Origin of the sequence: Bradyrhizobium sp. S3.2.6 (genome assembly GCF_040546885.1) — a bacterium.
Taxonomy (GTDB): Bacteria; Pseudomonadota; Alphaproteobacteria; order Rhizobiales; family Xanthobacteraceae; genus Bradyrhizobium; species Bradyrhizobium cytisi.
Map to the genome: position 1 here is coordinate 56,989 of NZ_JBEPOS010000006.1, position 203,067 is coordinate 260,055.

The window sequence follows — 203,067 nt, forward strand, 5'->3', positions numbered from 1 at the left end:
ATCGTCCAAGGACACGGGATCATCGGGCCCGTACCAGCGCCATCCCTCGAGCATCATGCGTTCTCTCCGATCAATTGGCGGTCAGCACGACCTTGACGCTCTGCGAGCGGTCGAGCGCCAATCGCAACGCGTCGGGCGCGGTCGAGAGCGGCCGCTCGGCGGTGACCAGCGACAGCACGTCGACGCTGCCTGCACCAATCAATTCCACCGCCGTCATGAATTCAAGCCCGAAGCGGAACGAGCCGCGCAGGTCAATCTCTTTTGCCATCACGGCATTCGACGGTGTCGGAATCTGGCCGCCCGGCAGATTGCCGATCTGCACCACGACGCCACCACGCCTGACGGTGCCGATGGCGCTGGCAAGGCCGGCGGCCGTGCCCGAGACCTCGAATGCAACATCGTAGGGACGCGAGGCGGCCTGCGCCTTGAGGCCCTCGTCACCATTTGCGACGTTCTCGACATGCGATGCGCCGAGCCGGGTCGCGAAGGCGAGCGGGGCCGGCGCGATGTCGGCCACGATGATGTCAGCCATGCCGGCGCGGTGTGCGGCCAGCATGGTCAGAAGCCCGATCGGGCCGGCGCCAAAAATAATGCCACGCTTGCCCTGGATGTTGCCGGCGCGCGCGACCGCGTGCAGGCAGACCGCGAGCGGCTCCGCCAGCGCCGCGGCCTGATAGGACACATGATCCGGGATCTTGACGCACTGCGCCGGGATCGCATCGAAATAATTGGCAAAGCCGCCCTGCATGTGCGGTGTCTTCGACGCAGAGCCCATGAAGTAGATATTTTCGCAGAGGTTTTGGCGACCCTCACGGCAGGCGCTGCAATGGCCGCACCAGCGCGACGGGTTGACGGCGACGCGGTCGCCGACCCTCAGGTTGGCTGCGGAGCCCGCGATCTCGACAACCTGGCCCGATATCTCGTGACCGAGCACCAGCGGCGATTTCACCACGAAATCGCCGGTCCGGGCGTGGCGGAAGTAATGCATGTCCGAGCCGCAGATGCCGCCGGCCCCGAAACGGATGCGCACCATCCCGTCGGCCAGCTTGTCGAGCGGATGCTCGATCATGCGCAGGTCTTCGGGGCCGAACAGGGTTGCGGCGAGAGATGTCGATGTCATTTGGAGAGTCCCATGTATTTCGGCAGCCAGAGGGTTAGTTCGGGAATGTAGGTGATCGCGATCAGCGCAAGCATCAGCGGCACCAGCCAGGGCAGGATCGCGACCGTGGTGCGCTCGACCGAGAGCTTCGCCACGCGGGCAAGCACGAACAGCACCATGCCGAGCGGCGGATGCAACAGGCCGATCATCAGGTTCAGCGTCATGATCAGGCCGAAATGGATCGGATCGATGCCGAGCTTGAGCACGATCGGCAGCAGGATCGGCACCAGAATGGTGATCGCCGCCGTGGTGTCGATGAAGCAGCCGACGAACAGGATCAACACGTTGGCGAGCGCCAGGAACACCCATTTGTTGTGGGTGACGCTGAGCATCCAGTCCGAGAGCAATTGGGCAGCCTGCGACACCGTCAGCAGCCAGGCGAAGATCGAGGCGGCAGTGACGATGAACAGCACCGAGGCCGTGGTCTCGATGGTGTCGAAGGTCGCCTTCGCCACAGTCTTCAAGGTCATGGTGCGGTAGCGCACGAGGCCAAGGAACAGCGACCAGATTACCGCCGCAACAGCGGCTTCAGTCGGCGTGAACCAGCCGAGGGTCATGCCGCCGATCAGGATGACGGGCGCCATCAGCGCCATCACCGCGGAGAAGTCGAAATACCAGTCGATCGCGAGCAGCACACCGAGCCCGATCACGACGGCCAGGTTGATCGACATGCCGGCGAGCGTCATCAGCCAGATCGCGAGCGGGAACGCGAGCACGATGGCGATCTCGAGGCCGGCCGAGCCGAGCTGCGGCCAGGAGAACGGCGTGTCGCTGCCCCATTTGTTCCTGTGCGCGAAGTAGGTGACGGTGGCCATCATCAGCAGCGTCAGGACGACGCCCGGAATGACGCCGCCCAGAAACAGCGCGCCGATCGAGACGTTGGCCATCATGCCGTAGATCACGAAAGGCAGCGACGGCGGAATGATCGGGCCGAGCGTGGCCGAGGCCGCAGTGACGCCGACCGAGAACTCGGTGGTGTAGCCATGGTCCTTCATCGCCTTGATCTCGATGGTGCCGAGGCCAGCGGCATCCGCGATCGCGGTGCCGGACATGCCGGAGAAGATCACCGAGCCGATGATGTTGACGTGGCCGAGGCCGCCGCGCATCCAGCCGACCAGCGCGACCGCGAATTTGTAGATGCGCCCGGTGACGCCGGCGATGTTCATGAGATTGCCGGCCAGGATGAAGAAGGGCACGGCGAGCAGCGGAAAGCTCTCGACGCCGGCGATCATGCGCTGCGCCAGCGTGACGTCGGGCGTCACGCCGCTGACCAGGATGTAGAGCAGCGACGACGCGGCCATGGCAATCGCCACGGGAACGCCGAGCAGCATCAGGACGAGAAAGCCTCCAAGCAACAGCAGCATGGCGTTATCCTTCAAAACCGTCGTAGGCGCCGGGACGTTCGAGGATCGAATAGCCCTGTCGCAGATGTTGCAGCGCGACCTGCAGCGAGCGCACGAACATCAGCACGAAGCCAAGCAGCACGGCGTAATAGACGTAATTCTTGGGAAAGTTGATCGTGGTCATGGACTCGTCGCCGATGATCTGGATGTAGACCCAGACCAGCTTGACGGCGTAGCCGAAGAAGGCGATCCGGATCAGGTCGATCGCTGTTGACAGCGTGCGCGCCGCGAGATGCGGCAGGTAGCGGTAGATCAGGTCGACCTGGATATGCCGCGACAGCCGCACGCACATCGAGGCGCCGATGAAGACCACGCCGATCAGGCAATAGGTCGCGATCTCCTCGGTCCAGGCGTAGCTGTCGTTGAGGACATAGCGGGTGAAGAACTGCAGGAAGACGGCAAGCGCCATCACCCAAAAGATCGCCAGCGCGATCCAGTCCTCGAACGCGTAGATGCCAAGATCCACCTTCGGCGTCGCCTCCTCCTCGAAGGTATGGGCGATCTCGTCCCCGGTGATCTGCCGGTGCACTTCGGCGGTCGACATGTGGTTACTCCCAAACGACTTGGTTCGACTGCGTCAAACTCGCTCCGCTCCTCATCCTGAGGAGCGCGGAACGCGCATCTCGAAGGATGGCCCCGGGCGACACCGGGGCCTCCATGGTTCGAGACGCGCGTTCCGCGCTCCTCACCATGAGGGTCTTAGAACGCAAGCGTCCGTTATTTCACCGCCTGGATCCGTTCCCAATCGGCCTTGCGATACCCAAACGTCTCGAACGCGACGTTCTTCAGCACGGTGTCGCGGAACTCGTTCTTGTCGACCTCGGTCACGGTCAGGCCCTTCTCCCTAAAGAAGGCGACGAGCTTGGCCTCGTTCTGCTTGATCTCCTCGGTGGCCTTGGCGGCGGCCTCCTGCGCGACGTCGGTGAAGATCTTCTTGTCCTCGTCGCTGAGCTTCTTCCAAAGCGCTCCGGCCACCACCGTGTTGAGGTGATCGACGATGTGGCCGGTCAGCACGATGTGCTTCTGCACCTCGTAGAACTTCTTGGCCTCGATCGTGGTCAGCGGGTTCTCCTGCGCCTCGACGGTGCCGTTCTGGAGCGCGAGATAGACTTCGGCAAACGCGATTGGCGCCGTGTTGGCGCCGCAGGCGCGCGGCATTGCGAGATAGGCCGGCACGTCGGGCACGCGCATCTTCAGGCCCTTCAGGTCCGCGCAGGTCTTGATCGGCTTGTTCGAGGAGGTCTGGCGCACGCCATAATAGGTCACCGCGATGATGTGGTGACCGCTCTTGTCCTCATAACCCTTGGCGAGCTCCCTGAAGATGTCGCTCTTGGTGTAGGCGAGCAGATGATCGGCGTCGCGGAATGTGTAGGGATAATAGGTCACGCCGATCGGCGGAAAGCTCTTGGCCGCGAAGCTCGATCCAGAAATGATGATGTCGACCGAGCCGAGCGAGAGGCCCTGGTTGATGTCGGCTTCCTTGCCGAGCTGGGAGGCCGGATAGACGTCGATCTGATAGCGCCCGTTGGTGCGCTTGCCGATCTCCTGTGCGGCCCAGACCGAAGCGGTGTGGAACGGCTCCGAGGTCTCGTAGACATGAGCCCATTTCAGCTTGGTCTGCGCCAGGCCGGCATGGGTCGTCGCGAACATTGCAGCGGCCGAGACCGCCAGCACCGTCGTTATCTTCTTCAACACTGAATATTCTCCCTGACTTAAGTCTGCTTCTTGTTCACCCGCCCCAAACCGAAGCGAGCCGCCCAATCTCATCGCCGCCGCGCGCTGCCGCTTTTGGCCTGCTTCTTCGACGGTCGTTTTGGCTTCGCCGGAGCTGCGCCGGATCGCGCGGTCCGTTTCCGCATCGCCGGCGATCCCGTGGTGCTCTCGGCGCCAAAATTCTGCGCAAAACGCTCCTGCGAATGCGCGAGATGATCGCGCATCGCGTCACGGGCCGCCGTTGGCTGACGCGTCGCAATGGCATCGCGCACGGCCCGATGCTCGCCGAGCGCGGTGCGCCATGTGCCGGGATTCTCAAAATAATGCGCAAGCTGCGCGAAATAGGGATTGAGCCGCTGGTCGAACAGCTCGCCGACCACGCGCACCAGCACGGCGTTGCCGAGGCATCCGGCGATCGCGATGTGGAAGGCGCGGTCATGGACCATCGAGGCTTCGCCGGGGTGCGCGACGTTCTCCATCGCGACCAGGGCGGCATCGATGCGTGCGATATCGTCCCTGGTCGCCACGCGCGCGGCCTGCTCGGCGATGGCGCTTTCGAGGAATTCGCGGGCGCGCAACAGCTCGAATGGCCCCTCTATCACGGCGGACGGCGTTGGCGTGGCGTCCGAAGGGTCGATCACATAGATGCCGGACCCGACGCGAATGCGGACGCGTCCTTCCACTTCCAGCGCGATCAGGGCTTCGCGCACCGTCGGCCGCGATACCCTGAGCTGATCGGCAAGCTCGCGCTCGGTCGGCAGGCGACTGCCGACGGCGTATTCACCGCTATCGATCAGGCTTCGCAATTGATCGGCGATTTGGCGATAGAGCCGTCTCGCCTCCACGGCTTCCAGCGGCACGCTGGCCTCCCCTATAGATCTCGCCGGTCGATCCGGCGGCCCGCCAATTTTGGATAATTGGCCTTACCAATTGACCGAAGCATTGACCGAGGACGGCCGCCATGTCAAGCAGCCGCCAAACACAGGGAGAGACACCATGCGGCTTAGTTCAACGCGCCTTGGCCGCGCCAATCTCGACCGGCTGCCGCCAGCCATCCGCCGCCCGGCCTACGACCGTTCACGCGTGACGCCCGGCATCGTGCATCTCGGTCTTGGCGCCTTTCATCGCGCCCATCAGGCGGTCGTCATCGACGATTGCCTCGCCGCCGGCGCCACGTCATCGGCCAGCTCTTGGGGCATCATCGGCGCGAGCCTGCGCAGTCCGGACACGCGCGACGCCCTCGCCCCGCAGGATCATCTCTACACGGTCGCCGTGCGCGCCGCCGAAGGCACCGAGCATCGCGTCATCGGCGCGTTGCTCGACAGCGTCGTCGCGCGCGAAAAGCCGGGCGCGCTGGTCGAGCGGATGGCCAATCCCGCCATTCGCATCGTCTCGCTCACCGTGACCGAAAAGGGCTATTGCCACACGCCGCAGACCGGCGATCTCGACGAGCGGCATCCTGATGTCGTGCACGATCTCAACAATTTTGACGCGCCACGCTCGGCGCCCGGCTTCATCGTGGCCGCACTGGCGCGCCGACGGGCGCAGGGACTTTCGCCGTTCACCGTGCTGTGCTGTGACAACCTCGCCGCCAACGGCCACACCGTGCAGCGGATCGTGACGCAGTTCGCGGCACTCCGGTCGAAGGACCTCGGCAAATGGATCGCGGATAACGTTGCCTTCCCCTGCACCATGGTCGATCGCATCGTGCCGGAAACGACGGATGCCGACCGCGATGCGGTCGCCGCGGCACTCGGGATGCGTGACGCCTGGCCTGTTATGACCGAGCCGTTCACGCAATGGGTGGTCGAGGATCGCTTTGCCGCGGGCAGGCCCGATCTCGCTGCCGCGGGCGTCGAGCTCGTCACCGACGTCAAGCCGTTCGAGTTGATGAAGCTGCGGCTGCTCAACGCCAGCCACTCCGCGCTCGCCTATCTCGGCTATCTCGCCGGCTACGAGACCATCGCCGATACCATGCGGGATCCGTATTTCGCGCGCCTCGCCGCGCAGGTGATGGAAGAGGCCGCGGTGACGCTGACGATGCCTGCGGGCACCGATCTCGCCGCCTATCGCGCCTCGCTGCTCAAGCGTTTCGCCAATCCGGCGCTGCATCACCGCACTTGGCAGATCGCCATGGACGGCTCGCAAAAGCTGCCACAGCGGCTGCTCGGCGCGATGCAGGATCGCCTCGCCAAAAACCTGCCGATCGCGACGCACGCGCTCGCGGTGGCGGGCTGGATGCGCTACGTCACCGCACTTGACGAGCAGGGCCGCGCCATCGACGTGCGCGATCCCCTCGCCGCCGAGCTCGCGGGCCTGGCGCGCGAGGCCGGTCCCGTCGCGGAACGGCTGGCGCCCGCATTGCTCGGCGTGGAAAAAGTGTTTGGACCGCTCGGTGCCGAGCCGCGCCTGCGCGAGGCCGTGACCGCGGCGCTCGGCCGTCTCTACAAGGAAGGTGCGCGGCGCGCGGTGGAGACGCACGTTTCGGCATGATCAGAAAGTGGGCAATAATGCTGCACTGCGTCCAAAGTCGGACTGAAGTCGCGCTTGATTTTTGCCTGCCGTTGCCGCACCCGAGAGGCATGGCAAAGGACAACAAGGTCATCGCCGCGAACGCGGCTTTTTACGCCGCCTTCGCGACCGGCGATTTCGACGAAATGAAGCGGATGTGGGCGGATGACGACGCCATTTCCTGCATTCATCCCGGCTGGCCCGCGATCGTCGGCCACGCCACCGTGATCGGAAGCTGGCGCGACATCCTGCAAAATCCAGAACGTCCGCAGATCGTCTGCGCCGAGCCGCAGGCGATCGTCGACGGTGACAGTGCGCGCGTGCTCTGCATCGAGATCGTCGACGGCACCGCGCTCGCCGCCGCCAACCATTTTCGACGCGTCGGCGACGGCTGGCTTCTGGTGCATCACCAATCGAGCCCGATTGCGCAGATTGTCGAGCAGGCTGAGGACGATAGAGCCAGCCACCGGGTGCACTGACCGCGGCAGCGTTCTACTGTGCATGGGGTTGTTTTGCGGTTTTTTATTTGACGGCGAGTTCCGACAGATCGTCCAGCACGAACCGAGCCGCGCTGAAATCATCATCCTGGAAAAACATGCTGCGCGTGATGAGCACGGGAATGTCGGCCCGCGAGGCCGCAATCAGCCCGTTGGCGGAATCCTCGATCGCAACGCAGTCGGATGGCGCCAGCTTCAGTCGCGCCAGGACATCGAGATAGACATCCGGCGCCGGCTTCTTGTGCCTCACATCATCGCCGGCAACGATCGCATCAAAATCCGCGGCCCAGCGCGCTCCCAGCGCCCGCGACAGCAGCGCATCGATGTTGCCGTGCGAGGTCGTGGTCGCAATCGCAAGCCGCTGGCCACGCGCCTTGGCCGAGGCAAGCAGGTCCGTCACACCGGGCCGCAAGGCGCAGCAACCGGTCTCGACCAGCTCGGCATAATGGGCGGTCTTGACGCGGTGGAGCTCGGCGATATCGGCATCCGACAAGGGCGGCGCGACCCACTGCCTGGTGTGGAAGGCGCGGATGCGTTCCTTGCCGCCGGTCACGCGCAGCAGATCCTTGTAGCTGGCCCGGTCCCAATGCCAGTCGAGACCGTGACGGGCAAAGGCGTGGTTGAAGGCCCGCCGGTGCAGCTCCTCCGTCTCGGCCAGCGTCCCGTCGACGTCGAGGATCAGCGCGGCCGCGCTCCGGACCAGATCCGCCGCGCCGGATCGCGCTATGATGGCCACGTCCGCCTGCATGGTCGACGCCTCCCTGTCACGAGCGAGCATCGCCCGAGGCAGCCGGCGAGTAAAATCGCAATATCTTTTGCCCGACCCAAAAATCTCTTATGAGCGAACGACGCGCGGCTGGCGCGAACGGGAACTCCGACCTGCACAGGAGACGCATGCGGCTCTTCATCCTCGGCCTCGGCTACAGCGCCCGGCATTTCGTTCGCAAATTCGGCGGCAGCTTCTCGCATGTCGCCGGCACGGTCCGCGATCCCGCCGCGCAGGTCGACCTTGCCGGGATCGAAGTGCATGGCTTTTCCGGCAGCCGCCCGGCTGACGCGACGGTCGACAGTATCGGCGATGCCGATGTCCTTGTGATATCGATCCCGCCGGGCGGCACCGGAGACCCCGCAATCGCGGCGCTCGGCGACGTGCTCGCGGCGGGCCGCCACAAGGTCGTCTATCTCTCCACCATCGGCGTCTACGGCGATCGCGCCGGCGGATGGGTGGACGAGAGCACGCCCCCGCAGTCGACCCTCGACCGCGCACGGATGCGGATCGCGGCGGAGCAGGCCTGGACGGAGACGGCACGCGGCGACGTCGCGATCCTGCGGCTAGCCGGCATCTACGGCCCCGGCCGCAACGCGCTGGTGACGCTGCGCAGCGGCACGGCACGGCGCATCATCAAGCCCGGCCAGATCTTCAACCGCATTCATGTCGACGATATCGCCAGCGCCATCATGGCCGCGATCAACCACAACAGCGGCGGCACCTGGAACGTCTGCGACGACGAGCCCGCACCGCCCCAGGACGTGATCGCCTACGCCGCGCAGCTGATGGGCATCGCTCCGCCGGACGAAGAAGCGTTCGCGACCGCCGAGATGTCGGCGATGGCGCGCAGCTTCTATGCCAGCAGCGCCCGCGTCTCCAACGCGCGGCTGAAGCAAGAGCTCGGCGTCGCGCTGGCCTATCCGACCTATCGGCACGGCCTCGATGCGCTGTGGCGTGCGGGCGACGGACGCGCTTAAAAGGGCGGCCGATCGGCCGCCCTTTTATATTCAGCGTCAGCTCAACACGCCGTATTTCTTGAACCAGGCCTGCGCCTGCTTCCAGGCATCCTCCGCAGCATCCTTGCGGTAGCTGCCGCGATAGTCGGCATGGAAGCCGTGCGGCGCTTCCGGATAGATCTTGAATTCGGCGGTCTTCTTGTTCTGCTCGAGCGCCGCCTTGAGCTGCTCGACCTGGGCCACGGGAATGCCGGTGTCGGCGCCGCCATAGAGGCCGAGCACCGGCGCCTTCATCTCAGGCGCGAGCTGCAGCGGGCTCTTCGGCCACAGCGGATTGGGCGCATCGACCGGCGGACCGTAGAAGGCAACGCCGGCCTTGAGCGTGCCGTTATGGGCGGCATATTCCCAGACCGTGCGGCCGCCGCGGCAGAAGCCGATGATGCCGAGCTTCGCGGTGTCGCCGCCTTGCGATCCCGCCCAGGCCACCGTCGCGTCGAGATCGGAGAGCAGCTCGGCGTCCGGCTTGGCGTTGACGACCGGCAAGAGGTCCTTGATGTCGGTGATCTTGGTGAGGTCCGTGCCCTTGCGGAAGTAATAGTCGGGCGCAACCGCGAAGGCGCCGAGCTTGGCGAGGCGCCGCGTCACGTCCTTGATGTATTCGTGCAGACCAAAGATCTCCATCGCGACGATGATCACCGGAGCCTTGGTGTTACCGGCGGGGCGGGCGAAATAGGCCGGCATTTCCTCGGAACCGACCTTGATCTTGGCATCTCCAGCCTGGAGGCCGCCGGTGTCGGTCGTGATCACCTCGGCGCGGACCGGCCCTGCCGCAAGCGTGTAGCCCGCAGCAACGGCCGCCGTGGCGCTCATGAAGCCGCGGCGCGACACCGGGGGCGGCTCAATCAGCCCTATAACGTCAGACGTGATGATGGTTTCGATACTCATCGGTTGGTCCTTCCTGATGCCTTGCCCCAGTGTCTGAACCTTCAGGCGAGGCATTCGCCAATAATTGCCGGCGAAACGCAAATCACCAGCCTGCGAGCGCCGGGCCTTTCAGATCCGGCGATCACGCCGCTTCACCGGCGCAGTCTCCGGCATCAGGCTCATCGCGACAAGTCCGACGGCCAAGCACGATGCCGCCGATCGGCCGCCTCACGAAGCCGGCGCCGATGGTCGCAAGCGGCAGCATCAGACTGCCAAACTCACTTCCGGCGGCCAGTGCCGTGCGTTTGACGTTGAACGGCTCTGCTTGGAGAGGCTGAACTTGAAAAGGCTTTGCTCGCTTCCCGACGACACTCTCGAATTCCCAAGTGAATGTGTGCCCGATTTAACCGCGTGACCGCATTGCGTCGCAACATCCATTAACCGAAAAAGGGGTTCTCCCGCTGCCAGCGGCGCCATCACGCGTTGCAGATTGTGTGCGGTTTCGCGCAATTCGAAACGTCTCGCCGCAACTATCGGGCTCGATCGTGGCCGCAACGACACATGATGTTGCCCGGGCACAGCACACCGCCCGACATTTGAGTGAGAGACCGCACCATTTGACTGAAGTTTTCAGATCAGTTGAGCCGTCATATTTACTCGAACTTTCTTCGTGACGCTCTAGTTCCACTCCCGAATGTTCCATCTCCAGAACGGAGAAGCGTCTTCCAAGCCGGCAATTGTTTCCGCTTCGAGCGAAGCTCGACAGCCTCATTCTGACCCGCAGCGATTGCGCTACCGACGGCTCAATTGAATAAAGCTTTATCTGATCTGGCATCGATATGAATTTGGCTCGCGAAGCAATTGAATTATTGGGACAGGTGGCGCGAATCCTGTGGTTCGAAGGCACCAAAAACGGCATGCGCGATCGCGAGTGGATGGCGCTGCGCTTTCTCTCCCGTGCCAACCGATTCTCAAGGACACCTTCGGCGCTGGCAAGCTATGTCGGCACCACGCGCGGCACCGCCTCATTCATCATCGGCGAGCTCGAGCGGCTCGGCTATGTGGAGCGGAAGCGCTCCGCCACAGACAAGCGCTCGGTGATGCTGAGCGTGACGCAGCAGGGCAAGAAATTTCTGGCTCGCGACCCCGTCAATGGCCTCGTCGAGGCCATCGCCGTCCTCGATGACGACAGCAAGATCCGCTTTCGCGACACCTTGCGACACGTGCTCGATCAGGCGGACGCCGTCGAACAGCGGCACCACACCGACGTCTGCAAGCGATGCATTTTCCTCCGGGAGGATCGCACTGCTTCCGAGAACAAGACGACGGTCGAATTCACCTGCCGGCTGTTTCGCGCGCCGATCGCCGAACCCGAGATCGACCTGCTATGCACCAGCTTCGAGCATCACCGACAATAGAATTGTCCGCCGCTCATTTGCGCGCCGAGTAGACAACGCCGCCACTGGTTTCCACCACCAGACGGCCGTTCTCGTTCCTGATCTCCTCGATGCGACCGAGATTGGGGACCTGCTGGCCGAGCACGGCCTCGACGACACCGCTCGGCCCCTGCAGGATCGCAATGCCTTCATAAGCTTGGCGAACCGACCAGCCCTTGACCGCCTTTCGCGGGAGCGAGCTGCGTTCGGCCGGAGACACCGAGCCCGTGGTCTCGGGTGCCGCGACCGAGGCCATCATCGGCATCGCCGGCGACGGCTGCGCAGCAACGGGAGGCGGCGGCTGGACCTGGACCTGGGCGAGCCTGTCGAGCTTCGCGGTCGAGGACGAGCTCACACGCTCGATGCGATCCAGATTCTCGGCGAACCGGCCGAAACGGTCGCTGGTTGCCTTGCTCGACTGATCGACGGCGGTTCGCAGGCCGTCGAGATTCTCGGACACGCCGGACAATTGCTTGCGCAGCTGCGCGACCGTATCGCGCAGGTTCCTGATCTCGGCACTGGCCGCGGCATTTGTCTGGCTCGGCTGCGTGGTGAGATAGGCAATGACGCCGGTACAGGCGCAGACCACCAGGATGGCGGCAACCGCCAATGTCGCGAGCGGCGCGACCCATGTCGGACGCGGCGGCGGCGGCTTGGCCACGATCACCGCCGGCTTGATCACGACCGGCGCAGGCTTTGGTATCGCCATCTTGTCGAGGCGCGCCTTGGCGCGAATACGCTTCAATCCCTCGAGCGCTGCTTTGGCTGCAACTTCGTCACTCGCTGCCGATACGGGCTTCACGCCTGCCGCGGGCTTGGCCGCGCGCGGCGCATTATTGCTCTTCGTGTCGCGCGCTTCCGGAGCCGGCTTCGCCGCTGCGGTCAAATCCGCAGTTTCGGCAGGACGCGTTTTTCCATCGGACAACATTTGAAAATGCTCCGTTCGTTTTCGATCTGTTGAACGAAGCTAGTCGGCGAAGCTTGCCTGAGACGTGCGCATCAAAAAATCTTTTCGTCACAAACAATGCGGCGTCGAATGAGTCCAACGCGTCATGCACGAGGCGAAAGTGCGACTCGAAAGACACACACTCGCCAAGATTTCGCCAAGCTGGAGTCCCACCGCCATACATGAGTCGAATTGTCGCAGGCGGGTGTGCGGCCAGGAGAGTCAATCCGGGATTGAAATCCCCTCCCTGCGGTGGCTCTGCGCCCCTACTCAAAACAGCTATGTTTCTACGGGTATATGGAACTTTATGACCGTCACGGTGCAAAAGTAGTTTGATATCAAAATCAACTGATACGTTTTGGCATACAAAGAAACAACCGGAAACAAACCAACAGCATCAAGCACACGTAGCAAACGCTTTGTTTCGCACGCTTGATCGGGAATCGGCAATTGTTACGGTCCTACACAAGTGATTCTCGCCAGTTGGCGAGGAGATCGACTGAGTTCAGTAGCGTTCGGACGCAATCGGCAACGTACGCAACTGCTCTAGGTCGCTGTCTCACCGCTCCGCGGGGTGATCCGTAAAACACCCGCCGGGCCTCACGCAGTAAGCGTTCAGTATCGAGTCGAAGTAACAGGCCTGCTCACGCAGGCACTGAATGCGTAGGGCTGCCCGCGAACATCGAAACCATAACAACGGTTCGCGGGAGGGAAATATCGTCAAACAGCATGGCGTCGCGCCGGGGCATCACACCACCTCCCGGCCGCTGCAAGTGCGAAACAGGGGCGACAGACTGATGTATATAATCGTTGATGATCGCGAGAGCGTCACGAACAGCTACGTAGGAGGGCTCGTTCGCGAGGGCGTCTCGTCGATCGGATTCTCCTCCGGAGAATTCTGGGACTGGCTGCAATCCGCGAACGAATCGGACCTGGCAGCGGTCGATGCCTTCCTTCTGGGGGATTGCGATGCCCGCGGAAGCCTGCCAAGGGCGATGCGCAAGCGGTCCACGGCTCCGATCATCGCCATGAGCGGCCAGAAGATGCTCAAGAATACGCTGGAGCTGTTTGAATCCGGCGTGGACGACGTGGTTCACGTGCCGATTCACCTGCGTGAGATCCTCGCCCGAACGGCCGCGATCGCGCGCCGCCGGGTGGGCGAGCTGCCGAGGCCCTGCGAGACCAGGATCCAGGTCTTCTTCAACGGACGTGACCCCGAGATTGCGGGCCACGCCCTCACCCTGCCCCGCCGCGAGCTGCGCATTCTCGAGTATATGGTCAGCAATCACGGCAAGTGGATCACCAAGACGCAGATCTTCAACGCGGTCTACGGCATCTTCGAATCCACGTTCGATGAGAGCGTGATCGAAAGCCACGTCAGCAAGTTGCGCAAGAAGCTGCGAGACCGACTCGGTTTCGACGCGATCGTGGCACGGCGCTACGTCGGATACCGGCTCAATATCCCCGCCAACGAGGCCATCGACGAGCCGATGCAGGAGCTCGACGAAGTCGGCATCCTCCTGAACCGGGCACATGCCGCCCCGGCGGCCTACCCGGCTGGCAACTGACGCGCCCGAGCCGCGGCTCACAAACGACCATCGGCCTCTGCGGGGACACCCGCAGAGGCCGATTTGTTTTCAACGGCAGAAACGTCGTTACGCCGGTGCAGTCTCGCGCCCGGCGCTTTACGGCTTCTGCTGGAATTCTTCCTTGGAGACGTAGTTGAAGTCCTCGACCAGCACGTCCTGGACGATGTCGGCCTGCATCCGCTCGTTGACGCGCTGCTTGATCCCTGCGGTGAGGACAGAGAGGTCGTAGCGGGCGAGCTTCCTGAAATCGAGCTTGTCGTCGGCATAGATCCTGCGGAAGGCCTCGTCCACGACGAACGGCTCGGGCGGAACGGTAAGCTGGTGCATGGTCCGGGCCTCCACCGTATAGACGAAGCGCGCGACGATGTAGCCCTGCACCGCGCCGCTCTCTACCATGGGTATGCTCAGCGCCCGAGTCTTCTGGTATTGCAGCCCGTCGAGATATTCGTCCTTCGGCAGCAGAGTGCCGTTTTCCTTCCAATAGGCCACGCCATAGCTCGTGCCCGCGGTGAGGATGCATACCCAGAGCCCGGCCAGCACCAGCTTGATCATTTTTCGTCCCGCGCTGCGCGACCGGTGTAGGTGCCGTCCGACTCTGCGTCCTTGATCGCCCTAACGATGATGGCCGCGACCTCACGCACGGCGTCGTAGTGCATCTCGAGGAGCGAACGGTTTCGCTCGAGCTTTTCGCGCAGCCGCTGGATCTCACCCGTGATCTCGGTTTCGCCGCCGAGATGCATCCGCGCCCGCATCAGGCGGACGAATTCCAGCATGCTCCGGCTCTTGCGCATGCTGAAATCATCGAAATCGACCTTCTGCCCGGTCGCGAGCGCGACGGTTTCTTCCTCGACGATGTTCTCGAGCCGGCGAATCGCGGATAGCAGGCCGCTGATCTCCTCGGACCGCGTCGCCTCCAATCTTGCCGCTTCGGCGTCGTCGGACGGCATGTCGCCGCCGACATTCGGCAGGAGCACCGGCAACAGAGCATCGCCCGATGCGGCCGCCGTCATCACCTCGGAGTCCAAGACCTGGGAGTCCAAGACCTGGGAGTTCAAGATCTGCCGTTCAACGATCGGTTGCTCCATCACCGGAAGCGTTGCGCCTTGTTCTACCTGCATAGCAAATTCACCCTTCAACTTTCCTCGCCCATCTCCCAGATCCATCAGCCCGACTTGCCCGTCACATCCGGACCAGCCGGATGCGCGGACGCGAGCTGCTTGGCAATTCCGATCCCCTTGCCCTTCGCAAGCTGGGCGCCAAGCTGCTCGGCCAGCATCGATTTCCAGACGCCGCCGGCGGTGCCCTTGCCGAACACCTCCTCCGACTCCTTCGGCAGCATCGTCTCGACGAAGGTCTGGAGGATGAACGCCTCGAATTTGCGATAGACATCGTCCGGACCGGGCTTCTTGATCACCTGCACCGGCGGCCCGTTCACCACCCCCGACTGCGCTTCCGTTACCTTTGCGGCGGATTGATCGGCCGCTGCCGCGGTCGCCTTGCCGGCCTCGGCGTCCATCGTCGCGGCAAAATCGGCGCCCGACGATTTCAGCGCGTCGAGCTTCGCAGTCGCGGCGCGCTGCGCCACCGGATCGGCGGCGTCGAGGACGTCGAGGACGAGGTCGGGTGTAGCTGTCACGATCATGTCTTGTTCCGGCTGGCTGGCCACGGCGTCAAATCGTGCATGACGGCATGTGTCTCCGTAATTTCCTCGAGCGAACGCTGCTCGGCATCGCGCAGCTTTTCGGCGAGCGCCACCTTGGCGACCTCCTCGAGCTGCTTTACCCGCCGGCTCTCCGAGCGGACCCTGTCGAGCTGCATCGCAGAGCGCTCCTGTACGGCGCGCGCGCCGACGGTCGTCCTGTTGAGGCGCCTCGCAATCGACTCGCTCGACGATCCGGCCGGCGGTTTTCCCTCGTTCAGAGCCCCGACCAGCCACGCCTGCTCATCCTGCATAGTCTGCTCCTGCTGCCGCAATTGCGCGAGCTGCCATTCGGACAGACGGAGCTGAAGCTTCACCAGCGAGACGATCCGACCGAGCTTGTCCGCGCGCGAGGTCATGGCCCGTCATCCCGCCAGCCATGACGACATGCCGAGCATGAATTGCGTCAGCAACTCGTCGCTGATGAGGTAGAGCAGCAGGAGACCGCCGACCAAGACGAACGGCACCGAGACGAAATAGACCGCAATCGACGGCGTCAGCTTGTTGATGAGGCCGACCGAAAAATTGACGATGACGGAATAGACGATGAAGGGGCTGGTGATCCGCAGCGTCAGCACGAACGCGTCCGTAAGGCGGGTCGCGAGCTGGTTCAGCGCCATCTCGCCGCTCAGTTTCTCACCGGGATGCCAGACGTCGTAGGAGTTCATCAACCCGCGCAGGACCTGCCAATGCTGGTCGGTCAGGAAGAACAGGGTGGTGACCGCGGCCATGATCAGCGGCACCGAGGCCGGCGTCGGATCGTTGTCGCCGATCGGCACGCCCGGGATGTTGCTGAGCCCGATCGCGCTCGCCATGACGGTGGACATGGTCTGGAGCGCGAGGAAGAACACGCGCCCACCGAGGCCGATGACGCTGCCGACCAGGAGCTCGGTTCCGATCAGCAGCGCGAGCGTCAACGGCGGCGCATCGTCCACGAGCGGCTTCAGGACCGAAACCAGAATCGGCGACAGCGCGAACGTCGTGACGAGCGCGACGAACAGGCGGATCTGCGGCGGAATGTTGGTGCTGGAATAGCCCGGCACCAGCATCAGGCAGGAGCCGATACGGCAGAACACGATGAACGTAGCGAGCACGTTGTCGGCGAGGCCGCTGATCACGAGATGGCTCCGAGCGCCCGGATCTCGGCGCTGCGAGCGACCTCGACATGCGACACGATCGGCAACGTCGGGAACACCCGTTCCAGAATCATGCGGACATAGGGGCGGGCTTCCGGGGTCACCGCCAGCACTACGCTGGTGCCGTCCTCGGTGAATTTCCGGATCGCAGCACTGGCTTCGGTCGCGAACTGTTCGATCAGGCGCGGGTCGGCGTCGAACTCGACGACGTCGCCCTTGCCATCGCGCTTCAGGTTCTGGTGAAAGGCGAGATCCCAGCGGTTGCCGAGGCGAAGGACGTTGAGCACGCCATTGTCGGAGAGATCGCCGCAGATCTGCTGAGCCAGGCGCATGCGCACGTGCTCGGCCACCTGCTCGGACCGCCGCACATGGGGCGCGATCTCGGCGATCGCCTCGAGGATCAGATGAAGATTCCGGATCGACACCCGCTCGCCCAGCAGGATCTTCAGGATCGCCAGCAGGCCCGAATAGGAGATCTGCGACGGACAGAGATCGTCGACCAGGCGCTTGTACTCCGGCTCGAGCCGGTCAAGCAGTCCGCGCATGTCCTTGTAGGACAGGAGCTGAGGAAGATTCGCCCTGAGCACCTCGCTCAGATGCGTGAGCAGCACCGACAGATTGTCGACCGGCTTGCAGCCCTGCCGCCTGACCTCATCGGTGAAGGCCTCGGTCACCCACAGCGCCTTCATGCCGAACGCAGGCTCGATCACCTCGTCGCCGGGTACGTCGGGTTTGCCGTCCTTGTCCACCAGCACCATCACCTCGCCGATCCTGAGCTCGCCATGAGCGACGCGGGTATCGTGGATCCGGATCTGGTAGCCCTTCGGGTCGATCGATAGACTGTCCGACAGCTTGATCTCGGGAACGACGAAACCATACTGCTTGGCAAACTTCTTGCGGATCTTGCTGACGCGGTGGGCAAGCTCGTTGCGCGAGCCGAGCAAATGGACCGACAGATGGCTGCCGAGCGACAGCTCGATCTCGGCGGTCTTGAGCGATTCCTTGACGGACTCCTTGGCATCGCTCTGCGCACGCTCTTCCGCCTTGCGCGCCGCCGCCTTCTGTTGCGCGGCAGCCTGCCGCCTCGGCAGCGAGTAGCCGACAAAGGCCATGACGCCGCCCAGCAGCACGAATGGCGCCATCGGCAGCCCCGGCATCAGGGCGAGCACGAACATCATCAGCGACGCCGCCGACACCGCGCGCGGGTAGCCGCCGAGCTGCCGCAGCACCGCCTGCTCCGCCGACCCCCTGGTGCCGCCCTTGGAGACCAGGAGGCCCGCCGAAAGCGACACGATCAGCGCCGGCATCTGCGTGACCAGACCGTCGCCGACGGAGAGTTTTGTGTAGACGTCGGCAGCGCGCGACAGCGTCAGACCGTGATGGGTGACGCCGATGATGATGCCGCCGAAGATGTTGATCGCGGTGATGATCAGGCCGGCGATGGCATCGCCGCGGACGAATTTGGAGGCACCGTCCATCGCGCCGAAGAAGGAGCTTTCCTCTTCGAGCTCGCGGCGCCGGCGCTGCGCTTCCTTGTCATCGATCAGGCCCGCCGACAGGTCGGCGTCGATCGCCATCTGCTTGCCCGGGATGGCGTCCAGGGTGAAGCGTGCGCCGACTTCGGCGATGCGCGTCGCGCCCTTGGTGATCACGACAAAATTCACCGTGACCAGGATCGCGAAGATGATCAGGCCGATGACGAAGTCGCCGCCCATGACGAACTTCGAGAAGCCGGCAACGACATGGCCCGCAGCCTGTTCGCCCTCCCCGCCGCGAGACAGGATCAGTCGGGTCGTCGCGACGTTGAGCGCCAGCCGCAGGATCGTCGCGATCAGCAGCACGGTCGGGAACGCGGAGAAATCGAGCGGACGCTGGATCCACAGCGCGACCATCAGGATCAGGGCCGACAGCGCGATCGAGAAGGCAAGGCCAAGGTCGATCAGGAACGGAGGTATCGGCAGGAACAGGATCGTGAGCATGGCCACGATACCGCCCGCGAAGAAGGCATCCGCGCCGAAACGTCGCGGGTTCGGCAGGCTAGCAACTAAAGTATCGGCCATGGGTCACCGGCAGCAGGGTCCGCCCTGCAATTTGCCCCGCAAAGCTTACGCGGGGGTGGTGGCCGGAGCGTTCCGCGGATCAGAAGCCGTGCTCGATCCGCGAATAGACCATCTCGGTGAAGGTGGAGATATGTGCGCCGATGAAGGAGCCGGAGACGGCGACGACCACGAGGATGACGACGATCTTCGGAACGAAGGTCAGCGTCGCCTCCTGGATCTGGGTCAGGGCCTGGATCAGCGCGATACCGACACCGACCAGCATCCCGGCGCCGACGGCGGGTCCGCAGGCAACGAGGATGGTCCAGATCGCCGCCTGGATGATGTCGAGGGCGTCCCGCTCGTTCATGGCTAGCTGATCGTGAGGCCGGGGCCGACCGCGACCTTGGTGCCGTCATCGAGGGTTGCAACGGAGCCATTGCTGTTGATCGAGATCGAGGCGACCTTGCCGGTGAAGGTCGCTCCGGTCGAGTCGGTGAAGCTGACGTTTTTCCCGATCAGCCCGTCCGCCTGCGACAGCGCCTGCGAGGACAGCAGCGAATCCAGCTTCGTATTGGTCTGCATCGCCTGCTCGACCGACGACAGCTGGGCGAACTGGCTCATATATTGCGACGTATCCATCGGATTGGTCGGATCCTGGTTCTTCATCTCGGCGATGAGGAGCTGCAGGAAGGTGTTGTAGTCGACGGTGTTGCTCGACGTGGCCGTAGGGGACGAGGTCGAGTTCGTCGAATTGGTGCTTGTGGTATCGGTCGCGCTGGGGACGTTCATGTGCCTCTCCGCTGTCAGGCAGCCTCGAATGGGGATTCGGTGGTGGCGCCGGCGAGGATCGCCTGCTCCAGGGGAAACAGCGCCCGGATCCGCTTCAGTGCCTCGAAATAGCGGGTCCCGCCGACCATCTCGTCGATCGCGGCGAGCCCGTGCAGCATCTCGTGGTTCTCGCACACAGCGAGCAGGGCCGCGTGGTGCTGCCCATAGAGCGAGGCGGCGGCACCGATATCCGTCGGGTTCATCAGCATGAGCTGGACGATGAAATAGAGCTGGCGCATCGCCGTGGTGGCGTCGGAGGCCTGCATGACCTGCCCTTCGAGCAGGAACATCACGTCGTTGACGAGCTCGAGCGAGACCTTGCGGTCCACGCGCAGCACCGCGCCGTTGATGTAGACTCGTTCGCCCGCCCGCAAGGAAATCTTCATTAAAGCGCGTCTCGGATCATGCGGTTGATTTCGACGAGATGCATCACGTCGTTCGATCGTTCTTCACGAAGGCGATCGGCTTCCTTGACGACCCACAGGCCGATCGAGATGATATCGGCGCGCAGCTGTTCGGGCAGTCCGTTCTCCGGATGCGCGAGATCCTCGATGAAGATGGTCCACAGCCGCCGGACGTAGAGCAGGCTCTGGACCTGATCCTCCCTGCTGTGGTGCTCCTTCTGGAGCCGCTCCAGCCGGTCGATGCCGAGGCTGAGCGCCTGCCGCTCGCGCCCGCGCGCCTCGTAGCCGCTGTCTTCAACGACCGTTTCGTAGGCTTCAAAAGTCATCCGGACAACTCTGCGCAGAAAAATTGCAAGAAACTAAAAGCGAACGCGACCGCCGCGCTGACTCAGAGATAGTTGATGAGGCTGATCTTCTGGAGCTGCGAGGTGAGCGCGAGCGCCGTCTGGATCTGGGTCTGCAGCGCATTGACGCGCACCGACGCTTCCGTCGGATCGACCTGCTCCATGCCGACGATCTGATTGTTCAGAATGTCCTTCTGGGTCTTGAGCTTGTCGGTCGCGGTGGTGAGCCGCTGCTGGACCGTGCCGACGCTGCCGCCGAGCGCAGCAAGGTCTGTGATGGCGCTGCCGACGAGGCCGATGGCCTTGTCCACGACGACCTGGAACGTCGGCTGGTTCAGGTTCGCATTCCCGAGATCAGCCATCATGGTGTAGGCCTCGGCGAGCTTGCGGAAGCCGATCTGGTTGGCGCTGACGGAGGTGTCGGCGATCTCTGTCGTGGAGATGCGGCTTTGCATGACCTGGTCGGTGGCTGATGACCACTTGGCGTTCCAGGCCGGGCTTGCGAACTCGGCGTCGAAGGTGGTGTTGAGGAACGTCTGCATCTGACCAGGCGTAATGCTGCTCACGCTGGGCGAGGATTGGGGGAAGCCGAAGCCCGTCGGTGGCGGTGCCGCGAAATCCGCATCGACCTGGTTCTTGCTGGCCGAGCCGGCGGTGTAAGGCGTGATCGGCTGGTTCTGCGTGTTGATGCCCGAGAACAGATACGAGCCGTTATAGGAGATGTTCAGCGCGCCGATCAGGTCCTGCAGGTTGGAGGACGCCGGCGGCAGGATGATCCGCCCGCCGCCGTCAGTGCTGCGGGCCGCGATCAGGTCCTTGAGGAAGTCCGTTGCGGTCGAGCTGAGCTGGGTGATGCGATCCTGGGTCACGTCCAGCCGCCCCGCGACGAGCCCGTTGGTATCGACGAGCTGGTCGGCGAAGCTCATGTCCGCCCGCAGGGTGACGTCGCCTCCCGTCGTGGCACCGAGCTCGAGGCCGACATCGGCGAAGCGGCCGGTGGTCGCCTCCGTCGAGGCCTTGCTCAGCGCAGCCTGGTTGTTCGTGATCGAGTACCTCAACGACGAGGACAACATCAGGGTGGAAATGTAGTTGGCGCTCATCATGACTAATTCCCCACGGCGGCTAGCAAGGCTTGCAACATCTGGTCGACGGTCGAAATGATCTTCGACGAAGCCGAATAGGTACGCTCGACCTGAAGCATCAACGACATCTCGTCGTCCATGTTGACGCCGTTGACATTCGACAGCGCCGTCGTGCTGCGGTCGAGCAGCGTGCTCTGGTACTGGGAGCTGTCGTTGGCGGTCTTGCGCTGGTTTTCGATCCAGCTCGTCGACGACGACGCGTAGTCGATCAGGCTGCCGTTCGGCTTGCCCTGCGTGGTCGCATCGAACGGCTGCGACGCATCCATGTTGCTGATGAGCTGCTGCAGCCGGGTCGAATAGCCGCCGCTGCCGGCGGTGTTATATTGATAGGCGACGTTGCCGCTGATCGCGCCGTCGCGCAGCAGATTGGGGTTGCCGCCCTGAGCCGGATCGACCGATGCGGCAACCGAGATCGTGCCGGCGAGGCCCACCGAGACGGTGGCGCTCGCGGGCATCGTCGGCGCGAGGGGATAGGTGAACAGGCCAGGCCTGTCGGCCAGCGTCGGGACGGTCGACTGATCGCTTTCCTTGAAATCATTGATCAGGCCGCGGGCGATTTCGTCGAGCTGGCTCTGATAGGTGACCGTGTCGTTGTCGCGCAATTGGGCGAGACCGGCGAGCTTGCCGGACTTGATCGGCATCACCGAATTGGCACCGGTCACGGGCACGCCGTCGATAAAGACCGCATTCCCCGTGATGCTCGCCGAATAGGAGGTGGTCGGGGCGAAGCTCACCGACCGCGCCGTCTTGTCGAACAGCACCACGCCGCTGTCGGTGTAGAGCGCGGCATCGCCGTTGGTGCGGATCGACATCGTGACGCCGACCTCCTGCGACAGCTTCGAGAGGATGCTGTCGCGCTGGTCGAGATAATCGGTCACGTCGTCGCCGGCGATCGTCCCCTTCACGATCGCCGTATTGACGGTCTGGAACTGGGAGAGCAGCTGGTTGATGTTCTGGACCGAAATGTTCATGTCGGCATCCGCGCCCTCGCGGACCGACTGCACGGTCTGGGTTGCCTGGTTGAGCGCGGTCGCCATGTCCTTGGCGGACGTGACGGCGGCCTGGGCCAGCGTGGTATTGTCCGGGGCGTTGGCATATTGCTGAAGCGCCTGCTTCAGCGCATTGAGTTGCGCCGTCGGCGACTGGTCGAGTTGCGGATCGTCCACCGTGGCAGATGCGATCTTCTGCAGACCGTCATAGATCGCGCTCTGCGTGGCGGCCGCGGAGGTCGCGGTCAGGACGTTGCTGTACAGACCTGAACTCGCGGCGCGCTGGATCGCCGCCACGTAGACGCCGGCGCCGGGAAGATTGTCCAGCACCGTGATCTTGCGCGAATAACCGGTCGAACTGGCGCCCGCGATGTTGCGCGAGACAGTCGACGACTGCACGCCCGACGCCATGAGCGAATTGCGGGCGGAGTCGAGGGCTGAGGTGAGGGACATGGCGTGCTCTTGAACGTTCTCTTGCCCGGGATCGGCGCCGAGGGAATCAGCGCTTCAGGTTGACGACGACGTCGAGCAGATCAGCGCCGGTCTGGAACGACTTCGAGTTCGCGGTGAAGCCACGCTGCGCCTCGATCATCGAAGTCAATTCGTCCGCGAGATCGACATTGGAGTCTTCCAGCGCGCCGGACTGAATGGTTCCGAGACCGCCCTGGCCAGCCAGGCCGACCTGTACGTTTCCGGAGTCCAGGTTCGGCGAATAAACGTTGCCGACCTCGGGCGTCAGATGGTCCGGGCTCGGCACGGTGGCGAGCGCGATCTGGAAGCTCGGCAGCTGGGTGCCGTTCTTGAGCACCGCGGTGACCACGCCCTTGGAGTCGATATCGACCTTGTCCACGGCGGACGGCGCATTGCCGTCGACGGTCGCCTTGAAGTCGAAGCTCGATGCGACCTGGGTCATGGCCGACATGTCGATCTTGAAGGTGCCCGAGCCGCCAGGGATCGGAACCGTGAGCGACGTCGCGCTCGGCGGCGGCCCAACCAGATCCAGCTTGCCTTTTCCGGTCGAGCTCACGTCGAACTTGAACGTTGTCGCGGCGGAGGGACCGCCCGTCAGCATGGCTCCGGACGGATCGTAGACCTCGACGTCCCACTTGTTCGCGCCGGTCTTGGCCGCATAGACGTTGAGTGTCACCGCGTTGCCGATGTTGTCATAGGTCACCATCGACGTCTTCGACGTGTAGTTGCCCGGGCCTGCTGCGGCGGCCGGCGTGGCGACAAGCGCCGCGCTCGGATCCAAATTGGCAGCCACGGTCGCCAGCGTCGACGGCGAGGCCTGCAGCGCCATCTGATTGACGTTGATGACCTGGAGGCCGCCGAAGCCGTTGGCGGAAACGTTGGGCGCAGCACCGTTCTGGATGTTGTAGCCCATCAACCGGAAGCCGGCCGTGTTGACGAGGTTGCCCGTGCTGTCGGGCACGAACGAGCCGGCACGGGTGAGGAAGTTGTTGCCGTTGGTATCCTGCACGACGAAGAAGCCGTTGCCCTGCACCGCGAGGTCGGTCGTCGAAGTCGTGAACTGGAGGTTGCCGGGATCGGTGATGGCGTAGCGGACCGTGGTCTCGACCGCGCCGGAATCGTAATTGCCGGAGCCGCTCTTGAGGATCAGCGAGGAAAATTCCGTCGAAGCCCGCTTGTAGCCGACCGTGTTGACGTTCGCGATGTTGTCCGAGACCGTCGACAGCTTGTTGGATTGCGCGTTCATCCCGGAAACGCCGGTGCGCATAACACCATACAGGCTCATGAATTGGTCTCCTTTGGCAGATTGTCGTTACAATGGGGGGTCTTGCTTGCGCGGGGCTGATGGTCCGTCACGATGCACAACTTCATGCGATGCATCGTCATTTCACGTTGTTTCTTCATGTTGTTTTGGGTTGGCATATCGAGCGCGCCTTGTCGGTCCATGCGCCGAATCCGCTGGAGACGAGATGCGCGACGATGTGGCAGACGTAGCGCTTCTGCGCCGGTTGATTGTTGGGGCCGGCATTGTAGCGGGCGACCGCCATGGTCCAGCTTCCCTCGCGTTGCTTCAGCTCCTTGAGGAAGCGTGCGGCGTAGTCGACGTTCCTGGCCGGATCGAACATCGCCCGCACCGACGTGAACTTGTCGCCGTGAAAATAGTGATTGATCTGCATGCAGCCGAGATCGATCAGCTTGATGCCCTTGGCTCGCATCGCTTCGAAATTCGCCATCGCATCATCCATGTCCTTGGCGAACACGGTCTGCCCTTCCGCACCGAGCGCGTAGGGATAGAGTGCACCGCGCCGGCCGGTCTCGGTGAGGCCGACGGCATAGAGAATGCCGAGCGGAATCCCGTGCTGCTGCGAGGCGCGCGCCATCTCGCGCTCGCAGGGGCGCGCAGTGTCGGTCGCCGCCGCCTTGCCGGCGCCTGCGCTACAGATAAACAGGGCCGCGACGAGTATGCGGCGCCACGTCCTGGTCATGGCGTGCCTCCTGGTTGGGCTGCTGATCCTGCCGGGCTTGCCTGGCTCCGCCGTCCGACTGACCGGACGACGTGCCCGCGCCGCTGAACGCGCCTTGCGACTGGGATGATTGCTGTTGCTGACCCGGGAGCTGTGGCTGCGACTGGCCGGATCCGGCCCTGAATCCGTCGAGTGAGCCGTGCTGTACGGGCGCGACGTCTGCCACGTAGCCCGCCGACTGCATCAGGTCGCGAATCTGGTCACGCTGCTGATCCAGCATCGCGCTGGTGTCCTTGCGTTGCGCGGCAAGCTGAACCGACACCTCGGTGCCGACAAGACGAAGGCGCACGGTGACGTTGCCGAGATCGGGCGGCTCGAGATTGACGGTGAGGATCTTGACCGGCTGATCCGGCGAATTGCTCCGGGCGCCCACGAGATCAGCCGCGGCGGAGGCGGCCGGCGCTGGCGATCCCTTCAGCTCCGACACCACTGCGTTTGCGACCTGCTGGGTCGCGCTGAACTGCGGCACGGGAGGCAGATGCGTCTCCTGCTGAACCACCGTGACCTTGGTCGTTTCCGGCAGGGCGTCGCGGCCTGCGGACTTTGCGGCGCGCTCGACATTCGCCGTGACGGCTTCGAACCCGGATGTGGCAGCGGGCATGGCTTTCGGTTGAACGTCGCTTTCCTCCGGCATCGCCTGTTGGCTCGCCGCGGCCGGATGCGGGTGCGGCCCGAAGGCATCGGCCGTGGAACGCGCGACAGTCGATGGCGCGACGGTCGGTGACGCTGCGGCGGAACGCGCGGCATCTGCCGTCCCCGCCCTTGCGTCTGTGATGCTCTGAATCTCGCGCTTCGCTGCGGAAGGCCGTTCGTCGCGGGTCGAATTGTCCTTCTTGTCGTTCGACGGCTGCGGCGTCTGCATCGTCACGGCCTGCGCGGCGGCGAGTTCCTGCCCCGCGATCGTCGGAACGCTCAATCTGCTCGCGACGTCCTCCTTCGCCGTTTGATCGACCGGGTCTTTCTTGGTCGACGATTTGGGCTCCTCGGGGCGCTCGTGCACCGGCTCGTCCTTTGGCGTGTCGGGCTCGGTCAGCTGAGCCAGGCGCGGGCGTACTGAAGCATCTTTTGCAGTCGCCTCGCTGCCCTGATCGTCCAGCGCCCGCTTGGCCATGTTCGAGACGGTGTGGAGCAGATCGTGAAACGATGAATCGTCCGCCGTTTTCGCGCCCGTCGTCGCCGTCCCCTTCGCCGAACGGGATACCCCACGCGTAAGACTTTCGGCGAGGCCTGCGAAAAGCTGTCCGGAAGTTCCGCTAAGCTTGGTCATGGACGGCGATCCTTGGTGAGAAGCTCCAGTTCGCCGAGCTGCGTCTGGGCGCGCGCGAGCATTGCGTTCGACGACGCGAGATCGATCCGCGCCGGCGTGAGCGGCGGCTTGTCGGCCGACATGGCAGCAGTCGGACCTGCAATCGGCTTGCGGACATCGAGCGCGAGCTGGAGGGTTGCATTGAGGACCAGGACGTCGCGCTCCGCCAGCTTCGTCCTGTCGAGCGCCTTCAGCTCGGCAAAGCCGCCGTCATATTCGTCAGTAAGCGCGCGGGATGCGCCGCGGTAGAAATGGGCGCGCTCGCGATCGGGCGTGGCATCGGCGCTGAGCGTCAGCGCCCGCTCGCCTGCGAGCCGGGCAACGGTGAGTTTGCCGCGAACCAGCGCGCCGCGCGCGATCACCAGATAGAGCTTGAGGCGGCTGGCGCGGTCGACCTGTTCCAGCAGCGCCGCGATCCGCGCAAAGCGGCGATCATCCAGCGCAAGGGTCGATTGCGTCAGGCCCGTGGAGAAGCGCTGCCAGAAATCGCTGGCATAGACCGAGTTGCGGTAGTGGCGGATATAGGCGAGCGTCAGGAACTCGAACTTGTCGAAATCCTCCGCCTGCCCGACCAGCAGGATCTCGCGCCGCAGCGCCGCCTCCTCGACCAGCGTGCCGGGCAGTAGCAGGCGCGCGTCGTCGAGACGCTCGATCGCAAGCGAAGCCTCGGAGCGAGCGAACAGCGCGCCCTGGACCAGCGCCACCTGCCCGCCCATGCCGGACGAGATCGTGCGCGGCTTGATGTCCTTGAGCAAGTCCCTCGCCTCGTCCTGCCGGCCTTCGACATAAGCGAGCGCGCCGTCGAACAGCCGCGCATCCACATTGATCTTGTCGCGCGGCAGCTTGCGGACAATCTGCGGAGCGCCGCCGCTGAGCAGATAGATCACGACCGCCTGGCCGTTCTGCGGATTGCTCCACACGCTCGCGTCGGCGGCGAGAAATTTTTCGCCGATCTGCCGGATCAGCGCGATGTGGCTGGCATGCGCCGCGGTGTCGCCATTGGCGATACCGTCCTGCACCGCCTGCAGCGCGCGGACGAGCTCAAACGGCTCCCCGGACGGCGCCGTCGGTTCGGCAGATGCGCGTGTCGCCACGAGCGACAGCACCATCAGCATCGCGGCGCGGAGCAGCGGCCTGGTCAAGAGCGCTTCTCCCGGATCAGGATCTCGATCCGTCGATTCTGGGCGGCAGCCGGATCGTTCTGAAGCTTTGGCCGCCGGTCGGCGTAGCCTTCGACATGCTCGATCCGCTGCGCATCGACGCCGGAGCGGACCAGCATGTAATAAGCCATCTGCGCGCGCGCCGTGGACAGCCGCCAATTATCGTAATTATCCGACTTGTAGGGCCGATTGTCGGTATGGCCGCGGACGATAATCATGCCGCGGCGCTTCGCGATCAGCGGGCCGATCTTGTCGATGACGCGAACGAGCTCGGGCCGCGGCTCGGCCGAGCCGACCGCGAACATGCCGAAGCTCGCATCGTCGGTCAGGCTGACCAGCAAGCCCTCCTCGACCTGACGGACCTCGGCCACCGGCCCGGCGCCGGCCTTGATATCCGAGAGGGCATCGGCGATCGCAGACTGAAGCTGCTTGACGGTCGGCTGCTGGGCCTGCACCGCGTCACGCTGCTCGGATTCCTTCGGAGCGTCGGTCGGACGTGCCTGCGGCACGACGCTGGCCTGCGTGTTCGGCTGAACGCTGCCGTCGCGCGCCGACGATGATGGCGCCGGTCCTGGCGGCAGCAACGGCGACTGGCTCGTGGACGACGCCTGCGCGTCGAGGGCCACGCTGCCGCCGGCATCATCGGTCCTGCCGCGGCGCGGCTCACCCTGATTTGTGCCGGCCGGAGTGTCGCGCACGGAAGCATTCGGCTTCGGCTCGCCCTCCATGATTCTGTCGGCCTCCTTCGAAGCCTCGGGCGCAAGCTTCCAATAGCCGGGATCGAACGGATCGCGATAGGCATCACCGCCCTTGAGGCCATCCTCTTCGGCCGAGGTCAGCGCACCGGCGCGGCGCTGGCCCGAGGCCTGGTTCGAGCTCGCCGCGATTTCGGCAAGCGTTGCGTAGGGATCGCGGAACAGAACCTTCTCTTCGTAGAAGGGCGGCTTCTCGGCCGTCGGCGAGTCGCCGCGGCGCTCCTCGTTCGGGCCGGACGGCTGGCGCTTGCCATCCTGCCCCTCGAACGTCGTCGGCTCCTTCTTGGTGAGATCCTTCAGTCCCTTCGGCGCGGGTGCGTTCTCCGCGAGCTTGATCGGGTTGAAGTAGCTCGCAACCACCTGCTTCTGGTCCTGGTTGAGCGCGTTGAGCAGCCACATCACCAGGAAGAACGCCATCATCGCGGTCATGAAGTCCGCATAGGCGATCTTCCAAACGCCACCGTGCGCCTTCTCGTCTTCGAAAGCGCTCCGCCGACGGATAATGACGAGCTCGTGCTTGACCTCCTCCATGGTGAAACTACCGGTGCGCCTCTTTCAGCCGATCCATCCAGGTCGAGATCTGCGTCTCGATCGTGGTCTGATCGGCGAGGACGCGGACCTCGACGGTGTCAGCGGACTGGTATTCGACGCCAGAGCGGCCGGCCAGATTGAGTTGCGTCCTGACGAGGTCGATGAGCTCGCTGGGTCCGGTTACGCGGAACGCCGGCACCGGGGAATTCGAGGTCAGCGTCGAGATCTGCTCGACCAGGGACCCGATCGCCTTGTCGCGGACCGCCTCGGCGAGGAACGGCAGCAATATCCGCGCGACCGAGCTTGCAATGTTGCTCTCGATCTCGCGGCAGGCCGTGTCAAAACCGTTGACGATCGCGACCGCCTGCTGGTCGGACCATTTGGCCCGCTCCTCGCCGAGCCGGATCGCGCTGCGGACGCGCTCTTCGGCGAGCTTGGATTCGCCTTCCGAAAGGCCTGCGATATGGCCGCGTCGATAGGCGTCTTCGAGCAAATTGACCGGCGCGGCTTCCGGCGCGGGTGCCGGAGGCGGCTGAAGTTGCGGATGCGCCTGCGCCTGACGCTGCGGTTGAGGCTGCGGCTGCGATTGAGGCTCGCGCCGGACGTCCTTTCTCGTCAGGACGTCCTGGATCTTCGGAAGCGGAGGCGGCGGCGACTTGGCCCGGCCGTTCGCGTCGAATTGCGTCAGGAGTTTTCCGATTGCCGCGTTCATGCCGCCTCCTCGCGTCGCATCCAGTCTTTAAGGATTGCTGCCGCCTGCATCTGATCGAGGCGGACGATCTGCTCCAGCCGCTTCTGCGGCGTACGCTGCATCTTGCCTTCGAGGTCCTCGACGAGGTTGAGCTCGGGGTCCTGGCTGTCGGCCAATGCGAGGGCCGAGGCAGCTTCGAGCTCGGCGGCCTCGGCGGCCTCGGTCTGCTCCTGCGCGGCGCGATGAGTCAGAATGCCGTTGACCGCGGGTCGAAGCCCGAACCAGACCAGCATCGAGGCGACAGCCAGGATCGTCACCGCGTTGATGACGCTACCGAGCTGCTTGTTCATCATCTCGACGAAGCTGATCGGCGGCACCGGCGCGAGCTCGCGCGAGCCCTCCACGAAGTCGACCGCAGTCACCTGGATCTGGTCGCCCCGCGCCTTGTCTAGTCCGCCTGCGGTCGCTGCGAGCTGGCTGATTTCGGCGAGCTTGCTGTCGACAATGGCCTGGTTGGTCTTGTCGCCGAGGTCGGCGACGAGCCGCGTGCGGTTGACCAGCACGGCGATGAAGAGTTTCTTGACCGAGTAACCGTCGCTGACGGTCGTCGTGGTCTTGGACGACACCTCGAAATTGGTAACGTCTTCGCGGCGCGTCTTGTCCTCGCTAGAGTTCTTGGTGCCGCCGGCGTTGACCTGCTGGTCCGGAAGGTTCTGCTGGACGGTCGTCGGCGTCGAGCGGTCGGCGTTCGACGACTTTTCGTTTTCGCGAACATTGCGGACCGAACGCTCGGCGCGGGTCTCCGGATCGTAGACCGTCTCGTTGATCTGGCGCTTGTCGGTGGAGAGCTGCGGCGCGACGCTGACCTCGAAATTGTCCAGGCCGAGATAGGGCGTCAGCGCCTTGCGGATGTTTTCCTGCACCATTCCGCCGACCGTCTTCTGGAGGCTCGCCATCTTGGTCGGCGCGGCGCTGACCTCGTCCTCTTCGGCCAGCAGCATCGAGCCGTCGGCATCGAGCACGGTGACCTTGTCGCGTGTCATGCCGGGAATGGCCGCCGCGACGAGATGGCGGATCGACTGCGCGGTGCGCGCCTCGAGCGCACCGTCTGTGCGCAGCACGACCGATGCGGAGGGTGGCTGCTGCGTCGCGCGGAACGAGCCGCGCACCGGCATCACGATGTGCACCCGCGCCGCCTTGACGCCCTTCATCAGCTGGACAGTGCGCGCGATCTCACCTTCAAGCGCGCGAAGCTTCGTGACCTCCTGCATGAAGGAGGTCAGCCCAAGCGATCCGATCTTGTCGAACAGCTCGTAGCCGGAATTGGCGCTGGTCGGCAGCCCCTTTTCGGCCAGCAGCATCCGCGCCTGCGCGGTCTGGCTCGGCCGTACCGAGACGGCATCGCCGGCTGCGCTGATATCGAAGGCAATGTTCTGCTCGCGCAGTGCGGCGCCGATACGCGTCACGTCTTCCCGGTTCAGGCCGGTATAGAGGGACTCGAATTCCGGTCGGCTCAGGTAATAAGCGCCCCCGACCACGGTGACGAGGACGGCGAAGCCGATCAATCCCAAGGCCATCAGACGTCGCGGCCCAAGTTCCAGCAGATTGTTGAGCAGCTGCTGTAGCTGCGCGCGACTGAACATATGACCTCGTACCAATGCGAATGGTGAGGACACTCCGCTGTCAACCTTGCCTGAAGGTTGCGCGAAAACGCGAGTGCGTCGCTTCGCAGGCGAGGCGATGCAATTTTACAAGAACATCGGACGACGCAGGTAGTCCGACGGCAATGGACTGGCGATCGAACGCGTCACCGCGCGATCGGCTGCAGCCTGCTGCATCAGGACTGGCGTCAGGAGGTCGATTACGGGCACATCATGTGCCGTCACTTCCGCCGGTCACGGCGGGGGACCGTGCTCCCTTGGGAGCACGGCCGTCTTCGAAGCGGGAGCTTACTTGAACAGCGAGAGGATGCTCTGGCTGTTCTGGTTGGCGATCGAGAGCGCTTGAACACCGAGCTGCTGTTGGGTCTGTAGCGCCTGAAGGCGGGTGGATTCCGCGTTCATGTCGGCGTCGACGAGCTGACCGACACCGCGCGTCACCGAGTCCATCAAGGTCTTGACGAAGTCCGTGTTGGTCGCAATCCGATTCTTGACGGCGCCGAGGTCGGCAGCAGCCGAAGCCACCGAGTTGATCGCAGCGGTGACCTTCGTGATGTAGCCGCTGAGCGTGGTCTGGTCAGCCGCCGAATCGGTCAGCGAGGTGATGTCGATCGTGTTGACCGACGCACCGCCGCTCACGGTGTCCAGGATGCCGGTGGTGGACGACGTATAGAGCGAGTAGTTGGAGATCGTCAGGGTGATGGAGCCGATGGTGGGCGTGCCACCAACGCGCGAGAACGACGACACCAGGTCGAAGGTCGCCGGCGTAGCCGTCGTCGTGCTCAGCCAGTTCACGCCGTTGAAGGTTGCCGCCGCGGCGGTGCCCTGCATCTGCTGCTGGATCTGGGTGATGTCGGCCTGGATCTTGGTGCGGTCGATACCGGCGGTCTTGGCTTCGACCAGCAGCGCCTGCAGCTTGGTGAGGCCGCCGGTGTTGTCGCCGACAACCGCGGTCAGAGCGGTATATTCGGTGTCGACGGTCGCAGCCGACAGACCGAGCGAGTCGGAGACGGCGGAGAGCGCGGCGTTGTCCGCACGCATCGAGGTCGCGATCGACCAGTAGGCAGCGTTGTCCGAAGCGGTCGCGACGCGCTGGCCGGTCGAGATCCGGTTTTCGGTGGTCTGGAGGCTGGAGCTGACATTGCGCAGCGTCTGCAGCGCGGTCATTGCGGCGGAGTTGGTGAGAAGGCTGGAGCTCATGTTTGACGTCCCCTTGAAAACGAATTGAAATTTTTGGGACATACCGGGCTTGCACCGGTACGACAGGGCGGCATCATGCCTTTGGGCTGCGGAAAAGCGCGCTCAACCTGTCGTAACGGCCGCGATAGCATGCGGAGTTTGTGCGAAGCTTGTGGCTCCGTGACCGGACCGCAATTCGAGGCGCGAAATCGCGCCTTTGACGTTCGAACAACGCAGGCCAAAATGATAAGGGCCGCGCTTCGCGAGAAGCGCGGCCCCCTCAGTTGGTTTTCAGGCTTAGCGGAACAGCGAGAGGATGCTCTGGCTGTTCTGGTTGGCGATCGAGAGCGCCTGAACGCCGAGCTGCTGCTGGGTCTGGAGCGCCTGGAGGCGGGTGGATTCCGCATTCATGTCGGCGTCGACGAGCTGACCGACACCGCGATTCACCGAGTCCATCAAGCTCTTGACGAAGTCCGTGTTGGTCGAGATGCGGTTCTTGACAGCACCGAGGTCGGCGGCAGCCGAAGCCACCGAGTTGATCGCAGCGGTGACCTGCGTGATGTAGCCGCTGAGCGTGGTCTGGTCAGCCGCCGAATCGGTCAGCGTGCTGATGTCGATCGTGTTGACCGACGCACCACCGCTCACGGTGTCCAGGATGCCGGTGGTGGACGAGGTATAGAGCGAGTAGTTGGAGATCGTCAGGGTGATGGAGCCGATGGTGGGCGTGCCACCAACGCGGGAGAACGACGACACCAGGTCGAAGGTCGCCGGCGTAGCCGTCGTCGTGCTCAGCCAGTTCACGCCGTTGAAGGTTGCCGCCGCGGCGGTGCCCTGCATCTGCTGTTGGATCTGAGTGACGTCGGCCTGGATCTTGGTGCGATCAATGCCGGCGGTCTTGGCTTCAACCAGCAGCGCCTGCAGCTTGGTCAGGCCACCGGTGCTGTCGCCGACAACCGCGGTGAGAGCGGTATATTCGGTGTCGACGGTCGCGGCCGACAGACCGAGCGAGTCGGAGACGGCGGAAAGCGCGGCATTGTCCGCACGCATCGAGGTCGCGATCGACCAGTAGGCGGCGTTGTCCGAAGCGGTGGCCACGCGCTGGCCGGTCGAGATACGGTTTTCAGTGGTCTGGAGGCTGGAGCTGACGTTGCGCAGCGTCTGCAGCGCGGTCATTGCGGCGGAGTTGGTGAGAAGGCTAGAACCCATTTTGATGTCCCTTTGAAGATAGAGTTGATTTGGGGACATACCGGACTTGCACCGGTACGACAGGGCGGCGTCATGCCTTTGGGCTGCGGAAAAGAAGGCCCAACCTGTCGTAGCAGCGACCGTAGCGCGCGAAGCTTGTGCGGGGCTTGTGGCCCTGTGTCCTGGCCGCAACAGCGCAGCCGAAATTGCGGCGTGCGCGGAACGTCACATCAAACGAGAAGGGCCGCGCTTCGCGAGAAGCGCGGCCCTCCCCCAGATGGTTTTCAGGCTTAGCGGAACAGCGAGAGGATGCTCTGGCTGCTGCTGTTGGCGATCGAAAGCGCCTGAACGCCGAGCTGCTGCTGGACCTGGAGAGCCGACAACCGGGTGGACTCCTGGTTCATGTCGGCGTCGACGAGCTGGCCGATACCGCGCGTCACCGAGTCCATCAGCGACTTCACGAAGTCCGTGTTGGTCGAGATACGGTTCTTCACGGCGCCGAGGTTCGCGGCAGCGGAAGCCACCGAGTTGATCGCAGAAGTCACCTTCGCGATGTAGCCATCGAGCGTGGTCTGGTCGGCCGCTGAATCGGTCAGCGTGGAGATGTCGATCGTGTTGACCGATGCACCACCGCTCACCGTGTCCAGGATACCGGTGGTGGACGAGCTATAGAGCGCATAGTTGGCAGTGGTCAGCGTGATCGAGCCGGTGGTCGGCGTGCTGCCGACGCGGGAGTACGACGACACCAGGTCGACCGTCGCCGGCGTGGCCGTCGTCGTGCTCAGCCAGTTCACGCCGTTGAAGGTTGCCGCCGCGGCGGTGCCCTGCATCTGCTGCTGGATCTGGGTGACGTCGGCCTGGATCTTGGTCCGGTCGATACCCGCGGTCTTGGCTTCGACCAGCAGCGACTGCAGCTTGGTCAGGCCGCCGGTGCTGTCGCCGACAACCGAAGTCAGAGCGGTATATTCTGTGTCGACAGTCGCGGCCGACAGACCGAGCGAGTCGGAGACCGCGGAGAGCGCGGCGTTATCGGCGCGCATCGAGGTCGCGATGGACCAGTAGGCGGCGTTGTCCGAAGCGGTCGAGACGCGCTGGCCGGTCGAGATGCGGGTCTGCGTGGTGGCGAGTTGGGAGCTCACAGACCGCAGGGTCTGGAGGGCGGTCATGGCAGTCGAGTTCGTAAGCAGGCTTGACATTGCGAATGTCCCTTTGATGTACGCGTTACATTTTCACGAGGGGGACATACCGGGCTTTCACCGGTACGGAGGGGCGGCATCATGCCTTTGGACTGATATGGGTGGGTCCAACCCGCCGTGCCGCATTGCTAGCACGCCGAATCTTGCTTCCGGATTAAGGCGGGCTTGAATTCCGCAGCAAAATCATATGGTTAATATTACTCTTCGCTAACCATAACCGGCCGCCTGGCGATCACCGTTGTTATGAGAACGACCGCACCAGTCCGGAGGCGAGCAGGTTCCAGCCGTCGATCAGCACGAAGAACAGCACCTTGAACGGCAGCGCGAGGATCGACGGCGGCATCATCATCATGCCCATCGACATGGTCAGCGTCGCCACGATCATGTCGATGACGAGGAACGGCAGGATGATGAGGAAGCCAATCTCGAACGAACGCCGGAGCTCGGAGATCATGAACGCCGGGATGATAACGCGCATGTCGATGCGCTTGTCGTCGAACTTCCTGCGAAAGCTTTCCGCGGCGAGCGATTCGAACGTCTGCAGGTCCTTGTCGCGCACATGCGCCAGCATGAACTCGCGGAACGGATCGCTGATCTTCAGATAAGCCTCTTCCTCCGAGATCTCGTTCTTCATCAGCGGCTGCACGCCGGTTTCCCAGGCGCGATCGAAGGTCGGCGCCATGACGTAGAAGGTCATGAACATGGCGAGGCTGATCAGCACGAGATTCGGAGGCGTCGTCTGAAGGCCGAGGCCGGCGCGTAGGAAGGAGAGCGCGACGGCGAAGCGCGTGAAGCTCGTCACCATGATGAGCAGCCCCGGTGCGACGGACAGCACCGTCAGCAGCGCCATGAGCTGGATGATGCGGCCGCTGGTCGAGCCGTTGCCCGGCGGCAGCAGCGAATTGAGGTCCGGAATCTGGGCGAACGCTACCTCGGGCAGCACGACCAGCAGCGATGCAAGCAGCAGGACTCTCAATTTCACTGGATCACCAACGTCTCAATGATCAATTCGCGGACTTTGCCGGACGAGCGGATGCTGGCGCGTTCGGACAGGTCGTCGCGCAGATGCTGGAGCCCGCGCGTGCCTTCGAACTGCGTGACCGAGGCGGACCGCAAGTAAGTGACGATGTCCTCGCTGATGTGAGCGGCCAGGATGCCGGCATCCTCGTCGCTCATGCTGTCGGTCACCATGGAGGCCTCGACCCGGGCCCAATTGTTGGCCGGCGACGCGAGATTGGTCACGATCGGAGACAACTTCCGGAGCCGCGCGCTGCCGGCGTAGCTCGACGCGACCGGCGGCGGGGTGGCCCCCTTCTTTGCGTCGGCAACGCGCTCGGCAGCGGCAAACAGGTGCAGGCCCGCAAGCGCGCCCGCGCCGATCGCGACCAGGGTCAGCACGACGATGGCGGCAATCAGGCGCATGACGCCCCCTGCTCCCACGACGCGCGAGTCTCAGAACGGTGCCACGGCATCATAGATCCGGTGACCCCATCCAGGTTGCTGCACGTCAGACAGATTTCCGCGACCGCCATAGGCCACGCGTGCCTCGGCGATCTTCTCGTAGGAGATCGTGTTGGTTCGCGAAATATCGCGTGGACGCACGATACCGCCGACGTTGAGCACGCGCATCTCCGTGTTGATACCAAATTCCTGCGACCCGCTGATCATCATATTTCCGTTCGGCAACACGTCGGTGACGACCGCCGCAATGGAAAGCTTGATGTCCTCGGAGCGGTCGATCTGGCCGTTGCCCTTGATCTGGGAATTGGTGTTGAGGTTGGCGTTGGCCTGGCCCTTGTCCTGCCATCCTGCGACGTCCATCAGCCAGTTCAGCCCGAACTGGATCTGCGAATCGCGCGCGCGGTTGGTCTTGTTGTCGAGCTTGGCCTTGTCTTGCATCGAGATGATCACCGTGACCACGTCGCCGACGCGCCGGGCGCGGGGATCGCGGTAGAGGTCGGTGCCGTCATCCCAGGTCGAGCGATAGCTGACGGGCGTGCGCATGCGGGGCGTCACCGGGATCGGTTCGGCCGGCGTCCTCAGGCCGCTGCCCACGGGCGACAGTTTCGGGCCGGTCAGGATTTCTGCCGGATCATGGGAGCATCCGCCAAGAAGCACGAGCGACAGGAGGAGGATCGGCTTCTTCATTACTTGGTCTTCCCGTCATCCACGCGACGCATTCCACCGAGCAGGTCGGCGAGATGTGCTGCGCGCCCGGTCTCCATCTCGTTGAAAATTGCGCTCGAACTCCTCGGGCTGAGCTTTGCGAGCACCGCGGCGGCCGTCTCGTCCGCCATGCCGGCGATCTGCGTGGCGGCAGCGTCCGGCTTCATGCGCGAATAGATCTCGACGACGCTCGCTTCCGCTTTCTTCAGGAAGTCGTCGCGCAGCGCCATCCACTTCTCGTATTCGGCGCGCTTGGCCTCGACTTCGACGATCCGCTCCCGCAGCAGGCTCTCAGCCTTCTCCAGCTCTTTCAGCTGCCATGCGAGCCTGGCGTCGACGGCGGGATCGGCCACGTTGCTGCAGAACAGCGCAACTTCGTTGTCCCCAGGCGCGGCAGCTTGAGCCGGCGCCGGCTTCGGCGGCGCCGCGACGCTGCCGGACTTCGCCGGACGCGTCGGCACAGGTGCGGGGGCCGGTGCCGGCGGAGGAGCCTCTGTCGGGACCGCTCCCGTGATGGCGGGACCCGAATCTTCGGCCGCCCAGGCTGTTGCCCTCCAATTATCGCTCTGGACCGGCGTCGCCGGAGCGTGCGACTTCTGCGGGCCGGGCGCGCGAGCACGGGCGAAGGAAAGTAAATTGAGCGGCTTCGACGACTTCGGCTCGTCCAGCGCCAGCGCGGGCGAAGCGCCCGCGAGCGCCAACATCGCGGCCAGGAGAAGAAGTTGCGCTATGTGGTCCAGCTTCAGCATCGGATCGCGTGCGATTCTCGGTCGAGACCAGAGCATTGAGCGACCAAGCTTGCACGACGCTTGTGCATCATTGCACGATGACTTCAGCCTGCAGCGCGCCCGCCGTCTTGATCGCCTGGAGGATTGCGATGATGCCGGACGGCTTCAGTCCGATCTGGTTCAGCCCGCGCACGAGGCGCTGGAGGTCGACACCGCTCAGGATCGCCACCTGCGACCCGGCCTCGTTGGCCTCGACGATGGTCTGGGGCACCACGACCGTCTGGCCTTGCGAGAACGGCGCCGGCTGCGACACCACGGGCAGCTCGGTGACACGGACCGTCAGATTGCCGTGGGTGACGGCGACAGTGGAGATTCGCACGTCGCGACCGATCACCACCGTTCCGGTGCGTTCGTTGATCACCACCCGCGCCGGCGTGTCTGGCTCGACGGTGAGTTCGCCGATCTCGGCGAGGAAGCGGACCGGTCCGACATAGCGTGGCTTGGACAGCACGATGGTCCGATAGTCGCGCTCGAAGGCGATCTGGGCGCGATAACGGCCGCCGGCATAGCGATTGACGGCGTCGAGGATTCGCGTCGCAGTGACGAAATCGGGGTTCTTCAGCTCGAGCACCAGGTATTCCATCTCGTGCAGGCTGCCCTGCACCTCGCGCTCGACCAGCGCGCCGTTCGGAATGCGGCCCGCCGTCGGCGTGCCCTGGCTGACGTTCTGGGCCTGGCCTCCGACGCTGTAACCGGCGACCGTGACCGCACCTTGTGCCACTGCGTAGACCGCACCGTCCGCCGCGCGCAGCGAGGTCATCACCAGCGTGCCGCCGAGCAGAGACGTCGCATCTCCCAGCGACGACACCGTCACGTCCATCCGCTCGCCCGGTCCGATCGACGGCTGCAGGTCGGCGGTCACCATCACGGCGGCGACGTTGCGCGTGCGCAGCGTCGTCGGCCGCGACGGATTGTTCGTGCTCGTCGTCTCGTTCCGGACATTGATGCCCATGTTTTCGAGCATCGACTGCAGCGACTGTTCCGTGAACGGCGCGTTGCGCAGGGTGTCGCCGGTGCCGTTAAGGCCGATGACGAGGCCGTAGCCGACGATCTGGTTTTCGCGCAATCCCTTAATGTCCGCGATGTCCTTGATGCGGACGGCAGCCTGGGCGCTGGCGGCGGAAACGATGAGGAGAAGCGCGATCAGGACTCTGGTCATGACCCGTCCGCGACCTTGACCGTGCCGTCCGGCTGGACGATGGCCCTGATCATCACGCCCGTGTCGGTGTTTCGCACGGTAATGAGCGAGCCAGGCGCACCGGATTGCATGGCCGCGCCGTAGGTCACGATCGACAGGCCAGAGTCTTCAACCACGACCTTGACCATGGCACCGCGGGCGATGGTGAAGGGATCCTCCACCGAATTGGTTGGAATCGGCTGGCCCGGCAGCAACGACCGCCGCGCCATGCGGCCGACCAGGACCTGACGCCCTTCGATGAACATGGCGACACCGAGCACGTTCGGCGCAAAGACGCGCTCAGTGATCATGTCGTCCCTGATCAGCTCACCGGCGCGGATCGCTATCGCCGGCACGGGAAGCCGCCGCTCGTCTGCGGCGGCGGGCCGCGCGGAGACGAGAACCAGCAGCGCGGCGGCCAACCCGCGCGCGATCAGGCCCACCCTGTTCAACATCGACACACCGGAACTAGCGACTGAGATTCTTCGATACCGTCTGCGCCATCTCATCCGACGCCTGGATGACCTTGGCATTCATCTCATAGGCGCGCTGCGCCGAGATCAACTCGGTGATTTCCTTAACGGGATCGACGTTCGAGGCCTCGAGATACTGCTGGTTGATCTTGCCGTAGCCGGCATCGCCGGGGAGACCGACGACCGGCGCACCTGATGCCGTGGTCTCGCGATAGAGATTGCTGCCCAGCGGCTCGAGGCCCGCCTCGTTGGCGAAATTGGCAAGGTTGAGCTGGCCGATCTGACGCGGATTGACTTCCGCGTCCAGCTTGGCGAACACCTGCCCGGTCTGGTTGACGGTGACCTGCACCGTTCCCTGCGGCACCGTGATGTTGGGATCCAGCAAATAGCCGTCCATCGTCACGAGCTGGCCGGTGGCGTTGGTGTTGAACGAGCCCGCGCGAGTGTACTGCACCTCGTTGTTCGGGCCGAGCACCTGAAACCAGCCGCGACCGTTGATCGCGAGGTCATATGGGTTGCCGGTCTGCGTAAGCGCGCCCTGGATGTGCAGCTTGCGGATTGCGGCCGACTTGACGCCGAGACCGAGATTGGCGCCTTCCGGGATCGGCGAGGCGCCGTTGACGTTCGCAACACCCTGCATGCGGTCCATCTGGTAGAACAGATCGGTGAATTCCGCACGTGCACGCTTGAACGACGTGGTGTTGATGTTGGCGATGTTGTTCGCGATGACTTCGATATTAGTCTGCTGGGCATTCATGCCCGTAGCCGCGATGGCGAGCGATTTCACAGCGTGATTCCTTCAGATCAAATCGACATACGAACGACTTCTTGGTAGGCCTGCACGACCTTGTCGCGGACCGCGACCGCGGTCTGCAAAGCCTGCTCGGCCGACATCAGCGCCTCGACGACTTTCCGCGTCGACTCCTTGCCCTGTATCGCCGAGATCGACGCGCTCTCGCCGGCCTTCAGCGTGCCGATCGCGTCCGTGGTCACCTGCTTCATCACGGAGTCGAACCCAACGTCGTCGCCGGCCTGAACCGGGGACGTCGCACTGGGCGCAATGGTCTGCGTCTCGGTGATGCGGGATGCCGCCTGCCCTGCGGTGATTGCAGTGGATGAAATCGCCTCTAGCATTGTCAGCTCCTCAGAAGATCGATGGTCATGCCGAGCATCGATCTCACCTGCTTCACGACCTGGAGATTGGCTTCATAGGACCGGTTGACTTCCCGCATGTCCGCCATCTCGATCATCATGTTGACGTTCGGCATCTTCACGTAGCCGGCCTTGTCGGCCGCGGGATGGCCCGGATCGTACTCGACACGGTAGGGCGTGGTGTCGACCCCGATCTCCTTGACCTTCGCCAGCTGCGTGCCCGAAGCACGATCCATTGCGGCATCGAAAGTGATCGTCTTGCGCTGATACGGATCTGCACCGGCGGTGCGCCCGGTCGAGCTCGCATTCGCGAGATTTTCCGAGACAACCCGCATGCGCGACGACTGCGCTTCGAGGCCGGAGCTTGCGACCGTCAATGAAGCCTGTAGAGCGTCCAGCATGTCAGTTCACCTCAGGTCTTCGCACTGGTCAGGATCATGCGATTGAACGAGCGCACGATCGCCGAGTTCATCGAATAGTCGCGATTGACGTCGCTGCCCTTGATCATTTCCTGCTCGAGGCTGACCGAGTTGCCGGAGTGGACGACATCCCAGCTATCCTTCTTCGCGGTTGCTCGCGTGTCGGTTTCGGCCGGGGAAAGCTGCATATGCGTGGGCGACGTCGTCGCGAGCCTGACCGGCATTCCGTCAAGCACCTTGTTGAACGGCTCGACGTCGCGCGCCTTGAAACCCGGCGTATTGGCGTTGGCGACGTTGGTGGCGATGGTCGACTGACGAAGCTCGAGCCAGCGTGCCTGCGACGATGCGAGCTCGAAGAGAAAAAGCGGTCCCACGACAGCCCCATTTATGATTCATTGGAGAGAACCCTAGGGCGTTAAGCTTTCGTCAAGCTGTTGCGCGAAGCACCATCCTCGTCAGTCTACTGAACCTTCTCGGGCCGCGGCGTTTGCTTCGACTGCAGGAAGTAGATGATCTCGGCAACCGGGCGGAAGAACTCGGCCGGGATGACCTGATCGACCTGCACCGCTTCGTAGAGCGCGCGCGCGAGAGCCTTGTTCTCGATCACCGGGATCCTGTTCTGCTCGGCGGCCTCGCGGATCTTCAGCGCGATCACGTCCATGCCCTTGGCCACCACGAGAGGGGCCGGGTTTTCGTCGCGGTTGTAGCGCAATGCGATTGCAAAGTGCGTCGGGTTCGCGATCACCAGCGTCGCGCGCGGCACGGAGGCGATCATGCGTTGGCGCGAGCGGTCGCGCGCGAGCGAGCGCAGGCGCGCCTTGATCAGCGGATCGCCCTCGGCCTGCTTGTGCTCGTCCTTGATCTCCTGCTTGGTCATGCGCAGCTCGCGCCGCCAGCGGAACCGCGCCCAGGCGAGATCGATCGCGACCAGCACGATCGTCGCGATGCAGATCGCCGATACGATCCGCATCGCGATGGTGAGGATCATCTCCGGCAGCGCGACGGGATCGGTATACATCGCCTCGAACGCCCTTGCCTCCGACGATCGCAGCACGAAGCAGACGACGGCGGTCACCGAGGCGAGCTTGAACACCGACTTGGCGAACTCCACGAGGCCCTGCGTTCCGAAAATGCGGCTCCAGCCGCTGGCGGGCGAGATTCGGGAGACGTCGGGCAGGATGCGCTGCAGCACCAGCCGCGGCGCGTTTTGCAGCAGCGACGCGGCGAGCCCGAACACCGCGATGATCACGACCAGCGGCACCAGGAATCGCAGCGCCTCGAGGCCTACCACGGTGAGAAGATTCAGTGCGTCCGCCGCGGTGCTGAGCGGGAAGCCGTCGGGTTCGTCGATAAAGCTCTTCAAGGTCGGCGTCAGTCGCTGCACGCCCTGGCCGATCAGGAACGCCTGAATCACCATCAGCGCCGCCATGGTCGCGAGAATAGACGCCTCCCGAGAGACCGGAATATTGCCCTGTTCGAGCGCATCGCGGACTTTCTTCTCGGTCGGCTCTTCTGTTTTGCTCTCCTGGTCGGATGTCTCTGCCATGCCAGTTCAGCGGTCAGCGGAAGACCAGCTCATCGTCCTGGTCGGGATTGAGCTCGATTTCACCCTTCTCGGCGAGGTCGAGGGCGAGGTCGGTGATGACGCGGCGCGCCTCCAGCACGTCGCGCTGGTTCGACGGCTCGCCGATCGCGAGCTCGTGCTCGACGACGCGACGGACGCGCGAGGCGACCGCGGACAGGATCAGTTCGCGGAAGTGCTTGTCGGTGCCCTTCAGCGCGACGACGATACGATCGGTCGGCACCTGGTCGAAGATCATGGTGCGCGCCTTCGGCGCCAGGTTGACGACGTCGTCGAAGGTGAATAGCAGCTCCTTCAGCACTTCGGCCGACTTCGGCCGCTTCTCCGACAGGCTCTTCAGCATGTCCTCGATATGACCACGCTCCATCTTGTTGATGATGTCGGCGACACGGGCGTAGGTGTCGGCGCCGAGGTTGCGGGCGAAATTGAGCGTCAGGTCTTCGTGCAGCGTCTTCTCGAGGACCTTCATCGCATCGTCGACGATCGGCTTGAGGCTGAGCACGCGCCGCATCAGCTCGTTGCGAAGGCTCGACGGCAACTGGCTCATCACCTTGGCGGCGCAGGACGGCTTGACCTTGGACAGGATCAGCGCCGCGGTCTGCGGATGCTCCTTGGAGAGGTAGGTCGCCAGCGAGTTTTCCGAAACCGACGAGACGCGGTCCCACACCGACCGGCTCGAATTGCCGAGCAGGTCCGACATGATCGCCGAGACCTGGTCGGCGGGAAGCACGTCGCCGAGCACGGCTTCGAGGCCACCGAGGGTGCCGAGAATGTTGGCGCCCATCGAGAACTGCTGGGCGAACTCCTCGACGATCGACTCGAGTTCCTGCGCCGTAATCGGCCGCAGCTCAGCCGCGGCCTTGGTGACGATCCGGATATCCTGCGGCTCGAATTGCGCGAGCACGCTCGCGGCCGCCTGCCGGCCCATGGCCAACAGGAGCGCCGCGACCTTTTCCGTTCCGCCCAGCGTGGCAACGCCTCGCTGCTTGATGGGAGCGATGCCGACCTGTGCCGCCATGGTCAGGAATCACCCTGCCCCAGAGGTCCGACGATCTCGGTCAGCGAGACACCGAAGCGCGAATTGTCCTCTTCGACGACGACCACCTCGCCGCGGGCCACGACGCGGCCGTTGACCACGACGTCGACGGGCTCGCCGACGCGGTGATCCAGCGGAACCACGGCGCCGCGGCCGAGCTTCATCAGATTCGCCACAGGGATGGTCGCCGATCCCAGCACCACCTGCATGGTGACGGGAATGCGCAGGATGGCATCGACATTGGCGAACTTGCCGGCCTCCTCCGCAGTGCGCGCGGCGATCTCCGCCAGCCGCTCCAGCGGAGACGTCTCGGCATCATCGGATGCGGGTGCTGACTCGTAGTCGAAGGATTGCGCCATTTGTTATCGCCTCTTGGTATTTCCGCTCCCGGAGCGCCGCGACGTTCCGATCTGTCCGTTCAGCCGGCCCCGGCCCTAGTGCTTGTTGACCTCGGCGCCGTTCGCGGTCGCAGCGGGCTGCAGCCCGGTCCGCGCGTCGAGCGCCGCAATCACCTCGTGAGCCTGGTCGATCTTCGTGCTCAGCACGCTGGCGAGCCGGCCGAGATTTGCCGTGGAATCATGCGCCGCGGTGATCACAGTATCGAAAGCGCCCGCGGTCTCGTGGACGATGGTCGAGAACTCGCCCTGATAGTTGCGCAGCCGCGCCAGCTCGCGGTGCATCCGGGTCACCCGCATGCTGGTGAACGCCAGCGCAATCAGCAGCACGGCATCAACGAGATAGGATATCATCGACGAACTCCCGCTTCTGATCGACGGGATCTGCCACCTGCATGGCGTAGTAGCCATCAAGCTGGCCGATCTGGCACCAGAACAGCACCTGGTTGTTGCTCTCGAGCCGCGCCAGCGTGCGCGGCGTGGCTTCGAGCTCGAGCACCTGTCCGACCTTGAACTTCACGACGTCCTCGAGGGAGATCATCTTCTCGTCGAGCACCGCGCTCAGCGTCACTTCGGTGCGGTGAACCTCGCTTTCCATCTGCTCGCGCCAGCGAGGGTCGGCCGCGCGACCGTCGCTGACGACGACGTGGGCGAGCTTCTGCCGCAGCGGGTTGAGCGCGGAGTGCGGGACGATCAGGAACATCTGACCGCCGCGGTAGAGCGCCTGCAGCATGATGTTCGCGCAGATCGACATGTTGCCGCTCCGCCCGATCGCCAGCGACGCCATGGCGGTCTCGACCCGCTCGACACGGAAGGTGACGTTGGAGGTGCCGGCGAAGGCGGTTTGCAGCGCCTTGGCGAACCGCTCGAACAGCGCCTGGACCAGGCGAATCTCGATGTTCGAGAACGAACGCTCGACGTCGAGCGGCGGCTCGGCGCCATCGGAGCCGAACATCGCCTCAACCATGGTGAACACGAAATCGCGGTCGAGCACGATGATGACGCGGGAGTCCCACTGCTCGGCGTAGAGCACGGCAGCGACCGCGTTGCCCTCGTAGTCCTTGATGATGTCGCCGACGCGATCATTGACGATGCCGTTGACCGAGAAATAGCACGGTGTTCCTGCCATCGGCTGCAGGCTGTCCGTGCACGATGCTGCCATGCGATCGAAGATCACATTGAGCATCGGCATGCGTTCGATCGAAATGCCGGCTGCATCCAGCAGGTAGTTCGGCAGCTGCTTCCGCTGATCGATCTCGACGTCCTCCATCGTCATGCGCGTGCAGCCTTGGGTTCAGCGTCGGTCACGACGGCCTTGGGACCTGCGATCGTCTCGTTCTCGACGACGTCGATCGACGGCCGCTCGCTGCTCGCGATCATCTTGCGGCCGTGCTCGACGGCGATCTGCGGCATGGCGCCGTTCATGAACGCCAGCAGCGTCTGCTTCACGATGATGTAGGGCCGGCACTTCTTCTCGCGCGTCATCTTGATCTTCAGCGCGAAGGGCGAAATGATGCCGTAAGACAGGAAGATGCCGGCGAAGGTGCCGACCAGCGCCGCGCCGATGAAGCCGCCAAGCAGCTTCGGCGACTGGTCGAGCGCTCCCATCGCCTTGATGACGCCGAGCACGGCGGCGACGATGCCGAGCGCCGGCAGCGCCTCGGACACCACCACCAGCGCGTGATAGGGCGTCAACTTGCTCTTCACGATGGTGTGGATCTCCTCGTCCATCAGCGCCTCGATCTCATGCGTGCGCGCGTTGCCCATGATGATGAGGCGAACATAGTCGCAGATGAACTGGAGCAGGGACGCGTCGCCGAGCACGCTCGGGAACGCCTTGAAGATCTCCGAGGCCGAAGGATCGTCGATATGCGCCTCGACCTCGTTACGGCCCTTGCCGCGCAGCTCGCGCATCAGCGCATGGAGCGCCCCGAGCAGATCGAGATAATAGCGTTCGCCCGGCACCGCTCCGGTGATGGCCTGCACGCAGGCCACCCCGGTGTCCACGACCGTCTTCCACGGATTGGCCACGATGAAGGTGCCGACCGCGGTGCCCAAGATGATCACGAACTCCCATGGCTGCATCAGCACGGCCAGATGGCCGCCCATGGCGGCAAATCCGCCGAGCAGTGCTGCCACCGTGATGAAAATCCCCACGAAACTGAGCAACGCGCCACTCCATCGCCGATCCCATCGGAAACATCTAGTCGGCGACGCTTGCGCGAAGCTGGCTTCGGCATGGCCAGCCCCACGCAAGCAATTCGCGGCAGCTTGAGGCGATGTCGCAATAGCGGCCAAAGGGGCGCGTGCCATGCTATCCACGATCGCGGATTACACCAGACTGACCAAGGACATGAGCAAGTCGCTCACGCAGGTCGCGGATGAACCGGACGTGAGCCGCGACACCGACTACTTTCTGAGCCATATCGGCAATGTGAAGACGATCGACGACTTCCTGGGCAACTATCGGCTCTACTCCTACGCGATGAAGGCCTATGGCCTCAGCGACATGACCTATGCCAAGGCCTTCATGCGCAAGGTGCTGACCGAGGGCGTCTCGGCCAAGGACGCCTTCGCCAACCAGCTCAGCGACAGCCGCTACAAGGAATTCGCCACGGCCTTCAATTTCGCCGCCAATGGCGCCAACGCGACCTCGACGACCGCGGCCACGACCGGCACGGCGACCCAATACGTCACGCAGACGATGGAGCAGAACGCCGGCGACCAGAACGAGGGCCTGCGGCTTGCGCTCTACTTCACGCGCAAGGCCTCCTCGATCACGAGCCCCTACCAGATCCTCGCCGACAAGGCGCTGACCCAGGTGGTGCAGACCGCAATGGGATGGTCGCCGACGATCTCTTCGTCCGATATCGACATGCAGGCCAAGATGATCACGGACAAGATCAATCTCACCGATTTCCAGGACTCGACCAAGGTCACCAAATTCGTGCAGCGCTTCGCCGCGATGTGGGACGCGACCCAGGCCCAGAGCGACACCTCGACCAACCCCGCACTCGTCCTGATCACCGGCGCGTCGACGTCGTCGGCCAGCATGGACGCCGGCTTGCTCACGACACTTCAGAACATCAAGTTCAACAGGTAAACCATGCAATCGGCTCTTTATGTGGGATTGTCGGCGCAGGTCGCGCTTGAGAAGCGCCTCCAGACGATCGCCAACAACGTCGCCAACGTCAACACGTCCGGCTTTCGCACCGACGTGGTGAAATTCGAGACGGTGTTGTCGAAGGCCGCCGCGAATCCGGTCGCGTTCTCCTCGCCCGGCGAGAATATCATCTCGCGCGAGCAAGGCAGCATTACCGAGACCGGCAACCCGCTCGACGTCGCCGTGGTCGGACAGGGCTGGATCGCCTTCGCCGGCCCCAACGGCACGGTCTATACCCGCGACGGCCGGCTCCAGATCGCCGCCAACGGCGACCTTCAGACGGTGTCGGGCTTCCCCGTCATCGATTCCGGCGGTGCGCAGATCTCGCTCGACCCGAACGGCGGGCCGGTCTCGATCTCGCGCAGCGGCGCGATCACCCAGGACAACAATGAGATCGGCACCATCGGCCTGTTCAGCATTCCAGCCGATGCCGATCTCGACCGGTACGGCAATTCCGGCGTCACGCCAGACCGTCCCGCGACCGCCATCGGCGATTTCAGCCGGGACGGCTTCAAGCAGGGCTATGTCGAGGGCTCCAGCGCCAACCCCATGATGGAATTGACAAAGCTGATGTCGGCCTCGCGCGCCTTCGACAGCACCAACTCGCTGATCGAGGGCACGGAGAGCACGCTCCGGAACGCAATTCAGACGCTGGGCGATCCCAGCAAGTAGGCTGCGCGTCGCGCGTAATTTGGGTGGACGGTTTCCTTGAACGCTCTTCGTCAACTTGAGTGGACGCTGCTCGAGCTCCAGCAGAGTACGCCGCTGGCAAGCGTCAGCGGCGCGGTCTCCGAGATCGCGCCGACGCATTTCCGCGTCTCCGGCCTGTCGCGCGCCGTCAAGCTCGGCGAGCTGATCGGTGTCAATTCCGGGGGCAAGCCCCAGATCGGCGAGGTGGTGCGGATCGACAGCGACGGCATCGTCGCAAAGCCGTTCGACCGGCAATTCGCCGGCGGGCTCGGCTCGGTCGCCTACCGCATGCCGGCATTGTCGTTCGCGCCGGATCCGAGCTGGAAGGGCCGCGTCATCAATGCGCTCGGCGCCCCGCTGGACGGAATGGGCCCGCTCACCCCGGGATCGCGGGCGGTCTCGGCGGAGAGGGAAGCGCCGCCGGCGATGAATCGGGCGCGCGTCCACAAGCCGCTGCGCACCGGCGTCCGTGTCATCGACCTGTTTGCGCCGATCTGCGCCGGCCAGCGCGTCGGCATCTTTGCCGGCTCCGGCGTCGGCAAATCGACACTGCTCGCGATGCTCGCCCGCAGCCAGGGTTTTGATACGGTCGTGCTGGCGCTGGTCGGCGAGCGCGGCCGCGAGGTGCGCGAATTCATCGAGGACGTGCTCGGCAACGACCGTAACCGCTCCGTCACCATTGTATCGACCGGCGATGAAAGCCCGATGATGCGGCGGCTGGCGCCGAAGACGGCGATGGCCGTGGCCGAATACTTCCGCGACCGCGGCGAATCGGTGCTGCTCGTGGTCGATTCCATCACCCGATTCGCCCATGCTTCCCGCGAGGTCGCGCTTGCAGCCGGCGAGCCCGCAGTGGCCCGCGGCTATGCCCCGACAGTCTTCACCGACCTGCCGCGCCTGCTGGAGCGTGCCGGGCCCGGCGAGGAGGGCTCCGGCACCATCACCGGCATCTTCTCCGTGCTGGTCGACGGCGACGACCATAACGAGCCGATCGCCGACACCATCCGCAGCACACTGGACGGGCACATCGTGCTCTCCAGGCACATTGCGGACCAGGCGCGCTATCCCGCCGTGGATGTGCTGGCCTCGGTCTCCCGTCTCGCCCACAACGTCTGGGACCCCGAGGAGCGCGAATTGGTGAGCAAATTGCGCACCCTGATCGCCAAATACGAGGACACCCGCGACCTTCGCCTGATGGGCGGATACCAATCGGGACGTGATTCGGGGCTAGACCAGGCCGTCGACATGGTTCCGAGGATCTACAACGCGATGCGGCAGGACGCCTCGGCGTCCCCAAGCGGCGATCCGTTCCGCGAGCTCAGGGACATGCTCAAGGGCGACTAATCAGGGGAGACGGCGCGCTTCGCGCCTGCGCTCTCGCCCTGCTCGTGGTTCTCGACAGTCGATCGCGCATGGCGCCCCGCTTCCGGCGCATGCGCATGCATCGCCGCCACTGGCCTGGGCATCAACCATCCGGATGAGCAGCGGGCAGCGGCGAAAGCGACCGAACGCATGATTCTGCGATCGCGGCCGAGACAACCGGCGCGTGCATTCCTTCCGAGTTCCCCTGGTGATTCTCCCGGCCCATCGCACAAGCCTGTGGATGACATGCCGATGCACATCGTCGTCATGCACAAGCTTCGATCAACTTGCATCAACGACGAACAACAACATGCCGTGCAATTAAACCGTCGTATAGTTGCGTGCATGCTGCCTGCGGAGCAACGTATTGTGTTCACTATCATGTGTCCCGAACAGCGAGATTGTCTTGAACGTTACATTCGCCTGCAGCGACATCCGGTCTTCACGAGTGTCTCTACTTGATTTTGTTGATAAGCTCATTCATCGTTTCGGTGGAACATAAGAAACGTCTGCGTGTGACTTGAACTCAGGGGCTTCGGTTGTACAACTCCGATCCATCGTCCGGCAGTGACGGCAGCTCGGGCGTGCGTTCGACGACTCTGCGGTTGGCATGCCGTCGGCAGCAGCGTTTCTCGCGCAGTATCCTGCCGTGCTCATCAGTCCAGGTCATGTGGGACTCTCGCGAGACATTCGTGCGCCATGGTGGAAAGCGGCTTCGGGGCGCCGCACACGCGATTCCCGGGGCGAGGTAGGAATTTATGCCGTTGGCACGCGAGGCCGTCGAGCTGCTGGTTCAGGCGGCCAGAGCCTGGTACTTCGAAGGCAATCAACACGGGTTGCGCGATCGGGAATGGATGGCGCTGCGCTTCCTCGGCCGCGCCAATCGCTTCTCGCGCACGCCATCCGCGCTCGCCGGCTTCATCGGCGCGACCAGGGCGACCGCATCGCAGATCGTGAAGACGCTGGAAAGCAAATCCCTCCTGGTGCGGAAACCGTCGCAGGAAGACAAGCGTTCTGTCGTGCTCCACGTCACCGCGCAGGGCGAGAAATGCCTGAGCCAGCACGATCCGATCAATCACGTCGTCAATGCGGTCAGGGCACTCGAGACCGACGATCGCCTTCACCTGCGCGACTCGCTGCGCGAGGTTCTCAATCATCTCGACGCAGCCCATCAGCGGCTCGATGCCAGCATCTGCCGCGATTGCATGTTCCTGGCCGAGCGCAGCCCCGGCACAGGCAAGGGACGCGCCACCGCCGAGTTCATGTGCCGGCTGTATCGCGCGCCCGTCTCACTCGAGGAGACGGAGCTGCTCTGCACCAGCTTCGAGCGCACCCGTGACCGCCCCAAGATCGAGGAGCATCTCGATCGCGCGCGGGTGGCAAGCCGGAGTTGAGGCAGCCGCGCGCGGCTACACACCGTCATTGCGAGCGCAGCGAAGCGATCCGGAATTCCTCCGCGGAAAGACTCTGGATTGCTTCGCTGCGCTCGCAATGACGGAGTATGAGGCAACGGCTTCGCTCTTCCGGTTCGCATTTTGAATCGCAGATACGCCTTCGCGTCCTCGCGGCTGATTTCGCCCGAGCTTTGCTTCGTCGCGCCCCCTCTTGTCCAAGAGGGCGCAGGGAAGGCCGGGTGCTGACCTCGCACCCGCGGTCTGCTGCGCGAAAATGTAGCGCAGGAAAACCGCACAGCAGCATACAGGTGGCGCCAATCACTCGGCCTTCCCTGCGCAGTGGTTTGACGGCTTATGCCGTGCTCTCCCGGGAGCCGAATTCCTTCTGGCCTCCCTCGCCTCGCAGATTAGCGATGCGGTTGACCCGGTTGGGCGCTCCACATCTCCGCGAAAGCTTGGCCGTAGCGACGACGGCCAGGACCACACGGTTTTGCCGTACGCACGGCTCGCCATTTCGCCGCAGTTTTCCCGGCCCTGTCGACGGAGCCGGAAACTTACAGACGAGACGAACCTGACAGCGCCGCTCGTCGGCACGCGGTTTCGGGCTCACAGGGACTACCCGCCCTGCCCGCACCTCTCACGCCCAACGCTGCCCGCGTCCACCGCAAGCCCGGCTCGCAACCAAGACGACACGAGATCGCCCCTCAAGGATGAGCCGGGATGCCCAACACATACGCCATTTCCGAATTTCGGTAAAGTGGAATATTTTCGCCAGCGCGGATTGACAGCTCCTGCAGGTGTTTTGCCCGTCGGGCGCCGTTACTGCGCGCCCGATCCGCCCTGCACGATCTTTTCGTTCAGCTTCTGATCGACGGTATCGACCGTGCGGTCGATCTCGGCATTGGGCGCGCCGATCTGATGCGAGATCAGCTTCACCAGAAGGTCGACGCGCTCGATAAATGGCGCACCGCCGGCCACGGCCCGCGCTGCCGACGACGGCTTGAGCAGGCTTTCGGCGGCCTTGGCGTATTTCGCGAACGGCACCTGGTCCTGCGGATCGGCGCCGAGGCGGCGCGCGATGGCGTCGACATGGTCGTAGATCGTCTGCGAGCGCGCGAGGTCGCCGTGCACGGCGTCGCGGATCGACTGCGGCTCGTGCGGGGTGATGCAGCGGTAATTGCCGGTGAGCAGCATCGACCATTTCGCCAGCGGCACGAACAGGGACTCGAACACTTTCAGCTTCACCGGCACGTCATGACCGTCGAGCCTCACCGCGTCGATATCGGCCTCGAGCTCGCGCAGCACCTTGTTGTGCGCCTCGTCGGCGAAGGCCGAGGCCTTGAAATTCGTGGGCAGCCCGACATGCAGCACGTTCGCCGCCTCTTCCGGCGGACGGAAGGCCTGCGGATCGGGCGAGCACAGCGTCACGAGCCCCGGCTCGAACCGCTCCCACACCAGCGCATTGGTGTAGGCCTCCTCGAGATCCATGTCGGCGAGCGCCGGAATGCGCTTGAGATAAGGCAGCGGCGGCATGTTCATGATCGAGAGGCACGGCAGCTTCGCCGCGGCGATCTTGATCATGAGCATGCGGACCGTGTGGTTGGTGTATTGCGGCTCCTGCATCGCCAGGCCGACGAGATCGTAGCGGGAGACGTCGACATTCTGCGGCGTTACCGCGTCGAGCTTGCCGGGCAGGTCGCGCGAGAAGATCGCGCGGTGCATCGCCTCGTCGCGCAGCTTGATACGCACCTCGGTACCGTCGCGGTTGATCAGCTCGGCGGTCTTGGCGCGGCAGACCAGGGTCACGTTGTGCCCGGCCATCAGCAGCTTGGTGCCCAGCAGGGAACCGTAAGAAGCTCCCAGAATCAGAACGTTACGCGCCATGTTCACCCCTCGAGAACTTGTGCGATTTTTGCGCCCCATTCGCGGGCGAGTTGGCGGCATGTAAGGCAAACCGGCCGGGGATGGCAACTGGGATATTGCATACAAGGACGCGCCGATTATTCCGTCTCCCGGACGAGGCGGCGGCGCGGTTCCTCTGAAGCGACTTTCCGTTTTACCGGAATCAGGAGTCCTCGACGATTCGGCTCCTGCCCCGGACCGCACTTCCACGGCTTTCGAATCCCGACTGAAATCCGACGTGGGCAACGCGGGATGATTCGTCCTGTTTCGCTCGACGCATCCCGATCCGATTGATAAGCCCCTGTCCGCGAATGGAAGGGCCTGAGTCGGGATATGACGGTTGCGATCGAGATGGGGCTGACCACGGCGGGCGCTGTGGCGGCCATGGACCTCGAGGAACTCCTGGCGACCCGTCTCCTGGTGCAGGGCAATTCGGGCTCCGGCAAGTCGCATCTGTTGCGGCGCCTGCTCGAGCAGAGCGCGCCCTGGGTGCAGCAGGCCATCATCGACCCCGAAGGCGATTTCGTCACGCTGGCCGAGCGCTTCGGCCATCTGGTGATCGAGGCCGAGGATCACACCGAGCGCGGCCTTCAGGTCGCGGGCGAACGCGCCCGGCTGCATAGGGTCTCCACCGTGCTCAATCTCGAAGGGCTGGATGCCGAGAACCAGATGCGGCGCGCGGCTGCCTTCCTCGGTGGCCTGTTCGACGTCGAGCGCGACCATTGGTACCCGATGCTGGTAGTGGTCGACGAGGCGCAGCTGTTTGCGCCGGCCGTCGCGGGCGAAGTGTCGGACGAGGCGCGAAAACTCTCGCTTGGCGCCATGACCAATCTGATGTGCCGCGGCCGCAAGCGCGGGCTCGCCGGCATCATCGCCACGCAACGGCTGGCAAAGCTCGCCAAGAATGTCGCGGCCGAAGCCTCGAACTTCCTGATGGGCCGGACCTTCCTCGACATCGACATGGCGCGCGCCGCCGATCTGCTCGGCATGGAGCGGCGGCAGGCTGAAGCCTTCCGCGATCTCGAACGCGGACAATTCATGGCGCTCGGACCTGCGCTGTCGCGCCGTCCGCTACGGCTGAACATCGGCCCGACCGCGACCTCCCCGCGCAATTCGACGCCGCGGCTGCTGCCGATGCCCGAAGCGGCGTTGGAGGATGCCCGCGCCGTGATCCTGGCCGCGCCGCCGCCCGATGCCAGCCGCCCGCAGCGTCGCCCTGCGCCTGATCTGCTCGAGCAGCTCCGCGCGGCGAAGGCCGCAGCGCCCGAAGTCCGCCCCGAGGTGGTTGAGGTCCTGATCAGTGCCGAAGAGCTCGCGGACCGGCGCGAGCGGGTGGATCGGACGCTGCGCGCCGTGCTGGCTGTGCCCGATGCCGGCTTCCGCGCCATCGGCGTGCTCTATCAGGAATTCGTGGTCCGCTGCCGCATCGAGGGCCTCGGCGCATCAGTCCCCGACCTCGGCGAATTCCGCCGCATGCTGACGCATGCGCGCGCAGGCCTCGGCACAGACATTGCCGAGGACGATGCCTGGCAGGAGGTGACGCTGCGCGCCTCGATCCTGCCCGACGACATGCAGGGCGTGTTCATGATGATTGCCCGCGCCGCCAAGGAAGGCTGGCCCTGCCCCGGCGATGCCGCGATCGCGCGGGCTTATGGCTCGCATTCGCTGCGCCGGGCCCAGCGCCTGCTCGGCTATATGGAGGAGCAGGGCCTGATCGTCGTCCAGCTCGACGGCGGCGGACGCAGGTTCGTGACGCTGGTGGAATTGGCCTGGGCGACCGCTCCGGGCGATCCCAATGGCGATGATTTGCCGGTGGAGCCGATGCCGAGCGCGGCTTCGCTCTAAGCCGACAAATTCAGGGACACCTCGTCACTTACGCCGCCTCGGTCGCATCGGGCAAACGGCGCGCCTGATCCGCGAACATCCGGCGGTAGAGCAGGCTTGAGACGAGCCAGGCGATCACGAACAGCGCGATCACCGCGAAACCGACATTCGCAAGTGATTCGTTGAGGGCATCGACCAGTGCCCACACGCCGCCGTTAAGTCCAAGTCGATCGGCGATCAAACCAAGCGCCTCGATACCGCCGATGAACAGCGCGACCGCGACGGACGCGCCGGTGATGGTGAGGTTGTACCAGAGCTTTCGCACGGGATCGACGAAGGCCCAGCGATAGGCGCTCACCATCAGCGCGGAGTCGGCGGTGTCGACCAGCGCCATGCCCGACGCGAACAGCGCGGGGAAGACCAGGATATCGGCGAGCGACGCGCCGCGCGCGGCTTCGGTGGCGGAGATGCTGAGCAGGCCGACCTCGGTCGCGGTGTCGAAGCCAAGCCCGAACAGCAATCCGAGCGGGAACATGTGCCAGGGTCTTGTCACCAGGCGGAACATCGGGCCGAGCAGGCGCGCGAGGAAGCCGCGATTGGCAAGCAGCGCGTCGAGCTGGCCTGCGTCATGGACGCCATACGCGCGAGCGATCCGAAATGTCCGCCACAGGCCAGCGAAGATGGCGAGATTGATGGCGGCGATGACGAGCAGGAACAGCGCCGACACCGAGGTGCCGATCAGGCTGCCGAGATCCCTAAGCAGGCTATCGCCACCGAGGCTGACCACGCCGAGCGCGAGCAGCACGGTCGCGATCACAACAACAGTGGAATGGCCGAGCGCGAAATAGAGGCCGGCGCTGCGCGGCGTATCGCCTGTCTGCATCAGCTTGCGGACGACGTTGTCGATGGCGGCGATGTGGTCGGCGTCAACGGCGTGGCGCAGGCCGAACACCCATGCCAGCAGCGCGGTCGCCATCACCGCGGGCCGGTCCGCGAACAAGGCGAAAGCCCAGGCCCATGCGGCAACGTTGGCGGCGACGAGCCCGCCGAACAGCAGCACGGTGGCGGGCTCGACCGCTCGCAAAGACCATCTCGTCACCGAACTCATCCCGCCGCGCGCCTCATTGCGTCAACGGTATGATCTTTTCACAGAATGATCATACGGACCAATGCAATCCCGCGCGATCGGGCCGATTTTCGTGCATGGCCGCCTTACGCCGCCTCCGACCCGCCGAGATAGGCGTCGCGCACACGGGGGTCGTCCTTGAGTGTCCGCGCTGACCCCGACAGCACGATCTTGCCGGTCTGGAGCACATAGGCCTCGTGGGCGATCTCGAGCGCAAGGCTGGCGTTCTGCTCGACCATGAACACCGAGACGCCTTCCTGGTTGATGGTGCGGATCAGCTCCAGCACGCGGTCGACATAGAGCGGCGACAGGCCCATGGTCGGCTCGTCCATCACGATCATCCTGGGACGGCTCATCAGCGCGCGCGCCATCGCGACCATCTGCTGCTCGCCGCCGGAAAGTGAGCCGGCACGCTGCGACAGCCGCTGCCCAAGCTTCGGGAACAGCGTCAGCATCTTGTCGAGATCCTGCGCGATCGCCTCGCGGTCGTTGCGCACGAAAGCGCCCATCAAGATGTTCTCGCGGACGCTCATATCCGCGAACAACCGCCGCGCCTCCGGCACCGAGGCGATGCCGCGGCGGACGATCTGCGGCGTCGTCAGCCCGATCAGCGAGGCGCCGTCGAACGTCACCTCGCCCGAGCGCGGCTTCACCAGGCCCAGAATGATCTTCATTGTCGTCGATTTTCCGCTGGCATTGCCGCCGAGCAGGCAGACGATGTGGCCGCGGCCGACCGTGATCGACAGGTCGAAATGCACCTGGGCCTGGCCGTAAAACGTGTTGACGTTCGTCAGGGCCAGCAGCGGTTCGGGTGCGCTCATGGTCATGCCGCGCTCTCCTGTTCCGCCGTCCCCGACAGGCCGTGACCGAGATAGGCCTCGATCACCTTGGGATCCTTGCGCACCTCTTCGCCGGGCCCTTCCGCGATCTTCTTGCCCTCGTCCATGACGATGACGCGGTCGGAGAGACGCATCACCATCTCCAGCTTGTGCTCGATCAGGAGAATGGTCAGGCCTTCAGCCTTCAATTCGGCGACGAGGCCCTGCATCTCCGTGGTCTCGCTCGGGTTCATGCCGGCGGTCGGCTCGTCGAGCAGCAACAGGCGCGGCTTCAGCGCCAGCGCGCGAGCGATCTCGACACGGCGGCGATTGGCGTAGGACAGGCTGTAGGCGGGCTGGTCGATCCGCGGCAGCAGCCGCTCGCCGAAGCGGGCGAGAATGGTTTTGACCTCCTCGCGCAGCCGCTCTTCCTCAGCCTTGACGCTGGAAGGGCGCAACAGCGCCAGCCCCAATTCCAGGAGCGGGCCGATCACCGGCACCGCCGGCTTCACGGCGCGCAGGCGCGTGTGGGCGCCGATCAGGACGTTGTCCATCACGCTGAGATTGCCGAACACGCGGCCGAGCTGGAAGGTGCGCGCGATGCCGCCGCCAGCCAGCCGTTCCGGCGAGAGGCCGGTGATGTCCTGCCCCTCGAACCGAACCTCGCCCGCATCCGGCCGGTCGAGCCCGGTCACGAGATTGAACAGCGTGGTCTTGCCGGCGCCGTTCGGGCCGATGATGCTAACGAGCCCACCCTTGGCGAGATCGAGATCGATGCCATCGACGGCGGTCAGTCCGCCGAAGCGGCGGGTCAAGCCGCGCAGGGACAACAGCGGTGCATGCGCCTCCGCCATCAGATCGTCCCCAACAGGCCCTGCGGCCTGAACCGCACCAGCAGCAGCAGCACGATGCCGTAGATCAGGATGCGATACTCCGCCGCGATCCGGAATATCTCCGGCAGGCCGACCAACGCCACCGCCCCAACCACGGCGCCCACGACGTTGCCGAGGCCGCCGAGGATGACGACCGTTAGCGCCAAAATGGATTGCTGCGTGTTGAAGGTTTCGTGGTTGATGTAGGAATAGAGATGCGCGGCGATGCCGCCGCTGACGCCGGCGGCGAAGCCGCCGAAGATGAAGGCGAGCGACTTGTAGCGGTTCAGGCTCAGCCCATAGGCGCGCGCGGCGATGTCGTCGTCGCGGATGGCGCGAAAGCTGCGGCCGAGATGCGACGAGAGCAGGCGCGCCTGGAGCAGCGCCAGCGCGACCATCACGGCAAAGCTGAACCAGTATATGGACGTTGGGCTGATCAGATCGTAGCCGAACAGCGACAGCGGCGGGATGCCGGAGATGCCGATCGGGCCGCGCGTCACGCTCTCCCAGTTCAAGATCACCAGCGACACGATCTCGCCGATGGCGAGCGTTGCGATCGAGACATAATGCCCGCGCAGCCGGAACGACGGCGAGATCAGAATCGTGCCGAGCGCGGCACTCATCAGGCCGCCGGCAATGATGGCGAGACCGACGGGAACGGCTAATGTCAGTGAGAGCAGAGCAGACGTATAGGCACCGATCGCGAGCAGCGCGGCGTGCCCCAGCGAGACCTGCCCGATCGTGCCGGCAACCAGCGTAAGACTCAGCGCGAGCATGCCGAGCAGCCAGGCGTTGATCAGGGTCTGGAGCATGTAAAAGGACACCGGAAGCAGCGGCAGGACCGCGAACGCCGCGACCGCGACAGCCAAGGCCCAGCGCGGAATGCGCACCGGCCGGCTCGGCGCGATGAACGTGCCGGTGAGCGGCTCGGGCGGCGCCTGCCGGGCGCTGGCGAACAGGCCGTTCGGCCGCAGCACCAGCACGACGACCAGCAACAGGAAAGCAAACAGATTGCGGTAGCTGGTGCCGAACACGGCAACGCCGTAGCTCTCGACCAGTCCGAGCAGCAGACTACCGACAACAGCACCCGGCACGTTGCCGGCGCCGCCGACGACTTCCGCGACAACGCCCTTCAGCGTCGCCTGCAGGCTCATCGCGGTATCGATCTGGTTGTAGTACATGCCGACCAGCAGACCGGAGACGCCGCCGAGCGCAGCCGCAATGCCAAACACCGCCTGATTGACGCGGTTGACATCGACGCCCATCTGCATCGCGGCGTCGCGGTCCTGCGAGGCTGCGCGCACCGCCCAGCCGAGCTTGCTGTAGCGCAGGAACACGAACAGCGAGAGCGCGCTGGAGATGCCGACACCGGCGATGAGGAGATCAAGCGGCCCGATCGTGCCGCCGCCGAGCTGGAAGCGCACGTCCGGCAACTGGCTCGGCAGCGCACGCGGATTGGGCGAGAAGGTCAGCATCACCAGCTGATCGAGCACGAAGCTGATGCCGATCGTCGCCAGCAGCGGCGCGATTCGCACCGAGTTCTGCAGCGGCCGCAGGCCGAACCGCTCGATGATCAGCCCGACCAGCGCCGCCACCACCGCGACGAAGATGATGGTGATCGGCAGCGCCGTGTGCAGCTGCACCACCGCGACCCAGCCGATATAGGCGCCGACGAGATAGATCGACCCTTGCGCAAAGTTGATCAGCCGGCTGACGCCGAAGATCAGCGCGAGCCCGACCGCAACGAGGGCGTAGACATTGCCGACGATCAGCCCGTTGATCGTGTAGTCGAGCCAGGAAGCCACGTGATGGTCCCAATCAGAGAAAAGCGGTCGAAGCTAGCGCCCGGCCATCGGGTCAGGTCGGCTTGCCGTCCCAAAGCGCGAACTGGCCCTTGCGCACGACGAGCTCGGCATTCATCGCACCCTTGACGCGGCGGCTGGCAACGTCGAACGTCGCAGCGCCAAAGATGACGCTCGGGACGTCCTTCACTTTGGTAAAGGCGTCGCGGATCGCCTTGCGATCGGTGCCGCCGATCTTCACCACGGCGGCGGCCATGTTCATCGCGTCATAGGCGTAGGCATTGAACGCGTCGGGCTCGAGCCCATTGTACTTCTTCTTGAAGCCGGCGATGAATTTCTGCACCTCCGGACGCGGATCCTCCGGGAAGTAGCGCGTGCCGACATGGACGTCCTCGACGGCGTCGCCGCCGAGCTCGAGGAATTTGGGCGAGTAGACCGAGCTCGCGGCGCAGATCACCTGCTTCAGCCCGACCTGCCGGGCCTGCCGCGCGATCAGCGCACCGTCGGAATAATAGGAGATCAGGACCAGCCCGTCCGGATTGGCGTCGCGCACGCGGACCAGCGTGGAGCGGAAGTCGCGCTCCTCGGCGATATAGCCTTCGGTGACCACGATCTCCGCGCCATATTCCTTGGCGGCGTTGTTGAAGTAGTCGCGGCTGGTGCGACCCCAATCGGTGTTGAGGTGCAGCACGGCAAGCTTCTTCAAGCCAAGCTTCTTCACGGCATAGGCCGCCAGCAGCGGCTGCTCGTCGGCCTGGCTGACCGACGTGCTCCACATGAAGTCACCGCCCTTGGTGAAGTCAGGGTGCGAATTGGTGAAGCCGAACTGCACGAGACCGCCACGCTGATAGATCGGCGAGGCCGCCATCGATGCGGGGCTCGAGAAATCGCCGAGCTCGAGGACGATGCGGGGATCGGAGATGAATTTCTGAGCGATCGCCACCGACTGGCGCGGGTCGCTCTGGCTGTCCTCGAAGCTGTAGGCCAGCTTGCGGCCGTTGATGCCGCCGCCGGCCAAAATCTCGTCGAGCGCGAGATCAAAGCCCTGCTTCCACTGCGTGCCATATTGCGCGTTCGGTCCCGTGAGGGGACCGCTGACGCCGAGCAGGATCGGCTCGGCGCTGTCGGCAAAGGCTGCGCGCGAAAGCGCCGTTCCCGCGATTGCGGCGGCGAGCGAGCCCTTGACCAGGGTTCGGCGATTGATGTTGCTCATGCACGGCTCCATCCAGTCGGGTGTTACAAAGAAGCAGCAATTCTTGTGCCGGTGAAATTGCCTATTTCGAGGGCTCGCCGAGCGACAGCATCAGCCGGTTCGCCCAGTTGAAGAACGAGGCGCCGTTGATGACGTCGACGATCTCGGCATCGTCGAGGCCGGCGCTGCGCAGCTCCGCGATATTATCAGGGCCGAACGCGATCGGCGTCGACGCCAGCGCCACGGACGCCTTGACCACGGCGTTCCAGCGCTCGCCGAGATCGGCGTTGACGCCTTCGTCAAGCAGCTTCTGCACGTCCTCGCGGCGCTTGGAATAGGTGCTGGCGAAGCGCGCATGCACCGAGGCGCAATAGATGCAGCCATTGTAGCGCGAGGTCGCAGCCGCCGCGAGCTCACGCTCGGCGCGCGGCAGGCCGTCGGCTGTGTTGTAGAAGATGTCCTTGTCGGTCTTGGTGCGGGCTTCCAGCACCTCGGGATCGCGCACCAGCAAGCGGAAATATTCCGACTTGGCGCGGGCGCGATCGACGAGACCGGCGAAATGCCGCTCGGTGAGCGCGGCCTCGGGCAACGGCTCGATCCACGAGACCCAGCCAAGCTCATCCTGGGTGAAGACGACGGGCGGATTGACGGCGGCGCTCATGATGCGGCCTCCTCTTAGGCGTTCGCTGCGGCGAGCGAGCGCAAGCCGCTGACGACGCGCACCTGAAACGACAGGAATGCGACGAGTTGGGAGAAGGTGACGATGCCGGTGTTGGACCAGCCGGCGGCCAGCAGCGCCTTCATGTCGGTAGATGCCGCATCGCGCGGTCGGAACACCAGGAGGTGCGCATGCTCGAGTGCCGCGACGAGCCGGGTGCCGAGAACGGACTTGCTCGCCGCACTGACGCGATAAATCAGACCGGCTGTGTTCTCGACCGACAGCGGACCTGAAGGAAATGAGCCATACGGCCCCGAGGTCTTGCCCCGCGCGATCTCGGCCTCGACCGCTTCAAGCAGGGCCGCGCCACCCGCGCTTGCCGCAAGCTTCTCGCGATAGAAGGTCGCAACGGGAGACTCGCCATGGAGCCCGGTCACGAAGGCCGCGACCGCGGCGCGTTCGAGCAGCGAGACATCGCCGGCGTCGATCGGCTCGAACAGCGAGAGATAGCTCTTCTGCGCGTTGTCACGCGCCTGCAGGCGCCGTGCGCGAATGGCGTCAAGCGCCGATCCCGGCTTGATCCCGGCGAGCGTGTCGATGATGTCGGGCGTACTCATCATAATTCCTCGTGCAATCCAAAAAATCCCAACTAGCCTGCCAGCGCCACGTCGGCAGCCGTCCGGCTCCAGCCCAGCGCCGGTGCGACCTTGTCGGCCACGAGCTCGATAGAGCGCAGCACATAAGGGTGCGGCGCATCGACCGAGTGAACCTGAAAGACCAGATCAGTCACCCGCTCCAGCGTCGCGTCTGATCGCAGCGAGGCAATGACCTCGTCGGCGCCGCCGACATGGGTGTCGAACGCCGTGATCATCTCCTCCAGCGTCTCGCCGGGGGGAAGGTGACCGCCCTTCATGAACTGCGGCAGCGCGCGGCGCAGCCCGATATCGGCGAGCCGCAGGGCCTCGCGATGATCGTCGGCGACGAACACGCTGCGCGACGCCATGATCCGCGGCTCCGCGCCCGGCGGCAGCGCTGCGAGATAGGCATCGATGATCGGATTCTGGATCTCGGCGAGCGTGGCCTTTGGCGCGTCCTTGGCCCGGGGCTGGGTGCGCGAGAGCAGCAGGCCGTCTCCAGCCTTGCCGGCGCGCGCGCCGCCTGCCACCGAGAATGTCGCCTGCCAGATTCGCTTGTCCAGCTGCGGCCGCTGCGGATAAAGCGTGTCGCCGCCGTCGAGCGGCTTGCCGGTCAGCGCCTTGCGGACGATCTCCAGATTGCGCGCAAAGATCTCGTTACGCTCTGTGCCGTCGAGGCCAAAGGCGGCAAAGGCGGACGGATTACCACCGGTGCCGACGCCGAGCTCGAACCGGCCGTTGCAGAGGAGATCAAGCACCGCGGCGTCCTCCGCCACCCGCACCGCGCTCTCCAGCGGCAGCGTGACGATGCCGGTGCCGAGGCGAATGCGCGAGGTCTGGGCTGCGACATAGCCGAGGAAGGTGAAGGGCGATGGCAGGCCGCCCTCGCGCTCGTGAAAATGGTGCTGCGCGATCCATGCGGAATCGAGACCGGCCTTCTCGGCGCGCACGATCTGCTCGGCGGCGAAGCGATACCGCTCCGCAGGCGGCGCCTCGTCGAGCAGCCGTGTGAAGAATCCCAGGCGTTTCAGGTTTGCAAAGCGTTTCATACGACCCCTGTCGGGCGAGGATGGCCACGGCCCCCAATGATGTCGGTTGCCGGAGCCCGAGACAAGCGGGCAATGCGCAAGGCTGCCCGCCGGCGTTGGCTTCCCGCGCTGGACCTTGGCGAGGCAGATTGCCTACCAGCTCGGCAGCACGGCGCCCTTGAATTTGGTGAGGATGAACTCCTTCACCTCGGGCGTGTGATAGCTGTCGACCAGGATCTTGACCCAGGGCTTGTCCTTGTCGGCGCTGCGCACCGCGATCAGGTTGACATAGGGGCCCTTGGGGTCCTCGCGCAGGATCGGGTCCTTGACCGGATCGAGGCCCGCCTGGGTTGCATAATTGGTGTTGATCGCGGCCGCGTCGACGTCGTCGAGCGCGCGCGGCGCCTGAGCCGCATCGACCTCGATAAACTTCAGCTTCTTGGGATTCTCGGTGACGTCGAGCACGGTCGGCTTGAAGCCCGTGCCGTCCTTCAGCTTGATCACGCCCTTGTCGCGCAGCAACAGCAGCACGCGACCGCCATTGGTCGGATCGTTGGGAATCGATATCTTGCCGCCGTCGGGAATGTCGGCGAAGGCCTTGTGCTTCTTCGAATAGACGCCGATCGGGAAATTGACGGTAAGGCCGACAGACTCGATTCTGTAGCCGCGGTCGGCCTTCTGGTTGTCGAGATAAGGCTGGTTCTGGAACGAATTGGCCTGGATGTCGCCGGCATCGAGCGCTGCGTTCGGCACCACATAGTCGGAGAACTCGATAAGTTGGATGTCGAGCCCCTGCCTGGCGGCGACCGGTTTCACCGCCTCGAAGATCTGCGCATGCGGCCCCGGCGTCACGCCGATCTTGATGGTCTCGGCCGAAGCCGCGGCCGACCATGCGGCAAGCACGGTTGAGAGGATCAGGGCGGAACGAAACGACATCTTTGGTCTCCGGCTGTAGCAACGATGGGAACCGTCTTCCCCTGCCCGGAGCGCGAAATCAATGAAAAGAACGTTCATATTTGCCGCCTGCGGCGGGCGATGCTTCTCCGTGAGACGTCAAATGGGAAAGAATCCGGAGGTACGCACCCGCTCTAGCCGCGCTCGGCCCGCCAGGTCGACTGCGACAGCATGATCAGCACGCAGATCATGGCGTAGGCGGCGAGCGATACCGTGACCATGGCAGCGAGCCCGGCCATTCCCGCACCGAAATACGCAACCGCAATCCAGCCGCCGCCGGCCGCGATCAGGATGCGCGCGACCGCGGACAGCAGGGGGCCCATCGCCCGGCCTGTGCCTTGCGCGGCGAACGACGTGACGAAGCCAAAACCCAGCGCCGCATAGGCCGGTGCCACGACACGCAGGTATGTTATGCCTTCGTTCACGACGTCCGCGTCGTGGCTGAAGATATGCAGCCAGGCCGTCGGAAAGATCGCGACCAGGAGGCCGATCGAGCCGGTCATGATCATGCCCGCGGCGCCACTGACCCAGCCGATCCTTTGCGCCCGCGCGGTCTGGCCTGCGCCCATGTTGACGCCGACCATGGTCAGCGTCGCCGTGCTGATGCCGAACAGCAGCGGGATCATGATGTAGTCGAGCCGCGAGGCGATGCCGTAGCCGGCGAGCGCAGAGGTGCCGAACAGGCCGACCGCGCCGGTGACGAGGATGACGGTGAGGTTGGTCAGCAGGGCGTTGAATGCTGTGGGGATGCCGACCTTCAACATGTCGCCGAAAATCCTTGCGCGCAGCGGCACGATGTGCAGCCTCAGGCCGGATGCGCCCGAGGACATGTAGCGCAGCAGGAACAGCATGGCCGCGCCGTAATAGAGCCCGAAGGCGACGCCGGCGCCGCCGATGCCGAGGCCTGGGACGGGGCCGAAGCCGAAGATCAGCAGCGGCGACACCGGAATCGTCACGATCGCGCCGATCAGCGTCACCAGCGCCGGCACCTTGACGTTGCCGGAACCGCGCAGCGCGGCAGCCTGGAGGTTGACGATCCATGCGGGAATCGCGCCTGCAAACAGAGAGTTCGAATAAGTGATGGCCGCGTCGAGCGCGCCGTCGCGGCCGCCGAGCGCGCGGAACAGCGCGGGGCCGCCAAGGCGCACGCCCAGCGTAAACAGCGCGCCCGCGATGATCGCAAGCACGATGGCATGGAACAGTGCCGCATCCGCATCGTCGCCGCGACCGGCGCCGACCGCACGCGCCACCGACGAGGCGACGCCGGAGCCGAACCCGCCATTCGACATCATGGTCATCAGCATGAAGATCGGAAACACCAGCGCAGCACCGGCCAGCGCATCGGTGCCGAGATAGCCGACATAATAGGCCTCCGCGATGTTGACTGCGGTCTGTGCCACCAGGACGGTCACGGTCGGCAGCGCGAGCTTGAGCAGCGTCGGCAAGATCGGTGCCGTCAGAAACGCGGCGCGCCGCTGATCGGCGGATGTCGGCACGGTGCGAGGCGCGATCGCGCTGCGCGCCGGGGGCTCGATCGCGGACAAGGGCGGTGCGGCGACGTCCTCGACTGACATTGGGCACGATCCTGTGGTTTTCCGGGGGGCTACCAGCGGTCCGGCAACCATTGAATTATTATCATAATGCTTTATTATGATCGTAATGCAATAGCAAATCGCTCACGATCCTGTGGCCGGCACCTTCCGGGCCGGCCACAGGAGGGAGTCAGGCTCCATGCGCTACGAAAAGGGACACAAGGACGAAACCCGCCGGCACATCCTCGATGTCGCCTCGGCGCAGTTCCGCGAGAGTGGAATAGCCGCGGTCGGCCTCGCCGGCATCATGTCGGAGGCGGGCCTCACCAATGGCGCCTTCTACTCGCACTTCGCCTCCAAGGAGGATCTGGTGCGGGAGGTGTTGACCGATGCGCTCACCCGGCGCGAAGAGCGGCACAAGGCCAATCTGGAGAACGGCGTCGCGCTCGAGACCACGATCCGCGACTACCTTTCGTCACGGCATCGCGACCGCGCCGGAACCGGTTGCCCGATCGCCGCGCTGGTCGCCGAGATCGCGCGGCATCCGAAGGCGACACGCGATGCCTTCACCGGCAAGGTCGCCGACATCGTCGTGCTAATGGCGGAGCAGATCAGACTGGGCACAGCGAAGGAGCGTCGGCGCAAGGCGATCACGATCTACGCGACCATGGTCGGCGCACTTCAGTTGGCGCGCGCGGTCAACGACAGGCCATTGTCCGACGAGATTCTGGAGAATGCGGTGGAAGCGGCGGTTGCCGTTGCCAACGAACGCTGACGCGTTCGAACGTCCGTCCGCCATCTGTGGCGCTTTGGAGGCGGCTGAAATGATTCTCTGGCCGTTGCAATATAGCGAAACTTGATGTCCCGGCAGCGGCCGGGTTAGCGTCTGTGCGCGGCCTTACAACTTCCCCAAGTTCGCTGAGTTCGCACTGGACCGTCGCCTGAACCTGCTGTCAAGCGACGGTCCAGTTTCCTGCTCGGCAAAGCTGACCGGTTCGGCTTTCGTGATCGCTACACCGGATCGAACGCCCGGATCGGCGGCAGATTGCCGGTGAACTTTTCCACCTCGACCGTCGTGAGCTGGCCGGTGCAGCCTTGCGCGAAGGACGAGGTACCGATGTCGCGGGTCAGCACATTCGGATTGCCGTGAACGCAGAGCGGCGCCTCTTCCTCGGGGTCCATCGGGTCGTACCAGGCGCCGGTCGGGAGCTGCACCACACCGGGCGCGATGCCGTCAGTGACGTTCACCGCGGCCAGGCAGGCGCCGCGTTGGTTGAAGAGACGGATGATATCGCCGTCCTTGATGCCGCGCGCGTCAGCGTCGCGCGGATTCATCCGCGCGACCTCGCGGCCGCGATGTTTGGCGGCGAGCGAATGTCCGCCGAAGTCGAGCTGGCTGTGCAGTCGCGTCACCGGCTGATTGGCGACGAGGAAGCACGGCGCACGGGGTTTCGGCATGTCGCTCTTCTCGAGCCAGACCGGATGTCCCGGACAATCCGCATCGCCGTGTCCGGCGATCTTCGCAGAGTAAATCTCGATGCGTCCGCTCGGCGTCGGCAGCGCATGCGCGACCGGGTCCTCGCGAAAACTGCGCAGCCGGCCGCCATCGTCGGGCTGCTGCGGCACGACCAGGCTGCCGCGCTGCCAGAACTCCTCGAAGCTCGGGGCCTCTAACCCGCGCTTGGCGAGTGAGGCGCGCGTCGGCTCGTAGAGATGCTCCAGCCACTCTCGCGAGGTGCGCCCCTCGGTGAAGGGCTCGCGGGCGCCGAGGCGATCGGCGAGATCGGCGAAGATATCGTAATCGTCGCGCGCAAGCCCAAACGGCTCGGCAATGCGGTGCATCGCAACCATCAGCGGATCGTTGGTGGAATAGCCGATGTCCTCGCGTTCCAGCGTCATGGTCGAGGGCAGCACGATATCGGCGTGCCGCGCCGTCGCGGTCCAGGCGAGCTCGTGCACCACCAGCGTATCGACCTTCGCGAAGGCCTTGCGCAGGCGGTTGATGTCCTGGTGATGATGGAATGGATTGCCGCCGGCCCAATAGACCAGGCGGATGTCCGGATAGGTGCGCGTCTCGCCATTGTAGCGATAGGTGCTGCCAGGATTGAGCAGCATGTCGGCGATGCGCGCCACCGGAATGAAATCACGGACGCCGTTGCGGCCCTGCCCCAGCGTCGGCCCTGGCACGTCGTTGACGCGGCGGCCGTAATAGCCGATCGCGCCCAGTGAATAGGCGTAGCCGCCGCCGGGAAGACCGATCTGGCCAAGGGCTGCCGCCAGCACCATGCCCATCCAAACCGGCTGCTCGCCATGCTCGGCGCGCTGCAGCGAATGCGAGACGGTGATGAGCGCGCGCTTGCCGGCAAGGCGCCGTGCCAGCGTGTGTATGGTGTTCGCGTCGACGCCGCAGATCGCGGCCGCCCATGCGGCATCCTTGGCCTGCCCGTCGCTCTCGCCTGTGAGATAGCGCAAGAACACCGGCCATCCCTCGGTGTAGCGATCGAGGAAGGCCTGGTCATGCAGAGCTTCGCTGACCAGCGTGTGGACGATGCCGAGCATCAGGGCGGTGTCGGTGCCGGGGATGCATGTCATCCACTCCGCGCCGGCCTCGACAGGCAGGTCATCCCGCAGTGGGCTCATCAGGATGAACTCGCAGCCGCGCTTCCGGGCCGCTTCCATCGCACCGCGCTCGACGTGCTTGCTGATCGAGCCGCCGGCGACCATCGAGTTCTTCAGCGCCATGCCGCCGAAGGCGAGCACGATCTCGGTCTCGGCCGCGATCTGCTCCCAGGTGACGTTGCGCTTGGTGATGTCCTCGTAGCTCGCCATGATCTGCGGTAGCAGCACCGAGGAAGCGCCCGAGGAATATGAGTTCACCGAGCGGACATAGCCGCCCATCGCGATGTTGAGAAAGCGATGCACCTGGCTCTGCGCGTGATGCAGCCGGCCCGCGCTCGACCAGCCATAGGAACCGCCGAACACGGCGCCGGGGCCGCGCGTGTCGCGGATGCGCATAAGCTCATCGCCGAGCAAATCGAGCGCCTTCTCCCAGCTGACGGAGACGAATTCGTCACGGCCGCGCCTGTTATCGGGACCGGGCCCGCGCTCGAGCCAGCCGCGGCGGATCGCAGGCTGTGCGATGCGCGCCTGGTGGCGCAACGCGCCGGGGAAATTGTCGATGATGCCGTTCGGATCGGGATCGCCCGCATAGGCCCTCACCTCCAACCCGGCTGCGCCATTGCGTGCGGAAAACACGCCCCAATGCGAGGTGTGCGGCTTGAAGCCGTCCGACAAATCGAGGCCGGGGTCGGGGAAGCCAATCGTATCGTCCATCGCGTGGCCCTCGTCGCGGAGCGCCGTGCAGGCGGCTCCGGTCGCAATCATGGACGCAATATAATGAGGCGCGCACGTGGAGGGCAACGAATTACGGACCCCTGGAACCGCGCGCATGGCCGCATCCCGCAGATCGCACGGCGGCCTGCGGCCCGTTCCCCCTCAACCGGGCATCTCGAGCTGCGCCCCCGCTCAGCTCTGGGCGTCAACCTGGCTCGTACGATCGGATGACGCGGCCTGCCGCGCGGCATAGGCGGACGCAGCTGACGATGTCGGTGAATATTGCGCGAGGGATTCGGTGAGCTCCTCGGCAGCCTCGGTGAGCTCCTTCATCACCGCGGCGCTGTCCGTGACCTGATTGCCGGAAGAATGAATGACCTCGAACGACAATCCGTTCGGAAGATCGACGTGGATCTTGTCGATTCCGACGGTATCAGGGGAGTCGTCATTCTGCGATTGGCCAGTCGCGGAGGACGAATTTCCCGATACCTGCTGACTCGCAAACCGCTGCACGAAATCTTCGATGGATTTGAGCGCGCTGGCGTCCAGGCCGCCGCCACCGAAATGAACGATGCCGACCGACATGCCGTTCGGCAAATTGACCTTGACCTCGTCGTAAGGCGTGCCGTCATGCATCAGCGAGGCGAAGGTCGAGACGTCTCCCTGCGAACCATCGGTCGATTTCGAGGGGCCGGTGGATGACGACGAACCCGTCGCGCTTCCACCACTGATGCTGCTCATGCTGCCGATGCTCATACGCGAACTCCACTGTCATTGCGAACGCACGTTCCGCGTGCAATGGGCATGCCAGACGGGAGATTCATTGCCATCAAGGACTTATCGCGAACGCGAGTCGGCAGATCCATCGCGACGGCAAATCTGTCCCGGCAGAAGCTGCCGACCTGCCGCCACATCGTCTTGCCGAACGCGCGCTCGTCATTTCGCCGCAGGCCTTTCCGACGTTGTCGGCATTGCCGCCTCGTCCCTGATGCAACATGATGGGGTCGGTGACGACTGTTCCTGTGGCAGCTGGAGGTCATCTGATGGACGAAAACGACATCCGCGGCTTCATCGCGGAGGTGAAGCAGGGCACGCTCTCGCGACGCGCGTTCATCCAGACCATGGCTGCGGTCGGGATCGCAGCTCCGGTTGCGAGCCAGATCCTGCTCTGGAACGGCGTGGCGATGGCGGACGCCACGCTGGCCTACAATCCGACCAAGGCCGGCGGCGGCGGTCCGCTCAAGCTCCTGCTCTGGCAGGCTCCGACGCTGCTCAATCCGCATTTCGCACTCGGCACCAAAGACCAGGTCGCCTCGCGCGTCTTTTTCGAGCCGCTCGCCGGCTGGGACAAGGAAGGCAATCTCATCCCCTGCCTCGCCGCCGAGGTCCCGACCAAGGCGAATGGCGGCCTCTCCGCCGACGGCACCACCGTGATCTGGAAGCTGAAGCAGGGCGTGCGATGGCACGATGGCAAGCCCTTCACCGCCGACGATGTCGTCTTCACCTGGACCTACGCCGCCGATCTCGCCACCGCCGCCTACACCACGGGGTCCTATCAGAACATCACGGTCGAGAAGATCGACGACCACACCGTCAAGCTGACCTTCAAGGCCCCGACCCCGTTCTGGGCCGACCCCTTCGTCGGCTCGGTCGGTCAGATCCTGCCGAAACACCACTTCGGCGACTATGTCGGCGCGAAATCGCGCGACGCACCGGGCAATCTGAAGCCGGTCGGCACCGGTCCCTACAAATTCGTCGAGTTCAAGCCGGGCGATCTGCTCCGGGCCGAACGCAATCCCGACTACCACGTCAAGAACCAGCCCTATTTCGACACGTTCGAGATCAAGGGCGGCGGCGACGCGGTCTCCGCGGCGCGCGCCGTGCTGCAGACCGGCGAATATGACTATGCCTGGAATCTGCTGGTCGAGGATGAGATCCTCAAGCGCATGGAGGCCGGTGGCAAAGGCAAGGTGGAGTTCACGATCTCCGGCGGCGTCGAGTTCATCATCCTCAACACGACCGACCCGTGGACCGAGGTCGACAGCGAACGCTCCAGCGCCAAGACGAGACACCCGACGCTGTCCGACCCGGCCGTGCGCCGCGCGCTCAACCTGCTGATCGACCGCGACGGGATCCAGAAATTTATCTACGGCCGCGGCGCCGTCGCCACCGCCAGCTTCGTCAACCAGCCCCGCCAGTTCAAGTCGAGCAAGCTGGTCTACGAGTTCAATGTCGACAAGGCGAACAAGATCCTCGATGAGGCCGGGTGGAAGATGGGCGCCGACGGCATCCGCGAGAAGGACGGCAAGAAGCTCAAATACGTGTTCCAGACCTCGATCAACGCCCCGCGCCAGAAGACGCAGGCCATCATCAAGCAGGCCTGCCAGAAGGCCGGAATCGAGATCGAGCTCAAATCGGTCACCGCATCGGTGTTCTTCTCCTCCGACGTCGGCAACCCCGACACCTACTCCAAATTCTATTGCGACATGGAGATGTACAACACGACGATGCCGCAGCCCGATCCGGAGCGGTTCCTGAACCAGTGCGTGTCCTGGGAGATCGCCAACAAGGACAACAAATGGCTCGGCCGCAACGTCTCGCGCTGGTCCGATCCGGAGGCCGACAAGGCCTACAAGGCCGCACAGCAGGAGCTCGACCCGGTCAAGCGCGCCGCGCTGCTGATCAAGGTCAATGAGATCTTCTGCGCGGCCAACATCTTCCTGCCGTTGCTGTCGCGCTACATCACCGGCGGCGCCGTCAACAACCTCATGACCGACATCTCGGGGTGGGACGTCACGACGTGGAATGTGGCGAGCTGGTATCGGAGCTGAGGGCGGACACATTCCGTAGGATGGGTACAGCACTTGAGAAACCCATCATCCTTCGTCGTTCGCCTGGCCTTGATGGGTTTCGCTTCTCCGCTCTACCCACATCGTCATTGCGAGCGCAGCGAGGCAATCCAGAATCCCTCCGCGGAAAGACTCTGGATTGCTTCCGCCTTCGCCAAGGCTTCGGCGGACAAGTCGCTGCGCTCGCAATGACGGAGTATGAGGCAACGGCTTCGCTCCGCATTTCGCCCGAGCTTTGCATGATCACTCCCCCTCGAAGCCGAGAGGGCGCAGGGAAGGCCGGGTGCTGACCTCGCACCCGCGGTCTGCTGCGCGAATGTGTAGCGCAGGAAAACCGCACAGCAGCATACAGGTGGCGCCGATCACTCGGCCTTCCCTGCGCAGTGGTTTGACGGCTTATGCCGTGCTCTCCCGGGAGCCGAGTTCGTTCTGGCCTCCCTCACTTCCAGCGAATTGACGATGCGGTTGACCCGGTTGGGCGCTCCACACCTCCGCGAAAGCTTGGCCGTGGCGACGGCGGCCAGGACCACACGGTTTTGCCGTACGCACGGCTCGCTGGTTCGCTGGTTCGCCGCATTATCTTCCAGCGTTGTCGACGTTGCCGGAAGAATGCAGGCGAGACGAACCCTAGATAGTGCCGCTCGTCGGCACGCGGTTTCGGGCTCACAGGGACTACCCGCCCTGCCCGCTCCTCTCGCACCCAATGCTGCCCGCGTCCACCGCAAGCCCGGCTCGCAACCAAGACGACACGAGATCGCCCCTCAAGGATGAGCCGGGATGCCGCAACACATACGCAATTTCCGAATTTCGGTAAAGTGGAATGTTTTTGTCGGACGGGGTTGACGGGATGCGAAACAGGACGGGGCTTGAAGACATGCCGAAAAGGAAGACATGCTCGGACCGTCGCCGCAATTCACGGCTCATCCGATGAGCCATCGCCCTTTGTGGATATCGAACTTCACCGAGCCTTCGTCTCGCATTTTCAACAGGAGGGACTGACAAGCTTCCTCGTTCGCGACATTGGCGCGTTTCATGACTTCGTAGACTTTGAGCGGCTTCTCTCGAAGCGCAATCAGGATATTTTCTCGATCATTCAGCACAACGAAACTCCTCCGACCAACAAGCGCGCCAGATCACTGAAAGTACGACAGCTGATCTTCAGTCACGACTCGCTCGACATTCCCCGACTTGCTCTTGATACGGTATCGAAGACGTCCATCTGCCTCGATGGGCATGCATTGAACGATGGTGTAAACCATTGCCGGATCAATGGCTGCACGTCCTTGCGGACCTTGGGGCTGGTGGCGAACGTCTTCATTCAGCTTATAGGCATATGACATGTGCTTACCTCTAAAGTGATCTACGATTGCTCTACTGTAGAGCATGCTGTGACGCAATGTAACCATTGCCCTCCCGCTCAGACCAGCAAAAACAGCGCCGCGCAGTCCGACCGTGTCCAACGATGTCCTCAGGTTTGGGACCGGTCTGCGTTCGTGTGGCAGCTTCGCCGGTGCGCTAGAACCGTTGGGTGAACGCCCTGCACTTTTGAGGTCGCCGACTGCGCGACAAGCGTCTATTGTTCCCACGACTCATTTGAACAGCTCTGGACAAGTCGCAGGTGCAAGGATCGAGCAATGACCAAACGGACGCGCTCCGCCGAGCAACAGCTCGCGGATGAAGCAGACCGAAAGGCACAAAATCCAATCGGGGCGCGCCAAACGATCGCGGACAGCCACGCCGATCCGGAGTTCCAGGAAAACCATAAGCGCCTCAGGGCGGAGCGCCTGGCGCGAGATGCCGGGCTGACAAGCAAGAATTGACCCGACTATCGAGCAGCGTCTGGATCGAGAAAAGATGACAAAGACATTTGGTGAGCACCAACCGCCGAAGCCAATCAGCAAAGCGGAGCGTGAAGCACGCAAGGCCTTCCGCCAAGTCGATGCAGTGAAGGCAATGTCCGAGCACGCGCTCGCCGAGCAGGCCTTCGCTCAGAATCGAGAGCGGCTGAAGGCAGAGCGGCTGGCGCGGGAAGCCGCAGCGGGCCCGGCGCCAAAAAAGCAGCCCAAGACGAAGAGCAAGTGAAGGCGCACAAACAGCTGCACGACTTGAGCTTGCAGCAGCGGCTCTAAAGCACCGCCAAAGCTTCTTCCCAGCTGGAGCGGTGAGCCACTCGGCCCGCCTCGTCATCGCGCGCCAAACATATTCGCGATAGCAGTTAAGTGCACTGTCACCGTAATATCCGGTGCTGTACCTCGAAGGTGCCAACTTCGTGACCGGCGAGATCCTGCACGTGGACGGCGGACAGAACGCTGGACATTGAGGATATCGCGCCGTGCTCGAGACATGGCGTGCGTCGTCGCGAAGCACGGCTCTGCAGGATAGTAGCGCACCAGTCCCGTCCTCTGTAGAGCACACGTTTGATCTCCTCTGGACGCTCAAGAGGGCACGCGCAACCCAGCTGGTCGCGCCGATGGGGGGCCGGCCCCTACTTCAGGTGCAGTCGCATCAGGATATCGTGATTGTGATTGCCGAAGCCGCGGCCGAAGATGTTGACCCCTCCAGGGTGGGCCGCGTCGTCGTCGATGCCGACGCGCAGCCGGATCGAATGGTGCTCGGCGAGTCGCAACTGGGCCAGGGTCACCGACGACAGCTTCTTCGCTCCCATGTAGGTGCCCTTTGGGGAAATGTGCCACTGGGTCAGCGCGCCGTATTGCGAGCCTTCGAGCTTCCACCATCGCGGGGTGTGGACGCCGCGGCGATCGCCGTAGTCGCCCGGTGAGGTCCAGGTGCCGACCTTGACCTCATTCACCCACAGGCTGATGTCCGAGGGCCAGTCGGCATTGGTGCCCGGCACCTCCGACGATAGCTCCAGCGCGAATTCGAGCGCCTCGACATTGGCATTCAGCACTTTTGCGTTGTTGGGAAACTTGTATTCGACATGACCGCGCCCGAACCAGATCAGGGCGGCCTGCACCCGGCACGGATCGAGAAACAGGTCGGGCACGTCGAGCACGCCCATGATGCCTTTGGTCGAACACAGCCCGCAGGGTGCCGAGACATTATAACTGGTGTACAGCCCGACCGGCATCTCGACCTCGATGATGTCCTTTTGCCGACTGGTCTCCTCACCATCGAGCCGGATCACGATCTCGTCGAACCGAGCGGCGCAGATCTTCTGCTGGCCCTTGCGGGCACGACCGATCTCGGTGTCGATGAGTTCGGACTCCTCCAGGATCTGGATATTGGTCGCGATGGTCGATTGCGGCAGCCCCAGCGCCTCGCTGATCTGGTTGACGTTGAGCGGACCGCGCCGCCGCAGCAGCCGCAGGATGCGCACCCGCACCGGTGAGGCGAGGCCGCGGACGATCTCGAACTGCTGCTCGGGATCGACGTTGAGAAAGCTGCGGATACCGTTCGACTTCGGCACGGCCCGTGCCCGTTCCCGCTTGCCGGCGAGTCTTGTCCGCTTCTTCGGATCCGAATTCCTGTCGAGCATGCTGGAGTCCTCGCTGTCCGAGCCGGCAATACCGCACCGGCTCGGGATCCGCGATGTCAGTTCGCGGACAAATGAATCACATTCCACGACGCCGGCTTCAGCCGAGCCCGAATCTGGCCGCCCTCCACGCTCACGCCCTGCAGTGGAGCCGGCTTGACGCGCTCCGCCGCATCCTTGGTGTTGGTCGCCTGCAGGTCGTCATGCCGCAGTTCAAGCGCTTCGCCAACCGCGAGCCGCCCAAAACTCCTGGCTTCGAGACTGATATCTATCTCCTGGCTGAGGTCGCGGTTGAGCAGGAACAGCGAGAGGCCGCCGCTCTCGCCGGCGACCGCCGCCAGCTTCAGGTACGGCACATTGCTGACCGGGAAGGTCTGCTCGTCGGTACCGCGCGGATCGTAATAGGCCGAATCGTAGGTCTCGGACTCGACCTGGGCGCGCAGCACCTTGCCGCGACCGAGCCGGCTCACATGCGCGAACGGGAAGAAGATGGTCTGCCGCCACGCCGGTCCGCCGGTCTCGGTCATGATCGGCGCGATCACGTTGACCAATTGGGCGAGGCAGGCGGACTTGATCCGGTCGGCATGGTTGAGCAGCGAGATGCAGGCGCCGCCGAACGCCAACGCGTCCTCCATGGTGTAGACCTCCTCCAGGATCGGCGGCGCCACCGGCCAGCCTTCCTTGACCCGGTCGGCGCGCTTGCGCCGGGTGCGATACCACACGTTCCATTCGTCAAAGCTCAGCATCATCCGCTTGGTCGAGCGGCGCTTCGCCGCTACCGAATCGGCGATCGCGACGACCTCGTCGATAAACCTGTCCATCAGGTCGGGGGCGGCCAGGAAGGCGGCGGTGTCCTGCTTGTAGTTGTTGAGGTAAGTGTGCAGCGAAATGTATTCGGCGTGATCGAAGGTGTGCTCGATCACGGTGTCTTCCCAATGCCCGAACGTCGGCATGTTGCGCGCCGACGAGCCGCAGGCGGCGAGCTCGATGGTCGGATCGACCCAGCGCATCATCTTGGCGGCTTCCCGCGCCACTGCGCCGTAGGCAGCCGCGGTCTTGTATTCCATCTGCCAGGGACCATCCATTTCATTGCCCAGGCACCAGAACTTGACGCCGTGCGGCTTCTCCCAGCCATGGGCGCGGCGCAGGTCAGACCAATAGGTGCCGCCGGGATGGTTGCAATATTCGACGAGGTTGCGCGCGGCGTCGCCGCCGCGGGTACCGAGGTTCACCGCCATCATTGGCTCGACGCCGGCGACCTTGCACCAGTCCATGAACTCGTTGGTGCCGAACGTATTTGGCTCGGTGGTAAACCAGGCAAGGTCGAGCCGCGCCGGCCGCTGGTCGACCGGGCCGACACCATCCTCCCAATTGTAGCCGGAAACAAAATTGCCGCCGGGATAGCGCATGATGGTGGGACCGAGCTCCTTCACCAGGTCCAGCACGTCCTTCCGGAATCCCTGTTTGTCGGCGGTCTTGTGGCCGGGCTCGTAGATGCCGCCATAGACGCAACGTCCGAGGTGCTCGACGAAGGCGCCGAACAGGCGCGGATCGGTCTGGCCGATGACGAAATCGCGGTCCATCAGAACTTTTGCTTTTCTCACTTTTCTCTCCGATGCGGTGCCTGGTGTTACGTTGACGGTGAATTGGCTGGCGCTGTTCCGCCGGTAACTTCGGGCAAGAGGACGGCGGCGCGCAGCTGTTGCGAATAGGGATGTTGCGGGGCGTTCAGCACGGTCCTGGCGTCGCCGCTTTCGACCACGCGGCCGTTCTGCATAATCATGATGCGGTCGCTGATGTAATAGGCGGTGGCAAGATCGTGGGTGACGTAGATGATCGAGATGCCGAGATCATCGCGCAGCGCCCTGAACAGGTTGACGATCGACATGCGCAGCGAGGCATCGACCATCGACACCGGCTCGTCGGCGACGATTAGCTTGGGCCTTGAGAGCAGTGCGCGGGCGATGGCGACGCGCTGCAGTTGCCCGCCGGACATCTCGTGGGGGTAGCGATGACGCACTTCCTTCAGCGACAACCCGACCTTGCGCAGCGCCTCGTCGACGGCGGCTTCGAGCGCGGCCTGGCCGACGGCTGCGGAAAATCGCTGCCGCGTCATGAACAGATAGCGGTCGAGCTGTTTCAGCGGATTGAACGCCTCGAACGGGTTCTGGAAAATTGGCTGCACCTTGTGCATGAACGCGAGGCGATCCCGGTTGCTGCGGACGGTGGAAAGATCGGTGCCGTCGAGCACCAGCGATCCGGAACTGGGCTGCTCGATGTTCAGGATCATCCGCGACAGCGTGGTTTTGCCGCTGCCGGACTCGCCGATGATGGTGAATATTTCCGGCCGTGCCGCCTCGATCCGGAAGCTGACATCATTGACGGCGACGATGCGCCGGCTCGACAACAGCCCGCCGCGGCTGAACACCTTGGTGGCGTGCGAAACCTCGAGCAATGCGTTGCTCATGGAGCCTGGTCCCCGTTGACGGCAAAGCAGGCGACACGATGGTCCGGCTCGGTTTCGACCATGTCGGGCACGCGCTGGCTGCAAACCTCCATGGCCAGCGGGCAGCGCGGATGAAACCGGCAGCCGGGCGGCGGGTCGGCGAGGCTGGGCGGCGAGCCTTCGAGGCCCTTGCGCTGGATGTCGTCGCCGATCCGAGGCAGGCTCGAGATCAGATGCCGGGTGTAGGGATGCAGCGGCCGGCGGAAGATCTCCGCCGTCGCGGCTTCCTCGACCAGGCGGCCCGCATACATGATGCCGAGCCGGTCGGTGAGATGGGCGTGCACGCCCATGTCGTGCGTGACGAACAGCACCGAGGAGCCGATCTCGCGCTGAATGCCGCGGATCATGCCGAGCACGTCCTTCTGCACCACGACGTCGAGTGCGGTGGTCGGCTCGTCGGCGATGATGAAATCGGGGCGGCAGATGGTGGCGAGCGCGATGGTGGCGCGCTGGCGCATGCCGCCGGAGAGTTCATGCGGATAGGCCGTCAGCACCGAGGCATCCAGTTTGACGCGCGCCAGGTGATCGACCACGGCCTGCTCGAACTGGCGGTCGCTCGCATCGATATGCGAGCGTGCGAAATCGGCAAAGGTCGCGCGCAGCCGACGCACGGGGTTCAACACGTTCATCGAGCCCTGCATGATGTAGGACAGATGCCGCCAGCGGATCCGCGCCACTTCGGCCGGCGGCGCCCGGTGCAGCCCGCCGTAGCCTGGCAGGAAGGCGAAATCGACTGTGCCCCCGACCACCTCCAGCGGGGGTTTGATGGCCCCGGCGATGGTCTTGATCAGCGTGGTCTTGCCGGAGCTGGATTCACCGGCGAGGCCGTAGATCTCGCCGCGCCGGACGTCGAAGCTGATGCCGTCGACCGCCTTGACATAGCGCTTGACGCCGAAATGATTGGTGCGGAAATGCGCCTTGAGGTCACGCACCGCCAGGATCGGCGCAGCCGCATCGGGACGAGCCGGCAGGGCGGGCGAGGCCGTCATGAGGCGCCTCCCATCCGGCTCAGGCGGCTGCGCGGATCGATGTATTCATTCATCGAGACCGCCAGCAGGAACAGCCCGATGAAGGTCATGACGACGATGGCCGTGGGAAAGGCGATCCACCACCAGATGCCGGCGACCATCGCGGTATGCTGGTTGGCCCAGTAGATCATGCCGCCAATCGTCGGGGTATTGATGTCGGTGAAGCCGAGCACCGACAGCGTCACTTCGAGCCCGATCGACCACACCATATTGTTCATCGTGGTCGAGAACACGATCGGCATCACGTAAGGCAGGTGCTCCTGCACCAGGATCTCGCGAGTGCTCATGCCGGAGAACACGCTGCTCTGGGTGAACTCCCTGGTCTTGAGACTCATCGCCACCGAGCGGATCAGGCGGGCGTCATAGGCCCAGCCAAGGCAGGCCATGATCAGCGCGAGAATCAGCCACGACATCGAGTCGCGCATAACGAAATAGAACAGCACCAGGATCGGCAGTAGCGGCATCACGATGAAGGTGTCGTTGATCGACATCAGCACGCGGTCGATCCAGCCGCCCTTGTAGCCGCTGACAAGCCCGATCACGAGCGCCAGCACCCGACTGATCAGCGCCACGGTACCTCCGAACAGCAAGGTGTTGCGGATCGCGAAGGTCAGTTGCCAGAACACGTCCTGGCCGCGCGAGGTGGTGCCGAACCAGTAGGTCGGCGACGGCGGCACGTCCGGCGGCACCACGTAGACCTGATCGGGCGGATAGGGCGAGAAGCTCGCCAACACCGACAGGATCAGAACAAAACCCACCAGCACGACGCCGATACGGAATTCGGGGTTATAGCGCAGCAGGTCGCGCAGGATCCGCAGCATCAGCGCACCTTCACCCTGGGATCGAGCAGCGGATACAGGAGATCGATGGCGAGCACGCCGATCGACACGCCGACGATGGAAATGGTGGTGACGCCGAGCACCAAGCCGTAGTCCCCGGCATATACCGCATCGACCAGCAGCGAGCCGATGCCGGGATAGCCGAACACCTTTTCGGTGATGACCGCGCCGTTGAAGATGCCGCCGAGCGAGATCGCCAGCCCGGTGACCTGCGGCACCAGCGCGTTGCGCATCACATAGGAGGTCAGGATGCGGTGGCGGTCGACGCCGCCGAGTTCGGCGTAGACCACATAATCCTCGGTCACCACGTTTGAGACCAGCGAACGCATGCCGAGAAACCAGCTGCCGATGCCGATCAGGATCAGTGACAGCGCTGGCAGGATGGCATGCATCAGCACGCTGGAGATGAAGTCCCAGGTCCAGGTCTGCGGCAGGTTCATCGCCGAGCCGCCGGCGATCGGCAGCACCGGCCACAGAAAGCCGAACACGATCAGGAGCAGCAGCGCCAGGATGTAATAGGGGACCGGATGCAGCCCCATCGCGATCACGCCCATCAGCTTCAGGCCGCGGCTCTTCTGGTAGTAGCCGGCGAGCCCGCCGAGCAGGTTGCCGAGCACCCAGGTGATGATGGTGGAGATCACCAATAAACCCGCGGTCCATGGCAGCGCGCGACCGATTAGCGTCGAGACCGGCGTCGGGAACGCCGACATCGACGGCCCGAAATCCGCCAGCAGGATGCGCCTCCAGAACACCAGATACTGCTCGACCGGCGAGCCGCCGAGCCCGTAGAGCTCCCGCAGTGACGTGCGCATCTGCTCGATGGCATCCGGCGCGGTGTTGCCGAACGAGGTCACCGCCGAGATCGACTGCTCGACCGGGTCGATCGGCGTGGCATGGGTGATCACATAAGCGAGATTGATGCCGATGAACACCACCAGCACGAATTGCCCCAGCCGCCGCACGATGTAGATGAGATATCCGTTCATGAGTTCATTGCTTGAGCGGTGAGCGGCTTGCGATCCCTCCCCTTGCGAGGAGGGATAAGAAAACGGCGCTGCCGGATTAATGCGCCGGCTTCAGCTTCACGAACATGTAGCGGGAGTTGCCCCAGTTCGGCACCGGATCGGTGTAGGGATCTTCCGCGGTCGGGTAGCCGGTCCAGTAGGTCTGGTCCATTGCCGTGAACACATTGTAGGCCATCAGCGGAATGGTCGGCATCTCCTTGACCGCGAGCTTGACGTAATCCTTCCCGAGCTCGATCGACTTCGGATCGTCGAAGCCGACGCTGCGGGTCTGTTCGATGATCTTGTCGAGCTCGGGGTTGGACCAGCGCTGCCAGTTGCGCTGCGGCTGCGACTTGCCGGGCTCGGCAACGAACTGCGAGTGCCAGCTGTCGAGGAAATACGACAGGTCCTGATGGCCGCCCCAGGTCTCGACACTCCAGCCGATGAAGCTGTCGAAATCGCCGGCGGCTCGGCGGGTCGGCAGCGTGCCTTGCGCAACGTCGATCTTGGCATCGATGCCGGCCTGCTTCCACTGCTGCACGATCATGGTGCCGGCGCGGGTCATCACCGGCCGCAGATCGCCTTCGACCATGACGCGCACCGTGAACGGCTTGCCGTCCGGCGTCGACCAGGCGCCGCCGCGCTTGGTGAAGCCGGCCTTCTCGAGGAGTTCGGCGGCGGCCTGCGGATCTGTCTTCCACCAGCCCATGCCGAAGGCGCGGGCGATCTCCTTCGGATCCGACGGGATCTGCTCGCCCATCGAGGGCCGCAGCATGTCGGCGATCTGCTTGCCGATGGTCGGATCGTAGGGCTTGATCGTGCGCTTGCCGGTATCGATCTCGAAGCTCTTCAGCCATTCCTCCATCGGCTGATGGTAGGTGGCCGGATGCGTCCCGGTCGGCGGCACGCCGATCGCCGAGATGGTGGCGGCGCCGCGATAGGACGCCATCGACACCGCCTTGATGTCGATCAGCAGCGCCAGCGCCCAGCGGACGTCGCGGTTTTTGAACAGCTCGTTCTGGTCATTGAAAATCACCGCCGGCAGCGTCGGATCCGGATGGCCGTAGGGGAACCCCTTGAACCAGGCGCGGGTGGTCTTGCTTTGCTTGGCGAGGGCGAACATCCCTTCCGGGGCGATGTCATGGATGACGTCGAGCTCGTGGTTGAGCTGCGCGATCACGCGCTTGTCGGGCGGGCCGGGATCGACATAGGCAAGATATTTCGGACCGGGCTTGCCGAAGCGCCCCAGCGTGGTGCGCTGCCAGTCGTCACGCAATTGCCAGATGTACCATTTGCCGTCGGGGTCAAAGCTGTGCAGCACATAGGCGCCAAGCGAAATCGGCTTGTTGAAGTCGAACTTGGCCGGATCCGGCACCTTCTCGAACACGTGCTTGGGCAGGATCCAGACCGCACCCCAGCGCACCGTGAAGTTGGCGTGGAAGCGCGAATTCGGTTTCTTGAGCTTGAACACCACCGTATACGGATCCGGCGCCTCGACCGAGGCGACGTTGCTGGCCATCACCGCGCTGTAGCGCATCCCCGGATTCTTGATCTGCAGCATCACCGTCGCCAGCACGTCCTCTGCAGTAAATTCGACGCCGTCGCTCCAGAAGATGCCCTTGCTCAGCTTCACCGTCATTTCGGTGAAATCGGCATTGTATTGCGGCTTGTCGGCGGCGAGCGCGTTCTCCCAGACGCCGTTGATGCCGCTTTCCGGATCGATGTACCACAGCGTATCGAGCGCGGCCTGCTGCAAGCCGTTGGATTGCGCGCCGGCGTTGATCGCCCAGATGTTGAACCAGCCGGCGTTCTTGATGGTGCCTTCCGGGTTCTCCAGGATCAGCAGTTCCTTGCGGGGAATGTTCTGCGGAATGCCCTGTGCCTGACCGGAAATCACAGGCAGGAACAGTTGCAGCGCCAGCGCACACACCGCCGGCAGTAACGCACGAATGCGGTTCATCGTTTTCTCCCTCATCGTGCGAGGCTTCAGGGCTCGCGCTTGTTGTGCGCGCGATCCTAGATGGGGGAAAACTGGTGAACAACCAAAATCGTGATCTATATCCGAAGTTCGGGTTTAGTGCTCGGGCTAGCCTGATGCGTGGCTCGGGGCGTCTGGTGGCGCCGACCTCGAGCACGAATGTTTGGCCGTGAAGCGGATCGGCGGCCCTGACCGTCTAGGCCGCGGGTCTGGCCGCGGTGATAGCAGAGCGTCTGCGGCTCGCCGGTCGGCAGCGCGGTCAAGGGATCGATCGCGACGCGCCGCAGCAGCGCCGTCCTTGTGTCGCTGACATAAGCGGTGCCACCGGCGGGCGAAAAGCAGATCGCGTTTGGCATGGTCACCTTAGCATAGAGCCGTTTCAGCTCGCCGCGGTGGAAATGATAGATCGCGCCCATGCCCTTTCGGCCTGGCGTCTCATGGTCCGGTCCACAGCGCGCCGCAGGCGTGGACCCGTCCGTCATTGGCCCGCATCGATACGTTGTCGTGCGCAGCGTCAACCGGCCGTCGGCGTCATCGGGCACATAGAAGGCCGTGTCGGTGGTGAGCAGCTCGCGCTCGTTGTCGACAACGGCCAGCGTCAGCTGTTCCTGGCAACGGACTGGCGAATAGGGGACGACGGCAGAACAATGAGAGCCGGCTGACCGGAGCCGCGAGAGCTGCATTGAACTCTCGATGGATTTTCTCTTGGTGGGAACGACGAGGCTCAGTTTCGCGGGAGCGGAGTCGATAAGTCATTGTTTGCGGTCAAAACCAAGCCGCGAGCTGAGATCAGACGCCCCACCGCAGAGCTGCGGTCAGCACCGGGGCATCCCATAATTTCGTCGACTTGCTATCGAGCACAGATACGGTGATCGAAACACCGGCCATGTCGAGGGATGTGACGTAGGAACCGGTCAGGAAGCGCGCCACTGCCACCCCCGCGCTGTCCAGAATCCGCTTTGCGGCATTGACCATCAGATAGAGTTCGATCAGAGGCGTCGCACCAAACCCGTTGACGAGAAGCAGCACTTCACTCCCCTTGCCGGGCGCAAGATCCTTCAGGATCGCATCGAGCAGCTCGGCGGCGATTGCATCGGCGGACGCCAACGGCACCCTGCGCCGGCCGGGCTCGCCATGAATGCCGACGCCCATTTCCATTTCATTGTCGGCCAATGCGAAGTTTGGCCGCCCTGCCGCCGGCACGGTGCATGGCAACAGCGCCACCCCCATCGAGCGGGTGCGCCGGTTGACCTCTTCGCCGAGCGCCGCGAGAGCGGCAAGCGGCATTCCGGTCTCGGCCGCAGCGCCGACCATTTTTTCCACGATCAATGTCCCCGCGACGCCGCGACGACCGGTCGTATAGGTCGATTTCTCCACCGCCACGTCGTCGTTGGTCACCACGCTCGCAACTTCCCGCCCGGCCATCTCGGCTGCCATGGTGAAATTCATCACATCACCTTCGTAGTTCTTGACGATGAAGAGCACGCCTGCGCCCGTGTCGACGGCCTCCGCGGCCTCGATCATCTGGTCCGGTGTCGGCGAGGTGAAGACTTGACCGGGGCAAGCGGCATCGAGCATGCCGAGGCCGACAAAGCCCGCATGCAGCGGCTCATGTCCCGAGCCGCCGCCCGAAATCAGCGCGACCTTGCCTGGCTTCAACGTGCGGCGCCGGACGAATTTTCGCTCGGCACCAAGAAGCAGGATACCCGCATGGGCTGCCGCGAAACCGTCCAGACTTTCTTCGAGTATCGTATCGGTGCTGTTGATCAGCTTTTTCATGAACGTCCTCCCCATCTCGTCTGAAGTTCAAATCAATGGCTCAACCCACACTTTCGGCATAGCGCGCGAGTTGCGCAGCGAAATCCACGATCAGCTGTTCGAGCGCGCGGTTCTTCTTGTCGTCACCGAGGTCGGGTACGGTCACCGAGACGGTGCGGGTGTGCGCTTCGCGGTGGGGTGCACGCAGCCGGCCGGGATGCGCGCGTCCATAGGCTTGGAGGAATGCCGCGCGCTCGGCGCCGGACAGATGGCACACTTCGAAGATGATCGCGACATGCTTCACCGGAATCGGCACCAGATACGCCGGATTGGTGATCTGGGTCACGAAGGAGCGATTCTTGCCCAGCGCCGCCGCCAGCTTCAGCCGCGTCCCCGAGGGCCGATTGTCGAGCACCCGTCGCAGGATGGCCTTGTAATCCGCCACATTGCTGTCACCAGGCGCGCGGGTATCCTCGCCTGCTTCATCCGTCATGAACGCACCTTTGCGATTGCGGCCTTGAGCCGCGCGACGGCAATCGGCGACACCGAGAGAGTTGTCAAGCCGGTGGCGATCAGCGCCGTGGTCAGGCGCGTATCGGCCGCGGCGTCACCGCAGAGCGAGACCTCCACGCCACGCTTTCGTCCGGCCTCGACAGTCCGGGAGATCAGCGCCAGCACCGCCGGATTGCCGGTATCGTTGAGGTCCGCGACGGCACCGATGTCGCGCGCCGCCGCCATCGTGTACTGGGTCAGGTCGTTCGAGCCGATGGAATAGAACGCCGCGCCGAAAGCCTCGGCGCGGAGCGCCGCCGCCGGGACCTCGACCATGATGCCGAGCGGCGGTCGGGCGCAGGCGATCCCTTCCGCCCTGAGCGCCGTGAACTCCGCATCCAGCAGGGCACTGGCACGGTCGAGCTCCGAAGGGACCGCGATCATCGGCAGCATCACCTTCAGCGCCCCGTGCACAGCCGCACGGCACAGTGCCCGCAGTTGCACCCGAAACACGTCCGGCCGCGCGAGCGAGAGACGGATGCCGCGCAGGCCGAGGAACGGATTGCGCTCGCTATCGATCGTCAAGCCGGCGATCGGCTTGTCGCCGCCGGCATCGAGGGTGCGGATCGTCACCGGTCTTCCCTCGGCCCAGTCGAGAATGCGCCGATAGACTGCATATTGCGCATCCTCGTCCGGCAGGCCTTGAGACGCCTCGAACAGAAATTCCGTACGCACGAGGCCGATGCCGTCGCAGATTGCAGGATCGAGGCCAGCGAGGTCTTCGGGCGCGGCGATATTGAGAAGGACCGCGATCCGCTGGCCGTCGGCCGTGCGTGCCGAGTCGAGGCGGCCGGCATCGACGGCGGCTTGCGCAGCATTCGCAACCGCCATGCGGTGCTCGAACAGGCGGCGCGTTTCCGGCTCAGGATCGAAGATCACGGTGCCGGCATCGCCGTCGACGAGCGCCAACGCCGGTGGCTGTCCGTTCCACGACAGTGGCCCGAGCCCAACGACCATGGGCGCCCCGCGCGCCCGCGCCAACATCGCAACATGCGAGGAAGGTGAGCCCGCAGCCAGCGCGATGGCGCCGCCGTGCGACCAGTCAGCGGCAAGAAAAGCGGAAGGCGTGATGTCGTCAGCCGCTACGATCGAGCCGCTGGTAATCCTGGCGACCGTATCCACGCCGCTCAGATGCGCGAGCACGCGGTCGCGGATGTCGACGATATCAGCCGCCCGGGCACGGAAATATTCATCTTCAGCAGCGCGATAGCCAGCTATCTCCACATCGAGTGCCAAGCGCCAGGCGTGGTCGGCAGTGATCCCCTCCGAGATGACCCCATATGCAGGATCCGCCAGCGCGTCATCCTCGAGCATGGCGACCTGGAATTCCAGAATGTCGGCCACCTCGCCCTGAATCGTCTTGATCTGCTCGGCGATCTCCGCCCTCGCGCCTTCAATCGCAGCCCGCAGTGCCGCGGCCTCCTGCGCGGGATCGTCGCTCGCCGTTCGCCTGGCCACAGCCGCAGTCAGCATGGTGACCGGTCCGATCGCGAGGCCCGGCGAGGCAGTACGGCCGATGAGATGAATCTCTGCCACCGCGATCAGGCCTCGCCGAAACCATCATGCACAAGCGCCAGTACGGCAGCGAGCGCTGCCTTGCCATCGGGCCCGGTAACGCGGAAATGCAGCGTTGCGCCCTGCGGCGCCTTCACGCGCATCACCTTCACCGGGCTCTTTGCGTCCGTCCAGGGCCCGTCCACCGCGAGGGCAAGCTCGATCTTCGCGGCAAAGCCCTTCGCGCACTGCGTGAGCTTGACCGACGGCCGCGCGTGAAGTCCGACTTTGTTGACGAGAACCGCCGAGGCTGTCAGCGGCACCGGCGTTTCGCTCGGCCGGCTGGCGTGAGCATCATGCATAGAATTCCTCCGCGCTACGCTTGACGGCGGCAAGCGGCGAGCCACCCGAAGACTCGGTTGCCGCGATCACAGCTCCCTCGACCACCGGGGCATTGCAGACGACGACGCGCGCCCGTCGATCTTCAGGCAGCATTTCTACGGCCATCTCGGAATTTGTCTCCGCGCCGCCGAGATCAACCAGCACCGCCACGCCTGCGGGCGACCACGCCGCCTCGATCGCCTCGAGGATTCCGGCAACATTCGTGCCGAGCCCTCCATCGATGTCGCCGCCTGTCCAGGCAAGCGGCACGGCGCTGCCTACCATCTGGCGCACCATATCCGCCGCGCCTTCCGCGATCTTGGGCGAATGTGAAACGATAACGATCCCGACATTGCCGGAATTTGAACTGTTCATGAACTTGCCTCGAATTCCAGCACCTTGACTGCCGCGCCGATCAAAAGGGACGCCGAACGCGAACCAGGGTCCATATGACCGATAGAACGTTCGCCGAGAAAGGACGCACGGCCGCGGATCGCAAGCATGGGCGTGGTGCGATCGGCCGCTTGCGCCGCTTCCGCAGCTATCGCCTTGGCATCGCCGCCCCCGGCCAACACGACCTGCACCGGCACCAGCACATCCAGCAAGGTTTTCTGCCCCGCCTCCGAGCGCCCGCGCGCTTTGACGGCATCAATCGCCTTCGCCGTCGCCGCGACGAGATCCGCTCGGATCGACTGCTCCGGAAGCGCCTTACCTAGTTCCATGAAGAAAGTGCCAACCAGCGGCCCGGAAGCGCCGCCGACCTTCATGACCAACGTCATTCCGATCGCCTTCAGCATTTCCGGTAGCGATTTGTCAGCAAGGCCGGGCAGTGTCGCGAGCACGGCCTCGAAGCCGCGCTTCATGTTCAGCCCGTGATCGCCGTCGCCGATCGCCTGATCGAGGCTGGTCAATTCGTCGGCGTGCTGGATCACGGATTCCGCTAACGCCCGCACCAGCTTTTCCCTGGCAGCCCGATCGAGACTCATGCCGCCACCCTCCCGCCGGCCGCATCGAATAACAGCGGCTTGTTGAGTCGGAGCGACACCATGTCTCCCGGGCCCAACCTCGCCTCGGGGTCGGCCAACGTCACGACCGGCCGGCCGCCGAGGTCGAGATGGAGATGGCTCTGGTCGCCGAGATGTTCGACTCGCGTGACGGTTGCCGACACGTCTCCGCCGCTGCGTGCGATCATCAGGTGCTCGGTGCGCGCGCCAATGGTCTTGGCGCCGGGCGGAATGCCGGCAAATAGAGCCGCCGGCAGCAGGTTGATCATCGGCTGGCCAAGCCGCGCGGCGACATGGGCGTTGATCGGATTCTCGTAAATCTCGCGCGGCGTACCGATCTGCATCAGCCGGCCCGCCTCGATTACGCCGATGCGCGAAGCCATGGTCATCGCTTCCGTCTGATCATGGGTGACATAGAGGATCGTGGCGCCGAGATCGGTCTGGATGCGCTTGAGTTCGAGGCGCATTTCGCCGCGCAGCTTGGCGTCCAGCGAGGAGAGTGGCTCGTCCATCAGATAGATCGAGGGCGAGCGCACCAAGGCCCGGCCGATCGCGACGCGCTGCATCTGCCCGCCCGACAACTGCGTCGCCTTGTTGTGCAGCTTGGTTTCGATGTGGAGAAGACGCGCGACCTCCTGCACCTTCGCGCGAATCTCGGCCTCGGGTACGCGGCGGATCGGCGCGCGTAACGCGAAGGCCATGTTCTCGAACACGCTAAGATGCGGATACAAGGAATATTGCTGGAAGACGAAGGCGACGTCGCGATCGGCCGGCGCATCGCCGGTCACATCACGTCCACCGATCCGGATCGAACCGCTGTCTGGCGTCTCCAGTCCGGCGACAAGTCGCAGCGCCGTCGTCTTGCCGGCACCCGTCGGCCCCAGCAACGCAACGAATTCGCCGTCTCCAACCGAGAGCGACAGGTCGACGACGGCGTGCGTCCGGCGGAACGCCTTGGAGACCGCCCTGATCTCAACTTCAGCCATGCGCACCTCCTTCATACAACGCAGTGCGGATGGCCCGGCCCGACGCCTTGTCGAAGACCGAGAGCGTATCCGGCCGGAAGTCCAACCCGACACTTTCCCCAGTCCGAAAGCATATGCTGCTGGGCGAACGGGCCTTGAGCGCGCCGTAACGCGTCGTAACGGTCACGATCTGCGTCGTGCCGAGATATTCCGACCCATAAACCTCACCCCGCACCATGCCGCGATCGGTGAACCGCACATGCTCCGGCCGGACCCCGAGGACGAGGTCGCTTTCCACCAGCGCCTCGCGTGCAGCAGGAATTGCAACTTCGCGCTCGCCGAGCCAGATCGCCTGCGCGCCGACTTCAAGTCGACCGCGGAACGGCAGGAAATTCATAGGCGGTGAACCGATGAAGTCTGCGACGAAGAGCGAAGCAGGCCGGTCGTAGATGTCGCGCGGGCTCGCGACCTGCTCGACGATGCCATTATTCATCACCGCGATCATGTCGGCCATCGCCATCGCCTCGAGCTGATCATGCGTGACATACACGGTCGTCGCGCCCAGCCGGTCATGCAGCCCGCGCAATTCATGAATCATCGCCTCGCGCATTTCGGTATCGAGCGCACCGAGCGGCTCGTCCATCAGGAAGCATTTTGGCTGGCGGACGATGGCTCGCCCAAGTGCGACGCGCTGCCGGTCGCCGCCGGCGAGGCCCGACACCGACCGGTCGAGGAGATGGGAGATACGCAAAATACGCGCGGCCTCCACCACCCGCCGATCGTGCTCCGCCGCTCCGATGCCCTCGCATTTCAGGGGAAAGCCGATATTGCGCCGGACATTCATGTGCGGATAGAGCGCAAACAGCTGGAACACGAAGGCGATATCGCGCGCCGAGGCGCGATTCATCGTCACGTCCTCGCCATCGAGCCGGATGGTGCCTGACGTCGGCAATTCCAGCCCTGCGATCATGCGGAGCGTCGTCGTCTTGCCGCAGCCGGAAGGCCCGAGCAGGCAGAGGAACTGGCCGTCTTCCACCGTGAAGCTCGCGGCCTTGACCGCATGAAACGTCCCGAAGGATTTGTCGAGCGCTTCGACCCTGATCTGTGCCATCGCGCCTTACTCCCTGACCTTCGAGACGATGGTGAACATCACCGTCCCGAACAGCGCAGTCGCGAACGACCAAGAATAGAGCGTGAGGAAAAATGGCTGCATCAGCATGACGACGCCCGCGGCGATGATCGTCGTCGCGATAGCCTCCAGCGGACCGCGTCGCAGAATCCTGTTTGCGAGGCCGCGTCGGAGCGTGGATGTGTTCGCATCGAGGCTCATTTGCGGACGGCTCCAAAGGTGATGCCGCGCAGAAGATGCTTGCGCAACAGCACCGTGAACACGACGATGGGCACCAGGAAGAGCGTCGTACCGGCGGCTACTGCTGGCCAGTCCTGCCCGCCCTCGCCGATGATGATCGGAATGAAAGGCGGCGCCGTCTGCGCGTTGCCGGAGGTCAGAAGTACCGCAAAGGCGTATTCGTTCCACGCAAAAATCAGGCAGAAGATGGCGGTCGCTGCGATTCCTGTTGTCGCCTGCGGCAGCACTACTTTCACGAAGGCCTGAAACCGCGTGTAGCCGTCGATCATCGCTGCCTCCTCGTATTCCCGCGGGATTTCGTCGATGAAGCCCTTCAGAAGCCAGACGGCGAGCGAAACGTTGACGGACGTGTAGAGCAGGATCATCCCGAGCCGGGTATCCGACAGTCCGACGGTGCGGTACATCAGGTAGATCGGGATCGCGACCGCGATCGGCGGCATCATCCTCGTCGACAGAATGAAAAACAGCAGGTCGTCCTTCAGCGGCACGCGGAACCGCGAGAACCCATAGGCTGATAATGTGCCTAATGCGACGGCGAGCATCGTCGAACCGAACGCGATGATCAGCGAATTGACGAAACGCGGGACATAGTTCGACGGCCCGGCCACAACCATATTGCGGCTGCGGGCGATGCTGTCGCAAAGCCCGTGCGGCTGGCCCAGCGTCTGGATGAATTCCGGCGTCTGGCGCGAGCGGGTTGTGAATAGATTACAGTAGCCTTCGAGCGACGGCTTGAACAGTATCTTTGGAGGATAGGAGATCGCATCGTCGGGCGACTTGAACGAGGTGAGCACGATCCATACCAGCGGAATCATCGTGATGATGGCATAGAGTATGACGAACAGGCCGGCGAAGCGGCGCGTGCCGGCCGATGGTTCGACGACTGAATGGGCTGCATTTGCGACACTCATCGGTTTTTCACCCGGTTCAGCGCCTTGACGTAGATGTTGGCGAGGCCGAACACCGTCACGAACAGAATAATTGCGAAGGCAGAAGAATAACCGGTTCGCCAACTCTCAAAGGCTGCCCGCTTAAGCGTGATCGAGGCAACTTCCGTGGTCGAGCCCGGCCCACCGCCGGTCAGCAAGTTGACCATGTCGAACATCTTGAAGTTCTCGATACCGCGAAAGAGCACCGCGAGCATGATGAACGGCAGCGCCATCGGCAGCGTAATCGACCAGAACTGCCGCCAATTCGACGCGCGGTCGACCTCCGCCGCCTCATAGATGTAATCAGGGATTGAGCGCAGGCCTGCGAGGCAAATCAGCATCACATAGGGCGTCCACATCCAGGCATCGACGATGACGATGGCCCAGGGGCTCAGCGTGACGTCGCCCAGCATCTGGAACGACGAGGCCGCGCGTCCCGTGAAGAAGGCGACGACGTAATTGAACAGTCCGATCTGCGGCTGATAGAGAAAGGTCCAGAAATTGCCGACGACGGCCGGCGAGAGCATCATCGGCAGCAGAATGATCGTGGTCCACATGCCATGGCCGCGGAATTTCTTGTCGATGAGGAGGGCAAGACCAAATCCGAGCACGGTCTCGATGAGCACGGTCCAGATCACGAAATGCGCCGTCACCTGCATCGCCGCCCAGATATCCGGATCGGTCAGGATCGACTGGTACCAGTCGGTGCCCAGCCATATCGTCGGCGCGTTCGCCCGATTGGCGCGGTAGTTGGTGAACGAGAGATAGATCGTCCACACCAGCGGGAAGATATTGATCGCCAGCAGCAGCACGATTGTCGGCGTGATGAAGAGCCAGGCGAGCGCCTGGTCCGACAGGCCCCGGATACGACGCGCCACGGCTGGCCGGACCGGAACGGCCCGATAGGTGATCTGCGACGAAGCGCTCAAATCGTTCATGGCTTTGGTCGATCCTCGCGCCGGGACCATCAGCTATGCGACAGCTGCCGACGTGGCCGAAGAGAGCCTGGAGCGCGCTCGCGTGCGCTCCAGGCGGTTGCCCTAGAACTTCTTGCCTTCTTCCTTGAAGATGGCCTTCCAGTCCTTCACCAGACCGTCGAGCGCTTCCTGCGCGGTGCCCTTGTCCGCCACCACGTAGTCATGCACGCGCTTCTGCTCGGCTTGCAGGAGTTGCGCATAGGAGGGCTCGGCCCAGAAGTCGACGACCATTCCCATCGACTGCAGGAACTCCTTGGCGAACGGCGCGCTGGTCGGGAAGCTCGGATCGTTCAGCACGGACTTGGCGCAGGAATAGCCGCCCAGCGCCCACCACTTCTTCTGCACATCCCCGCCGGAGAACCACTTGATGTATTGCAGCGCCTCGGGCTGGTTCTTGGAGTAGGAAACCACCGAGATGCCCTGGCCGCCGAGCTGGGTTGCCTGCGCGGCGGGACCGGCCGGATTGACGAAGAAGCCGATCTTGTCGCCGCCGACATTCGGGTCCTTGTGGAGGCCCGGGAAGAATGCGAAGAAGTTCATCTGCAGCGCGACCTGGCCGGACTTGAAGGCGTCAAGCCCCTCCGACATATAGGAGTTGGAGGCGCCGGGGGGCGTGCAGCACTTGTAGAGCTCCTTGTAGGCCTCGAGCCCCTTCACCGCGCTGGCCGAGTTCACCAACCCGTCCATCGCATAGGGCTTCTTCGGATCGTCGTATTTGAAGCCGTAGTCGTAGAGGTAGTTCGAGACCCCCATGGTGATGCCTTCGGAGCCACGCTCGGTATAGATCGAGGCGCCATAGACCTTCTTGCCGTCGATGTCGCGGCCCTGGAAGAATTGCGCGATGTCGCGGAGCTCATCGAGCGTCTTCGGCACGCCGATGTCGCGGCCGTATTTGGCCTTGAAGTCCTTCTGCACGTCCGGCCGCGCGAACCAGTCCTTGCGATAGGTCCAGCCCACCGCATCGCCCATCGCCGGCAGCGCCCAGTAGTTCGGCGTGTTCTTCGGCCATTCGGAATAGCCGATCACCGTGGCCGGCATGTAGTCGTCCATGCTGATTCCTTCCTTCTTGAAGAAATCGTTGAGCTTGACGTACTGGCCGTTCTCCGCAGCGCCGCCGATCCATTGTGAATCGCCGATGATGAGATCGCACAACGAGCCGTGCGAATTGAGCTCGTTCAGGAAGCGATCGGCATAATTGGTCCACGGCACGAACTCGAACTTCATGCCGATGCCCGACTTCGCGGTGAAGTCCTTCGACAGTTCGACCAGCGCGTTGGCGGGGTCCCATGCGGCCCAGCACAGCGTGATGGTCTTGCCTTGCGCCTGCGCGGGCGTGGTGCCCGCTCCGACGCCGAATGCGGCGGCAACAGCCCCGCATGCCACAACAAGCGTCTTCATTGTCCGTTGCATTGCACGTTCCCTCCGAGTGGGCCGGCCATCGACGTGGCGCGGCTTTCCTGTCCGCCCGAATGCTTCGAGCAGAGCGACACAGTCCGTGACGAGCTGAATAACTAAACTAGCGTTTCCTCGCGCCACCCGGATTCTAGAGGCCCGGCAGGCTCGATTTGTTTAGTGAACCACCATTTACTAAACATTGCAAGCGGAGTTGGCGCGTTCTTCGCGGCGGGCGTCCGATCGGTCTCTTGATGATGTTGTGAGGGGCTCGCGCGCAACGCGCGTCAGTTCGAATGCGGCAGCGCGGTTTCGGCTGCGGCAGCATGAGCCGGCGGAGGCAATGAACTCTCCCCACTCGTCATTGCGAGCGAAGCGATCGGGGAATCGAACCCCTGTTTCAGCCTTGAGAGGGGCAGGTCGATCCGCTCGACTTATCCCGAAGAGCGTTCGTCGAGACCTCTATCCACCACGCACTCCGCACCATCGACAACATAGGCTGCGTGACGAAAATCCCTGATGGTGGCGAGCTTGCCGGCGGACCAGTCGAGGAGCATGAAATATTTCGCCCGCCCGCCCGGTTCATTCGGATCGAACACCAGGATCGCGGGACGTCCCTCGACCTGCCCCGTCACCAGGTGCCAGTCGCTGACCTTCGAGTAATTGCCGAAATAGTTCGACACCTCGGCCTTGCCTTTCAGCCTGGTGCGGTTGACGAGTTCGAGCCTGACGTCGTCTGCGATCATGGCGCGGATCGCGTCGAAGTCGCGGGCATTGAAATGGCCAACATAGGCGTTGAGCCGCGTCCGATCGGCGTCCGACAGGCCCGGCTGCGGCACATCGTCGGGCTCTCCGGCGAACTCACGCAGTTGCGTGCGTCCGCGATGCAGCGCGGCCTTCACCGCCGGCAGGCTGAAATCCATGATGTCGCAGACCTCAGCCAGTGAGCAGCCGAGCACGTCCATCAGGATCACGCTGGACCGTTGCGCCACCGGCAGTCGCATGAAGGTGCGCAGGCCGGTCGCGGCGATCTGGCGGCTTTCCACATCATCGAGCTGGTCGGCAATCATCTCCACCTCCTCAGCCGAATGCAGCGCCTCCTGCCGGTTGCGGCGACGCAGGAAATCCAGCGCGGTGTTGTGCGCGACGCGGAACAGCCAGCCCTCAGTGTTGACGACGGGCGTGACCGATCGCAGCGCCTCCATCGCCTTGATCAGCGCATCCTGCAGCACATCCTCACCATCGATGACCGAGCCGACCATGCGGGCGCAGTAGCGATGCAGTTTCGGTCGCATCCGCGCCAGCAGGGCCTCGATATCGATGGTAGTCAGCGGGTCTGACGCCATTGCTCCTCCGCCTCGCCTGTCAGGACTCGTCCAGCATACGGTAGTTGCCGACGATCCTCACATCACGAACCAGCGGCGGCTCCGCGCAGCGGTCGCGGATCCCGTCCTGGAACGTCTGAAACGCCTTGAGCTTCGGGATCGGGCTCGAGCCGTCCTCGGCCGCGGCCTCGACAAAATGGATGAAGGTGTCGTCCTCCAGCCGCAGCGTCAGATAGCGCACGCCGTCGGGCCCGGCCGCCTTCAACTCCGCAAATACGGCCGCAACCAGCTCGGCGTTCCTGTCGGCCAGCTCCGGCTTGGCCTTGTACCTGATCAACGTCCTTCTCATCGCGCGCTCCTTGCTGATGTCGCGACCTGGCTCGCTCATCGCGCTCCATCTTTCCATTCTAGCATGACCCTTGTCGGAAAACCGGTGCTGCGCTCCTCCGGATCAAGGTCGCGTAAATGGCCGCGTCCCCCTAAGACGTTTGCCGGCCGGCGAAGGATGCGGCCCCAGGAGAAATTATTTACGGGCGCATCCTTTGCCACTCCGGCCTCGTCTAGCCCGCAGAACGCGCCGCGAAAGGGCGGCGCGACACACGGAGACAGGGCGATGCAGACCCCGACCAATCGCGCCGCGCAAAACTGGGTGCTTGGCATCACCGCGCTGGCATCCTTCATGATGGCGCTGGACGCCATGATCATCACGACGGCATTCGCGGCCATTCGCGCCGAATTCGGCAGCCCGGTCGAGACGCTGCAATGGACTGTCAACGCCTTCAATCTGAGCTTCGCCGTGCTGCTCCTGACCGGCGCCGCGCTCGGCGACCGCTTCGGTCGCCGCCGCATGTTCGCCGCCGGGATCGCCCTGTTCGTCGTTGCATCGGCGGCCTGTGCGCTGGCAGGCAATGCGACCGCGCTGATCGCCGCCCGCGCACTCCAGGGCGCCGGCGCCGCGCTGGTGATGCCGCTGGCGATGGCGATCCTGAGCGGCACGTTCGGCCGCGAGGAGCGCGCCCGCGCGCTCGGCATTTTCAGCAGCATCACCGGCTGCGCGCTGATCATCGGCCCCGCCATCGGCGGCTTCATCACCGAACATTTCGGCTGGCGCTGGGTGTTCTGGATCAACCTGCCGATCGGCCTGATCGCGATCGCCCTGGTGCTGGCACGGTTGCGCGAAAGCTTCGGACCTACTGCCGCGTTGGACATCCCAGGACTGGCGCTCGTCGCCCTCGCAGCGCTGGCGTGGGTGTGGAGCCTGTTGCGCGGCAATGCTGTGGGGTGGACGAGCGCCGAGGTCATGGGTACGCTGATGTCAGGCTTGGTGTTCACCGCCGGCTTCGTGCTCCGGGAATTGCGCGCGGCCGCGCCGATGGTGCCGATGCGGCTGTTTGCATCGCGCGCGCTTGCCTCCGGCATGTCCGCAAGCGTCCTGTTCTACGCCGCGATGTATGGCGTCTTGTTCCTGCTGCCGCAGTTCCTGCAGACCACGCTGGGCTTCGACGCCTTCGGTGCCGGACTTCGCCTGCTCCCCTGGACAGCGACGCTGTTCGTTACCGCCCCGGTGGCCGGCGCGGTCGTCAACAGGTTCGGCGAGCGGCCGCTGGTGGTGACGGGATTGCTGATGCAGGCGATCGGCCTTGGCTGGATCGCGGAGATCGTGAGCCCCGCAGTTGCCTACTCCGCTCTGGTCGCGCCGCTGGTGCTGGCCGGCGTCGGCGTCTCGATGGCGATGCCGGCCGCGCAGAACGCCATCCTGAGCTCGGTCGCGGTGGCTGAAATGGGCAAGGCGTCCGGCATCTTCAACATGGGCCGCTTCCTCGGCGGCATGTTCGGCATCGCCGCGCTGGTGGCGAACTTCTCGGCCCATGGCGGGGCCTACTCGGCCGCGCATTTCGAGCGCGGATTTGCCGCGGCGATGAGCCTTGCCGCAACGCTGTCGCTGGCCGGCGCGATTGCCGGGTTTTTCCTGCCGGCACGGCGACAGACCGCCGGCGCAGCCGTGCCGCAAGATGCGTGAAGCTCGCGACGATAGAGCTTCGTTATTCCTTACGTCGCCACTTTCTTTCTGATAATGAAACGTCGTTCTAAAAATGACTTCTGGTGGAAGGGATCGCAGTCCTCTGACACGCATTGCAACCCGCGGGACGCACTTTTGCGTCCTCGCGGCGCAAATCGCCCGAGCTTTGCCTGGACACTCCACCCTCTAAGCCAAGAGGGCGCAGGGAAGGCCGGGTGCTGACCTCGCACCCGCGGTCTGCTGCGCGAAAATGTAGCGCAGGAAAACCGCACAGCAGCATACAGGTGGCGCCAATCACTCGGCCTTCCCTGCGCAGTGGTTTGACGGCTTATGCCGTGCTCTCCCGGGAGCCGAGTTCGTTCTGGCCTCCCTCACTTCCAGCGAATTGACGATGCGGTTGACCCGGTTGGGCGCTCCACACCTCCGCGAAAGCTTGACCGTAGCGACGACGGCCAGGACCACACGGTTTTGCCGTACGCACGGCTCGCCATTTCGCCGCAGTTTTCCCGGCCCTGTCGACGGAGCCGGAAACTTACAGACGAGACGAACCTGACAGCGCCGCTCGTCCGCACGTGGCCGCGGACTCACAGGGACTACCCGCCCTGCCCGCACCTCTCATGCCGACGCTGCCGCGTCCACCGCAAGCCCGGCTCGCAATCAAGACGACAACGAGATCGCCCCTCAAGGATGAGCCGGGATAAGCAACGCATACGCTATTTCCGAATTTCGGTAAAGTGGAATATTTTTGCGGGGAGGGGTTGACGGGGTGGCGAAACAGGCCGGCGGCTCAATCGAGCGGACAATTTGGACTACCGCCTAGGAAGTTTTCAGAACGTTGGCGCGTCCGCGTGCCATCGCATAAGCGTGTCGATGTCCACCAACACGATTTTCTCAGAAAGCCTGGCCGACTGAATTGCTTCGTCGGTAAATGTGGCGGTTGTGACTACGTATCCACGAAGAGCGTTTTGCTCCTCAATCACGCCCTTGAATTGTTGGATAGCCGGCCGACCAACCTTGTTGTCTGCTGTGTTTCGCTTGCATTGGACGATGATCAATCCATCAGGATGAACGGCAAAACCGTCAACGCCGAAGTCGTTCGATTTTCGCGTCGCCCAAGCTTCCAAACCCGCCGCATCGAAGAAGCTCATGGTGTGGCGCTCGAACTGGAAAGGGTCCATGCCGAGCAGATGCTTCCGAAGGGCTAACTCCTCAACCGGCACGGCGAACCGGGTCGGGTCCATCGGCTGCTCCTTCATCGCAGCCTTCATTTGCGCGCTAGCGCGGCGCAACCGCTCGTCCTCTATTATGAGCTCTATGATCTCGGCGATATGAGGCCGTGCCTCAGGGCTTGTGACGACAGCTTCGATGATCGACGTGATGCCCGCCGTGCCGAGAGAAATCAGCAACAGCACCGGGACTCCGAGCGCACCACCGAACGCTGCGATACCCGCTGCATGTCCGCCGACCAACGGGACGGCAGCCAATGTCGCGGGCAGAGCGATCTTCATCGACAACGGAAGATCGGATTTCCGGTAGTTTGAAACGGCTTCAGAAACACTCTTCGCAATCGCAACAATAGCCGTTCGAGAACTGATCAGCGCGTTCAGCTCCTTAAATTTTTCGACCGGTCGGAGATCACTGGCGACGATAGCGCGCGACTCGCTGAGCCATTGGATGGCGAGCGCCCGATCCTCAGCCCGCGTCGTATGCTTGATAGCCGAAGCAAACCGGCCAACGAGCCACTTTCTGATGCCCTCTGTGATTGTATCGAACATCATTGCTTCCTAAAATTGTAGAGATTTCTATAGTGTCTGCAAACGATTTAGCCAAGGAAAATTGAGATGCGAGCAATATTGATACTCGTGTTGTTAGCTATCGCAACTTGCAGCGCGCAGTGTGAGGAAACTTCCACTCCAAGCCGGATCGACGGAATAACCAAGTCCGCGCGTGACATGATACCCGCCATGCCTTCAATGCCGTCCGTCTCCCTTCCGTCGATGCCTGACCTCTCGCTACCAGACCTTTCCGACGCGACCGGCAGGATCATGACAGAGTTCAACACATTCACGCAGCAGGTCGGCGACGCGCTGCCTATCCTCGAACAGATGGGTTATGACGTGACCACATTCAAAATCACCTGGGGTCTGCCGCCGAAGGCCCGATTGCGGTTGAAATCAACCGGCAATCCCGACGTTCAAAAAGTGAATGCAATCGCGGCCAAGGCAACGAGCGGCGGCGTGCTGGTTTCCGCCCTGATTACAAGCGCGGCGACAGCAAAGCGCATCCAGAGCACTATGCGTTTGGGAACGGCGTATCTGGACGTGGATTTTGCTGTGCCTCCTCGGGTAAACATGAAGTTCGTCAGCCTGAAGGCCAGCGACAAGGATGAGTCACTTCGCGATGCGGACGAACTGGAAATAGCTTGCAAGTGACCCTGTATGGTTTCGATCGCCCGTAGCATGGGCTGCGAAGCGAAACCCATCAGGATTTGATGGACGATGAAACGTGATGGGTTTCGCAAGCGCTCTACCCATCCTACGTACTACTCCGATGTAAGCTGCGAGAATCCCAGTTCGTCCTTCATAAGGTCGGGGAGTCTGGCATAAAGGTCGACGAGGATCTTCAGAGCGTCTGTCATTTTGTCAGCGGCCTTGAAACGCTCTACTTGATCGTCTTCAGCGTGATTTCTTTCCACTTCGCCTACGAGATAATCGACTGTCATTTTTTCAATAGTTGTGAAAACCGCCGTTTCTCTAGGAGGAAAGAAAAACTTTGCCTCATCGAGCTTGAGACGCATTTCGCGAAGCCTTCCGTCGTGTACTCCGTCAAACTTGTCGCCACTGACATGCTCGATCAGCGCTCGCGCGGTCGTGTAGATCTCGTATCGTTTGTCAAACAAATCGTGCTTGAGTTTATCGAAGGCAATATCGCGCTGTGACTGCGCAATTGCCTTCGCAGCCTCCGCCGTTCTTGCTTGTGACTGTGCGATGCCTGCTTGGATTTTCCCGAACCGATAGGTAACGGTTACTGCGACGGCGGCCGCAATCACCGTTGCCGCCGGTCCCGCGAAGGTTTTTGATACCTCCCACCAATCGATCGCCATAGCTAGCTAGCTCCCGGAACATATCCGATTCGGCGTATCCGAATTCCGGCCCCCCTTCGCCTCCACCAGCGACGGAAGGTCAGACTTGCTTTGGATCTAAGAAGAGACGGTATCCTAAATGGAATTTGGTAGCGGGAGACCGCTACCGCCTTTCACCACACCACGCAAATCTGCGATATTTCCTCCGATCGTCCGCCTAAAACTCAGAAGCTTGTCGAATTGCTCCAGATGTCCATGTTCCGGATGACCCCGGGGGCCGGGCTGGCCGCATCTTTAAGGCAGTTCTCCAAACAAGGTGCTGACGACGTGATCAGCGCCGGGTGAAATCAGTAGAGCCGATCGAAAGAAGATCGACCGCGACAACGCGCGCCGACTGTTCGGTCAGCCTTGACGGACGGGGACAGGCGGCGATCACCGCCTGTCTCCTCGTTCCTTCTTCTATTCGTCTCCGAAGATCGTTTCGTCCACGAGACGCCAATAGGCGGAGACGACCTGTGGATCCTCGGGTGACAGTCCGCTTGTGATCTGCATCTCGGGCCCGAACTCCGAGAGCGTCGCGCTCAGACTGACCATCATGTAGTGGAATAGGATGGGATCGACGGCGGGTATAAGGCCCTGTTTCTGAGCCTCAACGATCTGGGGCAGCAGCCGGCCCAGAAGCGGAGCGAGGACCGTTTCAGCCACCCATTTCAGTCGGGGATTGTTCGTCAAGGTCTCCTGGCGCATGAAACGATGGAATTCCGGAAACGCGACAGTATACTGGAAAAGAGTGGCGTATTCCCGTCGCAGCCGCGCCAACGGTGACAACTCGGATCCCTCAGGAGCCGAAACTTCCCAGTCGGACCGAATCTGCGCGAACGCATGCTCGGCTGCCGCCCGCCAGAGAATATCCTTACTGCGATAATGATAGGTGATCAGGGGATGTTGCAGGCCCAATCGATCGGCGATGGCACGAATGCTCGCGCCTTCGAACCCGCGCTCGGCGAATTCCGCGATGGCAGCATTGAGGATCGCAGCCCGCGTCTCGATCGAGCGCTGCTGTTCGGCTCGCTTGCGCGGGCGCTCTCGCCGGGCTGTCTGCTTGGCCATTTCGCCTTCGATTAGCACGGCCCCCAATCGAACACCAAGCGACGTGTTGGCTGGCTCCACATCAGCCTGGCGGCTTTCGCTCCTGACGTTGGCCGCGGAATTCCCGGCGGGCTCAATGCCGTCTCGCCGAGACTCATGCGCCAGCGTCCTCGGCGCGTGCAAACTCCTCGATCATCGCCTCTCGCATCGCGAACTTCTGCACCTTGCCGGTTACGGTAGAGGGGAAGCTCTCCACGAACCGGATGTAGCGCGGAATCTTGTAATGCGAGATACGGTCCTGACAGAATTTCCGGACAGCGTCCTCATCGAGCGCCGTGCCCACCTTTGGGACGATCCAGGCACAAAGCTCTTCGCCGTACTTGGCGTCCGGCACGCCGAAGACCTGGACATCCCTGATGTCGGGGTGCTGGTAAAGATACTCCTCGACCTCCCGCGGATAGATGTTCTCGCCGCCGCGGATGACCATGTCCTTGATCCTCCCGACGATGCGGCAGTAGCCGTCGTCGTCGACGGTCGCCAGGTCTCCGGTGTGCATCCAGCCGGCGCGGTCGATCGCCTCTTTCGTCCGGGCTTCGTCGTTCCAATAGCCGAGCATCACCGAATATCCTCTGGTGCAAAGCTCGCCGGCTTCGCCGCGCGGGACGACCCGCCCCTGGCGATCGACGATCTTGACCTCGAGGTGCGGCTGGATCCTGCCGACCGTCGAGACGCGCAATTCGAGCGGATCGTCACGGCTGCTCTGGAAGCTGACCGGGCTCGTCTCGGTCATTCCATAGGCGATCGTGATCTCGCTCATGTGCATGGTCGACGCCACCTCCTTCATGACCTCGATGGGACACGGAGCTCCTGCCATGATGCCGAGCCGAAGTGAGCTTAGATCGAATCGGCTGAATTCGGGGTGGTTCAGTTGGGCGATGAACATCGTGGGGACCCCGTAGAGCACATCGCAGCGCTCCGCCGCGACGGTCTCCAGGGTCTTCAGGGGATCGAAGGACTCGGATGGATACACCATGGTGGCCGCATGGGTGACGCAACCGAGGTTACCCATCACCATGCCGAAGCAATGATAGAGCGGGACCGGGATGCACACCCGAGATCCAGGCTCGATTCCGGTCGCCTCTCCCACGAAAAAGGCATTGTTGATCAGATTGTGATGCGAGAGCGTCGCGCCCTTCGGCAAGCCGGTGGTGCCGCTAGTGAACTGGATGTTGACGGCATCGTCCATCTGCACCGCGGCCGCGACGGCATCGAGCCGCCGGTTGCCGATCTGCTGTCCCCGCTCCGATATCCAATCGAACGCAAGGCAGCCGTCGTGCTTGCCCGCGATCGAGATCACGTGGCGCAACTCGGGCAGACGCGCGCTCTTCAGCTCGCCGAGCTCGCCCCCCAGCTCCGGGACGAGCTCGCGGATCATCGCGATATAGTCGCTGGTCTTGAAGCGTGCCGCCGTGATCAGCGCCCGACATCCTACAGTCCGCAGGACGTGCTCCAGTTCGCTCAGGCGATAGGCGGGATTGATATTGACCAGGATCAGGCCAGCCTTCGCGGTCGCAAACTGCGCGATCGTCCATTCCGCACAATTCGGAGCCCAAATGCCGACCCGGTCTCCCGACTCGAGGCCAAGGGCGAGCAGGCCCGACGCGAACGCATCCGAGCGTGACTTGAGCTCCGAATAGGTCCAGCGAATCTTCTGGTGAGCGACAACCAGCGCTTCGCGGGAGCCATCGGTCGCGCTCACCTCATCCAGAAGCGCGCCAATGGTTTTCCCGATCAGGGGCGGACCGCTGTAACCATGCACATAGCTTTCGCGTGGCACGAATTCCTCCCGGTCATCTCTGAGCTATCGAACGTTCGCCGCGCCGCAGCCGGCTCACTTTCCTTCGAAGATAAGTGTCGGCGGCTCGATGTCCTTGTCGAAGGCCGCTGCCGTGTTGGCAAAGCCGCGCTGCGCATCGGCGCCTTCATAGAGCTCCATCGCGACATCGAGCATCACGAGGTCTGCCGCTGCCACGCCGCCGCTCGACCATGCCTTCAGAAGCGTCCGCGTCGCCGCATAGGATCGGGTCGGCCCGGTGGCGAGTTGCTTTGTCAGAGCGGCAGCGGTTGCTGCGAGCTCGTTCTCGGGCACCACATGAGTGGCGATTCCGAGTTGTCCCGCCTCCTGTCCGGACATCGGCTCGCCAAGCATGGCAAGCCGCGAGGCGCGCGCGCGGCCGGCGCGCTCCGCGATGCGCTGGAGGGCCCCTGCGATCGGCAGCATGGCCGTGGTGACCTCGACGCAGCGGAGTGTCGCACTCTCGGCCGCGACGAGGAAGTCGCAGGCCAGCGCCAGTTCAAAGCCGCCGCCGAACGCGACGCCCTGGACCACTGCGACCGTCGGGATCTTCAGCATTTCAATGGTGCGGTAGGAGACGTTGACCTCGGCCACGAACGTCCTGAACCAGTTGACGTCCTTTCCCGGCCACTCGCGCACCTCGCCGCCAAAGGAGAAATGCGGTCCCTCCGCACGGATGACGAGCACGCGGATGTCGCTGGTGCTGGCCTGGTGCACTGCGACCCGCAGGGCCTCGGTAAAACGCAGGTCTAGGCGGTTGAATGGCGGGTTGGCGAGCACGATGCTGCCGACGGCGCCGTCGCGTTCAAATCGGATCGACATGGCAATGCCTCCTGCTCTGAGCCGACGATCAGGTCGGACGTTGATTGTTTGTTTGGGGAATGATGGGCAGCAGCAGATGCGATGGCCGCTCTGCGTCCCGATAAATCCTGTGCGTCACGGTCTTGCTGCTGCACACGTGATAGGGAATGTACTCGACATTGGTCATCGCGCCGGTCCCGGTCGGAACATCCATGGACGTGATGTCGAGGCAGATGCGGTGTCCGGCCTTGAACTGGTTCGCTGTCGCCAGGATCTGGATCTGGTACTCGACCACCTCGTCCGGCGTCACCGGTGAGATCGCGTCGCGAGTGAGCTTGTGGAATGGCTCCCAGGGCTTTGAACGCTTCTCATCGAGCGCCCGGTGCGAAGCCTTCAGCCAGCCTCGCGTCAACTCCCGTTCGGGCAAGGTTGTTGGCATATCGCGCTCGCCCTCGCGCGCGGTACGGACCGAGACGTCGGGGCCGACGTCCTTGAGGACGACGATCCAGTTGGTGTCTTCCTGATCGATCGCTGCATACAACGTGAGCGTGATTGGGCCGGCGACGGTGACGTCATGCGGCAACGGATCCGTCATGTAGCGCAGCCGCTCGACCTTCGTCGTCCGCGTGACGGGCATCTGAGTGAAGACGTCGGGCTCGCGCGCCGCGGCACCAACCTCCACAGCGGGCCGCGGCGGCTCTGCGGTCAGGCCGTCCCAATGCGAAAGATAGAATTTCGTCCACCGCGTTTCCGGCAGTGGCCAGTCCGCTCCGGTACGCCATTCGTTGGCGCCCATCAGCCAATAACGCACCGGCGGTTCGTCCATGATGCCGGTGTCCTGCCCTTTCAGCCAGTGGTCGTACCAGCGGATGATCTCGTCGTGGTATTGATGGAATGGCCGCTCCAGGTGAGCCGGGCCCGTGAACAGCAGCTTCTTCGGCGCGTCAACGTTCTGGAAGTAATGCTGCGCGCCCAGCCAGTGAAGCTTGTAGGTGTACGCGTAGGCTCCCGAGCCGGTGTAGAACGGCATCTTGATTTTCCTGAAGGTTTCTTCGGCGCGCTCGACGGTGCCGTCGAACTCCCAAGGGTGCGTCATCATGAGATACATGACGAACGTGCGCTGCCCCTTCTGGGTGAGGATGTTGTAGAGATTGATGTACTGCTTGTAGTCCGGGTTCTGCATGGCCTGCCGCCAGAGCGCTTCCTCTGCAGCAGGAAGCTCCGCGGGCCGGTCGCGTGACTCATGAACCGTGCTGAAGACGTCGAGCAAATAAGGAAATGTGTGCAGGACGCCGCCGGGATTGAAGTCGCGAAAGCCGAACATACCGCCATAGGCACTGCACGCATCGTAGGGAAAGATGGCCTTCAGGGCGGGATGCCCTTGCGCGGCCGCGCGCCACTGCTCGCCGGCATAGCCGGAGATGCCGACCATTCCGACCTTGCCGTTTGACCACGGCTGCTGCGTGATCCACTCGATCAGATCGTAATGGTCGGTATCCTCGTGGCCGTAATGGCCTTCCGACTTGGCCGATCCTCGCGGCTGCGCGATGACGTGGACATAGCCGTTGGCAATGAATCGTCTCGTATCGCCCGCCTCGATGGGCCCGAACCATAACGGGGCGTGCGCCGGTTGCGGCGGCAGGATGTCCGCGATGTCAGGCCCCTGAATGTCCTTGTTGTGCAACGCCGACGCATAGAGCACCGGGTATTTGCCCGCCGCATCCGGTCGGTAGACGTCGACGGCAAGTCGCGTGCCGTCGCGCATGGCAACACTGATGTCCCGTTCCTCGATCATCGTTTCACTCCGGCTGTTCGCGGCGCTTGCGGCCGACGTTCGGCGATCGTCGAGATGCGGCGAACCGGCCGCCAGCCCGACTGAACGAACCATGTCATTAAATTTTACGATCGTAAAGTATCTTTCTGGTGAACTCGCGCCGGCCCGGCGACGGGGCGTACTGCCGTCGGAACGGTCGGCGCGAGCTCATGAGTTCAGCGGGCCGCAGCATTCGCGACAGCGACGCCGCCCTTGGACAGGCGGTTGTCGAGGCTGAGCGCGCCTGCGCCGAACGCCGCGATCTGAAGCAGGCCGCCCGCCATCATGACGTTCTTGAGGAAGTGGATCATCTGGTTCTGGTCGGCGAAGTTGCTGTGGAACGCCACGCCGGCCGCGATACAGAACACTGCCAGCGCCAGCGCGACCGTTCGAACCTGGTAGCCTGCAATCAGCAGGAGTCCACCGCCGAGTTCAAGCGCGACTGCAACGATGTAAGCAAGCGGCGGCACAGGCAGACCGGCAGCAGCGATCATCGCGGTCGTCGGACCGAAAGCGGCGAGCTTGCCGAGGCCGCTCATCGCGAAGGGCAGGCCGATCAGGATACGGCCGATCAGAGGGAGGTAACGGTTCATGGTAATAGCTCCTTTGCTGGTGTGAGATCAGGCGGCGTCGACGAGGATGAACTCCGCGTTCTCGATGGCCGTGATGATGAGTTTGGGTTCGTCGATTGCGGCGATGCCGTCGCCGACAGCAACTCGTTGCCCGTTGACGAGGATCGCGCCCTGGGCAGGGGCGAGATAGGTGTGCCGCAAATGCGCCGACGGCGTATGTGTCAGAGTGGTCCGCGCAAGCAGCGTGGCACCGAGGACGCGGGCGTCGGCGCGGATCATGAGCGCCTCGGCGTTCTCCGGATTCCCGCTCGCGAGCTCGATGAGATGTCCGGCGCGATCTGCCTTCGGGAATTTGCGGGTATCCCACCGCGGCGTCCCGCCGCGCTGACGCGGCAGCAGCCAGATCTGGAAGAGCTTCAGCGGGTCGTCGTCGCGGTTGTGCTCGGAGTGGCTGATGCCGGATCCAGCGCTCATCACCTGGACGTCACCGGCCACGGTGCGGCCGAGATTTCCGGCGCTGTCTTCGTGCGTGACGGCGCCCTGGCGGACATAGGTCACGATTTCCATGTCCGCGTGCGAGTGGCGTCCGAAGCCGGAGCCGGGCGCAATCTCGTCGTCGTTCCAGACCACGAGCGCGCCAAGGGGGCCATTCGCGGGATTGCCCTCAGCCGACACGATGAAATGGTGGCGTGCTTTCAGCCAGCCGCGATCTCCGTGATCGAGCGTTTCCTTGGAGCGAAGCTGCAACATGACCATTCCTCGGCATCGGACCCGTGTCCGTTTCGGGAATGGTTATGTGGCCAAACCGGTCGGCCGATTAGTCAGCAGATTCCGGACGCCTCGTTCTACCTGGTGAACGATCGCCGGCGGATGGGACCGGAAGCCGCGACTACGCCGAAGGCCGCACCCGTCTCCGCTGAGAGACAAACCACAGCAGCGCACGGCGGTTGAACGCCGGCTATGACGCCGCTGACGATCTCAGGGCCGCGGCAGCGAAGTCGATCACCGCCCGGACGCCAGGCAGCATGCCGCGCCGCGAGGCGAAGACGAGATGCAGGATGCCCTCGGTGCCGCCCCATTCCGGCAGCACACGGACGAGCGCACCACTCACGAGTGCGTCCTGACAATATCTGGCCGGCAACAACGTAATTCCGGCGCCCTGGCACGCCGCCGCCATCAGGATATCGAAGCTGCCGCTGGCAAGGCGTGGCTCGACCGACAGGCTGCTGGTCTCACCATTTTTCGCCGTCAGAAGCCAGGTACCGCCGCTCTGCTCGTCCTGGTCCAAAATCGGAAAATTGCCGAGATCCGCCGGCGATTTCGGAGCACCCGTCTTTGCCAGCAGGTTGGGGCTTGCGACAAGGATGCGCCGGCTGACCCCGATGCGCTTCACTTGCAGATCTGCGTCGGTGTCGAGGCGCTCGCGAACGCGGATCGCGACATCGATACCTTCGTGGATCAAGTCGACTCGGCGATTGGTCGCGATGCATTGAACACGCAATTGAGGATGAGCGGCAAGGAAGCCCGGCAAGGGACCGGCAATCGCCCCCTGAAGCCCGAGCGGACAGGTCAGCCGAACGAGCCCGCGGGGCTCGGCTTGCATACGAAGCGCGACCTCCTCGACCGCGTCAGCTTCGATCACCGCGGCTTGCGCGTGCTGGTAGACTTGCTGACCAACCTGGGTCACACCAAGTCCGCGCGTCGTCCGATCGAGCAGCCGCACGCCGAGCCGCTCCTCCAGGAGAGCGATGCGGCGACTGACGCGCGATTTGGGTACGCCAAGCACGCGGGAGGCCGCCGAGAATCCCCGATTGACGACAACGGCGACAAAGAACTGGAGATCGTTAAGATCGCGCACCATTTGCCGCCGTTTCTCTCCTGCGTCTTCCGAGGCGTTCCATCATCGGCCGGTGAAGACGATTCTCGGCGGCTCGATCCCCTTCTTGATGGCCTCGGCCCGTGCCGTGCGGCCGCGTCTTGCATCCTCGGAGCTGTGGAGCGCCATGGTGATATCCAGGATCATTGCGTCGGCGGACGGCACGCCCCCGCCCGACCAGGCCTTCAGCAGGGTTCGTATGGCCGCATACGAGCGCGTCGGACCGCTCGACAGATCCTGCGCGAATTTGAGCGCAGCCGCTTCGACGTCATCCGCGGGCATCACCTGGATCGCAATTCCCAGTTCGCCGGCGGTGGCGCCCGACATCGGCTCACAAAGCATCGCGTATCGGGCCGCGCGCGAACGGCCGATCCGCTCCGCGAGTCGCTGCACCGCGCCGGCGACGGGCGCAGATCCCACCGAAGCCTCGATACAGCGAAACACCGCATCTTCGGCCGCAACGATGAAGTCGCAGGCGAGCGCGAGCTCGAAGGCGCCGCCAAACGCAGCGCCGCGGACGGCTGCGACCGTCGGGATCGGCAAGGCCTCGATGGCGCGGAACGACTGATTACATTCGGCAATGAAGGTCCGGAATTGACTGGCATTCTTCTCCAGGAAGTCGAGCACGTCGCCGCCCTGGCTGAAATTGGGTCCTTCCGCCCTCACCAGCAACGCCCTGATGTAGCTCTCGCCGGCTTCGTGAACGGCCTGCTTGAGCGCGTCCGAAAAGTCCGATGCAATGAGATTTTTCGGCGGATTGGCGAGTACGATATGACCGACCGCGTCTTTCTGTTCGAACCTGATCACTTGCATTTCCGACCTCCCTTCAACATGTTGATATTGTGATTCCAGAAACGGCCGCCTCATCGCGCGCGCTCGGGAACAAGCGATGGCACGTCACGGCCGGGTCGCATCTGCCAATAGACGGCGAGAAGACATAGCCCGCCGGCTATCGCCAGCGCACCGCCGACAGTTGATAGCGCGGAGCCGAGAGCGCTCTGGGCTCCCTCAAATAGTCGATCGGCGATCACCGCAACGAGCGTCGGCGCGACCGCCGTTCCCGTGATGCCGACCCACGCGAAATGAACGGCCGTGATTTTCCCGATGACCGCGCCCGGCGACAGATGCACGATCGTCGAGGTGCCGATGGTGAACAAGCTCGCAGCCAGGAGATTAAAAGCTGCCAGCAAAAACCAGGTCGCCGAAATGGATCCGGCCGCAGGCGCCAAGACGGCAGGCACGAAGATCAACGCGCAAATCGCAATTCCGAGCGCCGGGACACCCGACAGGCCGTACCGTCGGTAGACCAGGTCGACGAGAAAGCCCGCACTGAGTTGGCTCGTGGTGCTGAGCAGCAACACGATCAGACCGTAAGTCAGGCCGATCTCGCCTGCCGGGATTTTCCACACCCGCCCGAGAAACGCGGGAATCCAGGACGAATAAGCCACCGACAGCATGATCGTCGCAGCGTTTGCCAGAAAGAGCAACGCAAAGACCAGCCATCGACCACGGATCGCCTCGAGCACTTCCTTGAAAGCCACAGATTTGCTTGGGCCGGCTGATCGTCTTGCGGGCTCCGGGAACGTGAAAACGAGCAGGGCAACGGGCAGCGCAAACACGCCACAGGCGATCATGACGAGCTGCCACGAGCGAATTGATATCCCGAGCACGGGCACGACATAGGCCCCGTTCTCGCCGACCAGGTGAAGAATGGCGCCTCCGGCAAGAAGGGCGATCCCGCCGCCGATGCTCGCGCCCATCGCCCAGATCGCGACGGCGCGCCCGCGGAAGCGCGTATCAAATGCATCTTTCACAAGCGACATGCTCGCCGGTCCACATGTTGCCTCGCCCGCGCCAACCCCGCAGCGGCCCAGGAACAGACCGGCATAGGTCGTGGCGGAGCCGCACAGGATCGTCGACACTCCCCAGGCCGCGATCCCGATACCAAGGATGCGTCTGCGGGAGAACCGATCGACAAGCACGCCGACAAGCCAGCCCCCGATGGCGTAGGTGATGATGAAGGCAGCTCCAATCAGAAGGCTCATCATCGTGTCCGATATCCCGAGATCACGCTTGATGGGTTGAACCAGGAGCGGTAGCGCCGCACGATCGATGAATGCGACCGCATTCACCAGGCAAAGGACGCCGACCATCCACCAATGAGTTGGAGTAGGCCGCTCTGCTTCCTGTTCGATCTTCATCCTTGGTTTCCTCGCGTGTCGGCTTTCGTGTTCTATTTCGCTGCCGAGACTTCGCTCCGCGTCTCGGCTGCGATTTGCCGGACGATGGCGTTGAACTTCACTGGCGCTTCGAGCTTGAGCATGTGGCCGCAAGCCTCGAACGGATGCGACGTCGCGGCAGGCGCCGCGGCGAGCAGCCGCGCCGCGTGATCCCGATGTGGCGCGACCTGATCGAGCGTGCCGGAGAGGATGGCAATCGGGCACCGCACGGCCGAGACGGTGTCCGGCGTGTAAATGGTGAACAGCGACCGTATCGCCTGTCGCCAGCCGTCGGTCGTCATGGCGTCGCGGAGGCGCTCGACATGCTGCCTGACCAGCGATGGCGTGTCCGGTGTCAGCAACTTGTCCGCGATGGCTGCGCGTGAAACCGGAATGTCGATATCCGCCGTGCCAAGCCAGGCATTGAGCTCGGCTGCACGGGCATCGCCGAGGAGATGGCCTCTGGCGACATTCGGGGCGGAAAGAACGAGACCGTCGACCATTGCTGGATATCGCCGTGCGAAGGCCAGCGCCACGACGCTCCCCCAGGAGCTGCCGACCAGAACGGCAAGCCGCCGCACCCGAAGTGCGCGCAGCAATCCTTCCAAGGCCTCCGCATAATCGTCAATGCCTGGGTCCTGCCCCGGGATGGGCGTGCTGCCGCCGAAGCCCGGCGCATTCCAGGCAAGCACGTGAAAATCCCGCGACAACCCGGCAAGCTGGGCACGATATCCGGCCGAGCTGGATCCGAGTCCGTGAAGCATCAGCACCGTGGGATTGCGCGCGCTCCCACTGGCGCGATAATTGATGTGCCCCCGTTCTCCGGAATAGACCGGTGACGCAACGGTCACCTGGACAAGTTCAGGCAGCTCCTGCGTGAGGAGCTCGGTGTCGAGGGCGGACAAAGCGGCCATCGATCAGGCTCCCGCCGCCGGTTGCAGCCGCTTGGCCGGTTCAGACGCATTGTCGGAGCGGTAGCCGAGGCGGCGAGACAGATCTTCTGCGCTCTGCCGGAGGGTGCGGGCGAACACACCGTCGAGATCCGCGCGAAACCGGCTCGCCTCGCCGACCGCGGTCAGAGCCAGCACCGCCTGGCCGCTTGCATCGAGCACCGGCGCACTGAGGGCATTGATCAGCGTTTCGCTGCGGTAGAAGGTTTCGAGTCCCTGCCTTGCGAGTCCCAGTCGCCGGATGTCTTCGAGGCGTTCCTCCCAATCGCCCTCCTCGGCCGTCGTGGCCTCTCCTGGCCAGCCCGTCTGCGCAATGGCCTCAGGCGGAAGATGTGCGGCAAATGCCAGACCGGTTGCCGTCGAGGTCACGGGCAGTATCAGTCCGACGGGAAGCGCGTCGCTGACGGGAGCGGACGCCGGTTCCCAATGGGTGATGGTTGGGCCGTGTGTACCCCAGACCGCGAGCGCCATCGTCTCGTCGAACTGGTTGGCGAGGCGCTCGATCGCGCGCGTGCCGAGCCGCATGGCGGCCAGTTGCGCCTGCTTGCGATCGGGCAACAATGCGCCATCAGCCATATCGTGGGGGTCAGCCAGCAGATATTGACCGTTGCCGAAGACGAGCGGCTTGCGTTCGGCGCGATCGATCGCAAACACCTCGCCGACATAGATGGTGTGGTCGCCGCCCGGCACCCGCGACACGACCCGGCACTGGAGCCTGGCGCTGCAATCGCGGAGCAGCGGCACGGCGCCGGAGCCGATATCGACATCGATGCCGACGAACTTCTCATGCGATGACTTCGCAAAGCGCTTTGACAGCTCGATCTGGTCCTCGGCCAAGATGTTCACGGCAAAGCGTTCGGCCTTGAAGAAGGCCGGGTGGCTGTGACTTTTGACCGACTGGCTCCAGAGCACCAGCGGAGGATCAAGCGACACCGAGCTGAAGGAGTTGGCGGTGACGCCATGGAATCTGCCTTCGTCATCGGTCGTGGTCACCACGGTCACGCCGGTGACAAAGGTTCCGAGCACGCGCCGCAGATCGCGGCTGTCGAACAGAGGAGCATCAGCCATCTTCCACCTCCTTGCGTTCACCCGTTTTGTGCACTCATGCGGCGACCGCTTCGGCCGCCTTCACCACAGGCATCACCTGCTCGGCGAAGCGGCGGATCGAGGCCGCCGCCTCCGTGTGCGGCATGGTTCCGAACATGAAGCTGCCGATCACGTAGTTCAGCCCGCCGAGCGCGACCTGGCCGGACAGGATTTGCGCGACCGTCCGGGCAGAACCGGCGATCGCATGGCCGGATTCGACGAGCTGGTCGAACGAGGGTGGCAGCTTCGCGTTGACCGGCTGGGTCCCGTGCTTGCGCCAGAGCTTGATGAAATTTTCGTAGAACGCCGGCCAGGCCTTTCGGCCGAGCTCGTGGGCTTCGCGGTCGGTCTCGCCGACGATGATGTAGCGATTGACGCCGATGAGGGGAGAGGCTTTGCCCTCTAGACCGGCGGCAGCCATCTCCTCGCGATAGCGATCGGAAATGGCGCGCACGCGGGACACCTGTCCGCCGCAGACCACATTCATGCCGTTGCGCGCCGGCCAGACCACGGAGTCGGGCGAACCGACCGCGTACCACATCGGCGGATGCGGACGCTGGAGCGGCTTCATTTCCACCGCGTAGTCGTTCAAGTTCCAGAACTCGCCTGTCGTCGTGACCGCATCCTGCGCGAAGCAGCGCTGGATCGCTTCGAAGGCCTCCGCGTACATCTTCGCCGCCTTCGCGGAGTCGATCCCGAGTGCGTCGAGCTCGTGCGGCGAGGCGCCGCGACCTATCCCGAACTCAAACCGGCCGCCACTCAAATGATCGAGCATGCAGATCTCTTCATAGAGACGCGCGGGATTGTAGGTCGGCAATAGATAGACCAGCGGACATAGCCGCAATCTCCTGGTCCGCTGGGACAGAGCCGCCATCCACACGCTGGGCGACGGTGTGGTGCTCAGCGGCGTGCCGTGGTGCTCGCTCATGTGGAAGCAGTGGAAGCCGAGCCGGTCATAGAGCTCGGCGAGCGCAAGCCGGTTCTCGTACTGCTCTGTCAGCGGAACACCGGAGCGGTCGTTCTGATCGAAGACGCCGAACTTCATGATGAATATCCTTTCGCAGGTGGCACGGTTGTTTCGCGGCCGTAGCTAGGTGCTTTGCCGGACGTGGATCTGGAACAGATTGTTCTCGGGGTCGGCGAACGTCGCGACGCTGCCGTGCGAACCCATGTCGCGGCTCGACAGGTGCAACCCTCCGAGCCGCTCGATCCGCTGCGCCAACTGAGCGACGTCGGTCGCGCCGAACACGACCACACTTCCGCGCGCGCCCGTCGCCGCTTCGGCTGGTGAGCTCAGCGCGAACCCGAGCTGTCCGACCTTGAACTGGCACCAGTTGTCGCGATCCCGAAAAGCCAGCGGAAGCTCCAGCGCCTCTGCGTAGAAGGCCTGCATGAGATCCATGTCATTGGCGACCGTGTAGACGCTGCGGATGGCCCCAAGGGGCATTTTCGTGTCCTCCGTGCATATTCAATATAGTTGAACATATGCTTTATTGTTGTATAGTGCTCGCAGCTTTCGTTTGTGTCAATCTCGATTCGCTGAACCGGTCGAAGGAAGCAGATGCAGGAGAAGAAGCCGCGCCGCGGCATTCAGTCGGTGGAAATTGCCTTTCGGATTCTGAGCGTTATGCAGACGAGCCAGCAGGCGATGGCTCTCAAGGACATCGCGCCGCTGGCGGGCCTGACGACGAGCGCCACGAATAACTATCTCGTGAGCCTCGTCAGGATCGGGCTCGCCGCTGCGGACGAGAAACCGGGCCACTATCGCCTCGGGCCTGCGGCGCTCTCGCTCGGCGTCAGCGCAATTCAGCAGATCGACGGCTTCGAGATCGTCCGCCGCGAGGTCACCAATCTGCGCGACATCACGAGCCGAAGCGCGGCCGTCACGACGTGGACCGACGACGGCCCGCTCAGCCTGTTCAAGCAGGACGGCGATCAGCGCGGCGCGTTCGAGTTTCGGACCGGACTGATCCCGATGCTGGGGTCTGCGGCAGGGAAGATCTATGCCGCCCGACTGGCACCAAACCTGACGGCGCATCTGATCGAGCAGGAGTGGGGCGCCGTCTTCGGCGACAGGCCCGACGCCGGCAAGTTCAGGGACGATGCGGCGCGCGAGCTCAAGCGAAAAGGCTACACGACGATCGTTCGATCCGACCTCACCGGCTATGTCTCCATTGCGGCGCCGATCGCGGACTGGAACGGCGATGTCCGCTTCACGCTCAGCCTCGCCGGCACCCGGGCCTCGATGAAGGTGGAGCCGTCAAGCGATCAGGTGAAAGCCCTGCTCGCCAGCGCCGCCAGCGCGACGCGGGCGCTCGGCGGCAAGATCGAAAGCCGCAATTAGGCGATTGCGCATTCCGTACGGCTACAGGACGACCTCGATGACACGGGGACCGCGATTGTTCATGGCACCGCCGAACTGGCTCTCGAATTCCCCAACCGACGTCGCGCGGCTCGCCTCCACGCCCATGCCGGACGCGAGCTTGACCCAATCGAGCTCGGGATTGTGCAGATCCAGCATCGAAAAAGCCTTCGGCCCCGGATCTCCGGCGCCGACCCGCGCAAGCTCGATGTTGAGGATCGCGTAGGACCGGTTGGCAAAGATCACCGTGGTGACGTCGAGCGATTCCCGCGCTTGCGTCCACAGCGCCTGCAGCGTGTACATCGCCCCGCCGTCGCCATGAAGACAGACAATCTTCCGGTCCGGACAGGCCACCGCAGCGCCGGTGGCGACCGGAATGCCCTGCCCGATCGCGCCGCCGGTCAAGGCAAGATGATCGTGCGGCGCGATCGTTGCCGCAAATCGATGCACACCCCCGCCTGCCGTCGCCCCCTCGTCGGAGATGATGGCGCCGTCAGGCAGCAAATGGGCGATGACCTGTCCGGCCGTCTGCGGATTGAGCGGTCCGGCCGGAATGTCGGGCCGGCTCAGTGGACCGACATGCAGCGCCTGCCTGGTCGCCTTCACCGCATCGGCAAGAGCCTCTAGCGCTGCCGGACCATCCTCGTGAGCGTGGGCAAGATAGGTGATCTTGCAGTCCTCGGGCGTGCACCAGGACGGCTTGTTCGGATAGGCAAAGAAGCTCACCGGCGGGCTCGCGCCGACCAGGATCAGTTGCTCCGTTCCCTTCATGAACTCGACGATCTGCTCGGCGAAATACGGGATGCGCTCGACCGCCACGCGCCCGGCGCCGCGCTGGCAGCGTGGCGCGAAGGTGTCGCACACGATCCGCGCGCCGGTCGCCGCCGCGATGCGGCCTGCCGCGCTCAGTCCACGCTCCTTCAGCGCGGCCCCCCGGATCAGCAGCATGGTCTTGCGGCCCGATTTGAGCGCCGCAGCTGCCTGATCGATTGCCGTACTGGAAACCGCGGCCGGCATCGGTTTCGGGAGAGCGGGTGCCGGTCGATCGGCTTCTAGCCACGCCGTGTCAGCGGGCAGGATCAGCGTCGCAATCTGACCGGGCCATTGCAACGCAGCCTGCACAGCGCGCGCGCCGTCCGCAGCGACGGTCTTGGCACTCGCCGACGAATGCACCCAGGCAGAGACCGGTCGCGCGAAACCATGAACGTCGGATGCGAGCGGTGCGTCGTACTGCGCATGATAGGTGGCGTGGTCACCCACGACATTGACGATCGGCGTCGCTGCGCGACGCGCGTTGTGCAGATTGGCAAGACCATTGGCGAGTCCCGGTCCGAGGTGGAGCAGGGTCGCGGCCGGCTTCTCCGCCATGCGACCATAGCCATCGGCCATGCCGGTTACCGCGCCTTCGAACAGGCCGAGCACGGCCCGCATGCCCTCGACCCTGTCGAGCGCAGCGACGAAGTGCATTTCCGAAGTGCCAGGATTGCCGAAACAGACCTCGACGCCCGATCCGACCAGCGTTCGCAAGAGACTTTCCGCGCCATTCATGCCGCTTCCCCGTCTTGTTGATCGCCCCTGCTATGATGCCCACTCGATGTCCGTCTGGTCAGACGAAGGCGCTCAGCCCGGTGATCGCCTTGCCGACGATCAGCGTGTTCATCTCCCTGGTGCCTTCATAGGAATAGATCGCCTCGGCATCGGCCACGAACCGCCCGATATGGTTCTCGAGCAGGATGCCGTTGCCGCCGAGCAGCTCGCGTGCATAGCCGACCGTCTCGCGGCACTTGACGGTGCAGAATGCCTTTGCCAGCGACGCATGCTCGTCGCGCATCACGCCTTCGTCCTGAAGCTGGGCGAGGCGCTGCATCATCGCCTGGGTCGATGTGACGTTGCCGAGCATGCGCACCAGGAGATCCTGCACGAGCTGGAAGCCGCCGATCGGCCGTCCGAACTGGATCCGCTCCGTCGCGTAGCGCAGCGCGTGCTCGTAGGCGCCCATCTGGCAGCCGACGGCGAACCATGCCACCCCGGTGCGGGTCATCCGCAGCACCTTGGCGGTGTCCTTGAAGGAGTTCGCATTCTGGAGACGGTCTGCCTCGGAAATGCGGCAGTCCTTCAGGGTGATCAGCCCGTTCTGCACGACGCGAAGCGCCATCTTCGTCCTGATCTTCTCGACCGAGAAGCCCGGATTGTCTTTGCCGACGACAAAGCCCTTGACCTGGTTCGTCCCCTCCTCGCGCGCCCAGATCACGTTGATGTCGGCGAAGGTGGCGTTGCCGATCCATTTCTTCTGGCCGTTGAGGATCCAGACGTCGCCGTCGCGTCGGCAGGTCGTCAACATGCCGCCCGATGTGGCGGAGCCTATCAAAGGTTCAGTCAGGCCGAACGAGCCGATCCTCTCGAAGCGCATCATCGACGGCAACCAGCGCTGCTTCTGCTCCTCGTCTCCGCACAGATAGATCGAGCCTGCCGACAGGCCGGTGTGTACGCCCCAGAACGTCGCGACTGAGGCATCGACCCGGGCCAGCTCCATCGCGACGAGGCCATTCAACAACCAGCTCCCGCCCACCGCGCCGTAGCCCTGATAGCCGACGCCGCCGATGCCGATCTCGGCCATCTTCGGAACGATCGCGAATGGGAATTCGTCCCGCCCCCAATACTCCTCGATCACGGGCGCAACGACGCCTTCCGTGAACGTGCGAACGCGCCCGAGCAACGCGCGCTCGCTTGCGCTCATCACGTTCGCAATCCCATAGAAGTCGCCGTCGATCGGCGGTGGCACATAGTCCGGCCGTCCCGTTCGTGTCACCTGCGGGTTCGCCATGGTCTCCTCCCTGGTACGCGGATGGTTGCGTCAGGCCGACTTGTTCGGGCGAACGCTGGCGCGGATCTCCTCCAGGCTCTCCTTGACGCGGTCCTGGATGATCTTCACCGCGTCCGTCGTCGATTGCCGCGCGGTCGATGCGCTCTCCCGCGCGCCCTCGACCGCGATCTCGAACACTTTTCGCGCGAATTCGGTCTGCAACGCGACGTTCTCGTGCATCTGGCCGAGCGGCTTGTATTGGCGCGCGAGCGTTTCGGCTTCTCTGAGGCCGGCCACTAGCACCTCGCGTTGCTTCTGCGCCACCGACTGCGCGCCCTGCGCGGCCACCTTCGCGCTTTCGCCGAGAGCGTCGATATTCTTCTTCTGTGCCTGGAGCAACTCGTCCACGTTCAGCTTCGGCAGGCCGAGATCGCTGCCGAACTTTCTCAGCATGTCGATGTATGAGGTCGCGTCCGTCATGATATCCTCCCTTGTGGTTATGCTCAGGACTGGCGGCGTCCGCCCTCGGGCGCCGGAACGAGATTCTTGACGTAACTGACCGTCCGCGACAGCAGGGATGACGGCCCGGCCTGCTTGCTCTCATCGGCCAGGAACGCCTCGATCAGAGCTGCGGTTTCCGCAGGCCGCGTCATCAGGAACAGGTGCCCATCATCGATCATGCGGAGCTCGGCGTTCGGGATCAGGCCTGCGAGGATGTGACCATTGATCGGAAGCACGAGAGGATCGTCGCTGCCCATCAGCACGAGCGTCGGCTGCGGCAGCGACCACAGCCAGGGCAGGCTGGTCCAGCCGGCCATGGCGAGGAGCTGATAGAGATAGCCCAGGCTTCGCGTACCGTGCATTGCGGTCGCATGCCGGCCGATCAATGACGGGTCGTCGCGAAACGCGCCGCCGTAGATGTCCGCCGCAATCCTGTTCATGTAGTCCTTGTCGGTGTAGCGGCGGGGCGTCGCCATCTTCCACAACACCGAGGGGCTTGCCGGCACCATGGTGAAACCGGGCGCCGTCGCGGCGAGCACCAGCCGCCGGCACAGTGTTGGGTATTGATGGGCAAATTGCTGCGCGATTCCCCCGCCCCACGACACGCCGGCGACGTCGACCTCCGCATAGCCCAGCTCCGCGACGAGCCCCGCCGCAAGGCGCGCCAGTGTCGATGGGCGATATGGCAACAGCGGCCTTGGCGAACCGCCGACGCCCGGCACGTCGAAGATGACAGTGGTCGTGCTCGTAAGCGCTTCGAGAAACGGCCTCGCCAACTCCCAGTTGGCGCCGATCCCGTTGAACAGCAGCAGCGGCGGTCCATGGCCGCTTCCGTGCCTGACCGCGACCTGAAGCAGTTGAGCGTCGATCGTAATCTGCCGGACCTCGATCGCCCCCGGCGTCGCGACGACAACCGAGTCGGCCTTTTTCCCGCTGGTGAGATTGTCATTCAAAGACGTAGGTCCCCGGGGCGACGCCAAGGGTTGGGTGACACACACTGCCTGGCGAAGCAGGCGCCGCCACCTCCTCGCCCGAGCGGGCATGCAACCAATCGCGCCAGTCGAGCCACCAGCTTCCTTTCCGTTTCTCGGCCGAAGCCTGGAACGCCTCCGGGGCACCGGTGCCGACCGGCCCGATCATGAAGGACGCCTTTGGATTGGTGGGCGGATTGAGCAGGCTTTGCAAATGTCCGCTGCTCGAAAGCACGAAGGTGGTGCCCTCGCCCATGATCTGAGCGGTCTTGTATACACCCTTCCACGGCGTGATGTGGTCGGTGACGCCGGCGACGACATAGCTGTCCGCCTTCACCTTGCTCATATCCACGGTCTTGTCGTTGAGCGTGAGCTTGCCGGCATTCACGAACGGGTTGGTGAAATACAGGTCGAGATAGTCGCCATGCAGTGCCGCCGGCAGCCGCGTCGTATCGGCGTTCCAGTAGAGAATATCGAAGGCCGGCGGCTGGTTGCCGAGCAGATAATTATTCACCCAATAGTTCCAGATCAGATCGTTGGGCCGCATCCAGGCGAACATCCGCGCCAGGTCGTGACCATCGACGATGCCACGCAGCCGTGACATCTCCTTGGCTGCGCGCATGGTTTCCGGCGTCATCAAGCAGCCAAAGGCGCCCTCCTCGGCCGCGTTAGGGTCGAGCAGGCAAACCGCCAGCACCAGGTTCTTGATCTTCTTCTCGGCCGCGCTGCCGAGCGTCGCGAAATAGGCCGTCGACGTGATGCCGCCGGAGCAGGACCCCATCATGGTGATGTCCTCGCTGCCGGATATCTCGCGCGCCGCATCAACGGCCTCGTCGAGCGCTGCGACATAGGTATCCAGGCCCCAGTCGCGATGCGCCTCCGTCGGGTTGCGCCAACTGACAGCAAATGTCTGGATCCCGCTCTCGAGCAGGAAGCGGATCATGCTCTTGTCCGGAGAGAGATCGAGCGCGTAGTACTTGTTGATTTGCGGCGGCGTCACCAGCAACGGCCGCTTCCAGACGGTTGCCGTCATCGGCGTGTACTGGATCAGCTCGAGCAATTCGTTGCGCAGCACGACCGCACCCGGCGTGACCGCAAGATTCTCGCCGACCTTGAACGCGCTCGTGTCGACCATCGACGGCATGCCGCGGTTACGGGTCAGATCGTCGAAGTAATTCTTCAATCCACGCCACATGCTCTGTCCGCCGCTGTCGACGAACTTGCGGACCGCCGCGGGATTGGTGACCATCGCGTTGGTCGGCGCGACGGCATCGATCAGGATCTCGGTGACCAGGTGCGCGCGCGCCTTGTCGATATCGCTGAGGCTGGTCTTGTCGACAAGGCCATTGAAGGCCTCGCCCCACGCCAGATAGGCCTTGAGCAGGCCGCTGTGCAACGAGCTCTCCTTCCAAGTCGGGTCCGAGAACCGCTTGTCGCCGGCCTTCGGCGCGCGCTCGGACTTCCCGGCAACGATGGAGCCGAGCTCGCCGACGAAGGCGAGCCACTGTTCCGTTGCGACCTTCGGCTCGTTGATGACCGCCTTGAACAGGATGCCGGCGCTGTCGAGCAGATCCTGGCCCTGGATGGCCACGAGCGGATTGAGCGCCAGCGTATTCCTGGATGCTTCCTCGGATATTTCTACGCGCGACGATGTCGGGCCGGGGCTTACCGTGCTCATGACCGGCTCGCTTCCGTTGCGGGAATCAGCAGTGCCAACGTCTCGGCAATCAGCGCAGGCTTTTCCGTCCCCTCCACTTCCAACGTATTCCGGGTCTTCATGACCACCTGCCCACGTTCCTTCGGCTCGATGGCGGCAAGAACGACACGCAGCCTGACCCGCGCGCCCGCTGGCACCGGCGCGAGGAAGCGCACCTTGTCGATGCCGTAGTTCAGGCCGGCTGCCGCGTCGACGGGGATGACGCCGACCTGCATCGACAGCGGCGCCACCATCGCCAGCGCCAGATAGCCGTGTGCGACCGGACTGCGGAAGGGACTTTCACGGCACGCCCGTTCGACATCGACGTGAATCCACTGATGGTCGCCGGTGCAGGAGGCGAACGCGTCGATACGCGCCTGGTCGATCACGGCCCATTCCGACACGCCAAGCTCCTGTCCAATTCGTTCGCTCAGACCGGCAAGGGTGAGGTTGCTCACATTTTCCTCCTCTGATGCTTTTCGCCGACCGGGATCGAACGGCTACATGTCGCCGTAGCGCTTGCGCAGCTCCTTCTTGTTGATCTTGCCGACGCTGGTCTTGGGGATGCTGTCGATGAAGAGGATCTTCCCGGGGATTCCGTATCGTGAGATGACGCCCTTGTCGGCGAACGCCTTGAGATGATCTTTCACGATCGTATCGGTGACATCATTCGTCTCCGCCGGTTTCTTGACGACGAGGGCAAGCGGACGCTCGCCCCAGCGGTCGTCCTTGACGCCGATGACGGCCGCCTCTTCCACGCCCGGACATTGCGTGATCAGGTCTTCGATCTGCAACGAGGACACCCACTCGCCGCCGGTCTTGATGACGTCCTTGAGGCGATCGGTGATATGCACGTAGCCGCCCGGGCTCACCACCGCGATGTCGTTCGTGTGCAGATAGCCGCCGGCCCAGAGCTCCTCCGAGCCCTCGGGATTGTTGTAGTAGCCCTGCGTCAGCCAAGGTGAGCGCAGCACGATCTCTCCGGACGACTTGCCGTCATGGGGGACATCGTTCATGTCCTCGTCGACGATACGCAGGTCGACCAGCGGCGCCGCCATGCCCGCCTTGGTCCGGAACTCCACCTCCTGATCGTGATCGCCGCTCAGGTCGCGCGACATGACGTGCGCCACCGCGGCGATCGGGCCGGTTTCGGACATGCCGTAGCCGGCAAAGATGTCGATGCCTGCGGCAAGCGCCTGCTTCGCCAGCGCTTTCGGCAACGCCGAGCCGCCGATCACCATCTTCAGGCCCGTGAGGTCTGTCTTGGTGGCTGCCGCGGCGTTCAGCAGCATTTGCAGGATCGTCGGGACGCCGTGGGTGAACGTGACGCCCTCGCTCTTGATCAGCTTGACGAGCATCGCCGGGTCGTAGCGCCCGGGATAGACCTGCTTGACGCCGGCAAGTGTCGCAGCCCAGGGAAAGCCCCAGGCGTGCACATGGAACATGGGCGTGATCGGCATATAGACGTCGTCGCGCGAGAACCGGCCCTGTTGGCTCGCGATCCCGAAGAATGCCAGCTCGCCTAGCGAATGCAGCACCAGCTGCCGGTGACTGTAATAGACCCCCTTGGGCAGGCCAGTCGTTCCGGTGGTGTAGAAGGTCGTCGCCTGCGTATCTTCGTCGAAATCCGGAAAATCATAGGTGGGCGACGCATCGGCGAGCAGGCTCTCGTACTCGCCGGCAAACGGCTGGCTTCCAGTCTCGGGACGAGGACGATCCGACATCACGACAAGTGTCTTGACCTTCGTGAGCTGCGGCTTGATGCCTTCCAGCAAGCCGACGAACTCATCGTTGACGAGCAGTGTGGATGCGCCGGCGTGATCGATCGTATAGGCGACCTGATCGGGCGAGAGCCGCACGTTGACCGTTTGCAGCACCGCACCCATCATGGGGATCGCGAAGAAGGCCTCAAGAAACCTGTTACTGTCCCAGTCGAGGACGCCGACCGTGTCGCCGGGCTCGACACCGAGCCTCTTCAGCGCGGAAGCAAGGCGGGCGATGCGCTCTCCGAGCTGGCGATAGGTGAAACGCGTTCGATCGCGATAAACGATCTCCTGCTCAGGCGATTGCAGCAGCGGGGTATGCCACAACTGCTTGAGGATCAGGGGATATCGATAGGCGGATTTGGCGGTCTGGATCAGCCTTCCCACCATGGCGGCCTCCCTCGAAACGTTGTCTCTCCCCCGGCTCCTCGCGACGTCCGCAATTATGACCTGCGGATCGCCTCGGCCGGTCGTCTCTCACACGATGATTTCATCACCCGACGTGGACACCGACCGTCGCGTGACGCGTGGTGTTTGTGAAGGTCCGAAACGGACATCAACGGGGTCCAGAACGGACAGGTTACGACCACTCCGGCATTCGTTCTTGAATAAAGCTGCTCATTTCGCGATTTGCGGCGACGCGGCATCCGCCTGACGCATCGCAAATCCCGCTCTTGCTTCTGACGATCCAAAAAGCTGTTATCCTTGCGAGACCACGGCCGGATGGTGAGCGGGAGTGCGCTCATCTCGGATGCTCCGGCGCAAAGGCGGACCTGATTGCAAAAAGTTCGGCAGCATCATCCTTCCCCGTCCTCACGACCGCCCCCGGAAGGCGCGCAGGGATCGCCGATCGTCGGCTTAAGCGAGCGCGTCTACGAAACGACCAAGCTTGCCGCACTGTTCGACATGCTGTCGAACCAGGGGCACCCGGCCAGCGAGATATTGAAGGATGTCAATCTGCCGGCGAAGGAGGTGTATTCCTCGAAGGCCCGGATCTCGCTCAAGCAATTGCTGACCGCCTACAAGAATGCCGTCCGGCTCTCGCAAGATCCTCATCTTGCCTATCGGATCGGAGCATCCATCCATATCTCCACCTACGGAATGTACGGCTTCGCCATCCTGTGCTGTCCCGACTTTCGCCGGACGATGCAGTTCGCGACGCGGTACCACATGCTCGCGGCCCCCTTGGCCGCAATCAGCTTCAGCGAGGAGAACGGATCCGCCATCTGGTCCATCGAACCCAATCTGCACGCCACGACTGATCTCGCGCTGTATCGCTTCATCACCGAGATGCAGATCGGAATACATATCTCTCTGATGCGCGACGTCATGGGTCCCGCGTTCGCTCCCGACGAGGTCTGCCTCGCCTACCCCGGCGCTGACGCCAGCTTTCCGAAAGACGAGTTACGGTGCAACGTGAGCTTCGCGAACCCCGCGAACAAGATCGTCTTCCGTTCCACCTGGCTGGAACAGCAGGCGCGCCTCGGCAACAAGACCACCTATCCAGCGATCGTCGCGCTTTGCGACGATCTGCTCGACGATTTGACGTTGCGAATCGGCATCGCCGGAAAGATTCGCGACCTTCTGCTGGCGGATATTACCAACCCACCAACCTCCTCGGCGGCGGCCAAACTTCTCGGCATGAACGACCGCTCCCTGCGCCGCAAACTGCGCCAGCAGGGTCTTTCCTATCGCGGTCTGCTGGACGAGCTACGCACCCAGATTGCGCTGAAGTATCTGCGCACGACCCGGCTCTCGAACGACGACATTGCCCTGGCGCTCGGATTCAGCGATGCCGCCAATTTCCGTCGCGCGTTCCATCGATGGACAAACAAGGCACCAAGCGACATCAGGGCAGAATAGGACGCGTGTTCGCCGGTTCATTTTATCCAACTTGATCCGCCGGCCGGCCGCAGACCAGCCGGTCGACCGGTTGCAGGGCAGGCCTTGGCTCTCTTCTCATGCTGAAGAGGCGGATCGGCTCCTTGCAGCCGCGCAAGACGTGGACACCTTCGTCGACAAAGGCTTTCGCAAGGTCCAGGCTCCCCTCCGCCCGCAGCGCCTCCACGAATTCGCCGGTCACCAGCACCGGGGCATCGAGAATTCGGCAATAGGTTTCAACGCGGCTCGCGATATTCACGGTGTCCCCCACCAAGGTCAGCTCGAGCCGTTTCTCGCTGCCGACATCTCCTTGCACGACCTCACCATAGTGAATTCCGACGGCGATGCGGACGGCACTCTCGTTGCAGTGGATGCGCTGCCGGTTCCGGCATTCGATCGCGTTGACGATTTCCACAGCGCACAGGGCCGCGTTCGTGGCATCTCGCCGGCTCATCAAGGGCGGGCCAAAAAATGCCATCAGTCCATCGCCCAGATATTTGTCGACCGATCCATGATTGGAGAAAACCGCCTCGCTCAGGAGGCGAAGCAGATCGCGCAGCATGCTGATGACAACATCTGGAGGCTTTCCGGACGAATACGCGGTAAAGCCTACCATATCGGCAAACATGACGGTGGCGGGTTGACGGCGTGCGAAGGAGAACGGCGTTTGAATGTCGACAAGCTGATCGACAATTTTCGGCGAGAAGAAGCGGGCGAGGTTTGCCCGCTCCCGCTCAACTGCCTTGACGCGCAGGTTTGCCGAAACGTTCCGGAGCACCAGGATGGTGGCAATCAGGATTGAAATCAGGCTCACCGCAAACCGCAACGGGGCGGCTCCGTCGGCCTCAAATCCGTGCATGAGCACATAGCTGAGAACTGTAAGAAGCCCACAGGTGACGTCCGTGATCACGATGCCGCGGCGACGAAGATCATAAGCGGCAATCAAGACAACGGTCACGTAGAGCGACGCCACTGCAAAGTGCAGGGACGTCAGCGTGTCAACCAGGAAAATGCCGATCGCGAGCGCGGCCGCTACGGGAAGGGAACGGAGCCCGATAAGATAGCGCAGCATCGAACCATCGCCATTCGTTCGTCGGATCTGCTGCCTATGCCGGGGCCAGAACCCGGCACTACAGCAAATCCGCGCGTCGCCGATCCGACGAACCCTGGAAAGGCCGCCGGCCGAACCTGGTATTTCCCAACGCTGCCCCTCGGCACTTCTCAACCTGCCATTGCGACGACCGGTTTGGCCTTCGGCGCTTTGTCAGCGTTCTTCGACCAGGACCGGTAGTACGCCAGCACGGTCATCATCAGGATGCCGACAATGCTGACCACGATCTGCATCCAGATCGCACCGGAAATCTCGACCAGCACGACGTGCGCAGCAAAGGACAGGAATATCCCGGAGCAAAAGACTTCGAGCGACTGCTGACCGCATTTGATTGCGGGCCGAAAGATCGCCCATTCGAGCCCGGCCAATCGCGTGGCAGCAGACGAACGACGAAGAACGCGAACACAACGAAATGCAGCAAGCGATAAGGCGCGAGGTTGCTCTTGTCGTTTGGATTGAAGGCGCCGTAGACCTCCGGCGGAATCAATGACCGCAGTTCGTCAAATCGGGCCGCCATCGTCATCACCAGAGCGAACAGAAGATAGCCGATGCCGAGCACCAACGCGGTACGCGACCGGATGAACGGCATCGCCTGCGCCGCTCCGCCGAGCGCAAACCAGGCCCCGAACGTGAACAAAAATTGCCATGCGAATGGATTGAAGTACCAGAGGCCAGTTGGATAGGCCGAGAGGTTCCAACCGAAGTGCCTGGCCGCCAAATACAGCACCCCCGAAGCGGCCAGGGTCATGTTGGGCCTGCGTAGCATCAGCCAGAGTATCGGCGGGAAGACGCCCATCAGCACGATGTAAAGCGGCAGCACATCCATGTTCACCGGCTTGAAGCGCAGGATCAGCCCCTCGAACAGGAACTGCGCAGGATTGTCGAGGAAACCTCGTATGTTGAAGTCATCGGTGAAACCGGAGTTACCAGACCTCTGTGCGACATATCCGATTTCAGCGAGATAGAGCACGAAAAGGAAAACGTGGGCGACGTAGATCTGCCAGACCCGCTTCACAAGCCTGGTTGCGCCGATGATGAACCCGCGTTCGAGCATCATCCGCGCGAAGACGAAGGCGACAGTGTAGCCGGAAATGAAGATGAAGAGATCCGCAGCATCGCTGAAGCCGTAGTTTCGCGTTGTCACCCAGTTCACGATGTTGTTGGGGATATGGTCGAGGAAGATTCCCCAATTTGCCACACCTCGAAACAGGTCCAGCCGGAGATCTCGGCCTTTCGTCGGGAGCGTCGCAAGAATCTTCATCGTCAATGCACCGAAGCTCTAACACGCGGCATCTCTTCCGCCGACGACCGGCCTGCGCAGCGCCTCCGTTTACGGAGTCCAGAGCCTGTCTCGGCATTTCGACGTGATCGCTCCGAGCATAACGGCCCATGACTTTTCGTATTGGACAATCGTGCGCATGCTGGATGTGAGTTCGGCAGAAAGAAGAGACGAGGCCGGCAGAGCGGCCCTGACTTTCAATTTGCCTCCAGAAAATGCCATCCTGTCCATGAGTCACGACCCGCGACGCGATTGCGCGAGGCAGGTCTCGATGGTGCCCGCCTGTCCATCGGCTCAAACCAGCAGCACTCCTCGGTCGGCCTCTGGAGCTCATTGGGACTACGGGCTCTTGCCACATGAGCCGATGGAGCCGTCCGAGCCCTCTTACGCTTGGCTCGCACGAACGGATGCTCGGCAACGATCGGTCGAACATCCGGTTTCGGCCTCGCCACCGCGTCGGCCTGAGAGTCGACGTCCGGTTGATCCGTCTCTTCATCGGGTAGACGCTCGACCAGGTCCCGGGCCGGCGCCACATCGACGGATGGGGGAAAGAATGTCGGCTGGCTGGTATCCAGGACAACCTTCTCCGGCCATTTGCGCGCGGACTCGATCCGGATCGTCGCCGCATCGATGCTGTCCGGCCGATCGGGAAATCTGTCCGGCAGCTCCGGCAAGGACCGGCCGGCTATCAGCAGAAGAACAGCGAGTGCGGCCCCGACAACAGCAAGATACCTTGCCATGGGCAAAGCCGATGGCTCCGCCGATTTCCGCAATCTCGATCGACCCATGACAGCAATGCTTGGCCACTCTCAGGCCGTGCGGCGAAGCGATCGGGATGCCACACTGCCGCTGAGGGAAGGCGACCTCGGCTAGAGGAAATTCTCCTTGACCATCTCCCAGACGTCTCCTCCACGGCCATGCAGGACGGCACGAGCGGAATACAGCGCCATCCCGATTGCAGGCTCGACCTGCATGAATGGCGGCATGACAAGCTGCATCGGGTTGACGTGCACGTGCAGAAGCGCGGGCCCCGGTTGGGCCAGCCAGTCCTTGACCGCAGTCTCCAATTCGTCCGCGTTCGAAACGGTCTGGCCCCAGAGACCCAGTGCGCGCGCGACGCCGGCGAAATTCGGATTCTTCAACTTCGTGAAGGTATCGAGCATGCCCTCCGCCTTTTGCTCGATCTCGACAAAGCCAAGCTTGCCGTTGTCATAGACGGCAATCTTGATGGGCAACTCCTGTTGGACGATCGTCATCAGGTCTCCGAACAGCATCGAGATCCCGCCGTCGCCTGCCATGCATACGACTTGCCGGCCGGGTTCTGCCTTCTGGAGCCCGACGGATGACGGCATGCCATTGGCCATCGTTCCATGAAGCAGACTCGCGAAAATGCGGCGCTGCCCATTCGCCTCGATATGGCGGTAGGCCCAGGCGGCCGGGGTGCCGTCGTCGGCCGTGAACAAGGCATCCTTTGCCGCATGGCGACTGATCACCTGCGTCAGATAGCTTCCGGGAATACTGCCATCGTGACCGGCAGCGACCTTGGCCCGCTCGGCCTCCCGATATTTCGCGTAGCGCTTCACATACGCGCTTCGGAACGCGGCGTCGGTGCGCTCGACCAGCTTCGGTAGCAAAGCCTCCAGCGTCGCCTTCACATCGCCGACGACGCCCTTCTTGATCGGATGACGTCGTCCCAGATGGGTCGGGTCGATATCGACCTGCACGATTTTTGCCTTGTCCGGGTAGAATTGCCGCCAGGCAAAGTCTGCGCCCAGCATCAGCAGCGCATCGCAGTCCAGCAAGGCGTGGTACCCGGCCTCGTTGCCGAGCATCCCGGTCATCCCAATATTGTAGGGATTGTCAAACTCGAGAAAATCCTTGGCCCGCGACGTATGCGCGATCGGCGCTTTCAGCCTGTTGGCGACCGCGAGAATCTCCTGATGTGCCCCCTGGCAGCCCGAACCACCGTACAGGACGACGTTTTCGCTAGTGTTGAGGATGTCTGCGATCTCATCGAGATCCGCATCGTTCGGTCGCGTGACAGGCTGGGCGACGTGCACCGCATAGGGGACGTTGTTATCCACGGCCGAGGCGGAGATATCGGCCGGCACGATCAGAACGGCAACACCACGTTTCGCCAGAGCCGTTTGGCAGGCGATCACCGTCTTCCGGCGCGCCTGTTCCGGCGTGTGGATCATGTCGCAGAAGACACTGCAGTCCCTGTAGACCTGCTTGAAATCGACCTCCTGGATGAAATCGAAGCCCAATTCGTCGCGAATGATCTGACTTGCGATCAGGATGACGGGCGCACGGTTGCGATTGGCCTCGAATATCCCGTTGATGAAGTGCAGGCTACCGGGGCCGCAGCTCCCCGCAACTGCCGTCAGGCGATCGGCGACCTGCGCCTCTGCCTGCGCGGCGAACGCCCCCGCCTCTTCGTGTCTCATCGATATCCACTGGATCTTGCTTTTTTCGAGCGAGCGCGCGATCAGATTGAGGGTATCGCCAACGACGCCATAGCAATGCTTGACGCCCGCACTTTGCAAGGTTTCAACAATGATATCCGCGACCAGCTTGCCCATGACATTCAACCCTGGCTGTGACCGTTCCTGCCACAACCTGCACCCAGCTGCACCGTGGGGGCTTGGATCGGAATGCGAGGACTTGAACCCGCCTGCGCTGACGGCGCACGGCCGGCGGATGGCGCGCCATTCAGCCGACGTCCTCGGTTCCGGATTGGAGTTGGCCGAGCATTTGCACCGCGCGATTGCGAGCAGGAAAGGAAATTCGGGCCGGCAATCGATCAAGACTCGTGCTGAGATATTGGTAAGCTTCCGGCAAGCGATCCTGTTTCAGCAACAGCGCGGCCAGTTCCGTCGCCGCCGTCAATTCGAACAGGGTGGCGGACTGGCGCTTGGCCCAGTCGATTGCCGACAGCAGGCTTTCTTCGGCGTCGAGATGATCCTCGGCAGATCGGGCCGCCAGGATGAGCCCTTTCATCCTGAACAGGGCGGGCATATGCAAGAATTTGCCGGCGCGCTGCTGTTGCTCGATTGCATTCACCGTGAGGGTCAGCGCCTGCTCGTGCTCACCTATGCCCACGAGGGCCAAGGCCAGATCGCAGGTAAAATCCATATTCAGCATCTCGTGACGCTGGACGTGAAGCTCTTCCAGGGCTCGCTTCAGCAATTGGATCGCTTCGATGCGATTGTCTTGAAGGAGCAACAACTGACCCTTCAGGCCTGTCGCTATGGCGCGATACGGCATCAGGGAATGCGCAGCGGAGAGCTCACTCAGTTCACCGATGTACTGCTCCGATTGCCTCAGGTCCGCCATAGTCAGAAACACAGGAAGGACCAAAGCCAGGGAACGGCAAAACGTGGCGGGGTTGCCTGACCTTTTGCCTTCCTCTCTGGCGCGCCTTGCATAGTCCAGCGATTGGTCGAGCAGGCCCCTGTACAGGAGACAACGTGCCATGCCGACGAGCAGGAAGCTCGTATAATGAAAAAGATACACTTCCGTTCGAGAGCGCGGTCCGGACGCCAGGTGTCGGAGGCCGGATTCGCAATACAGTTGCGCGGCGAGGTGATCGCCCGACAGATGTTCGGAGGCCGCCAACATGGCTTCGGCCAGTGCCAGGTCGTCGTGATCCCCCATCCTCAACGCCAGTTTCTTGCTCCGAACGGCGATGTCGGTCGCACCTCGAATGTCCATGATCCAGTGCGAATACGTGAAAAGTCCACTCAGAATTCTGAGCTCGTAGCGGAGATCTCCTTGCTCGATCGCAATCTCCAGCGCGTTCTCAAAGGCGATCCGGACGCGTTGGTCGTTACCCTCCGTATGCATCAAGGCCAGCGGTATCGATGCAGAGATTTCCATTGCGCGACGGGAGCCTCGATGCGGGTCTCCCAGGCTTGCCATCGCTCGCTCTGCCCATGCCTGGCATTCGAGCAACAGTGACAGCTCCAGAAACACCTGCGTGGAAGCGGCAGCCAGCCTCATTGCCGTCTCGGCATCGCCGTGCGGCCCAAAGCTCCATTCGAGCGCCGCACGGACGTTACTCAATTGGTCAGAATAGGCCGCAACTCTTTCAGCGCCTGGCAGGGTTAATAGATCCTCCCTCAGCGCTTCGAGGTGTCCGGCGAGGTATGCTGCATGCCGGCCGAAGACCATGTCGACTTCGGCATGCTCCTCCAGCTTTGCGAGCGCGTACGCCCGGGTCGTGTTCAGCAACCGATACTGTGCCTGCGCGGCATCGATCCGGGTTGCTATCAATGACTTCTCGACCAGGCCCGCGACCGCGTCGAAAATGTCTTCGGCGCCCACGCCGGGGTCACCCGTGACTGACCGCGCGCCATCCAGGGGGAAATGTCCGACGAAGGGAGCGATGCGTCGAAAGACGATCTTCTCTGCGTCGGACAAAAGATCGTAGCTCCAATCCAAGGTCGCCTTGAGCGTCCGATGTCTGGCAACAGCCGTCCGATGGCTCAGCTTCAGCAATTCCAGCCGGAACACCAGGAGGTCAGCCGTGTTCTTGAGGCCAAGGGCAGTCACCTGACCCGCGGCCAACTCGATCGCCAACGGGATTCCGTCGAGCTTTCGGCATATCTCCGCGACGAATGGCGCCTCCTTGTTGGTGAGAACGACGCTGCCTGCTCGCGTGGCCACACGCCGCACGAACAGCTGCACTGCCGGATATCGCAGCACGGCATTTGCCGTTTGCTCCGAGCCGTCCGGTGGAAAATCAAGCGGGAGAACCCGGCAGCAATGCTCACCCTCGACTTTCAACAATTCCCGGCTCGTGGTCAGGACATGGATCGCTTCGGTCTGCTGGTAGAGTTGTTCGGCGAGCGAGGCGACCGCCTCGATCACGTGCTCGCAGCTATCGAGTATGACGAGCAGCTTCCGTGACTGGATCAGGTCGAGCAGCTCCAGGCCGGGATCTTTCGATTTGAGTGCAAGCCCCAGGGAGGTCGCGACGGCCGCAGCGATATGGTTCGGATCGGTGAGGCTTTCCAGATCGACAAAATAAACCTCGCTGCCAAACGCCTCGGCGGCGGCCCGGCCGACGGCCAGAGCGATGGTGGTCTTGCCGATGCCGCCGGGGCCGAGCAGCGTCACGAACCGGTCATGTCGAAGCTTGTCGCTGACCTCCCTGACGAACGTCTCGCGCCCGATCATCGTGATCGGTCGCACCGGAAGCTTGCCCTGGTGCGGGGACCCGGCGTTCCTGCCTTCCGTGGCGCCTCCGAGGGGGACCATTGTGCCGACGAACGAGTAGCCCCGTCCCTTGATGTTTGCGATGTAGCGGTTTCCGAATTGGCCGTCACCAAGCGCCTTGCGGATCGCGGCCACGTGGACGCGGATGCTCCCCTCCTCGACCGTCACATCCGGCCAGACGTGATCGATCAACTCCTGCTTTGCGATCACCTCACCCGGACGCGCGGCAAGGTAGATCAGGATGTCGAGGGCCCTGCTGCCGAGCGGCAGCGCCACGCCGTCGCGCCGAAGCACCCGCTCCCTGCTCGAAAGCTCAAAGGGGCCAAACAGCAGATTTCCACGAAGCTCATCGTCAGCCATGGCTATTGGCACGGGCTTTGGGTGCTTTTCCTGGATATTCAACGATCCGCGAGAAGCCCAAGCGTGCGTTCTTGATAGACATCACCTTGCTTTCGGCTCCACGCGCGGACTTGAAGGGATCAGCACGCGGCGACCGGTATGCGGACTGCATACAACCGACCATGCCCGGCGCTTCCCTCTCGCTAACAGAGATCGTACACTTTCACCATTGTTTGCATCCCCCGAATGGGGGGAGGACCGACGTGGGTAGGGGGAGCCCTTGATCCAACCGCGCTCCAGCCATCCGACCCATGGAACGGGCACCTTGCCCGGCGGAGGACAGCTGCCGTTTCTCGCGACCAAGATCTTGCCGGCACGATTCGGCGGGCTGGTCACACGCCCCCGGCTCATCGCCATCTTGTCCGAGCTCCCGGCCAAGCGACTTGGAGTCATCAAGGCGCCGGCGGGCTTCGGCAAGAGCTCACTGGCAGCCACCTGGGCCGAGACGCTAGAGCAGGGCGGCAATGCCGTTGGGTGGCTGACCATCGATTCAGACGACGACGAGGCCACGCGGTTTCTGTTCTACGTGGCTCAGGCCCTGCACCAGGCCTGTCCGGACGTCGGCACCGGCGCGATTGGGCTGATCCTCGAGAACAACCTGATCGACCCGACAGCGATCCTGTCGAGCCTGATCAACGATCTGGCGGAGATCGAGGATGATGTTTACCTGTTTCTCGAGGACTATCACTGGGTCAGCGCTTCCCGCATCCATCAGACCGTCGCGTATTTTCTGAAGCACGCACCGTCCCACTGTCATGTGGTGCTGACGACGCGCACCGAACCTCCGCTGCCACTCGCGACCTTGCGCGCCCAGAACCAGCTGATGGAGATCGATGCCGAAGCGCTGCGGTTCGACATGCAGGAGACAAAGGCGTTTCTGGACAGCACCAAGCCCGGGGTTCTGGAAAACCCCGACGTCCAACTCCTGCAGCGCAAGACCGAAGGGTGGCCCGCCGCGCTTCGAATCATCTCATCCATGCCTTCGCAGTCCGGATCCGGTCTGAGGGAATATGTCCACAATCTCTCGGGCTCGCAGCGCCCGATTGCCGCCTACCTGACGGAGATGCTGGATGGGCTTCCGGTCGAACTGGTCGACTTCATGCTGCGCACGGCTGTTCTTGACCGGCTCTCCGGTCCTCTCTGCGAGGCCGTGACCGGCTTGAGCGCGAGCCGTGCAATCCTGGCATCGCTTGCCCAGCGCCAGATGCTGCTCACGCCGCTCGACAGCGATGGAGTCTGGTTTCGCTACCACACCCTGCTTGCCGAATATCTGCGACAGCGGCTGGAGGCGGACCGCGGCATTGAAGTTCCTCAACTGCACGGACGCGCGGCTCTTTGGTATGCCTCCCACGAATTGTGGACCGAGGCGGTCCAGCACGCGATTGCGGCCGGCGCTTCTGACCGTGCGATCGGCTGGATCAACAATTGCGCGATGGCTTTGATCAAGAGAGGCGATCTCTTCACCTTGCTGGAATGGCAGCGCCAGTTTCCCGACGAGCTCATGCGAGGCCAGTGCGAGGTCCGACTGGCGATCGCCTGGGGATTGGCGCTCGCGCTACGTTTTGACGAGGCCCTGAAGCTCGCAACCGACATCGAAGGCGATATCGCTGCAACGCCTCTGCCGGATGCCAACCTGCTGTGCGAATGCCAGGCGATCCGCTCGGTCGCCATCGCGCTGAAGGATGACAGCGAGAGCCCGCTGCCCCTGGCGCAGGATTGCGTGAACCGTTCATCCGATCCCTGGACCGCGAACGTCGCCTCGAACGTCGTTCGCTTCAGTCATATGAAGGCGGGCAACCTCAAGCAATTCCATGCGACGCCTTGGATTCCCTATTCAGTCGAGGAGGATCGCAGGAACGTATTTGCCTCGGTGTATAGACACTGCCTGAACGGGCTCGCAGAAGAGCGGCAGATACGTCTGGCGGCGGCAGGTGAGCACTACCGCGAGGGCTTCCGGATCGCCGAGCAGGATGTCGGGCCGAATTCAGTTGCGGCGGCCTTGCCTGCAAGCCTGATCGCGCGAATCAAATACGAGCAAGGCCTGCTCGATGAGGCGGAGGCCTGGGTGATCGATCGCATCCCGCTGATCAATTCGGGGACGATGCTCGACTGCGTGTGGAGCACTTACTTCGTGATCTCCCGGGTCGCCGCTGCGCGGATGAACTTCGAGCGGGCCCGCACCCTGTTGGAGCGCGCCGAAAATCTCGGCATCTCGCGGGATTGGGGAAGGCTCTCGGCCGGCGTGATCGCGGAGCAGGCGCGACTCTATTTGAACGATGGCCGGTTGGATGAAGGTGCCGCCTGCGTCGACCGCCTCGAACGCCTGGCACGGAAATACCCCGCACCGAGGCCTGGCGCCTGGTCGGAGATTGGATGGTACCACAGATTGACCCGCGCTCATTTGCTGGGCCAGCAAGCTCGCCCGGACGAGGCCATTTCAATCCTGCAACAATTGCAGCACGAAGCCGAAGCCATGGAACACCGTCAGTTCCTGATCTTCATTGCGATCCGCCAGTCGGCAGTTCAGCTCAGTGCGGGCAAGGCGGCGGAGGCGGTGAGCCGCTTTCGCCGTGTGCTCGCCGCGTGCGCGGCGGCCGGTCTTTATCAGACCGTTCTGGACGAAGGGCCAGTCATTTCCGAGCTTCTCCAGGCGACCCGGGAAGGAAACGTCAAGGCGGATCTGATCCCTTACGTCGATCGGCTCGCGGCGGGTCTACAGCGAGCACGACAGGATCGTTCAGCGCCGAGTTCAAGCGCGCGGATTCTCGGCGCATTGAGCCGCCGCGAGACTGACATTCTCACGCTGATCGCGGATGGATTGTCCAACAAGGAAATCGCCCGAAGCCTCGATATCGGTCCTGAGACCGTGAAGTCGCACCTCAAGAGCGTTTTCACCAAGCTCGGTGTGGAGAAGCGCGCACAGGCCGTATCACGCGCACAGACCCTGGGCATTGTCACCACGCAGTGAAGCTTCGCCCCATTCATCCGGCTTGCCGCGCACGAACACTGGTCTGCTCGAGGACTCGCCTCGCCAGCACGAGATCCGGCGTTTCGAAGCCCTCGGTAAACCGGCCGTAAACGGCTCCGATGAGCTCATGAGCTCTTCGGCCTTGCCCCCGATCGATCCAAAGCCGCGCAAGCTCCAATCCCGCCCGAAGTTCGAACGACAGCGCCGATTGTTGCGCAGCCAGGGTCATTGCCTCCCCGAAACACTCGGCAGCCAGATCGCGCTGCTGGGATTCCCCGCACACAAGGACCGAGCCTTTCGCCAGGAACAGCGCCGGAAGGTGAAGAGGCCTGTTCGATCCAAGCTGCGTGGCGATCGAACCATCAATGAGATTCAGCGCTTCCGCGCGCTGGTTTTGTTTGGCCAGACCGACGGCCAATTCGGAGACAAAATCCGTTACCAGCATTTCGTATCGCAGGACCCGCAGCTTCTCCAAGCTGTCCCGCAGATGACACATGCCATCCTCCGCCTGGCCGACGCGGACCAGATGGCGCCCCTTAAGTCCCACGGCGACGGCGCGAAATGGCTCCAATGAATATTTCTCGGCGGTGAGCTCGAGCGCAGAGAGATTCCGCTCGACCTGACCCAGCTCGTCGATCCAGAAATAGAGAGGCATCGTCAGAATCAGGGCTCGACACAGCGCGATCGGATGATCCGCTCTCTCTGCCTCCTCGATGGTTCTTTCAGCATAACCGGCGGCGCTGTCGAGATTGCCGGCGAACCAGTGCGATCGGGTCAGGTTGAACAGCGAGGTCGTGCGCAGATCAAACAGATATTGCGTTGCGTTGAACCGTCGGGAAGTCGGCGCCCCGCGCAAGGCCCGTTCGAGGTATTTCGGCGCGCGAACGTGGTCCGCAAGCATATAGTACGCTGCTCCCAGCATCGAATCCGCAAGCGCCGCATCCTCCGGATTTCCGGTCTTGTTCGCGACAGTCTCTGCGCGTCGCGCAACTTCAAGACTGCCCGCCGCGTCGATCGTACGATGAAGATACATCGACAGCCCGCTGAGAAGACGGAGTTGCTGGTAGGCATCCTCGCGCTGCTCCGCGAGCGTCAACGCAGTATTGAAGGCGTCGCGAACCCTTTCACTGTTGCCGGCGGTGAACATCAGCGACAGGGCGAGCGAAGCGTGGATTTCCATCTGGTCCCGCGGGTCGTCTTCCGCAGCAATCCGATCGAGCGCCTTCTCCATCCAATTCCGGCACTCCAGGAAAAGCGACTTGGCCAGAAGAAATTGCGAGGCGGCCGCCGCCATCCGTGTGGCCGCGCGATCGTTTCCATCGGGACCAAAGCTCCATTCGAGCGCGGCACGGACATCTCCAAGATTGTGCTGCGTCGAGTCTGTCAGAGATTGTCCGGGCTCCGGATCGAAGAGATTGCCGCGATTGTCCTGCAACGATCGGCTCAGATGGCTCGCGTGCCGCGCCGCCATGGAATGATGTTCACCGCTTTCGGCCAATTTCTCCCAGGCATAGGAGCGCGTGGTGTCAAGCAATCGGTAGAGCATCCGCCGGTAGCTGGGCCACGCCACGATCAGCGATTTGTTGACAAGGTTTTCGACGGCGCCCTCGATCTCGGACCGGTCAGTTCCGCCCTGCTCCGCAACCGCGCACGCCGCTTCCAACGAGAAGTGCCCGATGAAGATTGCGACACGTCGCAGCACGACGCGTTCGACCTCGGAGAGGTGATCGTGGCTCCAGTCCAGCGTTGCCTTGAGCGTCTGATGCCGCGGATTCGCTGTACGGCGACCGAACTTCAGAAGATCGAGGCGCGACCCCAACCTCGCCACGGTATTCCTGACACCGAACACAGCGGCTCGTCCGGCGGCGAGCTCGATGGCGAGCGCAATGCCGTCGAGCTTGCGGCAAATCTCGGCAACCAGGGGAGCTTCGTCGTCGCTGAGCGAAAAGCTGCCGCGGCGAGCACTGACGCGCTCGGCGAACAACCGTGCCGCCGGATAGGCAAGCACCTCTGACGCGGTCGGTCGCGGCTGCTCTGGCGGGCAGTCCAGTGGACAAAGACGCAATACGCGTTCGCCGGGAACGCGCAAGGTTTCCCTGCTGGTCGCGAGTATGTGGATCTCCGGGGCATTCCGGACGATATAGTCGGCGATGTCAGCGGTTCTCTCGATGACATGCTCGCAACTATCGAGAATGACAAGCGCCCTGCGCGCGCGCAGAAAATTGAGCAACGCCTCCCTTGGATCGACCAATTGCGGGGCGAGCCCGAGCGCGGACGCGACAGCGCCGATGACCTGCTCATTGTCGCCTGCCGTTGAAAGATCGACAAAGAAGACCGCCCCGGAGAAGTCGGCCAGCGCTCCGTGCCCGACTGACAGGGCAACCGTCGTCTTGCCAATGCCCCCGGCGCCCAAAATTGTAATCAGGCGCTGTTCCGTCCGGAGCCAGCGCTGGATCTCAAGGACCACGTTGTTGCGGCCAACCATGCGGCCCAGCGCGGGCGGCAGGTTGGACAATCCCGAAGATGCGTTACCCGTGTCGCGGCCTCCGGGAAGTCGCGCGACGGGCGCAATGAAGCTATAGCCGCGGCCCTGGATGTTCGCGATGTACTTGTTGCCGAACTGGCCGTCGCCCAGCGCCTTGCGCAGCGCTGACAGATGAACGCGAAGACTGCCTTCCTCGACCGTGACGTCAGGCCATGCCTTCGCGATCAGCTCAGACTTCGGGACGACCTCACCGGCGTTTTCGAGCAGAGCGATCAGGATGTCGTAGGCTCTGCCACCGAGTGGAACGATCTGGCTCGCCTTGCAGAGAGAGCGCTCGGCGACATTCAGCTCGAATGGGCCAAACCGAAGCCGGATTGCACTCGATGAGCCAACGTGTTGGACCGACATAAATCATTCCGCCAAGGCCGTCGACGATTTGGTTGTACCATTCGCCGTCAGCCTCGTGCAAACGCACCCCCAGCCATCAAGTTTTATCCGAAACCTCGTTTGGCAACAAGCCTGTCACTGCATCGAGTTGGCGGCGCCATCGTGCGAATGTGAAACGGCCAAAACCTGCCTGGCAAGCCGTAGATCGCGGCTCTCAAGATCGTCCCGAAACTTGGCGTGAGTGGCTTGCAAAGTGCGCCACGCAGCTTCCTGTCGTCCGGTTGACCGTTCGGCGACGGCGAGGCTGGTCGCGGCCCTGAGCGCCCACGACAGGCTTGCTTGCCTGTTTGCAAGCTCGAACGCGCGCTGAAAGTGTTGCCTGGCAACCGGCAATCCCTCGCCGCTGCTCAGGGCCAGTTCGCCCCTGATGCGATGCAGCTCCGGGCCATACCATCGGCTTTCGCCGAGATCGATCTTCGCGCGCTCGAAGATATCAAGCCCTTCCCTCGGCCGGCCCGCGAGAGCCATGCACATCGCAAACTCCGCCTGCAAGAACCAATCGAAAATTCCATAGCGGGCCGCGGACAGCTTCTCGAGACCCGCGTAGAGCATTGCGGAGGCCGCACTGATTTGCTCTCCTCGCCTGATTTCGTAGATGGCCTGCATGCCGAGACCAAGACCCTGGTAGTTGTGCAGAGCGAATTTCCCGGCATGGGTGACGAGCTCGTCCACGAGTGCTTCGGCTTCGCCGTCATCCGGATTTGTGAAATATGCGATGAGGCCCGCAAATGTCAGCGCCCCGCAAAGGTTCACGGTCCGGTTGGATTGGCGCGCCTCGGCGACAGCCATCTGATTGAACCTGCGGGCTTGATCCGGAGAGCCACGCAACCACGCCAGGGTCGCAAGACCGGCCAAATTGTCGACCTTGCGATCATAGCCAAACCGCTTGATCAGCAATTGGCGTGCGGCCTCGTCATCACGATGCAGCGACAATTCCAGCAGGCCTTGAGCTTCCGCAATGCGGCCGACGTGGTAGTAGGCGATGCCTCGCATATAATTGGCCGTTGCGATGGCGCCGATACGCCCCGTTCCTTCCGAAAAAGTGCCGCCGCGGTCCGCCAGCTCGATCGCTTGCGGATAGTTCGGAACGCGCAACTCGTGAGCCCATAGCACAAGCACGGCATCCATCTGATAGTCGATATCGTTGAGACCTTCGGCGAGAAGCAGCGCCTTGGCCCATGTCGCGTACGATTTTTCCGTCATGCCACCCGTGAACATCACGCAACTGGCGAGGGCCGACTGAAGGACCATCTCCTGCCGTGTGCCCGAATTCATCTCGTCGAGATGGCTTATGGCCTTTCTCATCCATTCCACGCATTCGGTAAGCAGCGCCATGCCCATCCAGGCGCTTGCCGATGCCGCAGCAAGTTCGACGCCGATTTTCGCATCGCCCGTGGCGGAAAACGCCCAATTCAGGGCGGCTCTGAGATTATCGACCTCGATCCCGAGCGCCCTGGACCAACCCGATATGTCCATCGCGGCGCCCTGCTTGAAAAGGTCGGTGAAATAGAGGGCGTGACGCCGGCGAAAAAGGTCCTGCTCGTCGCTCCTGGCCAGCCGCTGCAAGGCAAACGCGCGAGTGGGATCGAGCAAGCGCAGCGGCCCGTCTTGTCCCTGAGCCGCAATCATCGATTTCGAACGAAGCTCCCAGACGCAATCCGATACACTTGCTTCATCCACCGTCTCATCGGCTACAATTGCGACTGCCGCTTCGAACGTGAATCCGCCGGCAAATACGCTGAGCCGATTCAATATGCGCTTCTCTGCCGCGCCGAGCAGATCGTAGCTCCACTCCAACGTCGCGTTCAACGTCTGGTGCCTCGACGGCGCGGTCCTGCGCCCCACCCATGACAGGTTCAGCCGCTCGTCGAGCAGGCTTGCGGTCTTGCCAAGACCAAATATGTCGACCCTGCAGGCTGCGAGTTCGACGGCCAATGGAATACCATCGAGCCGACGGCAGATTCCCGCGGCAATCGGCGCATCCGCATCCGTCAGTTCGAAGTCACTTCGCACGGCCCGCACGCGGTCGACCAGCAATTGAACGGAGGGGTATTGCAGCGCGTCGCGCGCCGACAGGTTGCTGTCTTCCGGAGGGCATTCAAGCCCATCGAGTTCGTAGACATGCTCCCCCTCAACGCGCATGGCTTCCCGACTGGTCGCGAGCAAATGCAATGTCGGGACACGGCGAGTCAGTTCTTCGGCGACGGCCGAGGCTCCATGGATCAGATGCTCGCAACAGTCGAGAATGATGAGCGTTGGCCTTTCCTGCAAACGATCGATCAGGGCAGGCACGACGTTGGTTGTTTGCACCGACATGCCGAGTGACGTGGCAATGGCCGGCGCGACGAGTGACGCGTCGCCGAGCGCACTCAGGTCGATGAAAAGAACCTGGCCGTCGAAAGCTGCGCCCATTTCGTCGGCAACCGCGACCGCCACCGTGGTCTTGCCGACGCCGCCGGGCCCGATGATCGTGACAAACTTCTGTCCGGCCAGCTTCGCCTGAATCTCGGCCACGGCGCCTTCTCGTCCGAGCATCCGCATCAAGCGCGCAGGCACGCGGAGCCTCGGAGGCGGCCTGGGATTCTCCGACACGTCTGCGGCGCGTGAGGTGACTGGTACGACGAAGCTGTACCCCCGCCCGGGTATGTTCGCGATGTATCGCCTGCCAGGGTCGCTTCGATCGAGAGCCTTGCGCAGCGCTGAAATATGGACGCGCAGGCTGACTTGTTCCGCTCCTCTCTCCGGCCAAACGCGTTCGATCAGAGTTCTTCTGCCGACGACCTTGCCTGCCTGCTCCACCAGGACGATGAGGAGATCCATGGCACGCGCGCCGAGCGGCACGACTTTCGCGTCATTCGTCAGCAGTCGGTTTGCGATCGATAGTTCGAAGGGGCCGAAGCTGAGAACTGTCCCCTGCTGACCGCTCATGGGATAGTCTCGTCCATGTCGATTCTCGAGGTGATTACGCAGGGGATTCCGAGCTCGCGTCGCCAGTTGGCCGGGCTCTGGCCAAAGGCGTGTCTGAACAGCCTGCATAGATGGGCTTGATCGGAAAATCCTACGCTCAAGGCAATTTCGCTCAGTGGCGCCGCGCTGGTCATCATCAGGTGGCAGGCTCTCTCGAGGCGCCTTCTCACCACGTAGGCATGCGGCGACTCCCCAATGGCCAGCTTGAACTTCCGGGAGAAGTGCGCCGGGCTTCGACGTGCAACCGCGCTGAGATCCCGTATATGAATGGTCCGGTGTAGATTGCTATCGATGTACGCTCGCACGCGCAGGATCTGCCAGGCCGCCAGACCGCCCCTCGTGGAGCCGTTAGCGCCTGAACAGCGCTCGATCTCCGCCTGCAGGATGTGGGATGCCGTGGCCAGCGACACCCTGGCGGCATCGCGATCACGTTCCAGCTCCCGCCTTGCCGTTTCAAGCAGCCTGGCCAGGCTGCTCGCAACCAGGTTGAACTGTTGGTCGGATGCAAAGGAAGATCCTGGTGCAGTAGCCGGAAGTCCTGCCATAGTCATTCCCTCGACGATCACCCAACAGCCCGGATCGGCGAGAGAGTGCAGCAAGGCAAGCCTCTTGGCTTGTTAAGTAGTGTTCTGAACAGTTAAATACGAGCAAATGCTCCGTTTCTGGGCAAACGTTCGAAAATGAGAAAAACCATTTTATTTTCAATAAGATCGCTTACGCGCCGTGATTTTCGAGGACCTTCAGATCGCTGATCGAGTAGGACAGTGAGTAGCGGAATCCCGCCTCGATCCGCCTCGGCGCGAGCGCGTGGAGTTCTTCGCCATTCGTTTCCGGAAAATTGAGCTCTCCCGTCCCGATCCATGCGCCGGCCACGGTGAGATTGTCCGTGACCGACATCGCCAGCTCGTCGACCGCGGGCTCGTCCCGGTCTCCGGCCACCAGTCTCGGGAAATATCGCAGCAAGACCGTGGGGCGGGTGAACAGAGACAATCCGTCTTCGACCGGCTTGCGCAAGGTGACGCACGCTTCCGCAAGACGCTGGCCATGCGCCGAGAGGCTGGCGCCAAACCGGCTCCCGGGCGCGACCGGCGCCGCGGCGGGCCCTGAGGCCACAAAGGAGCGTGTCTGAAAGATGCTGCCCATCTTCTTCGGAAACCCCTGCGTCCAGCCGCGCGCCAGCGCAGCATCATTGTCGACATAGATGTAGGGACACCACATGACCGGCACGTCGCGATGCATGGCGTCGACCAGGACAAGCGCCTCACGATATTGATAACGGGCCGGCTCGAGATATTCGTCGTCCTGGGCGGTGAATTGCCAATCCAAAAACATCATGACGGCGTGACCGTTCGACGCCGGATCCGGCGACAGACCGCTCGGCAATGTGGCTGCTGCCGCGTCGGGATCGGTCCAGAACTCTATTCCGACGGCATCACCGGCATAGTGCCAGGGCGGCGGCGGAGTGAGAGCGGCCTGGCCGAATGGTGACTTCGGAACTGTAAAGCCTTTGAGCATGCCCGTGTCCTGGGTGCATCACTTTCGGCACAGAGGCTACCGGAACCAGCCGCGCTGGATTTGATTGAAATGCGTCGATTTGTTGATTCCTGCCGCAATCCAGAACACGCCGGGTTGCACCGACCTATTGCTAGGCGGTCAGGTCCGCCAGAACCTCGACATCGGTGACGGAATGGGAAAACGAGAACCGATATCCGCGCCCGACCTTGAGCGGCCCCAGCATGTCCAGCTCCTCGCCATAGGCTTCCGGAAACTCGAGCTCGGCCTCGCCGATCCAGACGTTTGTGATGAGGAGGTGATCCGAAATGCATCGAACGAGCTCATCCACCGCCGGCTTGTCGTGCATGCCAGCGCAGAGCCGCGGAAAATATCGCCGTCCCACAATCCGGCGATCGAGCAAGCCGATCAGACGCTCGGCTTTTTCGCGCAAGGTCACGCTGGCCTGCACCAGCAAACGGCCATGAGCGGACATGCAGGCCGAAAATCTGCCATCATGCACGAGCGGCGCCGAAGCCTGGCTCGCAGCGGCAAACGTCCGGGTCTGGTGCACAGTGCCGAACTTTCTCGGGTAGCCTTGAATCCAGCCTCTCATCAATGCGGCGTCGTTGTCCACATAGCAGTATGGGCACCACGCGATCCGTGTGCCGTTCCACATCGCGTCGAGGAGAACGCTGAATCCGCGACATTGATATCTTGCCGGATCCAGATGCTCATCGTTTTGCGCGGTGAACTGATAGTCCGTGAAGACCGCAACAGAATGGCCTCGACATTTCTCATCGAGCTCCACACCCGGCGGAAGGATCTGGACCGATACATCGGGATCATTCCAGAATTCCACCGCGAGCACGTCTCCCGCGAAGTGCCAGGGTGGCGACGGGACCAATGCGGCAATGCCAAGGGGAGACCGAGGCGCAGTAAATCCCTTGAGCATGTCTTCGCCCCGCCAGCAGTCGATGTCAGGCGCATCATTCCAAGATCGAACACTAGCGTCCGCATCAAACTCGACGCTTGGACGAACGTGTGATGACTTGGCCGTTCGTGCGCGCCCCCGTCGATACCCCACAAGGCCGTTCCAGGACGCGGTCGGCCGCGGCAGGGTCGAAAGCTACAAACGCTGACGTTTGCGACAAGCCCGCGCTCCGGCCAGAGCGTATCGATGTCTGCTTGACGAGATCGAGTATTGGCCTCGATTAATCAGCGCGAGACTCCTGATGAAAACGAAAAGCTCAAACAGACGGACGCAACGACGGTCGAGATCCCTGGCGCGGGGTATGTCCCTGTGCCTGCTGCTCGCCACCGCTTGGTCCGCGCCCTCGTTCTCGCAAGGGACACCGGAACAACGCGCGGCATGCACGCCCGACGCGTTCAGGCTTTGCAGTGCGTTCATCCCAAATGCGGACGACATAGCGATTTGTCTCAGAGAGCGGAGCTCCGAACTCAGCGATGCTTGCAGGCAGGTGATCCAGGTAGAAATCACCCAAACGCGCGGCGCCAGGGATGCCAAAAGCACGCGCAAACCCACCACAAGATAGTCAACTCGTAAGACGTCCATCCCTCAGCGCTGTTCGACAGCGCTTGGGGCGCAAATGCCTCTTGATCGACGAAGTCTCCAGAACCATCAAAATACACTGCGCGGGGACGGCATGATCGATCGACAGCGCCCGTCCCCGCGCCCTCATCAATGTTGCATCCTCATGCCCATCGGCGCGCCCGGCGGCATCATCATGCTCGCGTTCATGTCAGCTACAATCCACATTGTGCCGGCGATTACGACGAATGCGATGAGAGCGCCAAAGGCGAGCGCGAGCACGTTGTTGGTGCTTTCCGGCCCGCTGCTGATGTGCAGGAAAAATACCAGGTGAATGCCCATCTGCGCAATGGCGAGGACCGCGAGCCCGAGGACTACGCCGCCCGACCAGAGCAACGTCGTGTTCGCCGTCCAGAACGATGTGGCCGTGAGAAGAGCCGCCACAAACAGGCCGATCGAGTAGACGAGAAACTCCGATGGAGCCGATGCGTCGATCTCGCGGCTCGGCCTGTCTCCGGGCGCGCGTTCGTGTCGGGTCTCGGTCATGAACTCACTCCCATCAGATAAACCACCGTCAGCACCCCGACCCAAACGATATCGAGCGCGTGCCAAAACAACGAGAAACAGAGCAGGCGATGCTGCACCCTCGCAGCGAATCCAAATACCGCAACCTGCACCATCATCACGGTCAGCCAGATCAATCCGAGCGTAACGTGCAGCCCGTGGCATCCGACAAGCGTGAAGAATGCAGACAGAAACGCACTCCGCTGCGGCGCCGCACCGATGGCTATCATGCCCACGAATTCGCGGATCTCGAGACCAAGAAATATGGCTCCGAGGACGAAGGTGATCAGCGCTCCCAAATAGGTCCTGAAATAGCGGCGCGAATTGACCGCCAAGGACATCAGCCCGCACGTGTAGCTCGAAAAGAGAAGGCAGGCCGTCTCGATCGCGACCGTCGCCTGATTGAACAGCTGGGCGCCGGTCGGGCCGCCCGCCGTTGAGCGCACGAGGACCGCGTAGCTTGCGAACAGCGCGGCGAACATGATGATGTCGCTCAGCAGGAAGATCCAGAAGCCATAGGCGACCACGATCCTCTTTGGAGCGGGTCCCGCTTCACTCGCACTTGGCAGTGGCTCTTGCGGAATCTGATCAATTGCGATGGCGATATTCATGCTGCAACTCCAGCCTGGTGGGCCCGTACGAACCGGGCGATCTCCTCGGCCGGCACCTCAATTTCGTTGTGTCGGCGGAATGAGAAGGCAACTAGCGTCACGAATGCGCCGAACATCCCGACGCCGGCCAGCCACCAGATGTGCCAGATCAGCGCAAAGCCGATGACGACGGCGAAGAACGCAGTAACAAAGCCCGTTGCGCTGTTCTTCGGCATTTCGACGGGCTCGTACGTGCGCCTCGGCGTTGGCTCCTCCTTCGTCGCCTGGGCGCGGCTCTTGCTGCTCCAGAACGCATCCAGTCCGGCGACCTTGGGTTGGAAAGCGAAATTCCATGCCGGTGGCGGCGACGCCGTCGCCCATTCGAGCGTGCGGCCGTTCCAGGGGTCACCGGTCGCGTCCCGCAATTCCTCACGATGACGGATCGACACCACGAGTTGCACGATCTGGCAGACGACACCGACCAGGATGATTGCAGTGCCGAATGCCGCCGCTATCAACCACGGTTGCCACGACAGATTGTCGTAGTGTTGCATGCGCCGGGTCATGCCCATCAGGCCCAGCACGTAGAGCGGCATGAAGGCAACATAGAAGCCGACGAACCAGCACCAGAACGACGCCTTGCCCCAGCGTTCGTCGAGCCTGAACCCGAACGCCTTGGGGAACCAGTAGTTATATCCCGCCATCACGCCGAACACGACGCCGCCGATCGCGACGTTGTGGAAGTGCGCGACCAAGAATACGCTGTTGTGCAGCTGGAAGTCTGCCGGAGGCACCGCCATGAGCACGCCTGTCATGCCGCCGATGACGAAAGTCACCATGAAGCCAATCGACCACAGCACCGGCACCGAGAACCGAACCCGACCGCCGTACATCGTGAATAGCCAGTTGAACACCTTCGCGCCCGTCGGTAGAGCAATGATCATGCTCATGACGCCGAAGAAACCGTTGACGTTTGCGCTGGCACCCATTGTGAAGAAGTGGTGCAGCCAGACCAGGAAGGAGAGGACACAGATGGTCATCGTCGCGGCGACCATCGAGCGATAGCCGAACAGCGGCTTGCCGGAGAAGGTCGCCATCACCTCCGAGAATACTCCGAACGCCGGCAGGATCAGGATGTAGACCTCGGGGTGCCCCCACACCCAGAACAGGTTGGAGTACAGCATCTGGTTGCCTTGGCCTTCGAGCGTGAAGAAGTGAAAGCCGAGGTAGCGATCGAGCGCCAGCATTGCGAGTGTCGCGGTCAGGACCGGAAAAGCCGCCACAATGAGCAGGTTGGCGGCAAGCGCGGTCCAGCAGAAGACGGGCATACGCATATAGCTCATCCCCGGTGCCCGCAGTTTGAGGATGGTCGTGACGAAATTTATTCCCGCCAGGAGAGTGCCGATACCGGAGATTTGCAGCGACCAGAGATAGTAGTCGACGCCGACGCCGGGCGAGTATTGCAATTCGCTCAGTGGCGGATACCCCCACCAGCCGGCCTTTGAGAACTCGCCGACCGCCAGCGAAACGTTGACCAACAACGCGCCCGAGGCGGTCAGCCAGAAGCTGACGGAATTGAGCGTGGGGAATGCGACGTCCCGAACACCGAGTTGCAGCGGCACTGCAAAGTTCATGAGCCCGACCACGAACGGCATTGCCATGAACAAGATCATGATCGTGCCGTGTGCCGAGAATATCTGATTGAAATGCTCGGGCGGCAGATAACCTTGGGCACCGCCGGCCGCGATCGCCTGCTGCGCACGGATCATAATCGCATCACTGAAGCCACGCAGCATCATGACGAGCGCCAGTATACAATACATGGCGCCTATCCGCTTGTGGTCGACCGAGGTGAGCCACTCACGCCATAGATAGGGCCAAGCTCCCTTCGCCGTGACGAATCCGAGAACAACCAGCACGATCAGGATCATGAATCCCGTTGCACCCATGATGATCGGCTCATGGAGGGGAATCGCACTCCAATCGAGCTTACCAAGGAGATTCATCGCTCTGCCCTCTGCGAGGTTGAACAAACTGTTAGAGAAGAGTCCTGAGTACCCATGCCGGCGTTTACGATGCTGCCGAACAGATCGGGGGCGACGCCACGATAGGTGAACGGCGCGACCGCTTTGCTCGGCTTGACCAGGTCGGCGTAAGCCTGCTTATCGAGCACCGAGCCTGTTTCGCGGACTTGGCGAACCCATTGCGCAAATCCGCCGTCTGTTACTGCATCGACCGTGAAGCGCATGTCGGGAAAGCCGTCGCCGCTGAACATGGCGGAGATCCCGGGATAGGTCCCGAGATGGTCCGCCTGCAGGTGAAGGCGGGTCGCCATTCCGGACATGGTGTAGATCTGGCTTCCGAGTTGAGGCACGAAGAAGCTGTTCATGACGCTCGATGAGGTCAATTCGAAGCTGACCGGCGTGCCAACCGGCACGACCAGCTTGTTGACGCTCGCGATCCCCTCGTCCGGATAGATGAAGAGCCATTTCCAGTCGAGCGAGACGACCTGGACGTTGACGGGCTTGACCGTCGAGCTAATCGGCTTGCCCGGATCGAGATCGTGTGCGCCGATCCATGCGACGCCGCCGACCAGGAGCACCGTCATTGCGGGGATGGACCAGACCAGCAACTCAAGACGTCCGGAATATGTGAAATCCGGCCGATAGCGCGCGCGCTCGTTCGATGCACGAAACCAGAAAGCGAAGCCAAGTGTGGCGAGGATCACCGGGATCACGATCGCCAGCATGATACCGAGGGCGTTGAACAGGATCTGCCGCTCCGCGAGCGCGACGGGCCCTTTCGGATCAAGCACGCCGTCGCAGCCGCCGAGGGTCGCGGCACCGATCAGGACGACAGCAAGTAAACCATAGCGCATGTCAGGCCTCGCTGAAGTTGACGATGCCATTCTGCGACCAGCGCATGAATGACGACGGTTCGGCTCGATGGTCGATCAGGAGAGCCGCGAACAGCACGAACAAATAGGCGATGGAGAACACAAACAGTCGTTGAGCGGCGCGGCGATCAGTCTCGACACTTCGGTTCAGCCGACCTGCGAGCAGAAGGAAAATCGCACCGCAGATCGCGGCGATCGCGCCATACACTGTGCCTGCAAATCCGATCGCCCAGGGCAGCTCCGAGGCGAGAGCCAGCAAGCCGCTGTAGATCAGGATCTGCCGCGTTGTCGCAGCGCGTCCCGCGACAACCGGCAGCATCGGCACGCCTGCACGCGCGTAGTCATCGGTGCGGTTGAGCGCCAGGGCCCAGAAATGCGGCGGCGTCCACAAGAAGATGATGAGGAAGAGCGCCAGCGGCTCCAACCCGATGTGTCCGGTTGCCGAGGCCCACCCGACCACCGGCGGAAGCGCACCTGCGACGCCGCCGATGACGATGTTCTGCGGCGTCGTCCGCTTCAGCCACGCCGTGTACACGACGACATAAAAGAGGATGGTGCCAGCCAGCAATGCGGCTGCCATAAGGTTCGTCGCCAGGGCGAGAACCATCACAGCAAGACCGCCAAGAACGAGTCCAAGGACAAGCGCCTCGAAGCGGGAGACCTTGCCGACGGGAATCGGCCGCGCGGCGGTGCGGCTCATGACCGCATCGATATCGGCGTCGTACCACATGTTGAGGACGCCGGCGGCTCCAGCCCCGGCGGCGATGGCGAGAACGGCGGCAAGCGTGGCCGGCAGATCAGGTCGAGCCGGGGCGATGCTCATTCCGACGAGCGCGGTGAAGACGGCAAGACTCATGACACGCGGTTTTGTAAGTGCGACGAAATCAGACGCGCTCCATTGACCGGCCATCGAGCGGGCGGAATGAGATGTTGGCGCGAAGCGAGACCGCCTTTCCCAAAGCGAGCCGGCAATGGATTTGACGTTCATTTCGCTGCTCCGGATCAATCAGGATGGGCGCTGTCGTGTTCAGCTTGAACAGCGGTCATAGCGCCCCACCGAATATGCATCGTCACATTCGGCCGAGATTGAACGCGGCTGCTCGATTGGGGCCAATCATGCTCAAATTCGCCAGCCCGATCGGTTTGCACGCGACGAAGCTCGCGAGCGCAGATTCAGGATCATTCAAGCACATTTGAACAAGCGTTCCGCGCAAGGCATTCCTAGATCTGACTGTTGTTGGACCCCGCCATGGCGCGCCGCTTCCGATTTGAATGGTGACGAGGTCGGTTGCGGCGCTCCGAAATGCGGCTTTGCTGATGGAGGACTAATCAATGAAGATCTCTTGGCTCTGGGGGATTGCGGTCACCTGCACGATCGCATCAGTGTCGCTGGCACACGCGCATTCGGCTTATGATGGCTCCTGGGATCTCGTCTTCGTGACGCAAAGGGGTGCATGCGATCCCAGCTATAACTTCACCGTCAATATTGCCGACGGAGTCGTCACTCATCCCAATCTGGTGAAATTCCGGGGATACGTCGCGAGATCGGGCTCGGTTCGCGCCTCGGTAACGGTTCACGACAAGTTCGCGTCCGGTACGGGCAGAATCACTGGGGCCACCGGCCGCGGAAGATGGAGCGGCTATGCGGGAACCGAGAGATGCTCGGGCTACTGGACTGCGCAGCACAATTGACCGGCTTGAAAAGGGAAACACTGTGTCCTGACGCGCTATCGCGCGAAGCGGCATTGGAGGCGATCGCACTGGCAGCGACGCTCCTGTTTTCTCACGGGCAGACCACAGAGCGGACGGTGACCGCTGCCGGGCGCCTTGGGCACGCGCTCGGCGTGGCCGTGACTGTCCTGCCATATTGGGGAGAACTCATCGTCAAGGTCGATGACGCGCCCGTCTCGCAGATCGTCCCTGCCAAGCCGCTTGGCATCGACATGGGCAGGGTACTGGCCGTCATGACGGTGATCGATCAGATCTGCGACGGAACGTTGCCGACCGGGGCTGCTCAATCTGCACTTGGGTCGGCAGGCCGGCTGCCGCCGGCCTCCACGCCACGCTTTGCGTTGTTCGCAGCGATCGGCGCGGCTTCGCTTGGCGTCATTTTCGGTCTCCTCAATCCCACGAGCCTGGTGCTGATCGCGGCGAGCGCAGCCATCGGCGCTCTCGTCCGCCGCTGGCTGTCCGGATTCATCAGCAATCCACTGGTCGAACCGCTTTGCGCGGCGTTCATTGCGGGCACCACGGCCAGTGCCGCCGGCCATTTCCAGCCGTCGGATGCAGTCACGCTGATTGGTTTCTGTCCCTGCATGGTGCTGGTTCCTGGTCCGCATATCCTCAACGGAGCCATTGACCTCGCTCGCACCCGCGTCGCGCTCGGAATTGCACGCCTGACCTATGCCGGCCTCATTGTGCTCCTGATCTGCGCCGGTGGCCTGTTCGGATTCGCGGCGGGCGGCGCAAAGCTCGCGATGGCCGCATCACCTCCTCCCGTGCCATTCCTCATCGACGTGATCGCAGCAGGATGCGCCGTCGCCTCCTTCGGCACGTTCTTCTCAATGCCATGGCGCTTGCTGGCGTTCCCGATCGCGGTTGGTATGGTCGCACATGCTGCACGCTGGGCGCTGATCTCCAACGCGGGAGCCAGCGCTCCGACCGGCGCGTTGGTCGCCTGCATGCTCGTCGGCACCCTCACGACGCCGGCCGTCGATCGCCTGCATCTGCCTTTCGCAGCTGTCGCATTTTCCGCTGTTGTCTCGTTGATGCCGGGCTTCTTCCTGTTCAATACCGCGATCGGCCTCGTGGAATTGGTTTCGATCGGATCGAGCACGCCGCCAGCTTTGCTGACCGGTATCGCCACGAGCGGCGTCACGGCATTTCTGATCATCATGGCCATGGCCTTCGGACTGATCCTCCCGCGCATGCTGTTCGAGCGCGCACCACCCTCCCCTGCATGAGGAGGCACGGCCGTTCAATGCGCCGCAGCGCCGTCCAAGAACAGCAGGAAGACCCGCTGTATCGGTTCTCATACGCTGCTGGCCCTCGAGACCGTCGGTACATCCATGACTACAGTCCTGACCAAATCGTTCGCGCAAGAAAAGCCACCTGTTGCGAGAACCGTCGCGGGCAGAAAACGCGTCTTGATCGTCGGTGGTGGCTTTGCCGGCATCGCGGCGGCACGCGCACTGAAACGAAGCGATGTCGACATCACGCTTATCGACCGGCGCAATCACCATATCTTTCAGCCACTCCTGTATCAGGTCGCAACCGCTGTTTTGGCGCCATCCGAGATCGCGGCACCGATCCGGCAGCTCGAGGCAAACCAGAAAAACCTCAACGTCTTGCTGGCTGAGGTCAAGGGCATCAACCTGGGGGCTCGCACGATCGAGGCCATCTGCCCGAGGATCGGCAGTCGAAAGCTCTCGTACGATTTCCTGGTGATCGCAACCGGAATGCATCCGAGCTATTTTGGTCATGACGAGTTCGTCCAATTCGCACCGGGCCTCAAGAGCCTCAACGACGCAGAGACGATCCGGACCAAGCTCCTGAGCGCATTCGAACTGGCGGAATCGACCGATGACGAGCAGGAGCGCGCGCGCCAAATGACCTTCGTTTTGGTGGGCGCCGGCCCGACCGGCGTCGAGCTCGCCGCTTCGATCGCCCAACTGGTCTCGGTGACCCTGCGCAACAATTTCCGCAGGATCGATCCGGCCAAGAGCCGCATCGTTCTGCTCGACGGCGGCACGCGTATTCTGCCGACCTTTGCGGAATCGCTGGCGCGAAAGGCGGCCAAACGACTGACGAAACTCGGCGTCGAGGTGTCGACGGGCGTGAAAGTCGAAAAGGTCGACGATCAGGGCGTGATCGCGGCCGGCGTACGCATTCCCAGCGCCACCGTGCTTTGGACGGCCGGGGTCAGCGCCTCGCCGGTCGTGAAAATGCTGGGAACGCAAACGGACCGCGCCGGACGCGCTTGCGTTGGCGCCTTCATGGACATTCCCGAGGCGCCCAACGTGTTTGTGGCAGGCGACGCGGCCGCGATGACCCAGGATGGTCGCCCCGTCCCAGGCGTGGCCCAGGCAGCCATTCAACAGGGACGATTTGTCGGGCAGGTCATCGCCAACCGTGTCAGGGGACGCAAGGATGGCCGACAGTTCCGATACCGCAACAAGGGCAATATGGCGGTGGTCGGCAAGAATTTCGCGATCCTCGAGGCTGGTCATTTGCACAGCAGTGGCTTTTTGACCTGGCTGGTGTGGGCCGCGCTGCATGTGCTCGCGCTGCCGCAGCTCCAGAACCGGTTCCGTGTTCAGACCCAATGGCTCTGGTCGTATCTGTCGGGGCAGCGCAGCTCACGGTTGATTTCCGAAGGGCCACGGTCCTCGTCCGAGTAGTGATCAGACCCGGTAATCACTGTTTTCCGGCAATTGGCTGAGGACTGCACCTGTGGACGCCTCCATCATCTCCGCGCTCGCCGCCCTCACCGGGGCGGCCGTCGGCGGCTTGACGAGCGGAATTGCAAATTGGCGGAGCCAACGAAGCCAGGTCCGCGCCCAGTGGATTCTCCACGAGGAGACCCGCCGGCAGACGCTTTACAGGGAATTCATCGAGGATGCCGCCAAGTGCTACATCGATGCGCTTCAGCATGACAAGGCGGACATTCCAAACCTGGTCAGTCTTTATGCCAAGTTGAGCGCGATGCGGGCGGTGTCGTCAAAGCAGGTGGTTCATCAAGCCGAAGACGTCGCCCGAAAGATCCTCGATACCTATCTGGAGCCGGACAAGAGCTTCGTCGAACTACGCGAAATGGCTATTGATGGCACGATCGATCTATTGCTTGGCTTCAGTCATGCGTGCCGCGGCGAATTCGAAGGGATGCGGCCAATACATTTCTGACCGCCCCCCTACGATTTCAGCTCGCCCTTGCCGCAAGTCCCGGATGCGCTAATCCCGCGATCGGACCGCCTCGATTCAATTAGCGAACGCCTGCATGAACCCCTGGAGGAATTTGCCGGTGCCCTCGCTGGCGATGTTGCGCTGCTCATCGAAGAGCTTGTCGATACGGCCGACATAGGCCTCGGGCTGCTGCATGGTCGGCACGTTCAAGAACACCAGCGATTGCCTGAGATGATGATTGGCGCCGAAGCCTCCGATCGCACTCGGCGAGCCGCTGACGATCGCGCCCGGCTTGCGGTCCCAGCCGCTGCTTCCATACGGCCTGGAGCCGACATCCAACGCATTCTTGAGAGCGGCCGGCACCGAGCGGTTATATTCGGGCGTGACGAACAGCACAGCGTCGGTGCCCTTCACGCGCCGCCGGAATGCGGTCCATGACGCCGGCGGATCGATGTCGACATCCTCGTTGTAGAGAGGCAGTTGCCCGATCTCGATGATCTCGAGCTTGAGCGACGATGGCGCGAGCGAGATCAACGCATTCGCCAGCGTCGGGTTAAACGACGCCTTGCGCAGGCTTCCAACCAGCACACACACGTTCATCGGCTTGTCCATGGTCATGCGCTCGCCTGAGATTTGACAGTCCTGGCGAAGTCAGGCTTGCGCTTCTCCATGAAAGCCGTGAACGCCTCTTTTGCATCTTCGGAACGGACTTGCGCGCTGAACTCTTCGTTCTCGGCCTTCATTGCGGCCTTCAGCTGTTCGCGAAATGGCGCCTTCATGAGCCTCTTGCTGGCTTGCAGCGCTGCGGCCGGCTTCGCAGCCAATTTCCGAGCCGTCTCTGTCGCCCTCGCCCGGAGATCCGTATCGGATACGACTTCGGTCACCAGACCCAATTCCGCGGCGCGCCTGGCATCAAAGGGAGTTCCCAACATGATCAGCTCCGCCGCACGGAGATGGCCGATCCGCGCCGGCACGGAGCAGCTCGATCCGAATTCCGGCACGACGGCAAGATTGATGAAGGGCATCTGGAATTTCGCGCTCTCGCCCGCGTAGATGAAATCGCAGTGCGTCAGCATGGTGGTGCCGCCACCGATCGCCGCGCCATGGACGGCCGCGACCAGCGGTTTGTCGAAGTTGACCAACGCGTTCATCAGACGCGCCTGGGGCGATTCGCCTGGCCCCGGCGGATTCTTGAGAAAGTCCTCGATATCGTTGCCCGCGCAGAACGAATCGCCCGCGCCATGCCAGAGGACGACTCGCGTGTTGTCGTCATTCGCCGCCTCGTTGAAGAGACCCGCGAGTGCCACGTACATGGTCGACGTCATGGCGTTCCGCTTGGTTGGGCGATTCAGTTGGATACGCAGGACGCTTCCAGCGTGCTCAGTAACAATCTCATCCATTCGTCCGCATCCTAGTTCCGTTGGCGAATTTCGCTGCAAATCCAGCTTCGGGAGCGGCTCCCGCCACTCCCGACAGTGTCATCGCGCTAAGCAGCGTGCTCCTTTGCCTTCGGAACGGCACCGCTCGCATGCAGACCATCGATTTCGGCCGCGCTGAATCCCAGCTGCCGAAGAACCTCGTCGTTGTGCTCTCCGATCTTCGGGGCGCGCTTCGCGGACACCTTGGCGACACCATGCACCTGAAGCGGGCTCGAGATCGTGGACGTCAGCTTGCCGCCGGCATCTTCGAGCGGAACGATGATGTCGTTTGCCCGGAGCTGGGGGTCGTTGATCACCTCCTGCGGCCCGCGTACCGCTCCGAACGTGACGTGAACGCCGTTGAACACCTCGTACCAATGTGACATCGGCTCGGAACAGAAGGTCTGGTCGAGAATCGCCGTGAGCTCCGCCATGTTCGCCATCAGCTTGGCCGGGTCGGAGAACCGCGGATCAGTCAGGAGATCGGGCCGGCCGATCGCCTTCGCCACGGCCTCCATCTTGTCGGGTGTGATGATGAGAACGAACCAGGTATCGTCCTTGGCGCGATACACGTTCATGGCCGCATTTGCGGGGTGCATACGATCATGCAGCCCGAAGAATTTCGCATCGCACAGCGCCGCCTGGATCGAGACGCTGGCGGACCACACACCCTCGGCGAGCAGCGAGGTCGTAACATGCGCCCCCTCGCCCGTGCGCTCGCGACGATACAGCGCCGTGACGATCGCAGAATAGAGCCCGACGGCGGTCGCATTGTCGCCGCTGCCGGCCACGGGCCAAGTCGGCGGTGCACCGGCATCGCGGGTCATCGACAGCAGCCCACTACGTGCCCAGTATGACGTAATGTCAAAACCGGGAAGATTCGCATCCGGTCCCTTGTCGCCGAAGCCCGAGATGTCGGCGTAGATCAGCCGCGGATTCCACGCTGCCACATCTTCATATTCGAGCTTCAGTTTCTTGCGCGCCGGATGCGGCGTGTTGACGATGAGGACGTCAGCCCATTTGACGAGTTTCTCGAGAACCTGATGGGCGCTCGGGGATTTCAGATCGAGCGCCATGCCGCGCTTGTTGCGATTGGCCAGATGCCAGGGATAGGCATCGTCAGCGACCGGCTGCGGCGGGAGATGGTTTGCATGCCGCCACAGCTCGCCGCTCGGCGGCTCGACCTTGATCACGTCGGCGCCGAAATCGGACAAGATCACGGCCGCGCTGGGGCCCGCGATGAAGCTCGCGAGATCCACCACCTTCAGTCCGGAGAAAATGCTGTCGTTTGCCATGGGTGTCCTTTCCAGATCCTCGTAGGAGGGCTGCCTTGTTTCAACGCCCGCGAAACTGCGGCGCACGTTTCTCGAGGAAGGCGGCGGTGCCTTCCTTCTTGTCTTCGGTGGCGGCGCAAATGCCGAAGAAGGAAGCCTCCAGCACGAGGCCTTCGCTTTGGCTGGTCTCCATCCCCTTGTTGGCGGCATCGAGCGAGAATTTCACGGCGATCGGCGCGTTGGCCATGATCTGCTTCAGGACCGTCTCGGCGCGATCTATCAGGCCGGCCGCAGGAACGACTTCGTTGACGAGGCCGATGCGATAGGCTTCCTGCGCGGAAATCGTCTCGCCCGTGAGGATCAGCTGCAACGCACGCCCCTTTCCCACCAGGCGCGGCAGGCGTTGCGTGCCGCCCCCGCCGGGCAAAAGGCCCAGCTTGACCTCCGGCTGACCGAATTTGGCGTGCTCCGCCGCGATCCTGATGGTGCAGGCCATCGCGGTCTCGCAACCGCCGCCGAGCGCAAAGCCGTTGATCGCCGCGATCACCGGCTTGCCGAGATTTTCGATGAGGTCAAGCACACTCTGCCCGAACCGGCTGGACTCCTCGGCGTCGTACGCGTCGACATGTGCGAGTTCACTGATATCGGCGCCGGCGATGAACGCTTTGTCGCCCGCCCCGGTGAGGATGACGCCGCGCACGGACGCGTCCGCTTTTGCGTCCTCGAATGCGGCGTGCAGATCAGTCCAGGTCGGCGTATTGAGCGCGTTGAGCACCTTCGGCCGATTGACCGTGACGTAGGCGACCGGGCCCTTTTTCTCGTACTGGACGTTCGCAAGCGCCAGCGCCGCTCTGGGTGCGGAGCCTGGTGCTGTCGCAGGTGAAGGAGTGAACGGTGCAGTTCCCGAAACCATGATGATGTCTCCTGGGTAGGGCGGCCGGCGCTGGTGCGCCGGCGTCGCTGAGAGGTCAGAGGAAGGCGCCGTGACCAGTGATGGCCTTGCCGACGATCAGATTCTGCATCTGATACGTGCCCTCGTAGGAGTAGAGCGCCTCGGCATCGGCGAAGAAGCGCGCGACGTTGTAGTCGGCGACGATGCCGTTGCCGCCCAGCACCTCGCGGCCCCATGAGACTGTCTCGCGCGATTTCGATGTGCAGAACGCCTTTGCCAATGCCGCGTGATGGTCGCCGAGCTTGCCTTCGTCGTCGAGCTGCGCCAGGCGGAGCATCAGGCACTGGCACGCGGTCAGATTGCCCAGCATCTTGGCGAGCAGATCCTGGATCAGCTGGAACGAAGCGATCGGCTTGCCGAATTGCAGGCGCTCCTGGGCGTATTTGAGGGTGGCTTCGTATGCACCCATCTGGATGCCGGTCGACGCCCAGCCCACCATGTACCGCGTCATCCGCAGCACGCGTGCGGTATCGCGGAACGAATTGCCGCCCTGGAGACGATTCGCTTCAGGGATCCGCACGTCCTTCAGCGTGATCTGGCCGTTCTGGACCACCTTGAGCGCGATCTTGTGCTCGATCTTCTCGACGCTGAAGCCGGGCGTCGACTTGTTCTCGACGATGAAGCCTTTGACCTGATTGTCGGCAAGATCGCGCGCCCAGATGATGGAAATGTCGCACCACGGCGCGTTGCCGATCCACCGCTTCTGCCCGTTGAGAATCCAGGTATCGCCCTCCCGCTTGGCCGTCGTGGTCAGACCGCCACTCGTTCCGGAGCCGACCAGCGGCTCGGTGAGGCCGAAGCAGCCGATCTTTTCCCAGCGCGCCATCGCCGGCAGCCATTTCTGCTTCTGCTCCTCAGAGCCGTCGAGATAGATCGAGCCCATCGCCAAGCCGCTATGCACGCCAAAGAACGTGCAGAATGATGCGTCGGTGCGCGCCAGCTCCATCGCGACGAAGCCGAACAGCTTCTGGCTGCCGCCCGCGCAACCATAGCCCTCGAAGCCGAGCCCGCCGAGGCCGAGCTCCTTGAACGACGGCAGCAGCTCGAACGGAAACGCATCATCGGACCAGTATTTGTTGATGACCGGCTGGACCTTGGTCTCCATGTAGGTCCGCACCTTCTTGACGAGCGCTCTCTCGTCGGCGGTGAGAAGGTCGACCAGCTGATAGAAGTCGCCATTGGGTGCAGGCGCCGGCTTCGGCGCTGCGGTCTTGCTTGCCGGGGTTGCGGTTGGCATCTGGAATCTCTCCTTGCTGCGGCTCGGAAGCCTGAAAAGTGAAGGACGGGTTTGACGTGTGAATGGTCTCGTCGGCGCCGCCGATTTCGTCAGCTCGGCTTGGCTGCTTTCTTGCGCAGCTCGATCAGGCCGAGCAGAACTTCGTCGCGCTCCGCCTCCAATTGCTCGATGGTGCGCGATCCGGCCTCGGCATGGACGCTGTCGATGAGCTTCTTTTGCACCTCCGGCGTCAGCACCGGCGAGCCGAGCGTCTTCCACCAGGCCGTCATCGGGCCGGTGAACTGCTGGAAGAAGTGCTCGATGCCGCCCGGACCGCCGCCGAGGTGGTTCAGCATCAGGCTGCCCATGACGCCCCAGCGCAGGCCCGGGCCCCAGCTCAGGGCGGTGTCGACGTCGGCGGCGCTCACCACACCTTCGGCGACGAGGTAATAGACCTCGCGGCTCAGCGCGGCCTGGAGACGGTTGGCGACATGCCCCGGCATTTCCTTGTTGAGGCGCACTGTCCGTTGTCCGATCGACGTGTAGAATTCCGCCGCGCGCCGGATCGTGGCTTCCGAGGTCTTTGCCCCGCCGACGATCTCCGTCAGCGGAATCAAGTGAGGCGGATTGAACGGATGGGCGATGACGCAGCGCTCGGGATGGGACGCAGCCCCCTTCTGGATTTCACTCATGGTGAGTCCCGACGAGCTCGATGCGATGATCACGTCGGGCGGCAACAGCTCGTCGAGCTGGCCATAGAGCTTCTGCTTGAACTCGATCCGCTCGGGCCCGTTCTCCTGGACGAGGTCGGCGCCGGCGAGAGCCTGTGCGATGTCGGGCGTGAATTTGAGGTTCGACTGCGACGCTCCGGGCGACAGGCCCAGTCGCTCGAGTGCCGGCCAGGCCGTCTCGACGAACTTCCTCAGCGCGGCTTCCGCGTTCGGCGCGATATCGGTCGCGACGACCTGAAGTCCCTTGGCGAGAAACAGCGAGCTCCAGCTCGCACCGATCACGCCGGTGCCGATGATGGCGATGCGGCGAATGGGCTTGGTGTCGGTCATGTCATTCTCTCCAATGCGTTCGTCAGACTTCGGCATAGGCAATGCCGGTGAGATTGCCCTGGGCGAAGAGGAAGTTGCGCTCGCCGGATCCATCGAGCCGCGCGGAGTAGATCGAGCCGGCGAAGTCGGTCACGAACATGCGATCGTTCGGGACGTCGAGCGCGATGCCGATCCCCTCCATGAGATGCGTCACCACGATCTCGGACTCGGCAGGCTTGCTGTCGATCGAAGCCCGGTTCACCGTGTTGCCGCGCGGAGGATCGCCGCGGTCGGTCCAGTAGAGGATCCGGTTCTTGTGATCGATTTCCAGATCGATCGGCTCCGGCAGGCCGTCGTAAAAGATCTCGATGTCGGATCTTGTCGGTGCGGTCTGGCCGGCGGGTATTTCGACATTGGCGCGGAAGATGCGGCCGAGCCCGGCGTTATCGGGGCCCTTTTGCGTCCAGTAGATGCGTCCGAATTTCGGATCGATCGCCAGTCCGACGCACCATCGGGTCTGGTCCTTGCGATCGGCTTCGCTGTGCCCCGCCTCGATCAGCGTCTCCAGCCGCGAGCCGTCGAGGTTGCAGCGCATGAGGCGCATGCCCTCGCGATCGCACCAGTACAGCTTGCCGCCTTTCTTATCGAGGATGATCTGCTTCGGCGTATGGGTGTGTCCCTGCGGGACGATTGTCTTGCGGTTCTTGCCGTCGATGTCGGCGCGCTCGATGGACCCGTCATCCAGGCTCGGGATGCCCATGTTGGTCCAGTAGATATGGCCGGCCTCGACATCCACGACGATACCGTCCGGAAGGTGGCAGCCGGTCACGATGGTCGTGCGTTCGGAGCCATCCGTATTCATGGCGTGAATGCAGCCTGCATTCAGTTCGAGGACGAACAGACGAGGGATTGTGGGGTTTGATTTCGTGACGGCGTTTGGCATGTCGCACCTGCATCCTGGCCCGACCACGGACCGGGTCAGGTGACGCGACTATGACGCGATCACCGTCATTGATCTTGGACAGGAATGTCACCGCTGGAATGGGTCTGCTGCTTGATCGGTTGCGGCCCCTCGCGCGGCATCGCGACGACCACCGATGCGAGCGCAGCAGCTTTCAACAAGTGAGGCATCAAACGTCCAAGCGTGGGCAACGGGCAGGTTACATGGTCGGCTCTGACTTAAAAAAATTCATCGCCTCGCGATTGCGGCTGGGCCCTGCAACCGAATAAAGTAAATGGCCATCCGGCCATCAGAAAGGGAGTCAGGCATGGACGTGCCGAGCTCTGACAAGGACATTCAAGGCACGCCCGACGCGCCGGATGACGGACGGGCGAAAACCGCGCGCAACCCGACGCGCACGCCCTCCATCATCGTCGGTGTCGTTGCGGTTGCCGTCGTGGGGCTTTCCGTCTTCTATCTGTTGCGGCCGGAGCCCTTGCTAGTCCAGGGCGAGGTCGATGCAACGCGGCTCGATATCGCGGCGCGCGTGGACGGACGGGTCGGCAAGATTCCCGTCGAGCGCGGCCAGAACGTTGCTGCGGGCGCGGTGCTCGTCCAGATCGACAATCCAGAGACCATGGCCAAGCACGAGCAGATGAAGGCGGCCAAGGCTGTTGCGGACGCGCAGCTTGCCAACGTTATGGTGGGAACGCGGGTGGAGGTGATCGCGGCACGGAAGGCGGAAATGGAGCGGGCGCAGGCAGCGCTGGTGTTGGCGCAGAAGACGTACGACCGCACGCACACTTTGACCGATCAGGGCAACGCGCCGCAGGCCCGCCTCGACCAGGCGACCGACGCGCTGCATGAAAGCGAGCGCGCGGTTGACCAGGCCAAATCGGCCTATGAGCAGGCGGTCAACGGCTACACCAAGGAGGAGCGGGCCATCGCCGGCAGCAATGTCGAAAAGGCCAGCGCCGATATCCAGAGCGTCCAGTCGATCATCGATCAGCTCGTGGTCTACGCGCCCATCGCCTCCCAGGTCTACCAGCGCAACGTCGAACCCGGCGAATACGTGTCGCCGGGCGTCCCGCTCGTCACCTTGATCAATCTGGCCGACCTCTGGGTCCATTTCGATCTGCGCGAGGATCTCGTCAAAGGCCTGAAGGTCGGCGATCGCTTCGACGTGCGCATTCCGGCGCTGGGCGACCGCTCCGTCTCGGTCGAGGTCAAGCTGATCGCCACCAAGGGCGAATATGCGAGCTGGCGGGCCACGCGTGCGACCGGCGATTTCGACCTGCGGACGTTTTCGATCCGCGCCTATCCGGTGCAGCCGGTGCCCGAGTTGCGACCGGGAATGAGCGCCTATCTCGACTGGCGGTCGCGGCAATGAGGCCGGCGCCAAAACCCGGATTTCTGCTGGTCGCACGGCGCGAGTGCCGCTGGCTGTTTCACGATCGCGTGGCGCTGCTCCTGATCTTCGGCGTACCGCTGTTTGCGTTCGTGGTGCTGACCACGGTCTTTAGCCATCCGGTCATTCGCGGGCTCGGCGTGACCATCGTCGACGAGGACAAGTCGGGCACATCGCGTGCGCTGGTGGAGTATGTGGCGGCGTCGCCGAGCCTGAACATCGTCGACCGCTCCGGGACATTGTCCATGGCGGTGCAGGACATACGCTCGGGCAAGGCGATCTCGGCGATCCATATCCCGCCGGATTTCGAGCGCGACCTGGAGGCGCAGCGCCGCCCGCAGGTCGTCGGCTTCTATAATCAGCAGTTCCTGACGGCGGCGGGCATCGCCTCGTCGGGTCTGAGCGATGCGCTGTCGGCCGCGGCGGCCGTGGCCGCTCCCGCCAGGCGCGCCGCGCCCGCGGCGGCTTCGATCGGGACGCTCTCGACCGAAACCGTCGCGCTGGTCAATCCGCAGAAGAACTATGCGCAGTTCCTGCTGCGCGCGCTGCTGCCGACGATCATCCATGTGGTGATCACGCTGGCCGCAGGCTATTCGGTCGGTTCCGAATTCCGCCGCCGCGATGCACGGGACTGGCTCGCAAGCGCCGGAGGCGATCCTGTCACAGCGCTGGCCGGCAAGCTCGCGCCGCTGTTTTGCATCTTTGTCGTGATCATGCTGGCCGAGCCGCTGGTGCTCGAGGGCGTGCTCGAAGTGCCCTTCAAGGGCGACCTGCTGCTGATGATCGCGGCCGGCTCGCTGCTGATCATTGCCTATCTGTCGCTGGGCGCCCTGCTCCAGCTGCTGGTCCGCGACCTCGCGACCGGGCTCGGACTTGCGGGCCTGTTTGCCTCGCCCGCGTTCGGCTATGCCGGCGTCGGCTTTCCCACCGTCGGCATGAACGCCTTTGCGCATATGTGGAGCGCGATCCTGCCGCTGCGCTGGTATATGGCCGTTTTGCTGGGACAGGCGGCGCGCGGATTGCCGGTGACGGAATCCGCCGTCCCCTTCGCAGCGCTCGCGGGCCTCGCGCTGCTGTTTGCCGGCCTGGCCTGGCTGCGCATGGCGAGCTTGACGCGCAGCGGCTGGTTCGAGACGGCGCGCCCCGAAGAGGCCCCCGCAATCGAGCCCGCGCCGCGCGGCATCGGCGGTGCCTTCACGGTGGAGTGGCGACGCGTGCTGGGAACGCGGAGCGCCTTCAGTGTGCTGTTCCTCGCGCCACTGGTTTACGGTGTCTATTACCCGCAGCCCTATCTGAACCAGATCCTGCGCAAGCTCCCCATCGCGGTCGTCGACAATGATCTCAGCGATCTCAGCCGCCGGATGGTCGAGACGCTGGATGCCAGCGGCGCGTTGAGCGTCGCGGTTCGCGCCCGCACGCTTGCCGAGGCACACACCGCAATCAATCGCGGAGAGGCCTTTGCCGCCGTCGACATTCCGGCGGGCACCGAGCGCGACGTGCTCAAGGGGATCACCGCGCACATCCCGGTCTATGCGGACGCTACCTACCTCTTCATCTTCAGGTCGACCGCAAGCGGCGTGGCCACCGCCCTCGGCGCCCTGACGTCCGAGCTCGTGTCGCGCGGCGGACGCTCGGACGGCAGCCTGGTCAAGGCAAAGCTGGCAAGCTCGAGCCCGGCCGACGTTCTGCTGCAACCGATCTTCAACCCGGTCGGCGGCTATGCGAGCTATGTCGTTCCGGCCGCGTTCGTGCTGATCCTCCAGCAGACCCTGCTGATCGGCGCGGCGATGCTGACCGGCTCGGCGCTGGCGGGCCGCGGCGGCGCGTTCACCGGCGTGCTTGGCCGCGGCGTCGCGCATCTGACCATCTACCTGCCGGCGGTCGCGCTCTATCTCATCGTGCTGCCGCGGATCTACGGTTTCTCGACACTCGGCCATCTGCCGCAGATCTTCGCGCTCGCGACCATATTCCTGCTGGCGACGAGTTTTATGGGCCAGGCGGTCGGAGCCTGGTTCACGCGGCCCGAGAACGCGACCATCCTGCTGCTGGCGACCAGCCTGCCGCAGTTCTTCATGGCCGGCTTTGCATGGCCGCGCGAGGCGATTCCCGATGTGGCCCTCGCCTTCGGCCGGATTTTCCCCGCCGATTCCGCGATCGACGGTCTCGTGCGCATCAATCAGCTCGGCGCTGGTATCTGGGAGGTCACGCATGACTGGCTCGGGCTCTGGTTGCTGGCGCTGGTCTATTTCGTGCTTGCGGTGATCTCGGCATTCGTCGTCAAGAGAGGACAGCGACATGCACAAGGCTAGGCTTGCGGCCATCATTGCGCTCGCGCTGGTCGCGGGCATCCTGATCGTGTCCGCAAATCGTTCCGGATCACCGCCTGCACTCGTCGGTGTCGTGCGCACGACCGAAGTGAGAGTGGAGCCGGAGGTGACCGGACAGCTCCAGTCGATCGCGGTCGAGAAGGGCGCCACCGTGCGCGCGGGCGATATTCTGGCACGGCTCTCCGCAGTGGAGTTGACGGCACAGGCGGATCAGGCGCGCGCTGCACTGGCATCAGTAACTGCCAACCGCAACAACGTCTATGCCGGCGTCCGCCGTGAGCAAGTCGACTCGCTGAAAGCTGCCATCGCCAAGGCCAGCGCCCGCCTCGACTATGTGCGGGCCCAGCTCTCCAGGACCAGCACGCTGGCGCGCCAGAGCTTCGAATCCCAGCAGTCGCTCGACCAGGCCGAGAACGACGTTGCGAGCGCGCGCGCCGACGTGGCCGAGGCCCAGGCCAATTACGATGCGGCCGTGGCGGGACCGACCCGGGAAGAGCGCGCGATCGCCGACGCGCAGGTGCAGGCCGCGGCCGCCGCGGTCACCGTGCTCGAGCGCCGCCTCGACAAGATGGTGTTGCGCGCGCCGGCCGACGGCGTAGTCAGCGTCATCGCCGCCGAGATCGGCGAGAACGTTCGCGCGGGCCAGCCGATCCTGGTGGTCGAAGCGGCGGGCAAGCAATGGCTCTCATTCAACGTGCGCGAGGATCATCTCGATCGTCTCGCGATGGGAGAAACGGCGAACGTGATGCGGCGCGGCGCCGATGGCGCGACAAAGGCGGTCGTCACCGAGCTGCGGCCACTCGGCGTGTTCGCCACCTGGCAAGCCGAGCGGGTGATTGGCGATCATGACCGCAACACGCTGCGCCTGCGCCTTGACCTTGACCCGAAGGGAGAGTTGTCGGGCCTCGAGCCGGGCACGACCGTCTGGATCGACCACTAGCGAGAGCTCTGAAGTGTTTTGGCTTGACGGAGGCTGCAGAACTCTCATACCTGTTTTGCAGTGCCTCTTTCCCCGATCGGAAAATATGCCGCAACCGGCGAAGGAACCGAAAAGCCAACTCCGCCGCAGGTTTGCAGCCAGATGATTACGGGTTGCCGGGTTGCAAGGATTCAATTATCCGGAACTGCTCCCGGTTTGCGCCAGGAAAGTGTATTACGAAAGAAAGGCCGGCTGGCGGAAGCGCCTGTTTTCCTTCGTCGCAGGAATCGACGCCGCGCGCAATCTTTGTCGGGACCAGAGACAGAGTTCTGACCGCGATTACACGATCCGGCCTACCCTGCTCTTGCTGCACACGACATTTCGAACTGGTCCAAAAACTTTAACTCTCGGTCCCATCCATCCTAGGCTAGTTTGAGCCAACTAGAGCCATCATTTCTCGCTCGGCGTCCCTTCAATGGCAGAGCCAAACCTCACCCAGTTCCGGCCATCGAACTTCTGCAATTGCATCTGCTCGATTGGGTAGTGATCGGTTGGCGATGTGTCCAACGTAACGTCCGGAAGCAGCATGTCGAGATGAACCCGGTTCAACGCCTCGGCCTGCCTCATGATGTTGGCGCGCGTAAGGTCATCCTTGCACCGCCCGAGCACTTCGACCAGCGCCTGGGCGGCGTTATATCCATAGACTACATAGAAATTGTTTTGGTCTTCTCCCGGAATGTATTTGGACATGAAATCGGAGAATCTCGTCAAACCGGGGTCATCTTTCCAGGCCGCATCGGCAGGATCCTTGCTGTAACTCGCTGTGATGATGTCCCTTGCGTTTTCGAGGCCGGCGGGCTTCAGGACGGCGCTGATCGATTGCGAGTTTCCATGCAGGATATGCACTGGCTTCCAGCCGATCTCTGCTGCCTTCTTAATGGCCTGCGCCGCAAATTTCGCCGAGGCGAAATTGACGAAGATGCTTGCGCCCGAGAATTTCAGCTTCACAAGTTCGGAATCAATCGTCGGCGCGCTCGTCTCATACGTGACTTCGGCGACAATGTTGCCGACCGCATCGCCGAGCCCGTCCTTCAAGCCCTTGATATTGTCCCGTCCGAAGTCGTCATTGGACGAGAGAACCGCAATCTTCCCACCATGATAGTTTTCACGCAGGTACCTGCCGTAGATGCTTGTTTCGCTCTGGTAGCTTGGCTGGAAGCCCATCGACCAGGGATATGCCTTGTGATCACCGAAGATGGTCCCTCCGGCTGCTATGAACAGCTGCGGCACCTTTTTGGCGTTGACATATTTGATAACCGACATGACGGTCGGCGTCCCCAGTTGATTGAAGAGAAGAAGAACCTCGTCGCTTTCGATCAGCTTGCGGGTCTGCTCCACGGTCTTCGGAGGGCTATAGGCGTCGTCGTAGGAGATGAACTCGAGCTTGCGGCCGTTAACCCCGCCTTGATCGTTGATCATCTTGAAATAGGCGCCTTCCGTTCGGGCAATGATGCCATTCGATGACAGCGGTCCACTGTACGGAGCGGTATTGCCAATCTTGATGACAGTATCGCTTGCGCCGGCATCGTACCGCTTCTGCCCTTGCGCGCTGCTTGGCCCTGCAACGGCCGATCCGATCAAGATCGTCAGCGCGATAACCCAATAAACCAATCGCGGCGCGCGCGCGTGCTGTGACATGCCTCTCTCCTCGGATTCGATATTGGATCGACGATCGCTCGGATCGTCAGGCCGTCTTCAGGTCGAAGTCGAACCGGGTTCCCCATGTCGTCAGCTGCTCAATCGTCCACACCCGAGGACGTTGGGGGTACGCCTCGTGCCAGGGCCGCGGCTCGAAAATATTGAGCTCCGGAACCAGCACGTCCATGTCGGAATAGAGCTCGATCAGAAAACGGCTCGGGTCGTAGTGATAGGACGCGAGGTTGTGGCCCGCGGTATGCCGCGTCGGACCCCAGAGGATCGGATGGCCTTTCGTCGCGAGAAAATCGGCCACATCGTGATGCGCGGCGCGGCTGCGCAGCTCAAACGCAAGGTGATGAAGCCGGGTTTCCGGCGCACCGATGACGTTGAGGACGTGGTGATCGTGATTGCAGGTCAGAAACGTCGCAATTCCCTCAAACCAATCGGTCGTGCGGAAGCCGATGGCCGAACAGAATTCAACGAACTTGTCGGCCTCCGGCGTGATCAGCGCAACGTGCCCAAGACGCGTTGGAACGACGCCCGAGGTGCGGAAGCCGGGGCCAGGCATCGCCATCTCCGGCAACAGATGGAGCGTGTGCCCCACAACGACGACCTCCACCAGGACGGGAACGCCCGGCCGCGCGTCGCTTTTCTTTTCGGCAGAGAGGCCGAGACCGCGGAGCGACTTCACCGTCTCGTCAGCCGTTTCCTGTTCGATCCTCAGGCCGAGCGCCGTGAGACGCTTCTCGGGCGCCGGCTTGATGGTGATGTTGTGGTGATCGAGGCCGAGGCTGAAATAGGCGCGGCCATCGGATCCTCGCTCGGCCGGCGTTGCGCCGAGCACGCGGTCGTAGTAGGCGATCTCCTGTTCCGCGGCAGGCGTATCGAGATCGACATAGGCGATTTGGAAAGCGCGGGTCATCGTTTTTCCTCCAGCGTCGCCGCGACGGCTTCTGCGTCGTAGCCATAAAGTCGGTTCATAGCCTCAGAACTGCCGCGCACACCTCGCGTGGCGAAGAGGTGGTCCCGTTCGAGCTGTTGTGGTCCGTCCTGCAGGTGGAAGCTCGTAGAATTGGCGCGAGACCTTTCCTGCACCTCGGTCGCGCGCGGCTTGCGCAATGTGACGTAACCCCGAAACGCCGACGGAATGTCGAAGGCTGCGTGCTTCAGGCATGCCGCCAGCGCGGCACCGTCCTCGATGGCCTGCGCGGCCCCCTGCGCCATGTACGGCAGCATGGGATGGCACGCGTCCCCCAGCAGCGCGACACGCCCCCGCGTCCATTCCGGAAGTGGATCGCGATCGAACAACGCCCATTTGAACGTCTCGTCGACGGCGTTGAGGATCGTCGAGATCTGCGGATGCCACCCCTCGTACTTCCTTGCGGCATCGGAGATCGAACCGCGGTCGGACCATTGCTCCCGGGTCCAGGTCGCCTCTTCGCTGACAGCCACGAAGTTCAGGAATCGACCCGAGGAAACGAAGTAATGGACGAAGTGTCCGCCAGGCCCCACCCAGTTCGTGACATCGAGCGGAAGGCCGAGATGCGCGATCCGTTCGACAGGTGCGAGCCCCCGATACGCGATCTGCCCCGAGAACCGCGGCTTTTCGACGCCGAACAGGCGCTCGCGAACCTGGGAGTGGATTCCGTCGGCGCCGATGAGGAGATCGCCGCGCTCGGACGTTCCGTCCTCGAAGCGGGCGGTCACGCCCGTTTCGTCTTGCTCGACATCGACCAGACGTCGTCCAAGCTTGATCTCCTTGCGACCAAAGGCGTCAGCAAGAAGGGCGATGAGGTCAGCCCGGTGGAAATGGTAGTAGGGCGCCCCATAACGGTTCTCGAGGGCATCGCCCAGTTCCTCGCGCCCCAGGACTCGGCCGTCCTGCCAGCGGCGAAAGACGACCGAAGAGGGGCGAACGGCGGCCCGCGCCATGGCGTCCCCGAGCCCATAACGGCTCAGCAGCCGGGAGACATTAGGGCTGATCTGAATGCCCGCGCCGACCTCGCGTTGCGCCAGCGTTTGCTCGAACAGGGAGACGTCGAGACCGGCCCGGCGCAGTGCGATGGCAGCCGCCGTGCCGCCGATACCTGCGCCGATCACTAGGGCATGAAGCGGCTTCACCGTTCCGCCCCCCAGCCGAGAGCCGTCGCGAGGATCGCGTCGGCGTTTGGCGGCGTGCTACCCGTTCCGCGCCACGCAATGTGGTGGTCAGGCCGAACGAGCAGCAAGTCCTGTCCGTAAACACCCTTCAGATCGGGTTCGTCGAGTTGCAAGACCGACAGCGGTATCCGTCGTCGCGCCGCAGCGTCGACAAAGGACGACAGATCGCGCCTTCGGAAATCGATCAGCGTGAAATGCGGGCCCAGCCGATCGTAGAGCGCCGTCCCGTCTTTCAGATATGTGCTGGGCAAGCGGGCGCCGGGCGTGGTCGTCGGCTTGTAGACAACGGAATCGAATGGAAAGGGAGTGGCCGAGCCATCTGCGACGATCGGCGATCCCTCATAGATAAAGCCGTGCTCGATCCCGAAGCATTCGTTCTCGACGTTGCCGAGCTTGGCGATCGCTGCACCGACTTCGGCCCGGCGCACGGGATTGTCGCTGTTGTCGCCTTCCAACAGGCTTCCATAGGCCTCGGCAATGTGCATTCGCACCTGCATGTGGCGGCCGGAGGCGTCGCGATTTCGTGCCGCCACGGGACGCCGCTCGATTTCATACGACGCGAGGAGACCGGGCCCACCAAAACCCTGCAGCGTCGCCGCCAGCTTCCAGCCGAGGTCGACCGCATCGCCGACCCCTGAATTCATCCCGTAGCCGCCTGTCGGGATGAACTGATGCGCGGAATCACCTGCGAGCAAGACGCGTCCCGTGCCATAGCTTTCGGCGACCAGCAGGTGCGGCGTCCACACATTCGCGACCAGGATATCGAAGGAGAATGGCCGGCCGGCATAGGCCTCGACGAGCGCGCGCGGATCGAGCTTGGTCGCGTCCTGGCCGGGAAGCACAGGCACGTGAACGGTCCAGATATCATCGTCGTTCTGGGCGATCATCGTTCCAAGCGGCGACTGGTAGTGCCAGGCGACGCCCCAGCGCTGCAGCAGATCTCGCTCGGTCGATCGAAAGTGGATCATGTAGAGTTCGCCGACGCGCGACTGCCCCTCGAGCTGGATGCCCAGCCCTGCGCGAACGCGGCTGGAGCCGCCGTCACAACCGATGAGATATTGGCAGCTGACCTGCTCCTGGGTGCCACTCCCCTGCTCCCGCAGCACCGCGACGACACGATCGTCCTTCTCTTCAAACCCTTCGAAGGCGACGCCGAACCGCACGTCGACCTCCGGACGCGCGTCGATGGCTTTCTTCAGAACCGGCTCAATCTCGACCTGCGAGACCCGCATCGGGGGTTCGAGCGGTTGGGTGCCGTCGTTCTTGATACGGATCTGCCTTCGAAACTCGCTCGGGGTCATGTATCGAAAGCGATGCAGCTCATATCCGGCAAGACTTGTGATCCAGGAGACATCGAAGGGATGATCTTCCGGCACCGCGACATGTCGCAACGCGTCCGCGAGGCCGAACTTCCGAAAAAGCTCCATGCTGCGGCTGTTGGTGATGTCCATCTTCGGATGGCGGGTCGTCGTCGCATTCTTCTCGACCAGCATCGAGCGGATGCCGAAATGGGCCAGGACGTTCGCAAGCGTCATCCCGACGGGACCGCCCCCTGCAATCAGAACCGGAACCGATTTCATTGTTTCCTCCCAATATAAGCGGCGCACGATCTACGTCGTGCTGCCGCCACCGAATGACGCCCGATCAGGACCCGGCCTGATCAACTCCGTTGAGCCAGGGCAGTGCGCTAATCTAGTCTGGTCAAGACCTCGCTCCACGACAACCGATATGATGTCCGCTCGAATCCGCGGGTGACAGGATCACCGCAGGATCAGGCCGCCGCACGCACCGCGTCTTCGGCTTCAAGCACGATCGGATTGCGCAGAACACCCAATCCCTCGATCTCGATCTCGCAGACGTCGCCGGGCTTCATATAGAGAGGCGGCTTGCGTGCCGCGCCGACGCCGGACGGCGTACCGGTCACGATGATGTCTCCCGGAAACAGCGTGATGCCCACGCTGATCAACGCGACCAGGGTTGCGACATCGAAGATCAGATCGGAGGTCGACGCCTTTTGCATCACCGTCCCGTTCAATCTCGTCTCGAGTTTCAGGCCGCTGGCACCTGACGGAAGTTCGTCGGCCGTTACAAATGCCGGCCCGAACGCTCCCGTGCCGTCGAAATTTTTGCCGATGGTCCATTGCGGCGTGCGGAACTGATAGTCGCGGATTGTACCATCGTTGAAGATCGAATATCCGGCGACATGGTCGAGGGCTGCGGACTGCGGGATATGGCGGCCGCCGCGCCCGATGATAGCGACAAGCTCTCCCTCAAAGTCGAGCGCTTCCGAGACGTTCGGACGTACGATCGGCACACCGTGCCCGATGAGGCTCGAGGCGAACCGGCCAAACAGCGTCGGATAGTCCGGTTGCTTGATGCTGCTTTCGGCAGTGTGGTCCGCGTAGTTCAGGCCCACACAGATGATCTTGCCGGGTGCGGACAACGGCGGCAGGAAGCTCACCGCTTCCGGATCGATCGGATCGCCCTTGAGAAGCGCCGAGGCGAGATCCTTCAGTGCGTCCGCTCCACCGGCAATGGCGCGCTCGAGCCGGCCCTCTCCGCCGTCATCGAGCCCCCAGTGCCGGCCGGCTTGATCGGCAACAGCGAGGCCGCGCGTTCCGTTTCTTTCATAAGCGATGAAGCGCATGGGGCATTTTCCTCCGTGTGCGATCTCCTATATCACACAAAATGCATATTACAAAATAAAATGCATAATTTCGAAAGTATGCATATTTGCAAGTGACTCCAGACATTTCGTCCGCTATGGCTATTAGCACCATGGAATCACCGACGAGCCTCACCCACGGAGCCTATGCGGAGCTTCGCTCCGAACTGCTCGCATGCAACTTCGCGCCCGGAGAGAAGCTGAAGATCGAGGATCTCTGCCGTCGCTTTGCAGTTGGCTCGAGCGCCGTGCGTGAGGCGCTGTCGCGCCTCGCATCGGAGGGGTTTGTCGTCAGCGAACCGCAGCGGGGCTTCCGCGTCGCCCCATTGTCGGTTGATGCCCTTCGCGATCTCACCGACGTTCGATGCAGCATTGAGGCGCTGTGCCTTCGAGGCGCCATCGAGAACGGTGGACTCGAGTGGCAGTCGCAGGTCGTCGCCGCCCTGCACCGTCTGACGCATACGCCGGTATGGGCAGACAAGGCCGCGCGTCGCTACAGCAACGAATATGCGAGGGCTCACGAGACCTTTCACGAAGTCCTCGCAGCGGGATGCGGCAGCCCCTGGCTTCTTCATCTGCGCGCGGTGCTTTTCAATCACTCTGCACGTTACCGGTGGTTTACCGGTCCCCTGTCCAAGGTGGACCGCGACCTCGACAAGGAACATCGCGAGATTGCGGAGGCCACTTTGGCGCGGGACTGCGAACGCGCCGTCGCACTGATGAACGCGCACCTGCAACTGACCGCAAAAATCGTCCTCGACGCTGTATCGTCCGAGCGCGAGCCGGCTGCGAGAACATCAAAGGCAAAGCCGGGCAAGACTCACGCGCCGGATGGCCCAGGTCTCAAACGCAAGCGAAGCACGGCATCTGCCTGACGACCTGCCCGCTCCCGCCCGGCACGAGCAAACCGGGCGCGGAGTCGGGTGCCGCTACAATTTGATGACCAGCTTCCCGCGATTCTCCCCGGCGTAGAGCATCGCAATCGATGCCGGCGCGGCCTCGATGCCGTCCTGCACGTCCTCGCGATACCGCAACTTGCCGGAGCGAATCCAGCCAGCCAGCGCCACGACCGCTTCTTCATACCGTGGAGCAAAATCGGTGGTGAGGAAGCCCTGCATGATTGCGCGCTTGACGAGCAGATGCCGCTCCGGCCGCGGTCCCTCGTTCCAGGGATCCCAGCTCGCATAAGAGGCAGTACCGCAAATCGCGATGCGTGCTCCGACATTGATCTGCCGGACAACGGCATCGTGAATTGCACCTGACGTATTGTCGAAGAAAGCGTCGACGCCATTGGGGCAAAGCCGGGCAAGCGCTTCATCGAGATCCGCAGTCGACTTGTAGTCGACGGCCGAATCGTAGCCGAACTCCTCGATGCACTGCCGGACTTTCTCCGCACCACCGGCGAACCCGATCGTGCGACATCCCTTGATCTTCGCGATCTGGCCCACAGCCGAGCCAACCCCACCGGCGGCCGTCGAGACCACGACGGTTTCCCCTGCCTTCGGCCGGCAGACGTCCAGCAAGCCGAAATAGGCCGTCAGGCCGTTCAGTCCGAGCACACCGAGCGAGAGCGACAGCGGAAGGTCTTCCTCGAGGACCTTCCGCATGACCTGCTGCGGTTTGGCTGCGGCATAGTCCTGCCAGCCGAATATGCCCATGACCTTGTCGCCGGCTGCATAGCCATGGCTTCGCGTTTCAATCACCTCTCCGACCGCGAATGCGCGCATGGTGTCGCCGACTTCGATCCTCGGCCAATAGGTGCTCTTGTCGGCAATCCATCCGCGCATGGCCGGATCTGCCGACAGGAAGATGTTGCGAACGAGGAACTCGCCGTCCGAAATCCTCGGCACTTCCGCTTCGCGCAGCGCGAAGTCCGTCGGCTGCGGAATTCCGTTGGGGCGTGAACTTAGCCATACCTGTCGGTTTTTCATTTGCTGCCGCCTTTCCTATCTCGCCACGCTAGGGAGCCGAACTGCGTGTTTCGGTCCAGTTATGCGGTCTCCTGAGCCCCACGGAGGCGAAGCGCGCGCCACCGGTAGACCGGGACGGTGAGTGAGTTATGACGAAAGTGGTTGCGGGGGAAGCGCAACCACCGATACCGACATTCGAAGTTCAAGTTGCGATCTGATCGAGCCCGCCTCCTGCGTCCCGAACGCAGTGAACATCTTCTAAGGTGTTGATTTTTCTTACTTCGACAGGCGTTTCAGTCTCGTTTTGTTCACGGTCGTTTCACCCAATTCGTTGCGATATCGTTGCGGCGTTCTCGGGTAGAACGGTGAGCAGCGGCCTTGCTCCAAGGGATCCTCCAACGGCTCCAACTCGCATCGATTTAGCGGCTTTTCCCGACTGGCCGCTTCGCGCCAACAGCCGTCATTCAGCGAAGGTCGCTTGTGGTCATTTTGAGACACGTCGACCGGTTGAGCCGGCAGGAAAGACCGGAAGCGTCGCTTACTTGCGCCGCCGTCAAAACTGACATTCACGATCCTCGAACCTGGGTGGAGGCTGTGGGCTATCTTCAGCGCCTAGCGCAGTGATACTTCCGCGCCTCGGAACAACTCAAGTTCACGGCTTATCGCTCTCCGGTTGCGAGGTGGACACCTTCGGCCCGTAGCGCATAATCCTCGGGCCGCATCCAGGGCGGCCTTTGCTGCCAACGCTGACGCTGCTCCGCCGATTGCGGGGGAACACGTTCCAGTGCTTCGCGCGCCTCACCCAATTGCCCGAGATGAGCGAGCGACGCAGCGACGTATTCGTAAGGGGGAGCATAGCTCGGACGCAGGCGGACAACTTGGCGCAATGTCTGCAGCGCAGCGACGAAATCGCGTGAAAAAAACTGCAAGAGGGCGCGCCAGATCGACCAAAGCCAAATCAGGGGATCGTGTGGGCTGGCACGCATTGCCTGCTGCAACCTCTCGAGTGCTTCCTCTCGATAGCCGCCGAACCCGAGTACACAACCAAGCATGCTGATGACAAAGGCACTGTTTGGATTGAGGGCAACCGCGGTGCGCGCTTCGGCGATCGCCGCCTCCCATTCGCCGCCCCACATCATCATGTGTGCCAGCACGGCATGCGCCATCGCATCCCTTTCGTCGAGCGATACCGCGATTTGCGCTTCTTTACGCGCGGTTCCTTGAACCTCCAAGAAGGGGCGACTCGAGAAGTGCCAGATATCCCACTGGAGAGCCAGCGCGTATCCGTAATGGCCGGGAGCGAAATTTGGATCGAGCGCGATAGCTTGGCGAAAAAAGGTCTGTGCGGTCCGGTTTTCCTCCGGTCCGTATTTGTTGAAGTGCCAAAGTCCTCGTTGGTAGGCTTCCCAAGCATCGAGCCGCTCCGGCGGCTTGCGTAATACTCGCTGCTGCTCGGCCTCGGCCAGCGCCGGCTCGATAACTCCCGCAACACTCGCCGTGATCTCGTCCTGCACGGCAAAGATATCGCTCAGGTCGCGGTCGTATCGCTCGGCCCAAATATGGGCGCCGGAGGTCGCATCGATCATTTGCGCGGTGACGCGCACCCGACTGCCGCCCTTGCGCACCGATCCTTCGAGCACATAGCGCACACCCAGTTCGCGCGCCACCTGCTTCACAGCAACTGCGTGGCCCTTGTAGGTGAAGGTCGAGTTGCGGGCGATCACAAACAGCCAGCGAATGCGGCTCAATTCGGTGATAATATCCTCAACCATGCCGTCGGCGAAATATTCCTGCTCGGGATCACCACTCATATTCTGAAATGGCAGTACCGCGATCGAAGGCTTGTCCGGCAGGGCGAGCGCCGGCCTTTCCCTTCGCGCGCTCCGGCCAATCGGTACGCGATAGACGCGCACCGGACGCGCGATGTTCTTGAGCTGCTGCACGCCCATATCCTCGAAGTGGATGGTGAACTTGTCGCGCACTTGCTGATAGGACGAGTCCGAGATGCAGATGCCGCCGGGCTCCGCTATACTTTCTAACCGCGCCGCGATATTCACTCCGTCGCCATGAATGTCCTCGGCGTCGATCATAATATCGCCAAGGTTGATCCCGACGCGAAACTCGATCCGCTGCTCATCTGTAACATCCGCGTTGCGCTCGGCCATGCCGCGCTGAACGTCCATCGCGCAGCGCACGGCGTCCACCACGCTCGGAAACTCGATGAGGATGCCGTCTCCGGTGGTCTTGACGACGCGCCCACGGTGCTCCGCAATCTCCGGGTCCATCAACTCGCGACGGCAGGCCTTCAGGCGTGCGAGAGTGCCTTCCTCGTCAGCTCCCATGAGTCGGCTATAGCCTGCCACATCGGCGGCCAGGATGGCGGCGAGCTTGCGTTCGATCCGCTCGGGAGGCACAGGGGAGCCCTCTCTTGACCTGCAGCGAAAGCCTAGCCCAAAGGTATCCACCAATTCAACGTCAGCCTTTCGCGTTCCCCTTCGGAAATTCGAGCACAAGGCACGTCGTCGTCGCATGCGCAAGCAGCCGACGCCTCGCATCGGTGATGCGCGCCTCGGCGGTAGCGACGCGACGGCCGGCGTTGAGCACGCGACCCTCGGTGCGGATCACGCCGCTCGTCTCGCTCATACCGCGCACGAATGAGATTTTGAATTCCAGCGTGGTGTAGCCGGTGCCTGCGGGGAGCGTGCTCTGCACCGCGAGCCCCATCGCAGAATCCAAGAGGATCGCGGTATAGCCGCCGTGCACCGAGCCGATTGGGTTGTAATGGCGCAGGCCCGGCACGCTGTGAATCACGACGGCGCCGGGTTCGACCGTGCAGTCGAACGGTTCGACCGTCTGCATGATCGGCGGCTCCGGCAATCGTCTCGCGAAGATCGCGCGGACAAAATCGAGCCCCGACATCGACGCGATCACGTCGATTGGTACGATGCCGTATTCGATAGCCTGCTTGCCGGATTTATCGCCCATGATCCCTCAGCACACCGCGATTCGGGCATTTACGATTGTTCAGAGAGCATTGCCGCGTCGAGCGCGGCATCTGGCAGCTGTTCAACAATGTCCGCTGCCAGGCTCGCGACCTTAAGTCCGGAACCAAATCCCGTCACCTGACAAAGCCATCGAATGCTGTCATATAAATCGGGTGGGAGTCCTCGTTTGCCTTCTTGAACTCGTCCGAGGGCGTGCCATAGATCACCCAGCGAGTGAGCTTGGCCACAGCGAAGAACTCCTTCGAGAATGGCCCGAAGCTTTCCGTTTGGTGGAATAGAGCCGCCTTCGAATCCGTGTAGCGTTCAAAGATGTCAACCGTCTTCTGGTCGTGCCCGATGTTGAACTCAAACTGCAGCGCGCCCGGCTCCTTCTCTGTCGCGGCCACAAGCTTTGGTATCAGCGGCGTGAACTTGTCCATCTGATCGACGGTAACGGTGAACACCCAGTACACCTGTTCGCTCCGCATCCCTGCCTCCATGGTACGCCGCCTCAAGGCTCACACGACGACGACAATCAGCGCAACTGCCAACCACCAGAACTGCGCGCAATCAATTTTCGCATGGGCCAATGTCACATTCAAACTGGCTATCGTCTTGAAGGCTTTTGTCGCGTCGGGAAATTTCTTGCCGTCTTGTTTCGAGAACGCGCCCTTGTGCCTTAAGCAAATGCCTCCAAGCCCCCGGGACCCTCGAAGACTTCGGTCTGAGACGGTTCGCGGAATGATCCAGGTGACCCGCTCGGTGGCTCCCATCGCCGCCGAGACACGAGGCTTGTCGGTTCCGCTCTACCCCAACAAACAGGCCGCTGATTGCTCCATCTGGACAGGGATTCCGCGTTCGCGTCGCCAGCGGGCTGGACTTAGACCAAAAGCCCTTCTGAAGAGCCTGCATAGATGTGCTTGATCCGAAAGACCTACGCTCAAGGCTATTTCACTCAGTGATGCCGCACTGGTCAGCATCAGGTGGCAGGCTCTCTCCAGACGCTTTCTCACCACGTAGGCATGTGGCGACTCGCCGAACGCTAATTTGAATTTTCGACAGAAGTGCGCTGGGCTCCGACACGCGACCGCACTGAGATTCCGAATGTGAAGGGTACGACCTAAATTGCTGTCAATGTAAGTTTGCACGCGAGCGATCTGCCATGCCACTAGACCACCTCTTGGGCAGCCGTTAGCGACAGAACAACGCTCGATCTCCATGTGAAGGATGCGCGATGCCGTAATCAGTGACGCCTTGGCGAGCTCTCGGTCACGCTCTAGCTCTCGCCTTGCAGTTTCAAGCAGCTCGATCAGGCTGTTTCCCACCAAGCGGAACTGCTGATCAGCGGCAAAGGAAAATTCTGGTGCTGGAGTTTGAAGTCCCCGCTCGAAACGACGAATTTGTGTCATGCGTTCGGAGGGTGCACTGGATCCTAATACGAGCATTATAACCTCCCGTGCATGGGGGAATTCCCCGGCAAAACCGGTACGACGCGTTTTGACGGTTTGGCACGGCGTGGTCGATTGCGCGGTGGTAGTGTGAGGTTCGCTTATAGTTGCCTTTTCTAAGCCATCGCTTAGGGACGACGCGGGCGCGAGATCTCTAACCACGCTTCTGCATACGTTAGCCGAAGAGCACGTAATGCCCGACGAGCAGCGTTGTAGCAAATGCAGCAGATGGTAATTTGCTGGCAGGGACAGCGCACTCGCGTGAAAGCGCTTGAGGCGATATCCCTTAGGCTGACTCAGGAGCTCTGCGGCTGCTGTAGCCTCACGTTGAGAGTGTCCGCCATCCGGCTGAGCTCGGGAAGCGAGCGGACCTTCATTTTCCGCATCAGGTGGGTGCGATGCACCTTCACCGTAGACTCGGCGATGCCGATATCGTTGGCAATCTGTTTGTTGAGGCGACCCGCCACGACATGGAGCATGATCTCACGCTCGCGTGAGCTGAGCGTGTCGAAGCGCTCCCTGAGCGCAGTCAATGCCCTGTCACTCTCCAGCCGGGCACGATCGCGAGCGAGGCCGGCCTCGACAGCGTCAAGAAGATCCTGATCACGGAATGGCTTCGTGAGGAACTCCATGGCGCCGCCCTTCATCGCTTGCACGGTCATCGCCACGTCGGCATGCGCTGTGATGAAGATGATCGGCACTTGCCTGTTCGCAGCGGCGAGGTCGCGCTGAAGCTCAAGACCGCTTCGCCCCGGCATTCTCACGTCGAGTACCAGGCAGGTGGGGCCTTCCGGCGGATCAACTTTGAGAAAATCGTGAACAGACGAAAATTGACAGGTATGTAGGCCGACCGTCCGCAACAGCCGCACGACCGAGTCGCGAAACTCGGGATCGTCATCGATGACCAAGACACTGGGATTTGCCTCACCCATCGCCGGTATCCCAAAAGGGAGCGCGTTACTCCTGCCATACTACATACAAGCGGTCGATTTGAACAGCATCTGCCCCCCAAGCGGATAGCCCAAGGCCTAAGCCATCGCTTAGGGGCGACGGCATTGCATTGTTGGGGAATGTCCCTGACATTACGAAGTTGCATGCTGGTGCGAGGTATTGCGCCGCGGGTGGCGGAGCCACTAAGTTTCCCGGAAGCCGCAATGTTGAAGCATACGCTCGTATCTATCGTCGACGATAATCAGCCCTTTCGAGAATCTCTGCGAAAGCTCGTAATGTTGTTCGGCTACACTGTCGAATCTTTTCCATCAGCAGCCGATTTCCTGGCATCACGTCTCGTACCTGAAACCGACTGCCTGGTCACCGACGTTCAGATGCCTGGGATGACCGGAGTCGAGCTCCACAGGCGTTTGGTCGACACAGGGCACGCGATTCCGACGATCCTCGTGACTGCATACCCTGATGAAATGGTCAGGGATCAGGCCCTAAGGGATGGAGTCGTTTGCTACCTCAGCAAGCCAGTGGACGACGACGATCTCGAACGGTGCTTGCGATCAGCTCTGCAGGCCGGCACGCCGATTGAAGACAATTCATGAGTTCTCCTGGACCACAGGCAGAGTGAATTGAAATACCGCCCCCCGAGGCTCATTGGCACTCATCCACAACCGGCCTCCATGACCGTTGATGATGGTCTGGCAAATCGACAGCCCCATGCCGACTCCGCTGGTCTTAGTGGTGTAAAAGGGTTCGAAAACTCGATCGAAGTTTACCGGATCAATGCCGGGCCCTGAATCGTGCACTGCGACGAGGATGCCGCCGGGCTGGTTTTGCTCGGTTCTGATCGTCAACGCTCGCGTGCCCTCCTCAACTGAGCTCATCGCTTCGACCGCGTTCAGGATCAGATTCACGAGCACTTGCTGCAGTTGAACCCGATCACCCTGAACAGGAACCAGACCATCCATCAGGCGAGTGCTGACCGAGATGGCATCCTTGGCGATTGCGCTTCGCACCATCACAATCACCTCGTTGATGGCTTCATTGAGGTCAAAACGCTCTTTTCGCGGCGGAGCTCTCTTAATCTGACTGCGAATCCGTCCGACGATGTCCTTGGCTCGGTCCGCATCCCTGACAACACAACCAAGCGCTTCCCTGACCTCAGTCAGATTCGGCGGACTCATTTCCAAGAACCGCATCCCCGCACGGGCGTTGTTGCGCGCAGTCGCGATCGGATGCAGAATTTCGTGTGACAGCGAGGCGGCCAATTCTCCCATCATGCTCAAACGATTTATATGGGCGAGGTCTGCCTCAAGCTGACCTAGCCGCTCAAGCTCGTCTTGTGCGCGCTTCCGTTCCGTCACGTCGACGTTTGTGCAAACGACCTCAAGTAGCACGCCGGGTGGAGAAAATTCATGGTGGGTGTTTGCTTCCAGGTATTTGACCGTTCCATCAGGCAGCAAGATTCTGAATTCCTCAACGAAGTCTCTTTGCTCGCGCAATGCCTCCTGGACTTCTTTCCACAGCCTCTCGCGATCGTCTGGGTGAATGCGTCCCCACATATCGTCTCGGCTTGGAAGGCCCTGCAGCGGATCAAACCCCCAGATGCGGTAACTCTCATCCGACCAATACAGAAAACGCTTGGTTGTCCCGTCCAGAACCCAAGTACCGGTGTGGCTTAGCCTCTGTGCTTGTGCAAGCCAGGCTTCGTCGCGGCGCAATGCTTCCTCGGCCCGCTTGAGCTCGGTCAAATCGAGCGCGAAAATAACGCCCTCGTTGCCGCTTTTTTCGAACAGCGCTCCGCCGACTAACACGGGCACGCGGCTCCCATCTTTGCGGAAGTACTCCTTCTCGACCGGATGAAAAGCCCCGGTCGAGTGCAGTTCCGCCACTGAGCGTTCATTTTGCTCACGCCATTCGGCTGGCGTCAGATCGGTCAAGTGCAAGCGCCTCAAAACAACATCTTCGCGACTGTACTGTAGCATGCGCAGAAACGCTTCGTTAGCTTCGATAATTGCGCCTTCCAGATTCGAAATGCAGATCCCCAGAATATTGGCATCGACTAGGCGGCGGATCTTCCTTTCCTTGGAGCGGGCGACGTTGGCGTGAAACCGCATCGTCTCCACCAGCAGAACGACCAGGACGATCGTCGAGGTGAGCAGCGAAAACAGGCGGCCTGCATAAAAGCCGAGACTGAAGCGCCCGCTGACAAATATGGAGCCGAGTGCCATTTCCAGTAGTACCGCCAGAGCGACGATTATCAGCCATTGATCAAGTAGCGCGCGCCGGCGAAGCCACAGGACCGCGACCGCGCTAACGGACAACAGCATCGTGGTCGCGGCCGCCAGGCGAGCCTCCGGCGTAAAGCCAACCCTGTCCGCGAACAACACCGGCAGGTAGTTGTTGCCGGCGGTGGCGAGCAGGGTCAGTCCGCAGGCGAGCGTAAGAACGAGCGCGACGCTTCCGACGACCAAGGCGAGCAACGACGGTTCAGCCGGGCCCGGATCGGATTTTTCGTCCCTCAGCAATCCGTAGCCCAGAAGCGCCATGGGGAAAAGCAAGTGCCAGAACCAGTAGAGCGACGCTGTGGTCTGAAGGCCGGCGCCAAGCAGACCGGTCGGAGAAAATGCACCCGGAAACGTGAGCGCGTGCGGAATGATCATCAGGGCCGAGAAGAGGTAGCCGCAGGCGAGGACGAGGAGAGCGCGCAGGCGATAGATCGCGAATTGCGAGAACAGCAGCACCGAAGTGACCAGGTCGGTCACGAATATGACCCCCTCGAACGCGGGAATGAATGCGTTTATCTCCGCAAGCTGAGTTCTTGCGAACGGGGCAACAAGCGCGAACGCCGCGACCTGACATACGGCGACGGCAACCGCCCACCGCGTCTGCCGATGTGTCGGCGGCAGGCTCAACAGTGACGTCTCGGCGCCTGTGGGGACACGCTCGTTCATTGGCGTCATCTCAGTGCTGAGAGCCAACGTCTGCGTACACGCCGTTTCCCGAAGCCGCCATTCAAAATGGGATTTCGGCCTGTCCGCTCGGCTATCTCCTTGGTGAGGCTACCTCAGTCGGTTGTGGAGCGGAAGGCGATTACCGCTATTAGAAAGGGAGACCTGATGTCGCTGATGGCAGATTCTGTTGCAAAAGTCAGTTGAGACAGGCCGCGAACCGTGATTCCGTTGTGTTGACGTGAATCTCGGCGAGGTCGATCCATGATGGGCCGTCCGACGAGTGACCAAGGTCAGCTGTTTTACGAGTTTTGTCTTAGCGACGCGGTTCCGCGTCATAGATAGGAGGCGGCATTCCACTCGTGATGCTGTGGTCGGATGAGCAGTGGCTCGTCCGCAATCGTCCTTTGTGCGCTTCGATAATCGACATGCCAGCCCCAAACCGCCCGGTTTCGTGGTGTGATGCGCTCTTCAATTCGTCCGAAGCCGTGATCCGCAATTAGCGGTGCCGACGCATAATGGGCGGCGCGAAAGTGCATTACGACGGCATCGTTGCTATCTCGCAGACCGACTCCACCGCAGACCTGAAGGAGATTTCGGGCCAGTTACGAAGCATCGCAAACGGTCGCCTAGCCAAGGCAACCAAGGTGACGCTTCGTAGTGAGGTCCTGCGAATTGGACGCAATCGTCATTTTGTCCAAACTGCGAGAATTATTGCAAAGACCGGATCTCACGGTCGGGCGTACAGACGCTCACCACAGACCGCGCTCGCATCAGCACAAGGATGAGACGCACTGGGGCTCGAAATAGCGCCATCCGGCCAGGAGATCACAGATGTCCAAACTCGAAATGCTGACCCCGCAAAATAGCGCCATCGCCCTGATCGACTATCAGCCTGCCATGTATCAGGGCGTGCAGTCGCACGACCGGATTGTCGTCTTCAACAACATCCAGATCCTCGCAAAGGCGGCGAAGCTCTTCAAGATACCGACGGTGCTGAGCACCGTTGCAAAGGATTCCTTTTCCGGGCCCTTCATGCCCGAGGTGACGGATCTGTTCCCGAACCACGACATCATCGACCGCACCTCCATGAATTCCTGGCTTGATGCCGGTTTCCGCAAGGCGGTCGCAGCGACGGGACGCAAGAAGTTCGTCATCGCCGGGCTTTGGACCGAAGCCTGCGTGATGTTTCCAACGATCGACATGCTAAGGGAAGGCTACGAAATTTATATCGCTGCCGACGCCTGCGGCGATCTTTCGCTCGAAGCGCACAACCGTTCGATGGAACGTGCGGTGCAGGCCGGTGCGACCCCGATCACGTCTTGCCAATACGTGTTCGAGCTACAGCAGGATTGGGCGCGCTCGGAAACCTACGAAGGCGTCATGGACATCCTGCGCGGGCATTCGCCCTACGGCATCCAGGTCCGCTTCTCGAAGTGGGCGCTGGGCGAACACGCCTCGGAAGGTGGAGCGAAAGCTGCCGAATAACGATCGTTGTCTTCGCAACGGGGAAGATCGGCGATGAAAATCTATCTGCTATCAGCCGGCGCCGGCATTCTGGTCGGCGTCATCTACAGTCTCCTGAACGTTCGCTCGCCGGCGCCGCCGCTTGTGGCCCTGGTTGGCCTGCTCGGCATCCTGATCGGCGAGCAGGTTATCCCGGTCGGCAAGCAACTTCTTTCCGGTAACGGCCTCACCGCCGCGTGGCGGCAGGCACAGTGCGCCCCGCATATCTTTGGCCTTTTGCCTGGCCGCCAGGCGGACACCGCCGCGATGGCGCCCAGTGCCATCGAGGAGAACCGTTCATGAGCACGCCCGATCTCATTCTGCACCATGGCCTGTTCACGACGCTCGACCGCGGCAATCCAGCCGCGAGCGCGGTCGCAATCAAGGATGGCGTGTTCATCGCCGTCGGCCACGACAGCGAGGTGATGAAGCTCGCCGGGCCCTCGACCAGGGTGATCGACCTCAAGGGCAAGCGCGTGCTTCCGGGGTTGATCGACAACCATCTCCACATCATCCGCGGCGGGCTCAACTTCAATCTCGAACTGCGCTGGGACGGTGTCAGGTCTCTTGCCGATGCCATGAGCATGCTGAGGCGGCAGGTCGAGATCACGCCGGCGCCACAATGGGTCCGCGTGGTCGGCGGCTTTACCGAACATCAGTTCGTCGAGAAGCGGCTGCCGACGATCGACGAGCTCAACGCCGTCGCGCCGGACACCCCGGTCTTCCTGCTCCACCTCTATGACCGCGCTATCCTCAATGGCGCAGCGTTGCGTGCGGTCGGCTACACCAAAACCACGCCGGAGCCCCCGGGCGGTGAGATCACCCGTGACGCCAACGGCAACCCAACCGGACTCCTGCTGGCCAAACCGAACGCGAATATCCTCTACGCGACGCTCGCCAAGGGCCCCAAGCTGCCGTTCGAGTACCAGGTCAACTCGACGCGGCACTTCATGCGCGAGTTGAACCGTCTTGGCGTCACCGGCGCGATCGACGCTGGCGGCGGCTTCCAGAATTATCCGGACGACTATGCGGTCATCCAGAAGCTCAGCGACGAGGGCCAACTCACGATCCGTCTCGCCTACAACCTCTTCACCCAGAAGCCCAAGGGTGAAAAGGACGACTTCCTAAACTGGACCAGGACATCGAAGTACAAGCAGGGCACCGACTATTTCCGCCATAATGGCGCGGGCGAGATGTTGGTGTTCTCGGCAGCCGATTTCGAGGATTTCCGGGTGCCGCGTCCGGATATGCCTCACGAGATGGAGGGCGAATTGGAAGAGGTCGTCCGGATCCTGGTCCAGAACAAATGGCCGTGGCGTCTCCACGCGACCTATGACGAAACCATTTCACGGGCGCTCGATGTGTTCGAGAAAGTCAACCAGGACATGCCCCTCGAAGGCCTGCACTGGTTCTTCGATCACGCCGAAACGATTTCCGACCAGTCGATCGATCGCATCGCGGCGCTCGGCGGCGGCATCGCCGTGCAGCACCGCATGGCCTATCAGGGCGAATATTTCGTCGAACGCTACGGGTTTGGAGCTGCGGAAGCGACGCCGCCGGTCGCCAAGATGCTGGCCAAGGGCGTGAAAACTTCGGCCGGGACCGACGCGACGCGCGTTGCTTCGTATAATCCCTGGGTGTCGCTTTCCTGGTTGGTCACGGGGCGGACCGTCGGGGGATTACGCATCACCCCGCAACGCAACTGCCTCGACCGAGAGACAGCGCTCCGGATGTGGACGGAGAACGTCACTTGGTTCTCCAACGAAGAAGGCAAGAAGGGCCGCATCGCAGTAGGACAGTTCGCCGATCTCGTCGTTCCGGATCATGATTTCTTTTCCTGCGCGGACGTGGACATCGCGGACACGACGTCTGATCTGACGGTGGTCGGCGGCAAGATCGTCTACGCCAAGGGTGAATTCAAATCCCTTGACGCCCCGCCCCCGCCCCCTGCTATGCCCGACTGGTCGCCCGTCCGCAGCTACGGCGGGTACGCCGCATGGGGCGCCAAGGCCGAACCGGTTGCCGCGATGCGCATGCAGGCCGCGGCACACTGCAGTTGCACCAACAGCTGCGGTGTCCACGGCCACGACCACGCCAGCGCCTGGTCGGCGAAACTTCCTATTTCGGACCTGAAAAGCTTCTGGGGCGCCCTTGGTTGCGCCTGCTGGGCCGTATGAGATGGGCCGTGTCGGGGACACCCCGGGTTGGGTACGCACCATCCTGGGCTCGCCCTGGATGTGGCCTGCTGCTCGGGCGGCACTGGTTTCGGCTTTCTTGATCGGGGGCCTGACGAAGCTCTCCGACTTCAGCGCGGCCATCGCCGAACAGGAGCATTTCGGACTGCACCCAGGCTGGGCCTGGGCGGCGCTCGCGATCATTGTTGAACTGGGCGGTTCGGCCCTCGTGATGCTTGGGCGACTGGTCTGGCTGGGCGCCGGAGGCCTCGGCGTCCTAACCGCTGTCGCCATGCTGACCGCAAATGACTTCTGGCACCTGACCGGGAACGATCGTTTCATGGCGTTGAACGCGTTCTTCGAACACCTCGGGCTCATAGCCGGCCTCGTCGTCGTCTCGATCCACGCGGCGGGAGGCGAACGCACATGATCGAGCCCGCCGCTCACCGCTTCTTGTCGCCACCGTTAAGGAATCCGCAAATGGTCCGCCTTCGCTCACTCATCGCTGCCGTTGCCATCGCCACCCTGGCCGCCAATTCCGTCGCCGGCGCGCGCGAGGCCGCGCCCCTGGTCGGAGTCGGGCCGCAATACGACACGACGCACGTCTACGTCGCGCCAGACGATGTCGATAAATTCATTGCGAGTTTCAGCGCAACGTTCGGTGGTCAAAGCACCAAACAGGTGGTCGTTACGGTCACTCCGACACCGAGCAGCACGACGTCGCAACTGATCCAGACGCCGGTCGGCACCGTCTCGCTGTTCGGCTTCAAAACCCCGATCCCTTATCCGTTCGGCGCGGAACGGACGGGATACCTCGTCGCCGACATGGACGCCGCCATCAAAGCTGCGCGCGCTGCGGGCGCCGACATCATCGTCGCACCATTCCCCGATCCGATCGGTCGCGATGCCGTGATCCAGTGGCCGGGCGGCGTCAACATGCAGATTTACTGGCATACGACCAAACCCAACTACGCGGCGTTCCAGACCGTGCCGGAAAACCGCGTCTATGTCTCGCCCGACCGGGCGGACGCCTTCGTCAGGAGCTTTGTGCGCTTTTCCCGAGGAAAGATCGTATCTGATAACGGGCGCGCCCCCGGCGTGGAGATCGGCCGCGCCGACGGCACCTATCGTCGCATAAGGATTGAATCCGTGTTCGGTAAGATGACCGTGCTGGTGACCGACGGGCATCTCCCCTACCCCTATGGGCACGAAATGACGGGGTATGAGGTGCCCAACCTCGCCGAAACGCTCGGCAAGGCAAAGGCCGTGGGTGTCACCGTCCTGGTCGACGCCTTCAATTCGGACCACCGTGATATCGCACTGGTGCAGTTTCCGGGCGGCTATGTCGCCGAACTGCATGCAGCGTCGAAATGAGCCGAGTGCTGTGGCTTCCCGGCTCTCGCAGAGCGTCCTAATTTGGCGTTAGGCTCGACAGGCTTCTGTTCCCGGCATCCGATGACCCGTGTTGAGCCGCAATCGAAACCTCCGACCTACCGTCCCCGAACCGTTTTCCGGACGGTGCTGACGATTGGTTGCATGGTGTCGATGTCGGCGGTAGCCCGGGCCGACGATGCCGCGCCGCAGCGGCCCGCCATCAAGACCAATCGCTGGCAGGAGGATTGGTCGGTGCTGGCAAATCCGGCACTTCGGACCGAGCCCTACGATGCCATCAAGTACATTCCCATCATGCCTTGGGATCCGAAGAGCTACATGTCGTTCGGCGCGACGCTGCGGGAGCGGTTCGAAAGCGTCAACGCCGCCGGCTTCGGCGTAGGTGGCACGAAGAGCGACAACTACGTCATCCAGCGTCTTCAGTTTCACGCCGATGTCCATTTCGACGAGCACTGGCAACTGTTCCTGCAGTTCGAGGACGATCGCGCCTTCGGCAAGAACGTCACCACGCCCGTCGACCAGGACCCCCTCGACCTGCGGCTCGGATTTCTCGCCTACGTCAACGCGACCGAGGCTGGGACCTTCAAGACGCGGGTTGGACGGCAGGACTTCGACTTCGACCTGCAGCGTTTCGTCTCGTCCCGCGACGGTCCCAACGTGCGGCAGTCGTTCGATGCCGTGTGGGGCGACTGGGAGAGCGGCCCCTGGCGCTTCATTGGGTTCCTGAGCCAGCCGGTGCAGTACGATCTCCAACATCCGTTCGACGACACCTCGAACAGCCACTTCCGGTTTCACACGCTACGCGTCGAGCGTCAGGTGCTCGGGACGAACGAACTATCCGCCTACTACTCCTTCTATCAGAAGGACAACGCAAAATACCTCGACGCCAGCGGCGACGAAAAGCGCAACGTGTTTGATGTTCGGTTCGCGGGGAATCTCAACCATGTCGATTGGGATCTCGAGGCGATGGGCCAGACAGGCGTAATCGGCGGCAAAGATATCCGCGCCTGGGCGGTCGGAGCGCGCACGGGCTACACGTTCGCTCAATTCGTGTGGCAGCCGCGGCTTGGACTGCAAATAGATGCCGCCTCGGGAGACCATCATCCCGCCGACAACGTTTTGGGGACCTTCAATCCACTGTTTCCGAATGGTTACTACTTCACGCTGGCTGGGTTCACAGGCTACGTCAATCTCTTCCACGTCAAGCCATCCTTGACTGTAAAGCCCGCGACCAACCTGTCGGTCATGGGCGCGCTAGGCTTCCAGTGGCGCGAGACCACGGCGGATGCGATCTACGTGCAGCCCAACATCCCGGTCGCCGGTACGGCCGGCAAGGGCAGTGCCTGGTCGGGCGCCTACGGGCAGTTGCGCGTGGACTATCGCTTCAATGCCAATCTGACCGGCGCTCTGGAAGCGGTGCACTACAAGATCGGAAACACGATCCGCGAGGCGGGAGGTCACGACAGCGACTACGTCGGGGTCGAACTGAAGTATGCCCTGTAACTGACGTTCCGCGAGAAGGTTCGATCATGCCTGCCGCAAACTCAAGGCCGACGCTCCCGCTGCTGCTGAGCCTCAACGCCGGCTTCGTCGACACCGCCGGTTTCCTTGCTCTGCAAGGATTGTTCACAGCCCACGTCACCGGAAACTTCGTCACCCTCGGCGCCTCGCTGGTGTTTGGGACGTCGGGCGCGGTGGCGAAACTCCTGGCGCTTCCGGTGTTCTGCTTGGTCGTGATCCTGACGCGCCTCTTAAGTTCGGCGCTCTTGCGGTTGAACCGCCCTGCGCTGACGATCATTCTCGGCCTGAAGGTCGTCTTCCTCGTTGCCGGCGCGGTACTGGCGATCCGCCTCGGACCGTTCGTCGACGGCGACGCCTGGAAGGCGGTCGTCACCGGCATGGTCCTGGTGGCTGCCATGGCGATCCAGAACGCCGCCCACCGAATTCATCTCGGGACAGTGCCGCCCTCGACATTGATGACGGGAACGACGACGCAGATCATGATCGATCTCGCTGATATGGTGCACGCACCAACAGCGGAAAATGTGTCCGCTCCCAGCCCGCGCCTGCTGGCTATGTCGACCAACATAGCCGTCTTCGCGGCGGGCTGCGCCACCGCCGCCCTGCTGTATGCGCATGTCGGCGTCTGGTGCTTTGTTGTGCCGCCGGTTCTCGGAATGGTCACTCCATTTCTTCGTGCGCCAGGCTGAAAGGGTCCGTGACGATGCCTGAGCGCCATCGCACCCAGCGCGGCGAGAGGTCCGGTGCTGCTATTGCGGTCCGTCAGGCCAACCTTGTTTGCCGCTCGACGTCACGCATCCGATCGTTGTTCGGCCCTTGTGTTCCCTGCGCCAGGCCGACGGTGGCATGCCCACCAACCGGGTGAACACCCGCGTCAGATGGCTCTGATCGGCAAATCCGCAATCGACGGCGATCTCGGCGGTCGCCATCGAAGATCCGAGCAACAGCGTCTTCGCCTGTTCGATCCTGCGCAGCTGCAACCACTTGTGTGGCGTCATGCCGGTGGTCATACGAAACGACCGGATGAAGTGATTGCGTGAGAGTCCGCACGCCTTGGCGACGTCAGCCACCAGGATGTCGCCGCTGAGGTTGCTCGCCAGATACTCCTTGGCGCGCTGATTTTGAATCAGGGAGAGTCCTCGAGGCCGGGCGGTTTCGCGTTGGACGACCCCTCCGTAACGCTTACTGAGATGGGCAACGAGCGCCAGTGTAACATGATCGACGAACAGAGAAGACGCTTCCGCTGGGCGCTCCAGGGCCGGCAGCAGGACGGCTCCGAGATGGGCGACGACAGGATCGACCAAGCCGGGCTTGCAGTGCAGGTCGACGACCGGTGGATTGCCAGCTTCGTCGGTGAAATCGTTGAGGACGCTTCTAGGAATGTAGAACGATAGCGCCTCGTGCGGGCTCCCGACGTACGACGCGAATTCGGCGCCAAGGTTCACGATCCTGAGCGAATTGGCGGCGTAACCCTGCGAGATTACGGGGCGTCCGCTGCTCCACAATTCGTGGTAAGCGACTTCGGTCAGGTGAAGCGCGGCAATGAACGTGTCCTCGGCCGGAATTGTCGCTTTCATGCCGATATGCTCCGGACCACAGATGATCCTGGTGATTCCGATCTGAGCCTTGGGCAACGAACGTGTAATCAGCGCCGGCGAGCCGTCCAAGCCGTGGCTGTGAGCCACAGCGTCTCCGTAAGTCCGGTGTTCGTCCATCGAATGAGATCCTGTCCGGTCGAGAAGTTCGAAGAAATCATCGGGTTGGGCTCTATGACCTCCAATATCGCGACGCTATGATTTGAGAACAATACGTGATTTTATAACCATCATGTCCACGATTTGGAGACAATGAAGCGCAAATGGACAAGGTTGCCAGCCTCCGGGCGTTCGTGAAGGTCATTGAGACAGGCAGCCTCGCCTGAAGCTGGCCGTCAGCTCCGCCTCTCCCGTACGGCTTCCTGCTGACCGGCAATCAATGGAAGCTGACGGGTGCCGACGGCGATCACTAGATCCAGCCGACTTGGTCGCTGTGCGTAAACAATGCCGAGGTGCTGCGCGACGCCGCAATCCGCGGGTGCGGCGTCGCGCTGATTCCGACCTTTATCGCAGGCGAAGCCCTCGATAAGGGGGCGCTGCGGGCGGTGCTCCAGGACTATCGCACTCCTCCGTTGGCGCTATATGCGATCTATCCGCCCACGAGACATCTGTCGGTCAGGGTGCGACTGTTCATCGATTTTCTGGTCGAGCACTTCGGCCTGGACGCAACTTAGCAAGCCGGCAAAGTAGGACGCATGACCAATCCTGACGAGAGACCCAGTGCATCGCACGTCGAGGGGCGCGCCTCTCCCTGGGTCGCGTTTCGTCATCGGGCGTTCACGGTGGTCTGGATCGCGACCGTCGTCGCCAATGTCGGCACTTGGATGTACAACGCCGCGTCCGGATGGCTAATGACGAGCCTCAATCCCGATCCGCTGACGGTCTCTTTGGTTCAGGTTGCGGGCAGCCTTCCAATGTTCCTATTCGCGCTCCCCGCCGGGGCCCTGGCGGATACCGTCGACAAGCGCCGCTTCCTGATCGGTGCGGAGATTGTCCTCACCGTCGTCGCGGCAGCGAGCGCGGTGCTGGTCTGGCTCAACCTCGTCACCCCGTCCATCCTGTTGCTGTTCACGTTCCTGCTGGGCGCCGGCGCGGCATTCACAGCACCGGCATGGCAGTCCGTCGTGCCTCAGCTTGTCCCGAAGCACGACTTGGCCGCGGCGGTGGCGAGCAACGGCGTCGGCGTCAACATCAGCAGGGCGATCGGACCTGCGCTGGGTGGCGTGATCATCGGCGGTTGGGGCATCGCGGCACCGTTCTGGATCAACGCCTTGAGCAACTTCGCCGTGATCGGGGCCCTGCTCTGGTGGCGGCCGCCGGCATCGCCAGGGAGCGGGCTTCCGCCGGAGCGCCTGACCGGTGCCCTGGTGATCGGCTTCCGGCATGCGCGATACAATGCGAATTTGCGCGCAACGCTCATAAGAGCGGTAGCGTTCTTCTTCTTCGCAAGTGCTTACTGGGCGCTGCTCCCGCTGGTCGCACGCAATCAGATCGCGGGTGGCCCAGAGCTCTACGGCATTTTGCTGGGAGCGATCGGCATCGGCGCCGTCCTCGGCGCTTTCACGCTGCCCTCCATGAAGGTGGCTCTCGGATCCGACAAGCTTGTTGCGGCCGGCACGCTCGGCACGGCGCTCAGTCTGGTCCTGCTGGGCATCGCCCGTCATTCAACGATCGGCATTGCGGCCTGCGCGGTCGCGGGCGTTTCATGGATCGCAGTGCTCGCCAGCCTCAACGTCTCGGTTCAGATGTCCCTGCCGGATTGGGTGCGCGGCCGTGGCCTGGCCATGTTCGTCACCGTGTTCTTTGGCGCGATGACGGCCGGCAGCGCGCTTTGGGGGCAGCTTGCCTCGGCGCTTGGGTTGCCGGCAGCCCACTTCATCGCGGCCGCCGGCGCCGTCGTCGGCATCGCGGCGACCTGGCACTGGAAGCTACTGTCCGGTGCGGGAGTGGACCTCGCGCCCTCCATGCATTGGCCGGCGCCGGTCTTGGCGATCGACGCCGATGCCGACCGCGGTCCGGTGTTGGTAACGGTCGAGTACCGAGTCGCCCCCGAGAAGCGTGCCGCGTTTCTGGTCGCCGTCAGAGATTTGGGCCAACTGCGCCGCCGGGACGGCGCCTACACGTGGGACGTCTACGAGGACGCCGCCGAAAACGGACGTTTCCTTGAGACCTTCATGGTCGCGTCCTGGCTTGAACATCTCCGGCAGCACTATCGCGTGACCAATGCGGACAGGGTCGTTCAGGATACCATCCGTCAGTTTGGCTCCGCAGTGGAACCTAAGGTCACTCACTACATCGCCGCATCCTTTGGATCGTCTAACGAACCGCACTAGCCCGGGCTTGGCCGTCCACTGTTCTATGATCTCGTCCGCACCTGCCAGCAAAGTTGCCGGTACGGTGAGACCGAGCGCTGCCGACTGCAACGAGATCAGTTCGGTCTGCTCACGTTGGTTGTCCCTAGATTTTCTTTGATCTCTCGGTGCACGCATCGTGCACACGCGGCATTCTAACATACTGAAGAACTTAAACTCCCGCTCCAATCCATCATGGGGAAGTTCGAGGTAGTTGCATCTAGGCTGGGACAGCCAAATCCAAGATATGGTGACAAAGAAAAGCTGAACGATCTCCGTCTGATTCTCGGCCAGCTTCATCAGCTCGGACGAAACAGCGTCAAACACATAGTCCCAGTCACCCTCAGCGCGCGGACGAAGCAATCTCATGGTCGCATGCCAGGGATTATCTGCCCGATGGAACAACAAAGCCGGTGCGCATTGTGACCGAGCAGAACCCAGACAGGCTTTCCCAAGGCACCGGCCAAATGCGCAACCGAACTGTCGGTCGTGATGACGAGAACAAGCTGAGCGACGATCGCCGCTGCGTCGGCGAGGGCTTCCAACGCCGCCAAACCATCCTCGTGAGGATGAGCAAGATAGATGATCTTGCAGTCCTCCGGCGTGCACCAGGACGGCTTGTTCGGATATGCAAAGAAGCTGACAGGCGGGCTCGCGCCGATCAGGATCAGCACTCAAACACCCCCTTGCATCGACGGGTCACGGCAATCCTTCGGTCGCAGATCGCGAATGCCCGCTCTGCGCCACGAGCGGCCGTTCGCTCACCAGGCCATAGGCGAAGACTGCTCGTGACATGGCACGCGCGACCGCAGATATCGTAGTTTGGCGTACGGTGAGCGGCCCGAGACATAGGTGACAGAACGTACTGGACACATGGTGAGGAAGGACTCGAACCCCCGACCTTGTGTTGTTCTAGCGATCCGTCGCCGGCCGACCGGTAGACTCAACGTTTTCCATAGCTGCCTCTACACCGACCCGCGATTACAGGCTCGAATTCTGCCGGCGCGCTCCAAAATGGTGACCACTCTGATCGCGCAGATGTCCGATTTGTTCGCCCCCATATCCAAATCTACGACGCGCTTGTAGTCGACCTGTACCAATGGGTCTGTGCGCGGTACCTCGTTTCTGTGAAGGGTGCAGAAACTACGTTGCTGGCGCGCCATTCAGAATAAAACTGCGAACCCGTATATCATTGAAATATCTCTATAATTTTGGCGGCAGATTTTCTCTCAGCTCGCTAAGCCGCGTTGCGCCCGAGGCAGCCATTCATATGCAAGAAGGCGGTGCATTGCATCATTTAACCTTCTCCACGAAAGATCTCGTTTGGCGGGAGGCTGATGAGTCAACTGGCCACGAAGGCGTGACGTGCTTCGGAGTGGCTTGTCGGTTCGACCTCTCCCGCTGACAGCATCCACCCCGCGCTTTTAACTTCGCGAACCGCCGGTCCTAACCGCATGGCTGCAGCGGCTGCGAACCGACTAGGGCGAGCGCCGTAAACCTTCGTATCGGTCCGCGACCCCTTTTGATGCCCGACGTTTACCAACGTTCAGTTGAACCGCTGATCGCGATCGTCTTAGCTAGGGTGTGCGGTAGCACTCCCGCTATCGCTGCCCTCCTTGGGCGTTTCCTCCCTAGACTTGGGCCGCTTGTGGCAACGCAGGCGGCCTTTCTTTCTAGCGCTGGCGGTGTCTCTTTGAAGTCCACGGCCCGCGAGGCCTCGCTAACTCAATGCTGCCGTATCGATGGCGCGGCGAATCACGTTGTGCATCCTTGAGCGCTAAGTTGCTCTGCCCAACACGCGAGGTCGTTCGTATTCAACCTAACAGTCAGCATTGAACTATTTCCAGATTGTTAGTTGAGAATCTGGTGAGCCGTTGCTAACAGCGACTGCTCTCCAAACACTTAGGAGTTAAGACCTTGAAAGCTGCCAAAGCCAAGAAGAGGGCCCCGCGTCGTGAGTGGACTGCGGCGGATTTGAGAGCCCTCAAGAAGCACTCAAAGGCCCGCACACCAATCGAGAAAATTTCGAAGGCGATGAAGCGCACTATTGGCGCGCTGCGCGTAAAGGCGTCGCAGCTCGGAGTGGGCTTAGGTCATCAGCGCTGAAATGTCCTGTGAAGTCGCGCGCCGCGGCAAGTGACGCGCGCCTTCTCTCACCGTAGCAGCCCAAACCATAGCGGCGGCTGCTCTGTCGGGAGCTGATCGCGCTGCCGTCTTCTAAGGCAATCGTGAACGTAGTCTGTCACGCACCCGCGAGGTGCTATCTTTGGCCGTGTACTGATAAATCAGGTGGTGTGACACTCTGAAGTTGATGTACGTTTTGCCGCTAAAAGCGACGTGGTTGAAGGCTTTTCCAAAGCAATCGCTACGGCAGCAGCCGCGATGGATTTGTCCTGCTTTGCATATCTTGCGCTGCCACTTCGGCAAGGCAAAGAACCTCTTGTAATTTCCACATATCCTACTGATTGGGTTAAGCACTATTTATGCCGCCATTACGACCGCCTTGATCCGGTCGTTATGCAAGCGCTCCAAGATCCAGAGCCCTTCCGGTGGGGCTTGGGGTTAGCCGCGAGACACCTCTCTTCGGCGCAGCACAAGCTACTTTCTGAAGCTTCCGGGTTTGGAATTCGATTTGGCTTTACAGTTCCTATTCACGATGGTCACGGTCCCATCGCTGCATTGACCTTCTCCACAGACGAAAAGCGGCCGCAGTTCGAAAGCTGCATCAATTCGCACGCGCGCGTCCTTCAACTCATGGCAATGTACTTCCATGCGCACGTTCGACGTAAGCTTTCGGGCGATCGGAGGCTCGGTGAGGTGCTCCTTTCTCCTCGCGAATTCGAATGCTTGAGTTGGGCTGCAGAAGGCAAGAGTTTTTGGGAAATCGGACACATCCTTGGCATCTCACGTCATACCGTGGCCTCATATCTTGATAGTGCGAAGGAAAAGCTGGGAGTGCGTACGATCGTGCAAGCGGCGACACGCATGGCGGCTGCAAAAGGAAATTCGCACAATTAAGGCGCGCATCCCCCGTAGGTAAGGGTGATGCCTCCGATCACGAAACGAGCTTCCATGAGGCACGACAAATGCTGCTAGGAGGCAATCATGATTCAGCTCATCACAGAGCGGCGCTACGGCAATTTTGCGGAAATTCTTATCGCAATGCACCAACTCCGCTATCGAGTTTTCAAAGAGCGGTTGGACTGGGAAGTCCACACCAGCGGAGATATGGAAGTTGACAGCTTCGACGCCCTCCATCCTGCGTATCTTGTGCAGCTAGCAACCGACGGCCGGCTACAGGGCTGCGTTAGACTACTTCCATCTGTCGGGCCTACTATGCTGAGTGAACTTTTTCCTGTGCTTCTAGCTGGTCAAAGTGCACCATCAAAACGCTCAATATGGGAAAGCAGTCGATTCGCACTGGACGTGGCTACAGATGCTCCTAAGGGGAAGCACGCTATAGCTTGCGCAACATATGAAATGTTCGCTGGCATGATCGAGTTCGGCCTCTCGCGACGACTTACTGATATCGTCACAGTAACCGACGCTCGAATGGAGCGAATCCTGCGCCGGGCCGGCTGGCCCTTACGACGCCTAGGCAACCCCTGCAATCTTGGAAATACGTTGGCGGTTGCAGGCTATCTCGAGATATCCACTGAGGTGCTGACTAGGATTCGTAATGCGGGCGGTTTCGCCGGACCCGTTCTTTGGGAGCCGGTCGTTCTCGCTGTCGCCTGACGTCATTATCATAAGACGAACAGTTCTGTTAGCTCCTAAGCGACATCGCTGCCCCGTAGCGTATGCGGCTGTCTGCTTCGGGGCTGTGAGAAACGAGAAAATGAATAAGCTACGCATGTCCCGAGTGCTCGCTGTTGACCTGCAGCAGCTGCAGTTTGCGATCGCAGCCGCTAACCATGGGAGTATTCGGCAAGCCGCCGAGTTGCTCTCTATTCAACACTCGATCCTGAGTCGATCTATTCGTCAGTTTGAGCACCGGATCGGTGTCACCGTATTCGAACGTTCAGGCGGAGGAGTAAAGCCAACGCCGGCTGGGCGAAGCGTCCTGAGGATGGCCGGGTTAATTTTGGAGCAAGTCGACATACTAGTGGCAACAGCGAGATCGAATGGCCGAGGGGAAGCTGGCCGTCTTTCGATCGGCTTTTGCACCTCCATTTCCGCGGGGAACCTGCGAGCGACGCTGATGGAATTCAGGAGCCGGTTTCCTCGGATAGAACTCGCAACGATTGAGCGGTCGCGAACACGTCTGGCAACGGCACTGCGAAACGGCACGGTCGATATTCTGATCGTAACTGGGGAGGTGCCGCTGACGGACAACAACGTTCGTCCTCTCTGGAGTGAGCGGATCTTGGTCTCTCTGGCGGATACCCATCCATTGGCCGAGCGCAACGTAATCTACTGGACGGACCTTCGGAACGAGACCGTTCTATTGAGCCAGCACGATCCCGGACGAGAGTTCGAGGATCTCCTGGTATCAAAGCTTGCTCCTGCTGAAGGTCGCCCCAGGATCGAGCGGCATGACGTCAATCGAGGCATTATTAAGAGTCTTGTCAGCATGAATCTTGGAATCAGCTTGGTCCTGGAATCAGAAGTTGGCGCAAGCTTCGCTGGGCTAGTCTATCGCGAATTGCGCGACGGGACCGGAGCAACGCGCTTTGGTTTTTCGGCCCATTGGCGAGCCGACAATGAAAATCCAACTATGGAAGGCTTTCTCAAACTCTTGGCCGAACGCTATCCTTCGCTGACGTCCGGTGATTGAGTCATACGACGCCGTTTTGTAAATCCACGATCCGTAGCCATGAACCGCGCCAGCATGGGCGCGATGAGCTTACTCGGATCGATGACCGGCTGACCCGTTTCTCGGGCAAGGGCTGCCGCGTAAGCAACCAGATCTCGATGCACGTCAGCCGGCAATTCAACGGTGACCTTGACGGGCTTGTCATTTGGAAGCGCCCCGATCTTAAGCTTGGCCATCTTCGTTCCTCACCCTCTGTAAGGCTCAAGTACGAGGTCGCGATTGACGATCACGCGAACCGGAAACCCCGGCCTGATCGTTAGCGTTGGTTGGATATTGAGATTGCGTTGAACGATCTTCTGGCCAGTTTGGTTTAAGCTATCGCTCGATCCGCGGCGAAGGGCTTGGATGATGTCACCGTTGTTGCCGGTGTCGGAGCCGGCTCCCACTTCGCTGCCGACAGCCAGCAGCGTCGAAAGGGCTGCAGCCTTGAACAGCTCGCCCCAATGGTTGTCGACTTCATCTTCCAACCCTGAATATCCTGCCGCATCCGCGCCCGGCTGTCGCTCCAGGACGATCGAACGACCGTTCGGCATGATCAAGCGTGTCCAGACCAGCAGCACGCGTGACTGACCGAATGCGATCTGGCTGTCATAGGTTCCGATCAAACGAGCTCCCTGCGGGATCAGCAGTAAGCGACCGGAGGGCGTGTCAAAAACATTCTCGGTCACCTGCGCCGTGATCTGCCCGGGCAGATCTGAGCGGATCGCGGTGATGAGAGCTCCAGAAATTACCGTTCCTGCCTGAACCACATAGGGCGAAGCTGGTTTCGTGACGCGATCCGAGCTTGTGGTACGGCGATCAACTGACGCGTTGACGAAGGCAAGTTTGCGGTCCTGGCCGTTCTGCGCAAAGCCATCGTCAGTTCCCGGCATGGACGATGGGGCGGCTCGATCAAAGCTTGAGGTCTGGGCTGCAGCAGGCGTCGTCTCGCGAATATTGGTGGAGGCGAACAAACGGCTAATGCGCGCGGCTTCGATCTCCTGGTCGCGACGCTGCTGCTCCTGATCGAAGCCTGTCGCGGCTGTGGTTGGCGGCTGTCCCTGAGCGGCGAGGATTGGGCGGCCGAGATCACCAGGAAGCGGCGGCCCCAGCGAGGGCACCTGGCGCGGAACACCAGTATAGTCCCGCGGCAAACCGGCGAGGCCATCAGCGACGTTATGGTGATCGGTGCTGTAGAGTTCGTCCGGCGCGGGTCCGCGCGGGCGGTTGTTTTGGAGAGCCCAAAGCACGGCACCCCCAACAAGAACCAATGCAACGGCGGTCCCTCCCGCCAGCACCTTACGGGACAGCCGCGTGACGCGTGGATGATCTGCCCTTAACCGGAAGTCCTGCGCCAATTCTTCCGACCTGTTCGGTTCGCCGGGCTGCCCGTTACTGTCATTGCTCTGAAGTGTGCTCATGACGACGGCCTCCCGTCGGTCCGGACAATCCGGACTTTCTGCTGATGCTCGCCACCGAGCCGCAACTCCGCGGCCGCAAAGAGCCGGTCGACGATCAGGACGTTGCCATAGGCGCGGTAGTTCACAATCTCGGTCTTGCCGTCATGGCCAATGACGAAGAGAGGTGGCATCTCGCCTTGAACGATTCCTTGCGGGAACTCGATATAGACCTTGCGACCATCGTCATAAGCGGTCAGCGGCCGCCAGGGCGGGCTGTCACCCTCAATGGCATAGCGGAAACGACGCTGCGTCGGATCGGGTAGCACCGGAGCCAAGGGAACGGACCGCACCCTGCCCCGTCGGTCCTCGGGATAGTACCAGGCGACCGAAGGCATATAGGGCTTTTCACGGGCGCGTAGCTCGATCAGATAGGTGCGCCGATCGGTGTTGACGACGAGATTGGTTTCGATCGAAGCGCGCGTGGGCTTCACCAGAATATGGACGCGGCGGGTATCTCCGTTACCGCTTTCGGTATCGCCGACCACCCAACGAACGGTGTCGCCTGCTGCAACTGGACCCGATCCCGTGAGTTGTTCGCCTTCCTCAAGCGCGATATCGGTGATTTGTCCGGGCGCGGCATAAACCTGGTACAACGCACCCGGACTGTAGGCGTAGATCTGCGCAGCGTTGAAATATCCCCTCTTGCGTGGTTCGACGCGAGCCGCGCTGTTCGCCGTCTCGACCCGGCTCACCGGCTCGGTCTCCTCCTTGCTACCTGACTTTCCGCCAAGGGCCGGTTTCCACAGTGGGGGAACATGAAGCGGCCGCAGCTTGTCGTCAGCAGCTACGGGCGGTTGAGGCAATTGCGGAACATCACTGTCGTAGCTGATCTCGGGTGGCTTGAACGTGGAGCAACCACCCAAAGCCGAGGCACACACCAGCAGTGCTGAAAGTATCGCCATTCGGAGCGCCAGACCATCTGATCTGAACGAGATGGAGCGACTGGATGAAGCAACGCGCAGAGAAGTCCTATTGCGAAATAGCGTATTCACTGCCCAAGCTCCTTCGACCAGTTGATGGCGTGGACGTAGACGCCGAGGGGGTTCTTGCGCAGCCGATCGGCATCGCGCGGCGTCTCGATCACGACGCTGAGAATGGCAGTCCAGCGCTCGGTTGAACTGAGAGATCCGTTGTCGTAAGCCCGTTGGACCCACGCCACCCGAAAACTCTCCATCGACGCGCGAATAACGCTCGATACCTCGACCGAGACCTGCACCTTACCGAGCCTGGCAAAGGGATCGTTGGTTCGGGCGTAGTCATTGAGAGCGGCAGCACCACGATCGGTCGTGAAGTCGTAGGCGCGCAGCCAATTCTGACGCAGCACGATGGCATCAGCCGGCAGGCCCCGGACATCCTCGATGAATCGCGCCAGATGGTAGGCGATCTGGGGGTCGGTCGGCTGGTAGTCTGTATTGGCCGGCGCCACGCGCTGGGCCTGGCCAAGACGATCGACCTCGACCACCCAAGGCGTGATCGTGCCTTGGGTCGATTGCCAGACGAGACTGCCGGCAAGACCCGTCGACAGCGCGAGGCATCCAAATGCCATCAATCGCCAGTTTTTTGCCTGCACGCGGGCTGACCCGATACGGTCGTCCCAGACTTGTGCTGCTTTTTGATAGGGAGTGACCGGCTCGGGCGTGCGGCCGTAGTGAACAGATGGACGTTTGAACATCAGCGGCTTCCTTCAGAGAGATCGATCGATGCGCCGCCTCCACCATGGTCGCCCGAGCGAACGGCAGCCATCGCCGCAGACTGCACGAGCTTGGTCGGATGCGCGCACGATCCGGGAATGCAGATCGACTGCAATCCGTATTCCTCATAAAGCGCATCGGTCAGCCGGGCACCTTCCGGCGGGGACCATTCAACCGTCTCGTAGATCAGTTCTGCGCCTACTGGCGCGGCGTCTCTCGAAGTGGATGATATGCGTGGTGCAATGGCGCTGGCCGATCGCGACATCGCTGGCCGCCCAATACCAACGATCTCCGATGGCGCGGCGACGGGCAGCCTTGGAGGCACATGCTGGGTCACCCAACCGAGCAAGGTAGCGACATCGGCCGCCATGCCCGGCGAGGCAGGAAAAGCCGTCGGATCGGCAGCGGGCAGCTTGTCGATCACAAGCAGCCGTGTGTCGATTTGCGTTCCGTGCTTCGCGTAAACGGCGCCATCGATCGCCGCAGAGAACACCACCCGTCCGCGTTCCTGGAGGCGAACGAAGGCATCTCGCCATGCCGGGTTATCCGGCGCGATGCCTGCGCCAGCGATGGCGACGAGGCGTCCGCCGTCGCAAAGACGCGCCAGCGCCGAAGCGACGTGGCGGAGAGCCGCATCCGCCATCCGTCGATCGACATTTGCCATGGACGAGAACGGCGGGTTCATCAGGACGACGCTCGGTACGACACTCGCATCGAGGTGATCATCGATCTGGGCGCCGTCGAACCGCGTAACCTGAACGTTGGCGAAGAGATGGCGGAGCAGCTCTGAGCGGGCATCGGCCAATTCGTTCAACACCAAGGCGCCGCCGGCGAGCTCTGCAAAGACGGCGAGCAGGCCTGTCCCCGCGGATGGCTCCAGAACGCGATCGGCAGGCGTAATTCCGGCTGCGGTACATGCCGCCAGCCCGAGCGGGATCGGCGTCGAAAATTGCTGAAACGCCTGGCTGTCCTCGGACCGCCGCGTATGTGTCGGCAGAAGACCAGCTACTCGCACGATCATTGGCAGCATGGCGGCCGTCGAACCAGCCTTGGCCCGCATGGCCGGGCCGAACTTGCGAAGGAACAGAACTGTTGCCACCTCGCAGACGTCATAGGCGGTCTTCCAGTTCCAGACGCCGGCCGCGTCGGAGGCGCCGAAGGCAGCCTCCATGGCGCTACGCAGAACGGCGGCATCGATGCGACGGCCCCGTTCGAGATCGGTCAAGAGCTGTCGCGCGGCCCCGACAGCAGCGGAGGTGAGACTTGCAGCGGCACGCATCGAAAGCGGCGCGGCGGCAGCGCCACCGGTGAGAGATTCGGTCATGGCAGGATTTCTTTCGGAGAGCAGGAATGGGTCGAACCAGCAGGCGCTCTTCTCTGACCCCGACGGCTCAAACCCTTCCCGGCCCGGCTCTCCCTCTCAGCGCTCGCCATAAAAAAGGGGACCGGCGCTGTGCACCGGTCCCCGAATAATCGCAGGCTAGCCGGAGCTACCCCGCTCTATGATGTCACTCAGCCGCGTCGAGCTGTTGCGGATCTTCGTCGCCGACGGTCTGATCCTCCTCGTCGGCGAGGAATTCGGGCAGCGGGCCCCCTTCGCCCTCCTGCCCCACTGGCGCCGCATCGGGATCGACGAGACGCAGCGGGTCCGGCAACCAGCCCGAGCCATCCAGAAGACGCTCGGCCTCCTTGGCCATGTCGGCCTTCTTCAGATGGTCGATCAGTTGGACCGACGGCTCGCCCTTGGCTTCCCGCACCGCTTCTAAAATACGCGGCTTGGTGACCCGGCCGAGATAGTTGTCGACGGTCGGTCGCCAGCCAGCCTGCACCATGTCGAGCCCGACCGCGCGCACCAGCACATCAGCTTGGTCTAGACGCGTCCGGACACCCTGAGCGGAGACACGGCCTTGGTTGTAGCGGTTGGCCGGCTCATAGACGGCGTTGGCCGCAAATGATGCACAGTGGGCGAACAGCGATGCCTGTGTACCACCATCGAGAGCCGTCAGCGCATCCCAGAGATCGTTCTCGCTCTTCGGCAACCGCGCCTTCCAGGCCTCATGCCGCGCCTCGACTGCTTTGGCCGAGACGCTTTCCCTCAGCCCCGGAGCTTGGGCGGGAAAGTTCGGCGTGCGAAGGCTGATCTCAAGACAGCTCCCCGACGACGCGAACCGGTAAAAGGCCGTCAGCACGAAGTTATGCAGCACTGCCTGGAACGCAACCGCTGAATTTTCTGCCAGCGCATCGCGTAGTGCCAGCGTGCGGTGCGCCGTGAGCTCGATGATCAACCGATCCGGCAGAGGCCGGGCCGCGTCGTCATCATCTTCTTCAGCATCAGGAGCACTACCCGCAACCGCGATCACCGTACGCTGGACAGGAGTGCTAGCTTCTTGCCCTTCGATCAACGACGGTTCGGCGCCCTGCGCAACATCAGGATCAGTTGCCAGTACCTCGTCCTCTGGCCGGACGTAGCCCCGATCCACGGAAAGGCGTCCTTCGGAATCGATGCTGATGAAGACACCGGCCCGGGCGATCTCCGTCGGCTCGTAAAGCATCGGCCGGTCTTCGAACGCCGCCAGTGCCGACTCGATTTCGCCGAGACGCTCGTCGACCTCGTCGGGCAATTCGTCGGCATCCTGGTAATCGGTTTCAAGCTTGGCTTGCTCGGCCTTCAGGGCGTCGATGGTGGCCTGTTCCTCAGGCGAGAGATCGACAGGTTTGCCTTCGATTTCTCGTAGGCCTTGCGTGTGACCGTAGGAGAACTCTACGGCGACCGAGATCCACTTCCAGCCTTCGGCCGCAACCGTCTCAGCTTCGGCTTTGAGCTTTTCGGTTACGAGGCGGTCGAGCAACACGACGTCCTGAAGCCAGCCGCCGTCGTCGTGCTCGAACAGATCCCGCAGAACGCCGCCACCCGCGTGCTGATAGGCATCGAGGCCCACAAATTGGGCCCGACGATCGGACCCGCGCACGGTGTTCTCGGTGAGCAGCCGGCGGATCTGGTATGGCTCGTCATAACCGGAACGGCTGACGTTCTCCCAGACTTGCTCCTGGCGAGAGTGATCCGCAGTGACCGAGAACGCCATGAGTTGCTCGAGCGTCATGCCGTCTTCGGCATAGACCTCATGCAGCTTCGGCGACACCGACGCCAGCCGCAGCCGCTGCTTCACGATCGCCGGGTTCACGAAGTGCCGGGCGGCGATGTCTTCCTCGCTCATGCCGAGATCGCGGAGTGTCTGGAAGGCCCGAAACTGATCGAGCGGGTGCAGACCGACCCGCTCATCGTTCTCCGCCACCGAATCGTCCGCGGCGATGCCCCCTTCACGCACAACGCACGGCACCGCCTGCGTCTTTGACATGCGCTTCTGTTTCACGAGGAGCTCCAGAGCACGATAGCGCCTGCCGCCGGCCGGCACCTCGAACATGCCGGTTTCGTTGCCGGCTCCGTCGACGACGGCCCGGACACTCAGACTTTGCAGAAGCGTCCGCTGCGCGATGCTCTCGGCTAGCTGCTCGATGGAAACACCGGCCTTGACGCGGCGAACGTTCGACTGGCTGAGCACGAGCTTGTTGAAGGGAATGTCCCGGGAAGGCGACAGCGTGATCTTTTGTACGGCTTTCGTCATTTTGGCTCTCCACGACGGGCGGCCGCGAGACTCTCTCTCGGCTTCCAACCCGTCGCAAGCAGCCTCCCCTCCTCTCACTCTCGCGCGGCCACGAGGCCAAGCATCAGGCAGCCTCGTGATCGGCGACAACCGAATCCAGCGGCGCGGGCTCAATGGACCCGGGAACGAAGCCGAGCAAAAAGTCCGCGGCCTTGCTCGCCTGCGAGGCGGCACGCACTATGGCCCGATTGTCTTCGCGCAGGACTTCAAGCCATGATCCGATATAGTCGGCATGGCGCACAGTCGGGACGATCCCGAGCGACGCGCAGCTGAACGCGGAGCTCAACTCGGCGACCAGTTCTTCGAAGGCATATTTCTTCGTACCGTAGGATCCGCTCTGATCGCGATTGAGGCGCGAGGAATGCCCGGTGGCATGCGCCTTATGCCGATATCGGCATAAGGGGCATAATGCCGCGATCCAGATTATGCCGCATCTGCTCGGCTGGGCCCGGTTGGCGGCATGATCCCGCCAATCCCATTCGGCATAATCTTCGTCGC

The 203,067-nt window shown here is 62.7% G+C and carries 186 protein-coding genes and 5 pseudogenes (1 of these 191 only partly in view); 44 read left to right on the forward strand and 147 right to left on the reverse strand.

The features are described 5' to 3' along the window. The 6 genes from uxuA to ABID58_RS14170 all read right to left on the reverse strand — a co-directional run. Positions 1-57 carry the 5' end (the start) of a mannonate dehydratase gene (gene uxuA / locus ABID58_RS14145; protein WP_354033086.1) on the reverse strand. It extends 1,134 nt beyond the left edge of the window, so 57 of the gene's 1,191 nt are visible here — the first part of the coding sequence; the start codon lies at positions 55-57; its stop codon lies beyond the left edge, outside the window. A 13-nt stretch (positions 58-70) separates the two neighbouring features. Then, entirely contained in the window at positions 71-1,120 is a 1,050-nt protein-coding gene (locus ABID58_RS14150; RefSeq protein ID WP_354033087.1) for an L-idonate 5-dehydrogenase, read from the reverse strand. Continuing rightward, complete coding sequence (locus tag ABID58_RS14155; protein WP_354033088.1) at positions 1,117-2,523, reverse strand: TRAP transporter large permease; 1,407 nt, start codon at positions 2,521-2,523, stop codon at positions 1,117-1,119. The genes ABID58_RS14150 and ABID58_RS14155 overlap by 4 nt, the downstream gene beginning before the upstream one ends. A gap of 4 nt (positions 2,524-2,527) precedes the next feature. Further along, complete coding sequence (locus ABID58_RS14160) at positions 2,528-3,106, reverse strand: TRAP transporter small permease (RefSeq protein WP_354033089.1); 579 nt, start codon at positions 3,104-3,106, stop codon at positions 2,528-2,530. Between the two features lie 173 nt (positions 3,107-3,279). Further along, positions 3,280-4,212, reverse strand: coding sequence for a sialic acid TRAP transporter substrate-binding protein SiaP (locus tag ABID58_RS14165; RefSeq protein WP_502916409.1), 933 nt, complete (start codon positions 4,210-4,212; stop codon positions 3,280-3,282). A gap of 113 nt (positions 4,213-4,325) precedes the next feature. Next, entirely contained in the window at positions 4,326-5,135 is an 810-nt protein-coding gene (locus tag ABID58_RS14170) for a FadR/GntR family transcriptional regulator (protein ID WP_354033091.1), read from the reverse strand. A gap of 136 nt (positions 5,136-5,271) precedes the next feature. Here ABID58_RS14170 and ABID58_RS14175 point away from each other — a divergent pair, with 136 nt between their 5' ends. Together ABID58_RS14175 and ABID58_RS14180 are read left to right on the forward strand one after the other, a co-directional pair. Continuing rightward, entirely contained in the window at positions 5,272-6,768 is a 1,497-nt protein-coding gene (locus tag ABID58_RS14175; RefSeq protein ID WP_354033092.1) for a mannitol dehydrogenase family protein, read from the forward strand. A gap of 89 nt (positions 6,769-6,857) precedes the next feature. Beyond that, entirely contained in the window at positions 6,858-7,265 is a 408-nt protein-coding gene (locus ABID58_RS14180; RefSeq protein ID WP_148749512.1) for a nuclear transport factor 2 family protein, read from the forward strand. Between the two features lie 43 nt (positions 7,266-7,308). On the opposite strand, the gene ABID58_RS14185 is transcribed toward ABID58_RS14180, so the two are convergent. Next, positions 7,309-8,031 (reverse strand): HAD family hydrolase, encoded by a 723-nt coding sequence (locus ABID58_RS14185; RefSeq protein ID WP_354033093.1) that lies wholly within the window; start codon positions 8,029-8,031, stop codon positions 7,309-7,311. A 146-nt stretch (positions 8,032-8,177) separates the two neighbouring features. Between ABID58_RS14185 and ABID58_RS14190 the strand changes: the two genes are divergently transcribed. After that, positions 8,178-9,029 carry an SDR family oxidoreductase gene (locus ABID58_RS14190; protein WP_354033094.1) on the forward strand — a complete coding sequence of 284 codons (852 nt, stop codon included), beginning with the start codon at positions 8,178-8,180 and terminating at the stop codon, positions 9,027-9,029. Between the two features lie 36 nt (positions 9,030-9,065). On the opposite strand, the gene ABID58_RS14195 is transcribed toward ABID58_RS14190, so the two are convergent. Continuing rightward, complete coding sequence (locus tag ABID58_RS14195; protein WP_148749515.1) at positions 9,066-9,953, reverse strand: dienelactone hydrolase family protein; 888 nt, start codon at positions 9,951-9,953, stop codon at positions 9,066-9,068. An 818-nt stretch (positions 9,954-10,771) separates the two neighbouring features. Between ABID58_RS14195 and ABID58_RS14200 the strand changes: the two genes are divergently transcribed. Continuing rightward, positions 10,772-11,350 (forward strand): MarR family winged helix-turn-helix transcriptional regulator, encoded by a 579-nt coding sequence (locus tag ABID58_RS14200; RefSeq protein ID WP_354033095.1) that lies wholly within the window; start codon positions 10,772-10,774, stop codon positions 11,348-11,350. 13 nt (positions 11,351-11,363) lie between these two features. Here the strand turns inward: ABID58_RS14200 and ABID58_RS14205 are convergent, their stop codons facing one another. Next, positions 11,364-12,296 (reverse strand): hypothetical protein, encoded by a 933-nt coding sequence (locus tag ABID58_RS14205; protein WP_354033096.1) that lies wholly within the window; start codon positions 12,294-12,296, stop codon positions 11,364-11,366. A gap of 815 nt (positions 12,297-13,111) precedes the next feature. On the opposite strand from ABID58_RS14205, the gene ABID58_RS14210 reads away from it, so the two are divergent. After that, positions 13,112-13,882: a response regulator transcription factor gene (locus ABID58_RS14210; RefSeq protein WP_187434668.1), complete on the forward strand. Its 771-nt coding sequence runs from the start codon at positions 13,112-13,114 to the stop codon at positions 13,880-13,882. Between the two features lie 117 nt (positions 13,883-13,999). On the opposite strand, the gene ABID58_RS14215 is transcribed toward ABID58_RS14210, so the two are convergent. From ABID58_RS14215 to motA, 38 genes are all read right to left on the reverse strand, one after another. Continuing rightward, the gene (locus ABID58_RS14215; RefSeq protein WP_148749519.1) at positions 14,000-14,455 is read right to left on the reverse strand and encodes a hypothetical protein; all 456 of its coding nucleotides are present in this window, start codon (positions 14,453-14,455) and stop codon (positions 14,000-14,002) included. Further along, a complete protein-coding gene (locus tag ABID58_RS14220) occupies positions 14,452-15,021 on the reverse strand; it encodes a flagellar biosynthesis protein FlgN (RefSeq protein ID WP_354033097.1) in 570 nt (189 codons plus the stop codon). The genes ABID58_RS14215 and ABID58_RS14220 overlap by 4 nt, the downstream gene beginning before the upstream one ends. A 44-nt stretch (positions 15,022-15,065) precedes the next feature. After that, positions 15,066-15,545 (reverse strand): rod-binding protein, encoded by a 480-nt coding sequence (locus tag ABID58_RS14225; RefSeq protein ID WP_354033098.1) that lies wholly within the window; start codon positions 15,543-15,545, stop codon positions 15,066-15,068. After that, the gene (locus ABID58_RS14230; RefSeq protein ID WP_354033099.1) at positions 15,542-15,961 is read right to left on the reverse strand and encodes a hypothetical protein; all 420 of its coding nucleotides are present in this window, start codon (positions 15,959-15,961) and stop codon (positions 15,542-15,544) included. The genes ABID58_RS14225 and ABID58_RS14230 overlap by 4 nt, the downstream gene beginning before the upstream one ends. Positions 15,962-15,967: 6 nt before the next feature. Then, positions 15,968-16,720: a flagellar biosynthesis protein FliR gene (gene fliR, locus ABID58_RS14235; protein WP_354033100.1), complete on the reverse strand. Its 753-nt coding sequence runs from the start codon at positions 16,718-16,720 to the stop codon at positions 15,968-15,970. After that, positions 16,717-18,798 (reverse strand): flagellar biosynthesis protein FlhA, encoded by a 2,082-nt coding sequence (gene flhA, locus ABID58_RS14240; RefSeq protein ID WP_354033101.1) that lies wholly within the window; start codon positions 18,796-18,798, stop codon positions 16,717-16,719. The genes fliR and flhA overlap by 4 nt, the downstream gene beginning before the upstream one ends. Positions 18,799-18,877: 79 nt before the next feature. Then, entirely contained in the window at positions 18,878-19,144 is a 267-nt protein-coding gene (fliQ, locus tag ABID58_RS14245; RefSeq protein WP_148749524.1) for a flagellar biosynthesis protein FliQ, read from the reverse strand. A 2-nt stretch (positions 19,145-19,146) separates the two neighbouring features. Continuing rightward, positions 19,147-19,566, reverse strand: coding sequence for a flagellar hook assembly protein FlgD (flgD, locus tag ABID58_RS14250; protein WP_148749525.1), 420 nt, complete (start codon positions 19,564-19,566; stop codon positions 19,147-19,149). A 14-nt stretch (positions 19,567-19,580) separates the two neighbouring features. After that, positions 19,581-19,991: a flagellar biosynthesis repressor FlbT gene (flbT, locus tag ABID58_RS14255; RefSeq protein ID WP_354033102.1), complete on the reverse strand. Its 411-nt coding sequence runs from the start codon at positions 19,989-19,991 to the stop codon at positions 19,581-19,583. After that, positions 19,991-20,335, reverse strand: a complete 345-nt coding sequence (gene flaF, locus ABID58_RS14260) for a flagellar biosynthesis regulator FlaF (RefSeq protein WP_148749527.1) — start codon at positions 20,333-20,335, stop codon at positions 19,991-19,993. Before flaF ends, flbT begins: the two co-directional genes overlap by 1 nt. A gap of 62 nt (positions 20,336-20,397) precedes the next feature. Further along, positions 20,398-21,456, reverse strand: coding sequence for a flagellar hook-associated family protein (locus ABID58_RS14265; RefSeq protein ID WP_354033103.1), 1,059 nt, complete (start codon positions 21,454-21,456; stop codon positions 20,398-20,400). Between the two features lie 2 nt (positions 21,457-21,458). Beyond that, positions 21,459-22,937, reverse strand: a complete 1,479-nt coding sequence (flgK, locus tag ABID58_RS14270) for a flagellar hook-associated protein FlgK (protein ID WP_354033104.1) — start codon at positions 22,935-22,937, stop codon at positions 21,459-21,461. Positions 22,938-22,983: 46 nt separating this feature from the next. Further along, positions 22,984-24,240 (reverse strand): flagellar hook protein FlgE, encoded by a 1,257-nt coding sequence (locus ABID58_RS14275; RefSeq protein WP_354033105.1) that lies wholly within the window; start codon positions 24,238-24,240, stop codon positions 22,984-22,986. Between the two features lie 115 nt (positions 24,241-24,355). Next, positions 24,356-24,940 (reverse strand): transglycosylase SLT domain-containing protein, encoded by a 585-nt coding sequence (locus ABID58_RS14280; RefSeq protein ID WP_354033106.1) that lies wholly within the window; start codon positions 24,938-24,940, stop codon positions 24,356-24,358. Continuing rightward, positions 24,891-26,246: a flagellar hook-length control protein FliK gene (gene fliK / locus ABID58_RS14285; protein ID WP_354033107.1), complete on the reverse strand. Its 1,356-nt coding sequence runs from the start codon at positions 26,244-26,246 to the stop codon at positions 24,891-24,893. The genes ABID58_RS14280 and fliK overlap by 50 nt, the downstream gene beginning before the upstream one ends. Then, a complete protein-coding gene (locus ABID58_RS14290) occupies positions 26,243-27,427 on the reverse strand; it encodes a chemotaxis protein (RefSeq protein ID WP_354033108.1) in 1,185 nt (394 codons plus the stop codon). Before ABID58_RS14290 ends, fliK begins: the two co-directional genes overlap by 4 nt. After that, entirely contained in the window at positions 27,424-28,731 is a 1,308-nt protein-coding gene (locus ABID58_RS14295; protein ID WP_354033109.1) for a MotB family protein, read from the reverse strand. The genes ABID58_RS14290 and ABID58_RS14295 overlap by 4 nt, the downstream gene beginning before the upstream one ends. A 7-nt stretch (positions 28,732-28,738) precedes the next feature. Then, entirely contained in the window at positions 28,739-29,443 is a 705-nt protein-coding gene (locus ABID58_RS14300; RefSeq protein WP_354033110.1) for a hypothetical protein, read from the reverse strand. After that, positions 29,440-31,065, reverse strand: a complete 1,626-nt coding sequence (fliF, locus tag ABID58_RS14305) for a flagellar basal-body MS-ring/collar protein FliF (protein WP_354033111.1) — start codon at positions 31,063-31,065, stop codon at positions 29,440-29,442. Before fliF ends, ABID58_RS14300 begins: the two co-directional genes overlap by 4 nt. Positions 31,066-31,371: 306 nt before the next feature. After that, the gene (locus ABID58_RS14310; protein ID WP_354033112.1) at positions 31,372-32,280 is read right to left on the reverse strand and encodes a flagellin N-terminal helical domain-containing protein; all 909 of its coding nucleotides are present in this window, start codon (positions 32,278-32,280) and stop codon (positions 31,372-31,374) included. A gap of 276 nt (positions 32,281-32,556) precedes the next feature. After that, a complete protein-coding gene (locus ABID58_RS14315) occupies positions 32,557-33,465 on the reverse strand; it encodes a flagellin N-terminal helical domain-containing protein (RefSeq protein WP_148749538.1) in 909 nt (302 codons plus the stop codon). A gap of 269 nt (positions 33,466-33,734) precedes the next feature. Beyond that, positions 33,735-34,640, reverse strand: a complete 906-nt coding sequence (locus ABID58_RS14320) for a flagellin N-terminal helical domain-containing protein (RefSeq protein WP_148749539.1) — start codon at positions 34,638-34,640, stop codon at positions 33,735-33,737. 241 nt (positions 34,641-34,881) lie between these two features. Next, on the reverse strand, positions 34,882-35,622 hold the full coding sequence (gene fliP, locus ABID58_RS14325) for a flagellar type III secretion system pore protein FliP (protein WP_148749540.1): 741 nt from the start codon (positions 35,620-35,622) through the stop codon (positions 34,882-34,884). Further along, positions 35,619-36,062: a flagellar basal body-associated FliL family protein gene (locus ABID58_RS14330; RefSeq protein WP_148749541.1), complete on the reverse strand. Its 444-nt coding sequence runs from the start codon at positions 36,060-36,062 to the stop codon at positions 35,619-35,621. The genes fliP and ABID58_RS14330 overlap by 4 nt, the downstream gene beginning before the upstream one ends. A gap of 30 nt (positions 36,063-36,092) precedes the next feature. Then, on the reverse strand, positions 36,093-36,788 hold the full coding sequence (flgH, locus tag ABID58_RS14335) for a flagellar basal body L-ring protein FlgH (RefSeq protein WP_148749542.1): 696 nt from the start codon (positions 36,786-36,788) through the stop codon (positions 36,093-36,095). Beyond that, entirely contained in the window at positions 36,788-37,555 is a 768-nt protein-coding gene (locus ABID58_RS14340) for a MotE family protein (RefSeq protein WP_354033113.1), read from the reverse strand. The genes flgH and ABID58_RS14340 overlap by 1 nt, the downstream gene beginning before the upstream one ends. A gap of 67 nt (positions 37,556-37,622) precedes the next feature. Continuing rightward, entirely contained in the window at positions 37,623-38,753 is a 1,131-nt protein-coding gene (gene flgI / locus ABID58_RS14345; protein WP_148749544.1) for a flagellar basal body P-ring protein FlgI, read from the reverse strand. Then, positions 38,750-39,226, reverse strand: a complete 477-nt coding sequence (flgA, locus tag ABID58_RS14350; RefSeq protein ID WP_246229652.1) for a flagellar basal body P-ring formation chaperone FlgA — start codon at positions 39,224-39,226, stop codon at positions 38,750-38,752. Before flgA ends, flgI begins: the two co-directional genes overlap by 4 nt. 13 nt (positions 39,227-39,239) lie before the next feature. Beyond that, positions 39,240-40,031: a flagellar basal-body rod protein FlgG gene (gene flgG / locus ABID58_RS14355; protein ID WP_148749546.1), complete on the reverse strand. Its 792-nt coding sequence runs from the start codon at positions 40,029-40,031 to the stop codon at positions 39,240-39,242. A gap of 17 nt (positions 40,032-40,048) precedes the next feature. Next, positions 40,049-40,378, reverse strand: a complete 330-nt coding sequence (fliE, locus tag ABID58_RS14360; RefSeq protein ID WP_148749547.1) for a flagellar hook-basal body complex protein FliE — start codon at positions 40,376-40,378, stop codon at positions 40,049-40,051. Between the two features lie 2 nt (positions 40,379-40,380). Next, positions 40,381-40,797, reverse strand: a complete 417-nt coding sequence (gene flgC / locus ABID58_RS14365) for a flagellar basal body rod protein FlgC (RefSeq protein WP_148749548.1) — start codon at positions 40,795-40,797, stop codon at positions 40,381-40,383. Positions 40,798-40,808: 11 nt separating this feature from the next. Beyond that, on the reverse strand, positions 40,809-41,189 hold the full coding sequence (gene flgB / locus ABID58_RS14370) for a flagellar basal body rod protein FlgB (RefSeq protein ID WP_148749549.1): 381 nt from the start codon (positions 41,187-41,189) through the stop codon (positions 40,809-40,811). Positions 41,190-41,275: 86 nt separating this feature from the next. Beyond that, positions 41,276-42,361, reverse strand: coding sequence for a flagellar biosynthesis protein FlhB (gene flhB, locus ABID58_RS14375; protein WP_354033114.1), 1,086 nt, complete (start codon positions 42,359-42,361; stop codon positions 41,276-41,278). A 13-nt stretch (positions 42,362-42,374) separates the two neighbouring features. After that, positions 42,375-43,415 (reverse strand): flagellar motor switch protein FliG, encoded by a 1,041-nt coding sequence (locus ABID58_RS14380; RefSeq protein WP_148749551.1) that lies wholly within the window; start codon positions 43,413-43,415, stop codon positions 42,375-42,377. 2 nt (positions 43,416-43,417) lie between these two features. Next, positions 43,418-43,792: a flagellar motor switch protein FliN gene (gene fliN, locus ABID58_RS14385; protein ID WP_354033115.1), complete on the reverse strand. Its 375-nt coding sequence runs from the start codon at positions 43,790-43,792 to the stop codon at positions 43,418-43,420. 75 nt (positions 43,793-43,867) lie between these two features. Then, positions 43,868-44,182: a hypothetical protein gene (locus ABID58_RS14390; RefSeq protein WP_354033116.1), complete on the reverse strand. Its 315-nt coding sequence runs from the start codon at positions 44,180-44,182 to the stop codon at positions 43,868-43,870. Continuing rightward, positions 44,163-45,104, reverse strand: a complete 942-nt coding sequence (locus ABID58_RS14395; protein WP_148749554.1) for a flagellar motor switch protein FliM — start codon at positions 45,102-45,104, stop codon at positions 44,163-44,165. Before ABID58_RS14395 ends, ABID58_RS14390 begins: the two co-directional genes overlap by 20 nt. After that, positions 45,101-45,997, reverse strand: a complete 897-nt coding sequence (gene motA / locus ABID58_RS14400; protein WP_187434653.1) for a flagellar motor stator protein MotA — start codon at positions 45,995-45,997, stop codon at positions 45,101-45,103. The genes ABID58_RS14395 and motA overlap by 4 nt, the downstream gene beginning before the upstream one ends. A 142-nt stretch (positions 45,998-46,139) precedes the next feature. Here motA and ABID58_RS14405 point away from each other — a divergent pair, with 142 nt between their 5' ends. The 4 genes from ABID58_RS14405 (at position 46,140) to ABID58_RS14420 (ending at position 50,437) form a co-directional block, all read left to right on the forward strand. Then, entirely contained in the window at positions 46,140-46,931 is a 792-nt protein-coding gene (locus ABID58_RS14405) for a DUF1217 domain-containing protein (RefSeq protein ID WP_187434654.1), read from the forward strand. Positions 46,932-46,934: 3 nt separating this feature from the next. After that, positions 46,935-47,663 (forward strand): flagellar basal-body rod protein FlgF, encoded by a 729-nt coding sequence (gene flgF / locus ABID58_RS14410; protein ID WP_148749557.1) that lies wholly within the window; start codon positions 46,935-46,937, stop codon positions 47,661-47,663. 36 nt (positions 47,664-47,699) lie between these two features. After that, a complete protein-coding gene (gene fliI / locus ABID58_RS14415) occupies positions 47,700-49,025 on the forward strand; it encodes a flagellar protein export ATPase FliI (RefSeq protein ID WP_354033117.1) in 1,326 nt (441 codons plus the stop codon). Positions 49,026-49,801: 776 nt separating this feature from the next. Beyond that, positions 49,802-50,437: a MarR family winged helix-turn-helix transcriptional regulator gene (locus ABID58_RS14420; RefSeq protein WP_148749559.1), complete on the forward strand. Its 636-nt coding sequence runs from the start codon at positions 49,802-49,804 to the stop codon at positions 50,435-50,437. 819 nt (positions 50,438-51,256) lie between these two features. On the opposite strand, the gene ABID58_RS14425 is transcribed toward ABID58_RS14420, so the two are convergent. Then, positions 51,257-52,321, reverse strand: coding sequence for a ketopantoate reductase family protein (locus ABID58_RS14425; protein ID WP_148750885.1), 1,065 nt, complete (start codon positions 52,319-52,321; stop codon positions 51,257-51,259). A gap of 351 nt (positions 52,322-52,672) precedes the next feature. Here ABID58_RS14425 and ABID58_RS14430 point away from each other — a divergent pair, with 351 nt between their 5' ends. Continuing rightward, positions 52,673-54,184: a helicase HerA domain-containing protein gene (locus tag ABID58_RS14430; protein ID WP_354033118.1), complete on the forward strand. Its 1,512-nt coding sequence runs from the start codon at positions 52,673-52,675 to the stop codon at positions 54,182-54,184. 28 nt (positions 54,185-54,212) lie between these two features. On the opposite strand, the gene ABID58_RS14435 is transcribed toward ABID58_RS14430, so the two are convergent. From ABID58_RS14435 to ABID58_RS14480, 10 genes are all read right to left on the reverse strand, one after another. Next, on the reverse strand, positions 54,213-55,271 hold the full coding sequence (locus ABID58_RS14435) for a HoxN/HupN/NixA family nickel/cobalt transporter (protein WP_354033119.1): 1,059 nt from the start codon (positions 55,269-55,271) through the stop codon (positions 54,213-54,215). A 104-nt stretch (positions 55,272-55,375) separates the two neighbouring features. Further along, positions 55,376-56,116: an ABC transporter ATP-binding protein gene (locus ABID58_RS14440; RefSeq protein ID WP_354033120.1), complete on the reverse strand. Its 741-nt coding sequence runs from the start codon at positions 56,114-56,116 to the stop codon at positions 55,376-55,378. Then, a complete protein-coding gene (locus tag ABID58_RS14445) occupies positions 56,113-56,961 on the reverse strand; it encodes an ABC transporter ATP-binding protein (RefSeq protein ID WP_187434798.1) in 849 nt (282 codons plus the stop codon). The genes ABID58_RS14440 and ABID58_RS14445 overlap by 4 nt, the downstream gene beginning before the upstream one ends. Then, a complete protein-coding gene (locus ABID58_RS14450) occupies positions 56,961-58,784 on the reverse strand; it encodes an ABC transporter permease (protein WP_354033121.1) in 1,824 nt (607 codons plus the stop codon). The genes ABID58_RS14445 and ABID58_RS14450 overlap by 1 nt, the downstream gene beginning before the upstream one ends. Positions 58,785-58,836: 52 nt before the next feature. Next, positions 58,837-59,994, reverse strand: a complete 1,158-nt coding sequence (locus ABID58_RS14455) for an ABC transporter substrate-binding protein (RefSeq protein ID WP_148750879.1) — start codon at positions 59,992-59,994, stop codon at positions 58,837-58,839. A 61-nt stretch (positions 59,995-60,055) separates the two neighbouring features. Then, positions 60,056-60,634 carry an alkylhydroperoxidase domain protein gene (locus tag ABID58_RS14460; RefSeq protein ID WP_354033122.1) on the reverse strand — a complete coding sequence of 193 codons (579 nt, stop codon included), beginning with the start codon at positions 60,632-60,634 and terminating at the stop codon, positions 60,056-60,058. 14 nt (positions 60,635-60,648) lie between these two features. After that, on the reverse strand, positions 60,649-61,248 hold the full coding sequence (locus ABID58_RS14465) for a CMD domain protein (RefSeq protein ID WP_187434800.1): 600 nt from the start codon (positions 61,246-61,248) through the stop codon (positions 60,649-60,651). A 32-nt stretch (positions 61,249-61,280) separates the two neighbouring features. Then, positions 61,281-62,315 (reverse strand): putative FMN-dependent luciferase-like monooxygenase, encoded by a 1,035-nt coding sequence (locus ABID58_RS14470; protein WP_354033123.1) that lies wholly within the window; start codon positions 62,313-62,315, stop codon positions 61,281-61,283. 132 nt (positions 62,316-62,447) lie between these two features. Beyond that, a complete protein-coding gene (locus ABID58_RS14475) occupies positions 62,448-63,230 on the reverse strand; it encodes a MetQ/NlpA family ABC transporter substrate-binding protein (protein ID WP_354033124.1) in 783 nt (260 codons plus the stop codon). 152 nt (positions 63,231-63,382) lie between these two features. Then, positions 63,383-64,822 (reverse strand): MATE family efflux transporter, encoded by a 1,440-nt coding sequence (locus ABID58_RS14480; protein ID WP_354033125.1) that lies wholly within the window; start codon positions 64,820-64,822, stop codon positions 63,383-63,385. A gap of 157 nt (positions 64,823-64,979) precedes the next feature. Here ABID58_RS14480 and ABID58_RS14485 point away from each other — a divergent pair, with 157 nt between their 5' ends. Then, positions 64,980-65,555: a TetR family transcriptional regulator gene (locus tag ABID58_RS14485; RefSeq protein WP_354033126.1), complete on the forward strand. Its 576-nt coding sequence runs from the start codon at positions 64,980-64,982 to the stop codon at positions 65,553-65,555. A gap of 236 nt (positions 65,556-65,791) precedes the next feature. Here the strand turns inward: ABID58_RS14485 and ABID58_RS14490 are convergent, their stop codons facing one another. Further along, complete coding sequence (locus tag ABID58_RS14490) at positions 65,792-68,113, reverse strand: molybdopterin guanine dinucleotide-containing S/N-oxide reductase (RefSeq protein WP_354033127.1); 2,322 nt, start codon at positions 68,111-68,113, stop codon at positions 65,792-65,794. Between the two features lie 192 nt (positions 68,114-68,305). Then, the gene (locus ABID58_RS14495; protein WP_354033128.1) at positions 68,306-68,869 is read right to left on the reverse strand and encodes a hypothetical protein; all 564 of its coding nucleotides are present in this window, start codon (positions 68,867-68,869) and stop codon (positions 68,306-68,308) included. Between the two features lie 287 nt (positions 68,870-69,156). Between ABID58_RS14495 and ABID58_RS14500 the strand changes: the two genes are divergently transcribed. The 5 genes and pseudogenes from ABID58_RS14500 to ABID58_RS14520 form a co-directional block, all read left to right on the forward strand. Continuing rightward, on the forward strand, positions 69,157-70,944 hold the full coding sequence (locus tag ABID58_RS14500; RefSeq protein WP_354033129.1) for a peptide ABC transporter substrate-binding protein: 1,788 nt from the start codon (positions 69,157-69,159) through the stop codon (positions 70,942-70,944). Positions 70,945-71,906: 962 nt separating this feature from the next. Further along, complete coding sequence (locus ABID58_RS14505) at positions 71,907-72,299, forward strand: hypothetical protein (protein ID WP_354033130.1); 393 nt, start codon at positions 71,907-71,909, stop codon at positions 72,297-72,299. 297 nt (positions 72,300-72,596) lie between these two features. Then, on the forward strand, positions 72,597-72,782 hold the full coding sequence (locus ABID58_RS14510) for a hypothetical protein (RefSeq protein ID WP_148750867.1): 186 nt from the start codon (positions 72,597-72,599) through the stop codon (positions 72,780-72,782). Between the two features lie 34 nt (positions 72,783-72,816). Next, positions 72,817-73,044 carry a hypothetical protein gene (locus tag ABID58_RS14515; protein WP_148750866.1) on the forward strand — a complete coding sequence of 76 codons (228 nt, stop codon included), beginning with the start codon at positions 72,817-72,819 and terminating at the stop codon, positions 73,042-73,044. A 160-nt stretch (positions 73,045-73,204) separates the two neighbouring features. After that, positions 73,205-73,282, forward strand: a pseudogene (locus ABID58_RS14520) (3-oxoacyl-ACP reductase); the annotation flags it as partial. Positions 73,283-73,447: 165 nt separating this feature from the next. On the opposite strand, the gene ABID58_RS14525 reads toward ABID58_RS14520, so the two are convergent. From ABID58_RS14525 to ABID58_RS14630, 22 genes are all read right to left on the reverse strand, one after another. Then, positions 73,448-74,458 carry an ArsR/SmtB family transcription factor gene (locus tag ABID58_RS14525; RefSeq protein ID WP_148750865.1) on the reverse strand — a complete coding sequence of 337 codons (1,011 nt, stop codon included), beginning with the start codon at positions 74,456-74,458 and terminating at the stop codon, positions 73,448-73,450. 56 nt (positions 74,459-74,514) lie between these two features. Continuing rightward, positions 74,515-76,059: an arabinosylfuranosidase ArfA gene (gene arfA, locus ABID58_RS14530; protein ID WP_502916408.1), complete on the reverse strand. Its 1,545-nt coding sequence runs from the start codon at positions 76,057-76,059 to the stop codon at positions 74,515-74,517. 26 nt (positions 76,060-76,085) lie between these two features. Beyond that, positions 76,086-76,922 (reverse strand): ABC transporter ATP-binding protein, encoded by an 837-nt coding sequence (locus ABID58_RS14535; protein ID WP_354033131.1) that lies wholly within the window; start codon positions 76,920-76,922, stop codon positions 76,086-76,088. Beyond that, positions 76,919-77,950, reverse strand: coding sequence for an ABC transporter ATP-binding protein (locus ABID58_RS14540; protein ID WP_354033132.1), 1,032 nt, complete (start codon positions 77,948-77,950; stop codon positions 76,919-76,921). Before ABID58_RS14540 ends, ABID58_RS14535 begins: the two co-directional genes overlap by 4 nt. Then, entirely contained in the window at positions 77,947-78,810 is an 864-nt protein-coding gene (locus ABID58_RS14545) for an ABC transporter permease (RefSeq protein ID WP_354033133.1), read from the reverse strand. Before ABID58_RS14545 ends, ABID58_RS14540 begins: the two co-directional genes overlap by 4 nt. Further along, positions 78,810-79,814 (reverse strand): ABC transporter permease, encoded by a 1,005-nt coding sequence (locus ABID58_RS14550; protein WP_354033134.1) that lies wholly within the window; start codon positions 79,812-79,814, stop codon positions 78,810-78,812. Before ABID58_RS14550 ends, ABID58_RS14545 begins: the two co-directional genes overlap by 1 nt. Before the next feature lie 76 nt (positions 79,815-79,890). Next, a complete protein-coding gene (locus ABID58_RS14555; RefSeq protein ID WP_354033135.1) occupies positions 79,891-81,792 on the reverse strand; it encodes an ABC transporter substrate-binding protein in 1,902 nt (633 codons plus the stop codon). A gap of 95 nt (positions 81,793-81,887) precedes the next feature. Further along, complete coding sequence (locus ABID58_RS14560) at positions 81,888-82,493, reverse strand: SMP-30/gluconolactonase/LRE family protein (protein ID WP_354033136.1); 606 nt, start codon at positions 82,491-82,493, stop codon at positions 81,888-81,890. 106 nt (positions 82,494-82,599) lie between these two features. Then, positions 82,600-83,589: a dihydroxyacetone kinase subunit DhaK gene (dhaK, locus tag ABID58_RS14565; RefSeq protein ID WP_354033137.1), complete on the reverse strand. Its 990-nt coding sequence runs from the start codon at positions 83,587-83,589 to the stop codon at positions 82,600-82,602. 40 nt (positions 83,590-83,629) lie between these two features. Next, positions 83,630-84,061 (reverse strand): hypothetical protein, encoded by a 432-nt coding sequence (locus ABID58_RS14570; protein ID WP_354033138.1) that lies wholly within the window; start codon positions 84,059-84,061, stop codon positions 83,630-83,632. Next, a complete protein-coding gene (gene ptsP / locus ABID58_RS14575) occupies positions 84,058-85,656 on the reverse strand; it encodes a phosphoenolpyruvate--protein phosphotransferase (RefSeq protein ID WP_354033139.1) in 1,599 nt (532 codons plus the stop codon). The genes ABID58_RS14570 and ptsP overlap by 4 nt, the downstream gene beginning before the upstream one ends. Positions 85,657-85,661: 5 nt before the next feature. Further along, positions 85,662-85,976 carry an HPr family phosphocarrier protein gene (locus ABID58_RS14580; protein ID WP_148750854.1) on the reverse strand — a complete coding sequence of 105 codons (315 nt, stop codon included), beginning with the start codon at positions 85,974-85,976 and terminating at the stop codon, positions 85,662-85,664. Further along, positions 85,969-86,370: a dihydroxyacetone kinase phosphoryl donor subunit DhaM gene (dhaM, locus tag ABID58_RS14585; RefSeq protein WP_148750853.1), complete on the reverse strand. Its 402-nt coding sequence runs from the start codon at positions 86,368-86,370 to the stop codon at positions 85,969-85,971. The genes ABID58_RS14580 and dhaM overlap by 8 nt, the downstream gene beginning before the upstream one ends. Beyond that, complete coding sequence (dhaL, locus tag ABID58_RS14590) at positions 86,367-86,981, reverse strand: dihydroxyacetone kinase subunit DhaL (protein WP_148750852.1); 615 nt, start codon at positions 86,979-86,981, stop codon at positions 86,367-86,369. Before dhaL ends, dhaM begins: the two co-directional genes overlap by 4 nt. Next, the gene (locus tag ABID58_RS14595; RefSeq protein ID WP_354033140.1) at positions 86,978-87,985 is read right to left on the reverse strand and encodes an ABC transporter ATP-binding protein; all 1,008 of its coding nucleotides are present in this window, start codon (positions 87,983-87,985) and stop codon (positions 86,978-86,980) included. Before ABID58_RS14595 ends, dhaL begins: the two co-directional genes overlap by 4 nt. Next, positions 87,978-89,075 (reverse strand): ABC transporter ATP-binding protein, encoded by a 1,098-nt coding sequence (locus ABID58_RS14600; protein WP_354033141.1) that lies wholly within the window; start codon positions 89,073-89,075, stop codon positions 87,978-87,980. Before ABID58_RS14600 ends, ABID58_RS14595 begins: the two co-directional genes overlap by 8 nt. A gap of 6 nt (positions 89,076-89,081) precedes the next feature. Continuing rightward, positions 89,082-89,294: a hypothetical protein gene (locus ABID58_RS14605; protein WP_354033142.1), complete on the reverse strand. Its 213-nt coding sequence runs from the start codon at positions 89,292-89,294 to the stop codon at positions 89,082-89,084. Beyond that, on the reverse strand, positions 89,291-90,244 hold the full coding sequence (locus ABID58_RS14610; protein WP_354033143.1) for a carbohydrate ABC transporter permease: 954 nt from the start codon (positions 90,242-90,244) through the stop codon (positions 89,291-89,293). The genes ABID58_RS14605 and ABID58_RS14610 overlap by 4 nt, the downstream gene beginning before the upstream one ends. Then, positions 90,241-91,200, reverse strand: a complete 960-nt coding sequence (locus ABID58_RS14615; protein ID WP_354033144.1) for a carbohydrate ABC transporter permease — start codon at positions 91,198-91,200, stop codon at positions 90,241-90,243. The genes ABID58_RS14610 and ABID58_RS14615 overlap by 4 nt, the downstream gene beginning before the upstream one ends. A gap of 102 nt (positions 91,201-91,302) precedes the next feature. Then, the gene (locus tag ABID58_RS14620) at positions 91,303-92,649 is read right to left on the reverse strand and encodes an ABC transporter substrate-binding protein (protein ID WP_148750846.1); all 1,347 of its coding nucleotides are present in this window, start codon (positions 92,647-92,649) and stop codon (positions 91,303-91,305) included. Positions 92,650-93,065: 416 nt separating this feature from the next. Continuing rightward, entirely contained in the window at positions 93,066-93,977 is a 912-nt protein-coding gene (locus ABID58_RS14625; protein WP_148750845.1) for an RNA polymerase sigma factor, read from the reverse strand. A gap of 19 nt (positions 93,978-93,996) precedes the next feature. Next, the gene (locus ABID58_RS14630) at positions 93,997-94,305 is read right to left on the reverse strand and encodes a hypothetical protein (RefSeq protein ID WP_354033145.1); all 309 of its coding nucleotides are present in this window, start codon (positions 94,303-94,305) and stop codon (positions 93,997-93,999) included. A gap of 264 nt (positions 94,306-94,569) precedes the next feature. Here ABID58_RS14630 and ABID58_RS14635 point away from each other — a divergent pair, with 264 nt between their 5' ends. Next, complete coding sequence (locus ABID58_RS14635; RefSeq protein ID WP_354033146.1) at positions 94,570-95,976, forward strand: MFS transporter; 1,407 nt, start codon at positions 94,570-94,572, stop codon at positions 95,974-95,976. Between the two features lie 827 nt (positions 95,977-96,803). Here the strand turns inward: ABID58_RS14635 and ABID58_RS14640 are convergent. Further along, positions 96,804-97,754, reverse strand: a complete 951-nt coding sequence (locus tag ABID58_RS14640; protein WP_354033147.1) for a restriction endonuclease — start codon at positions 97,752-97,754, stop codon at positions 96,804-96,806. Between the two features lie 44 nt (positions 97,755-97,798). Next, positions 97,799-98,023 (reverse strand): hypothetical protein, encoded by a 225-nt coding sequence (locus tag ABID58_RS14645; RefSeq protein WP_354033148.1) that lies wholly within the window; start codon positions 98,021-98,023, stop codon positions 97,799-97,801. Between ABID58_RS14645 and ABID58_RS14650 the strand changes: the two genes are divergently transcribed. Further along, positions 98,022-98,408: a hypothetical protein gene (locus tag ABID58_RS14650; RefSeq protein WP_354033149.1), complete on the forward strand. Its 387-nt coding sequence runs from the start codon at positions 98,022-98,024 to the stop codon at positions 98,406-98,408. The genes ABID58_RS14645 and ABID58_RS14650 overlap by 2 nt on opposite strands. A gap of 110 nt (positions 98,409-98,518) precedes the next feature. Here the strand turns inward: ABID58_RS14650 and ABID58_RS14655 are convergent, their stop codons facing one another. The 14 genes from ABID58_RS14655 to ABID58_RS14720 form a co-directional block, all read right to left on the reverse strand. Beyond that, positions 98,519-99,079 (reverse strand): hypothetical protein, encoded by a 561-nt coding sequence (locus ABID58_RS14655; protein WP_354033150.1) that lies wholly within the window; start codon positions 99,077-99,079, stop codon positions 98,519-98,521. 438 nt (positions 99,080-99,517) lie between these two features. After that, positions 99,518-100,168, reverse strand: a complete 651-nt coding sequence (locus tag ABID58_RS14660; protein ID WP_148750841.1) for a TetR/AcrR family transcriptional regulator — start codon at positions 100,166-100,168, stop codon at positions 99,518-99,520. Positions 100,169-100,301: 133 nt separating this feature from the next. Beyond that, positions 100,302-101,984 (reverse strand): AMP-binding protein, encoded by a 1,683-nt coding sequence (locus ABID58_RS14665; protein ID WP_148750840.1) that lies wholly within the window; start codon positions 101,982-101,984, stop codon positions 100,302-100,304. 54 nt (positions 101,985-102,038) lie between these two features. Continuing rightward, the gene (locus ABID58_RS14670; RefSeq protein WP_148750839.1) at positions 102,039-102,824 is read right to left on the reverse strand and encodes an enoyl-CoA hydratase/isomerase family protein; all 786 of its coding nucleotides are present in this window, start codon (positions 102,822-102,824) and stop codon (positions 102,039-102,041) included. Between the two features lie 28 nt (positions 102,825-102,852). After that, positions 102,853-104,598, reverse strand: coding sequence for a CocE/NonD family hydrolase (locus ABID58_RS14675; protein ID WP_354033151.1), 1,746 nt, complete (start codon positions 104,596-104,598; stop codon positions 102,853-102,855). A 194-nt stretch (positions 104,599-104,792) separates the two neighbouring features. Further along, the gene (locus ABID58_RS14680; protein WP_210250900.1) at positions 104,793-105,209 is read right to left on the reverse strand and encodes a DoxX family protein; all 417 of its coding nucleotides are present in this window, start codon (positions 105,207-105,209) and stop codon (positions 104,793-104,795) included. 27 nt (positions 105,210-105,236) lie between these two features. Beyond that, positions 105,237-105,938: a pirin family protein gene (locus ABID58_RS14685; protein ID WP_148750836.1), complete on the reverse strand. Its 702-nt coding sequence runs from the start codon at positions 105,936-105,938 to the stop codon at positions 105,237-105,239. Between the two features lie 208 nt (positions 105,939-106,146). Continuing rightward, positions 106,147-107,049 (reverse strand): LysR substrate-binding domain-containing protein, encoded by a 903-nt coding sequence (locus ABID58_RS14690; protein ID WP_354033152.1) that lies wholly within the window; start codon positions 107,047-107,049, stop codon positions 106,147-106,149. Positions 107,050-107,088: 39 nt separating this feature from the next. After that, entirely contained in the window at positions 107,089-107,877 is a 789-nt protein-coding gene (locus ABID58_RS14695) for an enoyl-CoA hydratase/isomerase family protein (protein ID WP_148750835.1), read from the reverse strand. Between the two features lie 50 nt (positions 107,878-107,927). Further along, entirely contained in the window at positions 107,928-109,265 is a 1,338-nt protein-coding gene (locus ABID58_RS14700) for an MFS transporter (RefSeq protein ID WP_148750834.1), read from the reverse strand. A gap of 32 nt (positions 109,266-109,297) precedes the next feature. After that, entirely contained in the window at positions 109,298-110,197 is a 900-nt protein-coding gene (locus tag ABID58_RS14705) for an alpha/beta fold hydrolase (protein WP_148750833.1), read from the reverse strand. 3 nt (positions 110,198-110,200) lie between these two features. Continuing rightward, complete coding sequence (locus ABID58_RS14710; RefSeq protein WP_354033153.1) at positions 110,201-111,301, reverse strand: flavin reductase; 1,101 nt, start codon at positions 111,299-111,301, stop codon at positions 110,201-110,203. 34 nt (positions 111,302-111,335) lie between these two features. Continuing rightward, positions 111,336-112,364, reverse strand: a complete 1,029-nt coding sequence (locus tag ABID58_RS14715; protein ID WP_148750831.1) for an LLM class flavin-dependent oxidoreductase — start codon at positions 112,362-112,364, stop codon at positions 111,336-111,338. Between the two features lie 45 nt (positions 112,365-112,409). Next, entirely contained in the window at positions 112,410-112,766 is a 357-nt protein-coding gene (locus ABID58_RS14720) for a VOC family protein (protein WP_148750830.1), read from the reverse strand. Positions 112,767-112,880: 114 nt separating this feature from the next. Here ABID58_RS14720 and ABID58_RS14725 point away from each other — a divergent pair, with 114 nt between their 5' ends. Continuing rightward, positions 112,881-113,663 (forward strand): IclR family transcriptional regulator, encoded by a 783-nt coding sequence (locus ABID58_RS14725; RefSeq protein ID WP_148750829.1) that lies wholly within the window; start codon positions 112,881-112,883, stop codon positions 113,661-113,663. 21 nt (positions 113,664-113,684) lie between these two features. Here ABID58_RS14725 and ABID58_RS14730 read toward each other — a convergent pair whose 3' ends face one another. Genes ABID58_RS14730 through ABID58_RS14760 form a run of 7 tightly spaced genes read right to left on the reverse strand, consistent with a single transcriptional unit; the run spans position 113,685 to position 121,805 of the window. Continuing rightward, positions 113,685-115,229, reverse strand: coding sequence for an acetolactate synthase large subunit (locus ABID58_RS14730; protein WP_148750828.1), 1,545 nt, complete (start codon positions 115,227-115,229; stop codon positions 113,685-113,687). 58 nt (positions 115,230-115,287) lie between these two features. Then, complete coding sequence (locus tag ABID58_RS14735) at positions 115,288-116,505, reverse strand: acyl-CoA dehydrogenase family protein (protein WP_354033154.1); 1,218 nt, start codon at positions 116,503-116,505, stop codon at positions 115,288-115,290. A 30-nt stretch (positions 116,506-116,535) separates the two neighbouring features. Further along, the gene (locus ABID58_RS14740; RefSeq protein ID WP_354033155.1) at positions 116,536-116,964 is read right to left on the reverse strand and encodes a phasin family protein; all 429 of its coding nucleotides are present in this window, start codon (positions 116,962-116,964) and stop codon (positions 116,536-116,538) included. A 23-nt stretch (positions 116,965-116,987) separates the two neighbouring features. Further along, positions 116,988-117,938, reverse strand: a complete 951-nt coding sequence (gene phaZ / locus ABID58_RS14745; protein ID WP_210250896.1) for a poly(3-hydroxyalkanoate) depolymerase — start codon at positions 117,936-117,938, stop codon at positions 116,988-116,990. Beyond that, positions 117,931-119,634 carry an alpha/beta fold hydrolase gene (locus tag ABID58_RS14750; protein WP_354033156.1) on the reverse strand — a complete coding sequence of 568 codons (1,704 nt, stop codon included), beginning with the start codon at positions 119,632-119,634 and terminating at the stop codon, positions 117,931-117,933. The genes phaZ and ABID58_RS14750 overlap by 8 nt, the downstream gene beginning before the upstream one ends. Next, complete coding sequence (locus ABID58_RS14755; RefSeq protein ID WP_148750823.1) at positions 119,631-120,110, reverse strand: MaoC family dehydratase; 480 nt, start codon at positions 120,108-120,110, stop codon at positions 119,631-119,633. The genes ABID58_RS14750 and ABID58_RS14755 overlap by 4 nt, the downstream gene beginning before the upstream one ends. Positions 120,111-120,152: 42 nt before the next feature. Continuing rightward, positions 120,153-121,805 carry a fatty acid--CoA ligase gene (locus tag ABID58_RS14760; RefSeq protein ID WP_354033157.1) on the reverse strand — a complete coding sequence of 551 codons (1,653 nt, stop codon included), beginning with the start codon at positions 121,803-121,805 and terminating at the stop codon, positions 120,153-120,155. Positions 121,806-122,192: 387 nt separating this feature from the next. On the opposite strand from ABID58_RS14760, the gene ABID58_RS14765 reads away from it, so the two are divergent. Next, on the forward strand, positions 122,193-123,278 hold the full coding sequence (locus ABID58_RS14765; RefSeq protein ID WP_354033158.1) for an AraC family transcriptional regulator: 1,086 nt from the start codon (positions 122,193-122,195) through the stop codon (positions 123,276-123,278). 22 nt (positions 123,279-123,300) lie between these two features. On the opposite strand, the gene ABID58_RS14770 is transcribed toward ABID58_RS14765, so the two are convergent. From ABID58_RS14770 to ABID58_RS14785, 4 genes and pseudogenes are all read right to left on the reverse strand, one after another. Next, entirely contained in the window at positions 123,301-124,368 is a 1,068-nt protein-coding gene (locus ABID58_RS14770) for an adenylate/guanylate cyclase domain-containing protein (protein ID WP_354033159.1), read from the reverse strand. 149 nt (positions 124,369-124,517) lie between these two features. After that, positions 124,518-125,668: pseudogene (locus ABID58_RS14775) on the reverse strand (OpgC domain-containing protein). Positions 125,669-126,555: 887 nt separating this feature from the next. Further along, positions 126,556-128,268 (reverse strand): thiamine pyrophosphate-dependent enzyme, encoded by a 1,713-nt coding sequence (locus tag ABID58_RS14780; RefSeq protein ID WP_354033160.1) that lies wholly within the window; start codon positions 128,266-128,268, stop codon positions 126,556-126,558. A gap of 130 nt (positions 128,269-128,398) precedes the next feature. Further along, positions 128,399-131,266, reverse strand: a complete 2,868-nt coding sequence (locus ABID58_RS14785; protein ID WP_354033161.1) for an ATP-binding protein — start codon at positions 131,264-131,266, stop codon at positions 128,399-128,401. A gap of 259 nt (positions 131,267-131,525) precedes the next feature. Here ABID58_RS14785 and ABID58_RS14790 point away from each other — a divergent pair, with 259 nt between their 5' ends. Continuing rightward, on the forward strand, positions 131,526-134,273 hold the full coding sequence (locus tag ABID58_RS14790; RefSeq protein WP_354033162.1) for a winged helix-turn-helix domain-containing protein: 2,748 nt from the start codon (positions 131,526-131,528) through the stop codon (positions 134,271-134,273). A 13-nt stretch (positions 134,274-134,286) separates the two neighbouring features. Here ABID58_RS14790 and ABID58_RS14795 read toward each other — a convergent pair whose 3' ends face one another. The 10 genes from ABID58_RS14795 to ABID58_RS14840 all read right to left on the reverse strand — a co-directional run bounded on the left by ABID58_RS14795 (position 134,287) and on the right by ABID58_RS14840 (position 148,175). Further along, complete coding sequence (locus ABID58_RS14795; RefSeq protein WP_354033163.1) at positions 134,287-137,166, reverse strand: ATP-binding protein; 2,880 nt, start codon at positions 137,164-137,166, stop codon at positions 134,287-134,289. A 114-nt stretch (positions 137,167-137,280) separates the two neighbouring features. After that, complete coding sequence (locus tag ABID58_RS14800; RefSeq protein ID WP_354033164.1) at positions 137,281-140,133, reverse strand: ATP-binding protein; 2,853 nt, start codon at positions 140,131-140,133, stop codon at positions 137,281-137,283. Further along, positions 140,130-140,771, reverse strand: a complete 642-nt coding sequence (locus ABID58_RS14805; RefSeq protein WP_354033165.1) for a helix-turn-helix domain-containing protein — start codon at positions 140,769-140,771, stop codon at positions 140,130-140,132. Before ABID58_RS14805 ends, ABID58_RS14800 begins: the two co-directional genes overlap by 4 nt. Positions 140,772-140,886: 115 nt before the next feature. Continuing rightward, the gene (locus ABID58_RS14810) at positions 140,887-141,687 is read right to left on the reverse strand and encodes an acetoacetate decarboxylase family protein (protein WP_148750812.1); all 801 of its coding nucleotides are present in this window, start codon (positions 141,685-141,687) and stop codon (positions 140,887-140,889) included. A gap of 130 nt (positions 141,688-141,817) precedes the next feature. Continuing rightward, positions 141,818-142,618 carry an acetoacetate decarboxylase family protein gene (locus ABID58_RS14815; protein ID WP_354033166.1) on the reverse strand — a complete coding sequence of 267 codons (801 nt, stop codon included), beginning with the start codon at positions 142,616-142,618 and terminating at the stop codon, positions 141,818-141,820. Between the two features lie 747 nt (positions 142,619-143,365). Beyond that, entirely contained in the window at positions 143,366-143,761 is a 396-nt protein-coding gene (gene cyoD / locus ABID58_RS14820) for a cytochrome o ubiquinol oxidase subunit IV (protein WP_354033167.1), read from the reverse strand. After that, complete coding sequence (locus ABID58_RS14825; RefSeq protein WP_148750810.1) at positions 143,758-144,390, reverse strand: cytochrome (ubi)quinol oxidase subunit III; 633 nt, start codon at positions 144,388-144,390, stop codon at positions 143,758-143,760. Before ABID58_RS14825 ends, cyoD begins: the two co-directional genes overlap by 4 nt. Further along, positions 144,387-146,375 (reverse strand): cytochrome o ubiquinol oxidase subunit I, encoded by a 1,989-nt coding sequence (gene cyoB / locus ABID58_RS14830; protein ID WP_354033168.1) that lies wholly within the window; start codon positions 146,373-146,375, stop codon positions 144,387-144,389. The genes ABID58_RS14825 and cyoB overlap by 4 nt, the downstream gene beginning before the upstream one ends. Beyond that, a complete protein-coding gene (gene cyoA, locus ABID58_RS14835; protein WP_148754983.1) occupies positions 146,372-147,247 on the reverse strand; it encodes a ubiquinol oxidase subunit II in 876 nt (291 codons plus the stop codon). The genes cyoB and cyoA overlap by 4 nt, the downstream gene beginning before the upstream one ends. A gap of 1 nt (position 147,248) precedes the next feature. Further along, positions 147,249-148,175, reverse strand: coding sequence for a heme o synthase (locus ABID58_RS14840; RefSeq protein WP_354033216.1), 927 nt, complete (start codon positions 148,173-148,175; stop codon positions 147,249-147,251). A gap of 422 nt (positions 148,176-148,597) precedes the next feature. Between ABID58_RS14840 and ABID58_RS14845 the strand changes: the two genes are divergently transcribed. From ABID58_RS14845 to ABID58_RS14860, 4 genes are all read left to right on the forward strand, one after another. Next, positions 148,598-148,957, forward strand: a complete 360-nt coding sequence (locus ABID58_RS14845; protein WP_354033169.1) for a hypothetical protein — start codon at positions 148,598-148,600, stop codon at positions 148,955-148,957. Beyond that, positions 148,924-150,228, forward strand: coding sequence for a threonine/serine exporter family protein (locus tag ABID58_RS14850; protein ID WP_354033170.1), 1,305 nt, complete (start codon positions 148,924-148,926; stop codon positions 150,226-150,228). Before ABID58_RS14845 ends, ABID58_RS14850 begins: the two co-directional genes overlap by 34 nt. A 183-nt stretch (positions 150,229-150,411) precedes the next feature. After that, entirely contained in the window at positions 150,412-151,665 is a 1,254-nt protein-coding gene (locus ABID58_RS14855) for an NAD(P)/FAD-dependent oxidoreductase (protein WP_354033171.1), read from the forward strand. 52 nt (positions 151,666-151,717) lie between these two features. Continuing rightward, positions 151,718-152,167 carry a hypothetical protein gene (locus tag ABID58_RS14860; protein ID WP_210250971.1) on the forward strand — a complete coding sequence of 150 codons (450 nt, stop codon included), beginning with the start codon at positions 151,718-151,720 and terminating at the stop codon, positions 152,165-152,167. A 75-nt stretch (positions 152,168-152,242) separates the two neighbouring features. Here the strand turns inward: ABID58_RS14860 and ABID58_RS14865 are convergent, their stop codons facing one another. The 7 genes from ABID58_RS14865 to ABID58_RS14895 form a co-directional block, all read right to left on the reverse strand. Beyond that, positions 152,243-152,779: an NADPH-dependent FMN reductase gene (locus ABID58_RS14865; protein ID WP_354033217.1), complete on the reverse strand. Its 537-nt coding sequence runs from the start codon at positions 152,777-152,779 to the stop codon at positions 152,243-152,245. Positions 152,780-152,781: 2 nt separating this feature from the next. After that, positions 152,782-153,567 carry an enoyl-CoA hydratase gene (locus ABID58_RS14870; RefSeq protein ID WP_148754993.1) on the reverse strand — a complete coding sequence of 262 codons (786 nt, stop codon included), beginning with the start codon at positions 153,565-153,567 and terminating at the stop codon, positions 152,782-152,784. A gap of 86 nt (positions 153,568-153,653) precedes the next feature. Continuing rightward, positions 153,654-154,880: a CaiB/BaiF CoA transferase family protein gene (locus ABID58_RS14875; RefSeq protein WP_354033172.1), complete on the reverse strand. Its 1,227-nt coding sequence runs from the start codon at positions 154,878-154,880 to the stop codon at positions 153,654-153,656. Positions 154,881-154,920: 40 nt separating this feature from the next. Next, positions 154,921-155,772 carry an enoyl-CoA hydratase-related protein gene (locus ABID58_RS14880; protein WP_148754978.1) on the reverse strand — a complete coding sequence of 284 codons (852 nt, stop codon included), beginning with the start codon at positions 155,770-155,772 and terminating at the stop codon, positions 154,921-154,923. Between the two features lie 55 nt (positions 155,773-155,827). Beyond that, complete coding sequence (locus ABID58_RS14885; protein ID WP_354033173.1) at positions 155,828-157,048, reverse strand: acyl-CoA dehydrogenase family protein; 1,221 nt, start codon at positions 157,046-157,048, stop codon at positions 155,828-155,830. 89 nt (positions 157,049-157,137) lie between these two features. Further along, the gene (locus ABID58_RS14890) at positions 157,138-158,088 is read right to left on the reverse strand and encodes a 3-hydroxyacyl-CoA dehydrogenase NAD-binding domain-containing protein (protein WP_354033174.1); all 951 of its coding nucleotides are present in this window, start codon (positions 158,086-158,088) and stop codon (positions 157,138-157,140) included. A 22-nt stretch (positions 158,089-158,110) separates the two neighbouring features. Beyond that, positions 158,111-158,929: a 3-hydroxyacyl-CoA dehydrogenase gene (locus ABID58_RS14895; RefSeq protein WP_354033175.1), complete on the reverse strand. Its 819-nt coding sequence runs from the start codon at positions 158,927-158,929 to the stop codon at positions 158,111-158,113. Positions 158,930-159,335: 406 nt separating this feature from the next. Here ABID58_RS14895 and ABID58_RS14900 point away from each other — a divergent pair, with 406 nt between their 5' ends. Genes ABID58_RS14900 through ABID58_RS14910 form a run of 3 tightly spaced genes read left to right on the forward strand, consistent with a single transcriptional unit; the run spans position 159,336 to position 163,682 of the window. Beyond that, a complete protein-coding gene (locus ABID58_RS14900; RefSeq protein ID WP_354033176.1) occupies positions 159,336-160,397 on the forward strand; it encodes an HlyD family secretion protein in 1,062 nt (353 codons plus the stop codon). Continuing rightward, positions 160,394-162,724 carry an ABC transporter permease gene (locus tag ABID58_RS14905; RefSeq protein ID WP_354033177.1) on the forward strand — a complete coding sequence of 777 codons (2,331 nt, stop codon included), beginning with the start codon at positions 160,394-160,396 and terminating at the stop codon, positions 162,722-162,724. The genes ABID58_RS14900 and ABID58_RS14905 overlap by 4 nt, the downstream gene beginning before the upstream one ends. Further along, on the forward strand, positions 162,711-163,682 hold the full coding sequence (locus ABID58_RS14910; protein ID WP_354033178.1) for an HlyD family secretion protein: 972 nt from the start codon (positions 162,711-162,713) through the stop codon (positions 163,680-163,682). The genes ABID58_RS14905 and ABID58_RS14910 overlap by 14 nt, the downstream gene beginning before the upstream one ends. A 429-nt stretch (positions 163,683-164,111) precedes the next feature. On the opposite strand, the gene ABID58_RS14915 is transcribed toward ABID58_RS14910, so the two are convergent. The 5 genes from ABID58_RS14915 to ABID58_RS14935 form a co-directional block, all read right to left on the reverse strand. After that, positions 164,112-165,359, reverse strand: a complete 1,248-nt coding sequence (locus tag ABID58_RS14915; protein WP_354033179.1) for an ABC transporter substrate-binding protein — start codon at positions 165,357-165,359, stop codon at positions 164,112-164,114. Between the two features lie 46 nt (positions 165,360-165,405). Next, positions 165,406-166,281, reverse strand: a complete 876-nt coding sequence (locus ABID58_RS14920; RefSeq protein WP_354033180.1) for a VOC family protein — start codon at positions 166,279-166,281, stop codon at positions 165,406-165,408. Next, positions 166,278-167,480, reverse strand: a complete 1,203-nt coding sequence (locus ABID58_RS14925; protein ID WP_354033181.1) for an FAD-dependent monooxygenase — start codon at positions 167,478-167,480, stop codon at positions 166,278-166,280. The genes ABID58_RS14920 and ABID58_RS14925 overlap by 4 nt, the downstream gene beginning before the upstream one ends. Further along, positions 167,477-169,099: an FAD-dependent monooxygenase gene (locus ABID58_RS14930; RefSeq protein ID WP_354033182.1), complete on the reverse strand. Its 1,623-nt coding sequence runs from the start codon at positions 169,097-169,099 to the stop codon at positions 167,477-167,479. Before ABID58_RS14930 ends, ABID58_RS14925 begins: the two co-directional genes overlap by 4 nt. A 191-nt stretch (positions 169,100-169,290) precedes the next feature. Beyond that, complete coding sequence (locus ABID58_RS14935) at positions 169,291-170,166, reverse strand: fumarylacetoacetate hydrolase family protein (protein WP_354033183.1); 876 nt, start codon at positions 170,164-170,166, stop codon at positions 169,291-169,293. Between the two features lie 131 nt (positions 170,167-170,297). Between ABID58_RS14935 and ABID58_RS14940 the strand changes: the two genes are divergently transcribed. Further along, a complete protein-coding gene (locus ABID58_RS14940) occupies positions 170,298-171,059 on the forward strand; it encodes a GntR family transcriptional regulator (RefSeq protein WP_354033184.1) in 762 nt (253 codons plus the stop codon). A 54-nt stretch (positions 171,060-171,113) separates the two neighbouring features. Here ABID58_RS14940 and ABID58_RS14945 read toward each other — a convergent pair whose 3' ends face one another. The 6 genes from ABID58_RS14945 to ABID58_RS14970 all read right to left on the reverse strand — a co-directional run bounded on the left by ABID58_RS14945 (position 171,114) and on the right by ABID58_RS14970 (position 177,458). Continuing rightward, positions 171,114-172,115 (reverse strand): NADP-dependent oxidoreductase, encoded by a 1,002-nt coding sequence (locus tag ABID58_RS14945; RefSeq protein WP_354033185.1) that lies wholly within the window; start codon positions 172,113-172,115, stop codon positions 171,114-171,116. A gap of 638 nt (positions 172,116-172,753) precedes the next feature. Further along, positions 172,754-174,508, reverse strand: a complete 1,755-nt coding sequence (locus tag ABID58_RS14950; protein ID WP_354033186.1) for an adenylate/guanylate cyclase domain-containing protein — start codon at positions 174,506-174,508, stop codon at positions 172,754-172,756. 61 nt (positions 174,509-174,569) lie between these two features. Further along, positions 174,570-175,079: a PaaI family thioesterase gene (locus tag ABID58_RS14955; protein ID WP_354033187.1), complete on the reverse strand. Its 510-nt coding sequence runs from the start codon at positions 175,077-175,079 to the stop codon at positions 174,570-174,572. A gap of 133 nt (positions 175,080-175,212) precedes the next feature. Further along, a complete protein-coding gene (locus ABID58_RS14960; RefSeq protein ID WP_354033188.1) occupies positions 175,213-175,566 on the reverse strand; it encodes a putative quinol monooxygenase in 354 nt (117 codons plus the stop codon). Between the two features lie 318 nt (positions 175,567-175,884). Then, a complete protein-coding gene (locus ABID58_RS14965; protein ID WP_354033189.1) occupies positions 175,885-176,523 on the reverse strand; it encodes a helix-turn-helix domain-containing protein in 639 nt (212 codons plus the stop codon). Positions 176,524-176,822: 299 nt separating this feature from the next. Further along, entirely contained in the window at positions 176,823-177,458 is a 636-nt protein-coding gene (locus ABID58_RS14970) for a response regulator transcription factor (RefSeq protein WP_354033190.1), read from the reverse strand. Between the two features lie 222 nt (positions 177,459-177,680). Here ABID58_RS14970 and ABID58_RS14975 point away from each other — a divergent pair, with 222 nt between their 5' ends. Continuing rightward, positions 177,681-178,073 carry a response regulator transcription factor gene (locus tag ABID58_RS14975; RefSeq protein WP_354033191.1) on the forward strand — a complete coding sequence of 131 codons (393 nt, stop codon included), beginning with the start codon at positions 177,681-177,683 and terminating at the stop codon, positions 178,071-178,073. On the opposite strand, the gene ABID58_RS14980 is transcribed toward ABID58_RS14975, so the two are convergent. Further along, positions 178,068-180,425, reverse strand: coding sequence for an MASE4 domain-containing protein (locus ABID58_RS14980; protein ID WP_354033192.1), 2,358 nt, complete (start codon positions 180,423-180,425; stop codon positions 178,068-178,070). The two genes, ABID58_RS14975 and ABID58_RS14980, sit on opposite strands and share 6 nt — an antisense overlap. A 512-nt stretch (positions 180,426-180,937) precedes the next feature. On the opposite strand from ABID58_RS14980, the pseudogene ABID58_RS14985 reads away from it, so the two are divergent. From ABID58_RS14985 to ABID58_RS15020, 8 genes and pseudogenes are all read left to right on the forward strand, one after another. Continuing rightward, a pseudogene (locus ABID58_RS14985) lies at positions 180,938-181,021 on the forward strand (alpha/beta fold hydrolase); the annotation flags it as partial. A 235-nt stretch (positions 181,022-181,256) separates the two neighbouring features. Then, positions 181,257-181,910: a hydrolase gene (locus ABID58_RS14990; RefSeq protein WP_354033193.1), complete on the forward strand. Its 654-nt coding sequence runs from the start codon at positions 181,257-181,259 to the stop codon at positions 181,908-181,910. A 33-nt stretch (positions 181,911-181,943) separates the two neighbouring features. Beyond that, positions 181,944-182,231: a XapX domain-containing protein gene (locus ABID58_RS14995; RefSeq protein WP_354033194.1), complete on the forward strand. Its 288-nt coding sequence runs from the start codon at positions 181,944-181,946 to the stop codon at positions 182,229-182,231. Then, positions 182,228-184,105, forward strand: coding sequence for an amidohydrolase (locus ABID58_RS15000; protein WP_354033195.1), 1,878 nt, complete (start codon positions 182,228-182,230; stop codon positions 184,103-184,105). Before ABID58_RS14995 ends, ABID58_RS15000 begins: the two co-directional genes overlap by 4 nt. A 1-nt stretch (position 184,106) precedes the next feature. Continuing rightward, positions 184,107-184,532: a DoxX family protein gene (locus ABID58_RS15005; protein ID WP_354033196.1), complete on the forward strand. Its 426-nt coding sequence runs from the start codon at positions 184,107-184,109 to the stop codon at positions 184,530-184,532. Between the two features lie 50 nt (positions 184,533-184,582). Next, entirely contained in the window at positions 184,583-185,476 is an 894-nt protein-coding gene (locus ABID58_RS15010; RefSeq protein ID WP_354033218.1) for a glyoxalase, read from the forward strand. 162 nt (positions 185,477-185,638) lie between these two features. Beyond that, positions 185,639-186,997, forward strand: coding sequence for an alginate export family protein (locus tag ABID58_RS15015; RefSeq protein ID WP_354033197.1), 1,359 nt, complete (start codon positions 185,639-185,641; stop codon positions 186,995-186,997). A 26-nt stretch (positions 186,998-187,023) separates the two neighbouring features. Next, positions 187,024-187,704: a YoaK family protein gene (locus ABID58_RS15020; RefSeq protein ID WP_354033198.1), complete on the forward strand. Its 681-nt coding sequence runs from the start codon at positions 187,024-187,026 to the stop codon at positions 187,702-187,704. Positions 187,705-187,764: 60 nt separating this feature from the next. On the opposite strand, the gene ABID58_RS15025 is transcribed toward ABID58_RS15020, so the two are convergent. After that, positions 187,765-188,730 carry a helix-turn-helix domain-containing protein gene (locus tag ABID58_RS15025; RefSeq protein ID WP_354033199.1) on the reverse strand — a complete coding sequence of 322 codons (966 nt, stop codon included), beginning with the start codon at positions 188,728-188,730 and terminating at the stop codon, positions 187,765-187,767. A gap of 227 nt (positions 188,731-188,957) precedes the next feature. On the opposite strand from ABID58_RS15025, the pseudogene ABID58_RS15030 reads away from it, so the two are divergent. Then, positions 188,958-189,284, forward strand: a pseudogene (locus ABID58_RS15030) (LysR substrate-binding domain-containing protein); the annotation flags it as partial. A gap of 21 nt (positions 189,285-189,305) precedes the next feature. Then, on the forward strand, positions 189,306-190,943 hold the full coding sequence (locus ABID58_RS15035; RefSeq protein ID WP_354033200.1) for an MFS transporter: 1,638 nt from the start codon (positions 189,306-189,308) through the stop codon (positions 190,941-190,943). 383 nt (positions 190,944-191,326) lie between these two features. Here ABID58_RS15035 and ABID58_RS15040 read toward each other — a convergent pair whose 3' ends face one another. Then, positions 191,327-191,635 carry a glycosyltransferase family 9 protein gene (locus ABID58_RS15040; protein WP_354033201.1) on the reverse strand — a complete coding sequence of 103 codons (309 nt, stop codon included), beginning with the start codon at positions 191,633-191,635 and terminating at the stop codon, positions 191,327-191,329. A gap of 1,243 nt (positions 191,636-192,878) precedes the next feature. Here ABID58_RS15040 and ABID58_RS15045 point away from each other — a divergent pair. The 4 genes from ABID58_RS15045 (at position 192,879) to ABID58_RS15060 (ending at position 195,738) form a co-directional block, all read left to right on the forward strand. After that, complete coding sequence (locus ABID58_RS15045) at positions 192,879-193,067, forward strand: hypothetical protein (protein WP_354033202.1); 189 nt, start codon at positions 192,879-192,881, stop codon at positions 193,065-193,067. A 231-nt stretch (positions 193,068-193,298) separates the two neighbouring features. Then, complete coding sequence (locus ABID58_RS15050; RefSeq protein ID WP_354033203.1) at positions 193,299-193,979, forward strand: LuxR family transcriptional regulator; 681 nt, start codon at positions 193,299-193,301, stop codon at positions 193,977-193,979. 87 nt (positions 193,980-194,066) lie between these two features. Next, on the forward strand, positions 194,067-194,699 hold the full coding sequence (locus ABID58_RS15055; RefSeq protein ID WP_354033204.1) for an acyl-homoserine-lactone synthase: 633 nt from the start codon (positions 194,067-194,069) through the stop codon (positions 194,697-194,699). A 100-nt stretch (positions 194,700-194,799) separates the two neighbouring features. Next, complete coding sequence (locus ABID58_RS15060) at positions 194,800-195,738, forward strand: LysR family transcriptional regulator (protein ID WP_354033205.1); 939 nt, start codon at positions 194,800-194,802, stop codon at positions 195,736-195,738. On the opposite strand, the gene ABID58_RS15065 is transcribed toward ABID58_RS15060, so the two are convergent. The 7 genes and pseudogenes from ABID58_RS15065 to ABID58_RS15095 all read right to left on the reverse strand — a co-directional run. After that, positions 195,711-195,953: a DUF2274 domain-containing protein gene (locus tag ABID58_RS15065; protein ID WP_354033206.1), complete on the reverse strand. Its 243-nt coding sequence runs from the start codon at positions 195,951-195,953 to the stop codon at positions 195,711-195,713. The genes ABID58_RS15060 and ABID58_RS15065 overlap by 28 nt on opposite strands. Before the next feature lie 9 nt (positions 195,954-195,962). Next, on the reverse strand, positions 195,963-197,177 hold the full coding sequence (locus ABID58_RS15070; RefSeq protein WP_354033207.1) for a TraB/TrbI/VirB10 family type IV secretion system protein: 1,215 nt from the start codon (positions 197,175-197,177) through the stop codon (positions 195,963-195,965). Continuing rightward, complete coding sequence (gene trbG / locus ABID58_RS15075) at positions 197,174-198,118, reverse strand: P-type conjugative transfer protein TrbG (protein WP_354033208.1); 945 nt, start codon at positions 198,116-198,118, stop codon at positions 197,174-197,176. The genes ABID58_RS15070 and trbG overlap by 4 nt, the downstream gene beginning before the upstream one ends. A gap of 86 nt (positions 198,119-198,204) precedes the next feature. Further along, a complete protein-coding gene (gene trbF, locus ABID58_RS15080; RefSeq protein ID WP_354033209.1) occupies positions 198,205-198,888 on the reverse strand; it encodes a conjugal transfer protein TrbF in 684 nt (227 codons plus the stop codon). 59 nt (positions 198,889-198,947) lie between these two features. Beyond that, a pseudogene (locus ABID58_RS15085) lies at positions 198,948-200,231 on the reverse strand (methylase); the annotation flags it as partial. Between the two features lie 184 nt (positions 200,232-200,415). Next, the gene (locus ABID58_RS15090; RefSeq protein WP_354033210.1) at positions 200,416-202,530 is read right to left on the reverse strand and encodes a ParB/RepB/Spo0J family partition protein; all 2,115 of its coding nucleotides are present in this window, start codon (positions 202,528-202,530) and stop codon (positions 200,416-200,418) included. 103 nt (positions 202,531-202,633) lie between these two features. Beyond that, positions 202,634-203,067: zincin-like metallopeptidase domain-containing protein (locus tag ABID58_RS15095; RefSeq protein ID WP_354033211.1), on the reverse strand; the 434-nt coding region annotated here is incomplete at its 5' end.

What these genes read in the sequence shown, in the direction of transcription:
- ABID58_RS14150 (WP_354033087.1), bottom strand. Translation starts at nt 1,120, where the DNA reads ATGACATCGACATCTCTCGCCGCAACCCTGTTCGGCCCCGAAGACCTG.
- ABID58_RS14155 (WP_354033088.1), bottom strand. Translation starts at nt 2,523, where the DNA reads ATGCTGCTGTTGCTTGGAGGCTTTCTCGTCCTGATGCTGCTCGGCGTT.
- ABID58_RS14160 (WP_354033089.1), bottom strand. Translation starts at nt 3,106, where the DNA reads ATGTCGACCGCCGAAGTGCACCGGCAGATCACCGGGGACGAGATCGCC.
- ABID58_RS14165 (WP_502916409.1), bottom strand. Translation starts at nt 4,212, where the DNA reads ATGTTCGCGACGACCCATGCCGGCCTGGCGCAGACCAAGCTGAAATGG.
- ABID58_RS14175 (WP_354033092.1), top strand. Translation starts at nt 5,272, where the DNA reads ATGCGGCTTAGTTCAACGCGCCTTGGCCGCGCCAATCTCGACCGGCTG.
- ABID58_RS14180 (WP_148749512.1), top strand. Translation starts at nt 6,858, where the DNA reads ATGGCAAAGGACAACAAGGTCATCGCCGCGAACGCGGCTTTTTACGCC.
- ABID58_RS14185 (WP_354033093.1), bottom strand. Translation starts at nt 8,031, where the DNA reads ATGCAGGCGGACGTGGCCATCATAGCGCGATCCGGCGCGGCGGATCTG.
- ABID58_RS14190 (WP_354033094.1), top strand. Translation starts at nt 8,178, where the DNA reads ATGCGGCTCTTCATCCTCGGCCTCGGCTACAGCGCCCGGCATTTCGTT.
- ABID58_RS14195 (WP_148749515.1), bottom strand. Translation starts at nt 9,953, where the DNA reads ATGAGTATCGAAACCATCATCACGTCTGACGTTATAGGGCTGATTGAG.
- ABID58_RS14200 (WP_354033095.1), top strand. Translation starts at nt 10,772, where the DNA reads ATGAATTTGGCTCGCGAAGCAATTGAATTATTGGGACAGGTGGCGCGA.
- ABID58_RS14205 (WP_354033096.1), bottom strand. Translation starts at nt 12,296, where the DNA reads ATGTTGTCCGATGGAAAAACGCGTCCTGCCGAAACTGCGGATTTGACC.
- ABID58_RS14210 (WP_187434668.1), top strand. Translation starts at nt 13,112, where the DNA reads ATGTATATAATCGTTGATGATCGCGAGAGCGTCACGAACAGCTACGTA.
- ABID58_RS14215 (WP_148749519.1), bottom strand. Translation starts at nt 14,455, where the DNA reads ATGATCAAGCTGGTGCTGGCCGGGCTCTGGGTATGCATCCTCACCGCG.
- ABID58_RS14220 (WP_354033097.1), bottom strand. Translation starts at nt 15,021, where the DNA reads ATGCAGGTAGAACAAGGCGCAACGCTTCCGGTGATGGAGCAACCGATC.
- ABID58_RS14225 (WP_354033098.1), bottom strand. Translation starts at nt 15,545, where the DNA reads ATGATCGTGACAGCTACACCCGACCTCGTCCTCGACGTCCTCGACGCC.
- ABID58_RS14230 (WP_354033099.1), bottom strand. Translation starts at nt 15,961, where the DNA reads ATGACCTCGCGCGCGGACAAGCTCGGTCGGATCGTCTCGCTGGTGAAG.
- flhA (WP_354033101.1), bottom strand. Translation starts at nt 18,798, where the DNA reads ATGGCCGATACTTTAGTTGCTAGCCTGCCGAACCCGCGACGTTTCGGC.
- fliQ (WP_148749524.1), bottom strand. Translation starts at nt 19,144, where the DNA reads ATGAACGAGCGGGACGCCCTCGACATCATCCAGGCGGCGATCTGGACC.
- flgD (WP_148749525.1), bottom strand. Translation starts at nt 19,566, where the DNA reads ATGAACGTCCCCAGCGCGACCGATACCACAAGCACCAATTCGACGAAC.
- flbT (WP_354033102.1), bottom strand. Translation starts at nt 19,991, where the DNA reads ATGAAGATTTCCTTGCGGGCGGGCGAACGAGTCTACATCAACGGCGCG.
- flaF (WP_148749527.1), bottom strand. Translation starts at nt 20,335, where the DNA reads ATGACTTTTGAAGCCTACGAAACGGTCGTTGAAGACAGCGGCTACGAG.
- ABID58_RS14265 (WP_354033103.1), bottom strand. Translation starts at nt 21,456, where the DNA reads ATGATGAGCGCCAACTACATTTCCACCCTGATGTTGTCCTCGTCGTTG.
- flgK (WP_354033104.1), bottom strand. Translation starts at nt 22,937, where the DNA reads ATGTCCCTCACCTCAGCCCTCGACTCCGCCCGCAATTCGCTCATGGCG.
- ABID58_RS14275 (WP_354033105.1), bottom strand. Translation starts at nt 24,240, where the DNA reads ATGAGCCTGTATGGTGTTATGCGCACCGGCGTTTCCGGGATGAACGCG.
- ABID58_RS14280 (WP_354033106.1), bottom strand. Translation starts at nt 24,940, where the DNA reads ATGACCAGGACGTGGCGCCGCATACTCGTCGCGGCCCTGTTTATCTGT.
- fliK (WP_354033107.1), bottom strand. Translation starts at nt 26,246, where the DNA reads ATGACCAAGCTTAGCGGAACTTCCGGACAGCTTTTCGCAGGCCTCGCC.
- ABID58_RS14295 (WP_354033109.1), bottom strand. Translation starts at nt 28,731, where the DNA reads ATGGAGGAGGTCAAGCACGAGCTCGTCATTATCCGTCGGCGGAGCGCT.
- ABID58_RS14300 (WP_354033110.1), bottom strand. Translation starts at nt 29,443, where the DNA reads ATGAACGCGGCAATCGGAAAACTCCTGACGCAATTCGACGCGAACGGC.
- fliF (WP_354033111.1), bottom strand. Translation starts at nt 31,065, where the DNA reads ATGTTCAGTCGCGCGCAGCTACAGCAGCTGCTCAACAATCTGCTGGAA.
- ABID58_RS14310 (WP_354033112.1), bottom strand. Translation starts at nt 32,280, where the DNA reads ATGAGCTCCAGCCTTCTCACCAACTCCGCCGCAATGACCGCGCTGCAG.
- ABID58_RS14315 (WP_148749538.1), bottom strand. Translation starts at nt 33,465, where the DNA reads ATGGGTTCTAGCCTTCTCACCAACTCCGCCGCAATGACCGCGCTGCAG.
- ABID58_RS14320 (WP_148749539.1), bottom strand. Translation starts at nt 34,640, where the DNA reads ATGTCAAGCCTGCTTACGAACTCGACTGCCATGACCGCCCTCCAGACC.
- ABID58_RS14330 (WP_148749541.1), bottom strand. Translation starts at nt 36,062, where the DNA reads ATGCGCCTGATTGCCGCCATCGTCGTGCTGACCCTGGTCGCGATCGGC.
- flgH (WP_148749542.1), bottom strand. Translation starts at nt 36,788, where the DNA reads ATGAAGAAGCCGATCCTCCTCCTGTCGCTCGTGCTTCTTGGCGGATGC.
- ABID58_RS14340 (WP_354033113.1), bottom strand. Translation starts at nt 37,555, where the DNA reads ATGCTGAAGCTGGACCACATAGCGCAACTTCTTCTCCTGGCCGCGATG.
- flgI (WP_148749544.1), bottom strand. Translation starts at nt 38,753, where the DNA reads ATGACCAGAGTCCTGATCGCGCTTCTCCTCATCGTTTCCGCCGCCAGC.
- flgA (WP_246229652.1), bottom strand. Translation starts at nt 39,226, where the DNA reads ATGTTGAACAGGGTGGGCCTGATCGCGCGCGGGTTGGCCGCCGCGCTG.
- fliE (WP_148749547.1), bottom strand. Translation starts at nt 40,378, where the DNA reads ATGCTAGAGGCGATTTCATCCACTGCAATCACCGCAGGGCAGGCGGCA.
- flgC (WP_148749548.1), bottom strand. Translation starts at nt 40,797, where the DNA reads ATGCTGGACGCTCTACAGGCTTCATTGACGGTCGCAAGCTCCGGCCTC.
- flhB (WP_354033114.1), bottom strand. Translation starts at nt 42,361, where the DNA reads ATGGCAGAGACATCCGACCAGGAGAGCAAAACAGAAGAGCCGACCGAG.
- ABID58_RS14380 (WP_148749551.1), bottom strand. Translation starts at nt 43,415, where the DNA reads ATGGCGGCACAGGTCGGCATCGCTCCCATCAAGCAGCGAGGCGTTGCC.
- fliN (WP_354033115.1), bottom strand. Translation starts at nt 43,792, where the DNA reads ATGGCGCAATCCTTCGACTACGAGTCAGCACCCGCATCCGATGATGCC.
- ABID58_RS14390 (WP_354033116.1), bottom strand. Translation starts at nt 44,182, where the DNA reads ATGATATCCTATCTCGTTGATGCCGTGCTGCTGATTGCGCTGGCGTTC.
- ABID58_RS14395 (WP_148749554.1), bottom strand. Translation starts at nt 45,104, where the DNA reads ATGACGATGGAGGACGTCGAGATCGATCAGCGGAAGCAGCTGCCGAAC.
- ABID58_RS14405 (WP_187434654.1), top strand. Translation starts at nt 46,140, where the DNA reads ATGCTATCCACGATCGCGGATTACACCAGACTGACCAAGGACATGAGC.
- flgF (WP_148749557.1), top strand. Translation starts at nt 46,935, where the DNA reads ATGCAATCGGCTCTTTATGTGGGATTGTCGGCGCAGGTCGCGCTTGAG.
- ABID58_RS14420 (WP_148749559.1), top strand. Translation starts at nt 49,802, where the DNA reads ATGCCGTTGGCACGCGAGGCCGTCGAGCTGCTGGTTCAGGCGGCCAGA.
- ABID58_RS14425 (WP_148750885.1), bottom strand. Translation starts at nt 52,321, where the DNA reads ATGGCGCGTAACGTTCTGATTCTGGGAGCTTCTTACGGTTCCCTGCTG.
- ABID58_RS14430 (WP_354033118.1), top strand. Translation starts at nt 52,673, where the DNA reads ATGACGGTTGCGATCGAGATGGGGCTGACCACGGCGGGCGCTGTGGCG.
- ABID58_RS14435 (WP_354033119.1), bottom strand. Translation starts at nt 55,271, where the DNA reads ATGAGTTCGGTGACGAGATGGTCTTTGCGAGCGGTCGAGCCCGCCACC.
- ABID58_RS14440 (WP_354033120.1), bottom strand. Translation starts at nt 56,116, where the DNA reads ATGACCATGAGCGCACCCGAACCGCTGCTGGCCCTGACGAACGTCAAC.
- ABID58_RS14445 (WP_187434798.1), bottom strand. Translation starts at nt 56,961, where the DNA reads ATGGCGGAGGCGCATGCACCGCTGTTGTCCCTGCGCGGCTTGACCCGC.
- ABID58_RS14455 (WP_148750879.1), bottom strand. Translation starts at nt 59,994, where the DNA reads ATGAGCAACATCAATCGCCGAACCCTGGTCAAGGGCTCGCTCGCCGCC.
- ABID58_RS14460 (WP_354033122.1), bottom strand. Translation starts at nt 60,634, where the DNA reads ATGAGCGCCGCCGTCAATCCGCCCGTCGTCTTCACCCAGGATGAGCTT.
- ABID58_RS14465 (WP_187434800.1), bottom strand. Translation starts at nt 61,248, where the DNA reads ATGAGTACGCCCGACATCATCGACACGCTCGCCGGGATCAAGCCGGGA.
- ABID58_RS14470 (WP_354033123.1), bottom strand. Translation starts at nt 62,315, where the DNA reads ATGAAACGCTTTGCAAACCTGAAACGCCTGGGATTCTTCACACGGCTG.
- ABID58_RS14475 (WP_354033124.1), bottom strand. Translation starts at nt 63,230, where the DNA reads ATGTCGTTTCGTTCCGCCCTGATCCTCTCAACCGTGCTTGCCGCATGG.
- ABID58_RS14480 (WP_354033125.1), bottom strand. Translation starts at nt 64,822, where the DNA reads ATGTCAGTCGAGGACGTCGCCGCACCGCCCTTGTCCGCGATCGAGCCC.
- ABID58_RS14485 (WP_354033126.1), top strand. Translation starts at nt 64,980, where the DNA reads ATGCGCTACGAAAAGGGACACAAGGACGAAACCCGCCGGCACATCCTC.
- ABID58_RS14490 (WP_354033127.1), bottom strand. Translation starts at nt 68,113, where the DNA reads ATGGACGATACGATTGGCTTCCCCGACCCCGGCCTCGATTTGTCGGAC.
- ABID58_RS14495 (WP_354033128.1), bottom strand. Translation starts at nt 68,869, where the DNA reads ATGAGCATCGGCAGCATGAGCAGCATCAGTGGTGGAAGCGCGACGGGT.
- ABID58_RS14500 (WP_354033129.1), top strand. Translation starts at nt 69,157, where the DNA reads ATGGACGAAAACGACATCCGCGGCTTCATCGCGGAGGTGAAGCAGGGC.
- ABID58_RS14510 (WP_148750867.1), top strand. Translation starts at nt 72,597, where the DNA reads ATGACCAAACGGACGCGCTCCGCCGAGCAACAGCTCGCGGATGAAGCA.
- ABID58_RS14515 (WP_148750866.1), top strand. Translation starts at nt 72,817, where the DNA reads ATGACAAAGACATTTGGTGAGCACCAACCGCCGAAGCCAATCAGCAAA.
- ABID58_RS14525 (WP_148750865.1), bottom strand. Translation starts at nt 74,458, where the DNA reads ATGCTCGACAGGAATTCGGATCCGAAGAAGCGGACAAGACTCGCCGGC.
- ABID58_RS14535 (WP_354033131.1), bottom strand. Translation starts at nt 76,922, where the DNA reads ATGAGCAACGCATTGCTCGAGGTTTCGCACGCCACCAAGGTGTTCAGC.
- ABID58_RS14540 (WP_354033132.1), bottom strand. Translation starts at nt 77,950, where the DNA reads ATGACGGCCTCGCCCGCCCTGCCGGCTCGTCCCGATGCGGCTGCGCCG.
- ABID58_RS14545 (WP_354033133.1), bottom strand. Translation starts at nt 78,810, where the DNA reads ATGCTGCGGATCCTGCGCGACCTGCTGCGCTATAACCCCGAATTCCGT.
- ABID58_RS14550 (WP_354033134.1), bottom strand. Translation starts at nt 79,814, where the DNA reads ATGAACGGATATCTCATCTACATCGTGCGGCGGCTGGGGCAATTCGTG.
- ABID58_RS14555 (WP_354033135.1), bottom strand. Translation starts at nt 81,792, where the DNA reads ATGAACCGCATTCGTGCGTTACTGCCGGCGGTGTGTGCGCTGGCGCTG.
- ABID58_RS14560 (WP_354033136.1), bottom strand. Translation starts at nt 82,493, where the DNA reads ATGCAGCTCTCGCGGCTCCGGTCAGCCGGCTCTCATTGTTCTGCCGTC.
- dhaK (WP_354033137.1), bottom strand. Translation starts at nt 83,589, where the DNA reads ATGAAAAAGCTGATCAACAGCACCGATACGATACTCGAAGAAAGTCTG.
- ABID58_RS14570 (WP_354033138.1), bottom strand. Translation starts at nt 84,061, where the DNA reads ATGACGGATGAAGCAGGCGAGGATACCCGCGCGCCTGGTGACAGCAAT.
- ABID58_RS14580 (WP_148750854.1), bottom strand. Translation starts at nt 85,976, where the DNA reads ATGCATGATGCTCACGCCAGCCGGCCGAGCGAAACGCCGGTGCCGCTG.
- dhaM (WP_148750853.1), bottom strand. Translation starts at nt 86,370, where the DNA reads ATGAACAGTTCAAATTCCGGCAATGTCGGGATCGTTATCGTTTCACAT.
- dhaL (WP_148750852.1), bottom strand. Translation starts at nt 86,981, where the DNA reads ATGAGTCTCGATCGGGCTGCCAGGGAAAAGCTGGTGCGGGCGTTAGCG.
- ABID58_RS14595 (WP_354033140.1), bottom strand. Translation starts at nt 87,985, where the DNA reads ATGGCTGAAGTTGAGATCAGGGCGGTCTCCAAGGCGTTCCGCCGGACG.
- ABID58_RS14600 (WP_354033141.1), bottom strand. Translation starts at nt 89,075, where the DNA reads ATGGCACAGATCAGGGTCGAAGCGCTCGACAAATCCTTCGGGACGTTT.
- ABID58_RS14605 (WP_354033142.1), bottom strand. Translation starts at nt 89,294, where the DNA reads ATGAGCCTCGATGCGAACACATCCACGCTCCGACGCGGCCTCGCAAAC.
- ABID58_RS14610 (WP_354033143.1), bottom strand. Translation starts at nt 90,244, where the DNA reads ATGAGTGTCGCAAATGCAGCCCATTCAGTCGTCGAACCATCGGCCGGC.
- ABID58_RS14615 (WP_354033144.1), bottom strand. Translation starts at nt 91,200, where the DNA reads ATGAACGATTTGAGCGCTTCGTCGCAGATCACCTATCGGGCCGTTCCG.
- ABID58_RS14620 (WP_148750846.1), bottom strand. Translation starts at nt 92,649, where the DNA reads ATGCAACGGACAATGAAGACGCTTGTTGTGGCATGCGGGGCTGTTGCC.
- ABID58_RS14625 (WP_148750845.1), bottom strand. Translation starts at nt 93,977, where the DNA reads ATGGCGTCAGACCCGCTGACTACCATCGATATCGAGGCCCTGCTGGCG.
- ABID58_RS14630 (WP_354033145.1), bottom strand. Translation starts at nt 94,305, where the DNA reads ATGAGAAGGACGTTGATCAGGTACAAGGCCAAGCCGGAGCTGGCCGAC.
- ABID58_RS14635 (WP_354033146.1), top strand. Translation starts at nt 94,570, where the DNA reads ATGCAGACCCCGACCAATCGCGCCGCGCAAAACTGGGTGCTTGGCATC.
- ABID58_RS14640 (WP_354033147.1), bottom strand. Translation starts at nt 97,754, where the DNA reads ATGATGTTCGATACAATCACAGAGGGCATCAGAAAGTGGCTCGTTGGC.
- ABID58_RS14650 (WP_354033149.1), top strand. Translation starts at nt 98,022, where the DNA reads ATGACAGAGTTCAACACATTCACGCAGCAGGTCGGCGACGCGCTGCCT.
- ABID58_RS14645 (WP_354033148.1), bottom strand. Translation starts at nt 98,023, where the DNA reads ATGATCCTGCCGGTCGCGTCGGAAAGGTCTGGTAGCGAGAGGTCAGGC.
- ABID58_RS14655 (WP_354033150.1), bottom strand. Translation starts at nt 99,079, where the DNA reads ATGGCGATCGATTGGTGGGAGGTATCAAAAACCTTCGCGGGACCGGCG.
- ABID58_RS14660 (WP_148750841.1), bottom strand. Translation starts at nt 100,168, where the DNA reads ATGGCCAAGCAGACAGCCCGGCGAGAGCGCCCGCGCAAGCGAGCCGAA.
- ABID58_RS14670 (WP_148750839.1), bottom strand. Translation starts at nt 102,824, where the DNA reads ATGTCGATCCGATTTGAACGCGACGGCGCCGTCGGCAGCATCGTGCTC.
- ABID58_RS14675 (WP_354033151.1), bottom strand. Translation starts at nt 104,598, where the DNA reads ATGATCGAGGAACGGGACATCAGTGTTGCCATGCGCGACGGCACGCGA.
- ABID58_RS14680 (WP_210250900.1), bottom strand. Translation starts at nt 105,209, where the DNA reads ATGAACCGTTACCTCCCTCTGATCGGCCGTATCCTGATCGGCCTGCCC.
- ABID58_RS14685 (WP_148750836.1), bottom strand. Translation starts at nt 105,938, where the DNA reads ATGTTGCAGCTTCGCTCCAAGGAAACGCTCGATCACGGAGATCGCGGC.
- ABID58_RS14690 (WP_354033152.1), bottom strand. Translation starts at nt 107,049, where the DNA reads ATGGTGCGCGATCTTAACGATCTCCAGTTCTTTGTCGCCGTTGTCGTC.
- ABID58_RS14695 (WP_148750835.1), bottom strand. Translation starts at nt 107,877, where the DNA reads ATGCAAGTGATCAGGTTCGAACAGAAAGACGCGGTCGGTCATATCGTA.
- ABID58_RS14700 (WP_148750834.1), bottom strand. Translation starts at nt 109,265, where the DNA reads ATGAAGATCGAACAGGAAGCAGAGCGGCCTACTCCAACTCATTGGTGG.
- ABID58_RS14705 (WP_148750833.1), bottom strand. Translation starts at nt 110,197, where the DNA reads ATGGCCGCTTTGTCCGCCCTCGACACCGAGCTCCTCACGCAGGAGCTG.
- ABID58_RS14710 (WP_354033153.1), bottom strand. Translation starts at nt 111,301, where the DNA reads ATGGCTGATGCTCCTCTGTTCGACAGCCGCGATCTGCGGCGCGTGCTC.
- ABID58_RS14715 (WP_148750831.1), bottom strand. Translation starts at nt 112,364, where the DNA reads ATGAAGTTCGGCGTCTTCGATCAGAACGACCGCTCCGGTGTTCCGCTG.
- ABID58_RS14720 (WP_148750830.1), bottom strand. Translation starts at nt 112,766, where the DNA reads ATGCCCCTTGGGGCCATCCGCAGCGTCTACACGGTCGCCAATGACATG.
- ABID58_RS14725 (WP_148750829.1), top strand. Translation starts at nt 112,881, where the DNA reads ATGCAGGAGAAGAAGCCGCGCCGCGGCATTCAGTCGGTGGAAATTGCC.
- ABID58_RS14730 (WP_148750828.1), bottom strand. Translation starts at nt 115,229, where the DNA reads ATGAATGGCGCGGAAAGTCTCTTGCGAACGCTGGTCGGATCGGGCGTC.
- ABID58_RS14735 (WP_354033154.1), bottom strand. Translation starts at nt 116,505, where the DNA reads ATGGCGAACCCGCAGGTGACACGAACGGGACGGCCGGACTATGTGCCA.
- ABID58_RS14740 (WP_354033155.1), bottom strand. Translation starts at nt 116,964, where the DNA reads ATGACGGACGCGACCTCATACATCGACATGCTGAGAAAGTTCGGCAGC.
- ABID58_RS14750 (WP_354033156.1), bottom strand. Translation starts at nt 119,634, where the DNA reads ATGAGCACGGTAAGCCCCGGCCCGACATCGTCGCGCGTAGAAATATCC.
- ABID58_RS14760 (WP_354033157.1), bottom strand. Translation starts at nt 121,805, where the DNA reads ATGGTGGGAAGGCTGATCCAGACCGCCAAATCCGCCTATCGATATCCC.
- ABID58_RS14770 (WP_354033159.1), bottom strand. Translation starts at nt 124,368, where the DNA reads ATGCTGCGCTATCTTATCGGGCTCCGTTCCCTTCCCGTAGCGGCCGCG.
- ABID58_RS14780 (WP_354033160.1), bottom strand. Translation starts at nt 128,268, where the DNA reads ATGGGCAAGCTGGTCGCGGATATCATTGTTGAAACCTTGCAAAGTGCG.
- ABID58_RS14785 (WP_354033161.1), bottom strand. Translation starts at nt 131,266, where the DNA reads ATGGCTGACGATGAGCTTCGTGGAAATCTGCTGTTTGGCCCCTTTGAG.
- ABID58_RS14795 (WP_354033163.1), bottom strand. Translation starts at nt 137,166, where the DNA reads ATGTCGGTCCAACACGTTGGCTCATCGAGTGCAATCCGGCTTCGGTTT.
- ABID58_RS14800 (WP_354033164.1), bottom strand. Translation starts at nt 140,133, where the DNA reads ATGAGCGGTCAGCAGGGGACAGTTCTCAGCTTCGGCCCCTTCGAACTA.
- ABID58_RS14810 (WP_148750812.1), bottom strand. Translation starts at nt 141,687, where the DNA reads ATGCTCAAAGGCTTTACAGTTCCGAAGTCACCATTCGGCCAGGCCGCT.
- ABID58_RS14815 (WP_354033166.1), bottom strand. Translation starts at nt 142,618, where the DNA reads ATGCTCAAGGGATTTACTGCGCCTCGGTCTCCCCTTGGCATTGCCGCA.
- cyoD (WP_354033167.1), bottom strand. Translation starts at nt 143,761, where the DNA reads ATGACCGAGACCCGACACGAACGCGCGCCCGGAGACAGGCCGAGCCGC.
- ABID58_RS14825 (WP_148750810.1), bottom strand. Translation starts at nt 144,390, where the DNA reads ATGAATATCGCCATCGCAATTGATCAGATTCCGCAAGAGCCACTGCCA.
- cyoB (WP_354033168.1), bottom strand. Translation starts at nt 146,375, where the DNA reads ATGAATCTCCTTGGTAAGCTCGATTGGAGTGCGATTCCCCTCCATGAG.
- cyoA (WP_148754983.1), bottom strand. Translation starts at nt 147,247, where the DNA reads ATGCGCTATGGTTTACTTGCTGTCGTCCTGATCGGTGCCGCGACCCTC.
- ABID58_RS14840 (WP_354033216.1), bottom strand. Translation starts at nt 148,175, where the DNA reads ATGGCCGGTCAATGGAGCGCGTCTGATTTCGTCGCACTTACAAAACCG.
- ABID58_RS14845 (WP_354033169.1), top strand. Translation starts at nt 148,598, where the DNA reads ATGAAGATCTCTTGGCTCTGGGGGATTGCGGTCACCTGCACGATCGCA.
- ABID58_RS14850 (WP_354033170.1), top strand. Translation starts at nt 148,924, where the DNA reads ATGCTCGGGCTACTGGACTGCGCAGCACAATTGACCGGCTTGAAAAGG.
- ABID58_RS14865 (WP_354033217.1), bottom strand. Translation starts at nt 152,779, where the DNA reads ATGGACAAGCCGATGAACGTGTGTGTGCTGGTTGGAAGCCTGCGCAAG.
- ABID58_RS14870 (WP_148754993.1), bottom strand. Translation starts at nt 153,567, where the DNA reads ATGGATGAGATTGTTACTGAGCACGCTGGAAGCGTCCTGCGTATCCAA.
- ABID58_RS14875 (WP_354033172.1), bottom strand. Translation starts at nt 154,880, where the DNA reads ATGGCAAACGACAGCATTTTCTCCGGACTGAAGGTGGTGGATCTCGCG.
- ABID58_RS14880 (WP_148754978.1), bottom strand. Translation starts at nt 155,772, where the DNA reads ATGGTTTCGGGAACTGCACCGTTCACTCCTTCACCTGCGACAGCACCA.
- ABID58_RS14885 (WP_354033173.1), bottom strand. Translation starts at nt 157,048, where the DNA reads ATGCCAACCGCAACCCCGGCAAGCAAGACCGCAGCGCCGAAGCCGGCG.
- ABID58_RS14890 (WP_354033174.1), bottom strand. Translation starts at nt 158,088, where the DNA reads ATGACCGACACCAAGCCCATTCGCCGCATCGCCATCATCGGCACCGGC.
- ABID58_RS14895 (WP_354033175.1), bottom strand. Translation starts at nt 158,929, where the DNA reads ATGAATACGGATGGCTCCGAACGCACGACCATCGTGACCGGCTGCCAC.
- ABID58_RS14900 (WP_354033176.1), top strand. Translation starts at nt 159,336, where the DNA reads ATGGACGTGCCGAGCTCTGACAAGGACATTCAAGGCACGCCCGACGCG.
- ABID58_RS14905 (WP_354033177.1), top strand. Translation starts at nt 160,394, where the DNA reads ATGAGGCCGGCGCCAAAACCCGGATTTCTGCTGGTCGCACGGCGCGAG.
- ABID58_RS14910 (WP_354033178.1), top strand. Translation starts at nt 162,711, where the DNA reads ATGCACAAGGCTAGGCTTGCGGCCATCATTGCGCTCGCGCTGGTCGCG.
- ABID58_RS14915 (WP_354033179.1), bottom strand. Translation starts at nt 165,359, where the DNA reads ATGTCACAGCACGCGCGCGCGCCGCGATTGGTTTATTGGGTTATCGCG.
- ABID58_RS14920 (WP_354033180.1), bottom strand. Translation starts at nt 166,281, where the DNA reads ATGACCCGCGCTTTCCAAATCGCCTATGTCGATCTCGATACGCCTGCC.
- ABID58_RS14930 (WP_354033182.1), bottom strand. Translation starts at nt 169,099, where the DNA reads ATGAAATCGGTTCCGGTTCTGATTGCAGGGGGCGGTCCCGTCGGGATG.
- ABID58_RS14935 (WP_354033183.1), bottom strand. Translation starts at nt 170,166, where the DNA reads ATGCGCTTCATCGCTTATGAAAGAAACGGAACGCGCGGCCTCGCTGTT.
- ABID58_RS14940 (WP_354033184.1), top strand. Translation starts at nt 170,298, where the DNA reads ATGGAATCACCGACGAGCCTCACCCACGGAGCCTATGCGGAGCTTCGC.
- ABID58_RS14945 (WP_354033185.1), bottom strand. Translation starts at nt 172,115, where the DNA reads ATGAAAAACCGACAGGTATGGCTAAGTTCACGCCCCAACGGAATTCCG.
- ABID58_RS14955 (WP_354033187.1), bottom strand. Translation starts at nt 175,079, where the DNA reads ATGGGCGATAAATCCGGCAAGCAGGCTATCGAATACGGCATCGTACCA.
- ABID58_RS14960 (WP_354033188.1), bottom strand. Translation starts at nt 175,566, where the DNA reads ATGCGGAGCGAACAGGTGTACTGGGTGTTCACCGTTACCGTCGATCAG.
- ABID58_RS14965 (WP_354033189.1), bottom strand. Translation starts at nt 176,523, where the DNA reads ATGCTCGTATTAGGATCCAGTGCACCCTCCGAACGCATGACACAAATT.
- ABID58_RS14970 (WP_354033190.1), bottom strand. Translation starts at nt 177,458, where the DNA reads ATGGGTGAGGCAAATCCCAGTGTCTTGGTCATCGATGACGATCCCGAG.
- ABID58_RS14975 (WP_354033191.1), top strand. Translation starts at nt 177,681, where the DNA reads ATGTTGAAGCATACGCTCGTATCTATCGTCGACGATAATCAGCCCTTT.
- ABID58_RS14980 (WP_354033192.1), bottom strand. Translation starts at nt 180,425, where the DNA reads ATGAACGAGCGTGTCCCCACAGGCGCCGAGACGTCACTGTTGAGCCTG.
- ABID58_RS14990 (WP_354033193.1), top strand. Translation starts at nt 181,257, where the DNA reads ATGTCCAAACTCGAAATGCTGACCCCGCAAAATAGCGCCATCGCCCTG.
- ABID58_RS14995 (WP_354033194.1), top strand. Translation starts at nt 181,944, where the DNA reads ATGAAAATCTATCTGCTATCAGCCGGCGCCGGCATTCTGGTCGGCGTC.
- ABID58_RS15000 (WP_354033195.1), top strand. Translation starts at nt 182,228, where the DNA reads ATGAGCACGCCCGATCTCATTCTGCACCATGGCCTGTTCACGACGCTC.
- ABID58_RS15005 (WP_354033196.1), top strand. Translation starts at nt 184,107, where the DNA reads ATGGGCCGTGTCGGGGACACCCCGGGTTGGGTACGCACCATCCTGGGC.
- ABID58_RS15010 (WP_354033218.1), top strand. Translation starts at nt 184,583, where the DNA reads ATGGTCCGCCTTCGCTCACTCATCGCTGCCGTTGCCATCGCCACCCTG.
- ABID58_RS15015 (WP_354033197.1), top strand. Translation starts at nt 185,639, where the DNA reads ATGGTGTCGATGTCGGCGGTAGCCCGGGCCGACGATGCCGCGCCGCAG.
- ABID58_RS15020 (WP_354033198.1), top strand. Translation starts at nt 187,024, where the DNA reads ATGCCTGCCGCAAACTCAAGGCCGACGCTCCCGCTGCTGCTGAGCCTC.
- ABID58_RS15025 (WP_354033199.1), bottom strand. Translation starts at nt 188,730, where the DNA reads ATGGACGAACACCGGACTTACGGAGACGCTGTGGCTCACAGCCACGGC.
- ABID58_RS15035 (WP_354033200.1), top strand. Translation starts at nt 189,306, where the DNA reads ATGACCAATCCTGACGAGAGACCCAGTGCATCGCACGTCGAGGGGCGC.
- ABID58_RS15055 (WP_354033204.1), top strand. Translation starts at nt 194,067, where the DNA reads ATGATTCAGCTCATCACAGAGCGGCGCTACGGCAATTTTGCGGAAATT.
- ABID58_RS15060 (WP_354033205.1), top strand. Translation starts at nt 194,800, where the DNA reads ATGAATAAGCTACGCATGTCCCGAGTGCTCGCTGTTGACCTGCAGCAG.
- ABID58_RS15065 (WP_354033206.1), bottom strand. Translation starts at nt 195,953, where the DNA reads ATGGCCAAGCTTAAGATCGGGGCGCTTCCAAATGACAAGCCCGTCAAG.
- ABID58_RS15070 (WP_354033207.1), bottom strand. Translation starts at nt 197,177, where the DNA reads ATGAGCACACTTCAGAGCAATGACAGTAACGGGCAGCCCGGCGAACCG.
- trbG (WP_354033208.1), bottom strand. Translation starts at nt 198,118, where the DNA reads ATGGCGATACTTTCAGCACTGCTGGTGTGTGCCTCGGCTTTGGGTGGT.
- trbF (WP_354033209.1), bottom strand. Translation starts at nt 198,888, where the DNA reads ATGTTCAAACGTCCATCTGTTCACTACGGCCGCACGCCCGAGCCGGTC.
- ABID58_RS15090 (WP_354033210.1), bottom strand. Translation starts at nt 202,530, where the DNA reads ATGACGAAAGCCGTACAAAAGATCACGCTGTCGCCTTCCCGGGACATT.